238 protein-coding genes and 3 riboswitches (2 of these 241 cut by a window edge) are annotated in these 230686 nt (G+C 42.1%); of the genes, 60 read left to right on the forward strand and 178 right to left on the reverse strand.

What is annotated here, in order from left to right:
• The 9 genes from rpiB to prfA all read right to left on the reverse strand — a co-directional run.
• Nucleotides 1-331, reverse strand: the 5' portion of a protein-coding gene (gene rpiB / locus ACNO7B_RS17020) for a ribose 5-phosphate isomerase B (protein WP_003214714.1). 119 nt of this gene lie to the left of the window's left edge; 331 of the gene's 450 nt are visible here — the first part of the coding sequence; the start codon lies at nt 329-331; the stop codon falls past the left edge of the window.
• Nucleotides 332-472: 141 nt separating this feature from the next.
• Nucleotides 473-931 (reverse strand): low molecular weight protein arginine phosphatase, encoded by a 459-nt coding sequence (locus tag ACNO7B_RS17025; RefSeq protein WP_017360042.1) that lies wholly within the window; start codon nt 929-931, stop codon nt 473-475.
• A 63-nt stretch (nt 932-994) separates the two neighbouring features.
• The gene (locus tag ACNO7B_RS17030) at nt 995-1549 is read right to left on the reverse strand and encodes a manganese efflux pump MntP family protein (RefSeq protein ID WP_052320298.1); all 555 of its coding nucleotides are present in this window, start codon (nt 1547-1549) and stop codon (nt 995-997) included.
• Nucleotides 1550-1609: 60 nt separating this feature from the next.
• Nucleotides 1610-2662, reverse strand: coding sequence for an L-threonylcarbamoyladenylate synthase (locus ACNO7B_RS17035; RefSeq protein WP_081298178.1), 1053 nt, complete (start codon nt 2660-2662; stop codon nt 1610-1612).
• 161 nt (nt 2663-2823) lie between these two features.
• Nucleotides 2824-3267, reverse strand: coding sequence for a GNAT family N-acetyltransferase (locus tag ACNO7B_RS17040; protein ID WP_058213510.1), 444 nt, complete (start codon nt 3265-3267; stop codon nt 2824-2826).
• A gap of 63 nt (nt 3268-3330) precedes the next feature.
• Nucleotides 3331-3981, reverse strand: a complete 651-nt coding sequence (gene spoIIR / locus ACNO7B_RS17045; protein ID WP_046344668.1) for a stage II sporulation protein R — start codon at nt 3979-3981, stop codon at nt 3331-3333.
• 163 nt (nt 3982-4144) lie between these two features.
• Nucleotides 4145-4624 (reverse strand): hypothetical protein, encoded by a 480-nt coding sequence (locus ACNO7B_RS17050; protein ID WP_410551916.1) that lies wholly within the window; start codon nt 4622-4624, stop codon nt 4145-4147.
• Nucleotides 4625-4761: 137 nt separating this feature from the next.
• Nucleotides 4762-5649 (reverse strand): peptide chain release factor N(5)-glutamine methyltransferase, encoded by an 888-nt coding sequence (gene prmC / locus ACNO7B_RS17055; protein ID WP_282833326.1) that lies wholly within the window; start codon nt 5647-5649, stop codon nt 4762-4764.
• Nucleotides 5639-6706, reverse strand: coding sequence for a peptide chain release factor 1 (gene prfA / locus ACNO7B_RS17060; protein WP_008343422.1), 1068 nt, complete (start codon nt 6704-6706; stop codon nt 5639-5641). The genes prmC and prfA overlap by 11 nt, the downstream gene beginning before the upstream one ends.
• A 210-nt stretch (nt 6707-6916) precedes the next feature.
• On the opposite strand from prfA, the gene racA reads away from it, so the two are divergent.
• A complete protein-coding gene (gene racA, locus ACNO7B_RS17065) occupies nt 6917-7468 on the forward strand; it encodes a chromosome-anchoring protein RacA (RefSeq protein ID WP_039962987.1) in 552 nt (183 codons plus the stop codon).
• 35 nt (nt 7469-7503) lie between these two features.
• Here the strand turns inward: racA and ACNO7B_RS17070 are convergent, their stop codons facing one another.
• From ACNO7B_RS17070 to ACNO7B_RS17115, 10 genes are all read right to left on the reverse strand, one after another.
• The gene (locus tag ACNO7B_RS17070; RefSeq protein ID WP_007497662.1) at nt 7504-8460 is read right to left on the reverse strand and encodes an AEC family transporter; all 957 of its coding nucleotides are present in this window, start codon (nt 8458-8460) and stop codon (nt 7504-7506) included.
• 91 nt (nt 8461-8551) lie between these two features.
• Nucleotides 8552-10252, reverse strand: a complete 1701-nt coding sequence (gene malS, locus ACNO7B_RS17075) for an oxaloacetate-decarboxylating malate dehydrogenase (RefSeq protein ID WP_024718762.1) — start codon at nt 10250-10252, stop codon at nt 8552-8554.
• A 279-nt stretch (nt 10253-10531) separates the two neighbouring features.
• On the reverse strand, nt 10532-11134 hold the full coding sequence (locus tag ACNO7B_RS17080; protein WP_007497666.1) for a thymidine kinase: 603 nt from the start codon (nt 11132-11134) through the stop codon (nt 10532-10534).
• An 87-nt stretch (nt 11135-11221) separates the two neighbouring features.
• Nucleotides 11222-11422: a 50S ribosomal protein L31 gene (gene rpmE / locus ACNO7B_RS17085; RefSeq protein WP_003215407.1), complete on the reverse strand. Its 201-nt coding sequence runs from the start codon at nt 11420-11422 to the stop codon at nt 11222-11224.
• 130 nt (nt 11423-11552) lie between these two features.
• Entirely contained in the window at nt 11553-12836 is a 1284-nt protein-coding gene (gene rho, locus ACNO7B_RS17090; RefSeq protein ID WP_007497667.1) for a transcription termination factor Rho, read from the reverse strand.
• 364 nt (nt 12837-13200) lie between these two features.
• Nucleotides 13201-14166: a class II fructose-bisphosphatase gene (gene glpX, locus ACNO7B_RS17095; protein WP_007497670.1), complete on the reverse strand. Its 966-nt coding sequence runs from the start codon at nt 14164-14166 to the stop codon at nt 13201-13203.
• A gap of 32 nt (nt 14167-14198) precedes the next feature.
• Nucleotides 14199-15488: a UDP-N-acetylglucosamine 1-carboxyvinyltransferase gene (locus tag ACNO7B_RS17100; RefSeq protein ID WP_417901738.1), complete on the reverse strand. Its 1290-nt coding sequence runs from the start codon at nt 15486-15488 to the stop codon at nt 14199-14201.
• 246 nt (nt 15489-15734) lie between these two features.
• Complete coding sequence (gene fsa, locus ACNO7B_RS17105; RefSeq protein ID WP_003215343.1) at nt 15735-16373, reverse strand: fructose-6-phosphate aldolase; 639 nt, start codon at nt 16371-16373, stop codon at nt 15735-15737.
• Between the two features lie 111 nt (nt 16374-16484).
• On the reverse strand, nt 16485-17342 hold the full coding sequence (locus tag ACNO7B_RS17110; protein WP_058213507.1) for a class II fructose-bisphosphate aldolase: 858 nt from the start codon (nt 17340-17342) through the stop codon (nt 16485-16487).
• 178 nt (nt 17343-17520) lie between these two features.
• On the reverse strand, nt 17521-17895 hold the full coding sequence (locus ACNO7B_RS17115) for a response regulator (protein WP_003214681.1): 375 nt from the start codon (nt 17893-17895) through the stop codon (nt 17521-17523).
• A 180-nt stretch (nt 17896-18075) separates the two neighbouring features.
• Here ACNO7B_RS17115 and ACNO7B_RS17120 point away from each other — a divergent pair, with 180 nt between their 5' ends.
• Complete coding sequence (locus tag ACNO7B_RS17120; protein ID WP_008343445.1) at nt 18076-18606, forward strand: DUF2529 domain-containing protein; 531 nt, start codon at nt 18076-18078, stop codon at nt 18604-18606.
• A gap of 41 nt (nt 18607-18647) precedes the next feature.
• Here the strand turns inward: ACNO7B_RS17120 and pyrG are convergent, their stop codons facing one another.
• Nucleotides 18648-20255 carry a glutamine hydrolyzing CTP synthase gene (gene pyrG, locus ACNO7B_RS17125; RefSeq protein ID WP_017360053.1) on the reverse strand — a complete coding sequence of 536 codons (1608 nt, stop codon included), beginning with the start codon at nt 20253-20255 and terminating at the stop codon, nt 18648-18650.
• A gap of 238 nt (nt 20256-20493) precedes the next feature.
• Nucleotides 20494-21030, reverse strand: coding sequence for a DNA-directed RNA polymerase subunit delta (gene rpoE / locus ACNO7B_RS17130; protein ID WP_035389808.1), 537 nt, complete (start codon nt 21028-21030; stop codon nt 20494-20496).
• Nucleotides 21031-21407: 377 nt separating this feature from the next.
• Between rpoE and ACNO7B_RS17135 the strand changes: the two genes are divergently transcribed.
• Nucleotides 21408-21881, forward strand: coding sequence for a DUF2798 domain-containing protein (locus ACNO7B_RS17135; protein WP_417901867.1), 474 nt, complete (start codon nt 21408-21410; stop codon nt 21879-21881).
• On the opposite strand, the gene ACNO7B_RS17140 is transcribed toward ACNO7B_RS17135, so the two are convergent.
• The 6 genes from ACNO7B_RS17140 to ACNO7B_RS17165 form a co-directional block, all read right to left on the reverse strand.
• Nucleotides 21882-22079 carry a hypothetical protein gene (locus ACNO7B_RS17140; RefSeq protein ID WP_034647437.1) on the reverse strand — a complete coding sequence of 66 codons (198 nt, stop codon included), beginning with the start codon at nt 22077-22079 and terminating at the stop codon, nt 21882-21884.
• Nucleotides 22080-22211: 132 nt separating this feature from the next.
• Nucleotides 22212-23354 carry an acyl-CoA dehydrogenase gene (locus ACNO7B_RS17145; RefSeq protein WP_417901739.1) on the reverse strand — a complete coding sequence of 381 codons (1143 nt, stop codon included), beginning with the start codon at nt 23352-23354 and terminating at the stop codon, nt 22212-22214.
• Between the two features lie 16 nt (nt 23355-23370).
• Entirely contained in the window at nt 23371-24483 is a 1113-nt protein-coding gene (locus tag ACNO7B_RS17150) for an acyl-CoA dehydrogenase family protein (protein ID WP_417901740.1), read from the reverse strand.
• An 11-nt stretch (nt 24484-24494) separates the two neighbouring features.
• On the reverse strand, nt 24495-25358 hold the full coding sequence (locus ACNO7B_RS17155; protein WP_417901741.1) for a 3-hydroxybutyryl-CoA dehydrogenase: 864 nt from the start codon (nt 25356-25358) through the stop codon (nt 24495-24497).
• Between the two features lie 19 nt (nt 25359-25377).
• Entirely contained in the window at nt 25378-26553 is a 1176-nt protein-coding gene (locus ACNO7B_RS17160) for an acetyl-CoA C-acetyltransferase (protein ID WP_417901742.1), read from the reverse strand.
• A gap of 103 nt (nt 26554-26656) precedes the next feature.
• Nucleotides 26657-28768, reverse strand: coding sequence for a (Fe-S)-binding protein (locus tag ACNO7B_RS17165; RefSeq protein ID WP_417901743.1), 2112 nt, complete (start codon nt 28766-28768; stop codon nt 26657-26659).
• Nucleotides 28769-28911: 143 nt separating this feature from the next.
• Here ACNO7B_RS17165 and cls (ACNO7B_RS17170) point away from each other — a divergent pair, with 143 nt between their 5' ends.
• From cls (ACNO7B_RS17170) to ACNO7B_RS17180, 3 genes are all read left to right on the forward strand, one after another.
• Nucleotides 28912-30108, forward strand: coding sequence for a cardiolipin synthase (gene cls, locus ACNO7B_RS17170; protein ID WP_138826616.1), 1197 nt, complete (start codon nt 28912-28914; stop codon nt 30106-30108).
• A gap of 12 nt (nt 30109-30120) precedes the next feature.
• Entirely contained in the window at nt 30121-31083 is a 963-nt protein-coding gene (gene uvsE / locus ACNO7B_RS17175; RefSeq protein ID WP_138826618.1) for a UV DNA damage repair endonuclease UvsE, read from the forward strand.
• A gap of 73 nt (nt 31084-31156) precedes the next feature.
• Nucleotides 31157-31411, forward strand: coding sequence for a general stress protein (locus ACNO7B_RS17180; protein ID WP_138826620.1), 255 nt, complete (start codon nt 31157-31159; stop codon nt 31409-31411).
• 30 nt (nt 31412-31441) lie between these two features.
• On the opposite strand, the gene ACNO7B_RS17185 is transcribed toward ACNO7B_RS17180, so the two are convergent.
• The 4 genes from ACNO7B_RS17185 to cls (ACNO7B_RS17200) all read right to left on the reverse strand — a co-directional run bounded on the left by ACNO7B_RS17185 (nt 31442) and on the right by cls (ACNO7B_RS17200) (nt 36203).
• Complete coding sequence (locus ACNO7B_RS17185) at nt 31442-32440, reverse strand: S66 peptidase family protein (RefSeq protein ID WP_326110038.1); 999 nt, start codon at nt 32438-32440, stop codon at nt 31442-31444.
• Nucleotides 32441-32511: 71 nt separating this feature from the next.
• Complete coding sequence (locus tag ACNO7B_RS17190) at nt 32512-32754, reverse strand: hypothetical protein (RefSeq protein WP_039962997.1); 243 nt, start codon at nt 32752-32754, stop codon at nt 32512-32514.
• Nucleotides 32755-32879: 125 nt separating this feature from the next.
• A complete protein-coding gene (locus ACNO7B_RS17195; protein WP_041091393.1) occupies nt 32880-34595 on the reverse strand; it encodes an ABC transporter ATP-binding protein in 1716 nt (571 codons plus the stop codon).
• Nucleotides 34596-34700: 105 nt separating this feature from the next.
• A complete protein-coding gene (gene cls / locus ACNO7B_RS17200) occupies nt 34701-36203 on the reverse strand; it encodes a cardiolipin synthase (protein WP_025208143.1) in 1503 nt (500 codons plus the stop codon).
• Between the two features lie 151 nt (nt 36204-36354).
• Here cls (ACNO7B_RS17200) and ACNO7B_RS17205 point away from each other — a divergent pair, with 151 nt between their 5' ends.
• Nucleotides 36355-37323, forward strand: coding sequence for a S66 family peptidase (locus ACNO7B_RS17205; RefSeq protein WP_417901744.1), 969 nt, complete (start codon nt 36355-36357; stop codon nt 37321-37323).
• Between the two features lie 521 nt (nt 37324-37844).
• On the opposite strand, the gene argS is transcribed toward ACNO7B_RS17205, so the two are convergent.
• From argS to speE, 5 genes are all read right to left on the reverse strand, one after another.
• Complete coding sequence (gene argS, locus ACNO7B_RS17210; RefSeq protein WP_417901745.1) at nt 37845-39518, reverse strand: arginine--tRNA ligase; 1674 nt, start codon at nt 39516-39518, stop codon at nt 37845-37847.
• Nucleotides 39515-39937: a DUF1934 domain-containing protein gene (locus ACNO7B_RS17215; protein ID WP_417901746.1), complete on the reverse strand. Its 423-nt coding sequence runs from the start codon at nt 39935-39937 to the stop codon at nt 39515-39517. Before ACNO7B_RS17215 ends, argS begins: the two co-directional genes overlap by 4 nt.
• A 124-nt stretch (nt 39938-40061) precedes the next feature.
• Nucleotides 40062-40409 (reverse strand): hypothetical protein, encoded by a 348-nt coding sequence (locus ACNO7B_RS17220; RefSeq protein WP_417901747.1) that lies wholly within the window; start codon nt 40407-40409, stop codon nt 40062-40064.
• A gap of 78 nt (nt 40410-40487) precedes the next feature.
• On the reverse strand, nt 40488-41360 hold the full coding sequence (gene speB, locus ACNO7B_RS17225) for an agmatinase (protein WP_212359658.1): 873 nt from the start codon (nt 41358-41360) through the stop codon (nt 40488-40490).
• Nucleotides 41361-41429: 69 nt separating this feature from the next.
• Nucleotides 41430-42260 (reverse strand): spermidine synthase, encoded by an 831-nt coding sequence (speE, locus tag ACNO7B_RS17230; RefSeq protein WP_007497710.1) that lies wholly within the window; start codon nt 42258-42260, stop codon nt 41430-41432.
• A gap of 226 nt (nt 42261-42486) precedes the next feature.
• Here speE and ACNO7B_RS17235 point away from each other — a divergent pair, with 226 nt between their 5' ends.
• Complete coding sequence (locus tag ACNO7B_RS17235) at nt 42487-44556, forward strand: transglycosylase domain-containing protein (RefSeq protein ID WP_417901748.1); 2070 nt, start codon at nt 42487-42489, stop codon at nt 44554-44556.
• Between the two features lie 125 nt (nt 44557-44681).
• On the opposite strand, the gene ACNO7B_RS17240 is transcribed toward ACNO7B_RS17235, so the two are convergent.
• Nucleotides 44682-45200 carry a YwhD family protein gene (locus tag ACNO7B_RS17240; RefSeq protein ID WP_417901749.1) on the reverse strand — a complete coding sequence of 173 codons (519 nt, stop codon included), beginning with the start codon at nt 45198-45200 and terminating at the stop codon, nt 44682-44684.
• A gap of 12 nt (nt 45201-45212) precedes the next feature.
• On the reverse strand, nt 45213-45875 hold the full coding sequence (locus tag ACNO7B_RS17245) for a site-2 protease family protein (protein ID WP_417901750.1): 663 nt from the start codon (nt 45873-45875) through the stop codon (nt 45213-45215).
• A gap of 107 nt (nt 45876-45982) precedes the next feature.
• Between ACNO7B_RS17245 and ACNO7B_RS17250 the strand changes: the two genes are divergently transcribed.
• Entirely contained in the window at nt 45983-46168 is a 186-nt protein-coding gene (locus ACNO7B_RS17250; RefSeq protein ID WP_008343530.1) for a 2-hydroxymuconate tautomerase, read from the forward strand.
• A 52-nt stretch (nt 46169-46220) separates the two neighbouring features.
• On the opposite strand, the gene ACNO7B_RS17255 is transcribed toward ACNO7B_RS17250, so the two are convergent.
• The 4 genes from ACNO7B_RS17255 to ACNO7B_RS17270 all read right to left on the reverse strand — a co-directional run bounded on the left by ACNO7B_RS17255 (nt 46221) and on the right by ACNO7B_RS17270 (nt 49480).
• Nucleotides 46221-47033, reverse strand: coding sequence for a zinc-dependent metalloprotease (locus ACNO7B_RS17255; protein ID WP_366966453.1), 813 nt, complete (start codon nt 47031-47033; stop codon nt 46221-46223).
• A gap of 222 nt (nt 47034-47255) precedes the next feature.
• Nucleotides 47256-47756 (reverse strand): YwgA family protein, encoded by a 501-nt coding sequence (locus tag ACNO7B_RS17260; protein WP_007497715.1) that lies wholly within the window; start codon nt 47754-47756, stop codon nt 47256-47258.
• A gap of 30 nt (nt 47757-47786) precedes the next feature.
• Entirely contained in the window at nt 47787-49088 is a 1302-nt protein-coding gene (locus tag ACNO7B_RS17265) for an HD domain-containing protein (RefSeq protein ID WP_007497716.1), read from the reverse strand.
• Nucleotides 49089-49258: 170 nt separating this feature from the next.
• Entirely contained in the window at nt 49259-49480 is a 222-nt protein-coding gene (locus ACNO7B_RS17270; protein WP_003215259.1) for a DUF1450 domain-containing protein, read from the reverse strand.
• A gap of 242 nt (nt 49481-49722) precedes the next feature.
• Here ACNO7B_RS17270 and ACNO7B_RS17275 point away from each other — a divergent pair, with 242 nt between their 5' ends.
• On the forward strand, nt 49723-50523 hold the full coding sequence (locus ACNO7B_RS17275) for an RsfA family transcriptional regulator (protein WP_417901751.1): 801 nt from the start codon (nt 49723-49725) through the stop codon (nt 50521-50523).
• 35 nt (nt 50524-50558) lie between these two features.
• Here the strand turns inward: ACNO7B_RS17275 and ACNO7B_RS17280 are convergent, their stop codons facing one another.
• The 15 genes from ACNO7B_RS17280 to pta form a co-directional block, all read right to left on the reverse strand.
• The gene (locus ACNO7B_RS17280; RefSeq protein WP_008343557.1) at nt 50559-50792 is read right to left on the reverse strand and encodes a DUF5970 family protein; all 234 of its coding nucleotides are present in this window, start codon (nt 50790-50792) and stop codon (nt 50559-50561) included.
• Complete coding sequence (locus ACNO7B_RS17285; protein WP_417901752.1) at nt 50789-53065, reverse strand: glycosyltransferase; 2277 nt, start codon at nt 53063-53065, stop codon at nt 50789-50791. Before ACNO7B_RS17285 ends, ACNO7B_RS17280 begins: the two co-directional genes overlap by 4 nt.
• A 103-nt stretch (nt 53066-53168) precedes the next feature.
• Nucleotides 53169-53654 (reverse strand): tetratricopeptide repeat protein, encoded by a 486-nt coding sequence (locus ACNO7B_RS17290; protein WP_096881989.1) that lies wholly within the window; start codon nt 53652-53654, stop codon nt 53169-53171.
• Nucleotides 53655-53693: 39 nt separating this feature from the next.
• A complete protein-coding gene (locus ACNO7B_RS17295) occupies nt 53694-54539 on the reverse strand; it encodes a lipoate--protein ligase family protein (protein ID WP_417901753.1) in 846 nt (281 codons plus the stop codon).
• A 233-nt stretch (nt 54540-54772) separates the two neighbouring features.
• The gene (locus ACNO7B_RS17300; RefSeq protein ID WP_079919301.1) at nt 54773-55168 is read right to left on the reverse strand and encodes an SMI1/KNR4 family protein; all 396 of its coding nucleotides are present in this window, start codon (nt 55166-55168) and stop codon (nt 54773-54775) included.
• A 165-nt stretch (nt 55169-55333) separates the two neighbouring features.
• Nucleotides 55334-55774 carry an SMI1/KNR4 family protein gene (locus ACNO7B_RS17305; RefSeq protein ID WP_056704175.1) on the reverse strand — a complete coding sequence of 147 codons (441 nt, stop codon included), beginning with the start codon at nt 55772-55774 and terminating at the stop codon, nt 55334-55336.
• The gene (locus tag ACNO7B_RS17310; protein WP_417901754.1) at nt 55774-57561 is read right to left on the reverse strand and encodes a T7SS effector LXG polymorphic toxin; all 1788 of its coding nucleotides are present in this window, start codon (nt 57559-57561) and stop codon (nt 55774-55776) included. The genes ACNO7B_RS17305 and ACNO7B_RS17310 overlap by 1 nt, the downstream gene beginning before the upstream one ends.
• Nucleotides 57562-57572: 11 nt before the next feature.
• Nucleotides 57573-57851, reverse strand: coding sequence for a YwqI/YxiC family protein (locus ACNO7B_RS17315; RefSeq protein WP_008343583.1), 279 nt, complete (start codon nt 57849-57851; stop codon nt 57573-57575).
• Between the two features lie 4 nt (nt 57852-57855).
• Nucleotides 57856-58254: a YwqH-like family protein gene (locus tag ACNO7B_RS17320; RefSeq protein ID WP_008343584.1), complete on the reverse strand. Its 399-nt coding sequence runs from the start codon at nt 58252-58254 to the stop codon at nt 57856-57858.
• A gap of 171 nt (nt 58255-58425) precedes the next feature.
• On the reverse strand, nt 58426-58692 hold the full coding sequence (locus ACNO7B_RS17325; RefSeq protein ID WP_125589393.1) for a hypothetical protein: 267 nt from the start codon (nt 58690-58692) through the stop codon (nt 58426-58428).
• A 13-nt stretch (nt 58693-58705) separates the two neighbouring features.
• Nucleotides 58706-60040, reverse strand: a complete 1335-nt coding sequence (locus ACNO7B_RS17330) for a TRAP transporter large permease subunit (protein ID WP_417901755.1) — start codon at nt 60038-60040, stop codon at nt 58706-58708.
• Nucleotides 60041-60083: 43 nt separating this feature from the next.
• Nucleotides 60084-60962: a prephenate dehydrogenase/arogenate dehydrogenase family protein gene (locus ACNO7B_RS17335; RefSeq protein ID WP_417901756.1), complete on the reverse strand. Its 879-nt coding sequence runs from the start codon at nt 60960-60962 to the stop codon at nt 60084-60086.
• A gap of 11 nt (nt 60963-60973) precedes the next feature.
• Entirely contained in the window at nt 60974-61645 is a 672-nt protein-coding gene (locus tag ACNO7B_RS17340) for an RraA family protein (RefSeq protein ID WP_338335111.1), read from the reverse strand.
• A gap of 142 nt (nt 61646-61787) precedes the next feature.
• Nucleotides 61788-62639, reverse strand: a complete 852-nt coding sequence (locus tag ACNO7B_RS17345) for a MurR/RpiR family transcriptional regulator (RefSeq protein WP_058213482.1) — start codon at nt 62637-62639, stop codon at nt 61788-61790.
• 136 nt (nt 62640-62775) lie between these two features.
• The gene (gene pta, locus ACNO7B_RS17350; protein WP_008343597.1) at nt 62776-63747 is read right to left on the reverse strand and encodes a phosphate acetyltransferase; all 972 of its coding nucleotides are present in this window, start codon (nt 63745-63747) and stop codon (nt 62776-62778) included.
• Nucleotides 63748-63986: 239 nt separating this feature from the next.
• Here pta and hemQ point away from each other — a divergent pair, with 239 nt between their 5' ends.
• Entirely contained in the window at nt 63987-64757 is a 771-nt protein-coding gene (gene hemQ / locus ACNO7B_RS17355; protein WP_417901757.1) for a hydrogen peroxide-dependent heme synthase, read from the forward strand.
• A gap of 165 nt (nt 64758-64922) precedes the next feature.
• Here the strand turns inward: hemQ and ACNO7B_RS17360 are convergent, their stop codons facing one another.
• A complete protein-coding gene (locus ACNO7B_RS17360) occupies nt 64923-65891 on the reverse strand; it encodes an alpha/beta hydrolase family protein (RefSeq protein WP_417901758.1) in 969 nt (322 codons plus the stop codon).
• Between the two features lie 84 nt (nt 65892-65975).
• Nucleotides 65976-66455: an Lrp/AsnC family transcriptional regulator gene (locus tag ACNO7B_RS17365; protein WP_008343601.1), complete on the reverse strand. Its 480-nt coding sequence runs from the start codon at nt 66453-66455 to the stop codon at nt 65976-65978.
• Between the two features lie 145 nt (nt 66456-66600).
• Between ACNO7B_RS17365 and ACNO7B_RS17370 the strand changes: the two genes are divergently transcribed.
• The 6 genes from ACNO7B_RS17370 to ACNO7B_RS17395 all read left to right on the forward strand — a co-directional run bounded on the left by ACNO7B_RS17370 (nt 66601) and on the right by ACNO7B_RS17395 (nt 72703).
• On the forward strand, nt 66601-67833 hold the full coding sequence (locus ACNO7B_RS17370) for an MFS transporter (RefSeq protein WP_417901759.1): 1233 nt from the start codon (nt 66601-66603) through the stop codon (nt 67831-67833).
• A gap of 149 nt (nt 67834-67982) precedes the next feature.
• Nucleotides 67983-68588 carry a bacilysin biosynthesis protein BacA gene (locus ACNO7B_RS17375; RefSeq protein ID WP_417901760.1) on the forward strand — a complete coding sequence of 202 codons (606 nt, stop codon included), beginning with the start codon at nt 67983-67985 and terminating at the stop codon, nt 68586-68588.
• A 1-nt stretch (nt 68589) separates the two neighbouring features.
• Nucleotides 68590-69297, forward strand: coding sequence for a cupin domain-containing protein (locus tag ACNO7B_RS17380; RefSeq protein ID WP_417901761.1), 708 nt, complete (start codon nt 68590-68592; stop codon nt 69295-69297).
• Nucleotides 69294-70055 carry an SDR family NAD(P)-dependent oxidoreductase gene (locus ACNO7B_RS17385; protein WP_008343608.1) on the forward strand — a complete coding sequence of 254 codons (762 nt, stop codon included), beginning with the start codon at nt 69294-69296 and terminating at the stop codon, nt 70053-70055. Before ACNO7B_RS17380 ends, ACNO7B_RS17385 begins: the two co-directional genes overlap by 4 nt.
• A gap of 15 nt (nt 70056-70070) precedes the next feature.
• The gene (locus ACNO7B_RS17390) at nt 70071-71492 is read left to right on the forward strand and encodes an ATP-grasp domain-containing protein (RefSeq protein ID WP_417901762.1); all 1422 of its coding nucleotides are present in this window, start codon (nt 70071-70073) and stop codon (nt 71490-71492) included.
• Between the two features lie 17 nt (nt 71493-71509).
• Nucleotides 71510-72703, forward strand: a complete 1194-nt coding sequence (locus ACNO7B_RS17395) for an aminotransferase class I/II-fold pyridoxal phosphate-dependent enzyme (protein ID WP_198944895.1) — start codon at nt 71510-71512, stop codon at nt 72701-72703.
• A 14-nt stretch (nt 72704-72717) separates the two neighbouring features.
• Here ACNO7B_RS17395 and ACNO7B_RS17400 read toward each other — a convergent pair whose 3' ends face one another.
• The 12 genes from ACNO7B_RS17400 to ACNO7B_RS17455 all read right to left on the reverse strand — a co-directional run bounded on the left by ACNO7B_RS17400 (nt 72718) and on the right by ACNO7B_RS17455 (nt 83755).
• A complete protein-coding gene (locus tag ACNO7B_RS17400; protein ID WP_417901763.1) occupies nt 72718-73509 on the reverse strand; it encodes an SDR family oxidoreductase in 792 nt (263 codons plus the stop codon).
• Nucleotides 73510-73601: 92 nt separating this feature from the next.
• Complete coding sequence (locus ACNO7B_RS17405) at nt 73602-74057, reverse strand: dTDP-4-dehydrorhamnose 3,5-epimerase family protein (RefSeq protein WP_417901764.1); 456 nt, start codon at nt 74055-74057, stop codon at nt 73602-73604.
• A complete protein-coding gene (gene rfbD / locus ACNO7B_RS17410) occupies nt 74050-74904 on the reverse strand; it encodes a dTDP-4-dehydrorhamnose reductase (protein WP_417901765.1) in 855 nt (284 codons plus the stop codon). The genes ACNO7B_RS17405 and rfbD overlap by 8 nt, the downstream gene beginning before the upstream one ends.
• A gap of 3 nt (nt 74905-74907) precedes the next feature.
• Nucleotides 74908-75873: a dTDP-glucose 4,6-dehydratase gene (gene rfbB, locus ACNO7B_RS17415; RefSeq protein ID WP_417901766.1), complete on the reverse strand. Its 966-nt coding sequence runs from the start codon at nt 75871-75873 to the stop codon at nt 74908-74910.
• Entirely contained in the window at nt 75870-76610 is a 741-nt protein-coding gene (locus tag ACNO7B_RS17420) for a sugar phosphate nucleotidyltransferase (RefSeq protein ID WP_417901767.1), read from the reverse strand. The genes rfbB and ACNO7B_RS17420 overlap by 4 nt, the downstream gene beginning before the upstream one ends.
• Before the next feature lie 2 nt (nt 76611-76612).
• On the reverse strand, nt 76613-77641 hold the full coding sequence (locus ACNO7B_RS17425) for a glycosyltransferase (protein ID WP_417901768.1): 1029 nt from the start codon (nt 77639-77641) through the stop codon (nt 76613-76615).
• A complete protein-coding gene (locus tag ACNO7B_RS17430) occupies nt 77638-78378 on the reverse strand; it encodes a cytidylyltransferase domain-containing protein (RefSeq protein WP_017360114.1) in 741 nt (246 codons plus the stop codon). The genes ACNO7B_RS17425 and ACNO7B_RS17430 overlap by 4 nt, the downstream gene beginning before the upstream one ends.
• A complete protein-coding gene (locus ACNO7B_RS17435) occupies nt 78368-79492 on the reverse strand; it encodes an N-acetylneuraminate synthase family protein (RefSeq protein WP_025208172.1) in 1125 nt (374 codons plus the stop codon). The genes ACNO7B_RS17430 and ACNO7B_RS17435 overlap by 11 nt, the downstream gene beginning before the upstream one ends.
• Before the next feature lies 1 nt (nt 79493).
• Entirely contained in the window at nt 79494-80369 is an 876-nt protein-coding gene (locus tag ACNO7B_RS17440; RefSeq protein WP_417901769.1) for a GNAT family N-acetyltransferase, read from the reverse strand.
• Nucleotides 80366-81544 carry a DegT/DnrJ/EryC1/StrS family aminotransferase gene (locus ACNO7B_RS17445; protein WP_017368269.1) on the reverse strand — a complete coding sequence of 393 codons (1179 nt, stop codon included), beginning with the start codon at nt 81542-81544 and terminating at the stop codon, nt 80366-80368. The genes ACNO7B_RS17440 and ACNO7B_RS17445 overlap by 4 nt, the downstream gene beginning before the upstream one ends.
• 21 nt (nt 81545-81565) lie before the next feature.
• Nucleotides 81566-82978 (reverse strand): CDP-glycerol glycerophosphotransferase family protein, encoded by a 1413-nt coding sequence (locus tag ACNO7B_RS17450; protein WP_417901770.1) that lies wholly within the window; start codon nt 82976-82978, stop codon nt 81566-81568.
• A gap of 6 nt (nt 82979-82984) precedes the next feature.
• Nucleotides 82985-83755, reverse strand: coding sequence for a glycosyltransferase family 2 protein (locus ACNO7B_RS17455; protein ID WP_017360119.1), 771 nt, complete (start codon nt 83753-83755; stop codon nt 82985-82987).
• A 175-nt stretch (nt 83756-83930) separates the two neighbouring features.
• Between ACNO7B_RS17455 and ACNO7B_RS17460 the strand changes: the two genes are divergently transcribed.
• From ACNO7B_RS17460 to ACNO7B_RS17470, 3 genes are all read left to right on the forward strand, one after another.
• The gene (locus ACNO7B_RS17460) at nt 83931-84605 is read left to right on the forward strand and encodes a YIP1 family protein (RefSeq protein WP_007497779.1); all 675 of its coding nucleotides are present in this window, start codon (nt 83931-83933) and stop codon (nt 84603-84605) included.
• Between the two features lie 223 nt (nt 84606-84828).
• On the forward strand, nt 84829-85371 hold the full coding sequence (gene gerQ / locus ACNO7B_RS17465; protein ID WP_007497781.1) for a spore coat protein GerQ: 543 nt from the start codon (nt 84829-84831) through the stop codon (nt 85369-85371).
• Between the two features lie 131 nt (nt 85372-85502).
• Nucleotides 85503-86120, forward strand: coding sequence for a cupin domain-containing protein (locus tag ACNO7B_RS17470; protein WP_007497783.1), 618 nt, complete (start codon nt 85503-85505; stop codon nt 86118-86120).
• Between the two features lie 42 nt (nt 86121-86162).
• Here the strand turns inward: ACNO7B_RS17470 and ACNO7B_RS17475 are convergent, their stop codons facing one another.
• The 3 genes from ACNO7B_RS17475 to ACNO7B_RS17485 all read right to left on the reverse strand — a co-directional run bounded on the left by ACNO7B_RS17475 (nt 86163) and on the right by ACNO7B_RS17485 (nt 88278).
• Complete coding sequence (locus ACNO7B_RS17475; RefSeq protein ID WP_003215282.1) at nt 86163-86534, reverse strand: DUF423 domain-containing protein; 372 nt, start codon at nt 86532-86534, stop codon at nt 86163-86165.
• 67 nt (nt 86535-86601) lie between these two features.
• Nucleotides 86602-87912: a purine/pyrimidine permease gene (locus tag ACNO7B_RS17480; protein WP_007497786.1), complete on the reverse strand. Its 1311-nt coding sequence runs from the start codon at nt 87910-87912 to the stop codon at nt 86602-86604.
• A 33-nt stretch (nt 87913-87945) separates the two neighbouring features.
• The gene (locus tag ACNO7B_RS17485; RefSeq protein ID WP_008343634.1) at nt 87946-88278 is read right to left on the reverse strand and encodes a YwdI family protein; all 333 of its coding nucleotides are present in this window, start codon (nt 88276-88278) and stop codon (nt 87946-87948) included.
• A 172-nt stretch (nt 88279-88450) separates the two neighbouring features.
• On the opposite strand from ACNO7B_RS17485, the gene ACNO7B_RS17490 reads away from it, so the two are divergent.
• Complete coding sequence (locus tag ACNO7B_RS17490; protein ID WP_035702455.1) at nt 88451-89809, forward strand: aldehyde dehydrogenase; 1359 nt, start codon at nt 88451-88453, stop codon at nt 89807-89809.
• A 26-nt stretch (nt 89810-89835) separates the two neighbouring features.
• Here ACNO7B_RS17490 and ACNO7B_RS17495 read toward each other — a convergent pair whose 3' ends face one another.
• Both ACNO7B_RS17495 and ACNO7B_RS17500 read right to left on the reverse strand, forming a co-directional pair.
• A complete protein-coding gene (locus ACNO7B_RS17495; protein ID WP_017360124.1) occupies nt 89836-90522 on the reverse strand; it encodes a uracil-DNA glycosylase in 687 nt (228 codons plus the stop codon).
• Nucleotides 90519-91346, reverse strand: coding sequence for a glycosyltransferase family 2 protein (locus tag ACNO7B_RS17500; protein WP_035702458.1), 828 nt, complete (start codon nt 91344-91346; stop codon nt 90519-90521). The genes ACNO7B_RS17495 and ACNO7B_RS17500 overlap by 4 nt, the downstream gene beginning before the upstream one ends.
• A 127-nt stretch (nt 91347-91473) precedes the next feature.
• Here ACNO7B_RS17500 and ACNO7B_RS17505 point away from each other — a divergent pair, with 127 nt between their 5' ends.
• The 3 genes from ACNO7B_RS17505 (at nt 91474) to ACNO7B_RS17515 (ending at nt 94361) form a co-directional block, all read left to right on the forward strand.
• Nucleotides 91474-91779, forward strand: coding sequence for a general stress protein (locus ACNO7B_RS17505; protein ID WP_417901771.1), 306 nt, complete (start codon nt 91474-91476; stop codon nt 91777-91779).
• Nucleotides 91780-91905: 126 nt separating this feature from the next.
• Nucleotides 91906-92715, forward strand: a complete 810-nt coding sequence (locus tag ACNO7B_RS17510; protein ID WP_008343648.1) for a bifunctional hydroxymethylpyrimidine kinase/phosphomethylpyrimidine kinase — start codon at nt 91906-91908, stop codon at nt 92713-92715.
• Between the two features lie 791 nt (nt 92716-93506).
• A complete protein-coding gene (locus ACNO7B_RS17515) occupies nt 93507-94361 on the forward strand; it encodes a helix-turn-helix domain-containing protein (RefSeq protein WP_056704120.1) in 855 nt (284 codons plus the stop codon).
• A gap of 378 nt (nt 94362-94739) precedes the next feature.
• On the opposite strand, the gene ACNO7B_RS17520 is transcribed toward ACNO7B_RS17515, so the two are convergent.
• The 5 genes from ACNO7B_RS17520 to ACNO7B_RS17540 form a co-directional block, all read right to left on the reverse strand.
• Nucleotides 94740-94994, reverse strand: a complete 255-nt coding sequence (locus ACNO7B_RS17520; RefSeq protein ID WP_008359596.1) for a hypothetical protein — start codon at nt 94992-94994, stop codon at nt 94740-94742.
• A gap of 188 nt (nt 94995-95182) precedes the next feature.
• Complete coding sequence (locus tag ACNO7B_RS17525) at nt 95183-96640, reverse strand: glycoside hydrolase family 32 protein (protein ID WP_017360128.1); 1458 nt, start codon at nt 96638-96640, stop codon at nt 95183-95185.
• 19 nt (nt 96641-96659) lie between these two features.
• On the reverse strand, nt 96660-98048 hold the full coding sequence (locus ACNO7B_RS17530; protein WP_008345474.1) for a sucrose-specific PTS transporter subunit IIBC: 1389 nt from the start codon (nt 98046-98048) through the stop codon (nt 96660-96662).
• Between the two features lie 255 nt (nt 98049-98303).
• Complete coding sequence (locus ACNO7B_RS17535) at nt 98304-99137, reverse strand: PRD domain-containing protein (protein WP_026050173.1); 834 nt, start codon at nt 99135-99137, stop codon at nt 98304-98306.
• A 51-nt stretch (nt 99138-99188) separates the two neighbouring features.
• Complete coding sequence (locus ACNO7B_RS17540; RefSeq protein ID WP_048002996.1) at nt 99189-99467, reverse strand: hypothetical protein; 279 nt, start codon at nt 99465-99467, stop codon at nt 99189-99191.
• 501 nt (nt 99468-99968) lie between these two features.
• On the opposite strand from ACNO7B_RS17540, the gene ACNO7B_RS17545 reads away from it, so the two are divergent.
• Both ACNO7B_RS17545 and ACNO7B_RS17550 read left to right on the forward strand, forming a co-directional pair.
• On the forward strand, nt 99969-102392 hold the full coding sequence (locus ACNO7B_RS17545; RefSeq protein ID WP_052320532.1) for a S8 family peptidase: 2424 nt from the start codon (nt 99969-99971) through the stop codon (nt 102390-102392).
• Nucleotides 102393-102473: 81 nt separating this feature from the next.
• The gene (locus ACNO7B_RS17550; RefSeq protein ID WP_017360133.1) at nt 102474-102701 is read left to right on the forward strand and encodes a hypothetical protein; all 228 of its coding nucleotides are present in this window, start codon (nt 102474-102476) and stop codon (nt 102699-102701) included.
• Between the two features lie 11 nt (nt 102702-102712).
• On the opposite strand, the gene ACNO7B_RS17555 is transcribed toward ACNO7B_RS17550, so the two are convergent.
• From ACNO7B_RS17555 to ACNO7B_RS17565, 3 genes are all read right to left on the reverse strand, one after another.
• Nucleotides 102713-103717 carry an LLM class flavin-dependent oxidoreductase gene (locus tag ACNO7B_RS17555; RefSeq protein WP_065461605.1) on the reverse strand — a complete coding sequence of 335 codons (1005 nt, stop codon included), beginning with the start codon at nt 103715-103717 and terminating at the stop codon, nt 102713-102715.
• A 54-nt stretch (nt 103718-103771) separates the two neighbouring features.
• Nucleotides 103772-104521 carry an oxygen-insensitive NADPH nitroreductase gene (gene nfsA, locus ACNO7B_RS17560; RefSeq protein ID WP_065461296.1) on the reverse strand — a complete coding sequence of 250 codons (750 nt, stop codon included), beginning with the start codon at nt 104519-104521 and terminating at the stop codon, nt 103772-103774.
• Nucleotides 104522-104631: 110 nt separating this feature from the next.
• Complete coding sequence (locus ACNO7B_RS17565; RefSeq protein ID WP_008345489.1) at nt 104632-105843, reverse strand: FtsW/RodA/SpoVE family cell cycle protein; 1212 nt, start codon at nt 105841-105843, stop codon at nt 104632-104634.
• Between the two features lie 476 nt (nt 105844-106319).
• Here ACNO7B_RS17565 and ACNO7B_RS17570 point away from each other — a divergent pair, with 476 nt between their 5' ends.
• Nucleotides 106320-106583: a spore morphogenesis/germination protein YwcE gene (locus ACNO7B_RS17570; RefSeq protein ID WP_008345491.1), complete on the forward strand. Its 264-nt coding sequence runs from the start codon at nt 106320-106322 to the stop codon at nt 106581-106583.
• Between the two features lie 78 nt (nt 106584-106661).
• Here the strand turns inward: ACNO7B_RS17570 and qoxD are convergent, their stop codons facing one another.
• From qoxD to ACNO7B_RS17610, 8 genes are all read right to left on the reverse strand, one after another.
• Complete coding sequence (gene qoxD / locus ACNO7B_RS17575) at nt 106662-107042, reverse strand: cytochrome aa3 quinol oxidase subunit IV (protein ID WP_007497818.1); 381 nt, start codon at nt 107040-107042, stop codon at nt 106662-106664.
• A 1-nt stretch (nt 107043) separates the two neighbouring features.
• Nucleotides 107044-107661, reverse strand: a complete 618-nt coding sequence (gene qoxC, locus ACNO7B_RS17580; RefSeq protein WP_007497820.1) for a cytochrome aa3 quinol oxidase subunit III — start codon at nt 107659-107661, stop codon at nt 107044-107046.
• Nucleotides 107661-109619 (reverse strand): cytochrome aa3 quinol oxidase subunit I, encoded by a 1959-nt coding sequence (gene qoxB, locus ACNO7B_RS17585; RefSeq protein ID WP_007497822.1) that lies wholly within the window; start codon nt 109617-109619, stop codon nt 107661-107663. Before qoxB ends, qoxC begins: the two co-directional genes overlap by 1 nt.
• A gap of 27 nt (nt 109620-109646) precedes the next feature.
• The gene (qoxA, locus tag ACNO7B_RS17590; protein ID WP_089374137.1) at nt 109647-110603 is read right to left on the reverse strand and encodes a cytochrome aa3 quinol oxidase subunit II; all 957 of its coding nucleotides are present in this window, start codon (nt 110601-110603) and stop codon (nt 109647-109649) included.
• 514 nt (nt 110604-111117) lie between these two features.
• Nucleotides 111118-112200, reverse strand: coding sequence for a M24 family metallopeptidase (locus ACNO7B_RS17595; protein WP_417901772.1), 1083 nt, complete (start codon nt 112198-112200; stop codon nt 111118-111120).
• A gap of 7 nt (nt 112201-112207) precedes the next feature.
• Nucleotides 112208-113728 carry a UDP-glucose--hexose-1-phosphate uridylyltransferase gene (gene galT / locus ACNO7B_RS17600; RefSeq protein WP_417901773.1) on the reverse strand — a complete coding sequence of 507 codons (1521 nt, stop codon included), beginning with the start codon at nt 113726-113728 and terminating at the stop codon, nt 112208-112210.
• A gap of 31 nt (nt 113729-113759) precedes the next feature.
• Nucleotides 113760-114752: a UDP-glucose 4-epimerase GalE gene (gene galE, locus ACNO7B_RS17605; RefSeq protein WP_017368288.1), complete on the reverse strand. Its 993-nt coding sequence runs from the start codon at nt 114750-114752 to the stop codon at nt 113760-113762.
• Entirely contained in the window at nt 114752-115930 is a 1179-nt protein-coding gene (locus ACNO7B_RS17610) for a galactokinase (protein WP_045034054.1), read from the reverse strand. The genes galE and ACNO7B_RS17610 overlap by 1 nt, the downstream gene beginning before the upstream one ends.
• Before the next feature lie 181 nt (nt 115931-116111).
• On the opposite strand from ACNO7B_RS17610, the gene ACNO7B_RS17615 reads away from it, so the two are divergent.
• Nucleotides 116112-116957: an AraC family transcriptional regulator gene (locus ACNO7B_RS17615; RefSeq protein ID WP_330546791.1), complete on the forward strand. Its 846-nt coding sequence runs from the start codon at nt 116112-116114 to the stop codon at nt 116955-116957.
• Nucleotides 116958-116991: 34 nt separating this feature from the next.
• On the opposite strand, the gene ACNO7B_RS17620 is transcribed toward ACNO7B_RS17615, so the two are convergent.
• Both ACNO7B_RS17620 and ACNO7B_RS17625 read right to left on the reverse strand, forming a co-directional pair.
• Complete coding sequence (locus ACNO7B_RS17620) at nt 116992-117249, reverse strand: hypothetical protein (RefSeq protein ID WP_008345502.1); 258 nt, start codon at nt 117247-117249, stop codon at nt 116992-116994.
• Nucleotides 117250-117275: 26 nt separating this feature from the next.
• A complete protein-coding gene (locus ACNO7B_RS17625; RefSeq protein ID WP_024719496.1) occupies nt 117276-117659 on the reverse strand; it encodes a GtrA family protein in 384 nt (127 codons plus the stop codon).
• 458 nt (nt 117660-118117) lie between these two features.
• On the opposite strand from ACNO7B_RS17625, the gene ACNO7B_RS17630 reads away from it, so the two are divergent.
• The 3 genes from ACNO7B_RS17630 (at nt 118118) to ACNO7B_RS17640 (ending at nt 119907) form a co-directional block, all read left to right on the forward strand.
• Nucleotides 118118-118258: an anti-repressor SinI family protein gene (locus tag ACNO7B_RS17630; RefSeq protein WP_008345506.1), complete on the forward strand. Its 141-nt coding sequence runs from the start codon at nt 118118-118120 to the stop codon at nt 118256-118258.
• A 298-nt stretch (nt 118259-118556) separates the two neighbouring features.
• Nucleotides 118557-119246 carry a class I SAM-dependent methyltransferase gene (locus ACNO7B_RS17635; protein WP_017368290.1) on the forward strand — a complete coding sequence of 230 codons (690 nt, stop codon included), beginning with the start codon at nt 118557-118559 and terminating at the stop codon, nt 119244-119246.
• Nucleotides 119239-119907, forward strand: a complete 669-nt coding sequence (locus ACNO7B_RS17640) for a glycosyltransferase family protein (protein WP_417901774.1) — start codon at nt 119239-119241, stop codon at nt 119905-119907. Before ACNO7B_RS17635 ends, ACNO7B_RS17640 begins: the two co-directional genes overlap by 8 nt.
• A gap of 341 nt (nt 119908-120248) precedes the next feature.
• On the opposite strand, the gene ACNO7B_RS17645 is transcribed toward ACNO7B_RS17640, so the two are convergent.
• From ACNO7B_RS17645 to ACNO7B_RS17655, 3 genes are all read right to left on the reverse strand, one after another.
• Nucleotides 120249-120533 (reverse strand): hypothetical protein, encoded by a 285-nt coding sequence (locus tag ACNO7B_RS17645; RefSeq protein WP_017360144.1) that lies wholly within the window; start codon nt 120531-120533, stop codon nt 120249-120251.
• Complete coding sequence (locus ACNO7B_RS17650) at nt 120523-121650, reverse strand: tetratricopeptide repeat protein (RefSeq protein WP_400912988.1); 1128 nt, start codon at nt 121648-121650, stop codon at nt 120523-120525. The genes ACNO7B_RS17645 and ACNO7B_RS17650 overlap by 11 nt, the downstream gene beginning before the upstream one ends.
• A 225-nt stretch (nt 121651-121875) precedes the next feature.
• A complete protein-coding gene (locus ACNO7B_RS17655) occupies nt 121876-122043 on the reverse strand; it encodes a hypothetical protein (RefSeq protein WP_155403686.1) in 168 nt (55 codons plus the stop codon).
• Between the two features lie 412 nt (nt 122044-122455).
• Between ACNO7B_RS17655 and ACNO7B_RS17660 the strand changes: the two genes are divergently transcribed.
• The 4 genes from ACNO7B_RS17660 (at nt 122456) to ACNO7B_RS17675 (ending at nt 125952) form a co-directional block, all read left to right on the forward strand.
• Nucleotides 122456-123127 (forward strand): hypothetical protein, encoded by a 672-nt coding sequence (locus tag ACNO7B_RS17660; RefSeq protein ID WP_417901775.1) that lies wholly within the window; start codon nt 122456-122458, stop codon nt 123125-123127.
• Between the two features lie 335 nt (nt 123128-123462).
• Complete coding sequence (locus ACNO7B_RS17665) at nt 123463-123777, forward strand: DUF485 domain-containing protein (RefSeq protein ID WP_025208191.1); 315 nt, start codon at nt 123463-123465, stop codon at nt 123775-123777.
• On the forward strand, nt 123774-125312 hold the full coding sequence (locus ACNO7B_RS17670; protein ID WP_282833292.1) for a cation acetate symporter: 1539 nt from the start codon (nt 123774-123776) through the stop codon (nt 125310-125312). The genes ACNO7B_RS17665 and ACNO7B_RS17670 overlap by 4 nt, the downstream gene beginning before the upstream one ends.
• A 301-nt stretch (nt 125313-125613) precedes the next feature.
• The gene (locus ACNO7B_RS17675; protein ID WP_035702487.1) at nt 125614-125952 is read left to right on the forward strand and encodes a DUF4288 domain-containing protein; all 339 of its coding nucleotides are present in this window, start codon (nt 125614-125616) and stop codon (nt 125950-125952) included.
• Between the two features lie 26 nt (nt 125953-125978).
• On the opposite strand, the gene ACNO7B_RS17680 is transcribed toward ACNO7B_RS17675, so the two are convergent.
• The 4 genes from ACNO7B_RS17680 to cidR all read right to left on the reverse strand — a co-directional run bounded on the left by ACNO7B_RS17680 (nt 125979) and on the right by cidR (nt 129073).
• Nucleotides 125979-126353, reverse strand: a complete 375-nt coding sequence (locus tag ACNO7B_RS17680; RefSeq protein ID WP_008345523.1) for a nuclear transport factor 2 family protein — start codon at nt 126351-126353, stop codon at nt 125979-125981.
• A 314-nt stretch (nt 126354-126667) separates the two neighbouring features.
• Nucleotides 126668-127357 carry a thiamine phosphate synthase gene (gene thiE / locus ACNO7B_RS17685; RefSeq protein WP_254506308.1) on the reverse strand — a complete coding sequence of 230 codons (690 nt, stop codon included), beginning with the start codon at nt 127355-127357 and terminating at the stop codon, nt 126668-126670.
• Complete coding sequence (gene thiM, locus ACNO7B_RS17690) at nt 127344-128168, reverse strand: hydroxyethylthiazole kinase (protein ID WP_417901776.1); 825 nt, start codon at nt 128166-128168, stop codon at nt 127344-127346. The genes thiE and thiM overlap by 14 nt, the downstream gene beginning before the upstream one ends.
• A 17-nt stretch (nt 128169-128185) precedes the next feature.
• On the reverse strand, nt 128186-129073 hold the full coding sequence (gene cidR, locus ACNO7B_RS17695) for a cidABC operon transcriptional activator CidR (protein WP_060781545.1): 888 nt from the start codon (nt 129071-129073) through the stop codon (nt 128186-128188).
• Between the two features lie 165 nt (nt 129074-129238).
• Between cidR and ACNO7B_RS17700 the strand changes: the two genes are divergently transcribed.
• Nucleotides 129239-129622, forward strand: coding sequence for a CidA/LrgA family holin-like protein (locus tag ACNO7B_RS17700; RefSeq protein WP_008345527.1), 384 nt, complete (start codon nt 129239-129241; stop codon nt 129620-129622).
• Nucleotides 129616-130296: a CidB/LrgB family autolysis modulator gene (locus ACNO7B_RS17705; RefSeq protein WP_007497850.1), complete on the forward strand. Its 681-nt coding sequence runs from the start codon at nt 129616-129618 to the stop codon at nt 130294-130296. The genes ACNO7B_RS17700 and ACNO7B_RS17705 overlap by 7 nt, the downstream gene beginning before the upstream one ends.
• Nucleotides 130297-130333: 37 nt before the next feature.
• Here ACNO7B_RS17705 and ACNO7B_RS17710 read toward each other — a convergent pair whose 3' ends face one another.
• Nucleotides 130334-131515 (reverse strand): class I SAM-dependent rRNA methyltransferase, encoded by a 1182-nt coding sequence (locus ACNO7B_RS17710; RefSeq protein WP_019743483.1) that lies wholly within the window; start codon nt 131513-131515, stop codon nt 130334-130336.
• 117 nt (nt 131516-131632) lie between these two features.
• Here ACNO7B_RS17710 and ACNO7B_RS17715 point away from each other — a divergent pair, with 117 nt between their 5' ends.
• The gene (locus ACNO7B_RS17715; protein ID WP_008345541.1) at nt 131633-132016 is read left to right on the forward strand and encodes a VOC family protein; all 384 of its coding nucleotides are present in this window, start codon (nt 131633-131635) and stop codon (nt 132014-132016) included.
• An 86-nt stretch (nt 132017-132102) separates the two neighbouring features.
• Here ACNO7B_RS17715 and ACNO7B_RS17720 read toward each other — a convergent pair whose 3' ends face one another.
• From ACNO7B_RS17720 to ACNO7B_RS17730, 3 genes are all read right to left on the reverse strand, one after another.
• Nucleotides 132103-132831 (reverse strand): amino acid ABC transporter ATP-binding protein, encoded by a 729-nt coding sequence (locus ACNO7B_RS17720; protein ID WP_007497858.1) that lies wholly within the window; start codon nt 132829-132831, stop codon nt 132103-132105.
• Nucleotides 132828-133472 (reverse strand): amino acid ABC transporter permease, encoded by a 645-nt coding sequence (locus ACNO7B_RS17725; RefSeq protein WP_007497860.1) that lies wholly within the window; start codon nt 133470-133472, stop codon nt 132828-132830. The genes ACNO7B_RS17720 and ACNO7B_RS17725 overlap by 4 nt, the downstream gene beginning before the upstream one ends.
• A gap of 70 nt (nt 133473-133542) precedes the next feature.
• Complete coding sequence (locus ACNO7B_RS17730) at nt 133543-134307, reverse strand: transporter substrate-binding domain-containing protein (RefSeq protein ID WP_007497862.1); 765 nt, start codon at nt 134305-134307, stop codon at nt 133543-133545.
• A 528-nt stretch (nt 134308-134835) separates the two neighbouring features.
• Here ACNO7B_RS17730 and ACNO7B_RS17735 point away from each other — a divergent pair.
• Both ACNO7B_RS17735 and ACNO7B_RS17740 read left to right on the forward strand, forming a co-directional pair.
• A complete protein-coding gene (locus ACNO7B_RS17735) occupies nt 134836-135921 on the forward strand; it encodes a tetratricopeptide repeat protein (protein ID WP_417901777.1) in 1086 nt (361 codons plus the stop codon).
• A 19-nt stretch (nt 135922-135940) separates the two neighbouring features.
• Nucleotides 135941-136090 carry a hypothetical protein gene (locus tag ACNO7B_RS17740; protein ID WP_017368302.1) on the forward strand — a complete coding sequence of 50 codons (150 nt, stop codon included), beginning with the start codon at nt 135941-135943 and terminating at the stop codon, nt 136088-136090.
• 50 nt (nt 136091-136140) lie between these two features.
• On the opposite strand, the gene ACNO7B_RS17745 is transcribed toward ACNO7B_RS17740, so the two are convergent.
• The 5 genes from ACNO7B_RS17745 to ACNO7B_RS17765 all read right to left on the reverse strand — a co-directional run bounded on the left by ACNO7B_RS17745 (nt 136141) and on the right by ACNO7B_RS17765 (nt 142392).
• The gene (locus ACNO7B_RS17745) at nt 136141-136773 is read right to left on the reverse strand and encodes a GTP pyrophosphokinase (protein ID WP_007497867.1); all 633 of its coding nucleotides are present in this window, start codon (nt 136771-136773) and stop codon (nt 136141-136143) included.
• A 94-nt stretch (nt 136774-136867) separates the two neighbouring features.
• The gene (locus ACNO7B_RS17750; protein ID WP_017368303.1) at nt 136868-137881 is read right to left on the reverse strand and encodes an ABC transporter permease; all 1014 of its coding nucleotides are present in this window, start codon (nt 137879-137881) and stop codon (nt 136868-136870) included.
• Nucleotides 137878-139374, reverse strand: coding sequence for a sugar ABC transporter ATP-binding protein (locus tag ACNO7B_RS17755; protein WP_417901778.1), 1497 nt, complete (start codon nt 139372-139374; stop codon nt 137878-137880). The genes ACNO7B_RS17750 and ACNO7B_RS17755 overlap by 4 nt, the downstream gene beginning before the upstream one ends.
• A 72-nt stretch (nt 139375-139446) precedes the next feature.
• On the reverse strand, nt 139447-140565 hold the full coding sequence (locus ACNO7B_RS17760; protein ID WP_007497873.1) for a sugar ABC transporter substrate-binding protein: 1119 nt from the start codon (nt 140563-140565) through the stop codon (nt 139447-139449).
• A gap of 172 nt (nt 140566-140737) precedes the next feature.
• Nucleotides 140738-140847, reverse strand: a riboswitch (SAM riboswitch).
• Between the two features lie 117 nt (nt 140848-140964).
• Entirely contained in the window at nt 140965-142392 is a 1428-nt protein-coding gene (locus tag ACNO7B_RS17765; protein ID WP_417901779.1) for a right-handed parallel beta-helix repeat-containing protein, read from the reverse strand.
• 359 nt (nt 142393-142751) lie between these two features.
• Here ACNO7B_RS17765 and ACNO7B_RS17770 point away from each other — a divergent pair, with 359 nt between their 5' ends.
• Nucleotides 142752-143843 carry a branched-chain amino acid aminotransferase gene (locus tag ACNO7B_RS17770; RefSeq protein ID WP_417901780.1) on the forward strand — a complete coding sequence of 364 codons (1092 nt, stop codon included), beginning with the start codon at nt 142752-142754 and terminating at the stop codon, nt 143841-143843.
• Nucleotides 143844-144167: 324 nt separating this feature from the next.
• On the opposite strand, the gene ACNO7B_RS17775 is transcribed toward ACNO7B_RS17770, so the two are convergent.
• The 13 genes from ACNO7B_RS17775 to sigY form a co-directional block, all read right to left on the reverse strand.
• Entirely contained in the window at nt 144168-144566 is a 399-nt protein-coding gene (locus ACNO7B_RS17775) for a hypothetical protein (RefSeq protein ID WP_057078885.1), read from the reverse strand.
• A 117-nt stretch (nt 144567-144683) separates the two neighbouring features.
• Nucleotides 144684-146012 carry a 6-phospho-beta-glucosidase gene (locus ACNO7B_RS17780; protein WP_410684224.1) on the reverse strand — a complete coding sequence of 443 codons (1329 nt, stop codon included), beginning with the start codon at nt 146010-146012 and terminating at the stop codon, nt 144684-144686.
• Nucleotides 146009-146335, reverse strand: a complete 327-nt coding sequence (locus ACNO7B_RS17785; protein WP_008345561.1) for a PTS lactose/cellobiose transporter subunit IIA — start codon at nt 146333-146335, stop codon at nt 146009-146011. Before ACNO7B_RS17785 ends, ACNO7B_RS17780 begins: the two co-directional genes overlap by 4 nt.
• A gap of 26 nt (nt 146336-146361) precedes the next feature.
• A complete protein-coding gene (gene celB, locus ACNO7B_RS17790; RefSeq protein WP_007497888.1) occupies nt 146362-147711 on the reverse strand; it encodes a PTS cellobiose transporter subunit IIC in 1350 nt (449 codons plus the stop codon).
• Nucleotides 147712-147725: 14 nt separating this feature from the next.
• Nucleotides 147726-148031 (reverse strand): PTS sugar transporter subunit IIB, encoded by a 306-nt coding sequence (locus ACNO7B_RS17795; RefSeq protein ID WP_007497889.1) that lies wholly within the window; start codon nt 148029-148031, stop codon nt 147726-147728.
• A gap of 121 nt (nt 148032-148152) precedes the next feature.
• Nucleotides 148153-150096, reverse strand: a complete 1944-nt coding sequence (locus tag ACNO7B_RS17800; protein WP_417901781.1) for a BglG family transcription antiterminator — start codon at nt 150094-150096, stop codon at nt 148153-148155.
• A 240-nt stretch (nt 150097-150336) separates the two neighbouring features.
• The gene (locus ACNO7B_RS17805; RefSeq protein WP_417901782.1) at nt 150337-150951 is read right to left on the reverse strand and encodes a class F sortase; all 615 of its coding nucleotides are present in this window, start codon (nt 150949-150951) and stop codon (nt 150337-150339) included.
• A 69-nt stretch (nt 150952-151020) separates the two neighbouring features.
• Nucleotides 151021-152403, reverse strand: coding sequence for a hypothetical protein (locus ACNO7B_RS17810; RefSeq protein ID WP_019743488.1), 1383 nt, complete (start codon nt 152401-152403; stop codon nt 151021-151023).
• A 111-nt stretch (nt 152404-152514) separates the two neighbouring features.
• A complete protein-coding gene (locus ACNO7B_RS17815; RefSeq protein ID WP_008345567.1) occupies nt 152515-152628 on the reverse strand; it encodes a hypothetical protein in 114 nt (37 codons plus the stop codon).
• A gap of 83 nt (nt 152629-152711) precedes the next feature.
• A complete protein-coding gene (gdhA, locus tag ACNO7B_RS17820) occupies nt 152712-154082 on the reverse strand; it encodes an NADP-specific glutamate dehydrogenase (RefSeq protein WP_113746852.1) in 1371 nt (456 codons plus the stop codon).
• Between the two features lie 308 nt (nt 154083-154390).
• Nucleotides 154391-154603, reverse strand: a complete 213-nt coding sequence (locus ACNO7B_RS17825) for a transcriptional regulator (protein ID WP_113746851.1) — start codon at nt 154601-154603, stop codon at nt 154391-154393.
• Nucleotides 154600-154911: a YxlC family protein gene (locus ACNO7B_RS17830; protein ID WP_417901783.1), complete on the reverse strand. Its 312-nt coding sequence runs from the start codon at nt 154909-154911 to the stop codon at nt 154600-154602. Before ACNO7B_RS17830 ends, ACNO7B_RS17825 begins: the two co-directional genes overlap by 4 nt.
• Nucleotides 154911-155441, reverse strand: a complete 531-nt coding sequence (gene sigY / locus ACNO7B_RS17835; protein ID WP_060781553.1) for an RNA polymerase sigma factor SigY — start codon at nt 155439-155441, stop codon at nt 154911-154913. The genes ACNO7B_RS17830 and sigY overlap by 1 nt, the downstream gene beginning before the upstream one ends.
• A gap of 488 nt (nt 155442-155929) precedes the next feature.
• On the opposite strand from sigY, the gene ACNO7B_RS17840 reads away from it, so the two are divergent.
• Nucleotides 155930-156961, forward strand: a complete 1032-nt coding sequence (locus ACNO7B_RS17840; RefSeq protein WP_017368316.1) for a pectate lyase family protein — start codon at nt 155930-155932, stop codon at nt 156959-156961.
• Nucleotides 156962-157019: 58 nt separating this feature from the next.
• Here the strand turns inward: ACNO7B_RS17840 and cydC are convergent, their stop codons facing one another.
• From cydC to ACNO7B_RS17915, 15 genes are all read right to left on the reverse strand, one after another.
• Nucleotides 157020-158756: a thiol reductant ABC exporter subunit CydC gene (gene cydC, locus ACNO7B_RS17845; RefSeq protein ID WP_417901784.1), complete on the reverse strand. Its 1737-nt coding sequence runs from the start codon at nt 158754-158756 to the stop codon at nt 157020-157022.
• On the reverse strand, nt 158746-160482 hold the full coding sequence (gene cydD, locus ACNO7B_RS17850; RefSeq protein ID WP_417901785.1) for a thiol reductant ABC exporter subunit CydD: 1737 nt from the start codon (nt 160480-160482) through the stop codon (nt 158746-158748). Before cydD ends, cydC begins: the two co-directional genes overlap by 11 nt.
• Nucleotides 160482-161498, reverse strand: coding sequence for a cytochrome d ubiquinol oxidase subunit II (gene cydB, locus ACNO7B_RS17855; RefSeq protein WP_025208210.1), 1017 nt, complete (start codon nt 161496-161498; stop codon nt 160482-160484). The genes cydD and cydB overlap by 1 nt, the downstream gene beginning before the upstream one ends.
• On the reverse strand, nt 161485-162900 hold the full coding sequence (locus ACNO7B_RS17860) for a cytochrome ubiquinol oxidase subunit I (RefSeq protein ID WP_017368320.1): 1416 nt from the start codon (nt 162898-162900) through the stop codon (nt 161485-161487). The genes cydB and ACNO7B_RS17860 overlap by 14 nt, the downstream gene beginning before the upstream one ends.
• A gap of 328 nt (nt 162901-163228) precedes the next feature.
• Nucleotides 163229-164350: a heme oxygenase gene (gene isdG / locus ACNO7B_RS17865; protein ID WP_079919928.1), complete on the reverse strand. Its 1122-nt coding sequence runs from the start codon at nt 164348-164350 to the stop codon at nt 163229-163231.
• 1 nt (nt 164351) lies between these two features.
• Entirely contained in the window at nt 164352-165365 is a 1014-nt protein-coding gene (locus ACNO7B_RS17870; protein WP_410684217.1) for a FecCD family ABC transporter permease, read from the reverse strand.
• Nucleotides 165362-166300, reverse strand: coding sequence for an ABC transporter substrate-binding protein (locus tag ACNO7B_RS17875; protein ID WP_410684216.1), 939 nt, complete (start codon nt 166298-166300; stop codon nt 165362-165364). The genes ACNO7B_RS17870 and ACNO7B_RS17875 overlap by 4 nt, the downstream gene beginning before the upstream one ends.
• Before the next feature lie 18 nt (nt 166301-166318).
• Nucleotides 166319-167068, reverse strand: coding sequence for a class B sortase (gene srtB, locus ACNO7B_RS17880; protein WP_017358682.1), 750 nt, complete (start codon nt 167066-167068; stop codon nt 166319-166321).
• A gap of 26 nt (nt 167069-167094) precedes the next feature.
• Nucleotides 167095-167865: an ABC transporter ATP-binding protein gene (locus ACNO7B_RS17885; RefSeq protein WP_417901786.1), complete on the reverse strand. Its 771-nt coding sequence runs from the start codon at nt 167863-167865 to the stop codon at nt 167095-167097.
• The gene (locus ACNO7B_RS17890; RefSeq protein ID WP_017368325.1) at nt 167852-168838 is read right to left on the reverse strand and encodes a FecCD family ABC transporter permease; all 987 of its coding nucleotides are present in this window, start codon (nt 168836-168838) and stop codon (nt 167852-167854) included. The genes ACNO7B_RS17885 and ACNO7B_RS17890 overlap by 14 nt, the downstream gene beginning before the upstream one ends.
• 33 nt (nt 168839-168871) lie before the next feature.
• Nucleotides 168872-169759, reverse strand: coding sequence for a heme ABC transporter substrate-binding protein IsdE (isdE, locus tag ACNO7B_RS17895; RefSeq protein WP_417901787.1), 888 nt, complete (start codon nt 169757-169759; stop codon nt 168872-168874).
• Nucleotides 169760-169836: 77 nt separating this feature from the next.
• A complete protein-coding gene (locus ACNO7B_RS17900) occupies nt 169837-171645 on the reverse strand; it encodes an NEAT domain-containing protein (RefSeq protein WP_417901788.1) in 1809 nt (602 codons plus the stop codon).
• 19 nt (nt 171646-171664) lie between these two features.
• Nucleotides 171665-172312 (reverse strand): heme uptake protein IsdC, encoded by a 648-nt coding sequence (gene isdC / locus ACNO7B_RS17905; RefSeq protein ID WP_181891635.1) that lies wholly within the window; start codon nt 172310-172312, stop codon nt 171665-171667.
• A gap of 20 nt (nt 172313-172332) precedes the next feature.
• A complete protein-coding gene (locus ACNO7B_RS17910; RefSeq protein ID WP_410684210.1) occupies nt 172333-172791 on the reverse strand; it encodes an NEAT domain-containing protein in 459 nt (152 codons plus the stop codon).
• 370 nt (nt 172792-173161) lie between these two features.
• Nucleotides 173162-173494 carry a winged helix-turn-helix transcriptional regulator gene (locus tag ACNO7B_RS17915; protein ID WP_007497926.1) on the reverse strand — a complete coding sequence of 111 codons (333 nt, stop codon included), beginning with the start codon at nt 173492-173494 and terminating at the stop codon, nt 173162-173164.
• A 178-nt stretch (nt 173495-173672) separates the two neighbouring features.
• On the opposite strand from ACNO7B_RS17915, the gene ACNO7B_RS17920 reads away from it, so the two are divergent.
• From ACNO7B_RS17920 to fosM, 4 genes are all read left to right on the forward strand, one after another.
• Nucleotides 173673-174566 carry a VOC family protein gene (locus ACNO7B_RS17920; protein WP_410684207.1) on the forward strand — a complete coding sequence of 298 codons (894 nt, stop codon included), beginning with the start codon at nt 173673-173675 and terminating at the stop codon, nt 174564-174566.
• Nucleotides 174544-175305 carry a GTP cyclohydrolase II gene (locus ACNO7B_RS17925; protein WP_008345606.1) on the forward strand — a complete coding sequence of 254 codons (762 nt, stop codon included), beginning with the start codon at nt 174544-174546 and terminating at the stop codon, nt 175303-175305. Before ACNO7B_RS17920 ends, ACNO7B_RS17925 begins: the two co-directional genes overlap by 23 nt.
• Entirely contained in the window at nt 175292-176383 is a 1092-nt protein-coding gene (gene ribD, locus ACNO7B_RS17930; RefSeq protein WP_099496948.1) for a bifunctional diaminohydroxyphosphoribosylaminopyrimidine deaminase/5-amino-6-(5-phosphoribosylamino)uracil reductase RibD, read from the forward strand. Before ACNO7B_RS17925 ends, ribD begins: the two co-directional genes overlap by 14 nt.
• A gap of 64 nt (nt 176384-176447) precedes the next feature.
• Nucleotides 176448-176870 carry a FosM family fosfomycin resistance protein gene (fosM, locus tag ACNO7B_RS17935; RefSeq protein WP_135226467.1) on the forward strand — a complete coding sequence of 141 codons (423 nt, stop codon included), beginning with the start codon at nt 176448-176450 and terminating at the stop codon, nt 176868-176870.
• A 967-nt stretch (nt 176871-177837) separates the two neighbouring features.
• On the opposite strand, the gene ACNO7B_RS17940 is transcribed toward fosM, so the two are convergent.
• Both ACNO7B_RS17940 and ACNO7B_RS17945 read right to left on the reverse strand, forming a co-directional pair.
• Entirely contained in the window at nt 177838-178692 is an 855-nt protein-coding gene (locus tag ACNO7B_RS17940; protein ID WP_410684206.1) for a polysaccharide deacetylase family protein, read from the reverse strand.
• 84 nt (nt 178693-178776) lie between these two features.
• A complete protein-coding gene (locus ACNO7B_RS17945) occupies nt 178777-178905 on the reverse strand; it encodes a hypothetical protein (protein WP_268908469.1) in 129 nt (42 codons plus the stop codon).
• Nucleotides 178906-179073: 168 nt separating this feature from the next.
• Here ACNO7B_RS17945 and ACNO7B_RS17950 point away from each other — a divergent pair, with 168 nt between their 5' ends.
• Nucleotides 179074-179271, forward strand: a complete 198-nt coding sequence (locus ACNO7B_RS17950) for a hypothetical protein (RefSeq protein ID WP_039963061.1) — start codon at nt 179074-179076, stop codon at nt 179269-179271.
• A gap of 47 nt (nt 179272-179318) precedes the next feature.
• Here ACNO7B_RS17950 and ACNO7B_RS17955 read toward each other — a convergent pair whose 3' ends face one another.
• The 6 genes from ACNO7B_RS17955 to ACNO7B_RS17980 all read right to left on the reverse strand — a co-directional run bounded on the left by ACNO7B_RS17955 (nt 179319) and on the right by ACNO7B_RS17980 (nt 185042).
• A complete protein-coding gene (locus ACNO7B_RS17955) occupies nt 179319-179744 on the reverse strand; it encodes a YwqH-like family protein (RefSeq protein WP_007497950.1) in 426 nt (141 codons plus the stop codon).
• Between the two features lie 284 nt (nt 179745-180028).
• Nucleotides 180029-180295, reverse strand: coding sequence for a YwqI/YxiC family protein (locus ACNO7B_RS17960; RefSeq protein ID WP_008345634.1), 267 nt, complete (start codon nt 180293-180295; stop codon nt 180029-180031).
• A gap of 37 nt (nt 180296-180332) precedes the next feature.
• A complete protein-coding gene (locus tag ACNO7B_RS17965; protein ID WP_017358667.1) occupies nt 180333-180758 on the reverse strand; it encodes a YwqH-like family protein in 426 nt (141 codons plus the stop codon).
• 294 nt (nt 180759-181052) lie between these two features.
• A complete protein-coding gene (gene nhaC, locus ACNO7B_RS17970) occupies nt 181053-182459 on the reverse strand; it encodes a Na+/H+ antiporter NhaC (protein ID WP_410684204.1) in 1407 nt (468 codons plus the stop codon).
• A gap of 143 nt (nt 182460-182602) precedes the next feature.
• Nucleotides 182603-184024: an aspartate ammonia-lyase gene (gene aspA / locus ACNO7B_RS17975; RefSeq protein WP_254506279.1), complete on the reverse strand. Its 1422-nt coding sequence runs from the start codon at nt 184022-184024 to the stop codon at nt 182603-182605.
• 28 nt (nt 184025-184052) lie between these two features.
• On the reverse strand, nt 184053-185042 hold the full coding sequence (locus tag ACNO7B_RS17980) for an asparaginase (RefSeq protein ID WP_017358664.1): 990 nt from the start codon (nt 185040-185042) through the stop codon (nt 184053-184055).
• A gap of 206 nt (nt 185043-185248) precedes the next feature.
• Here ACNO7B_RS17980 and ACNO7B_RS17985 point away from each other — a divergent pair, with 206 nt between their 5' ends.
• Nucleotides 185249-185596, forward strand: coding sequence for a helix-turn-helix domain-containing protein (locus ACNO7B_RS17985; RefSeq protein ID WP_017368336.1), 348 nt, complete (start codon nt 185249-185251; stop codon nt 185594-185596).
• A gap of 51 nt (nt 185597-185647) precedes the next feature.
• Here ACNO7B_RS17985 and ACNO7B_RS17990 read toward each other — a convergent pair whose 3' ends face one another.
• The 5 genes from ACNO7B_RS17990 to ACNO7B_RS18010 form a co-directional block, all read right to left on the reverse strand.
• Nucleotides 185648-186103 (reverse strand): helix-turn-helix domain-containing protein, encoded by a 456-nt coding sequence (locus ACNO7B_RS17990; RefSeq protein WP_017368337.1) that lies wholly within the window; start codon nt 186101-186103, stop codon nt 185648-185650.
• Between the two features lie 96 nt (nt 186104-186199).
• Nucleotides 186200-186727 (reverse strand): YfjD family protein, encoded by a 528-nt coding sequence (locus ACNO7B_RS17995; protein ID WP_417901789.1) that lies wholly within the window; start codon nt 186725-186727, stop codon nt 186200-186202.
• A 21-nt stretch (nt 186728-186748) separates the two neighbouring features.
• Nucleotides 186749-187507: a hypothetical protein gene (locus ACNO7B_RS18000; protein WP_410684200.1), complete on the reverse strand. Its 759-nt coding sequence runs from the start codon at nt 187505-187507 to the stop codon at nt 186749-186751.
• 12 nt (nt 187508-187519) lie between these two features.
• The gene (locus ACNO7B_RS18005; RefSeq protein ID WP_017358662.1) at nt 187520-188716 is read right to left on the reverse strand and encodes a DUF6861 domain-containing protein; all 1197 of its coding nucleotides are present in this window, start codon (nt 188714-188716) and stop codon (nt 187520-187522) included.
• A gap of 4 nt (nt 188717-188720) precedes the next feature.
• Nucleotides 188721-189044, reverse strand: a complete 324-nt coding sequence (locus ACNO7B_RS18010) for a WXG100 family type VII secretion target (RefSeq protein ID WP_017358661.1) — start codon at nt 189042-189044, stop codon at nt 188721-188723.
• A 226-nt stretch (nt 189045-189270) separates the two neighbouring features.
• Here ACNO7B_RS18010 and pepT point away from each other — a divergent pair, with 226 nt between their 5' ends.
• Both pepT and ACNO7B_RS18020 read left to right on the forward strand, forming a co-directional pair.
• A complete protein-coding gene (gene pepT, locus ACNO7B_RS18015) occupies nt 189271-190503 on the forward strand; it encodes a peptidase T (RefSeq protein ID WP_008345662.1) in 1233 nt (410 codons plus the stop codon).
• A 288-nt stretch (nt 190504-190791) separates the two neighbouring features.
• A complete protein-coding gene (locus ACNO7B_RS18020) occupies nt 190792-190971 on the forward strand; it encodes a hypothetical protein (RefSeq protein ID WP_342501366.1) in 180 nt (59 codons plus the stop codon).
• A gap of 79 nt (nt 190972-191050) precedes the next feature.
• Here ACNO7B_RS18020 and ACNO7B_RS18025 read toward each other — a convergent pair whose 3' ends face one another.
• On the reverse strand, nt 191051-191728 hold the full coding sequence (locus ACNO7B_RS18025) for a DUF3298 and DUF4163 domain-containing protein (RefSeq protein WP_410684198.1): 678 nt from the start codon (nt 191726-191728) through the stop codon (nt 191051-191053).
• 161 nt (nt 191729-191889) lie between these two features.
• Between ACNO7B_RS18025 and ACNO7B_RS18030 the strand changes: the two genes are divergently transcribed.
• The 5 genes from ACNO7B_RS18030 to ACNO7B_RS18050 all read left to right on the forward strand — a co-directional run bounded on the left by ACNO7B_RS18030 (nt 191890) and on the right by ACNO7B_RS18050 (nt 198045).
• Nucleotides 191890-192747 carry a MurR/RpiR family transcriptional regulator gene (locus ACNO7B_RS18030; protein ID WP_417901790.1) on the forward strand — a complete coding sequence of 286 codons (858 nt, stop codon included), beginning with the start codon at nt 191890-191892 and terminating at the stop codon, nt 192745-192747.
• 200 nt (nt 192748-192947) lie between these two features.
• A complete protein-coding gene (garR, locus tag ACNO7B_RS18035; RefSeq protein ID WP_410684194.1) occupies nt 192948-193841 on the forward strand; it encodes a 2-hydroxy-3-oxopropionate reductase in 894 nt (297 codons plus the stop codon).
• Between the two features lie 6 nt (nt 193842-193847).
• Nucleotides 193848-195269, forward strand: coding sequence for a four-carbon acid sugar kinase family protein (locus ACNO7B_RS18040; RefSeq protein WP_410684193.1), 1422 nt, complete (start codon nt 193848-193850; stop codon nt 195267-195269).
• A gap of 50 nt (nt 195270-195319) precedes the next feature.
• Nucleotides 195320-196639: a gluconate:H+ symporter gene (locus ACNO7B_RS18045; protein WP_008345676.1), complete on the forward strand. Its 1320-nt coding sequence runs from the start codon at nt 195320-195322 to the stop codon at nt 196637-196639.
• Nucleotides 196640-196720: 81 nt separating this feature from the next.
• Nucleotides 196721-196833: riboswitch (SAM riboswitch) on the forward strand.
• An 87-nt stretch (nt 196834-196920) separates the two neighbouring features.
• The gene (locus tag ACNO7B_RS18050; RefSeq protein WP_366967582.1) at nt 196921-198045 is read left to right on the forward strand and encodes a 5-methyltetrahydropteroyltriglutamate--homocysteine S-methyltransferase; all 1125 of its coding nucleotides are present in this window, start codon (nt 196921-196923) and stop codon (nt 198043-198045) included.
• A 54-nt stretch (nt 198046-198099) separates the two neighbouring features.
• Here ACNO7B_RS18050 and ACNO7B_RS18055 read toward each other — a convergent pair whose 3' ends face one another.
• The 11 genes from ACNO7B_RS18055 to ACNO7B_RS18105 all read right to left on the reverse strand — a co-directional run bounded on the left by ACNO7B_RS18055 (nt 198100) and on the right by ACNO7B_RS18105 (nt 210502).
• On the reverse strand, nt 198100-199518 hold the full coding sequence (locus ACNO7B_RS18055; RefSeq protein ID WP_410684189.1) for a glycoside hydrolase family 1 protein: 1419 nt from the start codon (nt 199516-199518) through the stop codon (nt 198100-198102).
• Nucleotides 199490-201397 (reverse strand): beta-glucoside-specific PTS transporter subunit IIABC, encoded by a 1908-nt coding sequence (locus ACNO7B_RS18060; RefSeq protein WP_272511256.1) that lies wholly within the window; start codon nt 201395-201397, stop codon nt 199490-199492. The genes ACNO7B_RS18055 and ACNO7B_RS18060 overlap by 29 nt, the downstream gene beginning before the upstream one ends.
• A gap of 324 nt (nt 201398-201721) precedes the next feature.
• Entirely contained in the window at nt 201722-202555 is an 834-nt protein-coding gene (licT, locus tag ACNO7B_RS18065; RefSeq protein WP_017358647.1) for a BglG family transcription antiterminator LicT, read from the reverse strand.
• A gap of 224 nt (nt 202556-202779) precedes the next feature.
• Nucleotides 202780-203595 carry a YwqG family protein gene (locus ACNO7B_RS18070; protein WP_017358646.1) on the reverse strand — a complete coding sequence of 272 codons (816 nt, stop codon included), beginning with the start codon at nt 203593-203595 and terminating at the stop codon, nt 202780-202782.
• A 173-nt stretch (nt 203596-203768) separates the two neighbouring features.
• Nucleotides 203769-204608, reverse strand: a complete 840-nt coding sequence (locus ACNO7B_RS18075; RefSeq protein ID WP_008345693.1) for a methyl-accepting chemotaxis protein — start codon at nt 204606-204608, stop codon at nt 203769-203771.
• Between the two features lie 149 nt (nt 204609-204757).
• Nucleotides 204758-205492 (reverse strand): energy-coupling factor transporter transmembrane component T family protein, encoded by a 735-nt coding sequence (locus ACNO7B_RS18080; protein WP_410684187.1) that lies wholly within the window; start codon nt 205490-205492, stop codon nt 204758-204760.
• Nucleotides 205482-207074, reverse strand: a complete 1593-nt coding sequence (locus tag ACNO7B_RS18085; RefSeq protein WP_410684186.1) for an ABC transporter ATP-binding protein — start codon at nt 207072-207074, stop codon at nt 205482-205484. Before ACNO7B_RS18085 ends, ACNO7B_RS18080 begins: the two co-directional genes overlap by 11 nt.
• A complete protein-coding gene (locus tag ACNO7B_RS18090; protein ID WP_019743666.1) occupies nt 207049-207648 on the reverse strand; it encodes an ECF transporter S component in 600 nt (199 codons plus the stop codon). The genes ACNO7B_RS18085 and ACNO7B_RS18090 overlap by 26 nt, the downstream gene beginning before the upstream one ends.
• Nucleotides 207645-208331 carry a thiaminase II gene (gene tenA / locus ACNO7B_RS18095; protein ID WP_410684184.1) on the reverse strand — a complete coding sequence of 229 codons (687 nt, stop codon included), beginning with the start codon at nt 208329-208331 and terminating at the stop codon, nt 207645-207647. Before tenA ends, ACNO7B_RS18090 begins: the two co-directional genes overlap by 4 nt.
• A gap of 86 nt (nt 208332-208417) precedes the next feature.
• Nucleotides 208418-208521, reverse strand: a riboswitch (TPP riboswitch).
• 56 nt (nt 208522-208577) lie between these two features.
• Nucleotides 208578-209705: a hypothetical protein gene (locus ACNO7B_RS18100; protein ID WP_417901791.1), complete on the reverse strand. Its 1128-nt coding sequence runs from the start codon at nt 209703-209705 to the stop codon at nt 208578-208580.
• 140 nt (nt 209706-209845) lie between these two features.
• Nucleotides 209846-210502, reverse strand: a complete 657-nt coding sequence (locus ACNO7B_RS18105; RefSeq protein WP_017358640.1) for a type 1 glutamine amidotransferase domain-containing protein — start codon at nt 210500-210502, stop codon at nt 209846-209848.
• 257 nt (nt 210503-210759) lie between these two features.
• On the opposite strand from ACNO7B_RS18105, the gene ACNO7B_RS18110 reads away from it, so the two are divergent.
• Nucleotides 210760-210924 carry a hypothetical protein gene (locus tag ACNO7B_RS18110; RefSeq protein WP_008345707.1) on the forward strand — a complete coding sequence of 55 codons (165 nt, stop codon included), beginning with the start codon at nt 210760-210762 and terminating at the stop codon, nt 210922-210924.
• 143 nt (nt 210925-211067) lie between these two features.
• Here ACNO7B_RS18110 and ACNO7B_RS18115 read toward each other — a convergent pair whose 3' ends face one another.
• The 11 genes from ACNO7B_RS18115 to ACNO7B_RS18165 form a co-directional block, all read right to left on the reverse strand.
• Nucleotides 211068-211439 (reverse strand): DUF1304 domain-containing protein, encoded by a 372-nt coding sequence (locus ACNO7B_RS18115; RefSeq protein WP_007498006.1) that lies wholly within the window; start codon nt 211437-211439, stop codon nt 211068-211070.
• Nucleotides 211436-211699 carry an ORF6C domain-containing protein gene (locus tag ACNO7B_RS18120; protein ID WP_008345710.1) on the reverse strand — a complete coding sequence of 88 codons (264 nt, stop codon included), beginning with the start codon at nt 211697-211699 and terminating at the stop codon, nt 211436-211438. The genes ACNO7B_RS18115 and ACNO7B_RS18120 overlap by 4 nt, the downstream gene beginning before the upstream one ends.
• A gap of 207 nt (nt 211700-211906) precedes the next feature.
• Complete coding sequence (locus tag ACNO7B_RS18125; protein ID WP_417901792.1) at nt 211907-214288, reverse strand: immune inhibitor A domain-containing protein; 2382 nt, start codon at nt 214286-214288, stop codon at nt 211907-211909.
• Between the two features lie 189 nt (nt 214289-214477).
• Nucleotides 214478-214771, reverse strand: coding sequence for a putative quinol monooxygenase (locus ACNO7B_RS18130; protein WP_017368359.1), 294 nt, complete (start codon nt 214769-214771; stop codon nt 214478-214480).
• Between the two features lie 25 nt (nt 214772-214796).
• The gene (locus ACNO7B_RS18135) at nt 214797-215435 is read right to left on the reverse strand and encodes a nitroreductase family protein (protein WP_025208240.1); all 639 of its coding nucleotides are present in this window, start codon (nt 215433-215435) and stop codon (nt 214797-214799) included.
• Between the two features lie 13 nt (nt 215436-215448).
• Nucleotides 215449-215892 carry a MarR family transcriptional regulator gene (locus ACNO7B_RS18140; RefSeq protein ID WP_342498724.1) on the reverse strand — a complete coding sequence of 148 codons (444 nt, stop codon included), beginning with the start codon at nt 215890-215892 and terminating at the stop codon, nt 215449-215451.
• 547 nt (nt 215893-216439) lie between these two features.
• Entirely contained in the window at nt 216440-217741 is a 1302-nt protein-coding gene (locus ACNO7B_RS18145) for a pyrimidine-nucleoside phosphorylase (protein ID WP_039164991.1), read from the reverse strand.
• A 24-nt stretch (nt 217742-217765) separates the two neighbouring features.
• On the reverse strand, nt 217766-218947 hold the full coding sequence (locus ACNO7B_RS18150; RefSeq protein WP_017358632.1) for a NupC/NupG family nucleoside CNT transporter: 1182 nt from the start codon (nt 218945-218947) through the stop codon (nt 217766-217768).
• Nucleotides 218948-219114: 167 nt separating this feature from the next.
• Entirely contained in the window at nt 219115-219786 is a 672-nt protein-coding gene (deoC, locus tag ACNO7B_RS18155; protein ID WP_322536110.1) for a deoxyribose-phosphate aldolase, read from the reverse strand.
• A gap of 84 nt (nt 219787-219870) precedes the next feature.
• Nucleotides 219871-220815 carry a sugar-binding transcriptional regulator gene (locus ACNO7B_RS18160; protein ID WP_019743593.1) on the reverse strand — a complete coding sequence of 315 codons (945 nt, stop codon included), beginning with the start codon at nt 220813-220815 and terminating at the stop codon, nt 219871-219873.
• A gap of 60 nt (nt 220816-220875) precedes the next feature.
• Nucleotides 220876-221751, reverse strand: a complete 876-nt coding sequence (locus tag ACNO7B_RS18165) for an aldose 1-epimerase family protein (RefSeq protein ID WP_268359741.1) — start codon at nt 221749-221751, stop codon at nt 220876-220878.
• 239 nt (nt 221752-221990) lie between these two features.
• Between ACNO7B_RS18165 and ACNO7B_RS18170 the strand changes: the two genes are divergently transcribed.
• Nucleotides 221991-223814: an acyltransferase family protein gene (locus ACNO7B_RS18170; protein WP_268359743.1), complete on the forward strand. Its 1824-nt coding sequence runs from the start codon at nt 221991-221993 to the stop codon at nt 223812-223814.
• A gap of 95 nt (nt 223815-223909) precedes the next feature.
• Here ACNO7B_RS18170 and ACNO7B_RS18175 read toward each other — a convergent pair whose 3' ends face one another.
• From ACNO7B_RS18175 to ACNO7B_RS18185, 3 genes are all read right to left on the reverse strand, one after another.
• A complete protein-coding gene (locus ACNO7B_RS18175; protein ID WP_417901793.1) occupies nt 223910-225181 on the reverse strand; it encodes an MFS transporter in 1272 nt (423 codons plus the stop codon).
• A 219-nt stretch (nt 225182-225400) separates the two neighbouring features.
• Nucleotides 225401-226498 carry a saccharopine dehydrogenase family protein gene (locus ACNO7B_RS18180; RefSeq protein WP_410684177.1) on the reverse strand — a complete coding sequence of 366 codons (1098 nt, stop codon included), beginning with the start codon at nt 226496-226498 and terminating at the stop codon, nt 225401-225403.
• Nucleotides 226495-227202 carry a class I SAM-dependent methyltransferase gene (locus ACNO7B_RS18185; RefSeq protein WP_410684175.1) on the reverse strand — a complete coding sequence of 236 codons (708 nt, stop codon included), beginning with the start codon at nt 227200-227202 and terminating at the stop codon, nt 226495-226497. The genes ACNO7B_RS18180 and ACNO7B_RS18185 overlap by 4 nt, the downstream gene beginning before the upstream one ends.
• 125 nt (nt 227203-227327) lie before the next feature.
• Between ACNO7B_RS18185 and ACNO7B_RS18190 the strand changes: the two genes are divergently transcribed.
• Nucleotides 227328-228335, forward strand: a complete 1008-nt coding sequence (locus ACNO7B_RS18190; protein WP_156061303.1) for a helix-turn-helix transcriptional regulator — start codon at nt 227328-227330, stop codon at nt 228333-228335.
• Between the two features lie 35 nt (nt 228336-228370).
• Here ACNO7B_RS18190 and yidA read toward each other — a convergent pair whose 3' ends face one another.
• Nucleotides 228371-229183, reverse strand: coding sequence for a sugar-phosphatase (gene yidA / locus ACNO7B_RS18195; protein ID WP_007498032.1), 813 nt, complete (start codon nt 229181-229183; stop codon nt 228371-228373).
• Between the two features lie 311 nt (nt 229184-229494).
• On the opposite strand from yidA, the gene ACNO7B_RS18200 reads away from it, so the two are divergent.
• Nucleotides 229495-229854, forward strand: coding sequence for a MerR family transcriptional regulator (locus ACNO7B_RS18200; RefSeq protein WP_265154541.1), 360 nt, complete (start codon nt 229495-229497; stop codon nt 229852-229854).
• Nucleotides 229855-229998: 144 nt separating this feature from the next.
• Nucleotides 229999-230686, forward strand: partial view of a Gfo/Idh/MocA family protein gene (locus ACNO7B_RS18205; RefSeq protein ID WP_417901794.1) — the 5' portion only. The gene runs 296 nt beyond the window's last position; only the first 688 of its 984 coding nucleotides appear in the window; its start codon is at nt 229999-230001; its stop codon lies off the right edge, out of view.

The raw sequence follows: 230686 nt of genomic DNA on the forward strand, positions 1-230686 counted from the left end.
CTCGTTCTCCCATCGCAAGAACATTTGTATCATTATGTTCTCTCGTCGCCTTTGCACTGAATGTATCATGCGCCAGTGCACAGCGGATGCCTTTCACTTTGTTTGCTGAAATGCTCATACCAATACCTGTCCCGCAAATCAAAATGCCTCGATCGACTTCTCCGTTTGCCACCATGTTGGCTACAGGAAAAGCATAGTCTGGGTAGTCTACAGAACCTGATCCACATTCACAACCCATATCAATGTATTCAATCTTTAATTCATCCATTAGTTGTTTGATTTCTTCACGAATATTCGTTCCGCCGTGATCGGATGCAATGGCTACTTTCATCGGGCAATTCCTCCTAAGGGTGAGTTGATCTGTCATGTCTTACATTCATTCTTTATTTACAGTTATATTTTAACCTCTGCCTAGTCATTTGCAAACAAAAGCAGAAAAACCGTTTGCGCAACGGTTTTACAGGTTGTCCATTTATGAGGATTTGTGATCCTGTTTAAGCTTTTTAGCAAGTTGATACAATAGCGTTTCTAGTTCATCTCGTGTCTCCTGATAAATGGAGAGACTCCCTCCAAATGGATCCGACACGTCACCTTCTGATCCTGTCGCAAATTCTTTTAGAGTGAAGACCTTGTCTTTCACATGAGCGTATTGCTCTACAATCAACTGCTTATGCTGAATCGTCATGGTAAAGACATAATCTGCTTCATGAAGAAGTTCTTCTGTTAGTTTAGACGATGAGTGATTCAGTGGAATGCTTTTCTCAAATAATGCTTCGACTGCTTGAGGAGAAGCCTTCCCTGCATCAGAGGCGAAGATGCCCGCTGATTTTACAGTGACCTGTAAGCCTTTTTCATCTGCAATGGAGGAAAAAAGGGCTTGAGCCATCGGACTTCTGCAAGTATTTCCCGTACAAACAAATAAGATATTCATCTTTCGACCTCCTTTTCTTCTATTATATAGCATTTCATTCTACATGTTATGTAAGGAGACTGGCTAGAGCGGAAATAATAATTTGATTCCAAAGGCTAGTAAAATAAACCCGCCAAGCGCACCGCTATATGAACCTACCCATGACCGAACCTGTTTACCGAGTAATAATCCAAGCCATGTGAGCATCATACTAAAAAAGCCAAACAATAAAATGGTCATCAACACCCGAGAACCGTAAATCCCCAGGCTTAAGCCAACGGAAAAACTATCTAAACTCACACTTGTTGCAAAAAGAACGAGACCGGCCCCAACAGGTGCGATAAATGGCTTATCTTCTTTTCGGATAGAAGCGATGATCATTTGCAGACCCAGCACCAAAAGCAGCGCCCCGCCAATATAGGTTGCTAGGAGCCCAAGCCAGCCAGATAAAAGCTGACCTGTCAGCATGCCAAAAAGAGGCATAAACATATGAAATATCCCAATGACAAGTCCAATATAAAGGATCTGGCGGAATCTCAGCTGAATCATCCCCATGCCGAGTCCCACCGAAAAGGCATCCATTCCAAGTGCAAAAGCCATGATACTGAGTGTCAGCAATTCGCCAGCTAGTTCATTCATGTAAATCCCCCTTGGACACGCATTCTCCTTTAACCTATGTTTGTCCAAGAGAGGTTAGAACTATTTGAACGAAGAGAGGGTACGCCCTCCTGCCGCTTTTTGCAGACGGTTCATGATCGCAGAACCAACTCCCTGCTCTGAGAAGGCTTCTGAAATGATCAAGTCTACATCCGTTTCATCAAATTGTCTCAGCACACGATATAAGTTTGCCGCAACCGTTTCAGGCTTTTCTCTCCATCCACAGCTAAAGATAACATCTGCCGCAAACCATTCCTTCTTTTCTTCTGTCGTCAGCACACCTACTTTTAGCCCTTCAGCTCGGTACTTCTGAATGTGCAGCTGCATGTCTTCATCACTTCCATGAAATATATACATTTGTGCTTCAGGTGCATAATGTGTGTATTTCATTCCCGGCGATACAGGCGCCTCATCCTTTTTCGTCAGCCCTGGATCTATGTTGACTGTTCCTACGACCTCTTCTAACGCTTCTTTTGTAATACCGCCCGGCCTTAAGATCACTGGAATCTCGTCTATACAGGATACAACCGTTGACTCCACACCAATACCTGTTGAACCACCATCGACAATGCCAGCAATTCTCCCATCAAGATCACTCGCGACATGGTCCGCAAGTGTCGGCGACGGTTTTCCCGAACGGTTGGCACTTGGTGCGGCAATTGGCAGACCAGCTGCTCGGATGAGTTCAAGCGCAACAGGATGATCAGGCATTCTTACGCCTACTGTCGTTAAACCTGCCGTCACCTGCTTTGATAATGTGCCCGGCTTACAAGGTAGAACAATGGTGAGAGCGCCTGGCCAAAAGGCATCCATCAGCGCTGTTACTTTTTCATTTTCTATTTGCGCAAATTCATGAAGCTGTTGAACGTCCGCAATGTGAACAATCAACGGATTATCACTTGGGCGTCCTTTCGCTTCATAAATTTTCTTCACAGCCTCTGTCTCTTTTGCATTTGCCCCTAGTCCATAAACCGTTTCTGTCGGAAAAGCGACCACTTCATTCTGCCGCAACAACAGAGCTGCTTGTTCAATTTGTGGATAGTATGTGGATAAATCCTTTTTTAAATCCACAGACCACCTTTTTGTATTTAACATCATACAAACTCCTTTTAAAAAAGATAAAACTGTTGATATATCTCAATTATCCTTTTGAAAGTATAAAAGATGATGCTAAATAAAACAAGCGTTGTCCACAATTTGTGGATAACGCTTGTTTTACAGTGGATAAGTATGTGAATAAGTCCGGTATTTTGTGATTAACTAGCTGTTTTTTGCAGCACAACCGCCTGCTCTTTTCCCAACGACTCTTTAGCATGCGCAGATACCCACACACTTTCTGGGATTTCCTCTATAGGCGTAAAGCCCATCAGCGCTAAAAAATCATGCGAGGAGGAGTGATTGGCTACAACATAAAAGGTGTCCACACCTTGTTTTTCCCCTAGCGTTTGAACACTTTGGAACAGAGAAACGATGTGCCCCTGACCAAGTTTATCTGATATCACAAGTGATCTTAGCAATCCTTCTTGTTCATTTAGTCGTTCAAGGCCTAAACAGCCTGCAAGCTCACCGTCTGCACCTTCCATGACCACAAATGACGTACGCTCTGCAATCGTCACCCCGCCTTTTGCTTGGCCTTTTTCAAGAAAAGCATTAATAGCCGGGGCATCTTCTTCTGTCGCTATTCTTAATTGATAATACATGCTTTCACCTCTTTTTGTTCTCTTACTTCAACTCTATGAGGCAAAAACAGATTTAGACCTTTTTTAAGAGAAAAGACTAGAGACCCATTCGAACAGAAAGAATTTCACTTCACCCGTCTCTTCTTCTTTTACCACTTCATTGACAGATTCATTTGATTGCTCTGCGGCTACCTGCTCTTTATCATCTCCTTCTGGTGAGGCGATCGCTTCTCCGTTTGAAAAATCGATAAAGCAGAGAGGTGGGAATAACACACACCACCAATTGGCTCCGTCTCCTTCCCCTAACGTAATCAAAATGGCTTCATATTTCCCAGCAGGATAAACAAAGTTGCCATATAGCTTTGTTGGAAATGAGGCTTTTTGAAAGCTGACCGATACGGATTGATCAATGTGTTGTTCCTTTAATTTTGCTTTGGCGATACGATTGATGTCTGGAAGCTTTGAACGAATCACACGTCTGGCTTCTTCAATGGATGTGAGGTCTTTCACCCACTCTGTTATATTGGCATTGACCTCATCTCGAATACTTCGTTTCACATCTTGATCTGCCGACCGGTCACTGTTGGCTAAAATGCGTAAACGAATGGCTTCATCTGGAATCACAACAGGCTGATTGGCAGAAGCAGCCGCCGTCTCCTCTTTTCCAAGGTTTGCAAAAGCACCACATAATAATAGAAACATATAAAGACAAATCATCATTTTACTTTTGAACATGATGTGTTCCCCCCACTTTTTCTCTTCGCTACAAACATTGTGTCCAGGAAACGCATCTCGTAAACAGCAAAAATGATTTTTTTAATAGATTATGAGTAAAAAACAACTACATGAGGTGAGCGAATCAATGTTTTTTCTGCATGCAAAAAAGCCATTCAACAACTTATGAACGGCTTTTTAGTGAGGATTGGTAATCGGAAGGGTACAGTCTCCCATCCCAATCTCGACTGATTTTTAATCCCGAATCTGTTTTGATCACTGTCATTGCACCTTTTTTCTCAATTTCCTTTTTGACCTTTCCTTTATGGTCAATAAATTGAATGATCATTTCATAGTCAAATTCAATCCTGTCATCGCTTTCATCTGAAGGTGTAAACGTAATTTTTTTCAGTTTAATTTGACAATCTTGATCTTTTGCTGCTTCTAATACACTTGGAAACATGCTGTCTTGTGTATATTCTTGATATTCATGCTCGGTTAAATAATTCTTCAACTTCTCCTTCATGTCAGATAGGTCATCCGTCCGATTCACTGTGTATTGTGCTTTTTTATAGTTTTCCCCAAATGTTGCTGCTTCTTTTTTAAAGCTCGGTTTACCGCAAGCACTCACAATCAATAGTACACTGACGATGACCAACACCATCGCATACCTTCTGTTCACACCATTCGCTCCTTCAAAACAAATTTATGTAAAAAATCATGATCAGAATGTTCATTCTTCTATATATACGTTTCCCTTTTACCATAAGTTTCATCTTTACATAATAAAATAGTCCGACTTTATTCAGCCGGACTTCCGTTTTGAATGTGTGCGCAAACTGCTCGATCTTTTCCGTTGATGTCCTTGATGATATGAACATCAGCTGAAGGGAACGCCTGCAAAAGAAGCGCTTTTACATCTTGTGCTTGTGTATGTCCTATTTCAAAGACAACCACCGCTTGCTGATGAAGTACCTTGTGGAGATCACAAGCGATACGCTCATAAAACCACAGGCCATCACGCCCATCTGTCAGCGCATTGACAGGTTCATGCTTTGTGACAACCTCTGATAAACCATCCATTTCTTCTGCCGCAATATAAGGCGGATTGGAAATAAACACATCGACTTTGATGCCTTGAGCCATAATCGGTTCAAGTAAATCCCCTTGGACAAAATGAACGTCTGCACCAAGCGCTTCTTGATTTCGCTTTGCTACTTCAAGTGCTTCATGTGAAATATCCGTCGCTGTCACAGTGAGAGATTCTTTTTCAAGAGCTAACGTAATCGCAATTGCACCGCTACCTGTTCCTACATCAACAGCTTTGAGCGGCTGATCATCAGGAAACACACGATTCATCATGTTTAATGCCGCCAGCACCACTTCCTCCGTTTCAGGACGAGGAATCAGAACGTGTTTGTTTACCTCAAAAGGACGCCCATAAAAAAATTCAACACCCGTTAAATGCTGCACAGGCACTCCACGCTTGTGCTGCGTAACGAACTTGCTGAATTGTGAATCTTGCTCCTCTGGCAGTGGATCATGAAAACGGGCAAGAAGTTCACTTCTGCTCCATCCAAGCACATGCATCAACATTAACTCTGCTGCGTTTTGGTCTCTGCCCGCTTCCGTTAACAAAGAAGAAGCCCATTTAAGGGCTTCAAAGATCGTTCGCTCTTTATTTTGCATTTTGAAGTTTTCTTGCTTGGTCTTCCATAATTAATGCATCAATGACCTCGTCAAGTTTTCCTTCTAAAATTTGATCAAGCTTTTGAATCGTCAATCCAATGCGGTGGTCCGTCACACGGTTTTGCGGGAAATTGTACGTACGGATACGCTCTGAACGATCCCCTGTTCCAACAGCAGATTTACGGGTTTGGTCATATTCAGCTTGTGCTTCACGCTGGAATTTATCATAAATTCTCGCACGCAAAACTTTCATCGCTTTTTCTTTGTTTTTGATTTGTGATTTCTCATCCTGACAGGAAACCACTACACCGGTTGGAAGGTGAGTCAAACGAACAGCAGACATTGTGGTATTAACACTTTGTCCCCCTGGCCCGCTTGATGCAAATGTATCCACACGAATATCTTTTTCGTGGATATCAATTTCAACTTCCTCAGCCTCTGGTAATACAGCAACTGTCGCTGTTGATGTATGAATACGGCCGCCTGACTCAGTTTCAGGAACACGCTGCACGCGGTGTGCACCGTTTTCAAACTTTAGTTTAGAATATGCACCTTTACCGCTAATCATAAAGATGATCTCCTTATAACCGCCAGTTCCAGTGACACTCGCTTCCATGACTTCCGTTTTCCAGCCTTGCATTTCAGCATAACGGCTGTACATACGGTACAGGTTTCCTGCAAACAGCGCAGCCTCTTCTCCGCCCGCTGCACCACGAACCTCCACAATAACGTTCTTATCGTCATTCGGATCTTTCGGGATCAGCAAGATTTTTAGCTCGTCTTCTAAACGTTCTGTTTCCTCTGTGAGCTCTGAAATTTCTTCTTTGACCATGTCGCGCATATCGGCATCGAGCTTATCTTCCAGCATGGCTTTCGCATCACTTAGCTGATCATATGCCGCACGATATTGTCTATATACCTCAACAGTTTCTTGAATATCAGATTGTTCCTTCGAATATTCACGAAGCTTCTTAGGGTCATTCACCACTTCAGGGTCACTTAAATATTCATTTAGCTTTTCATAGCGTTCTTCAATTGATTTTAAACGGTCTAACATGGTCTTCACCTCTGTTTTGTGCGTAACAGTCTAATTATAGTATAGCGGGGTATGACAGTCAAAAAAATTTCCAAAACAATTGATTTTCTGCAATTTTTCACTAGAAAACACGATCTTTGGCGATTGGTTACTTGTTTTGTCTAACGTGAAGGAACGGATGCTCACGAAAGAGAATGGTACTTATAATTGAAAAAAGGGAGGGCATTTGGTTTGAATACAAATGAGGTTGCAAAGGAAATTGGTGTATCTTCAAAAACCATTCAGCGCTGGGTCAAACAGCTCAACATCCCTGTCGCCCGGAATGAACTTGGACATTACGAATTTCATGATGACATTGTCCAGCTACTCAAAGAGGTCCAACACCAAATGAACGAAGGTGTGATTCTCCATGACATTAGACTGCCGATTCATGAAGAAACCGCCCAGCAATTATCACCTACTGTAGAAACTTCTGACTCATCAAAACGGATAGAAGCCTTAGAAGAACAAGTGAAACAGCTCCTTCAAGAGCAATCACATGTCAGTCATATTGAAGCCCGTTTTCAAGAATTAGAACGGAAACTCGCTAAGAAAGCAGATGAAGGCGTTTCCTACCAGCTCCTCCAGCACAGAAGAGAAATTGAAGAATTAACTGCAAAATTAGAACGCCTCACAGCCACATTGACAAAACCAAAACCATCAAAAGAAGAAGAAAAGGAAAAGGCACACCCCGAAATGAAAAAAAAGCGTGCGCTCTTCCCTCTGTTTCATTCATTTCGCTAAGAAAGGCTGCCTAACGAGGCAGCCTTTCTACTATATTATACGGTAAGTGCAATAATGATCGGTAACGTAATGAGTGACATGATCGCACTGATCACAAATGCGGATGCTGTTTCTGCCTCCTGTTTCTCAAATCGAGTGGCGATCATGGCCGCAACAGCTGAACCTGGGAAGGCAACAAGCAATACAGCTTTTGTAATTTCATCTGCCGAAAGTCCCATAAGAATGGCGATAAAATACATAAGTAACGGTTGTACAGCTACTTTGAGCAATGCGATACTGAAAGCTGGTAAGCTCAGTTTAATTTTGCGGATACCGACTGTGACACCGACTGCAAAGAGCGCAACCCCTGATGTCACACTTCCAATTTCCTCTAGCATTTCATGTCCGATTTCAGGAAGTTTAAATCCTAAAAGAACAAGAATGATACTTGCTAACGGTGCAAGCGCAAGCGGCTCTGATAAACCGTGCAAAATCGCTTTCGTCGTCATTTTTAGGAAACTTTCGCCGTCTTTGGCTTTTCCTTTTGTTTTTTCACCGACAGTTGACACAATAATAGCAATTGGATCAAGCAATGCATTTACAACTATTCCGGTAATAGCAATCGGAATTGCAACTTCTTGAGCCCCAAATAAACTGCCCAAGACCGGAATCCCCATAAATGCAAAGGTCGGTTGTGCTGAGTTTAATGAGAAAACAGATGAATCTGTTAAATCATATTTAAAAGCAAATTTCGTAACTAAAAGGATAATGATATAAAAGCCTACGATTCCGAGAATCAATGCAACGAAAAATGGAATTTGACTATAGAATTTATCTTTTGGTGTTGACAGAATGCTGGCGATAAAGTGCGCTGGCAAAGCATACTTTGTAACAAGTGTACTTACACCTTTTGCAGATTTAGCGTCATAGCTGCCGAAGTTCCCTGCGAACCAACCCAGCGCGATAACGAAAAAAATCGGTGCTAGGAGGATCAAAATATTTAAAAAGTCCATCTTACTATTCCTCCTTGAATCCTTTACATGTTTCTTATTTTATAGCGGCATTGCTTACATTACCCGAAACAATGCCGCGTTACACATTTTATTATGCTCTTACAATTTTTTTATATTCAGGAATCCACATAGCATCCTTCACAGCTTGTTCGATGTTGTCAGGTGTTCTTCTTGCGACACCATCTTTAATTGCTGCTTTTGCTACTTCAACAGCTACCTTAATTGATACTTCTTGCAATTTATCAATGCTTGGAAGCAGTCCAGCGCCTGGTTTTTCATGATCAACCATTTCAGCGATCGCATTTGCAGAAGCAACGAACATGCCTTTTGTAATAATTTTTGATTCCGTTACGATTGAACCAAGACCAAGTCCAGGGAAAACGAACGCATTGTTTGATTGTCCGATTTCATGTTCAATTCCGTTATACTCGACATTTTCGAATGGGCTTCCAGTTGCAACAAGCGCACGACCGTCTGTCCATTTGAATAGATCTTCCGGTACTGCTTCAGCAAGTGGTGTTGGGTTAGACATCGGCATGATCACTGGACGCTCTGTATGAGCTGCGATTTCTTTAATAATTTCTTCAGTGAATGCGCCGCCTTGACCTGATGTACCAATAAGAATGGTTGGCTTCACCTTGCGAACAGCTTCAGCAAATGAGATTTGTCCTTTTTCATCACGAGCCCAGCCTTCTACTTCATCAGAAGAACGAAGGTATGGTTTTTGGAAATCAAGCACTTCATCTTCAAACTGATCTGTTAGTAACCCTCTGTAGTCTAACGTCCAGAATGCATTGTTTGCTTCTTCTTCACTTAGACCTTCAAGAACCATTGTGTCACGCATTTGATCGGCGATTCCGATTCCAGCTGATCCAGCTCCGAAAATCATCACACGGTGATCTTTCAATTGAGTACCAGTTTTCTTGACAGCTGCAAGAACACCCGCTAAAGTAATGGCACCAGTACCTTGGATATCATCATTAAATGTTAAGATGTTGTCGTTGTATTTTTTCATGATGTTACGCGCATTTTTGTTTCCAAGGTCTTCCCAGTGAAGCAATGCTTTCGGGAAGAATTTAAGTGCTGCTTTGACATACGCATCAATGAACTCTTCGTATTTTTCACCTTGTACACGTTTGTGGTGGTTCCCGATGTACAATGGATCATTTAATAATTTTTCATTGTTAGTTCCAACATCTAATACAACTGGAATGACGCGGCTTGGATCAATACCTGCTGCAGCCGTGTAAACAGCTAATTTACCAATTGCGATGTTGATACCACCAACACCCCAGTCACCAATTCCAAGAATACTCTCAGAGTCAGTTGCTACGATGAGGTCGATGTCGCCTGCTGTTGCATGTAAGTTTTCAAATGCTTTCTCAATACCGTCAATGTTGTCGATTGAAAGGTAGACACCATGAGGTCTTCTGTATTCATGGCTGTATTCTTGAATCGCTTCACCAACAGTTGGTGTGTAAACAACAGGAAGCATTTCACGAAGCTTGTCCGTTAGAAGCTTATAGAACAATACTTCGTTACGGTTTTGCAAATCACTTAAGTATACGTTTTGACGAAGACGATCTGGCTGAGCTAGAAATTGCTTGTATGCTCTCTCTGCTTGCTGTTCTAAAGTCAGAACAGTTGGAGGAAGTAATCCTTCTAGTCCAAGCTCTTGTCTTTCTTCTTCAGAGAAAGCAACGCCTTTGTTCAACGTTGGAATCGATAATACATCTTTACCTGTCAAAGTGGTTTCGAGGTACCCTTCTTTTGTTTTCTTCACGTTGTTCATCAAAAACTACCCTCTTTCTAAAATATAAATAAAGTGAACTATTAATACAAAGAACGATCAAGGAGAAAAATCCTTAATCAAAAAAATTATGACAAGAAATCGAACTTTTCGTTTAAATGCTTTACACTACAGTTAGTCATTTTATGCCTGCTTATACCAAAACGCAAGCGTTGAAAATTAGATAATTTTTTCGTAGCGTTATTTAATTTATTTAAGTACAAATGATGGGTGTTCAGCCAAAATCTCGAAAAACGAAACACAGCGGCATTTGCTATTTTTTTAATTGTCAAGTGTTGTACCAACATCTAGTTTTGGTACTTCATGGTGATGTCTGCATCGTGCTTCGTATGATTCCTGCGCACCTACTAAAATAATGGGATCATCATAGGATGCGGGTTTACCGTCGATCAAGCGTTGTGTTCTACTCGCTGGGGAGCCGCATACCGAACAAACTGCTTGAAGTTTTGTTACAAGCTCTGCACATGCCATTAAATGCGGAACAACACCAAATGGCTCTCCTCTGAAGTCTTGATCAAGGCCTGCAACAATGACTCGGTAGCCTTTATCAGCCAACTGAGTGACAATATCAATGATTGTCTCATCAAAAAATTGCACCTCATCAATGCCAATGACATCGGTTCGTTCTGATATGTGCGTTATTATGTCTTTTGGTGAGGTTACTGCAATCCCATCGACCGATGAACCGTTATGTGACACAACTGAGCTTGTGCTATACCGGTTATCAATCGCTGGTTTGAATATTTTTACTTCTTGTTTGGCAAAGGTGGCTCTTTTGGCTCTCCGAATCAATTCTTCCGACTTTCCAGAAAACATACTTCCGCAGATAACTTCAAGCCAACCGCTTTGTTTCATCACATACATAAGGTCTTCTCCCCCGTTTTAAAGTTCCATCAATCCACGTAAAAAAACAGGCAAGAACGGATTCCTGCCTGTTTATTGTATCTATTATTACTTAAGACCGTATTTTTTGTTAAAGCGGTCAACACGTCCATCAGCAGAAGCGAATTTTTGACGGCCTGTATAGAAAGGATGGCACTCAGAGCAAATCTCGATGCGTACCTCTTCTTTTACTGATCCAGTTTCAAACTCATTTCCACAAGCGCATTTGACTGTAGCTTTTTTGTAGTTAGGATGAATTCCTGTTTTCATCTACTGTCATCTCCTTCCGCCCTGAATCCAATTCGGAAACAGAGTTAATATCTCAGAATAAATTCTGAAACGCACATGATAAAATTATAACAGTGTGAGTCTATGATTGCAAATGTATTTTTTCAGGAAGCTATCTTCTTGATGCAGACATATTTGCTTGTTTCCACTCTTGCGTTAAAATATCGAAAAATTCTTGGTTTGTCTTTGTTTTTCTCATTTTGCGCATGAATTTCTCAGCGAAATCAGGTGTATCTGACATTGATTTTCTCATCGCCCATAGACGATCAAGATGCTCTTTAGGCACAAGCAGTTCTTCTTTTCTTGTACCGGAACGACGAATGTCGATGGCTGGGAAAATTCTTCTTTCTGCAAGAGAACGGTCTAAATGGAGCTCCATGTTTCCTGTTCCTTTAAACTCTTCATAAATCACATCATCCATACGTGATCCTGTATCAACAAGTGCAGTAGCTAAAATGGTCAAGCTTCCACCTTCTTCGATGTTACGCGCAGCACCAAAGAAGCGTTTTGGACGGTGGAAAGCAGCTGGATCAATACCGCCGGAAAGCGTTCGGCCGCTTGGCGGGATGACCAGGTTGTATGCACGAGCAAGCCTTGTGATGCTGTCCATTAAGATGATGACATCTTTTTTATGTTCAACTAGACGCATCGCACGCTCTAATACAAGCTCTGCTACTTTAATGTGGTTTTCCGGTACTTCGTCAAAGGTTGAGCTAACGACATCCCCTGCAACAGAACGTTCGATATCTGTTACTTCCTCTGGACGTTCGTCAATAAGAAGAACAATCAGTTCTGCCTCTGGATGATTTTCAGAGATACTGTTGGCAATTTCTTTGAGCAAAATGGTTTTCCCAGCCTTAGGCGGTGCAACAATTAAACCACGCTGTCCAAACCCAACTGGTGCCATCATATCCATAATTCTAGTAGACAGGTGATTAGGCTGTGTTTCAAGAATCATTTGACGATCAGGGAATAGCGGCGTGAGTGCAGGAAAGTGAACACGTTCCTTAGCTGATTCTGGGTCGTCCCCATTTACCGCTTCGACATGAAGGAGGCCATAGTAGCGTTCATTCTCTTTTGGAGGTCGTACCTTTCCAGACACCTTATCACCATTTCTTAAATCAAAGCGTCTGATTTGTGAAGCTGAAATATAAATGTCTTCAGAACTTGGGGAGTAGTTAATTGGTCTTAAGAAACCAAATCCCTCTGACTGAATAATTTCTAGAACCCCTTCCATAAATAAGAGATCCTCTTGCTCAGCATTCGCCTTTAAGATGGCAAAAATTAATTCTTTTTTTGTTAGTTTGCTGTAATAAGAGATTTTGTACTTTTTTGCTAACTCATACAGCTCTTTTAATTTCATATTTTCCAAAGATGAAATCGAAACATCTTTCAATATGGACACCACACTTTTCTAGTCAATGTATTTCATTACAAATGCATGACCATTGTATTTGATTAGCTTTTAATTCCGTTTTTGTTGGAATGACCTCGCTCTCATGGTAACGCTCCCACTCGTTTTATCATAAAGATAGGAACAATGTGAAATTGAGCTTTGTCAACATAGAGAAGGATAATGAGTATATCGTCATGATGCGGCAGTATTTAAACTTGTTGAAGCTTAAAAGAAGTAAATTCGCAGAAAATTTCGCAGCACTCTTTAGTTTTACCTCATTTGCAGGGAATATTCAACTTTAAAAAGAAAATGATATATATTTGACACCTATATGAAAAGCGGGTAAAGAATACCCGCTTTCAGATTACGGACGAATGACAAGATTCGGTTTTTTCTTTAAACTGTGTCTGCCATCGACGAATCGAACAGTACCTGATTTCGCACGCATGACAACACTATGTGTTGTTCCAACAGAGCCTTTAAATTGAACACCTTTTAATAACTCGCCATCTGTTACACCTGTCGCTGCAAAAATGGCGTCATCGCCTTTCACGAGGTCTTCCATTCTGAGGACTTTTCCAACATCCAGTCCCATTTTCTCACAGCGTCTCAGCTCTTCTTCACTTTGTGGAAGAAGCTTACCGTGGATTTCTCCACCAAGTGCTTTAAGCGCAACAGCAGAAAGGACACCTTCAGGCGCTCCACCTGAACCAAATAGAATATCAACACCTGTGTGATCAAATGCTGTATTAATGGCTCCTGCAACGTCACCATCATCGATCAACTTGATTCTTGCACCAGCTTCTCTCAGCTCAGCAATGATCTTTTCATGTCTCTCTCTGTTTAAAATTGTCGCAACAACATCTTCAATATCTTTGTTTTTCGCTTTTGCAACAGCACGAAGATTGTCAATGACAGGCGCTTCAATGTCGATGCAGCCTACCGCTTCTGGACCTACTGCGATCTTATCCATGTACATATCAGGTGCATTCAGCAAGTTGCCATGATCTGCAACAGCGATAACAGCTAAAGCATTCCAGCCGCCGCTTGCCACAATATTTGTTCCTTCCAATGGATCAACAGCGACATCCACGCGAGGTCCATATCCGTTTCCAAGCTTTTCCCCAATATAAAGCATTGGCGCTTCGTCCATTTCTCCCTCGCCGATGACGACAGTTCCCTTCATCGGAATCGTATCAAATACATCACGCATGGCACTTGTTGCAGCATCATCCGCTTCGTCTTTTAAACCTCTACCCATCCAACGAGCAGATTTTAATGCAGCTGCTTCTGTCACCCGTACTAGTTCCATCGATAAACTTCTTTCCATTTTTGTCCAAATCTCCTCTCACAGTCAAAGCCTTATGAATTTTGAAGTTCTTCTATTTCTTGGTCATTTAGCTTTTCACGCCAGATGGTTGCACCCAAGCCTTCAAGCTTCTCCTCAAGCATACTATATCCTCTGTCTATATGTTCAAGCCCTGTGATTTCGGTCACACCGTCTGCCATTAACCCTGCAACAACGAGACAAGCACCTGCTCGCAGATCACTTGCTTTGACCTTTGCACCTTGAAGCTGCGTTTGACCTGTAATAATGGCAGATCTTCCTTCCACCTTCATGTTAGCACCCATTCGACGCAATTCGTCAATGTGTTTAAAGCGGGCAGAATAAATGGTATCTGTCACGACACTCGTGCCTTTCGCTTTTGTTAACAAAGCCGTCATCGGCTGTTGAAGATCGGTCGGAAAGCCCGGATACACAAGGGTTTTGATATCGACAGGCTTGAGTCCTTCATTTCTGCCAACGATCAGCATTTGATCGTTGCTTGTTTCAATTGTGAATCCCATCTCTCTAAGTTTCGCCGTAATTGATTCTAAATGAGTTGGGATCACATTATCAAGCACAACTTCATCCCCCATCGCTGCACCTGCAATTAAAAATGTACCTGCTTCTATGCGGTCAGGGATGATGGAATGCCTGCAGCCATGAAGAGATTCCACACCTTCGATCCGAATCACATCCGTCCCCGCACCTTTGATTTTAGCTCCCATGCTTGCAAGCAGTGTTGCTACATCAATAATTTCGGGTTCTTTTGCGGCATTTTCAATCACTGTTTTCCCTTCAGCTAGCACGGCTGCCAGCATGATATTGATGGTCGCACCTACACTGACAACATCAAGATAAATACGGGCTCCGACTAATTTTTCAGCGCGCAAATAAATCGCACCCTGTTCGTTTGTCACCTCGGCTCCAAGTGCTTCAAAGCCTTTGATATGCTGATCGATCGGTCTAGGTCCTAAGTGACATCCCCCTGGTAATCCAATGACAGCCTGCTTGAATCTACCGAGCATGGCGCCCATTAAATAATAGGATGCTCGTAGCTTCTTCACTTTCCCATTAGGAAGCGGCATACTGATCATGGAGGCAGGATTGACAACCATCTCACCTTTTTCAAACGTGACCTTTCCGCCAATCTCTTCTAACAGATCTCGTAATGTTTCAATATCTGAAATATGCGGAAGGCCTTCAATGGTTACTGGAGAATCAGCGAGAATCGTGGCAGGAATCAGTGCCACAGCACTATTTTTCGCACCACTAATATGTACGGTCCCGCGCAAGGGGTCACCGCCGGCAATGTTTAACTTTTCCATATTTGTCTCCCTTCTTAAAGAAGATCACTGTTGGAGTTATACTGTTTGTGGATGTCGCGCTTTAAAAGGTCTTGTCCAAAATTTAGCCAATATCAAGAGAAAGAATACAGGTTAAACGAAATTTGTCGGAAGAAAAATAATCGAAGCTTTGCGAGGCTGTGATGTTCTCTTCTTTGCACAAAACATTTCTTAGCGTATTTAAGGAAAACTGCGGCAAACGGATGCGTATCCGTCTGCCACAATCACTTACTTATTCCAGTCTGCTAAAAATTGCTCAATGCCTGCATCCGTTAATGGGTGTTTTGTCAGCTGCTTGATGACTTTCAGCGGCATTGTGCCGATATGAGCACCTCTAAGCGCAGCTTCTGTCACATGTTGCGGGTGACGAATGGATGCAGCAATGATTTGTGTATCTAATCCATGAACATCAAAAATGGTTTTCACTTCACTAATGAGATCAAGACCATTTTGGCCAATGTCATCTAAGCGGCCGAGGAATGGAGAGACATACGTCGCACCAGCTCTAGCTGCAAGAAGTGCCTGGTTTGCACTAAAAATCAACGTGACGTTTGTTTTAATTCCAAGGTCTGTTAACGCTTTGACCGCTTTAAGACCGTCTGTTGTCATTGGGATTTTCACTGTGATATTTGGTGCAATAGCAGCCAGCTCTTTTCCTTCTTCGATCATTTCTTCTGCTTTGAGGGAAATGACTTCCGCACTAACTGAACCTGATACCACGTCAGTGATTTCACGAAGGCGGTCGTGGAACGATACGTCCTTTTCTTTCGCTACTAAACTAGGGTTTGTTGTCACGCCTGCTAAAATGCCAAGCTCGTGTGCCTCTTTGATGTCTGCGATATTCGCTGTGTCTACGAAAAATAACATAACTGTGCCACTCTCCTATCAATAAATTGTCTGAAATGTAAATTTGATTGCGCTTTCTCATGATATGGAGAAAACCGCCTGTGACTCAGGCGGCTTTCGGTTCTCATCAAATTATGCTTGGTTAGAAGAACCAAATTCACGCATTTTGCCGATAACAGTCGCTTTAATTGCGTCACGAGCTGGTCCAAGATATTTACGTGGATCATACTCTTCTGTTTTTACAGCCAGTGTTTCGCGAACTGCTTTCGCAGAAGCAATTTGGTTTTCAGTGTTTACATTGATTTTTGCTGTACCAAGTGAAATCGCACGCTTGATGTCAGCAGTTGGGATACCTGTTCCGCCGTGAAGAACAAGTGGAAGTCCAGTTGTTTTACCGATTTCTTCCATTTCAGCGAAACCAAGGTTTGGTTCACCTTTGTATGGACCATGAACTGAACCTAGTGCAGGCGCAAGGCAGTCAATACCAGTACGTTCTACAAGCTCTTGGCACTCTTTTGGATCAGCATAAATAACGCCCTCAGCGATGACGTCGTCTTCTTGTCCACCAACAGTTCCAAGCTCAGCTTCTACAGATACACCGTGGAAATGTGCAAGCTCAACTACTTTTGCAGTTGTCGCTACATTCTCATCAAATGGATGGTGAGAAGCATCAATCATCACAGAAGTAAATCCTGCATGAATCGCTTTTGCACAAGATTCAAAGCTTGAACCGTGATCTAAATGAATCGCAACAGGAACTGTTACATTATATTCTTCGATTAACGCTTTTACCATTGCGACAACTGTTTTGAAGCCGCCCATGTAGCGTCCTGCTCCTTCAGATACTCCTAAGATAACTGGAGATTTCTCTTCTTCAGCAGCTTGTAAAATCGCTTGCGTGAATTCTAAGTTATTTAAGTTAAACTGTCCAACAGCGTAACCTTTTTCCTTTGCGTCTTTCAACATTTCTGTCATTGAAACTAAAGGCATGATGAAAAATCCTCCCTATGTAGCTAATTTGCTTACTAAAAAAAGCTCTCCACCCTAGCATGACCAGAATTTCTCGCCATATGTAAACTTTCAAAGTCAGATCGCTTTCTTCTTCTTATCTAGAATACCAATTATTCGACAAATCGGCAACAGAATGACTTGATTCAATCATTTCCATCTAGCCATTTGTTTCGAGCGGCAAGTATTCTTTGACTGCATCACGGATTTCATCAATATCAAATGGTTTAGCAAAATGCGTTAATGCACCGAGCTCTTTAGACTCTTGAATCATATCTAGTTCGCCATAAGCTGTCATAATGATCACACGGATGTCTTCATCAATTAATTTCATGCGTTTTAAAATCTCAATGCCATCCATTCCGGGTATCTTCATATCAAGCAGGACGAGGTTTGGTCTATGGTTTTTCACAATATCTAATGCCTGTAGTCCATTAGCGGCTTGAAAGGTTTGATAGCCTTCTTTATGAAACACTTCATTCAGCAATATTCTAATACCGTACTGATCATCGACAATTAAAATTTTCTCATTCATCTGTTACACCCCATTGCTTTCATTTTTCGCCATAAAAAGAGCTGTTGTTAAATAATTCTGTTTGATTTTCACATTTCCTTTAATTATAATAGTTTACTTTACGACATTTTCTGAGCATTTTTCCTAATATTCTCTTTATATTCTATTATAAAATGATCTGACAGAAGGAGGAAATGAGTCTTGTTAAAAATTTTCACTACCCAATTATCAGGTATTTTTTCACGTATTGGAGATAAGCAGGCCGAAGCGATCGAAGACGGTGCACGCCTTCTTGCTCAGGCCGTTGTCAGTGGACATGCCGTGTATTTTCATGGCAAGAATGAACTGGCGGCTGTAGCCTTAGAGGCATCCGAGAGCAAGGAGCCGTTTCCGGGTGCGAAGGTTCTGCCGCTGGATCAAAAGGAGCGCAGCTTACTTCATCCAAGTGACAGGGTGCTTTTATTTTATTCAGATCCAGAAGATCAAGAGATTCAATCCCTTGTCAAAGAGCTGCACGAACAAGGCACACCTATTGTCGGTGTCGGCCCTGCACAAAAGGAGACATCATTTATTGAAGAGCATTGTGATGTCCACATTGATTTTCAGCTCAAAAAACCACTTGTGCCTGCTGAAGATGGAACAAGGTTCGGCTATCCTGCACTGATGACCTGCTTATATGTCTACCATGCTCTATCGTTTACTGTGAAAGAAATCGTTGAGGAATATGAATAAAAAAACTGCCGAGAAGATGATATTCTCGGCAGTTTTTTGTTTTATTTTGATTCAGATGCCTGTAGTGAAGCACCAACGAAATCTCTAAATAACGGCTGTGGTCTTGTCGGTCTTGAAATGAATTCTGGGTGGAACTGAGAAGCAAGGAACCATGGGTGATCCTTCAGTTCAATGATTTCAACAAGGCGTCCGTCTGGGCTTGTACCAGAGAAGACAAAACCTGCTGCTTCCATTTGCTGTCTGAATTCGTTATTAAACTCATAGCGATGACGGTGGCGTTCGTACACGACTTCGTCATTGTATGCAGCAAATGCTTTTGAGTCTTCGTTTAATTTACAAGGGTATAGGCCGAGGCGAAGTGTTCCACCTAAGTCATCAACATCCTTCTGTTCTGGAAGAAGGTCGATGATTGGGAATGCTGTTTCTGGATCAATTTCAGCGGAATGTGCTCCCTCTAAACCTAGTACGTTTCTCGCATATTCGATAGATGCGACTTGCATACCTAAGCAGATTCCGAAGAATGGCACTTTGTTTTCGCGCGCATATTGTGTTGCAATGATTTTCCCTTCTACTCCGCGGTCTCCGAAGCCTCCAGGAACAATAATGCCGTCTACATCTTGAGCGAAATCAGCCATATTTTCTGCTGTGACTTCTTCTGCGTTGATCCATTTGATTTGAACATCCGCATCAAATGCATAGCCCGCATGACGAAGTGATTCAACGACAGAAATGTATGCATCTTGCAGCTCAACATATTTCCCTACTAGACCAATCGTAACTTGTTTTGAAAGGTTTTGTACTTTATCAACAAGCGCCGTCCACTCCGTCATGTCCGCATCTTGACAGTCAAGCTTCATGTGCTCACATACAAGCTTGTCTAATCCTTGTTTTTGTAAATCAAGCGGAATCGAATAAAGGGTATCTGCATCCTGACATTCGATGACTGCTTTCGTATCAATATCACAGAATAGCGCAATTTTGTCCTTCATGTCTTGTGCCAATGGCATTTCAGTTCTGACCACAATGACGTTTGGCTGAATACCTAGACTACGAAGTTCTTTTACACTATGCTGTGTTGGTTTTGTTTTCAGTTCGCCTGCTGCACGGATGTAAGGAACAAGGGTACAATGAATGTACATCACGTTTTCACGGCCGATGTCACTCTTCATTTGACGAATCGCTTCAAGGAATGGAAGGGATTCGATGTCTCCTACTGTTCCACCGATTTCTGTAATGACCACATCTGCACCCGTTTCTTTCCCGGCACGGTACACACGGTCTTTGATTTCATTTGTAATGTGGGGAATAACCTGTACTGTTCCACCTAAGTAGTCACCGCGGCGCTCTTTTTTCAGGACTGTAGAATAGATTTTACCAGTTGTGACGTTGCTGTATTTATTCAAGTTAATATCAATGAAGCGCTCGTAGTGACCTAAGTCAAGGTCTGTTTCAGCACCGTCGTCTGTAACAAATACCTCACCGTGCTGGTATGGACTCATTGTCCCTGGGTCTACGTTGATATATGGATCAAATTTTTGAATGGTGACATCCATCCCTCTATTTTTCAGAAGGCGGCCTAACGATGCAGCCGTGATCCCTTTTCCAAGTGAGGAAACAACTCCTCCTGTTACAAAAATATACTTTGTCATTTCGTATGCTCCTCTCTTTTTTACCCTTGCATGACTAGACATGCACAGCTTCATCCTTTTAGAGTGTATCCCTAAATCTCTTGAAAAATAAGAAAGCTCCCTTTCAAATAAATGAAAGGGAGCGTAAATGAACGTATCTTTACGTACTCTTTTTTAGAGAGCCCAAAATACATACTACATAGTTCGCTCTGGAAAGTCAAGACGGTTTTGTCCTGTTTTCAGGACCGGTTTGTGAGGGTTATTTGTCTTCCTCATCATCGTCTAAATCGTCTTCATCAATTTCCGTTAAGCCGTCATCATCTTCATCATCATCTTCGTCGAAGTCTTCTATCTCTTCATCGATTTCTTCATCATCTAGGTCAAGGTCCTCGTCGTCTTCAACAAGATCAAGATCTTCTTCAAGCTCGTCGATTTCTTCTTCTTCTTCAATATCATCGAAGTCTTCTTCAACGACAGCAGCTTTTGTTTTTTTCTTTTTCGCTTTTGTTTTCACAGCTGGCTGAACTTCTTCTTCAATTTGATCAACTGGATACCAGCTGCGAAGTCCCCATCTCTGATCACCTAACGAAATAAAGCGGCCATCTATATTTAAGTCTGTATAAAATTGAGCAAGTCGATCATCAAGATCAGATTTTTGTATCCCTTGCAAACGGACCATTTCATCTATTAACTCGGAAAACGTAATCGGCGTTTTGCTGTCTCTGAAAATTTCATAAGCAAGTTCAACTAAAGACATTTGTTTGAGCTGTTCCTGTGAGTATTCTTTCAAACTCAAGGTCAGACACTCCCTTTCTATTACATGTATGTATCCATTTATCAGTGAAATAATAAGTATTTATACCTTATTCTTACGACAAACCATACCTCTCATTATAAACAAATTAGGGGAGTTTATGCCACCTTTATTGATGTTAATTTTTGATTTTTTCACAAGAGGAGCCTCTAGCGGTCAATCATTTGTGACGAATTGGCACAATTCATGTGTGAAGCACACGTTTTGCATGCTTTTTTGTCTTCTCTTTTGATGAATACAAAGTCATTTACTCTTCTTAAAAAAGGGGAATTATTCCTTCACAAAATGTTCACTTACGACGAATTGAAACAGAAATCTATAATAAATAGACTAATTTTGAGAGGTTGATCGAATTGCCAATGACAAAAAAAGAAGAAATACAATTTGGTGTCTTGATGTGTTTTTGTATGTTTTCAGTGATGTTCTTTTATAATTTATTTCTAAATGGACAGCTTGGACATATGACATGGTTAGAAGGTGTACTCACCTATGTGATCGGTTTTGCCATCACGTTGTTGATTGAGATGTGTATTGTTGGGCCTTCAGCAAAAAAAGCAGCCAACCGTTTTGCCCCAAAAGGCAAGAAAATCTATTTTATTCTCACTCTTTCTATCTTTATCGTGTTTGGGATGGTGTGTGTCATGTCTTTATGCGGATTTGTCGTTCAAAGCATCAGCACAGGATTTCAAACACAATCGATTCTATCTGATTACTTAACGATTTTCGGTCATAATGTCATGTTGGCGTTCCCTTTGCAGCTTTTGATTATGGGACCACTTGTCCGTTTTGTTTTTTTCAAATGGGTGAAATTAAAACAGTCCGCAGCGGTTTAGTTACAGCTGGATATTCTGAATGAGTGAAAAAACCAAAGGTACGGTGAATAAAGTGCCCGCAGACACGAGTACAATGAGTTTTCTGCGGCTGTTTTCTTTTTCTTCCTTCCTTTTTGGAGACTTTGAAAGCTCTGTGGAGACCATAATCCATATGATCATCGTGACGATTCCTAAAATGCCAATAAATGTTGTGTTCATCATGATAACCTCCATTTTGGTTCTTTTTCCAATTTTACCATAACGATCAAGTAATATGAGATCACATTGGAGAGGATTTCACATTTGAGACAAAAACAGACCACCTCACATCAGGTGGTCTTTGCTTCGTTTCTACATATCTAGCAGTTTCCGTGAGATGACCAGCCGCTGGATTTCTTGTGTACCTTCATAGATTTGAGTGATTTTCGCATCACGCATGTAGCGTTCGACTGGGTAATCCTTTGTATAGCCGTATCCGCCGAAGATTTGTACAGCTTCTGTCGTCACCTTCATGGCTGTATCACCGGCAAAAAGCTTGGACATAGCTGATTCTTTCCCATACGGAAGCCCTTTCGTTTCAAGCCATGCTGCCTGATAGGTGAGCAGTCTTGAGGCCTCAATTGCCGTTGCCATATCCGCTAACTTAAAAGCAATGCCTTGCTGCTGAATAATTGTTTTACCAAATTGTTTGCGCTCCTTTGCGTAATTGACTGCTGCATCCAGAGCACCTTGAGCAATACCAACAGCTTGTGCCGCAATACCGTTTCTGCCGCCGTCAAGTGTCATCATCGCTATCTTAAAACCTTCGCCTTCTTGACCAAGCCGGTTCCTTTCGGGTATACGACAGTCTTCAAAGATGATTTCTGTCGTTGGCGATGAGCGGATGCCTAGTTTGCTTTCTTTTTTGCCGATTGAGAAGCCTTGCGTCTCTTTTTCTACGATAAAAGCTGTTGTATTACGGGATGAAGGATCCTTATCAGTAACAGCAAACACAATATAATAATCCGCAATGCCTCCATTGGTAATAAAAATCTTCGCCCCGTTCAAGACGTATTCATTCCCTGCTTTTACTGCTGTTGTTTTCATTCCGCCAGCATCTGAACCCGAGCCGCTCTCGGTCAGTGCGTATGCGCCGATCTTCTGTCCCTCTGCAAGCGGCTTTAAATACGTCTCCTTTTGCTCATCTGTTCCGAATGTATAGATTGGCCATGAGGCGAGTGATGTGTGAGCAGATAGGGTGACGCCTGTTGAGGCGCACACTCGCGAGAGCTCTTCAACCGCTATGACATAGGCCAAATAATCACTACCAATCCCCCCATTTTCTTCTGGCCAAGGGATTCCCGTTAAACCAAGCTCCGCCATTTGACGAAAAATAGCGGGATCATACGATTCTGTTTCATCTCGCTCTGCTGCTGTTGGCTCCACTTCATTTTTCGCAAAATCTCTCACCATTTTTTGTATCATTTCGTGTTCGTCACTTAATTGGAACTGCATCATGAGCCACCTCACTTCATATTAGCTGTTTACAAATAACCAGCCTTTGTATTTCACTTGTTCCTTCATAAATCTCACAAATTTTCGCATCACGAAAGTACCGCTCTGCTCGGTATTGCTTCGTGTAACCGGCTAGACCAAGCAAATGGATGACTTCTGTACTAATATCAACCGCTGTTTTAGATGCAAACAACTTCGCCATCGACGCTTCCTTCGTGACAGGGCGATTGGCCTCTTTATAAGAAGCCGCTTGATAGACAAGAAGTTTTGCCGCTTCCAGCTTGGTGCCCAGATCGCCCAACCGAATGGTCGTTTCAAGGCCAGCTGGATGCTGCTTTAAATACGTGACCGCCTCAGCTAATGCGGCTTCTGCAATGCCAAGGCTTTGAGCCGCAATGCCGATTCTCCCCGCATTTAAGCTAGACATGGCAATCCGAAAGCCATCTCCTTCTGCACCGAGCAGCTGTTTTTTTGGAATTCGAACACCGTCAAAATGAAGTGTGACTGTTTTTGATCCATGCAGACCCATCTTCTTCTCATCTTTTCCGATCGTAAATCCTGGTGTCCCCTTCTCCACAATGAACGCTGATATATTTTTCTTAGCAGAAGTAGGGTCTGTCACGGCAAATACAAGATAGACTTCCGCTTCACCGCCGCTTGTGATAAAAATTTTCGTTCCATTTAACACATAGTGATCGTCTGTGCGCTCTGCTTTCAACTGAATACTAGAGGCATCTGATCCTGCCTTCGGTTCAGTTAGACAAAAGGCGCCCAGCTTCTGCCCAGACGCAAGCTTGGGAACGTAGGATTCTTTTTGTTCAGTTGTTCCAAACGCCAAAATCGGCATCGTCACAACAGATGTATGAACGGATACAATGACACCGATGGTTGCACTTACTTTGGATAATTCATGAATCGCCATGATATAGGTTGTGAAATCTGCCCCTAATCCGTGATACTTATCTGGGATCGGAATGCCTAAAAAGCCTTGCCGACCCATTTCAGCTAAAAGCGTTTTCGGGAACACGCCCTGTTCCATCGCTTCTATTTCAGGGAATACATGCTGGCGTGCAAATTCTGCTACTCGTTTTCTCCAAAGACGTTGTTTTTCTGTCAGCAACACATCCATCTTGACTCCCCCTATGAGTGGTCGTGGTAAGTGTAAAAACCTCTCTTTGTCTTTTTGCCCAGCCAGCCTGCGTTCACGTATTTTTTCAAAAGAGGACAAGGTCGATATTTGCTATCTCCAAGACCCTCGTGAAGGGTATTCATAATAAATAAACAAGTATCGAGCCCGATGAGGTCGGCAAGACGAAGCGGGCCCATTGGATGGTTCATTCCAAGCGTCATGATGCCGTCAATACTTTCTACATCTGCCACGCCTTCATAAAGGGTATAAATGGCTTCATTGATCATCGGCATCAAAATGCGATTTGACACAAACCCAGGGAAGTCTTCCACTTCTATTGGGGTTTTGTCTAATGTCTTGGCGGTGTCAAAAACAAATTGGTACGTGGCATCATCCGTTTGTAGCGCACGGATTACTTCCACAAGTTTCATCACGGGAACTGGATTCATAAAATGCATGCCAATCACTTTCTCAGGCCGTTTCGTCACGGCTGCTAATTCTGTGATCGACAAGGAAGACGTATTTGACGCAAATATCGTGTCATCAGGTGCAAAATGATCGAGGGTTTCAAAGATTTGTTTTTTGATCTTCATTTGTTCAGATGCGGCTTCAATCACTAAATGCGTCTGCTGTACATCCTTTAAATCAGTTGAAACAGCCAATCGCTGTGTAATATCACGGACTGCCTGATGTGCCAGCTTTCCTTTTTCTGCTCGTTTCGTCAGTTGTTTGGTCATAGAGGAAATGGCTCGATGAATCTGCTCCTCTTCCGTATCATGGAGCAGGACGGTATAACCTGACTGTGCAAATACTTGGGCAATACCCGAGCCCATTTGACCAGCCCCAACGACCATGACGGCCTCTTCTATACTCATGACAATGAACGCCTCCTTTTTAATCCACCTTGATCATGATCGCATCACCTTGACCCCCGCCGCTGCAAATCGCCGCAATGCCGATCCCCCCGCCTCTTTGTCTGAGTGCATGGATCAAGGTCAATATAATACGTGTTCCGCTTGCTCCAATCGGGTGACCAATCGCGACTGCCCCTCCGTTCACATTCATTTTCCGCCGATCCAGCCCAAGCATTTTTTCGCATGCCAATGCAACCGCTGAAAAAGCCTCATTGATTTCAAACAAATCAATATCCTCTACTCGCTTCCCTGTTTTCTTTAACACTTTTTCGATGGCATAAGCTGGTGTTTTCGGAAAGTCCTTTGCCTCTACTGCTACTTGCGCATGCCCAAGCACAACTGCCAGAGATTTTTCACCTAGCTGCATGGCGTATGTGTCTTTCATTAATAGAAGCGCACTTGCACCATCATTGATACCCGGTGCATTGCCAGCGGTAATCGTACCTGCCTGATCGAAAACGGGCATCAGTTTTGACAAACGTTCATATGACGTATCACGCCGCGGGGCTTCATCTTCTGAAATCAGCTGATCTCCTTTTTTATTCTTGACGGTAACGGGGATGATCTCTTTTTTAAAAAAGCCGCTTTTTTGCGCCTCAATGGCTCGTTCATGACTTCTTAACGCCCAAAGGTCTTGTTCTTCTCGTGTAATGCCAAGCTCTTTCGCCGCCATGCTTCCATACTCACCCATATGAACACCTGTAAACGAACAGGTTAATCCATCTAAAATCATGGCATCTTGTACAGCACCATCTCCCATTTTGTAACCCCATCGTGCTTTTTTCAGAAGATAAGGAGCATGAGACATGGATTCCATACCGCCTGCCACGATCACATTGGCATCTCCCGCTCGAATGATTTGATCGGCTGTCGTGACACTGCGCATTCCTGAAGCACAGACTTTGTTGATGGTTTGCGTCGGAACCGACCAAGGGAGATCTGCATGTCTAGCTGCCTGTCTTGAAGGAATTTGACCTTGTCCTCCTTGAAGGACACTACCCATGATGACTTCATCCACTTCATGAACATTTGAGGCTCTTTCCAGCGCAGCTTTTATCGTCATCCCGCCTAATTCTGCAGCAGTCAAACGACTTAAAGTTCCACCTATTTTCCCAAATGGTGTTCTCGCTCCAGATACAATGACCGTCGTGCTCATTTCTTTCCCCTCCTATTTGTTACCGCTTACATAAATGCTAGACAGCTCATAAAATATCGGTGTCCACTGGCCGATGAACAGTCGATCCATCGGCCTGACACCTTTATGAAGCCTGCGTTCTCGTTTCGCCAAACACTGATTTTTCAAGAAGTTCTGCAACATCAAATGTGCCGACCTGCTCTTCTACTTCCTTCGCTTTCGTCCCATCCCCAAGCATGGTTAAACAATATGGGCATCCTGAGCTGATGATGGATGGCTGTACCTGTAAGGCCTGCTCCGTCCTCGCTGTGTTAATTCGAGTACCTGTCTCTTCTTCCATCCACATTAAGCCGCCGCCGGCACCGCAGCACATCCCCGATTCACGATTCCGTTCCATTTCTTTCAGTGTCACACCCGGAATGGAATTTAATATATCTCTTGGCGGATCATAGACCTCGTTATATCTGCCTAGGTAGCAAGAATCGTGGAAAGTAATGACCTCGTTCACTTCATGAATAGGCGTTAATTTTCCCTCTTTTACTAGCTCTGCCAGTAATTCTGTATGATGATACACCTCTGCCTCGAGCCCGAAGTCTGGGTATTCATTTTTAAATAAATTGTAAGCATGCGGATCGATCGTGACGATTTTGGTTACGTCATTTTTTTGGAATTCTTCGATGTTTTTTGCAGCAAGCTCTTGGAACAAAAATTCATTCCCAAGTCTTCTCGGTGTATCGCCTGAGTTTTTCTCTTTATTGCCTAGGATAGCAAAAGAAACCCCTGCTTCATTGAGCAGTTTTGCAAAGGCAAGAGCAATCTTTTGGCTTCTATTGTCATATGCCCCCATCGATCCAACCCAGAATAAATAGTCAAAGGTCTGATCTGCTTTTTTCAGCTCTTTCACTGTCGGTACGTGCACATCTTCTCTTAGTTCACGCCAGTTTTCTCTTTCTTTTCGGTTCAATCCCCATGGGTTCCCTTGGCGCTCGATGCTTGTCATCGCACGCTGTGCATCTGCGTCCATTTTTCCTTCAGTCAGCACTAAGTATCTGCGCATATCAATGATTTTGTCGACGTGTTCGTTCATGACAGGACACTGATCTTCACAGTTTCGGCATGTCGTGCATGCCCAGATTTCTTCTTCTGTAATGACCTCACCAATGAGAGAAGGATGATACATTGCGCTCGCCGCAGATTCTTCCGCTCCAGCTCCCCTTGCCTGCATCGCCAGCTGATTTCCTGTCGTCTGTTTGAAAGCAAGCTGCGGAACCCACGGTGTCTTTGAAGTAATGGCAGCCCCTTTATTTGTTAAATGATCTCTTAATCGTAAAATCAAATCCATTGGAGACAGCATTTTCCCTGTCCCTGTCGCCGGGCACATATTCGTACAGCGCCCGCACTCCACACAAGCGTAAAGATCGATCAGCTGAGATTGACGGAAATCTTCAATTTTCCCAACGCCGAACGTTTCTTGTGTCTCATCTTCAAAATCAATTTTTTGCAGTTTGCCTGGCGGGTCCAATCTGCTGACAAATACGTTGACCGGGCCAGCGATGAGATGGGCGTGCTTAGACTGCGGGACGTACACTAAGAACGTCAGTAAAATAAGAAGATGCACCCACCATGCGACATAGAACACAATTGTTGCCGCAAGTGGTGACAGCCAGCCTAGCAAGAAAGCAATGCCGGAAGCAATGGGCTCAGTTGCTGATAGTGAGTGCCCATGCCAAATGATGTTCATTCCGTTTCCCAGTAATACGGTCAGCATCAATCCGCCAATAAACAAAAGGACAAGCCCTGACTTAAAGCCCCTTTTTAAACGGACTAACTTCTCGACATATCTTCTATGGAACGCCCAAACCACCGCCACTAAAATGAGAAGTGTGACTACCTCTTGGAAGAACGTAAAGACACCGTAAAGCGGACCTAATGGTAGCCCGCTGTCTGGAACAAGTCCCTTCATAATAAAATCAAGGGCTCCGAACTGCACTAAAATAAATCCATAGAAAAACAGCACATGAATGATGCCGCTCTTCTTGTCCTTGAGCAGTTTCTTTTGCCCAAACACATTCACCCAAACACGTTCTAAGCGTTTTTTCATGTCTTTCTGAAATTCTTCTTTTTTGCCAAGACGAATATACGCCGCTCGTGTTCGAATGAGATAAATAAACAAATACACAGCGTAAGCGGTCACTGCCGCAAATGCAATTAAGTTAACAATTAAAAGGCTATTCATCTTGCTCCCCCTTTCATTCCCCAAAACCCACTTTGTTCCGTTTCCATGTTGTACCTCTATCATAAATAATGAATGAGTATTCAGTCAATATTTTTTGCCCATTTGGGTACACTATCGTCATATGTAAAAAAGGAGGAACCTTCATGATCGCATGGATCATTCTACTCGTCGTCTTCGTCATTGTTCTACTTGTCAGGCTAGATCTTTATATAGGGAGAAAATATTTTTCTACCCATGCTTTTGAACGGTCTTTTGACCAAACAAGCGGCGATGCAGCCTTTTATCATGATGGCGAACCACTGTTTGATCAGCTGCTTACGGATATACAGCAAGCCTCTTCTTCTATTCATATGATGTTCTTTATTGTAAAGAACGACAAGATTGGGCAAAGGATTCTGCAAGCACTTAAAGCGAAAGCAGAGCAAGGTGTTTCGGTTTTTTTGCTCACTGATCGGTTAGGCTCCTATCCATTTGATCAAACATCCATTCAGATGCTAGAAAAAAGCGGCATTCAATTTTACTTTTTAAACAAACCACGTTTTCCTTTTTTCATTTATCGTTTGAACATGAGAAATCACCGGAAGATCACGGTGATCGATGGGAAGATCGGCTACATTGGCGGGTTTAATATCGGCGATGAATATGTAGGGAAAAACGGCAGGTTTGGCATTTGGAAAGACTATCACCTGCGCATGACAGGACAGGTTGTCGCAGACCTCCAGCATGTGTTTCTGAATGATTTGTACCACTCATCTGGTATTCAACAGCTGCAATACGAGGTTTTTCCTACACTGGAACCGGGAACATTACAGTGCACTACACGTGCGACGGCAGGTTTTTCTTTAGAGGCCTTATTTCTTCACGATATTCAACAGGCGAAAAAGCAAATCACCATCTGCACGCCCTATTTTATTCCATCTGCTCCTCTTCTAAGCGCCCTTCTTGACGCACGGAAGCGAGGCGTGACTGTCGACATCATCATCCCAATGAAGGCAGATCACCCGCTTGTGAAAGAAGCTGGATTTCATTATTTGAAAGATCTGATTGCTGCTGGATGTCTTGTGTATCGTTTTTATAAAGGGTTTTATCATGCGAAAGCCATTCTCATCGATCATAGCCGTTGTATGATCAGTACGGCGAACTTTGATAAACGAAGTTTGTTTTTCAACGAAGAAGTGGATGTGGCCATTGATGATCCCGCCTTCACCGCACATGTAGAGGACAAGATTCGTGAACACATGGAAGTATCAGAACTGATGACTGAAGAAAAATACAAACAGCGCCCACTTCTCACGCGTCCAATGGAGTGGATAGGCGCCCTGTTCTCGTATTTTTTATAAAGGAGTTGACCTATGCGTTATCGATTTGGTTATGTATCCAACGCTGTCACTTTATGGGAAGCTTCACCTGCCAAGTCGCTGACCTTTGCAAGATACAGTAAGCTCTCAAAGGAAGAGAGGACAGAGGCTCTATTGCGAACGACGAAAGCCAACCTCGTCAATACATTAAGAACGCTTTATTTTGCGATTGCCCATGATATTCCGCTTTACCGTTTTTCAAGCTCGATTGTCCCGCTCGCCACCCATCCTGAGGTGCGGTGGGACTTTGTGACACCCTTTCGCAAAGAATTTCTAGAGATTGGTCAACTCGTAAAGCGGCACGAATTACGAGTGAGCTTTCACCCCAATCAATTTACTCTATTCACAAGTCCAAAGCCATCCATTACAGAAAACGCCGTCATTGATATGACCTATCATTATGAAATGCTTGAGGCCATGGAGCTTGAAAAGGAAGGCTATATGAATATTCATGTCGGAGGTGCATATGGCGACAAGGCATCTGCTTTACAGCGTTTTGATGAAAATATAAAGCAGCTGCCTGCACATATCAAAGCGAGAATGACGCTTGAAAATGATGACAAAACCTATACGTCATTAGAAACGCTTGATGTTTGTGAAAAGCATGGCATCCCGTTTGTATTTGATTACCACCATCACATGGCAAACAAAGATGATGATGCGGCGCTTGATGACATTTTGCCAAGAGTGTTTGACACGTGGGCAAACACTGGCATACCGCCTAAAATCCACTTATCCTCACCAAAATCAGAAAAAGCGATACGGAGCCATGCGGATGGAGTGGAGATGTCGTTTGTATTGCCACTTTTTCAAGCTTTAAAGCCGTATGGTCGTGATGTGGATTTTATGATTGAGGCAAAGAAAAAGGATCAGGCTTTGCTCCGTCTTGTTGAGGAGCTGTCAGCGATCAGAGGCAATCGGCGGACGGGCGGAGGCACCATTGAGTGGAAATCGTAGAGAAAGGTTTACCTCTATCACAACGGGGGTAACAAAGCTATTGTGAGAAAGTATTTAACAGGAGGATATGAAGATGTCACAAATCTATTCAATCCGAATTGCTGCGAAAGCATTGAATTTACATAAGCTTATTTCTCTATACGAAAAGTGCCAGCACGCTCAGCATCGTTTATATGTATATTCTAAAAAAACAATGTGCAACATTAAGAACATCGTAGAGCTAGAAACCTTTAGGCTCACTCATTTAGACTCAGACTATTTAATCGTGGTAGAAGGAAAAGAGGCACAAGACCTTCTACAGCCATTTGAAAAAGAACATGCTTCGTAAAGAAGAGCAGCATTAGAGCTGCTCTTTTTTCTATATCCAAGCTTCTGTCAGCCAAACCTCACCTGACGTTGCATTCATTTTCACTTGTGTACCGATTGGCATCGTGAGCATCGGATGCGTATGGGCACTGTCAAATTCCGCAATGAGCGGCCTCTTTGTATCTCCCAGTACTTCAAGTAAAAGATCGTGCGGCCTTTTGCCCGTTCCTTCATCATCAAACAGCTCATGTTTCCCTAAGAGGATACCAGATACCCGTTCAAACACACCATTTATCTTTAACAGAGAGAAGTTCTTTTCGACGGTGGAGGCGGTTTTCATACAATCTTCAATGAGAAGGATATCGCCTTTTTGGATTTGAGGCATGAATTCACTTCCCCATATGCCATACATGGCATTTAGGTTCCCGCCGATCAGTCTGCCTTCTGCCTGCCCTTCAATGACGCACATCCAATCGTTTGGACGTTTTTCTTTGTCTCGTATTTTCTCTTCCCAGTTGATCCGTTCGTCCGTCCAGAAGGGCGGTTTTTTCACCTGATACGGGATGGGCTGCGGATGAATGAGAATGTCCTCGAAAGATTGATATGTATGATTGACAAATGGTTCAAACTCTCCAAAAGACGGCACAAGTGCAGGCCCGTAAAAAACAGGCAGACCCGTTTTTTCATAAGCCGCTAAAAGAATTGCCGTCGCATCTGAATAACCAATCATGATTTTCGGATGCTTTATCAGCAGCTCAAAGTCGAGATAAGGAAGCAAACTATTCGAGTTCGTCCCCCCAATCATTGACATGATACAGGACAAATCTTCTCTGGCCATCAGCTCATTCAGCTCAGCTGCTCGTTCTTGAATCGTTCCCGAACGATAGTGATCCTCTTTCCCTGTTAATGATCCTGGTACCACAATGAATCCTTTTTGTTCAAGCCATTCCTTCGCCCGCTCATACCTAAGAGGCGAGGTGGCAGATGCTGGACTTGAGGGAGAATAAATACCTATTTTATCGCCCTTCTGTAAATGCCGAAGCCCCTTCATTCCATCAGATCCTTCCTACACGAGTTTTTACTATCCTAGCAAAAAAAGCCCTTTTTCAAAAGGGCACAGATTTAATATAAGAGCTTAAACAGCCCAAACAATATGACAGCAAAACTGATGGCCAGCATCGCAAATATCTTTTTTCTGCTCAGAGAACTGTCTATGACGTTTACTCCCGTGTTGATGCCAAACAAAATCATTCCCACATAAAAAAAGACTGGATTGAGTCCAGCGGGAATGATTAAGATAAATAAGCCAACGAGCGTCACGTAGTGAATGCTTTTGATCATGACTGTTTTTGCCGTTTCACTCAAGCCATCCTCTCCTTTTGAATCCAATTGCCTTATAGTATATCAACATTCCATTTAAATGGAAAAGAAGATTTTATCCTATCAAAAAGAGCCCAGCTTCATAACTGGACTCATTCAATCACTTCTCTTCAATGACCAAACTGCGCTTCATGCAGTCTGCTATAGACGCCGCCCATTTGGATTAAGTCTTGATGGCGGCCTTGTTCTTCAATGCCTTCCTCTGTCACGACGATGATTCGGTCTGCATGTTTAATTGTCGCAAGGCGGTGAGCAATGACGAGTGTCGTCCGGCCGACTGCCAGTTCGCTTAGTGCGTCTTGGATTGCTTTTTCTGTTTCTGTATCAAGTGCTGACGTCGCTTCATCCAAAATAAGAATAGACGGGTTTTTCAAAAACATCCGTGCAATTGACAGACGTTGTTTTTGACCGCCGGATAGCTTAACGCCGCGTTCACCAATGACCGTATTCAACCCTTCTGGGAAACGCTGAACGAGCTCCTCTAAATGGGCACGTCGCACCGCCTCCCAAATGTCTGCATCACTCGCTTCTAGGTTGCCGTACGCAATGTTTTCACGAATGGTGCCTGAGAATAAAAAGACATCCTGCTGCACAATGCCAATCTGCTGTCTTAACGAGGACAAGGTCATCGATTTTGTGCTCACACCATCAATGGTGATGTCTCCTTCGTCCACATCATAAAAACGAGGCAGCAGACTGCAAATGGTCGATTTCCCCGCTCCTGATGGACCGACAAACGCAACAGTTTCCCCTTGTTTGATCTTCAAGTTGATATCCTTCAATACATGACTGTGCTCATCGTAGCCAAATGTCACGTTTCGATACTCAATTTCACCTTTCAAGCCGTAAATATCACGTGCTCCTTCTGTATCCTTCACATCTGGCTCTGTTTCAAGCAAATCGACATAGCTTTTAAAACCGGCAATGCCTTTTGGATACATTTCAATCACCGTGTTGATCTTATCAATTGGTCTGAACAACACATTTGTGATCAAGACAAAGGCGATAAATCCACCTGCCGTTAATTGACCTTGAAGGACAAACCATGTACCTGCCAGAAGGACAAACAGCGTCACAAGCCTTGTGAGAATATAGCTGATCGATCCGTTGACCGACATAATTTTATAGGAAAGAAGTTTCGCTTTTCGAAAGCGGTTGTTGTTTTCAGCAAAGCGCTTTTTCTCAAAATGTTCATTTGCAAAGGCTTGAACAAGACGAATACCGCCAATATTGTTCTCAACCCTTGCATGAAAATCTCCAATGTCATTGTTGAGTTGTGTAATTGCCTGTGTCATTTTTTTATTAAAATGAAGGGCTAACCAGATGATGACTGGCATAATCAAGAAGGTTAAAATGGCAAGCTGCCAGTTAATCATGAGCATGACGGCAAAGGCGCCAAGAATGGTCATAATCGCAATAAACAAATCCTCAGGTCCGTGATGCGCCACCTCTCCAATGTACATAAGGTCATTTGTCATCCGTGACATGAGTTTACCTGTTTTGTTATTATCGAAAAATTTGAAGGACAGACGCTGAAAATGATCAAATAGCTTTTTTCGCATATCGGTCTCAATATTAATGCCAAGCATGTGCCCCCAATATGACACGATAAATTGCATCACTGAGCTGAGTGCGTAAATGACAAACAGCGCAAGTGCGGTCCAGGCAATGACCGTCCAGTTACCTGTCGGCAGTAATGTATCAATGAAGTAGTTCACGATCAGCGGGAAACCGAGTTCCATGAGTCCGACGGCAACAGCGCAAAAGAAATCTAAAAAGAACAGACCACGATAGGGCCTGTAATAGGCAAAAAAGCGTTTTAGCATATGTAAAAGAACCTCACTTCCTCTATAATTGATAATCATTTTCAATTATAGAGGAATCATTATCGAATTACTAGATCAGGAAATGATTTCTTCCCCTGGATTCCCTCACAATACACCTGAAAACAATCGCGCAAACGATTCCTTTAAACGTTCCTTTAAGCCCCTTTTATAAAAATGAACCGGCCCCATTTGCTCACATTCTTTCATATCTTCCTCATAATGAGCCATCAATTGCTCGATCGGTTTCTTTGCCGCTGTAAAGACATTGACCTCAAAATTGAGTTGGAAGCTTCTCATATCAACATTGGCCGTTCCGACAGAGGCAAGTTCTCCGTCTGCAATCATGACCTTTTGATGCATGAAACCTTTTTGATAGTGATACACCTTGATGCCCTCTTTCAAAAGCTCAGAAAAATAAGATCGTGTGGCGTATTGCGTGAGAAATCCATCATTAATCTCAGGCACCATCACACGCACATCCACCCCTCTTGTCGCCGCAATTTTTAACGCTGTGCGAATAGATTCATTTGGGACAAAATAAGGCGTCGCAATCCAGACAAATTGCTGTGCATTCGAAATGAGCGCATCGTATAAATCACTCATACTTTCCTTCATATCAGGTCCAGTCGGCACGACCTGAATGACATCTTCTCCTGTCACAGGATGCGGGGTGTGATATTTCGGATCATCAATTAACACTTCATCTGATACATACTCCCAGTCCAGCATAAAAATGGAGTGAAGTGTCTGAACGGCTTCACCCTTTAACATCGTATGCGTGTCACGCCAAAAGCCGATGTTTTCATCGCGTCCTACATATTCCTTCCCGACATTGAGCCCACCAACAAATCCTGTTTCTCCATCAATAATCACAATTTTTCGGTGATTTCGGAAATTGAATTTTTGATTAAAGAATCCGTATTTTAATGGCAGAAAAGGAGCGACTTTTATCCCCGCCTGCTTCAATCGTTTAATATCTTTTCGTGAGAAGCGAATGCTGCCAGCCGCATCATAGATGAATCTGACCTCTACTCCTTCTTTCACTTTTTCAATCAGGATCTCCATCATCCGGTGACCGAGAAAATCAGATTTGAACATGTAATATTCTATATGGATGAACGTTTTTGCCTTTTTTAATTCTTCAAAAATACGTGGAAAGGTTTCCTCTCCATTCTTTAAAATCTCCATATCACTATTTGTATTTACATGCATACCTGTTGCTTTTTCTGTGTAATGAAAAAAAGCACGCTGATTATCGGTTAAACGCGTCTCATCCGGCTTACTCTCAAGCTCTGATATTCTGCGTAATTTTTCTCGGTTATACATTCTCTTTGATTTAAACAAATGTCCCTTGACATATAGCTGTCCTGAGAACAAATAAAACATATAGCCGATGATCGGGAAAAAGATCAGTACATACATCCATAACAGCGTGTGCTGTGATGTCCGGTTCTCTAGCATAAGCGAGATAATACTAAATAAAATGATGGCGATGTAACTAGCTGCATAAAGCTGAAAACCCCACGCTGGAACCGGCCACCAAAACACCACATATGCCCCGAATATCATGAAATATAAAAATAGAAATTCCAGTCTCCTCTTTTTCACATTCTCCGCCCTCATTCTGTCTTTTTCTTTTCCATACCCTTTGCACAGCTCGTCTGAAACGCACGGTTTGCTGCTTTCTTTTAGCTTTTACAGACTGGAGCGTTTTGATCCGATATAATGGAAACTATGTGAAGGAAGGGACGAATGACTTATGCGTACACCATCTGCTTTAAAAAAGGGAAGCCACATTCGGGTAATTGCTCCAAGCCGAAGTGCCAGCATTTTATCAGAAGAAGGAATGGCTCAGGCGAAAAAACGTTTAGAGGCAATAGGGTTCACTGTTTCTTTTGGACAACACGTGTTTGAATGTGATCTGCATTCCTCTTCTTCTATTGAACACCGTCTATCTGATCTACATGAGGCATTCTCAAATGATGAAGTCGACGGCATTTTGACAGCAATCGGCGGCTTTAACTGCAATGAGCTTTTGCCTTATATAGATTATGATTTGATCCGTCAGCACCCAAAAGTTCTTTGCGGCTACAGTGATATTACCGCACTTGCAAACGCCATTACCGCCAAATGTGACATGGTGACGTACTCAGGTCCTCATTTCTCCAGTTTCCATATGGAACAAGGACAAGAGGAACAGACAGCCATGTTTCAAGCGTGCCTGATGAGCAGCGAGCCATTTGATTTCACCCCTTCTACAAAGTGGAGTGATGATGCGTGGTATCTTGATCAAGCAAATAGGCAGTTTCATCCGACAACATGGGGGATTTATCAAGAAGGAACAGCTGAAGGCACCTTGTATGGCGGAAATCTTTGTACACTGAACTTACTGCAAGGGACACCCTTTATGCCTCGCATCAAGGATGCCATCTTATTTGTAGAAGATGATGACTTGGTCTTTCCTGAAATGTTCGCCAGAGACCTTGCCTCGCTCTTGCAGCATGCCGAATCCATTAAAGGGTTAATCATCGGACGTTTTCAAAAGAAATCCAAGATGACAGAGGAACATTTGAGGTTCATTCTAGATAAGCACCCAATGCTTCAACACATTCCAGTGATTTATGATGTCGATATCGGACATACACAGCCGGTATTCACCTTACCGATTGGCGGGAGTGCAGAGCTATCCTGCTACGACGGACAAATCCAATGGCGTGTTCATGCATAAATAAAACCTAAAAAGCACCCTCATATGAGGGTGCTTTTTCTATGCATTTATGTCTTTTTAAAATTTTTTTAGAAAAAGTGATCCAACCCTTCATCCTCTTCGTTAAGTAGATGTAAAAAGAAAAGAGAGGAGGCAAAAACATGTTCTCTGATGTACTTAGCCAATTATTTGATTCTATCTCTAACATTATCAATACACTTGGATAATCCCATTAACTTACACATACTACATGCTTGCCGAAGGGAGGATACAAACTATGTTCTCTGATGTACTTAGCCAATTATTCGATTCTATTTCTAACATCATTAACACACTTGGGTAATTCCTATGACACGCACATACTACATGCTTTCTGAAAGGAGGATACGCTCATGTTCTCTGATGTACTTAGTCAATTATTCGATTCTATTTCTAACATTATTAATACGCTTGGTTAATTTTCAAAACCCGCTATCTCTCGAGAATAGCGGGTTTTTTATATAAAGAAGCCCCGCTCATAAAATAGAGCGGGGCTTTGTGCATTACATTTTTTCCGGTGCAGATACGCCAATGAGTTTTAATGCGTTGGCTAGTGTAATTTGTGTCGCCTTCATTAGTGATAGACGTGCTGTTGTTTTTGTTTCATTTTCAACATCAATGACCTTCTCGGCGTTGTAGAAGCTGTGAAGGGCTGATGCTAGATCATAGATATAGTTTGTGACGCGGTGCGGAATACGTTTTTCTGCTGCTTCTGCTACAACCTCTGGGAAGCTGCCGATGATTTTCAGAAGATCGTATTCTTTATCGGATTGAATGTGAGAGAAATCTGCTTTTTCAAGGTTTGGCTCGTAGCCTTTTTCTTCCCCTTGACGGAGCATGCTGCAAATTCTCGCATGTGCATATTGCGCATAGTACACAGGGTTTTCGTTAGACGTAGAAATCGCTAAGTCTAGGTCAAAGTCCATATGTGTCGCCGCACTTCTCATCGCAAAGAAATAACGAGTAGCATCTAAGCCCACTTCTTCAATCAAGTCACGCATTGTGACGGCTTTACCTGTACGTTTACTCATCTTCATCTTTTCACCGTTTTTGTAAAGGTGAACAAGCTGAATGATTTCGACTTCCAGTTTGTCCGCTGGATATCCAAGTGCTTGGATCGCCGCTTTCATTCGAGGAATGTAGCCGTGATGGTCCGCTCCCCAAATGTTAATGAGCTGGTCAAAACCTCTGTCCAATTTGTCCTTGTGATATGCGATATCTGGAAGCAAGTACGTGAAGCTGCCGTCTTTTTTAATCAGGACACGGTCCTTGTCATCACCAAAATCAGTTGAACGTAACCATGTTGCGCCGTCCTCTTCAAAGACATAGCCTTTAGCGCGAAGTGTTTCTAGCGCTGGTTCGATTTTTCCGTTTTCATATAAAGACGTTTCAGAATACCACACATCAAATGGGACACGGAAATTCTCTAGGTCGACACGTAGTTTTTCTAGTTCATATTTTAAACCGTACTCACGGAAGAATTTCATACGCTCTTCTTCTGATTCATGCACGAAACGGTCACCAAATTCATCCGCAAGTTTCTGCCCGATGCCTTTGATGTCTTCTCCTCTGTACCCGTCCTCTGGCATTTCTTTTTCAAGACCGAGCGCCTCAAAGTAACGTACTTCTACAGATAGAGCAAGGTTATTGATCTGATTGCCTGCATCGTTGATATAGTATTCACGGCTCACGTCGAAGCCTGCTTTATCAAGGATGTTGCAAAGAGAATCTCCTACAGCGGCGCCGCGGGCATGTCCAAGGTGAAGGTCACCTGTTGGGTTGGCTGAGACGAATTCGACTTGCACTTTTTGACCGCCGCCTGTATTCGTTTCGCCATAAGCCTCTTTTGCCTCAAGAACTGCCGGAATCAGTTTCGTTAAATACTGATTGTTCATATAAAAGTTGATGAATCCTGGACCTGCAATATCCAGTTTTTCAATTGACGCTTTGCCTTTATCAAATGCATTCACAATATCCTCGGCGATTTGACGAGGTGCTTTTTTCGCAATGCGAGCAAGCTGCATCGCCATATTGGTGGAATAATCACCGTGAGTTTTGTCTTTTGGCACTTCCAAAAGAACATCCGGCACCTGGCTTTCATCAGCAAGTCCTGCTTTGACGACTGCCGCAATGACTTCTTCTTTTAACGCATCTTTGACCTGTTCTGCGATATTCATGAACGTAAATCCTCCTTATATGAAATCGATAATGTATGTAAATGCTTTTGATCTTCACCTGTCAGCATATCGTACGTAATGTGTAGAAGCCCATTGTCTACATCAAGATCAATGCCATGTGTGTGCACATCAAGCTGAAGTGTGCCAAATGGCATCGTGTAATGTGTCACGGTCGTTTCTCCAGTGAGAAAGCGCTGCTTCATTTGAATCACACCTGATCTCATGACAAAAATTTCTTTTTCACTTATTTTGACAACAGTTTTTACTTGACCCATTTCATGTTCTTCATGGTAAGTGAGATACGTTTTGTCATTCTTCTCTTGATACGTTCCAGTTGTTCGGAATTCGATCGTTTCAGCCGGTTCCGTCTCTGGTTTCATCACTGACTTTACATGAATTGAAATTTGGTTTTGTGTCATTTTGCACTTCCTTTGCTAAGACCCGTTTAACTAAAATAGTATACCATAATCCCGATTGCCTATCATCCCATCATTTCTCATCTTCGTGTGGATGAAACCCCATTTTTGATCTTCACATGTCTCTTTAGAAAAAAAGAAAAATGAAGCTCACCCCTATCACGAGTCCAGTCTTGAGCCCTGCGCTTTTTCGATTGATGAGATAAAACAGTGCTTGGATACCTGAACTTGCCAAAAATGCCTGAAACAAATCAAATGGGGGAAGATGCCCTTGCTTATAAACAAACTGCATCAACAGCGCGATGCCAGTGAGATAGAAAAAGCCTCGATCCTGAAACAGATGAACCATCTCATCCTTTGCCTCTTTTTTCGAGATAAAAGTAGGCGGACCCGCTGCAAGCTCTCTTTTCAGCGTAAGAAAGCCTGCCGCTAACACACATAAAGCGAGTAATACCATCAATACAGAAGAAAACACGACCTGCCTCCTTTATCATGTCACCCATGTAAAAAAAGAGCTTGTCCATATGAGATGACAAGCTCCTCTATCAAGATGTTATTTCACAAAACCAAGCAGCATTTCTCGTAAAAGTTTGCTTGCTGTATTCGCCGTTTGATCGGAATGATCATATACAGGCGCTACCTCTACAAGGTCTGCACCGACGACATGCACATCAGAACCAGCAATGGCATGAATAGATGCCAGCAGTTCTTTTGACGTAATACCGCCAGCATCTACCGTTCCTGTACCAGGTGCATGAGCTGGGTCAAGTACATCAATGTCAATTGTCACATAAACTGGGCGGCCTTTCAGCTTTGGTAATACTTGTTTCAATGGATCCAGCACTTCAAATTTAGAAATGTGCATGCCTGCTTCTTTTGCCCATTCAAATTCTTCTTTCATCCCTGAACGGATGCCGAAAGAGTATACATTTTCAGGTCCAATAAGTCCTGCAACTTTGCGAATCGGTGTCGAATGTGAAAGCGGCTCACCCTCATATTCCTCACGAAGATCGGTATGTGCGTCCATATGGATGATGGCCAAATCAGGGTATTTCTTATACATCGCACGGAAAACCGGCCAAGACACAAGATGCTCGCCACCCATTCCTAATGGAAACTTCCCTTTTTCTAAAATGCTGTCGACATACTCTTCAATTAAATCTAAGCTTTTCTGTGCATTGCCAAATGGAAGCGGGATGTCGCCAGCATCAAAGAATGGCACCTCGTGCAGTTCACGATCTAAATAAGGACTGTATTCCTCTAATCCAATGGATACTTCACGAATACGGTTCGGGCCAAAACGTGAGCCTGGACGGTAGCTGACGGTCCAATCCATCGGCATCCCGTATAAAATGACTTTCGCATCTTCCCATGTTGGATGACTTCCAATAAACACTTTTCCTGAATAAGCCTCGTCGAATCTCATACAAGATTCCTCCTTTTACGCTTCAAAAAATGCGCAAACTTTCATTTGCGCATTTCCACTTCGCTTGATTTATTTGATTAAATCGCTCACAAATTTCGGCAGAACGAATGCCGCTTTGTGCAATTCTTTTGTGTAATATTTCGTATCAATATCAAAGAAGCGGCTGTCTTCTACAGCAAGTGGATCATACTTCTTAGAACCAATGGTAAATGTCCAAAGACCGCTTGGATATGTTGGGATATTCGCTGTATATAACATGGTAATCGGGAAAATTTCTTTTACATCACGCTGTACATTTGTAATTAACTCAGGTGTGAACCAAGGGTTGTCCGTCTGTGCAACGAAAATACCGTCTTCTTTTAGTGCTTTTGAGATTCCTGCATAGAAACCTTTAGAGAACAAGTTCACAGCTGGTCCAACTGGCTCAGTTGAGTCAACCATGATCACGTCATATTCGTTGTCGGCTTCCGCAATGTGCATAAAGCCGTCTCCCACTTTCACCTCTACACGAGGATCGTCTAGTTTCCCAGCAATTGAAGGAAGGAACTTCTTCGAGTATTCAATGACCTTGCCATCAATATCAACAAGTGTCGCTTTTTTCACACTTGGATGCTTCAGGATTTCACGAATAACACCACCGTCTCCTCCGCCTACGACAAGAACATTTTCCGGGTTTGGATGAGTGAAAAGAGGAACATGTGCCACCATTTCGTGGTATACAAACTCATCTTTCTCTGATGTCATCACCATACCGTCTAAAAACAGCATATTGCCAAACTCTTCTGTTTCCACCATTTCTAAATGCTGAAAATCTGTTTGTTCTGTGTGAAGGGTTTTGTTCACCTTCAATGTAATGCCAAAATTCTTCGTTTGCTTCTCTGTATACCAAAGTTCGCTCATCGTTCATCTTCCTCTCATCCAATAATAAACAAACATCTATTGTTAGCGCCTTTTATCGGCTATGACTATATCGATTGTCCAAGAAAAAAGTATAGTGGATTCGTATCAAATTGTAAAGAACCGCATAAGATAACTTCATTTTTTAAAGCACACCCTTGCAGTCGCCTGTTTAAAACGGTTTTCTTTGTCCCATACTGATAAAAAACCGTCAAAATGGGGGCTTTGCATGGACACAATCATGAGTAATAAAAAAATCCGCATGACCGTGAAAACGATTCGGGCCTGTTTTTTTATCGGCTTGCTCGCTTTTCTATTTGCAGGCACAGTCTTTTTGACGATTCTTTTACTAGCTAAGTGGCAAGGCGCTCCCTCTGTTCAAGTTCCCCAATCCACGACCATTTATGCAGCCGATGGGTCTAAACTTGGCGAATCGAGCTTTGGAGAAAAGAGATACTGGGTTCCTTTAAAGGACATGTCCCCTCATATACAGCAGGCAGTGGTCGCGGTTGAGGATAAAACCTTTTATCAGCATCACGGCTTTGACGTGAAACGAATGGCAGGTGCTGCGGTGGCAGATATTCGTGCAATGGCAAAGGTACAAGGCGCCAGCACGATCACCCAGCAATACGCACGAAATTTATATTTAGATCATGATAAAACATGGAAGCGGAAGTGGAATGAAGCCTTTTACACGATCCGCTTAGAACAAAACTATACAAAAGATGAGATATTGGAAGGATACTTGAACACCATATATTATGGCCACGGCGCATACGGTGTGGAAGCGGCATCCCGCCTTTACTTTGGAAAAAAAGCGAAGAACTTGACTTTAGCTGAGTCTGCCTTGCTTGCCGGTATTCCAAAGGGGCCTTCTCTCTACTCCCCTTATGTGAATGAGGAGAAAGCCAGTGCAAGAAAGAATATGATTCTGAGGCAAATGCAAGAGGATGGCATGATTACGAAAAAAGCAGCTACTGATGCCAGCAAGGAAAAGCTGTCCTATCGCCCGCTCAAACAAAAGCAGCTGCAAGCAAAGCAGGCCCCGTATTTTTATGATGATGTCATTCGCGAACTGAAACAAACGCTGGGTTTAACCGAGGAACAAATTGAAACGTATGGTCTTCATATCGAAACGACCTTACAACCTGAATTACAAAAAATCGCTGAAAAGACTTTAACCAACATCATGGATTCTGAATCAGGTATCCAAATTGGCTTTACCGCCATCCATCCCCAAACAGGGCATGTACTCGCCCTCATAGGCGGGAGAGATTACGAGAAAAGTCCATTCAATCGGGTCACACAAGCAAAAAGACAGCCGGGTTCAACAATGAAACCACTTCTCTATTACATGGCTTTGCAAAATGGGTTTACACCAGCAACGGTGATGCGCAGTGAGGAAACCGTTTTTGAACTCGATGAGCAAGGAAGCGGCGCCGCTTATTCACCAAGCAACTATCACGGCTATTACGCCAATGACGGTATTACGATGCTTCAGGCTTTGGCTCTATCTGATAACATTTATGCGGTCAAAACCCATCTATTTTTAGGAATGGAACAGCTTGTACGTGCAGGCAAAACGTTCGGGATTCACGAAAAACTAGATCAAGTGCCTTCACTTGCGCTAGGTACTTCACCTGTCAAACCAATCGAAATGACCAATGCTTATGCGATGCTGGTCAATGGAGGAAAACGTGTCAAGCCAACCTTTATTACGAAAGTAACGGACGCAAAGGGCAATGTTCTATTTGAGGAGAAACAAAAACGAGAGCAAGTACTAGATGAAAAAGCAGCATTTGTCACCACTGACATGATGTCAGGGATGTTCAATGATCAATTAAATGGCTATACAAGTGTCACAGGACGTACCATTTCAAAAGATCTTACCAGAAATTATGGAGGAAAATCGGGGACGACAGGCGCTGACAGCTGGATGATCGGCTTCTCTCCCCAGCTCGTCACAGGTGTGTGGACCGGCTATGATAAAGGACGCACCATTGACTCGGTCAAAGAAACCGCCTATGCGAAAAAGATATGGGCTTCCTTTATGGAATCAGCCCTCTCAAACCAGCCAGCCTCCTCCTTCATGCCGCCAGACGGTGTAAAAGGCGTATATATCAATCCAAAAACGGGTGATCTCGCTGGCCCAGGATGCGAATCAAAGGTATTTACCTATTTTATAGAAGGAACGGAGCCGACCGGTGTCTGCTATGGTGCCGAGAACAAAGCATCTGAGCAAGACACGGCTCAGGATCAACAGCCTAAGAAATGGTGGGAAAAGTGGCTGAAACGTTAAAAATGGACATGAAAAACCCCGAGATCTGCATCTCGGGATTCTCCATGTCCTAGCTTTAACACCAGTTTACTGAAAAAACGACTGGAATTGGTATCCATTCATCATTCTTCACAAAAATTTCACAATTACTCAGGAACAGACAACCCTTCTTTTAATTCATCTGTAGATGCTTCCCATAACGCTTCATTGTGACTCTTCAAGAAATCAGCGAGCACCTTTTTCGAACCATCATCCATATGACTGACAACGATTTTACGCTTCATGGATTTATCCATTAAATTCACATGCTCAGGAAGCGACTTATATCCTCTGCGGATCGAGCGGTCAACCGTCATTTCACAAGCTGTGACTCCTGCATAATATGGCCCCTCTTCTCTGCGGTCAATCGTCACCCATACGAGCCAATACGGTTTTCCGTTAGGTACCTCTTCTTTGGTTTTTAAAAATTTAATTCCTTTTTCGACGGCACTTCTTGCATGCATCGCACCAATATCAATGACGGCTTCCTTTTCCTCCACATCAATGATCACTGGCGAGATATTATCAAGGCTGAGGGCACCTGCCCCAAAACCTCCATGCCCATCCGTTGAATCTGTTTTTTTAATGATATTAAAACCAATTGGTTTCTTCTTTTTACCTTCCATTCATTAGACCTCCTAAAGCAGCGGCTTCAAAATAAGATTAAACCAGTCAATAATTTGATTACGCATTCCGATCAAAGGGCCAAAAACAAACTGACCTAGCGGCGTGATGACGAAGATGAGGAAAATGATGATTCCATACTGTTCAAATTGCGTCATCTTTGCACGGATGCCGGGACTGACAACATCCTCAATAATACGATATCCATCCAGCGGCGGGATCGGTAATAAGTTAAATAGGAACAAAATCACGTTCAAGTTAATAAAGATTTGGAAGAAATAATCGACCCCCGGCTCAAAGCGAATGAGCGACTCCCCACCAAATTTCTGAAGAAGCGCATACACACAAAAGCCCAAAAATGACAAAACCAAATTGCTTAATGGTCCAGCGATCGACACACATATCCCTGCGAGACGCGGGTTTTTGAAATGGTACCGATTCACAGGTACAGGCCTCGCCCAGCCAAACCCAGCCACAAAGATCAAGATCGTCCCGAAAATATCAAGGTGCTTCAATGGATTGAGCGTCAGTCTCCCTTGATTTTTAGCTGTCGGATCTCCAAAACGATACGCAACATATGCATGCGCCAGCTCGTGCATCGTAAAAGCCACAACAAGCGTAATGGCGACATATGGAATCAGTTCTAATGGATAAACAAGAAATTGGTCCAAAGGCATGAATCCCTCTTTCTTTCTATACAATGATTTACTCCATTCAGTATACTATAAGAAGTCCCTTAAACTAAAGGGAAGCGTAGCACTACAGGAAAAAGGAGGTTGCCATCATGCCGATTATCACCGTTCAAATGCTTGAAGGAAGAACAGATGAGCAGAAAAGAGCTCTTGTGGAGAAAGTCACAGATGCCGTTGTTGAAACAACAGGCGCAGGTGCAGAAAAAGTCTCTGTCATTATTGAAGAAATGAAAAAAGAACATTATGCTGTAGCAGGAAAGCGAATGAGCGACCTGTAAGCATATAAAAAGGACAAACACTTTTTCGGTGTTTGTCCTTTTGTCTCTTACCTTATCTGTACCAAGCTTTATTACGGTTCACTTGATTTTTATGAGCCGCATCGAAGTAATCGACAGTGTAAGAATAATCATAATTCATTAAGCAGACAATTCCGCTGCCTTGAGGGTCATGCGGCAAACCAAAGTTATGGCCGTATTCATGTGTAGCCGCTTTTGCTGTGTTCGCTGTTCCTTGATCAAGGTTAACGGCGAATGCACTACCGCTCGGTGCACTATTGTAAACATAAGCGATTCCGCCAGCATCAAAGTTTGGATTTGCTGTAAATCCTGTGACAAAATCGTATCCTCTGCCATCAAAGCTGCGCTGAAGGTTGGATAAAATTTGTGATGAATTTGATCCTGAGGACGTCCAAGATCCTACGGCTTGTACGACAAAGTCCACATCATGATCACGGTTAAATGTCACATCCGCTTGCTCAATGATGCTGACAATGCGCGTCTGCCAATCACTATATTTCGCACGATACTGCGCATCAGCTACTGCATAGACGGTCACTTTCTGACTGCCTGTACTAGCTTTTGTTGAAATCGAATCTCCTGTATTTGCTTTAAAGGTTCTAGACCCTACCTGTTTACCAGACTCATCTAAAATCTTGGTTGTCACATCTCTTTCAATAGGAGGTGCCTTCGTCAAATCTTTAAAATCGTTTGCCTTTGGCAACCCTTCACTAATATGTGTTTCAAACGGCGCATGACCATGATCATGCCCATGACCTGCACTTGCAACTGGTGCAGAAGCTGAACTTACCCCCGGTAACAAACTACCTACCAATAAAAATGACAAAAAGACTGAACGCTTTTTCATTCCTATCCCTCCTTTGTTTTTCACAAGGTTATATATTCACTGAAAATTCACCATTTTCCTTCTATTCAGTCAAAAACAGGGAATTTGATATACAGGAAGAAAGTCGAATCATGTCATTTTCACTAATTTTCCGGATATTTCGACACACATTTCATTCAAAAATAGCGCTTTCGGTCCAGGTCTTACAAAACAAAAAAAGCCCAAAAATTGGGCTTTTGCAAGTTAGTTCAATTCCTTCAACTGATCAATATACGCAAGGGCTGCCTCAAATTCTTCGTCCGTATAGCGCTGCTTGCTTTTAATGGTGAAGACCTTTTCCTTTACCTCATCTTTTGGCAGATCATCAAAGTATAAAATCGTTGAGACAAGCTCTAGAAAACGAGACGATTGCTCGTTCATCTGCTGCGTCAGCACTTTAAGGTCAGGCATGTCCACTTCACACTGATCAAGAAACTCTTTTCCATTGTCCGTCAGCGAATAGCGATATTGATAGTATCCGCCCTTTTTTTCCTTCATTTCGTCCAAGAATCCAAGGTTGCACAACTCTTCAATTCTGAGCGTCAATTCCTCTGAATAGGGGCCATAAAAATGAAAATCGTATTTCTCATAAAAAGGCAAATCCAGCTTTTTTGCTATGTAAATCATCTTTTGCAGCTTCTTCCGTCCAACGATTTCCCCTGATTCAGAGAATACCTTCATCAACTTTGCATGCTCTTTCAACAAATTCCCGACATCTCCTTTTTCAGTACTTCCTTATCCCAATCCAAGCAGCTTCATGATCGCCTTCTTTTCTTCAGCTTTTTCCGACATATCTACAATTAAGTCCATTGGGAAATAAAGTTTATGATCGGTTCTTCGTTTACCGGAAATGGCGTCAACAATATCTGACTGTCTCGACAGTTCTTTAATATGACCACTTTGCGTCAAAAGGTGGATCGGCAGCCGCTCTTCTTCTTCGCCCGGTCTATAAAAGTCATAAGGCAAATCAGAGGAAGAATCGACCACTAAATAATAGTCAGGATCAATTCCTGCTTCTTTGAACAAAGCCGTCAGCTTGAAATATTTCGTCATTTCTTCGTTAGGATTAAACTCTGTATATTGGAATAAACGGCGGTTCATAAAACGGCGGCACAAATCAGCCAGCACGTGATCTTCTTCATCTTCCCACGCCTGAAAATAAAATAAGACAATGGATTCATCCAGCTTAATATAGTCCTCTGTGGTGACATTTCCTTCAAAAATTGAATAAAAATGCACAGGAGCATGTGTGAAAATATATCCCGTTTCATGCAGCTCTTTTGCCCGATGGAGGATTTTTGTTAAAATGACTTCCGCACTGCGTGTCACTGGGTGGAAATAGACTTGCCAGTACATTTGATAGCGGCTCATAATATAATCCTCTACGGCATGCATCCCGCTCTGTTTCATCACAATCTGATCTTCTCTTGGACGCATTACGCGTAAAATACGTTCCATATCAAAGTGACCATAGCTGACGCCTGTATAGTAAGCATCACGCTGCAAGTAATCCATTCGGTCGGCATCAATTTGACTTGAAATCAAACTGACCACCTGTTTGTTTTGATACGTTTTGGCAATGACTTCTGCTACATGCTTTGGAAAATCGTCACTGACCCGGCGCAGCACTTCATTTACTTCCGTCTGCCCTAAAATGATATCTCTTGTAAACGATTCATGATCTAAATGAAAGACCTTTTCAAAGGAATGAGAAAACGGACCATGTCCAAGGTCATGAAGCAGGGCGGCACTCAGTACAAGCTCACGCTCCCCTTCATCCCATTCGGGTCTTCCTTTAAACACATCATCCACAATTCGTCTGACAATCTCGTATACACCGAGTGAATGATTAAATCGGCTGTGTTCTGCCCCATGAAACGTTAAATAAGTGGTGCCTAGCTGTTTAATTCGTCTAAGGCGCTGGAACTCTCTCGTTCCGATTAAATCCCATATCAATGCATCCCGTACGTGAACATAGCGGTGCACAGGATCTTTAAATACCTTTTCTTCGGATAATTTCCCTTTTGGATACGCCATCGTTTCGTCCCTCTTTTTTTAAGACGTGTTTCTATTATATCGGGTAACTTTTCCCGAAAACATCCTTGAATTTGCTGGCGAATGTGTTCTCATAGATTGAACGGACGTAAAAAGCCCGACCTGACAGGGACGGACCTCTTTTTAGGTCGACTGAACACATTCAGTGACATTTATTTGACTTTTTTTTGAACCTTTTCGAGTAACTCATCTTCTGTTGGTGCGGATAATGGGCGATTGTTCACAAACGCAAAAGCCTTTTTTCGTCCTGGACCGCAATACGATTGACAGCCAATCTCAATTTTTGCATCAGGGTCAACCGATTTAAGTCGAGGCAATAACGTTTTTAGGTTCGTCGCATCACAATCGTCACATACGCGAAACTCATTAGCCATGTTCTTACGCTTCCTTTCAATGATGAAACTTCATTCTATATGAAACAGTTGGACAACTAAGAGTGAATAATATACCACCCAACATTGTACATCGAAGCGACTGGAGTTGCAAGAAGCTTTGTCAGCACAGAGACGTATTCACATAAAAGCTAGTATTTTCCACTATCCTTTTAGCAAACTTGTATAAACCTTCTTGAACTTGGCTAATCTAATACCATCAAATCTTATGGGGGTTTAAACACATGTCAAAACAAAGACAAGATGCTTGGTCAGAGGAAAATGATCTCCTTCTGGCAGAAACCGTCTTACGTCACGTTAGAGAGGGCAGTACACAGCTGAACGCATTTGAAGAAGTGGGAGACAAGCTAAACCGTACCTCAGCGGCATGCGGATTTAGATGGAATGCTGTCGTGAGGCATCAATATGAAAAAGCATTGGCACTTGCCAAAAAACAGCGTAAACAACGCATGCGTGCACTCGGAAATGGGCAGCCTGCGAAAAAACGTTTGCTCTATCAGCCGCAAGTTGAAGAAACGATCACACAGGAAGAGTTCTCTCAAGAACTGGAACCTGCGCAAGAAGAAACGTTTGCACCTGCAGCCGAAACAGCCGAACAGCTTCAATTTGTGGATCAAAGCTACAATGAAGAGTTAGCTAGTTTATCACATTTATTGTCACAGGCTTCTCAAGTGACAGAGAAAAAGCCAGAAACTAATCCATTTGGGCAGCGTCAAGAGCTAACCATTGAGGATATCATTGATTTCTTACGCCGCTATGAAGGCGATGGTCAACAATCTTCTGCCTTACGCATGGAAAACAGCCGGTTAAAACAAGAAAACAATGAACTTTCACATAAAGTCACGCAACTAGAAGCTGAAGTGAAAAAGCTTGAAAAGGATCAGCTCACGATTCAAGAAGATTATGAAACACTCGTCAAAATCATGAACCGTGCAAGAAAACTAGTTTTGTTTGAAGAGGACGACAGTGCCGCACCAACCTTTAAAATGGATCGTAACGGCAACCTTGAAAAAATGGCTGAATAACCAAAAAGTGCTCCCCACCTGCGGGAAGCACTTTTTTAAATATCCAAAAATAGCATCACGCTAAAAAGGACATTGATCAAGAAGACGAACATAAAAATATACCTAACTTGCCTCACCTGAAAATCACCAAAGATAAAAATATAAAGCCCTGCGATACCAAGCGTCAGTACAGGCTGAAGAAACGGCACGAAAAGCGAAATGCCGTAACCGGCTCCTATGATGACAGGAAGCCATAGTAAATAGAGGTAACCGCCATTTTTAGATTTCAAGAAACCACTCCCTCTCTTTCTTCTATCTGCTTGATTTCAGGCTGAACAAACTTGAGTCCGGCCATTGTACGTCTGCGTTTTTGTGATGTCCAAATCGCAATCGCCGGCTGATCCGTTAGAAATTCTGTGTCAATGGTGATCCGCACTTTTCCATTTAATTCAATTGAATCTTCAAACTCAATTTTGCACCCAGATAAACTGATATCATGTATGATCACCGGCATCTTCTCTTCTAGTCGGTCCTCATAGGCGATCGTGCCTGTCACACCTTGCAATGGCCTTCTCATCCATTTGCGACGCAGAGCCTTTGGTACCTTCTCCGTTTCTCTTAAAAAGCGGAGAAACGTGCGAACAGCATGAGATTTTTTCTCACGATCCGTCACCGCTACATGCTCTCGTGTGAATAAGAAACGGATCAGTGATAAATACTCTGATTTTTGTGTGTCAGTAAAAGCAACACCAACCATCAGCTTGTCTCCCTCTGGATAACTCCAAATCACGTCACACGCCACACTGTCATTCTCTGAAAAAAATAATTGCGTTTGTCCTTGATATAGAGAAGACGCTTGGTCCAATGGAATGGATAGACGCGCACCTGAATCACTCATATCTAGTAGAAAACAAGCCATCGACTGATCTTGATGATCAGAACGAAGATGCCCCTCTTTTTCAATGACAAATCGCTCTGATTTCCGGTAACGCGGTCGATCAAACGCCACAAGCAGTGCCATGAATAAGCCTGCACCGTTATAAAGCACCCAAAAAATATTAATCAACATAAGATCAGCGTTCATCGTCCCATTTACCTTCACATCGTAACCTATTTTCACAAGGGCAAGCAATGAGAGCAGCAAGAAGATCAGATGGGGAATCATCGTTTTCAAATGAAAATGTCTTTTGTCCGTTTGAATTCCCTTCGGTGTCACCAGAAATTCAACCCGTTTCTTCAAGAACAGTTCACTGAGTGCCACACCAGCTAAGTGGAATGCCATTGAACTTTCATAAATATGACTCCAAAACATACTTCTTTTTTGATTCGACACAAGTTTAAAAGCTAAATACGAGCTAAAGAACGCCGGCAGCCAAAACATGAAAACGGACTGGAAATCTGCCCAGAAACTTTGAATACCAAACAATAAAAACAAAATCGGTGTGAGAATATAAATCATTTTAAATAAACCGTTAAACCAATACACAATGCCATCTAAATAAAGAACGCGCTGCATCAGCGTTAAGCCGCGCACCTTCAAAGGATTAAACTTACGGGCACACTGAATGTTCCCTCTCGACCAGCGATCTCTCTGCTTTAACAGATCAAGCCAGCTTTCAGGTGCCAGACCGACGGCTAATACTTCTCCGACAGACACAGATTTGAATTTCCCTTGGAGAAGCATTCCTGTTGCCATGTCTTCTGTAATCACTCCAGTCGCAAACCCGCCAATTTCATCTAAGGCCGTTCTTCTAAATACAGTATTACTCCCAACATACATGACGGCATTAAACCGATCTTTACCAGCTTGAAGGGTTTGCATGAAGAAGTCCTGTTCATTTGGAATTCGATCTTTCGAGAACATATTATATTGGAAAGGATCTTCGTTATAAAACGCCTGTGGAACTTGAACAAACGCAGTTGCCCCATCATGAAAATAGGGCACTGTTTTTTCTAAAAAGGAAGGAAGAGGGACCATATCTGCATCAAGTGTCAGAATCAGCTCTCCATCCGTTTGAGACATCGCATGATTTAAATTACCTGCCTTAGCAAATCTGTTATCTGTTCTTGTCAGATAATGAACACCAAACTCAGAAGCAAGCTGCTCTACTGCTTCCCTATTGCCATCATCACATAAATAAATTTGAACGCTTTCCTTCGGATAAGAGAGATTCAAACAACCTGCAACAGTGCGTTTCAGCACCTCAATTGGTTCATTATATGTAGCTATGAAAATATCAACTGTTGGCAGCCTTTCAAGATCACTAATCATGACTTGTTTCCGATTTGAAGGCTTCCAAACCAGTGTATAAAACACAAGCAGCTGGATAAACCCAATGCATTCACAGGCAACAAGCAAAATGCCCATGACAACATTAAAAGTACCTTCATGCGGCAATGTAAAGAAGAGACGCCAGCAAATATAGGCAGCATTTGTTAACACACATAGCACAATGATGATTTTTTTCACAGTAGAGGCCATTGGCTGGATACGATATATCATATACAACAGAGACAACATACAAAGCATAAACAGCGGGTAATACGTGGTGATGAATGACAATACATTTTCCTTCTTTCTTATGTCATAAAGGACTATCACATATAAAATGTCATAACAAAGGAGGGGATTCTTCCATTACATTGCCCCTCCATGTCTATATAAATCATTTCCACAATCGATCTAACTGATTTGAATAAAAATCAATAGCCTTTCGATAACTCAAAATAGCAGGATCGTTTGTCGTTTCAGTTAAACAGTTCAGTAATATTTCCATGGCTTTGCTATGTTCATTTAAATTATACAAAGTCATGGCATAAAACGTTTGAATGGCTTTATTATGCGGATAAGCTTCCATCGCATGGAGGAATATCTGTTTTGACTTTTCATATTCCCCTAAGGTTCTGTATGTACTTCCTAATCCTAAAAAAGCATCTTCTCTTTCTTCTGAAGACAAACCTAGTTCAAGGGCCCTCTCATAAAAAAAGACAGCTTGTTTTTCCTCCCCTAACACATCATAACTCCAAGCACATTGATAGTGAATGGAGGCATGATCTGGATACTCTTCTACAAGACGGATGAGCATGTCATTGGATTCTTGAAGATGTCCACTTTCTCGCAGTTCAATGGCTTTCAGAAGTTTCGTTTCCATTACATCACCCCTATTTTTAAGATGGCTGGAAAGATATGTTTACGAGAACACTTTCTCATTCCGCTCAATCATCCGCGTCATGTTTTTCTCAAACTCCAGCTGTTCCTCGGTGGTCAGCCCTGAAGCGGTCAGTTGCTCGCTCAGCTTTTGAAGTTCTTCTAGTAAAAGACGCATGAGAAGCGCACAATCAATGGGTTCTCCAGTTAATTCTGATAGGGATGCCATCGTATCAGGCTTTATATCAGGGAATACCGCTTTCACCTCATGCCTTCTATCCTTTAAGGCCGCCTCATAAAAACGGCGAATCAAATCAGCTCGTTCCCGGCCGCTTCCATCTGCACACAAATAAATTTGCACAGCGACCCCTCCTCGTAATCTACGCTGAGAAATGCCGGCAAATTTCTTTCCATTGATGCTCAAATCGTAGCTACCTGGACAGTAAGAGCCGACAATTTCATAGGCTTCAATGTCCACCTCATACATCGACAGCATCCGGCGAATCAATTCCACCATCGCATCATATCCACGGTCAATATCAATGCCCTTCTTTTGTTCCGCAAAGATTAAAGACACATTTAGTACGCCTTCATCCAGCACCACAGCAAGACCGCCTGAATTGCGCACAATGACGCGATATCCCTCTTCCTCAAGAAGCTTTACACCCTCTTGGAGAAATGGAAGTCTTGTATCCTGAATCCCAAGAACGATCGTATTGTGGTGCACCCAAGAACGCGCTGTCGCTGGTGAGAGTCCTTTCCCGACCGACGCACAAAGCGTATCATCCATCGCAAAAGATTGCTTTGGGTCTACATAGAGACCAAGGCTCGATTGATCTATGATTCGCCATGTCGGCTGCGTCAATAACTCAATAGGTTCATTTTTCATGTCCTGCATATCCTCTCGTTCATAAACTGTGTTTATTATAACATGGAGGGAGAATGAGAGAGAAAAAAGCTCTATGACAAGGAACGTCACAGAGCTTTTCAACTGGATTTGGTTTTCTTGTTCTTCCTTTTCGAAATGAAATAAACAGCTGCAATCAAAACGACAGGAGCCCCAACCAAGAGGCATGCAGCGATCAATGTGTTCCACGGCAAATCGATCATCTCCTTAATAGACTAAACTTCTATGAAACAGCCGTGACTTACCCAGCTTAACAAGTCTTCAGCCACCAATTCCGCATGCTGAGGGTCCATCACACCAGCATCGACGATCCACACTTTTTTCTCTTCTTCTGCCTGCCGCATAAGAAATACTCGCCCGCCGCCATCGTCACCAATGGCTACATAGCCGCTGGCATAATGATGGACTTCCCATGTTTTATTGCGTTCTACTATGTCCTCAGTTCCATATAGTAGAACATCGCCTTCGACGGAACATCCATTTGTCTGTTTTAGCAAGGTCTTATAAGCATGGGGCAGCAGCATGTTTAGCTGGGATTCTGCCTCTTTGATGTTTATATCAGTTTCTGGTTTGTTGATGATTAAACCTGGAATTTGGGTTACATCGATCATGTGAATCCTCCTCGATGAGTGCTATGTTTATAAATTTTTGATTTATCTTTAAATTTTACTTAACAGGTCACTCAACCCATACTTATATTCCAAATTATGTATTTCGACTTTTGCAATTCTCATCTATTAGTTAATCAATGCAAAGTAACTTTTGAAAGGCTTTTATTAGTCTGCTAGTAAATCTAGATAATATTTATCATCCTCTTGTATTTTGGTTAAAAATTCTTCCAAAGAATTAGCGATTTTTATATCATAATAATATATTGCGCTTTTATCCTTCTCATTCAATTCAATTGACATTAATGCTGTCTCATTTGCTTCAAAAAAGATTAATTTGTTATTCTCAAATTCATCATAGATTTCAATGTCAGGATAAAATTCAAAATCATTAGCCCTTAATCGAAAGTCTCTTACAGAATAAGGGTCCATGATGCGATTAGTGTTAAACTCAGACCCATTAATAAAACCGTAACCTACCTCTATATAAAAACGAATTAACTCCTTAGGAAACTTTAAATCAAGTTCCTTTTCAACATCTAAGATTTCTTTTTCAGTTACTAAAAAAAAACTATTTTCTTCGTTTTTCTTAATAATTTCATATCCCATTATTTTTTAACTCCTTTAAATAATGTATTTGCGGGTGAACCTGCTCCATGTATACCTGCTTGATGCTCATTTGGAAATTTTGCAGGATGCATATTCCACCACTCATGCTCTCCTCCAAAAGTATTTTCAATTATATGGTGAGCATCATACTTATCTCCTTTTTTTCTAATTACTTTACCAGTTTTCCCTGAAATAATATTTTCATTATACACTGGCCACTTTTGTCCAGTATTTCTTTCCCACTCTTTGATTACTTTATTTTTCACACTATCAAATTTCGCCCGATGCTTAGCCGTTTCTATAGGTGACATTTTGCTATACTCTTTATTTCTTAATGCTGCTTTCAAATTATCTATTTGGTTTTTAGGTAACTCTCTTCCTGTTCGTCCTTCTATATCTCTAACATATTTTTTTATTGTATCAGAATCTATCTTACTCCCTGTACTAGTAGTAATCCTCTTTACCGCACTCTTCCCTTGATCTATCTTAAAAACATATTTCCCTATCTTCCCTATTTTCGCGATTGGAATAATTGAAGCTGCGGACAGAGCTTGTTCTGTGCTGCTAATATTTTTGCTGGTTTCTGGGTCTTTGCCGGTGACGGCTCGATAGCCGTCATAGATTCCGCTGTATTCTAGGATGATGTTTTCGGTTGTTGAGACAACTTCACCGTCTAATATGCGTTTCGCATTGCCTCGGCTCCGGCTTTCTGGGATTTTGTCTACTTCTTCTATTCTAACTTCACCGTTTGCGATATACGTTCGGATGATTTGTTTATTGGCGTAAACGGTGTATCGACCGCCAATAAAATCAATATCGGATGAGTCGGTGACGACTTCATCTGCTATATCGAATTCTTTTAATTTTTTAATGCCTTTGACGTTGTATAGTTTACCATTTATGACCCTGATGTCTCTATGAATCTTGTTTTTCCCGTTCACAGCTTCCCTTTGCAATGTCGTAAGTGATGGATCGTTTGCTGTGACTTGTTGATTAATATTTTTATGAGATTCGTCCCGAACCACCGTCTCCACATCCGCCTGTTGTTTCTCTCTCAGCTTCTTCAGCATGATCATCATCGGATTGTCTTTCGGGTTGTCTATTTTTTCATTCAATCCGCTGATCGTGCTACTTACTTTTTCTTCTTTTGTGTCTTTGAAAATAGACCCTTTTTGATAGCTAGTGATCTCGATTTTTGGGCCGGTGAACATGGTGCTTAGCGTGTTGATGTATTGCTTCATTGTTTGCAATGCACTTGTTGTTTCATTCATAGCACTTGTTTGTTCTCTGTCAAAGGCATGGAGCAGTCCAATGGCTCTGGATGTCTCAAGCCACGCTTTTTGATAGCTCTGTTGAAAAGCAGACTCGTCTACATGAGGCAAGTGAACGATATGACTGACCCTGCCGATCGCCTGGCTCACATCTGAAACAATGTCAGAAATCGCTCGCTCTGCTTTTTTTAAACCTGAATCAAGTTCGTGTTCAATAAAAGCTTGTGATATAAAGCCGTGCTGATTTGATTCAAGTGTATGAAGCGCCTGCTTTGTTTGTTTGAGCGCAGAGCTGTACTCCTCAATGACAACCTGAAAAAATTGCAGGAAGGGAATATGGCATTCTGTATAAAAGGAGCGGATGGCTTGTCCTGCCTCTCCCTTTAGTGCGCCATCAAGTGAGATGATCTGTTGGATTTGTTTTTCTATGGAGCTAATCTGTTGTGATTGCTGCTTTAATGTATTCAGCGTTTGGTCAATTCCGTTTATTAGCGCAAAAGCATCAAGGGTTTTCATTGCGTTCTCCTTTATTTTCTTTTACTGCTGGAAGCAAGCGCCTTGTCCGTTTCGATCATGGTGTTCACCGCTTGTTCTGTTTGTACAAGTTGTTTCTGAAGAATGTCTATATAGGATGTACTTAATTCGTTCAGCTGCTGATTGATTTTTTCTAATGTGTCTGCCGTCAGGAGCTGATTTCTTCCTTTGATGGTTGTTGGAAGTGTTGCATTCATTTGAGCGCCTGATTGTTTTGCATGCTGCAATACTCGTTTGACCTGACTGGCATCTATTTTAATTTCTCTGCTCATGTGACTACCCTCTTTTTTCTTCCAGTTGTTTCTGCTTTTCTTTCTCTATTTTTCTTTCAACCGAATGAATTTCATGTTCTAATGAATGGATCTCTGATTTTAAGTCGCTGATTTTCTCATCAATTCGGTTCACTAGATTGGTCAGCTGTACACTTTTTATCTCTTGACTGGCGGATGCCATCTCGTCTCGAATGTCATCAAACGTATCTGCGAGATGGCCAAACCATGTATGTGATGTCAGATCTGGATGAGTCATTTTCTTGTTAGCATCTGCCAGAGCAGACTTTGCTTCTTTGATTTCTTTTCGACACATGTTCAGTTCTATGATTTGTTCTTTTTTTATGGATATGTCTGCCTTTAACGAATACAAGGCTGTTGTATAACCGATGATAGCTCCAGACATCGTCAAACACCTCTATTCCTCAAATAGTCCTCCGTTATGTTACCATTTACTAGCACAAGAGGCATATGATTGAAAACGAATTCACTAAAAAATGAATCGTATGTATTGGGTTTTTATACCTAATTCACATAAAAAAAGCTGAATCCTTCGATAGGATCCAGCTTTTGATGCTTATTTTAAAGTCTCACCGACTGATGCTGAGCCATGATCGTTACATGCAGCGTCTTTCTTCTCAGGGATATAATGGAGTGAAAACCCGACAAGGCTAAAAAAGGCACTTAACACCAGTGTTGGGTTTTTAAATAGGTTCGTACTAGCAATGATCATATCTCCCTTTTGCAAGAGAATTCCTAGTATTTGACCGAATACCAACAACGTTCCTGACGTTAGGAATAGGACAAGCAGCACTTTAAATAAGAATTCCATCAATACTCTCATCTGTTTCTCCTTTCTATACGGGAAGTATCTCCATTCCAATGAGCCAGCCAATGCCAACGATCGGAAGCATATAATAGAGGATCAGTGGGATAAAGGCTTTTTCTGGTCTGGCCCCTGCTAGACCAGAAGCGATAAATATGGACCCTGATGCAGGCGGCGAAGCGCCTTCAGTTGATGAAAAAGCAAGAATGGCAACTACAGCCACAACTGGGTCCACTCCAACTGAGATTAAAGCTGAAAATGAGACAAGCCCAACTGCTGTTAATGTCGCTGTTGAAGATAGAGGGCCTGCCACCAGTGTGACAAGAACACCCACAATGAGCACCATGAGCCATTTCGGAATGGCAAGTACTGATGTGATTTGCGTCAAATCATCTGCGAGCCCTAATTCAGCAAGCACTTGACTAGCAGCCACTGCAAACAGCATCAAAGCGCCAATCGTTGTGAATTTAGGAATGGCTGATTTGAAAAATTGAGACCAATCTAAAGCAGACGCCTTGCTTCTTCCAATTGTTAGACTAATTAATATCATAAGAATCGGAATCCACGTAATTAAAGAAATTTGATCCATTGCCTCTGGTCCGATGTTTGGATTACTTTTTAAGTAGTTTGCAAACGGACCAATAGTGATCATGATAGGAATCAAGGCACCGAAAAAAATAAAGATCGACTTCCACCCTTGTTTTACCGCTTCCCAGAAAGGAAGAATATCATCTGGCGGCATGGCCTGAATTTTATTCTTTTTCACCAGAAGATACACCAAAATAAATCGGTATACGACTTGATACAGTCCTCCTATTAGAAGAGCAATATATAAATCTCCCTCAGATACAAGGGCGGCAACTGGGGCAAACCCAAGCATGATAAACATGGAAGAGTTCGGAGGCAGTGCCGCTCCAAGTCCGCCATTCCCTGCTAGAATCGTGGCCGTATGGGTCCGGCTCCACCCGGATTTAATCATCCAAGAGGCGGTGATAGAGCCAGTCGCAGCTGTGTTTGCAGAATTTGAACCTGAAAGAGCGCCTAACACTGCTGAACCTAACGTACTCATATAAGCTGCTCCACCAGGAAGTTTCCCTACAACAGAATTCAAGATTCGTAAGAGTGCATGAATTAATTCCAACTTTTCGATTAAATAGGCCATGAATACAAATGCGACAGCTGCATAAAGCACCTCATATGTGGATGCAAAGATTAAACCATCCCAGAAAAGTCTTAACGCATCCCATCCGCCAAATAATGTGGTCGCAAGAAAGCCTAATAGCATGGCTTCTCCCATATTCCGCTTCACGACGACATTCCATATAATGATGACAGCTATGAACACAATCAACGCAATAAAACCCATATCGTTTCTTCGCCTCCCCTTCATTAAATAAAACGCTTACAAATTATTCCCCTTGCTGCATCACGTCAATGACTTCTTCCCAGCTAGCAGGTTTTACCCCGTCAAATCGTTCAGCAAAGTGAAAGTCTGCTAATCTCTCAAGCTTCTGTTGTGCTGCCCGAGACATACTGGCATCAATCTCTGCTTCATCTAGCATTTCAATAGAGCCAAGCAGCTCAACCGCCCGTCTTTTTGCATGCAATGCACTCCCTGTCACAAGACGGTTCATGGTCTCTTCAAAACTTTTGCTATCGATTGTATCGCTTAGTGAAGAAATCACTTGATGTTCCACATTATATTTTTTAGAAATTTCCAAAAATTCAATCAAGAGACCGACAATCCCCTTCATATAAATGCTTCTGATTAGCTTTAGTGCCGAAGCATCTCCTGGCTGGTCACTAATTTTTGTGATATTCATGCCATAAGCATTCATTACTTTCATGAATTGGTCAATTCCACTGCCGCTTGCCGTGATCGGAACCTTGTGTTTGTTGATTGGAAGAGGCCCTAGCATGGCGGCATCTACAAATAGCGCTTCTTGCTTTTCGATTTCGTTTGCTACTTGTTTTTTGATGTCTGGTGTTGATGCCGATACATCTACATATAATTGATTCTTTTTCAAACTTCCCGATACGGATTGTGCCACTTCTAAGGTTTTATTCGCTGGTACAGCTGCAATCACAAGATCAGATTTCTCAATGACTTCGCTAATACTGCTCATTAATTGAACGCCTGTTTGCGATGCTTTTTCTTTCAACGAGCCAGCTAATTTCTCACTTTGTAATAGGACATCATACGCATAAAATTGGTCTAATCCTTCTATTTTCAAACCCGTTGACAGCTCATATGCTGCTTCACCATATCCGATAAAGCCTATTTTCATCACCGATTCCCCTATCCTTGAAATTTTCTCATTCTGCCTTCCAGCCATGCCGGTGCTAAGAGACTGATGTCTTGCTTTCCTTCGTCCACATACTGTTGAATCGTTTTTAATCTCTGATGTTCATACGCTTGTTTCTCTTCCGCTAGTGTCAGCAGGTGTTCCGCCCTTTCCTTTGGAACGATGACGACTCCATCATCGTCAGCAATGACTAGATCACCTGGGGCTACTTTGACACCGCCGCACGAGATGGTTTGATTCAATTCCCCAGGACCATCTTTAAAAGGTCCGTTTGGCATAAACCCCTTACTGTAGATTGGAAAAGCCAGCTCCTCTAAAGAAAGTTTGTCGCGAACAAGCCCGTCAATCACGATTCCTTCTATTCCTACAGCCTTTGCTGAATGTGCCATCAATTCCCCTAAATAGGCATGACCCTTATGGTCTTTTCCATCCACAATCAGTACATCTCCTTCTTTAGCAGAGTAGATCGCTTGATGAAGAAATAAATTATCCCCTGGCCGTAAGCTAACAGTAAAAGCTGTGCCGACTACATTCATGCCTTTCGCAACTGGTTTGATTTGATGATCCATCGCGCCGGTGCATCCCATTACGTCTGACAGCAAGGTCGAGTTAAGCTTTTTTGCCCTAGCGATAAGATCATTTGACACGAAATGAACAGTACTCATTGTTTCCATCATCCCCTTTTAGTTATATTCATTACACTTATTTTTATTAAAGTAATATTTATTACTTTTGTGATATGATCATACCACCTCATTTTCAATTAGTAAAGCGCTTTCAAAAAATAAAAAAATGAGTTCCACACGACTAATGTGTTGTGTGGTAACTCATTTTCGTTAACATATGATTGATTTGATCTAAACGTGGTTTTGTTCTTTCAGGATCATTCATCGCTAAGGCACTTAAAATGTAATCGACGATAAAGATAGCAGATACGACAGAGTTATGAGAGCCTACACTTGCAGAGGAACATGGTAATACATATTGTGCATATTTGGTTAATGGAGAGCTGTAGCTGTCTGTGATTAAAAGCACTTCCACCCCATAAGACTTCGCTGCTTCCATCAAATCTTTCATACGCTTTGCATAGCGCGGATAGCTGACAGCTATAATGAAATCACCCGAGTCGAAATGAACCAAATCATCCACCCAGTCGCTTTTGTCTGCATCAATGTATTGGCAATTCCCCAATAACCGATTGATTCCGAGTGACAGATACTCACCAACAGGTCTTCCACTTCGAACACTTGTACACAAAACGTGGCGTGCGCTGGCTATTTTCCCAACAATCTGCTGAAAGGTTTCTTCCGTGATATTGTCCAGTGCGTACTGGATATTTTGAAATTGAAGTTCTACATGGTCATGCAGGAGCTTATTCTTATTTGAATGCTTGAGATTCGCTTCAAGTCTCGTTTGAGGGTCGGCTTTATGCTTCATAGCTGACTGAAGCTCTTTTTGGAACTCAGAAAAACCGGAATACCCCATCGCAGCAGAGAATCGCATGATCGTTGCTGTACTCGTCCCGACTTTTGACGCCAATTTATCGACAGTTAAAAAAGCGACTTCCATTGGATTTTGTACGATATAATCTGCAATTCTTCTCTGCGCATCGGTTAAAAATGCGACCTTATGCTGAAGTTTATATATTAAATCCTCCATTATAGCACCTGCCTATCCTATCGGCTTTATCTACGATTCGTGTTTTCTTTTCACCCTTTATTGTACACATTTGGACAAAATAAAAAAACAGCCAGCACGAATCTATCGTACTGACTGCTCTAGTCGAGATGCTATTTTATAGTGCTTGAGCTGCTGTAATCAGCGCAAGATTGTAAACGTCTTCGGCATTACAGCCTCTTGAAAGATCGTTTACTGGCTGATTTAGACCTTGTAGGATTGGACCTACAGCTTCAAAGTTACCTAAGCGCTGGGCAATTTTGTAGCCAATGTTTCCAGCTTCAAGGCTAGGGAAAACAAATACGCTAGCATCGCCTTTGATGACGGAATCTGGTGCTTTTTTCGCTGCCACTGAAGGAACGAAAGCTGCATCGAATTGGAACTCTCCATCAAGAACAAGCTCAGGTGCTTTTTCTTTTGCAATGCGAACCGCTTCAGATACTTTGTCTGTTTCGTCTGATTTTGCTGAACCTTTTGTAGAGAAGCTAAGCATTGCTACACGTGGTTCGATGTCAAACATTTTTGCTGTGTTTGCACTTTCGATCGCAATTTCAGCAAGATCTTGGCTGTCTGGTGCAATGTTGATCGCACAATCAGCAAACACATATTGCTCTTCGCCGCGAGCCATAATGAAGACGCCAGAAGTTTTCTTTACGCCTTCTTTTGTTTTAATGATTTGAAGTGCTGGGCGCACTGTGTCAGCAGTTGAGTGTGCTGCTCCGCTTACAAGGCCGTCTGCAAGACCTTTATACACAAGCATTGTACCGAAGTAGTTTTCATCCAGTAATGCTTTTCTCGCTTGCTCTTCTGTCGCTTTGCCTTTACGTCTTTCGACGAAAGCTTGTACAAGATCTTCAAAACCTTCATATGTATGAGGATCATACACGTCAACACCATCAAGTGTAAGACCTAATTCTTTTGCTTTTGCTTCTACTTCTTCTTTCTTACCTACAACAATTGGCTGCAATACTTTGCCATCTGCTAGTTTTTGAACGGCTGTTAGAATGCGTTCGTCCATTCCCTCAGGAAAAACGATCTTAACTCCTTTACCTGCAACCTTTTCCTGAACTGTTGAAAAAATATCTGCCACTTCAATACCCTCCTTGATTTTACAAAAAAAGCGTTCTCTTTTAAGCATACTCTTCTTCTACATAAATTCAAACTACCAACTTACATTATAGCGCTTACAATTTAAATTCTTATTTTTCAAACTAATTAAATCAATTTCTAGAAAAGCGTTTTCGTCGTTCAAGTTTTGATCACATCTTCATTTGGACAAACTATGTTATAGTTGGAACAGATGGAAAACTGTAAATAGGAGTGAAAGAAATGAGCGAACAACATACAACAAATGAAGCAGCTCAAACACTAGATGGCTGGTATGCGCTGCATGATTTTAGAACGATCGACTGGACGGCTTGGAAGCTGCTGACAAGCGATGAGCGTCAAGCCATCATTCATGAGTTCACAGGTCTATTAGAAAAATGGAAAACAGCCGAGCACAATCAGGCTGGAAGCCAAGCAATCTATAGTATTGTCGGCCAAAAAGCAGATATTATGCTCATGATTTTACGTCCGACCATGGAAGAACTAGGTGAAATTGAACTTGAATTCAACAAGACACGACTAGCCGAATTTACGATTCCAGCTTATTCTTACGTGTCAGTTGTTGAACTCAGCAACTACTTAGCAGGAGGCGGAGATGGCGGAGACCCTTACGAGAACCCGCATGTACGTGCGCGCCTCTATCCAGAGCTTCCTACTTCTCAATATGTCTGTTTCTATCCAATGGATAAAAGACGTTCTGGCAATGACAACTGGTACATGCTTTCAATGGATGAGCGTAAATCCCTTATGAGAAGCCATGGCTTAATTGGCAGAAGCTATGCTGGGAAAGTAAAACAGATCATTACAGGTTCTGTTGGCTTTGATGATTATGAGTGGGGCGTCACTCTTTTCGCTGACGATGTGCTTCAATTTAAAAAATTGGTTTACGAAATGCGATTTGATGAAGTGAGTGCACGTTACGGCGAATTTGGTTCCTTCTTTGTTGGAAACCGATTAGCAAACGAGCAACTAGCGTCTTATTTCCATGTATGATAAACTCTTAAGGCTTCGGATCTTTCCGAAGCTTTTTTATGTATTTGTTTAGAAAGGTGATCTCATCATGAAAAACTTCCCCATCTTGTTTTTTCATTTTCAGGATAAGTAAGAAACAAAACTAAACTCATGGCCCACAACAATGCTGTTAAGATGGACATCATTTTATTTCTTTAGCCTACTTTCAATAAATTGAAGTGTGTCGGCTGCTATTCTATTTCTAGATAGTACAATTCCAGCATGCCCACAACTGTATACGTGCCTTTTAGGTTGATTCCAGCTATTCCACAGCGTATCAGCATCGTTTATGTCGATATACATGTCATATTTTCCTGATATTAAGAGTACATTTTCTTTGTCTACGAGAAGTGTTGCTTTACTAGGGTTCATAATATCCCAAGCTTTGTCGAGTTCTTCATACGTTGTTCCATGTTCCTCCAGATCTCTTCGTATATACTTCCCAGGAAGAGTGTTCCAGATGGAATGCGCAATATTATTCGCATAAAAAGCTGATACAACAATATTCACATCTTTCTCGACGGTTGCTAATAAGTTTGTTAGCCACCCTCCTAAACTAATGCCAACTACGATTATTTTTCCACCTTCGTTTTCCTTGATCCATTTAATCAGCCCTCTAAGTTCAACAATAGCTTGCTGGGAGGATTGCACTGTTCGACTGATATTGGCGCTAATCATGTGTTCACCAGAATATGTTGAATTTTGTGGTTCTCTATCGAAATGATAAGGCAGGGTGTAGTAATACATGTTCCAATCATAATTTTTAACGATCTTATCGTGATAAATCTTCTTGATTCTGTCGTATGAATCCATCCGCCATCCATGTATGAAGATTACATTGGGCTTGTGCTTTGACTCTTGTCGTAAAAACACTTCCCCAGAAACCTTGTCATTCTTATCTTCACCAGATTTGATGCTTGAATGAAAAGAAAAGATTCCACTTTTTAAGTTTGCTGTATGGTTATTGATGTGAAATTCTAAATCGATTGGCTGAGCACTAAAAAAAAGATCCCTATCACATACGTCAATAGGCAAATGATTATAGTGACTTTCTTTGCTTCTTGTTCTGTGCATATCCATTAATGATGCGTAATCTATTACTTTTAAAAGCTTCAAAAGATTTAACTCCTTTAATCACAAATGATTACTATACGAATATCTTAGTATAGAGGAAAAAGGACCTGAGGGCAGGTCCTTTTTCTATTTCACCACGGTCATTTCTGGCTCTTCTATTTGTTTCACACGTTCCTGAATGGGATGGGTAAAGGAATGCTCTGATAAGACAATATGGGAGACCGTTTTTGTAAAGCCAGACACATCTTGAATAAAGGCTTCAATTTCTTCAAGAGAAGAAACAGACAGCTTAATGAAAAAACAGGACTGTCCTGCCACTCGATAAGCAAAGAACGCACGTGGATGCTGGTTCATAAATGTCACAAAACGCTGATACTCCCCATTTAATACGGTGACTTCCAGTAAACAGTCTATCATCAGACCCAGCTTTTTATAATTGACTTGAACAGAATACCCTTCGATAATCCCTGCATCCTCTAGTTTTCGCACTCTTTCTGCTACCGCAGGCGCCGATAAATTCACTCGTTTGGACAATTCCCTCATTGATAAGCGGGCATCTTCTCTCAATTCGTTTAAAATATGCACATCCACATCGGTGATTTTCATTCGTTACGCTCCTATCCCAAAATCGTTCCATTTGAAAAGTATTTTATGATGATACTTATGATACGAAATGTAAAATAAAACTAAATAATGGTAGAATTTATTTTAACGGAATTGAATGAAAAAGCAAGTATGGAGGGATCACTTGATGAAAGAATCTTTAGACAGCCAGGCTTCTAAAACATTTCCCATCACACTTGCCATTGCACTCACACTTGGCGTTTTTGCGGCGGGATCGGAGGAACTGGTGATTTCACCACTGCTGCCTGATTTATCAAACTCCTTTCAGCACTCTCTTGATGTTCTGGCTCTTTCCATCAGCATTTATGGGTTAGCTGTGCTGGTTGGAGCTCCGCTACTCGTTCCTTTAGGGGACCGATATTCAAGAGAGCTGTGTTTGATAATTGGGCTGTCCTTCTTTTTCATCGGAACAGTGATGTGTGCTGCTGCCCCAAATTTGGCCGTGTTTTTTGCAGGCCGTGCTATTTCAGGGCTGGCAACTGGTGTATTTGTGCCAACAGCCTATGCTCTTGTGGGCGACCGGGTTCCATACGAATATCGCGGCAAAGTGATGGGACTCATTGTATCGAGCTGGTCTCTTTCTCTTGTCCTTGGTGTGCCCATTGGCGCCTTTATCGGCCAGAGTTTAAACTGGCGCTGGACGTTTTGGATCTTCGCTATGATGAGTCTCATTGTCCTGCTGCTTGTCATCCTTGAATCAAGAAAACAAGTCAGAGCAGCCGATCCGAAGGCACCTCAAGCTAGAGAGAAAACAGGCTCTTTATGGGAGGCTTTGAAAATTGATCGTGTGCCTGCCTATTTGACTGTGACGTTTTGCAATATGCTTGGATTTTACGGCATGTACTCGTTTTTAGGTGCTTATCTGCAAAGTCTGTTTGATGGCGGACAATCAACAGCTGGACTTCTTATTATGGCTTATGGCGTCGGCTTTTCTATGAGTATGTTTACTGGAAAATTAGCAGACTGGTTCGGTAAAACCCGTTCCCTTGTCTTCGTGCTGGGGGGAATTGCGCTTGTTCTAGCCTTGCTTCCTTATGCGCCATTCTCGTGGATGTTGCTGATTTTCGCCCTATTTATTTGGGGTGCTATGCAAAGCTTATCTGTCACGCTTCTAAGCACCGTTCTAAGCGACTGCTCTCAAACCCATCGCGGGAAAGTGATGGCTTTTTACAGCCTGGCCTCCAACCTTGCTGTTATGCTCGGTTCCGCACTGATGGGACCCGTTTATGTCCATTTCGGATATCATACGGTAGGTCTTGTCTGTGCATTGATCACACTTGTTGGTTTTATCATCAGCTTCGGCAGCTATAAAAGAGAACGCGCCTTACAGAAAAAACAGCCAACTACACTTGAAACGTAAGCACATTTCACTGCACATCTCGATATGTGCAGTTTTTTAGATCAATTTTTAATATCATCGTATATTACATTTTTTATAAAATTTGTTGACAATTACCAATTTTAAATTTTATAATCTAGTAAAAATTTGAAAAAGATTGGATGGTAAACATGATCCTAAAGAATGATGATGTGTTTCATTTCAAAGAAGAGCCTATCCCTTCACCCAAGATGTTTACAGTCAACACACTAGGCCCTAAGGGGACAAGCAGTGAATACGCAGCAAAACATTTCATCTCTCAATCCACCACTACACTTGGCACTCATACGAAACTATCCCTTTATGACACATTCGAAACTTGCATTGAACATACTCTCTCTCAACCACTTCAATTTACTCTCGTTCCACACGCATATGAAGGCATCAAACACTTCTACATGAGACCAGATCTACAGCTTTTACAAATTTTCAGATGTGACACGCCCATGTATGGGTTGGCTGTCAGACCTGATTTCCCATTCAATGAACAAATGCTCCACCATTTAAAAATTGTCTCACATCCTGCACCTGTCAATTTAATTCAATATTTCATTCACCAAAATGCTGAATTTGAACTTGTTAATTCTACAAGTACTGCCGCGCAGAAAGTAAGGGACGGCGAATTTGATTTTGCTTTAACGAATGAGGTGGCAAGAGCCACATATGGCCTCATCTTCATTCGAACGTTTAAAAGCATACCCATGAGCTGGTCCATATTCGGAAAAGGAGAGATGTAAGATGCAAACTGAACAAAAGACGCAAGAACGATATTTTCCTCAAGCGAAAAAATTAGAATGGGATAATGGCGTTATCCAATATTCCACTGTAAGAGGCGATACGGAAGTGTTAATTTCATACGTCCCTCCCCGCACGATCATTAAACCTCACGAACATCCCGAAGCACAAATCGGTATTGTATTAAAAGGGGAGCTTCAAATGACTGTCGGCCAATCGACTCAACTGCTCACCCCTTTAGAATCAGCCTATATCGCACCACCGTTTGTCCCTCACGGCGCTTCAAATCTGACAGATGAAGAAGTGATCGCCATTGATATTAAGAGATTAAAGGATGACGAAGAATATACAGCGCCCCCCAATTATTTCTTAGACATTTTCAAAACACGGGATTTACTCCCTGGCATGGAAGTGACTTTTTTTGTGGAGGATTGGATGGAGCTGATGATTGCCAATATCCCTGGAAACGGCGGAGAAATGCCTTTTCATAAACATAGAAATGAACAAATCGGCATTTGCATCAGCGGAGGGTATGATATGACGATCGAAGGCTTTACAGAAAAGATGGAATTTGGCACCACCTATTTCTGTGACCCAAGGGAAGATCATGGGGCCATCAATCCAAAGCCAGAAGCATCAAAGTCTATTAATCTCTTCTTCCCTCCTCGCTATAATCGCTTAAAACCAAAAGCATCTAAGGTGAAGAAATGAAGCTGGACGGAAAAGTTGTCCTCATTACAGGAGGTGCGTCGGGGATTGGGCTTGCTGCCGTCAAGCTTTTCCTCGAGCATGGAGCAAAAGTAGCTGTCGCTGACATCAATGAAAGCAGCGGCAACCAACTTATTGAATCATTGCCGCATGAGCACCTTGCATTTTTTAAAACAGATATTACGAAGGAGTCTGACTGTCACCAAACCGTTCAGAGCGTGCTGAGCCGATTCGGTGCCATTGATGTCCTCATTAACAATGCAGGCATCGAAATTGTCTCACCCATTCATGAGATGGCACTGGAGGATTGGCATCGTATTCTTCAGGTCAACTTGACCGGCGTCTTTCTCATGAGTAAACATACATTACCGCATATGCTTGAAAAGAAGAGTGGAAGTATTATCAATACTGGATCTGTCGGAGGTCTTGTAGGCTGGCCTGACATTCCTGCATACAATGCAACAAAAGGCGGTGTCATTCAGCTCACCAAATCAATGGCCATTGACTATGCCGCTCATCAAATCAGGGTAAATTGTATTGCCCCTGGCATCATTGATACGCCACTAAATGAAAAGTCCTTTTTAGACAATCACACAGAAAGTCTCGAGATCGTCAAAAAGGAAAAAGCAAAGGTGAATCCTATGTTACGGCTTGGAAAACCTGAAGAAATTGCTGGCGTGATGCTGTTTCTCGCCTCTGACCTATCCAGCTATATGACTGGAAGTGTCGTCACTGCAGATGGCGGTTACACCGCTAGATAAAAAGGAGTGCTTTCATTGAGTAAAAAAACTGTACTTGTCATTGCTGATCTAGGTGGGTGCCCGCCCCATATGTTTTATGAAAGCGTGGCGGCATCATACCATATCGTTTCTTATATCCCAAGACCCTTCGCGATTACAAAGGGACATGCCGAGCTAATCGAAAAATACTCCATTGCCGTCATCAAAGACCGTGATTATTTTGAGACACACCCTTCTTTTGAACACCCTGATTCTATTTACTGGGCACATGATGATTATCCAAAATCAGAAGAAGAAGTTGTGGAAGACTTCATTCGAGTGGCTTCCTTTTTCAAAGCAGATGCAATCACGACCAATAATGAATTATTCATTGCACCGATGGCAAAGGCCGCTGAACGTCTCGGTCTGCGAGGTGCCGGTGTCAAGGCAGCCGAAATGGCGCGTGATAAAAGCCAAATGAGGGCTGCATTCAACGCCTCTGGTGTCAAAGCGGTGAAAACTCAGCCTGTCACGACTTTATCTGATTTCCAAAAAGCCATTGAGTCTATCGGAACACCGCTCATTTTAAAGCCTACATATTTAGCCAGTTCTATTGGCGTCACCTTGTTTCATGACAAGGCTGGAAATGATGATCTGTTTTTACAAGTACAATCGTATTTGGAAACCATACCAGTCCCAGACGCTGTCACGTATGAAGCACCGTTTGTCGCTGAAACGTATTTAGAGGGTGCTTACGAAGATTGGTATGAAGATGAAGGATATGCTGATTATGTCAGTGTAGAAGGGCTGGTCGTAGATGGGGAATATCTCCCTTTTGTCATACATGATAAAACCCCTCAAATCGGCTTTACAGAAACGGCTCATATCACTCCGACGATCTTAGACAATGAAGCCAAGCAGATCATCATTGAAGCAGCAAGAAAGGCAAATGAAGGACTAGGTCTCGAACATTGTGCAACCCATACAGAAATCAAACTCATGAAAAATCGAGAAACTGGACTGATCGAATCAGCGGCTCGATTCGCTGGCTGGAATATGATCCCGAATATTAAAAAGGTCTTTGGCGTCGATATGGCCAAGCTATTGATTGATGTATTAGTTGATGGAAAGAAGGCTGTACTGCCAAAACAGCTGCTTTCTGGACATACATTTTATGTAGCGGACTGCCACCTGTACCCTCAGCATTTTAAAGAGAGTGGGCTTATCCCACCTGAAGCCACACATATCACCATTGATCATGTGTCTATTCCAGAGGAGGCATTCGTTGGAGATACTGCGATTGTCAGTCAATCATTCCCTACCAAAGGGACTATGGTGGATCTTGCTTTATTTGAAGCTTTTAATGGAATCGTATCTCTTGAATTAAAAGGATCATCCTCACAAGACGTTGCCGCGTCCATCCGCAACATTCAGAAACAGGCAACGATTCAGTTAATGGATGAATTAGTGAAGGGATAGAAAGAGAGGCTGCTGTGGTGAAAATGTTAGCATCTAAAATGATTGAACGGCTGCCTGAACAGAAATTCGGCACCGTCTTTGAAAAAATAGCTCAAAAGACAAAAAACGGAGCAAACATCATGAATCTAGGTCAGGGAAACCCTGATCTACCAACTCCTGCCCATATCGTGAGTGCCCTACAGGAGTCAGCGGGTGTTTTGCCATTTCAACAATATGCCCCTTTTAGAGGCTTTGACTTTTTCAAACAAGCCATTGCAGATTTTTATAGATCGGAATTCGGTGCTGAGATTGATCCGCAGAAGGAAATTGCTCTTTTCACTGGCGGAAAAACGGGGCTGTATGTCATGAGTCAGTGTCTGCTTGATCCAGGAGATATCGCACTCGTTCCCGATCCAGGATACCCTGAATATCATTCAGGCATTTTGATGGCAGACGCCAAGCCATACAGTATCAAACTTGAAGAGAAAAATGGCTATTTACCAGATCTCTCCTCAATTGATCCTGACATAGTCAAAAAAGCAAAAGTACTGTTCTTGAATTATCCGAATAACCCCACGGGTGCTGTCGCAAATGAGGCATTTTTCGAAGAGGTTGCTGCCTTTGCGGCCGCTCACGAGCTGTATGTTATTCATGATTTCGCCTATGGTTCATTTCATTATGAACAAACACCCGTGAGCTTCATGAATACTCCTCTCGGGAAAAGTGTAGGAGTGGAATTATATTCTCTATCAAAGACATTTAATATGGCAGGATGGAGAGTCGCTTTTGCTGTTGGAAATGAGGAGATCATCCAAGCCATCAACACCTTCCAAGACCACGTGTTTGTCAGTATGTATGGCGGATTTCAACACGCTGCAACTGCTGCCTTGCAAAGTGATGACTGTCATATTCAATCATTAAAGGCGATATACCTTGAACGAATCAATTTCTTCATCCGTCAAGCGGCGAGAAAGCTTGGTTGGACAATCGAACGTCCACCCGGTGCCTTTTATTTATGGGCTCCGATTCCTGATGACTTTGAACATTCTCATGCCTTTGCTGACTATTTACTCGAACATGCCGATGTTGTCGTCACGCCTGGAGGAGTATTTGGAGCCAATGGAAGCCGTCATGTACGCATTTCCATGGTTGCCCCGATTGAGGAGCTTGCTCTCTTTATCGATCGCCTGTCCATCCTCCCCATTCGATTTCATCAAAAAACCCGCCTATAGCGGGTTTTTTCAGTTTATATACTTTTCATCGTTCCACCGTCTACGGAGATTTGTTGACCTGTGATATAAGAAGCTTCCTCTGATGCCATAAAAGCTGCCAATGACGCCATCTCACTCGCTGAGCCCACTCTTTGCATTGGGATACCTGATACGACAGCTTGTACAGCCTGCTCTCGTGACACTCCCTGCTTCGTCATCATATTGCCGATAAATTGTTCATACCGATCGGTTGCAATAAAACCTGGATTTAAACAATTCACCGTAATACTAGACGACGCAAGCTGTGTGGCTGCATTTTTACTGGCATTAATAATCGCTGCATTCATCATACTATTCGTAAACATTTGTTCACCAGGTTCCTTCCACAGGTTCCCGACAATTTGAATGATCCGTCCATATTCATGTCTTTTCATCAATGCGGCTGCACGCTTCATTGTATCGACGTAAGCGATGGCTTTTTGGGAGAAAGCAGCCAGCATCTGGTCAGGTTCACATGAATCAAATGTATCTGGCTTTCCTCCTGGAATGTTATTGATTAGCACATCGAGTCTGCCAAACTCCTTTTCTATTTTCTCAAAGGCTTCCGATCTCACTGCTTCAAGCGACATATCTCCACAGAATAGAGACAGCGGTTCCTTTGTTTCTGTCATATCTTGAATGTGCTGTTTCGTCTGTTCAAGTGAGGCCATATTTCTAGAGTTGATGATCACCTTCATATCGCTCTGAGCGGCAAGTTTTATTGCGATTGCCTTTCCAATGCCTGTACTTGCCCCTGTTACAAATGCAATTCTTTTAGACAAACTCATCCACATCCCTTTTCATCAATATACATAAAATGACACATATAGAATGTATTTCAACAAAAAAAGACCTTTCTCCTGCGAAAGGCCTCTCTTCTCTATTTAAATGTCGTTTCCCAATTAAATCCGATTGCCTCATCATTCCACGCAATTCTCTTCTCATCTGGGTTTTTTGGGTCATACGATTCTGTTGTAAAATACACAATCTGCAGCGGCGTCTCCCCTAATACGCGGTAGCCATGGGCAACTCCCTTTGGGATGAGGAGCAGCATCGGATTGTCTTCTCCCATATAATACACATCGGTTTGACCCTTTGTCGGAGAATCCTCTCTCAAGTCGTATAAAACGACCTGTGCATGACCTGCTGGGAAAAACCAAACATCGTCTTGTTTTTCATGATAATGAAAGGCTTTGATGACTCCTGGGAAACTTTTCGACCACGACGCCTGCCCAAAGCGCTTCAGCATCGGTTCGTCATCTCGAATAAGCTCTGCGAAAAAGCCGCGATCATCACAATGTTTCATGAGTTTTTTCATTTGTACACCATCAATCATGCTGCTCGAATCTCCCTTCTTTCTGCAAGTATTCGTGAAGTGCATCTTTCCAATGTCTTGGCTTCCAGCCTGTCGCTTCAATCGCTTGCAGGTCTAACACAGAGTAGGCGGGCCGAGGTGTTTGGAAGCCATACTCTTCAGTGGAAATGGGCTCAATTATCGTAGACAGACCGCTTGCTGCTACAATTTCTGTCGCAAAGTCAAACCATGAACAGCTTGCTCGGTTACTGACATGATAAATACCTGCTTTCTGGTCAAACAAGTGAATCAAAGCTTCTGCGGCATCCTTTGTATAAGTAGGAGACCCAAACTGATCATTGACGATGCGCAAATGATCCTTCGTTTCAGCCAGCCGAAGAATGGTATTCACAAAGTTATGTCCCTCATGTCCATAAAGCCACGATGTCCGAATGATCTTCACTTCATCTGACACAAGATGAATCAATTCTTCTCCAAGTTTTTTACTCTTTCCATAAATGGTTTGTGGATCTGCTTGTGCATCAACTTGGTAAGGGGTATCCGCTTGCCCATCAAATACATAATCTGTGCTGACATGTAACACATCTGCCCCTACGTTCTTAGCCTCCAGGGCTGTATAGTAGGCGCCAATCCCATTCACAAGATAGGCTTTTTCCGTTTCTGTTTCGCATTGATCCACAGACGTATAAGCAGCCGCACTGACAACAATATCCGGACGGAAATGTCTCATTGCATGTCTGACTGCCTGTTGATCTGCGATATTCAGCATACTCCTTGTTAAAGCAATGACGGTGATGTCTTTTTCTTTCAGCTGTTTCGTCAATTCTTTCCCTAATTGGCCGCCTGCACCGGTGATTAAAACTTTCATCGGTCACCCTTCTTCACTTTGATCATATTTGGCATGATACCAATCGATCGTTTTTTCGATACCTTTTTCGAATGAAGTTGCCTGCACCCAGCCAAGCTCTTCTTTTAGCTTACTGGCATCAATGGCATACCGCCTGTCATGCCCTTTCCGGTCTTGAATAAACGCGATTTGGTCATGAGAGATGCCTAGATGTGTGAGAATGGTTTTGGTTAAATCAAGATTTGTTTTCTCGTTGCCGCCGCCAATATTGTACACCTGACCGGCTGTTCCGTTTTCTACTACTTGTTTTACGGCTCTCGCATGATCCTCTACATACAGCCAATCCCGGATTTGCTGGCCGTCTCCGTAAATCGGAATCTTTTCACCATTGACCGCTTTTCTAATAATGGTTGGGATTAATTTTTCCTCATGCTGATAAGGTCCGTAGTTGTTGCTGCATCTTGTGATCATGGCGGGTAGTTGGTGGGTGTGGATATAAGATTTCACAAGCAGGTCTGAACTTGCCTTGCTTGCTGAATAAGGATTATTCGGTGAGAGTGGTGTTTGTTCTGTGAAAGCAGGATCATTCGGCTCCAAATCTCCATATACTTCATCTGTGGAAATATGAATAAGTTTTTTCGCCTTTCCCTTTAAGACAGCTTCAAGCATACGATAGGTACCAAGGACATTTGTTTGGATAAAGGGTTCTGCTGACTGAATACTGCGATCGACATGTGATTCTGCTGCGAAATGAATGATGGCATCATAGGCTTCATCAAATACTTGATCTAGTTCGTCTTGCAGCGTGATATCTCCTTGGACAAAACGGAAATGAGGCAGCTTTGATAAATATTCCATCTCCTCTGGATGACTGGCATATGTTAATTTATCAAATACGGTAAGCCGGACATCGGATTCTTGAAGCAGCAGCTTCACAAAATTCAGTCCAATAAACCCTGCTCCACCTGTAATTAAATAAGACTTCGTCATTCGTATCCCTCTTTTTCCTTCATCATTTCAAACATTTTTGTAGATGCTTCGTGGAGAGATTCATGTGTTCCTGCATCAATCCACCACCCTTTTAACATATCATAGGTCAGCTGGCTATTTGAGATGTAGAGATTATTCACATCAGTAATCTCTAGTTCACCTCGATCTGACGGCGAGATTTCCTCGATATATTGAAAGACGTCTTGATCATAAAAATAGATGCCCGTGACGCAGTAAGATGACCTCGGATGCTCTGGCTTTTCTTCTATTGATAAAATTCGATGATGAGCAGGATCAATTTCTGCAATGCCAAACCGTTTTGGATCTGCCACCTCTTTCAATAAAACCTTGGCTCCGCTTTCTTGTTGCCTAAAGGCGTCGACAAAAGGGCGTAATGAATCTTCAAATACATTATCACCAAGCATCAGCACAAATTTTTCCCCATGAGCAAAGGGCTTTGCATAGGATAAACCATCGGAAATACCAGACGCTTCTGGCTGTACTTGATACACAATGTTCATCCCAAGTTCACGATCATCTTCCAGTAACTTTTGAAACAACGGAATTTGTTCTTCCTGTGAAATCAGCATCACATCTACAATTCCTGCTTCTTTCAGTTTGAATAATGACCAATAAATCATCGGGTATGGACCAACCGGCAGCAAGTGTTTGTTGAAAATCTTCGTTAATGGTGCCAGCCGTGATCCCTTTCCTCCTGCTAAAATAACTCCCTTCACATCTACACATCCTTATGTTCTTTTTGGTGTGAATTCATGAGGTGTATAAGAATGTTTTTCACTCGTTCGATTCCTTTTCCATCAATGAGTGAACGTCCATTAAGATGAATGCTTCTGCGGAGAAAATAGCTGTCAGACAGTTTTTGAACAGCTTGCAACAGGTCTTTTTCTTCCACAAGGTCACCTAATCCAAGGTGAAAACAAGCTCCTTTTTGCGCAAACATGCTCGCTGTCACTGCTTGGTGGTCTACTTGCGATAGGACAATGCTGGGCACCCCGATACAAATTACCTCATATAACGTCATACCGCCTGCTACGATAGCCACATCAGCTTCTGATAAAAGAACCGGTAGTTGATCTGTATGTTGAATGAATTGGATATGTTCCGCCTCTACTTGCTCTTTGATGTGAGAGGCTTTTCCTGCGACCGCTAAAATGTCTAGGTGATTTGTTTGAAGAAGCGCCGATACAGCCTTTGATAACAGGCCGCACGGATCACTGCCACCAAGGCTGATGACCACCTTTTTACATTCTTTCCGAACCTCATATGTGTCTTTGAATCGATTAATCTCGTGATCTAACAATAAATAGGGCGTTCCATGATAAAAAGCCGTGCCATTAAGCTGCTCGTGCTTCCCGTCCAGACCGCCATAAATGCCGTTTATGACCGTGTCTGCAAGCTGACAGGCTTCCTCTCTTTTTTCCTCAAATAAGACCAGCCTCGCACTGCCACAGGAGTCTTTGATCGTTTGAAGAAACTGAAGATCACAATCAAGCACATCTATGACTAAAAGGTCAGGCTTTAGCTTTTTGATGTCTTGTTGGACCTGGAGAAGCGCATTCGACTCATGCACCATGTGAACGTACCACTCTGGGTGCGAAAGCATTTCTACACAAATCTGATCATTTGTATAGAAATATAGGTCGTTCCCTTCTTGAAGCAGTTCTTTTGCCAAACGTTTCATTCTGACGACATGACCCATTCCTCTTAAAAAACCACCATAAACAACAATCATGATTTTTTTGTTCATTCAGCATCCTTCTGTCTCACAGATTGATTCAAACGAACAATGTCTGGATGTTGTTCACAGATGGAAATGAGCTCAGCTGTCGGCACAGCAATAGAACCACCAGCTTTCTCTAGTAAACGGGTAGCAAACACATAATCTTCTTCTGTATCAATCGTGAATCGATAAGCAGGATATGCAAGTTCTTTGGGCGGTGTGAATAATTGAAGGGAAAATTGCTCGGGATGCTTTCTGATATACAGCGTGACATGCTCACGTTCTGAATAAGTGAGGGGAAATTTGTCGATTTCACATAAAATAGATGCTTCAATCATTTCCCCGGAAATACCGAGTGGTGTTCCGTTCGTATATGTGTAATCAGCCTTTTCCTGTCTATGTTTTTCAAGCATTTTCGACAAAAGCGAAGGATCTATAAATGGATTGTCTCCCGTTAAACGTACGACCGTTTTAGGTTCAAATTGGCGGACAATCTGCGCAAACCGCTCAAGCACATCTGCCTCACTGCCTCGAAACACCTTATAGCCCTTTGACATACAATATTGAGCCAAATAGTCATCCTCTGGCTCGACCGTTGTGGCAATCATAAGGTTTTGCATGTTGTGATGGTAATCATCTGATTGCTTCACCCGCTCCACAATCAAATCAATCAGCGCCATGCCGCCGATCGGTTTCATCACTTTTTTGGGCAGTCTTGTTGACCCCATCCTAGCCTGAATGACAAAAAGCACATCATGCATCATCATGAGACTCCTGCGTGAGTACGTCTTTCCACGAAACGCCTGTATGAGCTGGGATGTCTCTCACAGCCTTTGTGCCAAGTAAAATTGGCATATATCGCGGATGCAATCCCTGATTTTTTTGTCCGGGGCGCAGCACGGCTACATTTTCTGACGTGAGGGTCTCACCCTTTGCAATGCCTTTTGTCGTAAAAATTCCTCGATACGCAAATTCTCGAATCTGTCCTTCAATGGCTGTTGTCGTTTTATAAGAACTGCCAAGAAGCTCCTCTGGTAATGAATGAACGTCTATTTCTGCTTGATTCCGCTGCTTTTCTGCCGCTCGAATGTGCTGAACCATTTCCTTTAATTCTTCAGGATCAAGAGCAAAGGAATGATCCGCTCCGGGTAATGTTTTATCTATTGTAAAATGTTTTTCAATCATTGCTGCCCCGAGCTTCACAGCGGCTACTGGCGCTTCCGTCGGGTGTTCACTATGATCTGAGAAGCCAATGACTGCTTCAGGGAAAGCGGATCTTAAGGTTTGAATCACCCGCAGGTTCGTATATGCTCTAGGCGCTGGATACTTTGCCACACAATGCATGATGGCGACTTGCTTATTTTGCTGGCTCGTAATCGTTTCGTATGCTTCATGAACATCTGCAATGGTGGCTCCAGCTGTTGAAAAAATGATCGGCTTTTGAAAAGAAGCCGTATGACGCAAAAGAGGCAAATGGTTGATTTCATAGGATGCCAGTTTAAAAGCAGGCGGATTCGTTTGATTCAATAAATCAGCCGATTCTTCGTCACACACGGTGCTTAAAAACATCAGTCCTTTTTCCTTACAACGTGTCAATAAGACAGGCAGCCATTCTGGCGGCAGCTCCATTTGTTCCACTAAAGAAAAAATAGACACTTCTTCTCCTTTGGCCGTTTCGTATAACCCCGGTTCCTTTTGATACATCCGATCCGCTTGAAACATTTGAAACTTCACCGCATCAGCCCCTGCTTCTTTTGCCACATCAATTAAAGCAAGTGCCTGATCCAGCTTGCCATCATGGTTAATGCCTGCCTCTGCAATGATAAAGACAGGCCCATCATCTCCCACTTTGCGATCTCCGATATAGAAATGCGCCATCTTACCTCTCTCCTTTTTTCGGCCACACATGGTAATACAAAAAGGCATTTGTTGTCCTAAACCCCATCTTTTCGTACAGCTGGATGGCTGTCGTATTATGAAGCTGTGTCCCCGCAGAAATGAAGTGATGCCCTCTGTCATGAGACACTTTCATCATCTCAATAAACAGCTTTTTTCCGATCCCTTTTCCTTGAACATCCGGTCTAATCGCAAAAAGCTCAAGCCCCATCTCATGCCCCTTTGTCATACCTTGAATCAAGCCAACCACTTCAACATTTACCTTAGCAACGAGGTTGATATCTGCGCGTCCGAGTAGGTTGTTTCTCATCCACTCCTGATAAAAATGCTGAACAACACGCTGGTCTAAATATGGGTCAAGGGCATAACGGCTTTTCACAAAAGCCTGATCACCTAGTAAGACCGCCTCATCGTAATCCTTCTTATCTGGCACACCCATCACCACATCTTGATCTGATGATGGCATCTCCATGAGAGCAGGCGGTGCCTCAAGCCTAGTGAGACCACCGACATAATACACATGGGATAGTTTTTGAACAATGCGGTTTTTTTCAAGATCAGCTGCCTCAAGACGTAAAAAGAAAAAATCACATTTTTCTGTTCTCATCCAATTGATGAATCTCTCCATCAATTCTTTAAAGAGCTGCGCTGATTCAGCTTCCACAAACTTCACATGAAAAATATGCTTGTCAAAAATGCCGCTCTCCCATTTGGACCATTCGTATAGCAGCACTGCTTTGAGCTTAGCGCCGCTGACAAGAGCAAACTGCTTGAATCCTGCCATGCGTTCCGCTTCATGACCATATGTTTTCAGCCAAGTTGCCAGCACCTGATCGTCTATTGCATGAACGACTTTCATGAAGAGGCCTTCTTGTCTTTTAAAATTGACACGACTGCGGTGATGACATCCTGCACATCTTCATCTGTCATACTTGGATAGAGCGGGAGCGAAAGCGTTCGTTTGTAATAAGTGAGTGCCTCAGGGAAATCCTCTGGTGAATGGTTGAAGGTCTCTTGATAATATGGATGCAAGTGAACGGGAATAAAATGAACACTCGTGCCGATTTTATATTCCTTTTGCAGCTGATCAATCATGTCATCGCGTGTGATCAGTGCTTCTTTTGGATCAACTTGTAGCACATATAAATGCCACGCATGTCTTCCCTCATCATGTACAGGCGGCAAGATGAGACCAGCTTCATATTGAAATGCCTGATTGTATGTCTTCGCAATCTGTTCTCTGCGTGTCTGCATCTCCTTCAACCGGCTTAGCTGAACGAGCCCTAACGATGCTTGCACGTCAAACATGTTCATTTTATAGCCCGGTTCCTCGACCTCGTAATACCATGTTCCCTTTTCTCCATAACGATTCCACGCTCCCTTACTCATGCCATGGAGCGCCAGCCTTCTGATTCTAGCTGCAAGGGCATCATCATTTGTCGTCAGCATGCCGCCTTCACCAGTCGCTATGTTTTTCGTTGCATAAAAGCTAAAAGCGGTCGCATCACCAATTGATCCAATCGGTTGATCGTGATAGGTCGTATAAAGGGCATGAGCGGCATCCTCCAGCACGAACAAATCATACTTCTTGGCAATCGCTAAAATTTGGTCCATATCACACGATTGACCAGCAAAATGTACAGGGACAACCGCTTTCGTATGTGGTGTAATGGCCGCTTCTAATTTTTTCGCATCTAGATTGAGTGTCGCCGGATCAATATCCACGAAAATAGGGGCTGCCCCCGTATGGATGATCGTATTGGCTGTTGCGCAGAACGTCAGAGGCGTTGTGATGACCTCATCACCAGCTCCAATGCCTCTCGCCTTTAACGCTAAAAATAGAGCAGCTGTACATGAATTCACTGCTATTGCGTGCTTCGCTCCAGTCAGCTGCCTAAACTCTTCTTCAAACTGTCTCACTTTTGGTCCGGTGGACAACCAGCCGGACTTTAATGTTCCAATGACTTCATCAATTTCTTCCTGTTCAATAAAAGGCAGTGCATAAGGAAGAAATTGTGCTCTCTTTTGTCCCATATCGCTTGCACACCCCTATCTTCATCTCTGAAAATCCACGCCTGTTTTTGTTTTGAGCAGAGAAAGCAGAACATCGGTCGATTGTGCATGCGGATAATGTTCTTGAATGAAACGAGCCCCTTGCTGTTTCGCCAGCTTCATTTCTTGTTCATCCGATAAAATACGGATCGCTTTCTCGGCCAGCTCAATAGGGTTTTCCATGTGGCAGCTGCCAAGCGACTCGTAATAAGGGTATCTTCTGCCTTCTGTCATTTTTCCAATCAGTACACTCTTTTTAAAGAGCATTGCTTCCAGACCAACTGTTGATGTGAGCGTAATGACCATATCCATATACGGCAGGAGGTCATACAAGTCGATCTCTTTTTTAATTAATCTCACATGGTTCCCCGCGCGCTCAATCGCTGTATAGTCATTTAAACGATTTCGAGCGATTTCCCACGGGTGCGGCTTCATAATCAGCTGAATGTCTTTCCGTTTTGCAATCGTTTTAAGAATATCACCGTAAAAGGCTTCTGAAAACGGCTGTGTCGCCACGAGCACAGTCTTTTTGGCAGGGTTGAAGTTCAATTTACGAAAGACCACTTCCTGTTGAAGCGGTGTTCGCTCCTGCACCAAATCAAATCTCGGGTGACCTGTGATCTCCACCTGCTCAGGCTGACAGCCTTTATCTACATACCAGTCCTTTTCATATTTTCCAAACACTCCGTGGCAGGTGGTGAAAATCGGCAAAAAGGCTTCGTCTCCCATGAGCGCACCGTGCTGAAGACAAATACTTGTGAGATGGCGCTTCACGGTTTGCAAGGCGAGCACACGGCTATAAGCATCCTCCGTCGTACCAACCACTACAGCTGTGATAGGCTGCATCTCAAATAGCGTTTCTATTTGGTCAATCACATCAATAAATTGCACAATGTCCTTCCGAAGCTTTTCTCTAAAAAAGACATTGCCAAAGACAGGATGCTGGGCGTAAGGTTTCAATAGAGCATTTGCTTTTTCAATATATTCAACATGGGCTTCTTTATTAACCTCTCCGGCTAATTCCGGCTTGCTGATCACCGGTAATCCGAAATAATCAGCCTTCTTCCAGCGCGCGAGCACCACTGTTTGGTTCGGATGAAACCGCGTGTAATTTTGTTCAGTAAAACGTAAGTGTTCAAAGTGAAGCAGCACCTTTCCATGACTCGGACGATAAGGGGTACGCTTGATTTGCTGTTTATGCTGATCAAAAAAGGGCTGAATGTCTTGCGGCTTTGGACAAGTCGTTGTCAGCTCTTCACCAAACGCCTCATCTTCCATACGTTCCCTCACTTCAGGACTGATGTATTGATAAAAATTACTGATTAATCCAAGGGGTATGTGGCGATAGGATAAGTCTTTCATCAGATTCACATACTCAAAGTACACTTGCCAATAATGATGAATATAATGCGACACTTAAGGTCACCTCCCATGTCTTTGTTTTAATATATGGCGGAGCTCCCTGCAGGTAGACTGCGGAGGAAGTGCTTGAATAAAATCGCTTTTCTCTTCTTCTGCCAACTGATAATGAATAGACTGTTCTGTGATGTAGTTTGTATCCAATACCTCATCAAAAGGGTAGAACGGATAAAAGTGATTTAATCTAAAAAAGAACCGGGCATCCCCTATTCGATAAAAATGCGGACTCTCGTCCCAGTAGGATCCAAACTCAGCACGAATCTTTGTTAAAATGGATGCACGATGTACAACCGAGCAGTGATCAATGGCACAAGGTGCATTCCACTGCACCGTTTGCGCAGGTCGAATCGTTTCCTTTACTGGCTCTTTTTCGCTATTTAAATAGATAACTTTTGAACTAGAATAGACAATTTCTTCATTCGGACGAGCATCTAAATATTTCGTGAGCTTCTCTAAACGGTCTGGTGCATAGACATTGTCATCTGTGGCATAGGAAATATACTCGCCCTTTGCCTGTTCTAATGCTTGATTAATGAGGACGGCATAGCGTGTTTTCGCCGTTCTTTCCTCCAGCGTTTTCACCCCGCTTTGGATAAAATGGACGCGTGGATCTTTACGGAAAGGCTCAATAGCAGCAAGGGTTTGTTCGTTTGATCCATCATCCATGATAAAAAGTTCAAGGTCTGACAAGGTCTGCTGCAGCACCGCTTCAATTGATCTGCCAACGTAGGCCGCTTTGTTGTAGCTCGTCATAATGACCGTTACTTTCGTCAATGTTTTCACCTCGGTCTCTTTTAAACTATGGTTATCATATGTGTCTCCTCTTAAAGAGACTGTAGAGTGACCTATTTTTTATAAAATTGGATTTTTTTCATGATCTATCTTTGAAAAACGTAAAAATTTTGGTAATATAAGTAATCATTTATGTGTATTAAAGGAGTAAAGAACATTGGAGTATATGAAGAGTGATCTCTCCCAAGAAGAGGAAGCAAAAGGTTTTTTTCGATTCTTTAAAATTTTTGTCGCGACAAAAACGATTATTCGCTCATATGAACATACCTCTATTCCCATGTGGCTGATGATACTCCTTGCAAGTATCGCTGGTACAAGCTGGATGTACGAAGGGTATTTTAGTGAGTATATGGGCAATCATATTCCATATCCTTTTATTCTGTTACACGGAGCAGGTTTTGGTATTTTAGTAGGCAATTTTCTTCTATTTTTCGGTTCATTCATTTTACAGTGGTTAGGACGACTGTTTTTTGGCAGTAAAGCGCCGTATCGAGATGTGCTTAAAGCTTGCACACTGACGGTCATTTTCCCTTCCACCTTATTTGCTCTTACTTGGATTTTTACTGTGGGGTTACTTGGTCCGTATACATTTGTGAAAATCTCACCCTATTTAGACCAGCACTATGAAGTATGGTATTATCTCAGCGTTTTACCACTGGTTGATGCGTATACCAAGGCATGGATATTTGGGATGGCTGTTTTAGGCCTTGTTGCTGTGATGAAGCTGAGAATATGGCAGGCCTTTATCATTGCCATCGCACCGATCGCCTTATTTTTTCTCATTATGACCCTTCTCTATGACGTCCAGCGAGCTATGAATTGGTTGATGTAAAGAGGCATTCCTTAGATTGTTGGAAACCTTTGCAGTCTAGGCAGTACGAATACGGGGTTTGTCTGAATACTGAGGAACTGCACAAAGCAGTTCCTTTTTTTCGTTCAATGTACATATTCTCTCTTCCTGTCTCATAGTGTGAAAGAGAAAAAGAATGCTATGGAAACAACAGGCGCTTTTCTGCCTTCTGTTTAGAACACCATGAGGAAAGAGGAGGAACGTTATGAAATTGAAAAATCAATTTGGGCAAGGTTCGGGTTTCGAAGGTCAAGATTTTCGCCAGCAACAATATGGAGCAAATCCGTATCCTGCGCAGCAGATGGGTTATTCAGTCCCTCCCCAAACGCAGGGTCAAATGCAAGGTCAAATGCAGCAGGGGTATTCGCCAATGCCGTCTACTGGTACTTCACAAGGAGGCCAAGGTGGGCAAAGTGGCGGGCAGCCCTATCAAATTCCTTCTGGACCGATTTATCAGCAGAACGTCACCGGTCAGCTGCCGCTTGAGCAGTCCTATATTGAAAATATTTTACGATTAAACCGCGGCAAAGTAGCCACGATCTATATGACGTTTGAGGCAAGTAAAGAATGGAACTCTAAGATTTTTAGAGGGGTCATTGAGGCCGCAGGACGTGATCACATTATCATCAGTGATAACAAAACAGGGACACGATACTTATTGTTAACGATCTATCTTGATTACATTACGTTTGATGGGGAAATTCAATATGACTATCCATACTCGATGTCTACGTATTCTCCGAGATAACCTCAAGTTCATATCAACAGCAAGGTGCAGACGCCCTTGCTTTTTTCTTTTGTCTAGGTTTTTGACACACCTTCGGGGGAAGGCTCATAAGATGCCTAGTAGTTTTTATTAAACGCCTAGAGGTGACATCAATGACTGTTGAGCTGGATTATACATCGCCGAATGTCAAATATTCATTTGATTTGAATCAAAGCCCCCTTGTGAAATATGACCAACACAACCTGATTAATGTTTTAGGAAAAAAACAATTAAATTCGCTCGATCAAGTATCTCTGCTGGATATATATTTGAGTAAAAGCAAAGTAGTAGAGCCTCATTATCATCAAAATGCTGCCGAGCTTGTTTATTGTATCGCCGGCTCTGCTGCTGTATCCATGCTGAACCCTTTTACAAAAAAGCTGTCCACCTACACCATTACCCCCGGGCAGGTAGCCAATGTGCCACAAGGCTGGTGGCATTACGAAGTCGCCTTACAGGACAAAACCCATTTGTTAGCCATTTTTAACGCATCGACACCAGAAGTCATCTTAGGTTCAGACCTTCTAACCCTCACGCCTTCTCACATCATGGCACATACTTATTGCATGAACGAAACGCAGTGGAAACAGGCGACGCAGCCTGTGAAGCCTGGTGTGTTTATCGGACCTTTCTGCCACCGGGAGGAAGAGGCACAAACTCACCCTGTCCCCCCTTCCCACTATGTACCTTATTATCAAGCACCTCCGAACTATTCTCCTTATTGGAGTTAAGAAAAAAACCGATGCCCCTATGAGAGCATCGGTTTTCCTAGCTTATAAATTTTTTGCTGCTGCAATCACTAGCATGATCCAAGAAGCGATAAATGCCACTCCGCCAATTGGTGTAATGGCACCTAATATCTTCACCTGAGTCAAGGCAAGCACATAAAGGCTTCCTGAGAAGAAAAGAATGCCTGCCAGCATCACCCAGCCAGCGGTCGGCACTAGGGAAACACCTGACAGCTTATCTGCCAGAAAGGCGACAATAAACAGGCCAATGGCATGGAACATCTGATATTGAACCCCTTTATTCCATATCTCAATATACTTTTCAGGAATTTTCCCTTCCAGTCCATGTGCACCGAAGGCTCCAAGACCAACCGCAAGCATGGCGTTAATGGCACCTAATATGAAAAATAGTTTCATTCGTCATTCTCCTTATCTCGTCAATTATGTTTATCATAGCGCGGGTATTATCCAACATTCAACTTTCCTATGATGCTGACACGAGATTGTCGGATTTCTTCTTCTTTCGCAGCAGCACTTGATCGACCACAATTGCAATCAGCGTGCCAAGCACAAGACCATTGCTCAATAAAGAAATCAGCACAGGATGCATGCCTTTCAATGCCCCCTGCGGCACAAACATTGCGCCCACGCCTGCTAAAACAGCGATGCCAAGCACAAATCGAATGCGCGGGATGTCTTCTTTTTCATACTGATCGAATTCAGACATAGCAATCCCAATCATAGAAGAGAACACCACAAAGTTCACAGCCAGCCCCACAGGTGAAGGCAATGCAGAGAAAAAGCTCATCAATAATGGAAATAAACTAATGAGGACAATGAGCAGACTGCCAAGGAAAAATGGCTTTCTCGATGGAATTTTGGTTGTTTGTATAAAACCCGCTGCCCCTGAAATAGGAACAGGCGCAATCGCACCAATCAGTCCGCTCAGCAAATGACCAAATGCGGCGACAAAACCAGCCGGTCTGGCTCGTTTCCGCTCACGCAGTTCACCAAATGCCTTGACGGAACTTTCCACAATTCGAATACTTGCCAACATATTCACAATGAGTAAGATCGTAATAAAAAAGGACGTGACAAGCAGTCCACTGTCAAAGACCGGCATGCCAAACGGAAACAGTTTTGGAAACTCAATGATCTGCTCAGGAATGCGAACAGGCTTCGCTAGTCCGAGTAAAGCAAATAACAGCCAGCCGCCTGCAAGTGCAAATAACACAGAAAACTGTCTTAAATAATGCCATTTTGAGCGGCTGATCATGAAGGTGATGACAATAATCAAGATCGATAGACAAAAGACAAGCCCATCTACCTGATTTCCCCGATAGCCGATCCCCATCAGCCCTTTCATGATTGGCTGACTTAACTGCACAACAAGCAGCAGCAAATAAATACCTGTGACAACCGGCGTAAATAAAGACGCAAGCCAATTAATGATTTTAAAAAGACTAAAAATAAAAAAGAACGCAGCACTAAAAATTAACGCCCCTTGTAACGCTTGCAAGGTTTCAGGATATGTAGCAAAAATCGTCCCTGTCATGCCTGCATAAAGGGTATATACCCCCCACCACAGCCCTGCTGGACTTTCATTGATCGGCAGCATATGACCGCATAAACACTGCACCATCGCCACAAGTCCAAGTGAAAAGAATGTACTCTGAATCAGTTCCGCCGACTGCACTTGATTTAATTCAAATGCTTGTGCAATCGCAATCGGCACAGCAATAGAAGCTGCGATAAAAAATGCCATCCACTGAATGGCGCCCAAAAATAGTTTCAACCCGATCACCTTCCCTTTGTCGTGACAAGACCATTAAAAATCAAAAATAGAGTCACCGTTGCCATCTTTCTCTTGTTGACCCTCTTCTTTATGCTGAAATTTCTTTGCACCGCTAGTGCCCATCAATTTCTCTAGCATGGCTTGATCCGTAGACACAGCCGGTGCAGATGGTGTCTGTATAGATGGAGGTGGTGAAATAACCGAAGACTGCGGCATTTGCACCTGTGATGATGTGTCGAGAATGACATCACATAGTGAAGAAATGACCGCCGCTTGACGTTTCACCTCTTCATCATTTCCACTTTGTTTTGCTTTTTGAATGGCTTCCTCCATTTTTTGAAGCAGACTTGATATATGAATATTCAAGGGTAGACCCTCCAATCTAAAAAATTCGTTTTCCAACATTATTTTACCAAATGAACAAACCGAATGGGCTCATTTTTTCAAAGCTGTGTGCTTCTGTTCCTCTTATTTGACCCTTACCCAAGATTCACACATAATAAAAAAGAAACAATATCGTCTTTGAAAGGACTGAAAGATGAGCAAACTCACTGAACTCATTCACAAACAAAAAAACGTGCAAACACCAGCGGTTCAAGATCGAATCCGTCTTCTTAACGATTTAAAAAAAGCCATTAAACATCATGAAAAGGACATCTTACAAGCCTTAGTCCATGATTTACATAAATCCGAACAGGAAGCCTATACAACAGAAATTGGCATGGTATATGAAGAGATCAATCATATCGTCAAACATCTTCACAAATGGGCCAAACCATCTCGCGCGAAAACACCTCTGACCCATATCGGATCAAAAAGTATGATCATTAAGGAACCGTACGGAAGTGTTCTAATTATTGCCCCTTGGAACTATCCTTTCCAATTGGCCCTTTCGCCATTAGTTGGAGCCATTTCTGCGGGAAATGCCGTTACTTTAAAACCGTCAGAATTAACGCCGCACGTCTCAAACGTGATTGGCACGATTGTGGAAAGCGTGTTTCAAGAAGATCTTGCAGCGGTCGTTGAAGGCGGTGTGGATGTCAGCACAGAGCTTCTGAAACTGCCTTTTGATTATATTTTCTTTACTGGGAGTGTAGCCGTCGGCAAAGTCGTCATGGAAGCGGCCGCAAAACATCTCACACCTGTCACACTTGAGCTCGGCGGAAAAAGTCCATGCATTGTCATGCCTGATGCAGACATCAAACTCGCTGCAAAACGAATCACCTTTGGTAAATTCACGAATGCTGGTCAAACATGCATTGCACCAGACTATTTACTTGTTCATGAATCGATCAAAGAGGACCTATTACGTGAAATGACGACCTGTATCCGTGACTTTTACGGGGACCAGCCTGAAACAAATCCGCATTTCGGAAAAAATGTCAGCCAGCGTCATTTTGATCGACTTTCAAAATTTCTCTCAAATGGCACGATTGTGACAGGTGGACAGCGCAATGAACAAGAGCTCAAAATCGCACCGACCATTTTAGATCATATTACATGGGAAGATCCTGTGATGCAGGAGGAAATTTTCGGACCTATTTTGCCTGTCATCACATTTGACTCTCTTCAAGAGGCAGCTGACATGATTAAGGCAAGACCAAAGCCGCTCGCTCTTTACTTATTTACAACGAATAAAAAAACAGAAGCCTATATTCTAGACAACCTCTCATTTGGCGGGGGTTGCATCAATGATACGCTGATGCATGTCGCCACTCCATATTTACCATTTGGAGGCGTTGGTGAAAGCGGCATCGGACGATATCATGGAAAAGAAAGCTTTTTCACCTTTACACATGAAAAAAGCGTCCTACGCCAGACCAATCGCTTTGATTTTTCTTTCCGCTATCCAAATGCGAAAAACGGACTCGACATTGTCCGCAAATTTTTAAAATAAACAGGACGAAGGGATTTTCCCTCGTCCTATTTTGATTCAATATCCTTAATACACCAGTTGATTTCATCGATCCCCATTTGCTTTAAATAGGCGTTTACTTTTGAGAACGGACGGCTGCCAAAAAAGCCGTTTCTTGCAGAAAAAGGACTTGGATGGGGTGATTCAATGATGTAATGCTTGCTTTGATCAATTCGTTCTTTTTTATTTTGCGCATGTCTGCCCCAAAGCACAAAAACGACTGGCTGATCTCGGTCATTCAGGACGTCGATGACGCGGTCTGTCACACGTTCCCAGCCTTTGCCTTTATGCGAGTTCGCTTCTCCTTTTCTTACAGTGAGCACAGTGTTTAACAGCAAGACACCCTGCTCTGCCCAGCTGACAAGCGAGCCATGGTTAGGGACCGGACAGCCGAGGTCATCCTTTAGCTCCTGAAAAATATTTCTCAAAGATGGCGGATGCTTGACACCAGGCTGAACAGAAAAGCTTAATCCGTGTGCCTGTCCTGGGCCATGATAAGGGTCTTGTCCCAAAATCACGACCTTCACATCTTCATACGACGTCAAATGGAGGGCACGATAAATGTCATCTGGCTTTGGAAACACGATCTGCGTACGATATTCTTCCTTTACCCACTCACGTAATTCCTGATAATATGGCTGTTCAAATTCACTTTTCATCACAGCCCACCAGCTATCATTTAAAAATGGCTTCATTGCGGTTGTCCTCCTTCTGTCTGCTGTGCCAATCTTGAGATCATCGGTTTTCCATCCCATACAATCTCACTCTCTGATTCTCGATTTTTCATCGCTGGTTCTTCTAATAGGACAGCAAAATTCGCTGTCGGCAAATCACCGAGCCCATGCTTTTCACTCAGATCATCTAAATAGTTCTTCCTTGTTTCACCAAGATCACTCGACTGATTGCCCCCACCATCAAAGAACGCATAGATCACACTGGCAGCAGGCACTCGTTTGGCTCGTGCATGCTGCGTAACACGCAGGAAAAAGTCCCAGTCCCAGTAGTGATGCATCGCTGGATCAAAATAGCCGATCTCATCGTGAATGCGTCGTTTGTACATACTGCCAGAAGGAACATATGTAGAAAAAACACGCATGTCCTCAATGTCCGCTGTATAAGCAAACAAACGTCTTGATACTGGAAAACGAGTCGCACCTCGTTCTTCAAACGAAACAATTTCCGCATCCGAAAAGACAAAATCAGCGTCTTCCAGCGCCTTGCTCATACGTTCAATATGACAAGGTGTAAAATAATCATCGTCATCACTCAGCATAATGACGTCACCTGTCAGCTCACGCACGCCAACATTTCTTGCGTTCACATGCTGGACATTCTCATCTAAATGAATCAAGCGGATTGGCAGCTCTGGATAGAGTTCCTGAATCACGTCCACTCGCTCTCCTGCATCATTTACGACCACAATTTCAAAAGGCTGTACGCTTTGTCTCGAGATGGATTCAAGCAGCTCACACAATGCGCTCAGCCGGTTATGTGTCACAATTAGTAAAGAAATCTTCATATCGGCCTAACTCCTTTAATAGATTCGTCTTTTTCATTAAAACATAAATCGGCTTTCTTCTCATGATATAAAAGGCGGTTTGATTGATCGAGAAAATGGGAATTTTTGATGAAAAGGAGTGATGATGATGGAATTTTTCACAGTTGAGAATAGTAAAGAAGCCAAACAGACGATCGAACAGATACAATCAGCAAAGGACGATGTGTTTGTGTTTGCGTATGACCCCGAACGCTCTGATACCGTTACTAAGTACACGGAAGCAAAGAGCATGACAGCTGTCGATCAAGGGATTTTAGATCAGATCGCCAATGTCATTCGCACCAGAGATGATGAACTGATGGCCAAAATCATGTCGACCGGTGCCGATCAAGAATTAGCCTTAACGCTTTTAGAGGAGCTGAAAAAAGGGAAATTGGTGATTTGTAAAAGATAAAGAATGAGGCGTTCCATGAAGAGTGGAACGCTTTTTTATGCCGTTTCATTGTGATAAATGGAAAAGCTGATTATAATAAGGGATAGAACAGTAACTGTTACACATCACATTGGAGGTTCAGCAACTATGTCTATGAATAAAGCACTCACCATCGCAGGTTCGGATTCAAGCGGCGGTGCAGGTATCCAAGCAGATTTAAAAACGTTTCAAGAAAAAAACGTCTACGGGATGACAGCTTTAACCGTTGTCGTTGCAATGGATCCTCATAACAACTGGGATCATCAAGTGTTTCCAATCGATACATCAACCATCCGCGCACAGCTCTCAACGATCGTGGAAGGCATCGGTGTAGATGCATTAAAAACAGGTATGCTGCCAACAGTTGACGTCATTGAACTCGCAGCTGAAACGATCAAAACATATGAGCTGAAAAATGTCGTCATTGATCCTGTTATGGTATGTAAAGGTGCGAACGAAGTCCTTTACCCAGAGCACGCTGAAGCATTGCGCGAAAAGCTCACACCACTGGCAACAGTTATCACACCTAACCTTTTCGAAGCAGGTCAATTAAGCGGCATTGGCGAGATCAAAACGATGGAACAAATGGAAGAAGCCGCAAAACGCATCCATGAACTTGGTGCAAAATATGTGGTCATCACTGGCGGCGGTAAGCTAAGCCCTGATAAAGCGATTGATTTGCTTTATGATGGACAAACCTTCGAACGCCTTGAAACAGATAAGATCGACACAGAATACACACACGGTGCAGGCTGCACATTCTCAGCCGCAGTCACAGCTGAACTAGCCAACGGCTCAGACGTGAAAGAAGCCATTTATGCAGCAAAAGAATTCATCACAGCTGCCATTAAAGGCTCTTTCCAACTAAACGAATACATCGGACCAACGAAACATTCCGCACATCGTTTGGACAAATAAGGGGAAAATTATCGCAATAAACCATATGTATAAATAAATTTCAAAGTAATTTATAAAACTTACAGAGCGTATTGATGTGTAAACTAGTCATTCCTTTAATATTGCACAATTCATCAACAGTTGAACCCCCTTTTTATATTTGTTGCATTCTATATGTAATAAGTCAATTTTTGGGGTTCAACTTATATCAGTATTACAAGCCTTCCGCTCAGTCATTATAAGAGTTCTTCCACTTAGATATTTTCTGAAATCTCCTATTTTTATAAACTCCGAATGTTCCATTCATTTGATTTAATCAATCTTAATTCGTTTTGATACTATCTTTTCCAAAGATACCTTTCCACATCTTCCGTGGAACATAGAGTTCACATAAAGCGACAATTTTTGGTACTCTTTAAGTCGAACTTCTCCTGATTTCATCTCGTAGCAGTTATTAATATTAGGCGAGAAATCATCATCACGACAAATATTCTTATTTCAACCCGCAAAATAAACACAATTTCAATACTCAAATAAATATTAAACCAAGGTCAAGAAAAATAAGAAAAATAGTCGCCATTATGAATACATATGATGTTTTTCTATCTTCATTCCAAAAATAAAAAATTAAAATAAAAGATACTATTGTAGTGATTAAAGCCCAAATTATCATTTAGTCAACTCTCCTCTATATTTGTAATGCTGTTTATAAATAGTTCTCTACGCTTTTTTCAATTTCCAGGATTTATTATATTATGGTATGAACCATTCATAACATTTTAGTCAAATAAGACTGAAAGGGGACATTAAAATTGCTTAACAATATAGGACAGACTATGCGATCAATTAGAAAGAACAAAGGATATACTCAGCATTATGTTTCTAGTGGTTTGCTATCACAAAGTGCTTATTCAAAGTTTGAACTACATCGAATCGACATACTTGCGTCATCTTTTATGGCTTTACTGGAAAAAGTAGACGTTTCTTTAGATGAGTTTCACTATATTATGAACGATTTTCAATATACTCGAAGGCAAAAGTTTATTAACGATTTTTTTCGTACGACTTTCAATCATCCGAACAAATTAAGACAATTGATAACAGAATCTGAAAGGTTGCTATCAGATTCGGAGGACCAATTGGTCAGTGATATTCAATGTATTTGTACAGCTTTAATAGTGCTTCATGAAACGGGTAGTATTGAACAAGCTTGCAATCACGTAGATACTGTTTGGGAACGTCTTTCTAAGCATGAAAATTGGTACCTGATTGATATTAGACTGATAAACTCTATACTTTTTATATTTCCTATAGAAACCGCTATACATATAGCAAAGAATGCATTGAAAAGACTTAATATATATAAGAATTTTCAAGATACTTATAAAATTGAAATTAATATTCGAGTTAATTTTTCGCTTCTTTTAATAAAATACAATAAATTTAAGTCGGCATTAGTTGTATTAGAAGAAGCAATCCCTCTCTGTAAAAGACATGGTGCATACAGGGAGATGGCAATCTGCTATGGTCGTAAAGGGATATGTCTAAAAAACTTAAACATGGATTCACCTGAAGAGTATACTGAAAAAGCTGTAACAGTCCTTAGTATACTAGAGGAAAAAAAACTAGAAGAAATGTTATATACGGAGATCAAAAACTATTATTAAAGCCATAAAAATAAATTCCACAATTCCATAAGATACAAAATACAATAATTGATCTCACTTTACTGGATTGAAAGTGGGTTCAAGAAATACATAAAAGAATTTCAAAAAATAATCCTAAGACAGACCTTAGGATTATTTTTACTATCTACTCATATATTAAATAAAATATGGATATCAGTTCTCTGTTTTGAGAAGAATGGTTATCCTTCCGCATTGTAATGTTTCTTGCACTTTTATAACTCATATACATTAAATATTCTATCTACAAATTTCTATTATCTTCATACATTAAGATTTAGAATAAAACTGACATAGATAATCTTTAAATAAAAAAAGCATACCCGCTCCCAGGTACACTCTTTCACCATAATTTTTCACCTACTTTTGCTGATCAGATTCTTTCGCCATTTTTCGAATAAAGGCTTCAATGGATTCAACAAATAAGGCATATTCTTTCATTTGTTTATACGTATCTGACAGCTTCTCTTTTAATTCTTCCTGCTCTAGAGAAGGTTCACCGAGAATAGATTGGACTTGAATTAGCAATTCTTTATATTCTTCACGTTTATCTTCAACATGATCTGCCATTGTCTCCAAGCGTTTTCTAGTCGTCGGCTGCTGTTTTGAATTCAAGTAAACAACCCCTTTTTGTCCTACCGCATTTGGATAAACGTCAGCCTCAGCTGTATATATTTTAAAATGATACCATAATTGAACCTGTTATCATATATGTAAAACGTCATCAAACCGCTTCAGGCCAACCTTGTATATACATGATATAGGCTTTAAGATACAGGCTGATCTCACTAGAAAAAAGCAGATCATTGATCTGCTTCTTTTTGCAAATGCCACGTCTTCAATTTAAGCTTCGTTTCATTTCTACCACTGATGGAGATTGATTTATTTCCCGGGGAAGGAAAGTAACGTGCAGTAAATACTTCCCGGCCTCCGTTGACAAAAATCTCAATCGATGATGCATCAATAAAGATATGCAGATCCTGTAATTCATCAATTTCTACTTCACGAACTTCCTTTGTTCGATCTTCAAATCGATCTCGCTCTAATGTTAGTTTGCCTTCATCTTTATCATAAATGATACGAGCAGCAGCACGGATACAGCATTCAAATCCTTTTTGTGTTTCAATTTGATCAATGAATACCTCTGCGCTCGTCAAATCTTCAACAGGAATGGAGTGAACAGATCGTTTAACGTGAAAAACATGCTCCTGCTCATTTGTCCGCATAGATCGAAGTTCACTTACCGGCTTTTGAATAAGACGTCCTTCATCATCTAAACGAAGCTCTCTCGGAATCGTCAAACAATGGATCCATTGATAAGAGACAGTTGGATGATGCTCTTCCCCTTGATCTGGTACACCCATCCATCCCATTAAAATGCGTCTGCCCGATTCATCTTGGAAAGTCTGCTGTGCATAAAAGTCAAAGCCACGATCCAGCTCCTCAAACGCTCCATGCGTATATTGGTAGGTACGATCATCGAATGTACCAACAAAATAACCAGATTGATGTGTATTGTTGTATTTAAATCCATCAGGCTTCAGCCCCTGTGGTGACACGATCAATACATCCTGACCGTCTAATTCAAACAGATCTGGACATTCCCACATGTATCCGAAATGGTCTAATCCATTCTTTCCACTGCCTGCAATAATGCCTTGAAACGTCCAATTGTCTAATGTATCAGATGTGAATAAAACAAGATGTCCTTTGAGATCTTCACTTTGTGCTCCAAGGACCATGTACCACTTTCCATTCCGCTTCCACACCTTCGGGTCACGAAAATGTGCAGTGAATCCCGCTGGCAAAGTCGCCACGACACCTTTTTTCTCAAAATGAACCCCATCCTCTGACACAGCTAAACATTGATATGTCTCACGATTCCCTTGCTCGTCACGGACATTTCCGGTATACATCACGTACATACGACCATCGTCAATGACTGCACTGCCAGAATAACAGCCATTTTGATCAAACCAATCACTTGGCGTGAGGGCAGCCTCTTCATGCTGCCAATTCACTAGATCGGTTGATGTGTAGTGACCCCAGAATTTTGCCCCATGTCCTGTTTTAAATGGCTGCCATTGATAAAACACATGGTAGACTCCCTTCCACTGAATCAATCCATTCGGGTCATTTAAAAGACCGACTGGCGGCATTAAATGGAAGTTCTGACGGTACACATCTTTTTTCACCAAATGCTCATAGTTTCGAATACGATCTGTTACCTTTTGACGAAGTGCTGCGTCCGTTGTTGTCATCACTGTGACCACTCCTTGATTATTTTTCGACTTCTTTGACTTTAAAGATGATGGTAAGAATAAATGAAACAGCAACAGCTATTAACATACCAATAACATAATTTACCACATTTTGTAAACCAAATGGAGCTGCAATGGCAATCATCGGAATCCCTGTTAAACCATAAGCGTTGGCGGCTACCTTCGTGAAGACGACAAACGCCCCGCCTAATGCACCTCCGATCATTGCAGCAATAAATGGCTTACGATAACGAAGATTCACACCGAATATGACCGGCTCTGTAATACCTAAGAAAGCAGAAAATGCTGCTGGTAAAGCAATTTCTTTCGTTTTTGCACGCTTTGCTAAGAAAAAGACCGCTAGCCCAGCTCCGCCTTGAGCGACGTTGGACATGGCCCAGATCGGCAGCAAATAATTCCGTCCAATATCATTCAGAAGTCCTGCCTCAATCGCATGGAAGCTATGATGAACACCTGTCAGTACAATTAAAGAATAAGCACCTCCGAAAATCAGTCCAGCTAAGAATCCTGCATGGTCATAAACATAAGTGAGTGCATTCGAGATCCCTGTACCGAGCATTCTCCCTAGCGGTCCTACAGCAATAAACGTCACAAATCCAGTCACAATCACCGTCACAAACGGCGTCACAAGTAAATCAATACTGTTCGGCACAACTTTTCTTAAGTTCTTTTCAATCACGCACATGATATACACAGTTAATAACACGGGAATGACCGTTCCTTGGTAACCAAGAAGCGCAATATCAAAGTTGAATAGATGCATATATTCTGGTTTTGCGTCTGTCAGTCCCCATGGATTCAGCAAGCTCGGGTGAATCATAATGCCCCCAATGACAGCTCCTAAATATGGATTTCCACCAAACTCTTTGGCTGCACTAACCCCAATTAAAATCGGTAAAATGATAAAGGCAGCACTTGAGAACATATCTAGCATTTGGAAGATGGCAGAGCTTGGATCAGCCCATTTGAAGGCTTTCATCATACCTAATAGGCCCATTAATAAACCGCTTGCTACAATCGCTGGAATGATTGGTACAAAAATATTCGATAGCGTCTTGGCAAAACGTGCAAGTGGATTCATTTTTTGCTTCACGGCTTCATCATGGCTGGCTGGTTTTTGATTCTCGTCGTCTGCCTCAAGACCCGCCTCACGCGCAAAAGGCTCATATACTTTGTTGACAGAACCTGTTCCAAATATGATCTGGAATTGACCCGAGCTTGAGAAGGCACCCTTCACACCCTCAAGTTCTTCAATGGCATCTTTGTCAATCAACGCCTCATCTTTCATCACCAATCGGAGTCGTGTGGCACAATGTGTTGCGCTAATGACATTTTCTTTGCCGCCTAATAATGTTGTTAATTCTTTGGCTGTTTTTTGATAATCCATGTTGTCTCCCCCTTTTTTTAAAACAAAAAAGACCTAAAATTCACTAACGATGAAAGGACATACACGTCCCCTCGTTACGCAAATTTTAGGTCTTGCCTGCCTGACAGTCACAATCCCACGATATTGGTTTTTGATTACGCTTTCATCATAGTATAAGAGCGTGACCTGCGTCAACCTATTTTTTCGAATCAAATGACCCATATACACTAATTAGAGTAGTGTGCATAAAAAAAAGCCTGCGGACAGGCACAACCTTTACACCAATTCGGCATCCTGCAGACGCTGGACATGCAGCGTGATGTAGCCGATCTCCGATTCAGGGAGATGAAGTCCATATTCTTTTTTCAGCAAATCAGCCAGTCCAAGTGCACACCGGTAAGCCGAATCATACTTTGTTTGGATAAAAGTCAGCATGTCATCGTCCATGATTTGAAATGCTTCATTCGATTCCAACCTGCCTAATGCATACCTCAAATGTGTCACAAGGCGCTGATATGAAATACTATCCTCATCAATCGAGCGCTCAAAAACGCTTTCGATATGCTCGATCATTTCTTTGATCATCGTTGTGTATTTGACCGTCTTCTTCATGGACTCCGTATTCATTTTGGCCGTATGAATATGAAGTGCCACATACCCTGCCTCATCGTCCGGCAGGTCAACCCCAAGCCGCTCCTTTACATAACGAATGGCATACTTTCCAATATCATATTCCTGCTTATATAAGACTTTGATCTCACCAAGCAATTTATTATATAAGACAATGCCTTTTTGAACGCGTTCAATGGCAAAGGATAAATGATCTGTCAGTGAAATGTGGATATGATCACTGAGCGGCATCATGAGTTCACCCTCTGCATAACTAATAATATGCTCTGCCACCTCAATATGCGCTTCTGGCAATGTCGCAAGAATTTGTTTGAATTTCTCATTTTCTTCACGCACAACAAAAATCTTCTCTATTTTTTGAACGGGAACGACGTCATTTTTCCCCTTCTGAAAAGCAATTCCGGGCCCCATCACAATTTTCTCCTGATCACCCTCCTTTACAACCACTGCATTGTTATTCAATATTTTATATATCTTCAAGGGGCATCCTCTCCCACAGATAACGTGTCTTATGTGGGATTTTACCCTGTTTCAACTTTTCTGTAAAGATAAGAACGGACCGGCACGAGCCTCTCTCGTTGTCTTTTCATCAAGCATCATCAGACTTTCTTGAAACGGCTTTTCTATCCTGCGCTTCTTCTTCTTTTCAACTGCCAGTTTCTCTAGCTTTCTCTCATTCACCGCAAGAAAGAATCCTCCATCCACTGCTGTCACTTTCACCCCTTGCTTCTTCAGCAGCTCACCAGGATTCACAAGCACATTCATCACAAAACCAAACCATACACTCAACCAGTTCTTCCATTTCTTCACTGAACATCCCTCCGCTTTCCTTAGAATCTAGCAGTTCTAGCAAATTAACTGTTCCTATCATATCCCGAGAAAAAAGAGAGGTTTGTCACAATCTGGGTGAAAAAACGAACTAGTTTTCAGAAGTTTTGTTGAAAAGTGCAGAAGATGATCATGTTCCACAATGTTTCTATGAAAATTTTATACACACACTATCCCAAAGATAAGCACATCTTATCAACAGGGTTTATCCACATATCAACACCCTCTTACTAGATTTTGTGTATGAGATTTTTTTATTTTCCATATATATATCTGAATAATCGAGTTATCAACAGATTATTGTGCATAAGTGTGACTTTATAAACAAAATAGTTCTTTATGACTATGTAAAATAAGACCATTTCAGTAAAGGAATTGGTTTCATCGTATGGAATACTTAATAACGGGCAGTGAATCTTTCCTATTTATCCACAAAAAGAAAGGCTATCTCCCTAAATACACAGCTAGAAAGGGGAAAATTAATTGAAAAAAGTAATCTCTCGTTCTTCTGTTCTATTGTTCTCCACTATTTTTACCTTATCCACATTCTTTTCAGGTCAGGCTGCTGCCGCTCCATCGAACAAACAGGTGGAACTGGAAAAAGCAGAAATCTTCGGCGAAATCAATGTTAAGTCTAGAAAACACACCACTGTCATTGTTGAATTAAAGGAAAAATCCTTAGTTGAAGCCAAGCAAGAAGGCGAAGCACAAACAAAGGCCTCCCTCAAAAAATCTCGAACGAAAGTAAAGAATGCAGCACTCAAAAAGTTAGATAAAGCGAGTGTTCGTCAAGAATATGAAAAAGTCTTCTCTGGTTTCTCTATGAAACTTCCTGCAAACGAAATCCCGAAACTGCTCGCAGTTGACGGAGTAAAAGCCGTTTATCCGGATGTTACATATCAAACAGATGAAGTGAAAAAGGAAAGCGTCCAGCTTCCTAATGAGGATGTCTCTCCACTCATGGATAAAAGTGCTCCATTTATCGGTGCCCCAAAAGCATGGGATGCCGGCTACTCTGGAAAAGGGGTAAAAGTCGCTGTCATTGATACTGGAGTAGACTATACCCACCCTGATTTAAAAGGAAACTTCGGATTATACAAAGGCTATGACTTTGTTGATAATGACTATTCTCCACAAGAAACACCAAAAGGAGATCCTAGAGGCGAATCGACAGATCATGGTACACACGTCGCAGGAACAATTGCGGCAAATGGACAAATTAAAGGTGTCGCTAAAGACGCTACCCTTCTCGCCTACCGTGTCCTTGGACCAGGCGGATCAGGAACAACTGAAAATGTCCTTGCAGGCATCGACCGGGCTGTCACTGACGGAGCCGATGTCATGAACCTTTCTCTTGGGAACAGTGTGAATAACCCTGATTATGCAACAAGCATCGCACTGGATTGGGCCATGTCTGAAGGGGTTGTTGCTGTGACATCAAACGGAAACAGTGGGCCAAACAGCTGGACCGTTGGATCTCCTGGGACATCAAGAGATGCTATTTCTGTCGGAGCCACTCAGCTTCCGTACAGTTTATACAACGTGAAATTCCCGAACTATTCAACAGCAAAAGTGATGGGCTACTATCAAGAAAATGATTTAAAAGCACTTGACCAAAAACAAGTCACACTCGTCCAAGCAGGCATCGGTGACGAAAAAGATTTTGAAAACATCGATGTCAAAGGAAAGGTGGCAGTGATTGAACGTGGAGCCATTGCCTTTGTTGATAAAGTGGACAATGCGAAAGCTGCTGGTGCGATCGGCGTTGTCATGTACAACAATACCGATGGAGAAATCCCTGTGGATGTACCAGGTCTAGCCCTTCCGACGATTAAGCTGTCAAAAGCGGAAGGAACAGCACTTGTTAAAGCCATTGAGGCTGGTAACAATACAACAACTTTCTCGATTCAATTTGTGAAAGAGTTAAGTGAACAAGTCGCTGACTTCTCATCTCGCGGACCTGTTGTCGATACGTGGATGATCAAACCAGATCTTTCAGCACCTGGCGTGAGTATTGTCAGCACCATTCCGACACACGATCCTTCTCAGCCATACGGCTATGGATCGAAGCAAGGAACAAGCATGGCATCTCCTCATGTAGCCGGAGTAGCAGCGATTATTAAACAAGCAAAACCATCGTATTCTACAGAGCAAATTAAAGCGCTGATGATGAATACAGCAGAAACATTGTATGACCCAAATGGCAGCCAGTTCCCTCACAATACGCAGGGCACAGGCAGCGTTCGAATCATCGAATCACTTCAAGCGTCTTCTATTGTGTCTGATGCAAGCTATTCGTACGGCACTTTCTTAAAAGAAAAGGGCGTTCAAATCAAAACGAAGAAGTTCAAGGTAGAAAACCTGTCAAAAGCACCGAAAACCTATACCATTGATTACAAGTTCGATGGCAATGGCATTAGCACAAACGGCACGAAAAAAATCACAGTAAAAGGGAATTCCACAGGGTCCTTTACTTCCGCAGTACAAGTGAATTATGGAAAAACGAAAAAAGGAACGTACCAAGGCAGTATCACCATTCGCGAAAATGGCAGAAAGGTCACTGAAATCCCTACTTTATTGATTGTAAAAGAGCCTGATTACCCGCGCGTCACTTCGGTTTCCGTAGAGCCTGATAACCGTGCTGGAAGCTATGTCATTAGTAGCTATCTCCCAGGCGGTGCTGAAAATCTTGCATTCCTCGTCTACTCGACAGATGGAGAGTATTTAGGTGAAGCAGGAGTTTATCAACATGTTGATAAAGGAGAGCATCGTGTGAAATGGAATGGCACGATCAATAAAGGACAGAAGTTAGAAGCAGGTGAGTATACAATGCTTGCGTATGCAAGCCTGAAAGGCAAATCAGATACGGTTCAAACGAAAGAACCATTCGATATTTATCCTGAATAAACAAGAATCACATAATAAGCCTTGTATGAGCCCATCAGCTCAACAAGGCTTTTCTATCATATATGGAGGAAAGAGAAATTCATGTTGATATGGCTATGGATCGTTTCTTTTATGACGGCTTTTTTTCTCACGATCACCTTGGTTTATTTTTTTACCTTTTTACATGCAAAACAGCCTCGTCCTTTTCATCAAGCATGTGAACTGACTGTCTATACCACCTGCATTTATCCGCTTAGCTTGGCGGTGACAGCTGCCTTTATTCTCACCATGATGCTCCTCTATCCCTTTTATTGGCTGCGCAGACGGTAAATTTACATAAGTTATGCGTCAAAAGCTTCTTTTAATAAACGATACGATGTGAGACGGTCTTGTATGTGATGTGTGATGGTCACAGCGATCACTTCATCTGTACGATACGCCTTTGCGAGTGCTGTCAGCTGCTGCTTCACAGAGGATGGCGTGCCAACAACCATCCTCTGTCGATTGGCTGCTACTCGTTTTTGTTCATATGGACTGTAGGAATAGGCCTTTGCCTGTTCAAATGAAGGAAAGCCGCCAAGGTTCTGTCCTTGTTCGTTAGCTAATAATGATAAATCTAAGCTGACAGCCAATTTTTCTGCCTGTTCCTCTGTTTCTGCACATAAAACGAAGACCGCAAGACTGACACGCGGCTCATCACCAAATTCTGAAGGTTCAAATCGGCTGATATACTGCGACACAGAGTCTTCTCCGCCTTCTCCATTAATGAAAAGAGCAAACGTATAGCCTGCACCTGCTTTTGCGGCAAGCCGTGCACTTCCTCCAGAGGAACCTAACATCCATACCTCTGGGGCAGTATCTACCTTCGGAGAAGCAGTCAGGTGAGGCAGCGGATAAAATTCATCGGCTAAATCATGTAAATACACCTTCAATTCTTCTACCTGCTCAGGATATTGATCACCGAGTCGCTTCCGTTCTCCATGATGAAGGGCAATGGAGGAGATCGGCATACCTCCAGGAGCACGTCCAATGCCAAGATCAATTCTGCCCGGAGCCAAGGCTTCGAGCACTCTGAAGTTCTCTGCCACTTTATAGGCACTGTAGTGGGGCAGCATGACGCCGCCTGAGCCAATACGGATATGTGACGTCACAGCAGATAAATGACCGAGAAGCACCTCTGGACTCGATCCTGCGAGCCGGTTTGAAAAGTGATGCTCTGATACCCAAAAACGATGATAGCCCCATTTCTCTGCCTGCTTCGCCAGCTCGACGGTTTGCTTCAGTGCCTCAGCAGGCGTCGCATCTCCAATCAAAGGAGATTGATCCAGTATACTTAATTTCATGATGTCGCACCTCTTACACAAATCCCCCTCTCTCACTCGAAAGGGGGATTTCCTGATTTATTTTCGATTAAAGCCCTTCTCTTTCACAAAATCTCCGAGGAAAGCACGTTTTGGCTGGCTAAAGCCTCGAAGCATTTGCTCAGACCATGTATCTTTTCTCTCACCGTTTGTTCGTTCTTCATAATATGATGAAATACGATCATCGTATTCTTTTAAATAACGATCCACATGAGCTTCGTCTTGCTGATATGTGTTTTCATGGTAGATCAGCTCAACGGGCAGCCGTTCCTTTTGAGATGATGGATTGGCAGGATGTCCTATGGCCAATCCGAATAGCGGCAGCACATAGGAAGGTGTTTCAAGTAGTTCGGATACTTCCCTCAGCTGATTACGCAGTCCGCCGATATAGCAGATGCCAAGTCCCATAGATTCTGCGGCGACACTGACATTTTGCGCAGCGAGCGCCGCATCAATCACACTGATAAGAAAGGCTTCAGTATTCTCAAACGCTTCTTGATGGTTTTTCCCTGCTTTTTTTGCGATATAGTCGTGGCGTTTCAAGTCTGCACAGAAAACAAAAAAATGCCCATTCTTCTCAACGTATGGCTGATTTCCAGCCAGTTCAGCAAGCTTCGCCTTCTTCTCCTGATCTGTTACACCAATGATACTATACGCCTGTACATAGCTTGATGTCGAAGCAGCCTGCGCACTTTTGATAAGTGTCAGCACTTCTTCCTCTGTCAGACGCTCATCTGTAAACGAACGGATGGACCGATGATTTAAGATGGTTTCTATCGTTTTATTCAATTCGAAGACCTCCTTCACTCCTACTATCATAAGTCAAATGAATATTGCTTTTCAAAAGTTAGAACTCACACCAAAAAGGCAGCCTACGCTTAGACTGCCCTTTACCCGTTTTATTTAAATAAATAACTTTGATACTTCGTTAACTGAACACTTGCATTATAGGCGATACCAAATCCAATCAGAACTGATAAAACAGAGCTTCCCCCGAAGCTGATGAATAAGAGTGGTATCCCCGTTACAGGCATGACGCCTATGTTCATGCCAATGTTCTGGAATGTATGGATGACAATCAATGCTGTATATCCTACACAGAAAAATGACGCAAACCGGCTATAAGGATGGATACGATCAATCAACACAACAAGCCTGTAAATCAGGAAGAAGAACATGATCACCACAAATGCGCAGCCGACAAAACCAAAGGCTTCCCCTATGATAGAGAAAATCATATCTGTCTGTGCTTCTGGAACATACACTTTTAAGTTTTTAACACCGTTCCCGAAAATTTGTCCTGCCCCAATTGCCATAATGGCTTGCTCGACTTGATATTTATCCGATCCAGATGCATCCTGTGTCTGGGCTTGGTTGGCTGTCGAAGAACTATCAGGCAGCCAAGCGGTAATCCGGTTGATCTGATACTGCTGAATCCCGATCTTTTGTGCGAAATCAGGGAATAGAATAATCACGGCTAACACAGCGGCAACTAAGAGCACAACCACTGAACCGATGAGAGAGATCAATTTCCAGTTGACCCCTGATAAAAAGACCATGACAACGACAATAAACATACATACCGCAGCCGTACCTGCATCTTGCAAAAAGATGAGTCCGACTGGTACAGCAGCCACGCCGGCAATTTTTAATAGTAGGAAAATATCATCTTCTAATGTTCGTTTTCCTCTTGGGGTTGCCTTCCCAATGACAGAGGCGAGCATCATAATCAAACCAATTTTCATGAACTCTGAAGGCTGAAATGTTCCAATTCCCGGTAACACAAACCAACTTTTTGCACCATTTTTAATTGGAGCAAAATCATGACCTGCAATTTGTGCAGGAGCAATTTTTAAAAGAATTAAGAGCATAATGCCGCCTATAAAAATATATAGGCTTAACTTTTCTAATTGTTCCAGATCGAAGTAATTAATAGCCACAATACAGATGACCCCGACCATGTAGTAAATGATCTGTCTGGTCCATGCATTAGATCCATATTGCCCAAACTGTCCCGCAGCATAAATAGCGATGACACTGATGGCAAAGAAGGCTAAAAATATAAAAATCAAATCTCCTTGATAGTAAGGAGATGTATTCTGCTTGTTCATGAACTAACCACCCTTATTACAAAACATAAAAGCCCTTATTTATATTAGATTGAAATTTTCACAAAAGCAACTCACCTTAAATATGACGGAAGTGACACCTGAAAGGTTCCATTCTAATTTCAAAAAATGAAATACTTTTCATCCTAACAATAGGAAAAAATTCCTTTCCACTCTATTATGACAACCGATCATAAGTCCTTTAAAAAGATTATTTTACAGATTTTAAGGGGAAAATTCAATGACTTATGTGGCGATATGAAAGGTGAACATCTTGCCAGCATAAGCTTAACTGAGGTATAAGAAAAAAAACAATTTCTGCGGAATAAGGCCCATTTTCCAATTATTGAGTTTACTTCAAAGTCAATTGTGGTATAATATTTGTAACAAAATGTTCACAATATCTCCTAAAAACAGACACAATTGCATCCTGACCTCTCATTTGAATTGAACATCAACTTACAAAGGAGTTGGATACGATGGATATGTTCTTTGCGTACCTATGTATTGCAACAGCTACACCCCTGTTTTTATGGTTGGAAAACAGAAAGATTGCATTAGCATCTATTCCACCCATCATGATTATGTGGATTTTCTTCGGTCTTTACATGACAAGCAGTTTATCTCCAGCAGGACATACCTTCATGATCGCATTCTTTGCCATTAACGTGATTCTGGCTCACATTGCAGCTTTCCTCATCTATGGACTTCCATTCATTCGCAAAAGATTCAGCAGCAGATAGATATCGCATCATCAATTGGAAGCGTTATCACAATCAGCATAAAAAACCACTCACCTATGAAAGATGAGTGGTTTTTTATTATTTCTCTGAATGCTCAGACTGCTTTGGCGCAGATGGTGAATAACCGTCTTTGCTGTTCTCTCCGTGGCTGTAGTGAGCCGCGAAGATCCAAACAGACCCGATGACGAAAATGATCGCACAGAATAGACCAAACAAAGTATTTCCGACTTGAACAGTCCCGTTCTCACTCTCTGTCATGTGCATGAACATGAACAGCTGCAAGAATGCTTGAATGAAGGCAAAACCAAAGATAATCCATAGTTTCGCAGAACTGCCAATTTCAGCTCCGATGGCAATCCAGAATGCTAAGATGGTTAGCACAATGGAGAGAATGAAGCCGACTACGTGTTTCCAAGGGAAGTGTTCGTGCTCTGCTGAGGAATGTGTTTTTCCAGCCATATCACAAAAGCCCCCCTAATCCGATCAAGTACACAGCTGTGAAGATGAAAATCCATACAACATCAAGGAAATGCCAGTATAGACTTGAGATAAAGATCTTCGCTGCTGTTTGTGGTGTTAATCCACGTTTTTTAATTTGGAACAAGACGCCCGTAATCCAGAAGATACCGATGGATACGTGTAATCCGTGAGTTCCTAAAAGAACAAAGAATGCAGACCAGTATGCACTTGTATGGATGCTCGCACCCTCATGTACATAATGGAAGAATTCGAAAATCTCAAAACCAACGAAGCCTGCACCTAGAAGCAGTGTCAGAATCGTCCAAATGACAACCCCTTTTGTACTTCCACGGCGCATTTCATGAACGGCAATTCCGCATGTAAATGAACTCACCAATAGCAGGAATGTCATGATCAGTACAAGCTTCATATCAAATAGCTCAGCTGGCAAAACGCCGCCAGCTGTTCTGCCATGAAGAACAAAGTAGGTCGCAAAAAGTGTTGAGAATAACACGATTTCCGCGCCAAGGAATATCCAGAAACCAAGGATGTTTAAACGTCCTGTTTCAGACTGATATTCAAGCGGTGCATTTGCATAGCTGCTATCATTATGTCCCATTACTTCTGCGCCTCCTTATTCTTTTTCTCTGTTTCAATCACTTCTTCAACAGGAATATAGTAGCCATCGTCATATTCAAATGAACGTAAAATCATTGTTGCGAATACACCGATTAAGCCAATAACGCCAATCCAGTACCATTCAAATACAAGACCGAATGCACCAAGTCCGAAGAATGCAGACATGATTAGCGGTCTGCCTGAATTGTGCGGCATGTGAATTTTCTTGAATTCTTTTTCAGGATGAACGTCTACATTGTTTTGCTTCCAATGATGGAATGCATCTGGTGTCGTCACTTCTGGAAGTGCTGCAAAGTTATAATGCGGCGGAATTGCAGAAGATGTCGCCCAGTCAAGCGTACGTCCTTCTCCCCAGCTGTCTCCAGACACTTCACGTTTCGCATGTCTCCAGCTGTAGTAAATGTTATAGCAAAGGATGATGAATCCGATACCCATCATGAATGCACCAATTGTTGAAATAAAGTTAAGTGCAGTCCAGCCATCTTCTGGTCCATACGTATAAATACGTCTTGGCATTCCTTGCAGTCCTAAGAAGTACTGCGGGAAGAAACAGATGTTAAATCCGATCATGAATACCCAGAAGAACCATTTGCCGATTCGCTCGTTTAACTTGTAACCAAACATTTTCGGATACCAGAAAACAAGACCTGCAAAACAAGCAAATACAGTACCTGCGATTAATACATAGTGGAAGTGGGATACTAAGAAGTACGTGTTATGGTACTGGTAATCCGCAGCTGCCATCGCAAGCATAACCCCAGTCACACCACCGATTACGAAGTTCGGGATGAAACCAAGTGCCCAAAGCATTGGGGATGTAAAACTGATACGGCCTCGATACATTGTAAAGAGCCAGTTAAAGATTTTCACACCTGTTGGTACAGAAATGGCCATTGTTGTGATCGAGAAGAATGAGTTAACCGCTGCACTGTTCCCCATTGTAAAGAAGTGGTGAACCCACACAAGGAAACTAAGAACAGAGATTGCCACAATCGATACAACCATCGCTTTGTAACCAAACAACTGCTTTCTTGAGAACGTCGCAAAGATTTCTGAGAAAATACCGAAAGCCGGCAGGATAACGATATATACCTCAGGATGTCCCCAAATCCAGAAAAGGTTCGCCCAAAGCATTGGCATACCGCCCGCTTCGAGTGTAAAGAATGCTGAACCGAATAAACGATCGAATGTCATAAGTGCTAAAGCAACTGTTAAAACAGGGAATGCGAAAACGATAATGACAGACGTGATCAATGTTGTCCATGTAAACATCGGCATACGCATAAGCGTCATACCTTTTGTACGCATTTTTAAGATGGTCACCATGAAGTTAATACCTGTCATTAGTGTACCAATACCTGCAATTTGGAGCCCGAGCAAGTAGTAGTTCTGTCCAGGTCCTGGTGAGAAATCATTTCCGGCGAGCGGCATGTAACTCGTCCAGCCTGCACTTGGTGATCCTCCAATAACGAAGGAAATGTTGAACAGCATTGCTCCGACCATAAATGTCCAGAAGCTCAAGTTGTTCAAATAAGGGAATGCAACGTCACGTGCACCAATTTGAAGAGGAACCACGACGTTGATTAAACCAATTAAGAATGGCATCGCCATGAATAAAATCATGATCGTACCATGCGTTGTGAAAATTTCATTATAGTGGTTTGAATCTAAAAACGTATTATTAGGAAGCGCCAGCTGCGCGCGCATCATCAGTCCGTCTACCCCACCGCGGAAGAACATAATCACAGCAGCAAGGATATACATGATTCCAAGCTTTTTATGATCAACTGATGTCAGCCATTCTTTCCAGAGCCATTTCCACTTTTTGAAGTAGGTTAAAACAAACACAATGGCAATGGAAGTAAGAGCGATAGAAATTTGCGCACCAAGAATTAATGGGTCTCCAGTTACAAAAAACTCATCCCATTTTAAATGCATAACGGCCTCCTCCTTTCCTTAGTCAGTTTATTCGTTTTCTAGTTTTCTTTTATAGTTCTTCACATTCTCGAAAGGATCTGTCTTGGAATGCGGAGAAACTGATTGGTAACCTAAACGTTTGCGTGCTTGGAGTGCATATTCAGAATCCTCTCCGTGCTTCGCAAAAGATAAATGTGTTGATGAGAATGTCTGCACATCTGCAGCATCAGGAAGCATCAAGTAGTCATACGTTTTCTTCGTTAACTTTGGTGCTTCTTTTTTCGTTTTATTTACCCATTTATCATAGTCAGACTGCGTCATCGCATTGACTTTGAATTTTTGCTGAGCAAAGCCTTCGCCTGTGAAGTTGGCGTTTCTTCCTTCATATGTGCCTACTTCATCAGCTTGAAGATATTGTTCCATTTCCATTCCAGCCATCGCATACTTCTCCCCGCCTAGCTGAGGAATCCATAGAGATGCCATTGTATCAGCGGAAGTGATTTTGAATAAAACCGGCTGATCTTTTGGAATGTTTAAGTAGTTCACTGTTTCAATATTTTCCTCTGGATAGCTGAAGATCCATTTCCAATCAACTGCTGTAGCATAAACGACAAGTGGATCTTTATGACTTGTTGCTTGAGGCGCCTCTTCCAAAGAGTAAATGGTTTTTACAGTTGGAACTGAAAGGGCAGCAACGATTAATATTGGGATCACTGTCCAGACAACTTCTAGAAGCGTATTCCCGTGTAGTTCTGGGTTATAAGAGGCGTTTCCAACGTCCTTACGCTCACGGTATTTAACCAAAATGATGGTAAACAGTACAAATACCGCACCAACGATAAAGAGCATGAATCCAATAGATAAAAGGATTAAGTCTTTTTGTTGTGCTGCGACTGGTCCTTTAGGATCTAAAACAGCGATATTGCTGCAACCTCCTAATACAAAAACACTCACGAGCATCGCTAATAAAAGCATAGGTTTAATGGCTCTGAACAAGAAGATCACCATCCTTCCTTAAATAATGTATAAATTGCTGAATAATTGTGAAAAGCCATCTGCCTTCGAAAACTTTTCTTCCCTTTGTAATGCTATCAAAATCTGTTGGAGTTAGCTCCCCTTTTTTCAAAAGTTCATTTATTTTTCAACAGATTTCTATTGAAATGTCATAAATTCGCCATAAATTTATATTATTGCACACACAATAAATTTCTAGGAATTTGAAAAGTTGAGAGTTGAAGGCAAAGGACAAACAATCAAGAACTTTGTCAAATTTAGGTTTACCACAATAAAAAAGTTTGGTCAAATTTCAATTTAACTTAATGAAATTTTATCTAGGTAAACAATTCTAAAATAGGTATCCCCATATTTAACAAAAACCTTACTCATTTTAACGCAAGTCGACAAGAAAAGAAAGTATCGATCCTCCGCCTATGCGCTGTAATGATTGGTAATGGTGATAAATGAGTGGAAACTCGCTAAAGACTTCCAGCAAAAAACCGGCTTATCGCCGGTTTCTCATTTATTCATCTCTCACCAAAATGTCTGGTCGTCTATAGATGCTTCCTTCATGTTCTATGTCTATATACGTCCACTTGCCTGTATAGGTTAAAAAGCGATTTCCTTCTTTCTCGACGACCATCGTATCTTCTGATTTCAATCCTGCTAAGGAAGGATTCCAAGTGAATACTTGATGAAGCTGGATCTCTTCCACCGATGAAGGAACTGCAATGATCTCTCTAGACACAAATCCAGTCTTGCCTCCTTGGTGAAGCTTTTTCCAGCTATCAGGAAATCCTTCTTTTTCATATTGAGCAATGCCTGCCTTCAATACATCTCCAATGGTTTTCCCTGGACGAGTAGCCGCATTCATGACCTTGTCAATTCGCGCAAGCCTTTCCTTGTTTTCTTCAAGCTCCTTTGGTAGCTGTCCAAAGTAAACGGATCTTGTGACATTTGCCACGAGTCCATGCCGTTCAGCACAAAGGACAACCAGTGCATGCTTTTGAAGTGCTTTTTCTGTTGGGATCGGGTGGCGATATTGATGAATCCGGTCATCTGTCGCCACAAGCAGCACTTCTATCGTCATCCCCTGCCTGATCGCTCTTTGAGCAACAAGCGAAGCAATTTCATGCTCCGTCTGTCCTGGAACGATTTCTTGGCAGACACTTTCTACAATAACCGCTGTTTCATGACAAAGGGTTTCGTATTGGCTGAGCTGTGGCGCTGAAAGGATCGATCGAACACGAGACAAATCAGGTTCGATCCATTCCACTCCTTCCATGTGAATGTCCGCACCGATTCGTTTGTCTTTTATGAGTGTTTGAATGTAAGGAGTCTCATCCTCAAACCAATCCATTGTGACGACTTGAAAGGGATGGTCAAAATACGCCATTTCTTCTTCAATGATTCGTTTTTCTTCCATTTGATTCACAACTAGGACAATATCGTCTTTCAACACAAGTAGCTGACAAACGCCCTCTGGCGTGTTTAACACAATGTGGTTTCTTCTTCCTCCTGTAAGCCAAGAAAAGTTATTACGCTTTTGAATGAGAACTCCGTCGAGTTGTTTTTCTTCCATTAAAGTTCTTACCTGTTCAATCATCAACTCATCACCTGCCTGTATGGAGTGTTTGAATGAAACGTTTAAATGCTGTTTTCCCTTGCTCTGTTCTTTTAAACACACCCGCCTGCGCGAGTATACGAGAAAAAATGAGGCCGATTTCTTTTTGTAAGATGGTTTCTACGTTGTCCTTCGTAAAGGTATTCTCTTCGATCAGGCGCTCTGCCCATGACTCGTGCTTCATGATAGACGGGCAGGCTTTGATTTCTTCAAGAGGTTTTTTGGATAGCAGCGACGCTTTTAGCTGGCTTAATTCCTCTGCTAATCTTCCAGGAAGGACGGCGAGACCCATGACCTCAATTAAACCGATATTCTCTTTTTTAATATGATGAACTTCTTTGTGCGGGTGGAAGATTCCGCCTGGGTGCTGCTTGTCTGTACGATTATTTCGTAGCACGAGATCTAATTCGTACTCATCCCCATGACGGCGTGCGATTGGTGTAATGGTATTGTGCGGGGTCTCTCCTGTATGAGAGAACAGCCCCGCTTCTGGATCTGAATACATTTTCCACTCATGTAATATAAAATCCGCTGCCTCCGCAAGTGTCTGCTGGTCGCTGCTTTGAAGCCTGATCACTGACATCGGCCATTTCACAATACCCGCCTTCACCCTCGGAAACTTTTCGAGAGAAAACACTTCCTCCATCTCTGCTTTCGCCATCGGAAATTCATGAGCACCACCTTGAAAGTGGTCATGACTTAATATGCTACCTCCAACAATGGGAAGATCAGCATTTGATCCTATGAAATAGTGCGGATATATAGATATGAAGGAAAGCAGACGCTCGAAGGTCTTTTTAGATATCTGCATTGGTTCGTGCTCGCTCTTGAACACAATACAATGTTCGTTGTAATACACATACGGCGAGAATTGCATAAACCACGACTCATTTGTAAGTGTTACCGGAATAATCCGGTGATTCTGTCTTGCTGGGTGATTGATGCGTCCCCCAAACCCAACGTTTTCTTTACAAAGGAGACAAAGAGGATATTGCTTTTGACTCAGCTTTTTGGCTTCAGCGATCGCTTTTGGGTCCTTTTCCGGTTTCGATAGATTAATCGTAATCTCAAGCTCACCATCTTCTGTCGTTGTAAACCACCGCACATTTTTGGCGATTCTGCCTGTATGAATATAGTGGGCATGCTGCTGCATTTCATAAAACCAGCTTGTCGCTGCCTTTGGTCCGCAATGCTTGCGTTTCTCTTCAAACTTTGCATAGATGACACTCGGAGGCGCCACCAAGCAACCCATGATTTTGGCATCTAATAAATCACGATACGTATCTGTCCCGTCAGGAATAAGGCCTGTTTCAACTGCCCAATCGAGCATCGGCATTAAGATGTCTTCAAGGTCACTGTCTCCTGAGACTGTTCTTGCCTCAGCATCATCGAGACCAAGCACCTCTAGCAGCCGGTTCCTTGTATAATCCATATCTAGTGGTGATATTAGCTCTTTATTGATCCCGTATTGAATCAGCTGTTCTAGCTTTTCAAAAATATCAATCGCCATTCCCTTTGTCTCCTCCCTTGCCTGCTACACGTTACTCACTTTGATAGCCATCTGGATGTTTCTGAAACCAATCCCATGCACTTTGAATGATGGTGTGGAGATCTGCATATTGCGGCTTCCATCCTAGTTCTTTCAGCGCTTTTTCTGATGAAGCAATTAGCTTAGCTGGATCACCCGCACGTCTTTCTGCCACCTGTGCTGGAATGGCATGCCCCGTCACTTCTCTTGCAGCTTCTACGACCTGCTTCACAGAGAAACCTGTGCCGTTCCCTAAGTTGTACGTCGCGCTTCCTTTTCCTTCACGCAGACGCTCAACCGCTAGAATGTGCGCCTCTACTAAATCCATGACATGAATGTAGTCTCTAATGCATGTGCCATCCTCTGTTTCATAATCCTCACCGTAAATCATGATTTGATCACGCTTTCCTAAAGCCACTTGTAGAATAATCGGGATTAAATGCGTTTCTGGCTGATGATCTTCACCGACAATTCCTTCTGTATGAGCACCGGCTACATTAAAATAGCGAAGCACAACGTATTCAATACCATATGCCTGCTCAGACCACTTCAGCATTTTCTCAATCGCCAGTTTTGTTTCCCCATAAGGATTTGTTGGGTTCGTCTCATCCGTTTCAACGATCGGTACACGCTTTGGTTCACCATATGTCGCAGCAGTTGAAGAGAATACAATGCGTTTCACATCAAATTCATTCATCACCTGAAGTAAAGCCGTTGCCCCTCCGACGTTGTTGTCATAGTACTTCAGCGGGTCTGTTACACTTTCTCCAACAAGTGAATCTGCCGCAAAGTGCATGACCGCTTCAATGTCATGCGTTTGAAACACCCGTCTTAAAAAAGCGTGATCCCTTAAATCTCCCTCTTCTAATACGGCACCCTTTACGACTGCCTCTTTATGACCTGTCTGCAAATTATCCACAATCACCACTTGTTCTCCTTTAGCCAAAAGAGCCGCTACCGCATGACTGCCAATAAAACCTGCTCCCCCACATACTAAAATTGCCATCAAAATTCCTCCTTCGTTAATTCTCTAGCGCCGCCTCCAATTCCAGCTGTATAAAAAGAGGCTTGAATGCCTATTTTTTCTTGATAAATCGCACCTGTTTCTTCTATAAATGAGTCCAGTAGCTCTTCTTTCACAATGCTGACGGTACAGCCCCCAAAGCCAGCACCTGTCATACGGGAACCAATCGCCCCTGGATGCTGCCATGCGGCTTCGGCCAGTGCATCTAGCTCAAGCCCAGTGACTTCATAATCATTCTTTAAAGAAAGGTGAGACGCCTTCATGAGAGCACCTAGTTCTTCCATTTTATCATCTTTTAGAAAATTTACTGCTTTCATGGTCCTCTCGTTTTCCGTGATGGCATGTCTTGCACGTCTTCTACACGTTTCATCTTGTATCAAATGGTCATGCTTAGCGAATTCATCCTCCGTGAGCTCACATAAATGACCGATATCTAATTCTTTTCTAAGATCGCTTAAAGCAGATTGACATTCTGAACGGCGTTCATTGTATTTGGAATCTGCAAGTGTTCGTTTTTTATTTGTATTGGCAATGACAAGTGCCAGACCCTCTTGCCGAAATGGGCTGTATTCAAAGGAAAGCGTGTCACAATTGAGCAAAATAGCGTGACCGTCTTTTCCAAGACTAATTGAAAATTGATCCATAATGCCGCAGTTCACACCAATAAACTCATTTTCAGCACGCTGCGCAAGAAGGGCTAGGTCGATTTGCGTTACGCCGAATGACGACCATTCATTGATCAAGACAGCCGTGACGAGCTCAATAGAGGCAGAAGATGACAGACCTGCGCCATTTGGAATATTGCCAGCATACACAATATCAAAGCCTTCTTTCACATCCATGCCTGCTTCGATAAACTGTTGGAATACTCCCTTCGGATAGTTCGCCCAGCCGTCCGATTCTGCGAAAGCGATTTCAAAAAGGTCGAACTCTTTCACACCTTCTTCTTCAAAATTCAAGGAATACATTCTAACTCGTCCATCTGACCGCCTTGCTCCCGCAGCATATGTACCAAGGGTGAGTGCACATGGAAAGACATGGCCTCCATTATAATCTGTGTGTTCACCAATCAGATTGACTCTGCCTGGGGCGAAAAAATAACGGAGTTCTTCTTGATCTCCAAATTGCTGGTAAAATGCTGCTCGTAATGTGTCGATCATATCCATTCCCCTTTTCTCTTCTGATAATCTTATTTTAGTTGCCCTGTCAGCTGAAGTTCAATGGTAAAAAAATCGTTAAAAAATACCCTTTTTTTGCTGTGAATGGTACGATGTGATATGAGGTGTAACATGATTCAAAATAGAAAAAGGTTGTTTTTTGCTGTGAAGGAGGGTTTCCAATTTGAAGAAGGAAGCATTTGCATTTCGTTTTCACCATTCTGATGTGACATTGCCAGCCCAAATCTGGTCTGTTGGCTGGGAAGTTCAATCATCTTCGTTATACAGCTGGAATGGCGTAGAGCGGAAGGATCAGGGCAAGTGCATCTTTCAGCTCACACTGTCTGGACACGGCATGATTGAAATCGGACAGAAACGATTCAAAGTATTGCCTGGACAGGCCTTTCTGGTGAAAAGCCCTAGTGCTTATCAATACTATTTTCCAGAAGACAGTGAACATTGGGAATTTCTCTATTTAACACTTTATGGGGAAGCCTGTGACCTTTGCTTTGATCAATTTATCGATCAAGGAAAGCAGGTCATGCGTTTTCATCCGAATTCCAAACCGATCCGCCTGCTAAAGAGGATTTATGATGAAGCCAGTGAAAGACGGATTACCAATCCATTTGAGGGGTCTAGCCTTGCTTATCAATTTGTCATGGAACTGTATTCATATTTGCCAAAGCTTGAGGGACAAATGGAGAAATGGCCTGAGCCCATCGTCCAAGCGGCCTTATTTGCAAGCCACCATTTTCACGAGGAGATTGGGCCTGACGATATGGCAGCTGCGGCACGTTTATCCAAAAGTCATTTTACGAGGGAATTCAAAAAGGCAACTGGCTTCACACCGATTCATTATTTAACCAATATTCGTTTAGAAAAGGCGGAAACGTTACTGAAAACAACGAAATACTCGATTGAAGAAATCGCCATACAGTGCGGCTACCGAAACGCGAATTACTTGAATAAAGTCTTTCGAAAGAAAATCGGCATGTCTCCAAAGCAACTCCGGGAAACAAGCGATGCATAATAAAAAGCAGCCGCTTTTCAATTGGCTGCTTCTTTTACGCTTTCGTTAGGTCAACACGAATTCTCCCTTGTCTTAAAACAATGGTCATTTGCGTATCAGGGGTCATTAAATTTTCTAAAATGTCCGTTGCTGTTTGAAGCGCAATGTCCATCCGGTTGATCTTTTCCTTTTCTTGTTCAGAAAATGCTTCTGGATGTGCGGTCATTTCTTTGACTAGCCTCAACACTTGTTCATGCTGCTTTTCTGTTTGTTGATATATGGCATCATATAATTCGTCTGGCCTGCTGCTCATTTCACATCACCTATCTTTTTCATGTGTTAAATCGCATCTTCTTTTGTTTTCTTGAAGACGAACCATTTACTGGCGACATAATTGACCACGACAATCACAAAGTTAACAAGAATTTTTGCGACGGTTTCGTTGAGCGCCATTTGGCTCACAAATAAAATCATCAGCCCCAGATCTACACCTAGAGACATGAGACGGACACTAAAAAATGAAGAAAGCTCACGCATCAGGCTTTTTGTGTCACGAGCCTTTTGCTTGAAGACATACTTCTTATTGGTGATATAAGCAAAGAGCACAGCAAATACCCATGAAACAACCGTTGCTGTTTTGTAATCCATAGAAAACATCTCAACGAATAAATAGAAGCTGACTATGTTGACAATGGTTGTACACACACCCATGATCAGATACATGACAACTTCTTGATACTTTTGAAAAAGGCTATACATGTCTTTCTTCATTCCTTCTTGGTGAATTCTGTTTCTTTTAGAATACCATCTTAAGAAGAACTTCCCAAACGAACAATATGTGCGTCCTGCAAAGATGAAATTTGTTCTCGTTGATGGCATATGTGAACCTCATTGGTTTATATGAGTCAAATGATTCAGGTCTTTATCATTATTTTAATTTATAATCTTTTAACTGACTTTACAATTGTTTATTATGAGAAGTAAGAATTCAATATTTATGGGTTTTTTAGTCATTTTTTTAGGGACGTGGTAGGTGATAGATTTTACAAAATAGGTTAAATGTCATCATTTTTCGACAAAAATCTATTTTTGTACTCCATTCACATACACGTACAGTTACTAGACGGTTTGTTCAAGTCATTGGTTGCAGATGAATATGTCTTATTGAACTGGAGGATATTATGGATACGCAAGTGAAAAGAAGAGTTGACGAAGAGTGGGTTTATTTGATTCAAGAAGCGAAAAAAATTGGACTAGGCATCGAGGAAATACAAGCTTTTTTAACATCCAACGGTGATCAGAAGATGATAAACAAACCGTAATCAACGCCGTTATCCTTTGTCTTTCAGATTGCTTTGGCTAAAGTTCTAACCTGTCAATTGACCTTTTAAACATCCTTTCATGACGATACGCTACAATAATTGAACACCTCATCATACCAATCCCTTCCACTCAATGGGGTTCTGTCTTTCTATTTTTAGGAGGACAGTCCGTTCCCTGTTCTTTATATGACCCCTTTTTAGCTGTCATTCATGAAAATTGCCCATTTTCGTTATAAAACCAAGCTCCCCACCCATATATTAAGCATAAGACACAAGAAAGAAGAAAGGTGGGTGGCGCGTGAGTTCAGATTCCCTATCTTATTATCATCAAAAGAAGGATCAATATTATCACGGTGTAAACCCTGTGATTGTCCATCGTATTCGCAAGGAATGGACGTCTATCTTGGATATCGGATGCGGCACAGGCCAGCTTGGCAAAGTCCTAAAACAACAAGACCGTACCATATACGGAATTGAATCTTTTGAAGATGCGGCAAAGCAGGCTGAGAAAGCGCTGGATCATGTTTTATGCGGCAATATTGAACAGATGGCGCTCCCTTATCAGCATGAACAATTTGACTGTATCATTTTCGGAGACGTCCTTGAACATTTATTAGACCCTTGGGCCGTTTTAAAAAAGGTCAAACCTTTTCTGAAAAAGGAAGGGGTCATCTTGTCTTCCATTCCGAATATTGGTCATATTTCAACGGTTTTAGAATTACTGGCTGGGAGATTTTCTTATACAGATGCAGGGTTAATGGATCAAACACATTTACGCTTCTTTACCCTTCACGAAATTCATGCCCTCTTTCAGTCAGCCGGGTTTCATGTTCGTGAGCTTGAAACCATTCGTGTACAACACCCTTCCTATACGGGCGTCATGAATGATCTACATGAATTACTCGTAAAACATGGCATCCGTTTTGATTTTAACGAGGCAGCGACAGCCTATCAATACGTGGTTGAGGCGGTTCAACTCAATGAGTAGCCCCACCATCTTATTTGTTTTATGTGTAAATGATGAGTCGATGTTTCAAGCTTGCTTCCAGCAGCTCGCTTCACTTCCTGCTCCGCACGGGTATCATGTAGAGGTTTTGCCCATTAGACATGCATCAAGTATGGCCTCTGCATACAATGAAGCTCTCACTCATCCTGCACAGTTTAAAATTTATCTTCATCAAGATACACTCATCGTCAAACAGCATATGCTTGTCGAGCTGATCCCACTTTTCTTGCAAAATCCGTCACTTGGCATGCTTGGGGTAATAGGTGCAGAAAGTGTGCCAGACAATGGAATCTGGTGGGAGAGCCATGATTGCAGAGGGAAAGTCATTGAATATCGGCACGACACCTATCAGCTACTGACGTTTGAATCTGGTCATCCACAGACAGAAACCCAAGGCTATATCAAAGCTTCTGCTATTGACGGTCTTTTTATGGCAACACAATATGATATCAAGTGGCGTGAGGATCTTTTAGACGGCTTTCATTTTTATGATGTGTCACAATCTTTTGAGTTTGCACAGCAGGGATATGAGGTTGGGATTGCAAGGCAAGTGGAGCCCTGGTGTATTCACAAATGCGGAGATCATTTTGATGCAGAAGCATATGAAAAAGCAAGACAAACATTTCTTGCGCATTATCGGTAGAAAGCACCCTTTTCGGGTGCCCAGAATGTAGAGAAACTCCTATTTTTCTACATTCTTTTTTATTTTCCACGTCATGATGTTAGGTGAGAATGAATGAAAAGGCCTTCCACACATGTCTTGAAATGGCCTTTTGGTGCTTTTGAGATCTTGTGCAGCTTTCAAGAAAAGGACACGGAGCACATGCTTTCGGATCTGATTTGTAGAACCGATAACCACTCCGATCCGTTATTGTATATGCTTTTCTCTATTATAAAATGGAGAGATGTAAGTTTTAATGGGGACAATTAGGCTGTCGAGATTTCCTCGACAGCCTGACAGACCCTAAAGATCTGTTTGATTCATCAAGTAGATAATCTAGAATCACGGGTTCCAAAACGAACATCAGGATTTTCACTAGAACGGGTTCCGTTCCTCACAGCAAAATCGTTATCTTGTTGAGATAAAGTTATAAGAGGAAAATCCTCAGTAGTAACGCTACTGCCTGTAGCATTTCTTACAGTCAGATCAGTGGATTCTGGAGAAGTAGCATTTCTTGAATTCACATCAAAATCGACAGATGATAATGAGATCACACCTAGCAATGCCGAAGCACTCAAAAAACCAGTAAGAACCGTTTTAAAATTCATATGAACAGTCGCCCCTTTGGATTTGTTTTCGGGCGTACATCACTTTTTCATACATTTTTACAGATTCATCCATACGCCCATTCTCATTATAGTACCGAGCCGCTTCGAGCGCTAGGTCTTCCATGTATGGATAACCCCTCTCATTCTCTAATTTTTCCAATGAGCTCAAGACTTCACTTAGGTTTGCTGTTTTTAAAAATAAAATGTCCAATACCATCAGTAACGATAAAAATAGATCATTTTTTCTATTCTTCGCTTCTTCCAAGCCTCTTTTGAAAAATCTTTCACCCTCAATAAATTCCTTTTGACTCAAATGAAATAACGATAATTCATAATAAACCAAAAGCAACTCTGTAGCATTAATAGGCTCTCCTTCTAGAATCACCTGATTAAAATAAGCTAGTGCCCTATTAAAATCACCTAATCCTTTAAAACAACACCCAATATTAAATAATGACTTCACAATCATTGGCTTATTAGACATTGCCTTAGATTTTTCTAAAGCTGACAATAAATGAGGCAGCGCCTTTTCTCTGCATTCAAAATCAATGAAATTACCTGCCATAACAGTTAGACAATTAATTTCTCGAATCATATAAAGAGAATTGCTCTTATGTGCCTTATAAGTATCATAAGAAAGACCAACGTAATACATAGACACGTGTGTCTGTTTCATGTGATAAAACACTTCTGATAATTTATAATAAAATTCCGCTCTCTCTAACTCATCCCCTACTTGCTCTAGGCGCTTTTCCGCGCGCTTATAGAACACAATAGCTCTAATAAACTCTCCTTTTTTGAATTCATACATCCCTTGAAAAAAATTAAAATAGTATTCAAGAATGGCTGACATCTTCTTTCCTTGTCCTTCTATAGCTTTCAAGTAATCCGATTTTTCAAGTGGTTCTTTAGAAGGCTGCACATAGTCTGTCATCAATTGATGACGGAACTCCATCAACTGAAAATAAAGAACCGCCTGTTCATCTTCTTCCATGACATCGATTTCTTTTCTAACCTCTTCTCTTAGCTTCTGAGCCTCTTTAACATTGAATCTTTTTATTTGCTTATACCATTCATTTATCTTGATCGCTACAACTGGAGACGGTATAGAAGCCATTTACAATCCCCCTAGAAAACCAATTTTTAATAAATGTTAGCATAATAACTCCTAATAAAACCCTATTTATCCATTGATTTGTAAAATTTTCGGCATAGCGCAAGCACTTTTTAAGCAAGTAGGGCACAAGACATATCGATTTTTATACGTAATCGCAGTGGTGTTTTTGAAATAGGCGCCATGTATTTTAAGTAACAAAAAACAGGCTCTTCAGCCTGTTCTTTATTATCCAGTAATGACCATATTGATGAATGGGACACTCAATAAAAAGAAAACAACAGCAAAAATAACTTTATACCCCATCTCTTTTTCTTTATTATTCTTACGTTTTTTCATATAAACAGCAAAATAACAAGCACCATTTAACATCATCAATACTGATATTACCGTCATCATACATTCGCCTCCCTTATAAAAGAACCTAAATTGCGGTCACCGCAACCCAAAAAGAAATTTTCCAATGAATTTCCAAATTCAAACCGATCAATGATAGGATGAAAACATGTCAAAAAAGGAGGGAGTACTATGAATTATTATGCTGTTGTATTTTTTTACGCCGCCACTTAATAAAAGCCACTGAAAACACAAGAAGTAAAATCGCAATAAGCTTGAAAATAAAGCGAGTGAAGAAAGTAGCATCTTCGAACTCCGTTGCAAAGATACAAGCCCCTATGATTATCCCGATCATGCCTACTACCCAATTCCAAAACACATCAATCACTCCTCAATTAACTTTTTTTAAAAGAAAAGCATTTTTTATCCATATGTTTATTATTGCACAAAAAACAAGGGGGAAATATCCAAAATGAACAAGTTCATAATCGGGCTTTTAGGCATGACGCTATTTTTAACAGTTCCATTACAAACCGTAGCCGCAGTAACCCAAGAACCTCAAGGAATTAAAGAATCTTATCAAACTGAAATTGAAGGCAAACTACATACTTTCAATTCTGTAGTTAAAGGCAGCACTCAAACAATAACGATTGATAATGGTGAACAAATAGATACCGTCTCTTTTGATCGGGCAACAGAAGAACTTCGTATCAACAATGAACTAGTAGACATTAAAGAATTTAAAGAAGCTGGACCAGAATTATTAAGTGAAGACGGCGAATTTAACACAAAATCAAACAAAGATTATCAATGGAGACTTGTAAAAACCTATAAAAACAAATTCAACGTTACTCTTGCTATTGTCGTTCTTGTGACAACAACAATTTTGGCATTACCGACAGGGACCGGTGCTGTAGCTGGCGCAGTCTTGACACTAAAAGTAATAGCCATACTCGCTACAACAGTAACTACAGCTTCAGGATCAACCGGTCAAAAAGTCTTTCATTACACATTCAAAACATACTACAGCCCGAAAAATGGATACTGGAACAACAAATTTGTCTTATCTGTCTACAAAGATTCCAAGCGTAAAAAGCATGTTAAAACAGTTTCACATACGACACGTCTTGGGAAAAAATATTAAAAGAGAAGCAGGCTCCATCAGCCTGCTTCTCTACATGTTTATGTAATGTAATTCTTGATATTAATATGCCAACGCATTATGACCTCAAATGTTTCATTTGCTAAATCGAATCTACAGACCATGTGACAATGGATATCATAGAGTTTTTTTCTTTGATCTTATATTTGATTTCCAGCTTCTTGTGTTTATTTTCATTTTCCCAATATTTATATCCACAATTGATCAGGCTAAACACCCTTTTCGGGTGCCTTTTTTATGATATACTGTCATAAACAACCAGATCGTCTCATATGCATTGGAGTACCTTGTCCCTAATTCGTACAAAGGAGGAAACAATGGCAGACAAAAACGTTCATTATAAGAAGGTTGCCGCTTCAAAGGATTTTCGAAAACTTCTTGAGGAAAAACGCAGATTTATCGTACCGATGACGATTTTCTTTTTTCTCTTTTACTTTTCACTTCCGGTTGCTACATCCTACTTCACCTTTTTGAACACGCCAGCAATTGGAGCGATCACGTGGGCTTGGTTATTTGCCCTCACGCAATTTGTGATGACATGGGTTTTATGTGGGCTCTATGCAAAAAAAGCAGCTCAGTTCGACAAATATGTAAGCGCTTTAAAAACTGAATCTAGAGGTGATGACGAATGAGTATGACCGCTTTTATTTTATTCATAGCGATCGTTGGTCTCACATTGGTCATCACGTATTTTGCTGCGAAAAAAACAAGCAATGCGAGTGATTTTTACACCGCAGGCGGCGGTCTGACTGGGTTTCAGAACGGCCTTGCCATTGCCGGGGACTATATGTCTGCTGCTTCATTTTTAGGGATCGCCGGCATGATCGCCTTAAATGGATTTGACGGCTTTTTCTATAGTATTGGCTTTCTTGTAGCGTATCTTGTCGTCCTTTATGTCGTGGCTGAACCACTGCGAAATCTAGGAAAATATACGATGGCTGATATGATTGCTGCACGATTTAAGCGTCCTGCCATTCGAGGGGTAGCCGCATTTAACACAATCACAGTCTCAACTTTTTATATGATTGCACAGCTTGTTGGGGCAGGTGCATTAATCAAACTGCTTCTTGGCATTGATTACTGGATTGCGGTGCTGATCGTAGGTGTCTTGATGACTATTTATGTCGTGTTTGGCGGCATGATCGCAACCAGCTGGGTACAGATCACGAAAGCTGTGCTTCTCATGCTGGGCACGCTGATTATTTCGCTGCTTGTGTTTGCCAAGTTTGATTTTAGCCTGCTGAAGATGTTTGAGCAGATGAAAACAGCGACCCCGCTTGGTGAAGCTTTTCTTCACCCGGGAAATAAATATGATGTGCCTTTAGAGACCCTGTCTCTGAACCTTGCCCTTGTGCTAGGAACAGCAGGTTTGCCGCACATTTTGATCCGTTTTTATACAGTAAAGGATGCCATTTCTGCGCGTAAATCTGTTCTATCCGCTACGTGGATTATCGGGATTTTTTATTTAATGACGGTTTTCCTCGGCTTCGGTGCCGCTGCTTTTGTCGGAACAGATGCAATTACGGCAGCCGATGCAGCAGGAAACATGGCAGCACCACTGCTTGCACAGGCCCTAGGGGGAGATTTTTTATTTGCCTTTGTTTCCGCTATTGCCTTTGCGACCATTTTGGCAGTGGTGACCGGTCTTGTTTTATCCGCCGCGTCTGCCTTTGCCCATGATTTTTATAGCCAGATTATCCGCAAAGGAAAAGCGAGTGAACGGGAACAGGTGAAGGCGGCACGCTTTGCTTCCATCGGCGTGGCCATCCTTTCCATCATTCTTGCATTATTTGCGCAATCTTTAAACGTTGCTTTTCTTGTGTCACTTGCCTTCGCAGTGGCAGCAAGTGCGAATTTACCGTTGATTATCTTCACTGTCTTTTGGAAACGATTTAACTCAACAGGTGCTATCGCAGGAAGCTTAACAGGTCTTCTGAGCGCACTCCTGATCGTGTCACTCAGCCCAAGCGTCTGGGACCCATCAGGGGCAGCAATTTTCACAGGAGAGCCGCTTATCCCACTATCGAACCCTGGGATTATCTCGATCCCGCTCGGATTCCTTGCGGCTTACTTAGGCACCATTTTCTCCTCTGAAAAAGCAGATGAAGACACCTTTACAGAAATTCAAGTAAAAGCACACACAGGCATGCATATGGATACAGATTGATGAGAAAAAGCCGGCTGCTCTGCCGGCTTTTTCAGTGTTCTTGCTATTTCAAAACTGTACTCAATATGGGATAAATTGGCCTTTTAATCTCTCTTTATATCTTTCTAACTTGTCACATTTCCTCAACGTGATCAACGAACAGCATGTGATGATGATCAACAGAATTTCATGAACTTCTCCTCTGTTATCAATGATTCTTTTCAACCCTATTACCCCCATAGACTTCAATTCTCTTGTTATTCTTATGTTATCATTTTAAACACATACTGGAAATTCACCCCACAAGGAAGAAGTGAAACATATGCATAAATTGTACTCAGCAAAATTATTATTTGAATCTAGCTCCTCACCAAAGGTGAGACCGGATAAAATCTTTGAGGAACGAATCATTTTAGTGAGAGCAAAAAACAATCGAAAAGTGAAACAAATCGTCAAAGACCATTTTCCAGATGAGACATTTGAAAATGGAGATCATGGACAAACAACCACAAAACTAGCAGCCGTACTAGATATCTTTGAGCTAGTTGAAAACTTAGACGAAGGTCCCCTGCATTTAAGCGAAGTGTACAGCCGATATCTTCTTTTTGATCAAGAAACATCTGCTAAAGAAGCGATTGACGCTTATTCGTTAGACAAATAAAAGAAGCCGGCTGCTCTGCCGGCTTTTTAATATCGCTGGAATAACTCTGGGTTTTTCGGGACGTTTTCTAAATAAACGATCTTTCCTTGATCATCCAGCTCCGCAATATCAATGCCTTCTGCTGTATATACACGACCGTCTGTTAACTTTCCGCAAACAGCCCAGTTTGTTTCATACTTCCCATCTTCACGTTTCACCCAGCCATCCCACATATGCTTAATGTCTTCATGTACGTGGAAAAATGTGTTCAAAAACTGTGTGAACGCTTGGATGCCAGGCTTTTCAGCACCATTTAAGACAATCATGACATCATCTGAAAACAATGCCAGCAATTCGTTCATTTGCTCTTGCCCTTTTCCCGCTTCATCATATCGGCGAAAATACGTATCGAGCACTTCCATCATTCATTCTCCTTTATTTACCTGTCATTTCGAAAACAATAGAACAATTAGATTGTACACAATTGTATCTCTACTGTCTATTTTTCAAGCAGATAAGAAAAAACATGGATGAGTTAATCCATGTCTCAGATTGTTGACAAAGGGCTAAAATGAACTTTATTTTAGCCCTTTGTCTTCTTTTCAGCGTGATAGAAAACCTTTGAAGTCTAGGAAGGACAGCTACTTTCACGGAGCGAATTTGACATTCGTGAGTACCAGCGCGCAGGACTGACACCGAATGCGAGGGTTTGTCTACACGCTGAGACATGGATGAGTCAATCCATGTCTTTTACAGATGAAAGAGCTGCTTTCTCTGACTCGACAAGAGATGTTAGTTCTTCCGCAGCTTTTTTCGGATCAGCGCTTTGGCTAATGGCGCTGATGATGCTAATGCCATCGGCTCCCGCTTGGATGACTGGTGCCGCATTTTCATACGTGATCCCGCCGATGCCCACAATAGGAATGTGAAGACCGTGTTGACGTACTTCGTTGATTAAAGAAACACCCTGGACACTGCGTGTATCCTTTTTTGTTTCTGTAGGATAGACTGGACCCATCCCAACGTAATCTGCCCCGTCCTTCATCGCTTGTCTCACTTCATCTAGATTGTGCGTGGACACGCCTAATATTTTATTCCCGATCCTTTGCCGTACGTCTAGTGCAAGTGTATCTTCCTGCCCAACATGGACACCATCTGCATCAAGATCGATTGCAAGCTGTACATCATCATTTACGATAAAGGGGATATTCGCTTCTTGGCAAAGCGCTTGAATCTGCTGAGCGATTTTTTTCTTTTCTTCACCTTGCAGAGCACCTTCACCCTTTTCACGAAACTGAAACATCGTGATCCCGCCTTGAATGGACTCTTTTACCACCTCAAGCGGATGCCGGCTTGTATTCGCTGTTCCCATAATAAAATAAACCGATAATTGCTGTTTGATTAGCTGCTGATCAACCTTCGTCATGCAAAACTCCCCCTATTTTTCCTAACGTGATCACATCTTGACCATTTGTATTGGATAGCGCGTTTAACAATTCGATTTGAAAGGTGCCTGGCCCTTTCTCTTCTGTCTGCTGAGCTGCCTTTTCTGCAGCGACACCATAAAACAGCAGCGCTGATGCCGACGCATGAATTGGCCGTTCCCCTGTTGCACAAAATGCCCCTATGACAGAGGTGAGTAAACAGCCAGTCCCTGTCACCTTGGTTAACCATTCGTGTCCATTATGAATAGATAGAACCTCTTCTCCATCTGACACGACATCCACTTTTCCCGTAATCGCCACAACGGTTTGAAGGGCTTTTGCCGCCTGCTTTGCTAAAGACGATACATCTCCATTTGCCCCTTGTGCATCAACTCCTTTTGACTGCCAGCCATTCACTCCAATTAAATGAGCTATTTCAGCAGTATTCCCTCTAACAACAGTGATGTCCACTTGCTGTAACAGCTGTTTCGCCGCACTCGTCCGAAACGTTGTCGCACCAACACCAACAGGATCTAATAGAACCGTTACACCTTTTTCATTGGCCGCTTGTCCAGCAATGACCATCGCCTCCACTGTATTCTTTGTTAGTGTGCCGATATTCAGCACAAGTGCATCCGCTAATTGCGCCATTTCTGCCACTTCTTCTTTGGCGTTTGCCATGACTGGAGAAGCACCTAAAGCAAGCAGTCCATTCGCTGTAAAGTTCGTCACAACTTGGTTGGTGATATTATGGACAAGCGGATTTTCCGCTCGAACCTTTTCCAAAAGATGAGACACGCAGCTTAATTTCATCTGTATCGTCCTCCCTTTTACTCTGCATCCCAGACGTAGGATTTTGTATGCTTTAACCATTCTCTTGCAGCAAAAGACAAGTAGCGGTCCTTTCGCCAAATGACACCCAAATGCCACGGAATAGACGGATTTAAGGAAATGATCCTCACTTTATCAGGATCTAGATCACGGCAAATCCGTTCAGGCAGAAGCCCGATTCCAAGGTTCTCAGCAACCATTTCACTGATGAAATCCCATTGTGACGTTTCATAAATAACGTTCGGCCTGAATCCCGCATTCATACATTCATTTAAGATTCGGCTATGCAGAACGAAATCTTCTCGAAAGAAAATAAAAGACTCTTCCTTTAAATCAGCCAAATGAACCTCATCACGTTCTGCCATCGGATGTGATGGATGGGTGACAAGCTTCATATTCTCTTTAATGATGGTGTATGTATGAAAAATTTTATCATTTGCAGGCAGAACAATGACACCAATATCTAATGATCCATCCTCTACCCCTTCCTCTACTTTAATGGAGCCGTGCTCCACCAATTGAAAGGTGACATCTGGATACTGCTGGCGGAATTCCCCCATCACATTTGGGAAAAAGCTTGATCCAATCATGGGCGGCAGTCCTATTCGGATATGTCCTTTTTTCACATTCATTAAATCATTTAATTCACTCGTTAAATTCTGAAAGGATTGTGTGATTTCACTCGCCTGTGTATACATGGTTTGTCCAGCATCTGTCATTTCAACCTGTCTGCCATTACGGTAAAACAACTGCACACCTAGCTCATCCTCTAGGTTTTTGACCATCTTGGAAATGGTCGGCTGCGACACATAGAGCGATTGCGATGCTTTCGTAAAACTCTTTAACCGTGCCACTTCTAAGAAATATGTTAAATGTCTGATGTCCACATGGTTCACCCTTTCTATAGACAAAAGGAATACTAACTATTCGATATATGTATTTTACCTATAACAGAACGTGCTGTACACTTTAAAGTAAGCTCACCGATTAGAACGTTGTGTTGTTTTTGTGAAACAGTGAACAATTTATATAGAAAAAGGAGTGAACAGAAAGTGCAATTGCTCAAAACGTCGCTGATTGCTACCCTTCAGATTATGGCTTTATTTGCTTTTGCGAAATTGATGAATGTGCTAGCGGCCTTTTTGCATTTAAGAATTCCGGGCACGATCTTAGGCATTCTTGTCATTTTCTTATTACTTCATTTTAACATCATTAAATTAAAATGGATTGAACTTGGCGCCGTATGGCTGCTCGGAGAACTGCTGCTCTTCTTTATCCCTTCAGCAGTAGGTGTGATTGATTACGGAACATTACTTTCTCAATCTGGCACAAGTATTGTCCTTGTGGTTTTACTTAGTACCTTTGTGGTCATGCTCTCGACTGGCATGATGACACAGATGATTGCGAAAAGAAAGGAGCGAAAAAAGCTATGTTAGTTGGCGGACTATTCTTGATCCTAACCATTCTGATCTATCTCGGATCAAAAGCGGTTTATAAACGTCATCCGAAAGTCTATGTCTCCCCTTTACTTGTGACACCGGTTGTTCTTGTGGTCTTGCTGTTAATCGTGAACATTCCTTACGATGCTTACAATCAAGGCGGAAAATGGCTGACAAATATGCTTCAGCCTGCGACTGTGGCATTTGCCATTCCTTTATATAAGTATTTTCATATTCTGAAGAAGCATGCAGTAGAAATTATTTTGAATGTGGCTTGCGGTTCTATCGTTGCGATTTTATCAACAGCGTTTATCGCTAAATTGTTTCATTTGGATACGAGTCTGATCGAGAGCCTCGTCCCAAGATCCGTCACAACACCCGTTGCGATGAGTGTGTCTGAAATGATTGGCGGGATGCCGTCCGTTACGGCTGTCTTCGTCATTTTAACAGCATTATTTGGCTCAATCATTGGACCATTGGTTATCCGTTATTTCCGTATTGATAATGACATTGCAATGGGCGTTCTGCTTGGTACAGGAGCACATGGTGCAGGCACATCGAAGGCCTTTGAACTGAGCTCGGTCTCAGGCACGATCTCAAGTGTGTCCATGATCATTTCGGCCATTATTACATTATGTGCAGCGCCTATCCTGATGTCGTTTGCCCTATAGAAAAAACCATTTCCCCTTATCGGAAAATGGCTTTTTCTTATGCTTGGATGAAGACAACCTTTAAATAGTTCCCCTCAGGATAATTTTTCGTTGTACGGAAGTCCTCAGGAAGTGTATATTCCTCAAGAATACGATACGTTTTCCCAGATTCTTTAAAGGCCTGTGCAATAAATCCTTTAAACTTTTTCATCCCAAATGCACTGCTATTGGTTGACGCCACAATGACGCCGTTCTCAGCTGTGATCTGGATGGCTTCTTTTAATAGTTTCTTATAATCCTTCGCTGCACTGAATGTGTGTTTCTTCGTTCGTGCAAAGGATGGTGGGTCCAAGATCACAACATCATAGCTCCAGCCTTTTTTCGCCGCAAACGGGAAATATTTAAAGACATCCATGACTTTGATATCCTGCCCGTCTACATCAATGCCATTCACTTCAAACTGCTCAGATGTTTTTTTCAAACTGCGGTTTGCAACATCTACACTTGTCGTACGGCTTGCCCCGCCAAGCGCTGCTGCTACAGAGAAAGCGCCGGTATAAGAGAACGTATTAAGGACGGTCTTTCCTTTTGCATAGCGATCTCGAATTGCTTTTCGCACATGACGCTGATCAAGGAAAATACCTGTCATCGCACCATCATTTAGATAAACCGCCACGTTCATCCCATTTTCTTTGACGATAAGAGGAAATTCACCTTTCTCCCCTTTTACAAAATCGTCATCCTCGATATATTGTCCAGACGTATCAAATCGTTTCTTTTCATAAATGCCTTTATAGTCAGGGTACACCTGCTCAATCGCAGCCAATACATCTTCTTTTAATGTATAAACACCTTCGCTATACCATTGGATGAGATAGAATCCATCATAATAATCAATCGTGATTCCACCAATTCCATCCCCTTCCCCATTGAACACACGGAAAGCCGTCGTCTGTGCATCACGGAATAGATGCGTTCTGCTTTTGGATGCCTGTTCAAGTTTAGAAACAAAAAAGGCCTGATCTATTTTTTCGTTAGCGTCAAAGGAAAGTACCCAACCGATGCCTTTATTTTGCACACCATAATATCCTTTCCCTAAAAAAGAGCCTCTTTCATCTACCCATTCAATGAGCTCGCCTTCCTGTACACCGTTCACACGCGACACAGCATCTTTTGAAATAAGCGGATATCCCTTTTTCACTTGTTCTGCAAATGTTTGTTTTAATGAGATTTTTTTCATTTGTGTCATCCTTATCCTAAATTGACTCTCTCTATCCTACCATATGAATGTATACGTTACTTCTATTATGATAAGATGAGGAGAAAAATATCAACTCGACATAGAGGAGGCTCTTTTTTGACAACATTACGCTTAGATCATACAGGGATTATGGTGACAAATATTGATCAGTCCATTGATTTTTATGAAAAAGTGGTGGGCATGAAATTAAAGGATCGCATCACTCATACAAACGGAGTCATTGAACTTGCCTTTCTTGGCTTTAAAGACGAAGCGGAAACGGAAATTGAACTCATTCAAGGGTATAGCAGTGACCTTCCATCTGAAGGAAAGGTCCACCATCTCGCCTTCACAACAGATAATATCCACGCGGAATTCAACCGTATTCAAAAGCTGCAAATTGAGCTAATAGATGAAGAAATCACAACATTACCCAATGGCTATTGCTACTTCTTTTTCCGAGGGCCAGACCAAGAGTGGATTGAGTTCTTCCAACGATAATATTTCCTAGGAAATGCATGCGAATCGGTATATTCATTCTCGTCACAAAGAAAAAGAGTAAGAGCACACCTGCCCTTACTCTTTTTTTATAGCACCTTACTAAGAAACAATTTGGTACGCTCGTGCTGTGGGTTTCCAAAGAGTGCTTCTGGTTTGTCTTCTTCGACGATATATCCGCCATCCATAAAGATCACGCGGTCTCCCACTTCTCTTGCAAAGCCCATTTCATGTGTGACGACAATCATCGTCATTCCTTCGACTGCTAATTGTTTCATAACAGCTAATACATCCCCAACAACCTCAGGGTCAAGAGCAGATGTCGGCTCATCGAATAAGAGCACTTTCGGGTCCATCGCCAAGGCTCTTGCAATGGCAACACGCTGTTTTTGTCCACCAGATAATTGGTTAGGGTAACTTTTGGCCTTGTCTTTCAAGCCGACCTTTTCAAGCAAGTCTAATGCTTTATCGACTGCCGCCTTTTTCTCCATTCCTTTTACTTTCACCGGTGCGATCGTGATATTTTCTAACACGGTTTTATGAGGAAATAAATTAAAATGCTGAAACACCATGCCAACTTCTTGTCGTACTTTATTGATATTCACCTTTGGGTCTGTAATCGTATGTCCGTGGACAACAACTTCCCCAGCGGTAATATCCTCTAATTTATTGAGACATCTTAGAAATGTGCTTTTCCCTGATCCTGAAGGACCAATGACACATACAACCTCTTTTTCCTCGATGACTGCATTAATATCCTTTAAGACTTCGTTATCACCAAAGGATTTTTTCAAATTTTTCACCGTAATCATACTCATTTCACATCAAATCTCCTTTCTGCGTAGCTAGCCAGTAGAGAAAGTAAATAAATGATCACGAAATAAATGACACCGACAATGAGCCAGACATTCAAAGGATCAAAGGTAGCCGATGCTTGAACTTGTCCCCGCTGCATGATATCAGCAATACCGATAATCGATAAGAGAGAGGTGTCCTTCAAACTGATGATGGCTTGGTTCGTAATGGCTGGAAGCATACGGCGGAATGCCTGTGGAAGGACGATAAAACGCATGTTTTGTCCACCTGTAAATCCTAAAGAGCGTGCGGCTTCTGTTTGTCCTTTATCAATGGACTGAATCCCTGCACGAATAATTTCTGAGAAATAAGCTCCTGCGTTAATCGCTACTGTAATAATCCCTGCAGGCACTCGGTCAAGTGAAATGAATTCAAGTGTATTTAGCCCAAAATAAATGAAGAATAGCTGTACGATAAATGGCGTACCTCGAATGGCATTGACAAAAACGAGTGAAATAAAGTTCAAGATTTTAAATGGTGACAGGCGGAATAGCGCCACAATCAACCCGATGATAAAACCTAAAATGATAGCAACAACAAAGATATATAAAGTGGTTTGCAAACCATCCATTAAATACGGAAATGCATTAACAATCGTATCCATGTTTCTCCCTCCCTAATTCACATACGGTTGACACATAAAGAAAGCGCGCTCTGAGCGCGCCTCGCTTGTGTTATGACTTCAAATATTTCTCAATAATTTTGTCATATTCACCGTTTTTCTTTAGGTTTTCCAGCCCTTTATTGATTTTCTTCAATAAGTCCTGGTTTTTCCCCTTCATCACTGAGATCCCGTATTGGTCTCCATTCAAGCGATCTCCAACTGTTTTCAATTTCAAGTCTTGCTGTGCGATCGCATACGTAATGACAGGATAATCCTCAATTAAAGCATCTGCATTTCCGTTAGATACTTCTTGGAACATAGATGGACTGTCATTGAATTGAACTACTTCATACCCATATTTGTCTGCGTTATCTGTTGCAAATTTTGCACCTGTTGTCCCATTTTTAACAGCTAGCTTTTTCCCCTTTAAATCATCAATCGATTTGATGCTGCTGTCCTTTTTCACAACAACTGTCAGACCAGCGTCGAAGTATGGATCTGAGAAATCCACTTTCTTTTTACGCTCATCTGTAATACTCATACCACCCATTCCAACATCAAGCTGACCTGCTTGCATCGCTGGAATAATCCCTGAGAAATCCATTGCTTCAAGCTTCACTTTGAAGTCTTGGTCTTTCGCAATGGCGTTAATTAAATCAACGTCTATTCCCACCGTTTTACCGCCCTTTTCAAATTCAAATGGCGGATATGTTACATCTATCCCGATTTTATATGTGCCTTTGCCTTCTCCCGAACCGCTGTCTGATTTTGAACCACAGGCTGCCATGACGAGCACAACAATTAGTCCCATGATCAGTAACATCGATTTCTTCATAAAACACGACCCCCAATTGTCAGTTTTGTCTAAATATTCGCAATAACAATCTTACTATACCACGCTAAAGCTATACTGTGTGATATTTTTTATCAATACCAAAGATCCATACAATTCTAGATCGATAGTCTCTTTAAATTTTACTTTTTTGCGAATAACTCATTTTATTCTGAAAGAAGCATGTTTCACAATATTCATGTGATATAATCTCACAAAAAACCGAGAACACCCCTTTATCAATACCACTTCTTTCTCACCTATGAAAAAACCCTCTTTCACTGTCTCTCTTTCCCTATTGATATCCTGATATATTTTTTTCAATATCCTCTTTTTACCTAAAAAATGTAAGCGTATACAATTTGATGATTACTCCCTATTTTTTTCACTACTGGTTGAATTTACATCAAAAAACATGTTTTACAAATTGAGATAGACCGCTTAAAATATAAGAAGATACTTAATATGGAAAGATGATTCAGACAAATAAGAATCAGCAGAAATGAATAGGTGAAGAAAGGAGGATACCAATTGGCAGAAACAGGTGTTTTGTCATCCGTTGATGTAGCTAATATGCTAAATGACTGGTATGTCTTGATGAAAAAAAGAGACATACAAGAAGCCATACAGCTAAAAGAAGAGATTCTTCAAGCATTTGATCGAATGGAAGAGAATCAAGACGTCTTACTCTACTATCAACTTTTAGAATACCGTTTCAAAGATTTAGTCGAAGATACAGCTTCGTTAGATCACAGTCTTTTTGTGGATGAAAATGCGATTCGTACAGATGATATGCTCAGCTACTATTTCTATTTCTTTAAAGGCATGTATGAAATGCGCAGAGGGAATCAAGATTCAGCATTTCACCATTTGAAATTGGCAGAGGATAAATTAGATCTCGTACATGATGACATTGAAAAAGCAGAATTCCATTATAAAACAGGCTGTCTATACTATAATATAAGATCCACACTTCTCTCCATCCACCACTTAAAAAAGGCTTCGTCTATTTACGACGCAGATCCATGTTATGTGAAAAAATCAATCAGCTGTCAAATGATGCTTGCTCTGAATTATGCGGATCAATCGAAATATGAAGAGGCAGAAACTTTGTTTGGACAGGTGATTCACTCACTAGAACAGATGGAGGATCCAGATTTACTTGGTCACGCATATTGCAATGCAGCCTTTATTAAAAGTCTAAGAAGTGAATACAGTGAAGCTGTGCCGCTCCTAGAAAAGGCTTTATTGATTGAGGCATTCGAAACTTCTTCTCCAGGCGGTTATTTACTGGCCTTGTATGCCTACACGAAAGCGTTATTTAAGCTGAAAATGCCTGGTTTGTTCCACTATTATGTACAGCTTTCACTTCAAAAAGCAGAAAATTTAAAACAACGAAACATTTCACTTAAATTATCCATTTTAGAAACATTGATGCTCCAGCCAAACAACATGATTGAGCAGATCATTTCTTATTGTGATCAATTAGAATCTATGAATTTCCTTGTTGATCTTGAGGCTATCTGTCAGGATGTAGCCGCCTACTTAACTGAAAATGGTCTTCCGAAAGAAGCAATTTATTTTCAGAACAAGGCATTGTCATTCAAAACTTGTTAAGAAGATGGAGTGATGTATGATGAAAAAATGGCTGATCTCAAGTGCGATTTTTGCGCTCTTGTTCACAGGTGTTTGGATTGGCACTTCTACACAAAAAGGCAGCCCGTCTGCACAATCGCAAGATGACGGTACGATCATTCAAAAGAGAGATCGAGGCACCAACCCTTAATAAGACTGAAAAGAGTAGCTGTCATTCAAAACAGCTACTCTTTTTATTGGTTAATCAATTTCTCGTTTAATATTTTGCATTTTTTCATCTAAGTAGTGAGCGATATCTGCCGCTTCCTTTAGTTCATCGGTGAGCTGGTGAGGAACATCGTTTTGCAGCTTATAATAGATTTTATGTTCGAGGCTCGCCCAGAAATCCATCGCAATGGTCCGCACCTGAATTTCAACCTTCACATGCTCCACACGATTCGTTAAGTAAACAGGAATCTCAACAATTAAATGCAGACTTCGATAGCCATTTGGTTTCGGATGCTGAATGTAATCCTTCACTTCAAGGATCTTTAAATCCTCTCTTTGCCTCAGAACATCAATAATGTTATAGATATCTTGAATAAACGAGCAGATGATGCGGACACCAGCGATATCATGTATGTACTCCTTGGCACATTGTGTGGTGATGTCACATCCTTTTCTCGCTAGTTTATTCACGATGCTTTCAAAGGATTTGATCCGTGATTTTGTATGCTCTATTGGGTTGTGTCCATGGATTAAATTATATTCCTGACTAATAATCGAAAACTTTGTATCCATTTCATCTAATGCAAATTTATATACTAATAATTCATTTTTCCAGTCTTCCATGACACTTTTCAAATCTTCTACATGAGTTGCTGACATATTCATTTCTTTTTGTCATCTCCTTTTGGCAAACAGCTGTTACACTGCTTTCCGTTTACTAGACGGAGAGAGGACGCAAATGGTTTTAAAAAAATACATCTTAGCCCCGTTGTTTGTAATAAGTCAGCGCGAGTGCCAGTGCAAGTACAGATCCTTTCACGATATCCATTGCATAATACGGGACAGACATCATCACAAGTCCATTTTGCAAAATACCGATGAGCACCGCACCAATAAACGTACCGAATGCGTTTGGTTTACCTGCTCCCATGACTGAAAACCCGATAAAAGCAGCAGCTACCCCATCCATTAAATATGGCGTTCCTGCGTTAATTTCTGCTGTCATCACCCTTGATGCCAGCACGATACCACCGATCGCCGCAAATAAGGCAGACAACAGATATGCTGCGATTTTGTATTTGTTCACATGAATACCAGACAATCGAGCGGCTTCTTTATTTCCACCAATGATATACATCAATCGCCCATGCTTTGTGTAAGTCATAAAAACATGTGCAAAAAGCACAATGGCCGCCATAATCAAAATGATATAGGGGACCTGCCCAATCTTGCTGAAAAAGGCAGGGATGGTGCCAGTTGAAAAAGTGCCATCAGGCAGCACCATATTTTCAGAAATGGTCGCACCTTTCGTATAGGTTTGTGCCAGCCCTTGAATGATAAACATCATGGCTAGTGTCATGAGCATATCTGGAATCTTCATTTTGACAATCATCCAAGCATTCAGCAAACCGACAATAAGAGACGCCGCCAGCGCAGAAAGGATCGCAATGAGTGGGTTTTGCGAGAACCATACAAACATGGAGATCACAATTGCATTTGATAACGTTGCAACTGAGCCTACAGATAAATCAAAGCCATTCACTGCTAATGAGATCGTCAGCCCTACTGCAATGATGGTTACAATCGAGATCGATCGTAAAATGTTGATGATATTTCCTGACTGTAAAAATGCCGGATTGGCTGCCGCAAAGACAACAATCAATACGACAATCGTTAAGATGGTGCCATATTGATAAAAGAAATCAAACAGATGAAAGGATGGCCGCTGTTTCTTGATTTGTTGAACTGGGGCTGAAACTTGTCGTTCACTCATGATTGTCCTCCTGTTGAATGATATAAAAGCTCTTCTTCAGTCATTGGTGCCGTCATTTCCCGGGCAATGCTGCCATCATATAAGACGTATACTCGGTCGGCGATTCCTGCAATTTCTGAAAGCTCACTTGAAGCATAAATAACCGCTTTTCCTCTTTCAGCTAGTTCTGCAATGAGAGAGAAAATGTCCTTTTTTGCTCCAACGTCTACGCCTTTGGTTGGTTCATCAAAGAGATAGACATCTGCCTCAGCCAACAGCCATTTACCAATCGCAATCTTTTGCTGATTTCCACCAGATAGATGCTTCACCTTCGCTTCAAGAGAAGGTGTCTTGACGCCAAGCCGCTTGACGATTCCATCTGCTGCCTTCCGTTCCTTAGAACGATGTAAGAAGCTGAACGGCCGTGTAAACGAACGTAGACTTGCAGCTGTTACGTTCCATCCAACAGTTTCTTCTGTTAGAATCCCTTCTTTTCTCCGTTCTTCAGGCACAAGGGCAATACCCGCTCTCACAGCGTGATGAGGCGACTTGATATAAATGGTTTGACCATTCAGCTGCACAGTGCCTGACTTTTTTTCTGAGGCGCCGAATAGGGCTTTGCACAATTCTGTTTTACCAGCACCGACTAGTCCTGCAATCCCGAGAATTTCTCCTTTTTTCACATGAAGATGAATGTTGTTTAATTTATGCTGGTCATGCAACTCTTTCACGTCAAGCACAATCGGTGCATCCTCTAGCGGTGTACGGGATGGGAATTGATCCTCTAATGGCGCGCCAAGCATTTCTTCAATGACCTGCTTTGGATCGGTTTCTTTAATGAGGTGCGCCGCCACATCGGTTCCATTCTTCATCACAGTCAGTTCATCACAGATGTTGAAAATTTCTGGCATGCGATGCGAAATAAAAATGATGCCTGTGCCGTTCTTTTTCAATTGATGAATCATTGAGAATAGCTTGCTTGTTTCTGCATGACTAAGTGGAGCGGTTGGTTCATCTAAAATTAAAATGCTGCATTTGATCGACACAGCCTTGGCAATGAGCACCATTTGTTTTTCTGCCAGTGTCAAATCACTCACAAGACGCTTCGTTGAGATGTCAATGTCCATCTCTTGTAACAGTTGTGCTGCCTTGCGGTGAATCTCTTTCCAACGGACGAATGGTTTTTTCTCAATTTCATGAATCATCATATTTTCGCCAACACTTAAATATGGCACTAGAGCTGTATCCACTTCTTGATGGACGGTCTGCACACCGTATGAGGCCGCATCCTTCGGTGTATGAATGGTCGCCGCCTCGCCATTGATGTGGATGGTTCCTTCAAAATGTGAATGAGCACCAGAGAGAACTTTCATTAACGTTGACTTCCCAGCGCCGTTCGCCCCAATCAGGGCATGGACTGTGCCTTTTTTTAATGTGAAATTTGCTTGATCTAACGCTTTGACTCCTGGGAATTCAATCGAGATGTTTTTCATATGAACAAGCGGCGTTGTCATAGGTGTCCTCCTTCTCTCCTGATCGTCAATTGAAAAACGAAACACCCTCTATGAAAAGAGAGTGCACGTTGTTTATTTTGCATAATGCTTCTTCAAGGTTTTCATCCAGTCTTCTTCAAAAGCAGTCGATGATCCGAATCCTTTTACTTCATCTGCAAGATTGACCATATTGATGGCCTTTCCTGCATCCTGAAGTTGCTTTTGTGAAATGAGAGAGGCCTCAAGGTCATAGGAAGATGGCGTTTTCTCGCCAGCTAGTTTCTTCGCAAGAATCCTTACGTCGATTGCGCCAATGAGCTTCGGATCGACAGCGGCAGTGTACTTCCAAGGACTGTCTTTCGCAGTCATTTCTTGGAGATCGGCATTAGATACATCAATACCGTAAATCTTCACTTCGGTTCTCCCTGCTTCTTTTAAAGCTCTTGCGGCACCAATCGCAAATGCATCCCACGTGGCAAAAATCGCATCCAGTTTACCCTTTGGATATTTATTCAGCATCGCCGCAACCGCATTTTGTGTTTGAACTGATGTATCAGAGGCCGCAACGCCAAATCGGTCAAGTTCCTTGATTCCTGTATGCTGTTTGAGCGTTTCTTGGTACACCTTGTTTCGTCTCACCATTGGAGGGAATCCGTCTACCCAAAGATACGCAATATTTGCTTTTCCTTTAAAATCAGCCACGAGTGCATCTAATGATTTTTTCGCTAATTGCTCGTCATCTTGAGACGTCACTGTGACCCCTTTGATATCCTTCAGCTTCGGATTTGAATCAAACGCCACAACCGGAATGCCTTTCGCTGTGATCTTCTTCACATCAGCGACTGTCGCCTCATCATCCCCATGAGAGATGATAAAGCCATCATAGTTTTCTTCTAGTGCTTGAGAAATGGCATCATGAAACTTCGCCGTATCACCATTTGCCGTGTAGACATCTACTGTAAAGCCTAGCGCTTCCCCTTCTGCCTTCGTTCCTGCTAAAAACTGAGCGGTATGATCGTCCCCGCCAATTTTACGGATGACTTTAATTTTTGCTCCCTGTCCTTTTGCAAATCGCTTCGGGACATTGTCAAAAGAGACCTTTTCGTTTGCATTGGCTTTTGAGCCTGCGCTTGATCCCGTACCGCAGCCAGATAATAGCACGGTCAGGACCGTCAATAATACAAGAGATGATGTCCAATATTTACGTTTCATTGCTGTTCCTCCTCAAGTTGTTTTATTTTTCACATCGGAAAACTAGGTAAAAAAGTGGAAATATGCCTGTGAACCCAGTCTTTTGATTCTAAAAAAAGAGATCAAAAAAGCCTCTCTTGATAAAGAGAGGCTTGATCACCGTTGCATGAAACATGTATCGGGAAGTCTTCCTCTCTTATCTGTCAAAGCTGTAACAGCTTTGCAGGAATTAGCACCAATTTCTTAAATAGAAACGGTTGCTGGGCGTCATAGGGCCAGTCCCTCTGCCTCTCTTGATAAGAGATCCGTTATGAAATTTGTTTTAGTTGGAATGTCTTCTTTACTTTAATGTGATGTCTCATCAATGTCAATGACTTTTTTGAAAATTTCTAAAATGATCATTTGCACCGAATGCCTTGTTTAACTGCCGATGATTTTCTTAGCAGGTGATGATGCCTTAAGACGGAAATCATATTTTTTCTCATTCACAAATTGGGGATTGAGGTGAGCTGATCCTTTATCTTGACCGCTTTTCGAGCGATACGTTTTGTAGCCTTCCAGCCATTTCCCGCGCCATACCCACTGTGAGGCTTTTGCACCTTTGCGGTCATCGTAGACATTCTTTTGGAATGTATTTTTCTTGTTCAATTCGTAGAGATTCACGACTAAGTAATGCGAGGCACTAGCTGTCATGATATTATTCGTGATTCGATTGTTCACCGATTGATATTGCATGAGCAATTGACCGCCTTCTAAGCCGGCTGTGTCATTTTTGTACAAAATATTATGGGAGATGGTCGTGTTTGTGGTTCCGCCCCGCTTCTTGTCATAGCCGCCAATGGAGATGCCTGTATAACGATTTAAATATACTTGATTGTGCTCAATGCGAATGCGTTCGGCCATCTTCCCTTTATGTTCACTTGTGACCTCAATCCCAAGGTCATTATGATGGCTGATGTTATGATCGATCACGATGTCTTTCCCGCCATCCACATAGATTCCTCCTGCGGAGATGTCCTTGCCGTACGCTGGATTCCCAACACTCGTAATCTCATAAACTTTGTTTCTAGATACGACACCATTTCTCACTTGATCATACTTTTTAGAAGGTGCGACATTCTCAAAACCAATTAAATCAATCCCGATATTGTCCGTATGCCGGACTGTATTATGTGTCACGCGGAATTTTTTAACGTTTCCGTTTAGCACAAGGGCTTCACTAAAACCCAGCTTTAACTTTTCCACAGTGTTTCCTTTGATTTCGATGTCTTCAATGGCTGCTGGTGCTTTCGTTCCATAGACCGCAATGCCATGAGCATTCCCATTTTGATGTGTCGTCTGAATGTCGTACACACGGTTGTTAAGCAGTTTGACGCCTTTGCCGCTGCCTGTGATGAACATACCGATGGGTGTCACATCTTCTTTATTCGTTTTAATATGTCCGACTGTCAGCCCTTTCAGGGTGATATAGCTTTTTTGATCAATCTTCACAAGACCACCGTCTGCTTGATTTCCTTTAAGAGATGCTCCGCTAATGACAGGCTTCTCTTTTCCATACGCTTGAAAAACAACTGGTGCTTTCTTTGTTCCAGAGTGGCGGACAATCAATTTCTCTTTGTATGTACCGCCTCTCATATAAACTGTTGTCCCAGCTTTCGCGATACTTGTCGCTTTTTTCAACGTACGGAAAGGCTTTTGCTTCGTCCCTGGATATTTGTCGTTCCCATTTGCTGCGACATAATAGGCAGTACCTTGCTTCGCACCAGCCTCCTCCGTCATCGCTTGACAGCCAAAACTAATAGCGGTCATCAATAAAATCAAAAAGGCACCTGATATCATTCGTTTCATCTCGTTGTTTGCTCCCTTCCACTCTCTTCTACCTTTATCGGTTAAAAAAAAGAGGATTAAAATATGGCAATGCCCCTTGCAATGTACTAGTCAAAAGGTGTATGGTTGAAAGAATATCTTACAGGAAAACAAATCGCTTTTAAATTGTCAGATTAATCAGTTAATAATTAAATTGGATTTTATTTCTAAGCGGAAACTTCAGTAAAACCACGACAGAGAGGAGGAAAGCGCTTTAACAGATTTTTCTTGTCTGAATTCCAGAAAACCTATTGCTAATATTTTGTGAAGGTATAGAATAGAATCATAATTATTTAATATTATTAGAATTTTCAAATAATCAAACAGCAAGGAGATTTACGATGCCAAAACAACCCATCCGCGTTGAACTTAGTTCAACAAAAAAACCAAAACCTCAATCTGATCAACTTGAATTCGGAAAAATCTTCACAGACCACATGTTTGTGATGGATTATTCAATTGATAAAGGCTGGTATGATCCGAGAATTATCCCTTATCAGGCGATTCCAATGGACCCAGCTTCTATGGTTTATCATTATGGCCAATCTGTTTTTGAAGGCTTGAAGGCGTATGTGTCTGAGGATCAAAAGATTCTCTTATTCCGTCCCGAAAAAAATATGGAACGCTTAAACAGATCAAATGACCGCCTATGTATCCCACAAATTGATACAGAAACGGTTTTAGAAGGCTTAAATGAACTCATTCGCATTGATAAGGATTGGGTACCTGATGCAGAGGGCACTTCTTTGTATATTCGACCATTCATTATTTCTACTGAGCCCTATTTAGGTGTTGCACCGTCAAGCACCTACAAGCTGATCATCATTTTATCTCCAGTAGGTTCTTATTATAAAGAAGGCATCCATCCGGTCAAAATTGCGGTGGAAAACGAATTTGTCCGCGCTGTTAAAGGCGGAACAGGAAATGCCAAAACAGCTGGAAACTATGCATCAAGTCTGAAAGCACAGCAAGTTGCTGAAACGAAAGGATTTTCACAAGTCCTGTGGCTTGATGGCATCGAGAAAAAGTACATTGAAGAAGTCGGTAGTATGAATATCTTCTTTAAAATCAATGGAGAAATCGTGACGCCTGAACTGAATGGCAGCATTTTAGAAGGGATCACACGGAATTCTGTGCTTGAGCTGTTAAAGCATTGGGAAATCCCTGTGACAGAACGTAAAATTTCAATTGATGAGTTAATTGAAGCACATCAGTCAGGTGAACTTGAAGAAATCTTCGGAACAGGAACGGCAGCCGTCATTTCTCCTGTCGGTGAATTAATTTATCACGATCAGCCATACGTCATTCAAAATGGTCAAACAGGCGAAGTATCGAAGAAATTGTACGAAGCGATTACCGGAATCCAAAAAGGAACTCGGCCAGACATCTTCGGCTGGACAGTAGAAGTCGATTCGGTTGTCAAGCAGGCATAAGCAAGCGAAAGAACCTTTCATCTGATGAAGGGTTCTTTTTTTGTTTCTTGATCTCCTCCACTACCTCATAATGGAAAATATGGATCTATTCCACGTTTAAGGAGTGATGGTATGTTTTTTACTTATTTACTTGCGTTCTTTGGGATTTGCATCGGATCGATCATCATCGCTACAGGTTTCGACGATTCACCGTTCTTCACCCGTTTTCTATTTAAGTTTCTCGGGATTTCTATCTTTGTTCTTTCCATTACTTTTGTAAAGGTGAGGCGAAAGAGGTTACGCAACAAAAAGGCGAAAAAGACTTAGATGTCAGTCAGCCTCTCATCAAATCGTGCACCAAAACAAGACCGATATCCCCACAATGGCCCCTGCATATATCCACTGTTTCCCTTTGATACTCCGCTTTCTCTCGATCATTAAAAAGATCTCTGGTAAAAAGACGATGATGATTTCTAGGATAAAAACAAGATGATAAACTGGCGGCATCGGCTGGAAATCAAAGTCTCTTTCATCTCCACCGATGGTTGCGAAATACATTAACAGATTGGTTACTGGAATAGTAAAACAAACGAGCAGGCGGAGAACATACATCCACACATCCTGTCTATGCCGAATCAGGCCAATAAATGAAGCGATGATTCCATACAAAAACAAAACCACTGTGCCGTAACTAAGTAGAGGTTGAACGATAAAGCCGTAAAGCATTAACCCAATTGCCACCATATTCTAACCGTCCTTTCTTTGAAGCAGTACATGTTGTTTTTTCTATCATACACTGCTTTCTCCGGTTTCCATATGAAAAAATCATAAAAAACGACCCCATAAAGGGGCCATTTTATTTTAAGCATTTACTGATTTGAAGAACTGCGGTAAATATTCACGGTGCGCTTCAAGCATTTCATCTAAGATTTGCTTTGCAATTTCATCAGATGGAACGAGTGGATTGATGGTCATGGCGACAAGAGCCGTCTCGTAATCTCCTGTCACAGCTGCTTCAGCCGCCACACGCTCGAAAGACTTGATTTGTTGAACGAGTCCTCTCACAGCCACAGGTAGATCACCTGTCGCGATTGGTTTTGGTCCGTCCTTTGTAATGATACAGTTCACTTCAACCGCTGATTCGGCCGGAATGCTGGCAATCGCTCCTCTGTTCACTGTATTTACGGGTTGAATGTCATGTTTATCATTATAGATGGAGCTGATCAAATTACATGCTGCATCGCTGTAATAAGCCCCGCCTCTTTTTTCGAGCTGCGGCGGTTTAATCGATAAATCTGGGTCTTTATATAACTCAAATAGTTCTTGCTCGACTTGCTGCACAACCTCTGCTCTTGTTCCTTTTTCTTGAGCCGCTTTTTGTTCTTCCTCCAACATATCTTTCGTTTTATAATAATAACGATGATACGGACATGGAATGACCCCTAAGCCTTTCACGAAAGAAGGCTCCCAGTTTTTCGCTTCAATATTCCTCATGGACCACTGGCTATTTGGATTTCCTAATTCATCGAGCACTTGATCCATAATGCTGACCCCGTCTAAATACACATCTAAGCCATAGACCATGTGATTGAGGCCTGCAAATTGTACTTCAATGCGTTCGACATCGACATCCAGCGCTTTCGCAATGCCCATTTTGATTCCAATCGGCACATTGCATAGACCGACCACTTTTTTCAGATTCGTGTAGCGTAACACCGCCTCTGTGACCATGCCTGCTGGATTTGTAAAGTTCACCAGCCAGGCATCTGGGCAAAGCTCTTCCATATCCTTCACGATGTCTAGAATGACTGGAATGGTGCGTAGACCTTTAAATAACCCGCCTGGACCATTCGTTTCCTGTCCAATGACGCCATATTTAAGCGGAATTCTCTCATCCTTGGCTCTGGCTTCGAGCAGTCCTACACGAAATTGTGTCGTGACAAAGTCCGCATCTTTCAGAGCTGCCCGGCGGTCAAGAGTGAGGTGCACTTCAATCGGCAAACCTGCTTTTTCGACCATACGTTTTGCAAGGGCACCTACGATGTTCAACTTTTCCTGACCTGCTTCAATATCCACAAGCCATAATTCCTTTACAGGCAATTCTTGATATCGTTTAATAAACCCTTCGACGAGCTCAGGCGTATAGCTTGATCCACCGCCTATTGTGACAATTTTGATTCCGTCTTTCATGAATTGACACCTCCGAATTGCTTCATTTTTTCATGGAGCTCAATGATTTCAGCTGCAAGCTCCTTGACAGTCATTGCGTTCATCAAATGATCCTGTGCATGAATCATCAAGAGACTGACGTCGGTTTTCTCTCCTCTGATTTCTCCTTGGATCAGCTCTGTCTGTGCGTGATGCGCCTCATTTAACGCGTCTTGTGCTTCCTGCAATTTTTGCTTCGCCTCATCAAAATTGCCTTGCTTTGCACATGTAATGGCCTCCATGGCCGAGCTTCTGCCATTACCACCGTGCAAGATGAGTTGAAACACAATTTGTTCCATTTCCATCGGCCGCATCCCCCTTGTTCCCTCTATTACATGCTGACGACATTTTCATCTGTTGATGCTTTTGCTTCAAGCTCATTTTCTTCTTTCAATTTCTGCTTATCCCACATTCTAAAGAATGGATAGTATAGCGCAAATGACAAGGCAAGGTTAATCAGCTGCATGACCGCGCCAGAGATTTTTCCACCTGTTGCGAGATAGCCTGAAATGATTGGCGGCATTGTCCACGGGACAGCGATCCCTGCCGGTTTTGCTACAAGTCCTGTGCTCATTCCGATATATGTGGTAATGATCATCATAATTGGCGTAAGGATAAACGGAATGAGAAGCATCGGGTTCATCACAATCGGCATTCCAAAAATGATCGGTTCGTTGATGTTAAAGATGGCTGGCCCAATCGCAAGACGGCCAAGCTGTTTCATTTGTTTACTTCTCGCACGCAAGATCATGGTCAGTACCAAAGCAAGCGTCGCGCCGCTTCCGCCGACATTGATAAAGATTTCAAAGAACTGCGCTGTGAAAATATTCGGCAGCACTTCTCCTGCTTGGAAGGCAAGACGGTTTTCATCCATCGCACCGAGCCAAATCGGACCCATGACTCCTCCGACAATGGTGGCTCCGTGAATACCACATGCCCAGAGGAGCATTTGCACACCAATGGCAACGATACTTCCGCCTAAGCTTCCACCAAGAATGGATAGTGGTGTGCCGATTAAGACCGTGATGATATTATGAATACTCTCAAAAGGTGTCATCTCAATCAGAAGCCTAGCGACCCAGATCAGCGTGATGACCACAAAACCTGGAATAAGTGCGATAAACGATTTACTAACTGCTGGCGGTACACCATCAGGCATTTTGATGACGATATTCCGCTGTACAATAAAGCGGTAAATTTCGGTGGAAAGCATGGCAATAATCATGGCAACGAATAGCCCTTTACTGCCCATCAGTGTGACAGGAATACCGCCATTCACTAGGATAGCTTCTGTTGATCCTTCAGGTGTGAACGGTACTTGATAAGGTGTGGCTAGGAGGAAAGCTGCGACAGCAATTGCACCAGATGACAGTGCATCGACTGCATACTTTTCAGCTAACCTGTACGCGATCCCAAAGGTCGCAACAAGTGCCATAATGTCAAAGGTGGCATTCACAGGATAGGATAGTTTCGTGGCCCATTCGGCTCCGAAGACACTTGCCATAAAATCGCTGTATCCTGGAATCGGAAGGTTGGCTAAAATGAGAAACAGTGAACCGACGATAATGAGAGGCATGGTTAAAACAATTCCGTCACGCAATGCTTGTAAATGTCTTTGAGCGGCAATCTTCCCTGCAAACGGCATAACCTTCTCTTCTAGAAATCGGTTGAATCCATTCATCCCTTCCGCCCCCTTTATCCGTTCACTAACTGTTCAGCAGATTTTAAAACCTCAGCACCATTACATACGCCATAATGCACGGTATTAATCACGTCTACTGGAATTCCTTTGTCTTCTCCGAGTTTTTTCATTTGCGGTAATAAATAACGAACTTGAGGTCCTAATAAAAGCACATCGGCTTGATCAATATGATTTTTTGCAGCATCTCCAGATACTGCCCAAATACGATAGTCTTTTCCTTGTTCTTGTGCACTTTTCTCCATTTTTGTGACAAGTAAGCTTGTTGACATACCTGCTGCACAAACTAATAAAATGTTCATTGTAAACGCCCCCTTTTTGAAGTATGAAGCTTTTCTTTACACATTCATCATATTATGAAAACGCTTTCATAAACACCCATACTTTTTCCTTTAGGAAGCGGAAAAAGTTAATATCACACCATTAGTTCTTGTACGAAGGCGCTTTTTTATCCATGACATCCAGCATGTCTTCAAAGGTGTCACAGGTGATGAGGTGCTGAATAAATTTCACATGATGGACAAGCTCTCCAAGCAGACGGTACATGCCTTTTAAGTCTTTGGCATTCTCTTTTTCGACACAAAGCAAGCACACAAATTGAACTTTTTTCTCTCCCCAAATAATCGGTTTTTCTAATGTACAGATCGCCCAAAACGTCTCTTCTGTCAGCGGGGTCATCGGATGCGGAATCGCTGTATAATGCCCAAATGAAGTCGGTGCAGACTCTTCTCTTTCCATCACAGATTGTGTAAGTTCTGCTGGCGCTAAGCCCATGTCAATGACCTTTTGCGTGAGAAAGTGTATGACCTCTTCCTTTGTTTGAAAGGCGCGTTTTGTAAAGACCAATTCCTTTTTCATATATTGCGTGGCTAATGTCACTCTTGTTTCACTTGTCAAAGCATCTTCTATTTTTAAAAAATCACTGCCTCCTAAAATCGTGTTCACTTGAATGACCGGAATCGGTAAATCCATATGAATGGGAATGGTTGTAATAATTAAATCCAATGCATGTAAAGAGACATGCGGAAGCGAATAAAGCTCTGCTGTGCCTAAAATGGTCAGCTTCGACCCAAATTGTGACCGCAAACGATCTTGAAGTAGCCTTGCACTCCCTGCACCAGACGCACAGACAATCAGGCATCGCTTCGGTGGTATCTCCATTTTCCTGCGCTCTAAGGCCGCACCAAAATGAAGTGCCATATAGCCGATCTCATTTTCATGAATGGACAAACCTGTCTCTTCTTCAATGACCCTGCTCGCCACAATCCCTGCTTCAAAGGCAATTGGATAGCCCGCTTTGATCTCATCAAGCATTGGATTTCTTAAATTCATTCCATACTTACACCGATTGATCGCTGGCTTTAAGTGCAAACTGAGGCCAATCAGCAATTCCGCATCTCCCGCTAAATCCAGCTGCAATTTTTGATCAATGGCTTTCAGCATCAGCTGAACAAGACGGCTCGTGTCATCATCCACAATTTGTTTTTGACCGCCCGTTGAAAAAGACTGTACCATTTTGGCTGTTCCTAGCAAATGAATGGCGATATAAACAATTTCCTCTTGTGGAAATGAGACATCCAGCAGCCCTTCAAGACGCTCAACCATTTTTTGGGCTACCTTGTATTCTTTTGCCCTTGGGATTTCGTTGATTTCTTCAGGCAGCACAGATACATAGTTTCCGTGTCTAATCCGTTTACAGGCAATAGCAATATGAACAATTAAATTATTCATGCAAATGTCTGATAGATTCATTTTTTCCTCGTTGATATAATCAATCATGGTTCTCTGAATCAACTCCAGCTCCTGTTTTGGCAAAATCGTAACCGCCGTGTCCAGCATGGTTTGATAGGAACGCCGTTCATTGAATAAATATTCTGACATGCAATAACGGATTTTCATCTCAGATCCTTTGATCCGGCAACCTTTATTCGGCTTTGCTTCCAGCTTCAGATCAAAGGGTTCGAGCTTACGTTTGACCCATTTCATGTCATTACTCATCGTCGATTTACTAATAAACAGCTGCTCCTGTAAGTCTTCCAGCTTCACATATGATTCCGCTAGAAGCAGCTTTTTCAAAATAAATCGAACTCGCTCTTCTGGAAGAACAGCAAGCGGTTCTTCCTGTTCGACTTCTTCCTTCATAAAACGGCGAAAGGCATTCTCATCGTTGATCAACAGCTCATAGCCAGCGCCTCTAACAGCTGATACAGCTGCTTGATAAGGGGCTAGACGCTCATTCAGTTCCTTGATGTCTGTTCGAATGGTGCGGCTTGTCACTTGTAAACTGACAGAAAGCGCAGCGCTCGTGAGAGGAGTCTCAGCTGCCATCAGCTGACTTAAAATGTGCGCCAGTCTTTTACTTAGCATTAGTCGGCCTCCTTCTTTTAGAATGGAGAATCTGCCTTGTTTGGACAGGTTGTATACGCTCGCAGTTCTCTTCATCACTCATATTCTACTGAGAATAAAATAAAAATCGCCCACTCATTTATATGACAAATATCCCTATTTATACAAAAAACCATATCTAATGACCTATGAATCTTCTTCTAAGATGCTGTTGTGGGATTCATGAAAAAAAGGCGTTACACCTTCGTGTATCCGCCTTTTCTATGAGGAAATCAGTTGTGTAAAGACAACCAATCTTTTTTCATGTGTGCCGGCTGCATGATCAAAACTTCCCGTACATGTGATGAAATTGAGATTCCGAGTAAAGGCGTATCCAAAAAAAGCATTTGGTTTCTCTTCACGCGGATAGCTTTTCACCTTGAGAACCTCAAAGGTTCGCTTTTCCCCTGACGAGGATGTGACAATGACTTTGTCTCCCTTTTTTAGCTCCTTTAGTCGATAAAAAACAGCTGGTCCCCATTTATTATCAACATGACCATTTATGACAGCATTCCCTTTATCACCAGGCTTCGGACCATCTTCAAACCAAGCTGTGTGATCTGTATTTTGTGGAACACCCATACTGCCATCCTTTGATAAAGTCGTTTTCTCCACTTTTGCTTGGACATCAATCGCTGGAATGGAGATGTCAGCGGGAACAATACCCGATGGCTCATCTTTTAATGTGTCGTGTGAATGAGATTGATTCTTGGCTTGTTTTGCTGTCATTGGCTCAGGAGATGATGCAGTTTCAGAGGATGACTTTTCATCTATTGATTGGGATGCGCAGCCCGTGATGATGAAAAGCGTCAGAATACCAAACAGCCATCTTTTCACGCAAGTCGACCTCCTTTTGAAGAAAGGAACGGCACGATTGTGCACGTTCCCTCTTGTCTTGATGCCTGCTTAATTTGATGGTTTACGGCGAATGAGGAAGAACGCCCCCACTGCACCTCCGGCTAAGATGAGACTTGCCATCATCCCAGCAAATGCTTCATATGACATACCTAATGGACCGGCTGTGCCTCCCATACCTGTTTTCGGCATCTCATTTGGCATGTTGGATTTGAACATGTCAGGATGCTGATCGACAATAGCTGATGCGACATCTTGACCAACCATGAACATATGGCCGTATGCTTCTCTGACAGTCGGGTACAGCTGATCATATTCACCATGATGATAAGACGTGTACGTTTTGATGAGCTCATCAATATGGGTTTTCAACCCAGCTTCTAAGTCAGCCGCCTTCAATCGTCCATCTGTCGCTTGATCTAAAAATTTTGCTTGTTTCATACGGTAAGCATCTAAATCTTTGACAGCCTTCTCTTTTGCTTGCTCGTCTCCTGATGCATCCGCTTTAACATAATCAACTAAATATCCGATATGACTTGACCAGATCGTTTTAAATTGTTTTCCTGCATCTTTTCCGTAAACAGAAGCAATCGCATCTGATAAATCATTTGTATTTTCATTTAAGGCTGCGGCTGCTTGGTCAAAGTCCTTGCTGCCATCATTCCCTTTTTGCATAGCCACTACCGCGAGTGCCAAATGCTCTGAGAACAAGTAGTTTAAATCCTCACGAAGATCTGCCGCTGGAGTATCGACTGATTTTTGATCAAATTTCCCAGGAAATTGATCTGTAATCGCCCATGATACACCTTTACCTACTTCAAACATATGATGAATGGATTTTCTAACCGTTTCATAGGTTGTATCAAAATCCTTTTCTGTGTAACTATCAAAAGCTTTTAGCAGTTCATTGACGTGCATCTTTAACCCTTCTTCAAGTTCACTTGCTTTCAATCTTCCACCTGTTGCTTTATCAAGCATATCAGCTTGTTTCATGCGGTATTGATCAAGCTCTTTGACCGCTTTCTTTTTACCTGCTTCATCTTTTTTCGCTGTCGCTTGTACATAATCAACAAAGTAGCCGATATGGCTTGACCAAATCTCTTTGAATTGTTTCCCTGCTTTTTTTCCATACACAGAGGCGATCGCATCTGATAGATCATTCGTGTTTTCATTTAACGCTGCGGCTGCTTGATCAAAATCTTTACTGCCATCAATTCCCTTTTGCATCGTGATCACTGCTAAATAAGCATGCTCTGAGAAGAGCTGATCAAGCGCTGCGCGAAGATCCGTTGCTTTATTTGACACCTCTTGTGATGATGACGACTTTTTTGCATCCCCATGCATATGTCCTTCGTGTGCACTTGCCATTTGAGCAGTTGGTAATAATAATGCTGCACTAAGTGGGATCGTTAAAAATGCTTTTTTCATTTTCATCTGTTTTGCCTCCTCTTTCCGTTTGTTATGTACTTAACGGAGAGAGAAGTGAAATGGATCATTCACACAGCATATTTTTTTGTTTCATTCATTTCATAAAAAAAAGCCGGATTACCCGGCTGATACGTTACGACTTTTGGATGCTTTTCGTTCTTTGTATATTTTCCTCACCACTGGATAAATCACTGGTGCCCATTTGACAATTTGTTTCAGCCACTTTTTCATTTTCTCCCGCGCCTCCTTATTGTCATTCTTACAAGACGATTCCCGATCTTGTGATGAAATAAACAGGTGCGGGAGAGCAGGAGTTAAATAACGCCTTGTGCGATCATGGCATCTGCCACTTTGCGAAATCCTGCAATATTTGCGCCTACCATTAAGTTTCCAGCGTATCCGTATTCTTCAGCTGTCTCAGTACACTGACGATAAATCGACTGCATCATTTGTTTCAACTGACCATCTACTTCTTCAAAAGTCCAAGACATTCTCGCACTGTTTTGCGCCATTTCTAACGCCGAAACACCCACTCCGCCAGCATTTGCTGCTTTTGCTGGTGCAAACAAAATATCATGTTGTTCAAATACTTTGACGGCCTCAAGTGTGGACGGCATATTGGCCCCTTCTCCTACAGCGATGACACCGTTTGCCACTAGCTGCTGTGCTTGCGACTCTGAAATTTCATTTTGGGTCGCACATGGCAGCGCAATGTCACAAGGAAGAGACCAAATTTGTTCGCAATCTTCAATCAATTCAGCATGCGGGTGAATGTCTATGTAGGCAGCAATTCGCTGGTTGTCGACTTCCTTCAGCTGCTTCACTGTCTCAAGTGAAATGCCTTGAGGGTCGTAAATGGCTCCGCTTGAATCACTACAAGCCACAACCTTTCCGCCTAATTCCAATACTTTTTCCATCGCATAAATCGATACATTCCCTGAGCCAGACACAACAACAGATCGCCCTTCAAATTGCATTCCGTGGGCTTTTAACATTTCTTCCATAAAGTACACCAGTCCATAGCCTGTCGCTTCTTTTCTCGCTAAGCTGCCTCCAAAACCAGGACTTTTTCCTGTCAGGACACCTGCTTCATACGCACCACGCATTTTTTTGTACTGTCCGAACATATAGCCAATTTCGCGTGCACCTACCCCAATATCTCCTGCCGGTACATCTTGATCAGGTCCAATATAACGACTGAGTTCACTCATAAAACTTTGAACAAAACGCATGATTTCTCCATCAGATTTCCCTTTAGGGTCAAAATCTGATCCACCTTTCCCTCCGCCGATCGGCAAACCTGTCAGTGCGTTTTTAAAGATTTGTTCAAATCCTAAAAACTTGATGATGCTTGCATTGACCGATGGGTGAAACCGAATGCCCCCCTTATAAGGACCGATGGCACTATTAAATTGAACCCTGAATCCTCTGTTCACCTGTACTTTGCCTTCATCGTCTACCCACGGTACACGAAACATCACAAGCCGCTCAGGCTCAATTAAGCGTTCTAAGATCCCCTGTTTTTCATACTCTGGGTGTTTTGCAAAAACCGGGACGAGGGATTCCAGAATTTCTTTCACAGCTTGCTGGAATTCCGCCTCGCCTGGATTCCGTTTTTCAACATCCTCTAGCACACGGTGGATGTAGCTTTGTGCTGTTTGTGCTGCTCGATCTAAGGTCAACATGTCTCATCTGCCTCCTTGTCAATATCTCACTCTTTGGTTGTTAGATTTTCTAACGCATATTGAGATTAATTTAACACCATTTGTAAAAACTGATCAATATTGATAACAGATGAAAACGATGCCGAAATGAGATAGATCAAGCAGAATCACCTTCCGTCATGAAAATGACCCGCTCAAAGAATGACTATCGTGCTAGAAATGACGAACTGGACGTTCAACATCCCGCTTTCTTTGACACATTCATGAAACTTTCACTTTTTCTAGATGATGATCATTCAAAAAAAAGGTCAAAAGTTTTACAACGTCTTTCAATCTTTTCTGAGCTTTTCTCCTCTTTTCCGATCAGGTAAGACAACACACAGCCAATATAAAATAGAAGAAGATGGGAAGTTGATTAACCCAATGATGCCCCAGAACCATTTATACCGCCCTCTTTTCTTAGCATCCATAAATAAGAGAAATCCTTGTGCAAACAGTAACGGCAATACGCACAATAAGATGATCATATCTGTATGACTCATAAGGAAGACCCTCCTTTAATCTGTTGATATTCCTTGATGCCGACAACCACACAGAGTGGCACGCTCACCACTTGGAGAAGAATGAAGATGATGGGCAAATGAGTAATGGCAGCTGCAAAAAGTGTCATGATGGTCAGACTGACGATGATGTACGCCAGCACTTCTTGTTTAAAACGTTTTTTCTCTTTTTCCTTTGCCTGCTTTAGCATCAACATCAAAGCTTGTTCACTCGGCTTTTCTACTTCGATTTGTTCATCGAGCTCCTGCAACTCCTCTTTTAAACGATCGGCGTAACGATCTTCTTTCATCAGTCCCACTCCTTTCGAATTTTCTTGATCCCATGATGAACCCTCGATTTCACCGTACCTTCTCTCACCCCGAGCATCGAAGCGATTTCAGGGTAAGTAAAGCCATAATAGTAATGGAGAAGGATCGGTGCTCTCTCCTGAGCCTTTAACTCATTTAGAGCATCCCACATGTCATGCCAAGTATGGCCTTTTTGCTGAACATCCCATTTGAACCGGCGGATGGCTTCTTGATTCGCCTTCCCTTCTCTCGTTTGTTCACGTTTTCCTTTCTTTTGATGATCTAAAAATTGTCTAGATGCAATGGACATGAGCCATGTTGAAAATAATGAATCTCCTCTAAAAGAAGAAAGTTTCATGTACGCTTTGAGCATCGTTTCTTGCATGATCTCCTCTGTCAGCTCTTGTTGAAGGGTCAATTTCATCAAATAACGGTAAAGAAACGAATAATGATGCCGATAAAGGGCGGTAAATGCGGCATCATCCCCCTGTTTTGCCCGCTTGATCCATAAAGTCTCCTCGGTCTGCTCCAAACACGTCCCTCCTTCCTTTCTATCTCTTATTGATTAGACGACACCGGTGATCGCATCGTTTAAAATAGACCTTCTTTTTTTAATTGGAGCCTTTTCTACCTGCTGTTTAGCGCATGGATCTATTTGATATCCAATTTTTTCTTATGTAATGATTATGACATGTCTTTGTCTCTAACAAAATGACGCTTTCGTAATCATCTTGATTTTCCTTGAAAAGAAGAACGTCCTTTTCATAATCACTAGGTTACCCCAATACCTATCGTCAATGATCCTTGTCTCATGTAGATAAATTGAAATAATCATTGCCTTAGTTTCCTTGAAAATCGTGGAATACTTCGTTCCAATTCTTAGCCGATGATACCTTTTTGCGTGCTATGCTCTTCCTACATTCCGAAAGAGGCGATGCTGGCGAAGGAAGGGGGAGCGGTTGAATCGCAGCTTATTTTGGAAACGTTTACATTAAAACAAAATAGAGAATGGAGATGTTCATGTTGAAGAAAAAAGTTCCAATGTTAGCTGGTGTGTTAGCGGTTGGTCTCGTGACTTCATTATTTGCGCCAAATGGGGAGGCAAAAGCAGCAACGAAATATCCAGAAAGCCCTTCGATTATGGCCAATTTTAATCAGCAAGGATTCTCCACATTAAATGGCGGTACAACAGGCGGTGAAGGCGGTAAAACAGTGACGGTGAAAACCGGAAATGAACTATTAGCTGCCCTCAAAAGCAAAGGAACAAATGAAAAATTGAAAATCGTGGTAGACGGAACCATTACTCCTTCTAATACTTCAGCCAATAAAATTGATGTGAAAGATACAAACAATGTCTCCATCGTCGGTAAAGGGACAAACGGCGAATTTAACGGGATTGGTATTAAAGTATGGCGCGCCAATAACGTCATCATCCGCAACCTCAAAATCCATCACAGCAAAATCGGTGATAAAGATGCCATCGGAATCGAAGGTGCCTCTAAAAACGTATGGGTCGACCATAATGAACTCTACAACACTTTAAACTCTGATAAAGATGACTATGATGGGTTATTCGATGTGAAAAATGACTCTGATTACATTACGTTCTCATGGAACTATGTCCATGACAGCTGGAAAACGATGCTGATGGGCAGCTCCGATAACGATAACTACAACAGAAAAATCACGTTCCACAACAACCGTTTTGAAAACTTGAACTCTCGTGTACCGTCTATGCGCTTCGGGGAAGGCCATGTGTATAACAACTATTACAAAAACATCCTAACAACAGCGATTAATTCACGTATGGGCGCGAAAATGAGAATTGAACACAACGTATTTGAAAACACGAAAAATGCCATCGGCAGCTGGGACAGCAGTAAAGTTGGTACTTGGCATGTCATCAACAACTCTTATATTAACAGCACAGGTAGCCTGCCAACGTCTTCAACAGGTACGTACAACCCTCCTTATAACTACTCTTTGCTTAACGTGAACAATGTGAAATCAGAAGTTGTATCAAATGCGGGTGTAGGAAAAGTAAACCCTTAAGCCCCAAAAAACGTTCGGACAGAAATCTACTGTCCGAACGTTCTTTGTCATTCATTTTTTACACGACCGAAAATGGACGGTCCATTTCATACAGCTTTTGATAACGCACATTTTCTTTCAGCAAATCTTGATGATGCCCCTCCATCTCAATGCGACCAGCTTCAATAAACATCATACGGTCACATGCCTCACAGCCAGTGAGATGATGGGTGATCCAAATGACTGTTTTTCCTTTTAACACACGGAAGATTGTTTCAAGCAATTCACGCTCTGTACGTGGATCAAGCCCGACGGTTGGTTCATCTAATACAACAATCGGTGTGTTTTGCAGCAAAATCCGAGCTAGAGCCATACGCTGCCTTTCTCCACCAGAGAAACGAACCCCTGTCTCTTGTACACCTGTGTGATAACCTTCTGGCAAAGACTCAATGTAATCGTGCAGCTGCACTTGCCGCGCGGCTTCTTTTACTTGCTCTTCTGTCGCTTCTGGAGAGCCTAAGCGAATGTTGTTTAAAACAGACGTATCGAATAAATAAGGCTGTTGATTGAGCACAGACACATAAGAGGATATCTCCTCTTGAATGCTTTGTACCGGTTTCCCCTGAATGCTGACACCCCCTTGATTTGGCACGACTGCCCCTTCTAACAATTTTAAAATGGTCGATTTGCCTGCACCGCTTTTTCCTAAAAGAGCGAGCGATTCACCTTGCTTCAGGGAAAACGAAAAATGCTTTAGTACATGTTGATTGACTTCATATCCGAAGGTGACTTGATCAAAACAGACCGCTTCAACGCCATCAGAGACGGGTGTCTCCTCTGCTGCCTTCCTCTCCACTAATCCTTCATACGACTGCTCTTCATAATGATTTAATCTGCTGACGGCATGCTGATAAACAGGAATATCGCCTGCTGCATCTGACAGCGGAAGAAAGGCTTCTGTTAATGGAAACAGCACAAGCACAAAGGCTGCGATGAGCGTGTGCGGCATAGAACCAGCCTGAACGACTGAGCCGCTCCAATACACGACAAGGACGACTGCTCCTCCAATGACTAGCTGTGCTAAAAATTGGCGTAGACGGATAAACCGGTGCTTTGCCGCTTCGAGTGCTAATAGCTTTGCTTCTTTTCGTTCATAGCCTTCAACGAAATCGTTCTGTCTGCCGCTAAACAACCAGTCACTCACGCCCATGACGGCATCTGTTAAATGGCTGTACAGTTCATTTCTGCCTTTCTTCATTTGAATTTGTCGTGCCCGGTTCACAAGTACTGTGATGTATGGGAATACAAATACGAGCAGCGCCATATAAAGCAGCATCAATCCGGCAAAAGGCCATGAAAAAAGCCCAAGTGCTCCAATCGAAGCGGCATATAAAAGCAGCGCACCGATGGATGGAAAAATTGTTTTTAAATACGCATCCTGTAATCTCTCCACATCTTCTGATAACAGCCCAAGCATTTCACCTGTTCCAAGCTTAGTCTGTTTGGCACTTCGTTCAGCCATGTCATAAAGACGTACCCGCATTTTTTCAATCATCGTCAAAATGAGCTGATGGCTCGCCAGTCTCTCTGCATAACGAGCAGCTGAGCGTGAAATACCAAAGGTACGTACTGCCACGATTGGGACATAGACCATCAAGATATTCTCAGGTCTTGTGGCAGCTTTTGAAATGAGGAACCCTGACGTATACATGAGCATAGAAGCAGAAAACACCGCAATCGCCCCTAAAAAAAGCACCAAGGCAAACAGCTTTTGATTCTCCTTGATATAAGGTATAAACCAGCCTTTACTGACCATGTGTGACCGCCCCCATTTGTTCCTGTACCAATTGATAGTACACACCTTTTCTTTTCATTAATGATTCATGAGTCCCCATCTCTGCAATCGTCCCATGATCCATCACAATGATTTCATCCATATCCGTCATCCAATGAAGTCTGTGTGTGGCTAAAAACACAAGTTTATCTTCAAACAATGGAAGCATTGTTTTCTTCAATTCATACTCTGTCTCAATATCCAGATGAGCCGTTGGTTCATCTAACAGCATAATGGATCGCTGGCCGAGCACTGTGCGAGCGAGTGCAATCCGCTGCGCTTGTCCACCGCTCAGTCCTCTGCCCTGTTCGCCAATGACCTCATCCAGTCCATTGGGGAGATCAGCTACGAGCTGAGACAAACCTGCCTCTTGCACCGCTCTTTCGACGTCTTCATCTGTTGCATTCGGTTCATAAAAACGAATGTTTTCTCTCAGTGTCATGTGAAATAAATAAGGATGCTGCGGCATATAAACGACTTCTTTTTGCCATGCCGCCAGCTGTAAATGAGCAAGCGGCTTGCCGTTTAGGATGATTTCACCTGCAGACGGTTCAACAAAACCGCCGAGAACATCCGTTAACGTCGATTTCCCCGAACCACTGGCACCGATGATCCCAATCTTTTTCTTTCCTTTCACAGTGAGATCGACATCCTGAATCGAATAAGGAGCATGTTCATCATGCAAGACACTGACATCTTGCAGTGTGAGCTCAGATTGCTCATTCCACTCGTTCAGCTGCACAGATTGTGTCTCCTGCTCTCGGAAGCCCTTTTCCTCTAAAATCACTTGAATCGCCTCATTCGCTTCTTTACCGTTTAACGTCGCATGATAATCATTTCCCACTTCACGGACTGGCAAAAAATATTCTGGCGCGAGCATCAGTGCGGTCAAAGCCGGCAATAACAAAAGATCTCCTTCAATTAAGCGCAAGCCGAGAAATACAGCGACAGTCGCAATGGACAGCATAGAAAAGAAATCGAGAGCAAAAGATGAAAGAAAGGCGACTTTCAGTGTGCTCATCGTCGCCTTTCGATAACGCTTCGAGACCTCTGCAATATTGCGAGAATGCTTTTTGCTAATCCCTAAGTAGCGAAGCGTTTCCAGGCCACGGAGAGAATCAGTAAAATGATTGGATAATTTCTCATACGATCTCCATTGTTTGGCCGCTTTACGCTGAGCGACAAGTCCTAGCAAAATCATAAAAACAATTAAAATTGGCAGTGTGACAATCAGAATGACAGCAGATGTTTCATCTAATGTCCAAACATAGACAAGCACCATCACCGGAATAACTGCCATGTTCACCATTTTCGGCAAAAACAGCTGTAAATACTGACGATATTGGGCAATGCCCTCCATCGCCAATGTCACAAGCTTTCCTGTTCCTTTTTTCTTCGTGAAAGCTGGACCTAAACGGAACAGCTGGTCCAACAGCTGCTTTCTGACGTCTGCTCCAATTCGGGAAGAATAGGTGAACATGACCTTCTCCCGCATCAAGGTGAGACCGTGCCGCACCAGAAAGGCAGCAAGAAACAGCAAGACATAAGGCGTTGCCTGCATGAGGCTCTTCCCGTCAAACAGCGTTGTTATGGCATGTGCCAGCCACTGTGCTTGAAAAATAATACTTGCTCCTTGGATGATTGACACAATACCTAAGAGGGCAAGAAGCCCCCTCATTCCTTTTAGTTGAAGCAAACGTTTATCCATTAGTAGGTCATTGGCTCCTTACCGCTTACACGTTTACGGAAGACATAGTAGCTCCAGATTTGATACCCAAGCACAAAAGGTAGCAAAGAAATGGCAACAATCGTCATGACCGTCAGTGAATAAGATCCTGATGCAGCGTTTTGAATGGTGAGGTCGAATGCATGGTTGATCGAACTAATCATGACACGCGGGAATAATGCTGTGAAAAGCATGGTCACTGTCACCATAATACCTGCACCTGTGAATAAAAATGTCCAGCCATCACGCTCTTTTCTCATAAAGAATAGAGCCGCTACATAACAAACCACAATGAGTACAGTTAAAGGGATTGTGATGATCGGACGCACGGTATAAATGTCTGTTTCAAGAATAGACACACCAACAAATAGAACAAGAACTGGTAGTGCAATCAATAAAACACGCTGACCGAGCTTTCTTGCACGATTTCTTAAATCACCCTCAGTGCGAAGTGTGACGAAAATCAATCCATGCAGGAGGCAAAGAACCGTCACGGCTACCCCGCCGATCACTGAATAAAGATTCACAAAGTCTGTAAATCCAGCGTACATATTCATGCTTTGATCAATGGGCATTCCTCGTAAAATACTTGTGAATAGCACGCCGAGTAAAAATGGCGGAAGCAGGCTGCCAAAGAAGATCACCCAGTCCCACGTTTTGATCCATGAAGCCTTCTCGACCTTCCCTCTAAATTCAAAGGCGACCCCCCGCCCAATGAGCGCTAATAAAAGAACTGCAAACGGAATATAGTATCCGCTGAACATCGTAGCGTACCAGTGAGGAAAAGCGGCGAAAATAGCTCCACCAGCTGTAATCAGCCAGACCTCATTCGCATCCCAGAAAGGGCCAATCGTATTGATTAAAATGCGGCGCTCGTGTGCATCTTTTCCAAGCAGCTGCATGGACATCCCGACACCAAAATCAAATCCTTCTAAGAAGAAAAATCCAACAAACAATACTGCGACAAGAATAAACCAAATCTCGTTAAGATATGCCATGATATGCGCCTCCATCAAATGGATCTGTAGACAGGTCCGTTTCATCCTTTTGATCTGTATTCTCTTCAGAATGTGCACCTTTTTTAATTTCTCGAATGAATAAGTAGGCAAGCACGATGGCAAGAATCAGATAAATGGTCGTAAAGCTAATGACTGAGAATAGCAACATGCCGTACGATACGTTTGGTGAAATGGATTGTGCGGTTGTCATCATACCAAAGACTGTCCACGGCTGACGCCCAATTTCCGTCATGATCCAACCAGCTGAGTTTGCAATAAACGGGAACGCAATCATCCATACCATGAAGCGTAAATACCATTTGTTTGATTCTAGTTTTTTTCTAAAGCTCAAATACAAACCAATCATACTAGCAAAAATCATCAACATGCCGGCACCTACCATGATTCTAAAGCTCCAGAAGGTTGTTTTGACTGGAGGAATGTAATCTCCAGGACCAAACTTGGCTTCATATTCTTTTTGAAGGGTCAGCATGCCTGGCACATCCCCACTAAACTTAGAATAGGCCAAGTAACTTAAAGCAAACGGAATATTGATCTCCGCAGAGTTTTCTTTTTTATCTGTGTCAATGTTGGCAAATAGTGTCCAAGCCGCTGGATCTCCACTATCCTTCCAAAGGGCTTCACTTGCTGCCATCTTCATCGGCTGTGATTCCATTAAGTGCTTCGCTTGATCATGTCCAGAGAACGCTACACCTAAGCCAGAAATGAAAGCAAGCACCATGGCAATCTGGAAAGATTTTTTGAAAAAGGCGACTTCTTGTTTTTTGATCATTTTATAGGCACTGACACCCGCGATAAAGAAAGCACCGGTTGCCAATGCACCAAACAGAACGTGCGGGAACTCTACCCAAAGTTGCGGATTTGTCACGAGCGCCCCAAAGTCGTTCATTTCTGCACGGCCATTTTTAATCACAAATCCAACTGGCTCCTGCATAAATGAGTTGGCGAGTAAAATCCAAAACGCCGAAAAGATCGTACCAAGAGAAACAAGCCAAATACATAACAAATGAATTTTTTTCGGCAGACGATCCCAGCCGAATATCCAAAGTCCAATAAATGTAGATTCAAGGAAAAAGGCCAATAGCGCTTCAATGGCAAGCGGTGCACCAAAGACATCACCGACAAACCTTGAATAATCAGACCAGTTCATCCCAAACTGGAATTCTTGCAGAATCCCTGTCACCACACCTACTGCAAAGTTAATTAAGAAAAGGTGACCCCAAAATTTCGCCATCTTTTTATAAATCTCTTTTTTCTTGACGACATAAAGGGTTTGCATCAATGCAACGATAAATACCAAACCTATAGACATAGGAACAAAAATAAAATGAAATAATGTCGTTGAGGCAAATTGAAATCTTGCTAAAAACAGCTCACTCACAGCCTTACATCCTCCCTTACTTTCGCATGCCGAATGATTCGAGATATTTATGCTCACCATTTCACAAAAAGTTCACTATTTGTTCAATGATTCACAAATGAAAGTCCATTTGATATAGTTCACTCAGTGAAATTTTACTCTTGATTTTCATTCGGTTAGTTATTTATACCTGTACTTTACACCCATACGCTTCAAAAATAAAGTAAATTTTACCTAAAATTTGGATGGGATTGTGTCTGTTGTTTGAATACTTTGTCAAAAATATGTGACGGAAAGAGACAATCACAAAAAAATAGCGCTGCTTCTTCGCTGCAGCGCTTTTGAATATTTAGGCTTTTTTCTGTAAAGCGGGTCTTGTCACTTGCACTTCATAGTACGTAATTTTGTTTTTTAACAGGCCTTCAGGTTTCGCCTTTCCATGAGCATGCGCATCACCAAATGCCTGAGATTTTGTCCAATTCACAAAGTCTTCTTTTCGATTCCAGCGGGTGTGAATGGTCACTTCATCGTAATCAGTTGTCTGTTGAGTGACCCATACTTCCATTCCTAAAAAGCCTTCCATAAATTCTACTTGTCCCTGCTTGTTAAACCGTTTAACAAGGTGGTCTGCACTGCCTTTTTCTACTCTTACTTGGTTGTTTACAATAATCATGTTTGGTTCATCTCCCTTTTGTTGTTGAATGGAGGCAATGGGGATAATGAGTGGATGCGGTCCGTCTAAGTGAACCTCTGCCTGAATCCCAAAAACCTCCTTGAAAAAGTCTTCTGTTAACACTTCTTTTGGTGAGCCAATTTGATGCACTTGACCACGCTTCATAGCAATGAGACGGTCACAATATTTTGCGGCCTGCTGCAAGTCATGGAGAACCATTAAAATGGTGATGCCATGTGTTTGATTCAGCTGTTTGAGCAGCTCCAGTAATTCAAGCTGATGCGCAATGTCTAAATAAGTGGTTGGCTCATCCAGAATGATAGTCTCTGTCTTCTGAGCCAGTGCCATTGCAATATATGCCTTTTGTCTTTCTCCGCCTGATAATGTATGGAGCATTCTGTTTTCATTGGTGCGGCTATTCGTCACCTCAAGCGCCCACTCAATCGCTTCATGATCTGACGTGCCGCTTTTTTTCCAGATGGAACGGTGCGGACTGCGTCCAAGTGCGACCAGCTCACGTACTGTCATCGATGGAATGGCGGTTCTTGTTTGCATGAGAACCGCCACCTCCTTGGCGATCTCCTGTGCCGTCATCTCTTTTTGCGGGATGTCGTGAATGTAAATCATGCCGCTTTCGATTGAGGTCAGTCGTGCGGCCGCTTTGATAAAAGTCGACTTACCTGACCCATTCGGGCCAATGATTCCGGTCACACTCCCTTTAGGAACAGCTGCTGAAATGGAAGACAGCCGAAAGCCGCCTTGACTGAGACTCACGTCATCCATTGCAATGACATCCATCTTAACCCCTCCCTTTCTTTTTTAATAAATAGAGGAAGAAAGGTGCACCAATGCAAGCAAGTAAAATCCCTACAGGCAATTCAACCGGTGTAAACCAGACCCGTGCTGCTGTATCGGCAAAGACCACAAGCACGCCCCCTCCAAGCATTGAAATCGGCAGCAAATACCGGTAATCATCTCCGATTAAAAGACGGATAAAATGAGGCACAACAAGCCCGACAAATCCGATTAAACCGCTGACACTGACAGCCGCTCCAGCTAAAAGAGCGGCCAGCGCAATGAGAAAAAATCGAGTCCGCTCTACTCGAAGGCCCAATAGCTGAGCCGATTCATCGCCAAGTAAAAGGAGATTGGACGGCTTGATGGCGAAAAAGCAAAGACATAATCCAGCCAGCGCATATGGCGACACAAAGCTAAGATGATGCCAGCTCCGCCCGTTTAATCCCCCTGATAGAAAAGGCAAAACAGCCTGCACACGCTCACTGTAAAGCACCATAAACCCATTCATCACCGCACCAAGCAAGGCATTGACGGCAACACCTGCCAAGATCAATTTAAGCGGTGAAACCCCTTGATCAAATGACAGCATATACACGACAAGAGCTGCTAATAAGGCGCCCAGAAAAGCGGCTGCCGGAAGCAAATACGTGAATTGCGGAAGAACAATCATGCTGAGGACAGCAGCTAACCCGCCGCCCGCAGTCACACCAATGATCCCAGGGTCAGCAAGTGGATTTCGGACAACTCCTTGTAAAATCGCCCCTGATGCTGCGAGACAGGCCCCAACGAGAAAACCAATGAGCACGCGCGGCAGCCGTAAATCCATGACAATTTTTTCATGAACAGGCAGACCTGATCCCGTGAAGACAGCCATTACATCCGGCAGCGATAATTGGACGGAACCTACCGCAAGTCCTAGACAGACGCCCACACATAAAGAGAGGAACAATCCTGGTAACAGCCATTTTCGTCTTGACTGCCTTTTTTGAAAATCTAGTTCTGCATTCATCTTCATGATGACAATCGCTTCAATTTCTTCTCTAATTGATCGATCGCTCTGATGACTTCTGCGCCTGGATTTGTCCCAAATAGGTCACTTGGCAGAATCTCAACGTGTCCATTTTTGACAGCTGATACATCGTGCCACGCCGCATTTTGCTTCATTTCACTCATAAAGCCTGCTTTGACATCTTCAGGATTGCTGTGGGTCATCAGCAAGATGAGATCTGGATCGGCCTCGATGACCTTTTCTGCATTGATTTGTGCATATTGCGGAAACTTTTCGAGTGCTGGTTCATTTTCAGCAATATTCGCCCCACCAGCGATCCGCAGCAGATCACCACTTAAAGATTGTGGAAGTGCCGCCATATATGTGCCGGGCGCACCATATACAACGAGTGTCTTTACTTTTTTCTCAGGCTGCTTCACTTGCTTAATCCGCTGATCGATTTGAGCATTGAGCGCTTTGGCCTTTTGCTGCTTTCCAAGTAAATCACCAAATAAAGTAACTTGACGCTGGATATCCTTCACTGAGTTGGCACTTGTCAAAAGAAGCTGTGAACCAATTCCTTCTATAGTAGAGATATCCTTGCTGTTTAATGATTCATTCCCAAGCACCACATCGGGCTTTAAACTCGTGATCAGCTCGACATCAAATTGATGGGTTGTGCCAATTGATTGTACGGACTTTGCCTTTTGTAGATTGTCTGGCAATTCGGCAGTTGGCCGACCGACAACCTGGCCACCTAAGGCATAAATGATGCTCATGTCGCCAGTTGACAACGAGACGATCCGTTCAGGTGATTCATGAAACGATAATGTTCTGCCGGCAAAATCCTGAATGTTGAGCGCACCTTGCCCGCTCCCATTCTCGACAGGCACCGCCTGGCTGCATCCGCCGAGGAGAAGCACGACGACGAGTCCTGCCCAAATCACATGTAAACATTTCAACCGTCTGTCTCTCCTTTTCTAGTAAACTTTCTTTAGCTTCGCCTGTACCACGAGACGCTTGTTTTTAGGTGCCAGCACATGATCACAGGTCGATAATGTGAGAATCAAGTCATCTGTGGATACGTCTGTTTTCGTTTGATAGATGGACTTCTTACGCACAGCTTGCAAGTAGTGCGCATATTCACCAAGATCCTGAAAATCAGTCTGAATATAATCAAAGTCGACTGTCGTTTCATACACAGCAAAAATCTCTGCTTCATAGCTTTGGTACAGCGTATCGTACTGAAATGTGCGATGATCTTGGAAGAAATCTTTTTTTAAATAGTTTGTGAGACCAGCAAACATAGACCCATCCCTCATCCGATGACCGTACACCACTGTATTGGGACTTTCATGCAAGACGTCATTACGATAATCCATAAAGATACTGCCTGCCCGTGTGTCATCCTTTACATAATTACGAGTTAAATAGAATGCATTATCGTTTGACTGAACAATTGGATACTGAATCATCGTGTCCTTCATATCAATCCAACCGACAATGTCTTCATTCACCTTTCGCAAATCATCAAATGACTGACGAATTTCTCCAGGTTTTCGCTGTTTCATTCCATCCTCGTGTGTGTACAGTGTCTGAGCCTTTGCAAGCACCTGACGATTTTGATAATAGCCAAAGAGCTCCAAGCCAATGGCAGTACCGCTATATAGAAAAACACCTAAACAGACGATCGTCAGCATTCGTTGCCCGATCCGTTTCCCTCGTTTCACACTGTCTCACCTGCTTTTTGCACAACTTATATACCTACAGGCACGATATACATCCCTGTTTCTGCATCTTGCTTAATCGTGACGGACACATGATAAATGTGCCGCACCATCTCTTCTGTTAACACCTCATTTGGCCGTCCTTCGCGGATGATTTGCCCATCTTTCATGGCGATGATGACATCACTATAGCGAATCGCCTGATTCATATCATGCAGGACCATCACGATGGTTAATCCATGCTCGACATTGAGCTCTCGAATGAGCTCAAGAATGTCAAATTGATAATACATATCCAAATAAGTCGTCGGTTCATCTAAGAAAAGCATCGGTGTTTTTTGCGCTAAAGCCATCGCAATCCATACACGCTGCCGTTCTCCGCCTGACAATGAGGCGAGTGGCACCTTTCGCTTATCCGTCAGCTTGGTACAGGACAGCGCCCACTCGATTGCTTTCTCATCTTCTTCCTTGTCACTGCTGCGCATCGTTTGGTACGGCGTTCTCCCAAATGCCACGACTCGTTCGATCGTTAAATCGAGCGGCGCTTCATTTTGCTGATGTACGACTGCCAGCTTTCTCGCGAGTTCCCTTGGCTTGAACGCATTCAGCTCTTGTCCATCTAAATGAATCTGTCCTTTATGTGGACAATGGTTATGTGCCATCAAAGAAAGCAGCGTGGATTTGCCCGAGCCATTTGGACCGATTATGGTCGTAATTTTTCCTTTTTCGATCTTCGTGGTGACCGATTGAACAATGTCCCTCTGTCGATCATAGGAAAACGACACCTCACGAATGTCCATGCAGACGATCCCCCCTTCTTAATAAAAAGATCAGAAACGGCCCGCCAATGACAGCCATGATTGTAGAAGCAGGGATTTCATTTGGTGCCACTAGCGTTCTGCCGAGCGTATCAGCCGTCAAAATGAGCAAGGCCCCGCTTAACGCAGAAAATGGAATCAGTACCCGATGGTCCGAACCGACGAGCCTTCTAGAGATATGGGGAATGAGCAAACCGACAAAGGCAATCACGCCCGCTACCGCAGCAGTCACCGCTGCTAATAACACCGCCGTGATTGAAATCAAAAGGCGCATTCTGGTCACACGCAATCCTAAGTTTTTCGCCGTCTTATCCTGAAGGGCAAGCAAGTTACACCATCTGCTAAAGAAAAGCGCAACCACAAGCCCAATGAGGCCATAGACACCGATTAAACGGACATCTCCCCACGTTTTCATCGTCAGATTCGACTGCCCCGACTGATTAATGGTGATATTGAAATAGCTGCAAATGGTCACAAACGCTTCTGCCATCCCTGTAAACATGGCATTGATGGCGATCCCCACCAGAATCATTCGAATCGGGCTTAAGCCGCCTTTCCAAGACAACACGTATACGAGGAAGCAGGCAATTGCCCCGCCTAAAACTGAAAATAAAGGAGAGTAGAAATAAAATTGAGGAAGCGCTGTAATTGCCATTAAAGAAAAGAAGCTAGCTCCCGATGAAATACCAATAACACCGGCATCTGCTAATGGATTTCTCATCACAGACTGCAAGAGGACACCGGAGACAGATAAAGCCGCCCCTGTAAACATCGCAATGAGCATGCGGGGGATTCTTAAATCTTTAATGATTTCTACCTGTGCATGTTGACCGGTCATAAGCCCTTCCAATAATTCAATCGGTGTAACATGAATGCTCCCCGTAATGGCGGAATAAATAAATACGCCGGCTAGTAAGAGACTGACTATCAGAAATAAAATCCCTGTTTTTTTCATCTTGAACGTCCTTTTATCATTAAGATTCGCCGCTTATGACGGATACAACATACGAGTCAATTCATCTAATGCCTCTGCTGCCTTTAAGTTGCCTGTTGTCCCGAATAAGCTTTCTTCGAGGTCGTACACCCGGTCTTGTTTGACCGCATGGAAATGTTTCCAAATATCATTTGTTTTAAATTCTTGATCAAACATTTTGACGACTTCATCCGGCATCCCATGTGCAGCTCGGAGAATGATATCTGGATTGGCTTTTTGTAAATACTCCGTATTGGATGCCAAATACTCCATTTTCTCACCTTTTACGATGTTCTTTCCTCCTGCAATACGCACAAGATCACCGATATAGGAATTCTCTGTTGCCACTAAATAACTGCCTGGTACACCAAGCAAAATGAGAACGGATGGCTTCGTCTTTCCCTTCGTTCTCTCTTGTATGTCTTTCTTTTTTTGTTCAAAATCATCCACAATGCGTTTCGCTTGTGTCTTTCTATCATATTTTTCTCCAAGCTTTGTGATGGCGTTCTCCATCTTGTCCAGGCTCTCAAGGTTGAGGTATGTCGCAGGGACAGAAGCTTGTTGAAAAGGCGTTTCTAAATCATATTGAAGGGTCGTGACAGACAGGACATCTGTCGGTTGAAGTGATTGGATGATTTCCATATCCGGGCTCATTGGGTTACCGACTTCTGGGAGTCCTTTGTATCGAGCCGGCAAGGATTTTTGACTTGTTGGCACCCCGACAAGATCCACCTCTAGCGCATCCATGATCTCAGCAACAGCTACAGTCGTTGCCACAATGCGGGCACTTGATGCTGCGCTTTTTTTGCCTTTCGCTGAGCTTTCAGCTGATTGTGAGCAGCCTGCTAAGAAGACGCACACACATAGAGCCGTGATCAGGGTACATAACATTCGATGCTTCAAAAAACAGAAGCCTCCTTTCGAAAAAAAGGAAGTGGATGCGCCGAGATGAATGGCGCACCTCACTTAACATAGATTCTTTATCTTGTACGAGTTTGATACTTTCTGACGAGCACGAATAGTGATCCGCCGAATAAAAGAATGTACACCCAAAGAAGTGAAGTATCTCCTGTTTTTGGGTTCAGCTGACCTGTCTCAGACTTGGTTTGGTCATCTGATGGCGTAAAGGTCATCTGCTCTGCACCCGTTTCCTCAGGGGCGAGATTCGCAAGCTGGTTTGGTTGAGAATCGTGATCATTCGGATTTTTCACAAAGCCGATGCTCTCATCGTCTCCGATCACCGTCGCAATTCCGCTTCCTTCACCACTTGCGATGCCTTTCGTATCATAGACAAGTTTGACATCGTACTGCTCATGATAATTGGCAGCTGGAATGTCAATTTTCACGCGTGCTGCCTGATCACTACTCAAACTTTTTGCTTCATATTGAATCACTCGTGTATCTGCTTTTTGATCAGCCTTTGCAACTAGCGTCTCTTCAAATTTACCGCCGGTTCCTACTTGGAACGACGTGATGGCTGAGCTGTTCTTGACAGTGTATGAAACGAAATGGCGGCCATTTTTCACCACCAATGTCGCAGGGCTCACGACGTAATCGTTCATGCGAGAAAGCTCATCTTTGTCTGCTTTCTTCATTGAAAAAGGAAGCTTGTACACCCCGTCTTTTAGCTGAACTGTCTCTTGATTCGTTCCGCCGTTCGTTGTGTCTGGTGCTGGTTTATTTGGTTTTGGTGTTTCTGGTGTAGCCGGGGTTTCTTCCTCTATTTGACCGTCCTTCAGTGGAACGATACTTTTTGAATCAAATTGAAAACGAATATCGTACGTTTGATCATAGTGAGCGGCTGCTACCACAATGTGTACTTTTCCGTTAACTGCTTTTTTCAGATCAGACACTTCAAATGAAACCACTCTTGTGTTCTTTGCTTGATCTGTGCTCACGTTTTTCACTTCTTGATAAGAACCGTTTTTCTCTATTTTCAAAGAATCAACTGACGTATGATCCTTCACCGTAAAGGAAACGGTTTGCGTTCCATTTTTAACGGTTAACGATGCTGGATGTGAGAAGTATTGGCTCATCCGAGATACCTCATCCTCATCGCCCTTCAGCACACTGTAGTTGATACGATACACACCATCTTTTAATTGGTTCTGCGTCGAATCAACTGGTGTTGTGCCGTTTTGATCATCTGGCTTTGTTTCGCTGTCGCCTGGCGTCGTGCCGCTTTGATCATCCGGCTTTGTTTCGCTGTCGCCTGGCGTCGTACCATTTTGATCATCTGGTGTCGTTTCGCTGTCGCCTGGCGTCGTACCGTTTTGATCATCAGGTGTTGTTTCACTATCGTCTGGCTTCGCAGGCGTGACAAGTGTGAGACTGCTCTCGTCGAAAGCGAGCTGTACGTCATACGCCTCATCATAAATAAAGCCGCCTAAGTCCCAGTAAATTTTGACCCAGCCATTTAATTTGGCTGATACATCGGCTACTTCAAATTTGATCACACGCGTATTCGCTGTCTCATCTTCACTGACGGTTTCAGTGGTGACGAGAGAGCCATTTTGTTCGACCTTGAAATCTGTGATTTCTTTGCTTTGCTTCAGCGTAAGATAGGCAGTCGTCTTGCCATTTTCGATGACGAGCTTAGCTGGCTTTTCTGTATACGTATCCATCATGGATGCTTCAGTGCTGCCATTTTTTAAAATGGTGAATCCGGCCGTATATTCACCATCAACCAATGATGCCGCCTGAGCCGTTCCTTGAGGCAGCTGAAACGCAGTCAACAAACTGAATAAAACGAGCAGAATAGCTGTCTGTAGATGAAAAAGACGTTTCAAAAGATGACACTTCCTTCCGTTAATGCTTGATGATCCACTTTCTCGCTAAAAACCCGCCTGAACATAAGACAAGCACAAGGAGCCATCCCATTTGGCTTGTATCACCAGTTTGAGGATTTTCTTCTTGTTTTGTTTTGGTGGATGAATCAGTTGTTTTTTTTGATGTTTCTTGATGTTTTGCTGCACCTGCTGTTTCTTTTGAACTGTCAGAAGAAAGTGACTTGATGCTGCTCTCATCGAATTTCAGCTGGATGGTATAGTCGTGATCATAATCAGCCGATTTGACTGTGACATGGATTTTTGACTTGATTGGTTTAGACAAACTCTGTGCTTGGAATTGAACAAGCCTTGTATTGGCTTTCTTATTCGTTGATAGAACCGTCGTATCGACATAGCCACCATTTCCCGGCACTTTAAATTCCGTTACCCAGCTGCTGTTTTTAATGGTCATTTGCACAGTCAGCTTGCCATTTTTCACGATCACTTTTGCCGGCTTTAGCCAGTAATCATTTGCCATCGAAACGGCAGTCCCTTCGGCCTTCATCACAGTGTAATTGACGGAGTATGTACCATCATTTAATGAGGCAGCCTGTGCATTTGAAAAAGGCAGTATAAGTGCCAGCAACAATGCAGCCATGAAGGCTGGCATCCTGATCCATTTTTTCATCAGATGAATTTCCTCCCTTTTTATTGAACAGTTGCTGCATCAAACTTGACGCGAATATCGTAATTGCCTGTATATCCAATGACCGGCACAGTCACACTCACTTTAGCTGGTACAACATCTGTCAGGCTGTTGACATTGAACTCTACCGTTCTCTTATTGGCAGCTGTGTTTGTACTGATCACCTTCGCATCTTTGTAGACACCTTGATCCAATGTTTTAAAGCTTGTAATCCAAGAGCTGTTCGTTAACGTGACTTGCGCTTTGATTTTTCCGTCCTTCACAACAAGCTTAGCTGGTTTTTCAAAATACGTATTTGCTGTTGACGTTGAATCACTGTCTGCTTTCCATACCACATATTGTGCTGAATATTGACCATCTGCTAAGCCTGTTGCTGAGGCAGAGCTAACCGGGGCTAGAGCAAACAATAGAACAAAGCTAAAGAATAATAAGACGTGTGATGCTGAACGAAGTGATTTCATATATATCCTCCTAATTGATATTGATAATTATTCTCAATAGATAATAAAAAAAATAACCTTTATCAGCGTATGAATCACACTCATAAATGATTATGATAATCATTATCAATTGAGTTTAAAAAATAAATCTTTGCTTTCGACAAGTCAAAGATGTCTGCTGCTACATGATGTAGTGATACACGGTTTAGGTAATATGTCCCATTCATGATACCATGGCATAACCTCCCCATTCCATTACAGGGAAAAGAACCCTCTTCTCCTTGATATTATATGATGAATGAATTTATTGTCAACATCATTTTTCATACTATTGACTTAGATTTCTGGAAAATCACAAAAAAAATCGATCAGGGACACTGATCGAAATCGATTAAGAAGGGACATGTTCACCCTTTTCACTATTTTTGCGCTCTAAAGACCAAGCATACATTTCCCGTATGACTGGTTCAATTTTCTTTCCTTGTTCTGTTAGTTCATATTCAATCCGCACTGGAATGTCGGGATATACTTTTTTCTCAACAAGGCCTTCAGCTTCTAAATCTTTCAGCCTTTCTGATAATAACCGTCCGCTGATGTTCATTTCATTTTCTAGCTGACAAAAACGCTTTGGCCCTGTCAAAAGCTGATTGATGATGAGAATCACCCACTTCTTCCCTAAAATCTCCATGGCATCTGTAATTGGGCAGCCATCTACTTGAGCCATACTTTACTCCCTCCTGCTTTTCTCTACTTTTTTTCATTATAACATAATTAATTACTTGAAATAAGTCACTAACTATTATATAGTTTAGTTACTAAAAGTAACAAGGTAATTATTTTATCAATTTTCAATAAACCATTGAACATACAGATGCATATAACATGAAGGAGATGACCGAGCTTTGAATACAATAGAGCAGGTAAGATTAGGTGTAACAGAATTACATGTGTCCAGCTTTGAGCGTTCTTTGCCTTTTTATACAGACATTTTAGGTTTTACTTTATTAGAACAGACGGATTCTACTGTCACGCTTGGCAGCAACGCAAAGGAACCAATCCTTGTGCTGAAAGAAGATGTGCAGCTGAAAGAGAAGCCGGATCATGAGCCAGGACTTTATCATTTTGCGGTTTTATTACCTACCAGAAAAAACCTGGGCACATGGCTGGCGCATGTGATCAAAAAAGGCTATCCTTTAATTGGAGCAAGCGATCACTTTTTCAGTGAAGCCATTTATTTAAGTGATCCAGATGGCATCGGCGTTGAGATTTATGCTGATCGTCCTCAGGACATATGGTTAGGTGAGCATGGAGAGCTGAAAGGTGGCGGAAATGCTCCGCTTGATGGAGATGGTCTCCTGCAAGAAGCCGCTGATTCCACCTGGGAAGGACTCCCGGCTGGTACAGTCATGGGACACTTGCATTTCCATCTCAACCCAGAAGAAGCCGATTCCTTTTATGTGAACACGCTCGGTTTTCATATCCGAATGGCTCCCCCAGCCAGCTTATTCGTTGCTGGTGGCGTCTATCATCACCACCTTGCCTTTAATGCATGGGGACGCGGGAGAAAAGGAGCCATTGATCCACGTTTTTCAGGAATTAGAAGCTATACACTGGTTTTCCCAAAAGAAGACGATAGAACATCCGTCGTCGAACGTCTGACAAAAGCAGGCGCTCACATGAACACGACAGGAAAAAGTAACGAATTTGTTGATCCATTTGGCGTTCTCGTTCGTTTACAGATTGAAGAAACAGACAAAAAAGAAGGTGCAGAATATGGACAAACACACAGAGGTTAAAACAGCCATTTTAAAAGATAAAATCAAACGAGTACAGCAAGAAGACGGATTTATATATATCACTGGACCTATTAAACTGCCAGTGAATTTAGACGGTAGAACGGTCATGTTTAACTGGTATTCATGGTTAAAAGACGATGGGAAAGAACCATTATCAGATGAAGCTTTAATCGAAAGCCTTTCCTCCCGTGAGCTTGCAGATCACCAGCAATCAAGTGTCCTTGTTTACGGAGATTTCGAACATGCTGATGAAGCGCTGATCCGCATGCATTCCATCTGCCACACCGGCGATATTTTCGGAAGCAAACGCTGCGATTGCGGGTTCCAATTGAAACAGTCTATGCGGATGATTGAGGACAATGGAGCTGGCGCACTGTTTTATTTAGCCAACCATGAAGGACGCGGGATCGGTCTTTTCAGTAAAGCCATGGCCTACATCTTGCAAGAAAACGGCTACGATACAGTAGAAGCGAACGAAGCACTAGGCTTTGAAGATGATACACGTCAATATGAAGAAGCGATTGCTGTTCTTCAAACATTGCGTACAAAGCCAGTCAGACTTATCACCAATAATCCGAAAAAGACGGATGCTATCAGTCATGCAGGCCTTTCTCTTTCTGGACGGATTCCACTTTGGGGTGATGTCTCTGAGTTCAATGAGAAATACTTGCAGACAAAAATTAACCGCTCAGGTCATATGAAGGCGGATCAAGAGGTGCGTACGATTGCCACATCATGAGCGATATATGAAACTAGCCCTTGAAAATGCCGAAGCAATGAAAGGTCAGACATCTCCCAATCCACTCGTCGGGGCTGTGATTGTGCGAGAAAATGAAATTGTTGGGGTCGGGGCGCATATGAAGGCCGGCGAACCACATGCAGAAATCCATGCGCTCAAAATGGCTGGAGACAAGGCAAAAGGTGCCACGATCTATGTGACACTAGAGCCTTGTTCCCACCATGGCCGCACAGGCCCATGCGCTGAAGCACTTGTGAAAGCTGGCGTAGAAAAAGTTGTCGTTGCTGCACTGGATCCGAACCCGCTTGTTGCCGGGCGCGGGATTGCCATTTTACAAGATGCAGGTATTCAAGTCATCACAGGCGTCATGGAGCAGGAATCCATTCTCATGAATGAAGTGTTCAACCACTTTATTACGAAAAAAACGCCTTTCGTGACACTCAAAGCAGGCATTACGTTAGACGGAAAAATTGCATCTGCTACGTCTGACAGCAAGTGGATTACATCAGAAACGTCCCGTTATGATGCGCACCACATTCGCAGTATCAACGATGCGATCTTGGTCGGTGCGCAAACCGTCATTCACGACGATCCTTCATTAACAGCACGGATTCCAAACGGTCATCATCCAATTCGAATTGTCTTAGACTCTAAGCTGTCTATCCCGCTGACAGCAAAGGTGGTCACAGATCAGATGGCACCAACATGGATCTTTACAACAAAACAAGCCGATGAAGAAAAACGAGCTGCTTTAGAAGCAGCTGGCGTCAGCGTCATCATGACGGATAGCGATATCCGAGTGCCCTTACAAGAAGTACTTCAAGTGCTTGGAGAAAGAAATATCTCCTCCCTAATGATTGAGGGCGGCGGGCAAGTCAATGCCTCATTTTTAGAACAGCAGCTTGTCGATAAACTCGTCATCTACATGGCGCCCAAGCTCATTGGCGGACGACTCTCTCCTTCTTTTTTCGGAGGCGAAGGCATACGCCTCATGAGTGATGCAATTGAACTGGATCAACTCTCTCTTGAACCACTCGGAAAAGATATAAAGATAACGGGTTATCCTGTTTATCAATAAACAACAAAGCTTGTAGATTGAGTCTGCAAGCTTTTTTCTCATCATTGAATTTGAGGTGATTAAATTGAACATCAAAGGAATAAACCATTTATTATTTTCTGTTTCTGATTTAGAGACATCTATTGATTTTTACACAAAGGTCTTTAATGCCAAATTGTTAACAAAGGGCAGAACGACAGCTTACTTTGATTTGAACGGCCTGTGGCTTGCCCTCAATGTAGAAAAAGACATTCCTCGTCAAGACATCCATCACTCTTACACACACATCGCTTTTTCTATTGATGAGGAGGATGTAGATCCAACGTATAACAAACTAAAAGATTTGAACGTCAACATCTTACCAAGCCGGCCAAGAGACGAAAGAGATCAGAAGTCGATTTATTTCACAGACCCTGATGGACATAAATTTGAATTTCATACAGGAACCTTGAAAGATCGATTGGATTATTACAAACTAGAGAAAACACATATGGAGTTTTATGAATGAAACGCAAAGAAAAACAGAGAGGAAACAACAAGGTGCTATTCGTCATTAAATAGGAAAGATGGTAAAATATACATAGAAACGTGTTGCAAACGATAGTCCTCCCCCCTTCCATACTAAAGGTGTTTTTATGCCTAGAAAGGAGGGGTCAGTTTGAGAACAAAACTTGTGCGTTCACGCGTTGAGAGACGCAAAAACAAAAAGAAAAAAGCTTGTACCTGTAAGTACAAGCTTTGGTTCCTTATCTTAAATTCAATCCGAACTCTAGTCCAGTTCATCATATGGATTTTAGATAAGAGAACGTTCTGAATGAACCCTTAAGATGATAATGAAAAATAAAGCGGCACCTTCATTACCCCTAGTCAAGGTAATGCTGGTTCTATCTCGTTTCTGTTTTTTGGAGGGCTGCTTTATTTTTTCATATATTTTCAGTGTATTCCTCACATTTTAAATTTATACATAGAAAAAGCACACGGTAGTCAGCCGAGTGCCCAAATTAAATTTCTTTTCAGTTGTATGGTGAACGTTCAAGAAATTCACCTTGAAGCTCTCGTGCTTCAGTTTGAAAACTAGTTCAACTTAGTCCGAGTTGAACAAAAAACTTGTGCAACAATATGTTACCATAAGTAACAATTTGTTACCATAGTTAAGCTTATTTTTTAATCTTACTTATTCATTTCAAATGCAGAATTTTCATTATTTCAAATAAATTATACACCTTTTTGTTATGCAATGAATCAAATATACTGAACAACACTCAAAATAACTTTCAAGTATAATAACCTGTACTTTTCTTCTAAGCCCTCCTACTTTCTATTGGCAATTGTAAGACCTTATTAAGTTAAATAAAAAAGAATCAGTATATAAAAAACTGATTCTTTCTGCATACATTTATCTCAAACAAATCGTATTTAATCCACGAAACGTGTCGTAAAATGTTTCATGTGAAACATCTGTGATCTAATATTGATCAATTTCCCTCTATCAGCCTGCCAAAGCTTTCGGGTGAAAGTCCCGGTGAAATGCGCAGGCGGTGTAAGGACATCATGCCTTGTTCCTTTTTCGCATGTCCTGGTTCAGTGGTCACAGCCATTTCATATCCTGCTTCCTTCGTCAGCTTCAGTGTGTCTTCGTTATAGCGACCGACCGGATAGCTGACCATGACAGTTTGTTGAGAAAACCGCTGGTCAAAGAATACCTTCGATCCTTTTAATTCTTCTTCCTGCTGCTTCTGTGATAAACGATTGAGCTCTAAATGATGAATGGTGTGACTCTCTATTGAAATACCATGCGCCACCATATCATCCATTTGGGCATCGGTTAAATGATGCGGGCGGCCGATGGACTGCTCGATCATAAAAATCGTGGCTTTCATTCCATATTCCTTTAAAATCGGAAATGCCTTTGTGTAGTTATCCATATATCCATCGTCAAATGTGATAAGAACATACTTTTCACTTGGTGTCGAATTGGTCGAGAGAACTTGATATGCCTCTTTCGGCGACAGCGTGACATAGCCGTTGTCTTTCAGCCACTTCATATGAGCCGCAAATTCGCTTTTTGGCACACGTAAAGAATTACCACTAGAAATGCTGTGATACATCAAGATTGGAAGTGCAACGGGTTCCTTTTGCTGAATCCAGTTTTGTTTGTCTATCTCTGCCGCTTCAATTTGGTGCGTTTCGGTTGTTTCTTTCGTTTGTACTTGACCCTTTACCTCTTTGATGGCTTGCTGGTTTCCTTCTGTTTGCTGTTTCGTACCCATACAGCCCGAAATGAGCAGCATGACTAGACCAACTGCAAGCCACATACATGTTTTTTTCATTCACCAATCCTGCTTTCTCTTTATCTATCGAATGATTATAACAGAAATTGGTTAATAGCTGAAATCATCTATTTTAAGAAGGTGTTACTCTTCGACAGTCAATATATACCCTGCTCCACGTTTCATATGGAGTGTTGCCCCATGTGCTTCTAATATTAGTTTAAGCGCTTTCATATGTATTCTGTTCGTGATGTGACTGGGCAATTTCTTCACCTGTCAGCTCCTCCTGACGTAGAGATAACATAGACTCCCCTCCCTTGGTCAATTACTTTTGCCTATCATCATAAACGAAAATAGAACTCTTTGCCCAGTTTTTCTTTCCGACCGGGAACTTTGTTATGGCTCAAACGTATGAATATGAAACAAGAGGAGGGATACATCATGTTTGTTATCATCATCATACTAGCTTCTTTAGGCGCCATTGCCGCCCACATGTTTACACCAAAAGATAAGCGATCATCTTCTAAGCATTCTGCACATCACAGTTCAACAACCAGTAACTATACTGATTCGTATACACATCACGCTTCTGATGCCTCCTGCGGTGGTGATTCAGGTGGTAGCGGCGGATGTGACTAAACCAAAAAAAACAGCCGCTTGTTCAGCCGGCTGTTTCGTTTATTTTATTAAAGAGCTTTCCAGCCCCGTTCAATTAAATGTTTGACATCCTTTGCAAAATCCTCGCCCTTTTCCATCACATCTTGGGCTCTTCCTGCAAAATTACTAGCGACAGCGAGTTCCATTTTTTTTAACTCAAAGTGCATAATTTTTTGGTCTATCTCCGTAATATAGGTTTCATACTCATTGTTCACAATGTCGTGCAGCACGTGATAGGCTTCTTTCCGATGACGGTGAAAGTCCGTTCCTCTCTCACCTTTCCATGACGAATCTAGAGCAGGCTTCTTGATTTCCTTTATGTCAGACTGCGCAAGATCTTGTTCTGTTCGAATATTACTTTTGGCTGTCTTTAACCGAGAGATCATTTCGTCAAATTCTGCACGTTTGTTTTCAATCCCCATATGCAGATGGTGCAGCATCTCGGATAAACTCATGTCATCCACCTCTATTAGACCTCATAAGAAAGCACGGCGTCAGCGTTTTTGAAACCGAGCAGATCATCTGCTTTTTCCAGTCCTGACATTTCTATCGTTCGCTTTCATTAAGTATAGTATAAGGTGAAAAGCCTTAGGCTTAAATAGGGAAAAGGTGTCCTTTTAACATGGTGTTTGGAAGAAAAACGGAATAATATAAGGTCATAAATCCCGAATTATATATGAGTCTTTACGACTATATTTTACATCGCACTCAGCTACGCTATCAATAAAACGATTGGGGCTTATGATTTTGCCGCAATCGCTTCATCCTGTTCTTTTAGCGTCTTCACATTTGAGCGTGTATCCTGAACGTTTTTGATCAAGGCTTCTTTAAAGCTTGAGACCATTTCGCCCACCTCTGCTTCACGTGCCGTCCATTTGGTTACAAATTCAAGGCTGTTTTCACCAGCTTTATCTGCTGCTTTTTTCATTGTTAAAGCTTCAACTGCTTGGGAGACTTCATCTAGTTTATCCATCACTGTTTGGTAGTTTAACTTAATTTGTCCCATTATGATATCCTCCAGATTTGTTCAGCAAGAAGCTCGCTTACAAGCTGCTCCATGCTTTTGAGATCAAGCGTTTTGCGTCTTCTACTGCGTCTTCTCCTTTTTCAGCCAAACGTGCGGCATCTCCAGCTAAAGAGCTGGCAAAGGATAAGGCAGCCTGCTCTGCTTCTAGTGTACTGATTTTGAATTCGATTCGGCTCACGTAGCGTGGGTATTTATCGCTTACGATCGTTTGCAGCGCATCATGCGCTTCATTTCGCTCTGATTTAAAATCTTGGCTCCGCTCACCTTTCCAAGAGGCCCCAAGCTTTGGCTGCTTGATTTGTTTTAGGTCTGTTTCTGCGGCATCTTGTTCACGTTCAATCTTACTTTTTGCCTTTTTGAGTCGAGCAATTTTCTCTTCGATCTCTGCCTTTTTATTTGAAATGCCACCGTTAAGGGCAGACAGCATATCCGATAAGCTCATATGGGTTCCTCCTCCTGTCAAAAATAAAAACGCTGCTTAGAGTCCTCTAAACGAGCGTAATGATGAATCGCACTTTTTCCAATATTGTTATTATAAGGTTCAAAGACTCATGTTTGAATAGGGATTTGTGCCCTTTTTATGGTATAAATATGCTTTCAATCTGCTTCACACCACACCTTAAGCCCTCTTTTATAGGGGGTCAAAATACACAACCACCCTTCTGGAAACACACATAGTCTTACGGTCCTAGGACAAACAAAAGCCGCCCGGGGGAGGGGCGGCTTTTGCAGTGGCTTATGATGCCGATTCTTCTGAGTCTTGTTGATTTTTCACGTACCAAATGAATTTCCCTGTATATCCGTAGATGATGGCAAGACCAATGGCAACAAAGCTCAGCCACATAAATGGTAAATAAGAGAATGTCGAGACGCCTAGAATCCCTGCCATGTAAATTCCGTTATCTGACCATGGAACCATACCAGACGTCATAGTTCCACCGACTTCAGCGTTTCTAGATAGAACGCGTCTGTCTATTTTCAATTTATCATAGCTTTTTTCCATAATTTTCGGTGTGAGAATTAATGAGACGTACATCGCACAGCCGAAGATATTCGCGAAGAATGCAACAACAAGTGTAGATAGGGTTACATTTCCTGCATTATATAATTTCTTCTCGAAAGTAGAGACAATTACTTTTAAGATGCCAAGATATTCAAGTACGCCACCAAAACCAAGTCCGAGAATAATGACCACTAGAGATCCAAGCATATTCACAATACCGCCACGATTTAACAGCGTATTTAAGAAATCTACATCTGAATTAATAGAGAAGCCATTGTATGCTGAACCAATCGCATCTGCTGGATTCATTCCTTGGAAAGCCATTGCCCAAATGGCTCCTAAAAGTGCACCAATCGCAATAACTGGCATTGAAGGTTTCTTAAATACGAGCAGTAATACAACCACCACTGCTGGGATGACCATCCAAATGTTAATTGTGAATGTATCATGGAGAGCATTTTTCAAAAACTCTACTTTACCTTGATCAATGTTGCGTCCGCCATACATAAAGCCTGTAACCGTAAACATAATCGCTGTAATCACAAAGGCTGGTATGGATAAAACCATCATTGCTCGAACATGAGCCAGCACGTCCACTTTTGAAAGAGAGGAAGCGAGCACTGTACTATCTGATAATGGGGATAATTTATCTCCAAAATAAGCACCGGATAAGACGGCCCCTGCTACAATCGGAAGTGGAATCCCAAGACCTTCACCAATTGCGATCATCGCAATCCCTGCCGTTCCAACTGTACCCCAAGAAGTTCCTGTTGCAATGGACATGATTGCACAGATGACCAGTGTAGCTAATAAGAAAATGTTAGGGTGAATGAATTCTAGACCATAGTAGATGAGCGTAGGAACAACCCCACCTGCAATCCATGTTCCAACAAGTGCACCTACTGCAATTAAGATCAAAATGGCTTCTAACCCATTCGATATCCCTTTTGTGATCGCATTTTGGAGATCCTTATAGGAATGCCCTAATCGAATACCTAATGCAATAACCATAAACCATGAGATGAACAATGCTAGCTGAATATCTAATTTGAAGTAAAGAGTGAATGATAAAACAATTGCTAAAAATAAGCCAAGTACAGACACGACTTCTAAAATAGACGGTAGACGTGGTGTTTTCATTTTGTTTCCTCCCTTTGTGCGTGCGTTAAGCGTTTTCAAAATATTGTGAAAAAAGTGTGCCAATTCGAAAGAAAGTGAATTGCCTGTTTTTCTCTATTTCACAGGCAATTCCACATATTAATAAAATAAAATTTTTGATATTATTATCGCTCTAGGAGCTCTGCACCCGCAATACCAGGCTTTGTCATCTCGTAAGGATTCAAAATAATATCAAGTTCTTCTTCTGTTAACACATCATTTTGCAGGCAAAGATCTCTGATCGATTGTCCTGTTAAAATGGCTTCCCTTGCGATTCTAGCCGCGGCTTCATAGCCTAAGTGAGGGTTTACCGCAGTAATGACACCTGCACTTTTTTCGACATATTCTTTCAAACGTTTTTCATTTGCTTCGATGTCCGCTAAACAGTGATCTGTGAATGAGCGGAATCCGTTATTCATTATACTAATAGATTGAAGCAAGTTAAAGACCAGAACAGGCTCCATCACATTTAACTCAAGTTGGCCTGCTTCAGAAGCAAGACAGATCGTGTGGTCGTTCCCAATGACCTGGAATGCGATTTGGTTAATGAGCTCTGCCATGACTGGATTGACTTTCCCAGGCATAATGGATGATCCCGGCTGGCGGGCTGGCAATGCAATCTCAGCAAGACCTGCACGTGGGCCAGATGCCATTAAGCGAAGGTCATTCGCAATTTTAGACATGTTCATCATGCATACTTTTAAGGCAGCAGATACTTCTGTGTATGCATCTGTATTTTGCGTCGCATCTACGAGGTGCTCTGCGCCTACTAATGGCAGTCCAGAAATATCAGCAAGCTTTTTCACTACGATTTCGATGTAGCGAGGATCTGCATTGAGGCCTGTCCCAACAGCTGTCGCACCCATATTCACTTCATATAAATGCTGTTTTGATTGGTTGATTCGTTTAATATCACGGCTGAGCACACGGCTATATGCTTCAAACTCTTGTCCTAAACGGATCGGAACAGCGTCTTGTAAATGAGTACGCCCCATTTTGATCACATGATCGAATTCTTTTGCTTTCTTTTGAAATACGTCATGCATGGCCTGCATCGTCTCAAGTAAAATGTCTAACTGCTTGAGCACTGCAATATGGATCGCCGTTGGGAACGAATCATTTGTCGATTGTGACATGTTCACATGTGTGTTTGGACTTAAATGAATGTATTCTCCCTTTTGATGTCCCATGATCTCGAGGGCTCTGTTTCCAATGACCTCATTGGCATTCATATTCATAGACGTTCCTGCGCCGCCTTGAATCGGGTCTACGATGAAATATTCATGGAGTTTGCCTTCAATCACTTCATCTGAAGCTTGAACGATCGCATTTCCAATTCCTTCATATAAACGTCCGACTTCCATGTTGGCTTGAGCTGCTGCTTTTTTGACAATGGCAAATGCTCGAATGAGTTCTTCATGCATGCGATATCCTGTAATCGGGAAATTCTCTTTTGCACGAAGCGTTTGAACACCATAATACACGTCGGCGGGAATTTCTTTTTCACCTAGAAAATCCTTCTCGTAACGATAAGTTGCTTGAACCATCTCGTATGACCTGCTTTCTATAGAATAGTTAAATCACTAAATCTTCTGCGATTGGCGTTTCCATAATCTTTTTCACTTCTCGTGGATCTGTTGTTTTACCTAATGCCCACATGAGCTTAGGCACGATGGCTTCTGTGTTCATGTTTCTTGAACGAGCAACCAGTTCTTGATTGATTTTACGTCCTACTTCATACACACTCATGTCTTCTCCTTCTTCGAGACACTGAGTGGTGATCACAACAGAAATGCCTTCTTCCAGCAATTCGTTGATTTTTTCTAAAAGGTTTCTTCCTTCGAAAGGAATTCCGCCGCTGCCGTAGCTTTCAATGACGACTCCTTTGTACAAACCTTTGATTGAATCTAAAAACTCAGGCTTCAGTCCTGGATGCAATTTTAATAAACAAACGTCTGTGTTCAAGGATGCATCTAATTTAAGCGGTTTCATTGATGATCTTTTTACTTTGCTATTGTATTCAATTTGATGATTTTCAATCGATGCAATATATGGGTAGTTAATACTTTCAAATGCATCGTAGCTTTTCGTTCTTAGTTTGATTGCGCGAGTTCCTTGAATGACTCTGCCATCAAACACGACGTATACGCCGCCAACACCGTCACATGCAAAACGAATCGCATCTGTAATGTTTTTCTTTGCATCTGTTTTCTTAAACGTAATCGGGATTTGTGATCCTGTAATGACAATTGGCTTATCAGGATTTTGCAGCATATACGATAGTGCTGCTGATGTATAGGCCATTGTGTCCGTACCATGCGTGACGACAAATCCGTCATATTGATCATAATTTTCATAAATGGCTGTTGCGATATCAACCCAGTATTCAGGCTGCATATTGGTACTATCTATACTCATTAGGGACTTTGTGTCCATTGTGTAGTCTGCATTAATTTCGTTTAAATAGCTTAAAAGGTCCTCAGCTTTAACACCTGGAGCTAAACCATTTTCACTTTCTACAGATGCAATCGTCCCACCAGTGGTTAAAAGCAATAATTTCTTCAACAGGTCCACCTCTTTCAGTAAAATTACTTCGTTTGTCACACATATTATAAGCCAGCTTGTGCTATTCTATAATATACGCTTTACGCGTACCTTCATTGCCATTATAGTCACATAACGCGAATTAATCAAGAAATTATTACGCATAACGCGTACACTCTTTGTCAAAATATGATATACTGTTGTTGTATATAAAGGAGCGTTCATGTATGATACTCGATCGTTTAACCACCCTTAGAAAAAAGAAAAAATGGTCTCTCCAGCATACGGCAGATCGCCTAGGTATCGCCAAAAGCACCTATGCCGGTTACGAATCTGGGTACCGACGACCTTCGCTTGAAGCAGTGAAACTGCTGGCTGATTTGTATGATACGTCCATTGATTTTTTACTTGGTAGAACGGACGAGCCAGAGATACAACGCAAAATCTCTGATATCAAAATTGAGCTGACGGAAGCAAAAGAAGGAACTATCCATGTAGACGGCGTTCCACTAACAGATGAAGAAATCAAACAGCTTGTTGCCTTTATTCGGGCGAAAAACACTCTGAAAGTATAAACAACACAAAAAAGAGAGGTCCCTGTCATAGAGGTACCTCTCTTTTTCTGCTTACGACAGCTCACTTAATTCCTCTAACCGCCGCTTCGCTTCTTCTTTATTAAAGGAACTATAATAGCGATAATTCTCATCATCTAAGATGCGGTAATGCTGGCTTAGTACATTCTGCTGAAGACGAAACGTACCTTTTTTCACAGACGTCCGCCACCAAACCTTTCCGCCAATCGTACGTTCAACAGATAAATGCAATTCATCGTGTGCGACGACTTCCAAAATCTCAAGCGGATCATCCCCAAGTGTCCCTTTTAAAATGTCACTATCCCTGAATAATGCACATACGGCCGCAGATTGCGTCCAGTTGAGGCGAAGACGATTCTTTTCTACCTGCTGCAAATGCCGTTTGGATAGCCCAAGCACCTCAGCCATGCGGTCCTGTGTATAGTCTTTTTCTTTTCGAATTCGTGCCATTTGTTCTGTGACGAGGTCAATTACCATTTCTTTGTCCATCTCTCATCACCTCTTGATTGTTCAGTCTTTACTGACATCATACACGATTTCTTAAAAAAAGTGGCGTCTCACCTCATGGAATGATGGCGAAAACATCTATTGATTCTGCTTTTCACCATGACCATGCTGCTGTTTCCATTTCTCTTGGGCGGTCTCATGTAAATATGGATAAATGTCTTGTTTCACCGTTTGCTCAAATACTTCTTCATCTAAAACACTGTACGCCGGAATCTTGATCAATTTCCCATCCATTTTCCGAATGAGCACATCCATGAACAGAAATCCCCTGATACTGTAACGATGCCTGCGCATATCAATAGATTGAATGTCTTGAAAAGGGATTTTTTGTTGACGGTATAAAACAGCGCCATTCTCTCCTCGCTGAATGCGAAAAATCACATTTCCCCTCTTCGTAAAAGCCGGAAGAATCATCAAAAAAGAGATCCACCCATAGACAATGCCTAATAATCCGCCTAAAAATAAAAACAACGTATAATTCGATTCAAATGTAAGAGCTTCCGCAAATAACCAAATACCGATGATGCCAAATCCGCCCGTTGCTAAGAATGCCCATACTCTTAGAAAGGGTCTGCTCCTCACTTCTATTACTTCACTTGGATTCAAGCGTCATTCTCCTTTTCTCCATTAGAATATAGAACGTAATCCGTCTCTATGAGCCGTTTCTATCCGAAATTCATTTTCCTTCATGCCCGACACTAGCCAAGAATGCTTCTGCCCCGGAATAACAAATATCATAGACTCTACATCCGGCGTATTATTTTTATCATAAGTGACCTTCATCAAAGAATCCATTTTTCCTTTTCTGACCCTTACATCAGAAACAAATGCCCGCACAAGCTCTTGGTTCTCTGCTTTATTTAGAAAAGAAGGGCAATCATCATTCCCTTGACTGGCTTGTTCTAACAGCAGTTCAAATTCTTCCGCCTGCAAATTGATGACTGGTGTAAGGTGTTCACTCATGTGTATGTTCAAAAAGGTTGTCACTTTCTCCACAGTCTGCTGATCGTCTTTTAGTTTGTGAATCTGATGCACTTGTTGATCAAAAAGCGTATGGTGTGAATACACACCTGCCTGAGTCGTATGAAAGGACGTACTGACCTCTTCATCTAATGCACCAAACCTTGAAGCTTTCACGGTATGTGATGCATCGTTCATGGCTTGAATGAAATGCCGGTATTTTTCTTTATAACGGTATTGTCTATTTCGGAATTCCAGCACGTCTTTTGCCAGCAAAGAGCGACATGCAATTTCAAATAAAAATCCAAGACGTTCATCCTCTACATCTGGATAATAGGCTTCCTTTAAAGACATCCCTTGCTCAAAATAGCCTTCACTGTAAAAACTAAAGATGAGTTCCTCGATACTTAGACTTAGCTGATCCAACTTGATCTCTCCTTATCCAAAAGAAAATGCGCCCTTCAAGAAATCACCTGCACCTTTCAACAGCGAATCTGCGGTTTCTTTTGTTTTTTCTATTCCTTTATGTATCACCTGATTTGCTTGATCAATGGTGTCATTGACTGCTTTAACACCTTGACCTGCCAATTCAAATGCTTTTTTTCCTTTATCGACAACCGCATGAATTGGGTCTTTTAATTTCACTGCGACCTGTTCTGCAAAACCAGAAGTAAGCTTGGCGACTTTTTCACCAATAAAGCCACCTACTGCTGATCCTATCGCACCGCCAACGACTGTTCCAATCGGTCCTGCAAAGCTTCCAAGAGCGCCGCCCACAACGGCACCTGCAACAGATCCGCCTGCAATAAAGACCGTATTATTCACTGCATTTCCAACAGCCTTTGCATTTTCACGCTTGAGAACTTCTGGCTGATCCCCAAATTCCGCATAGTTCTCCGCAATTTTCAGACCGCAGCCTACCGTTTCTGTTGCACCCGTGACGACCGTTGCAATGATGGCATTTCCTTTCGCAAACCTTGCACCATTTTTCAGAACAGACTTGATGCCAGCTGTGTCCTTCCAATTGATACTCCCTTTTGTGAAATCACGTACACTGTTCGTGAACGCAACTGTATCACTAGGATAAAATTTTGTAAATTTCTTATGGACAAGGTCAGCCATCGACCAATTCGATCGTTTTAATAATTCTTTTTTGCTCAGCCAAATCCTTGCCAACCGGTCAAATCTCGTACCTTCTACCCGTCCGGTCACATCAAGAAGGAGCTTTGAATGCTGCGCAGCATATCGGCCATTTTCTTTAATAAAAGTCGTCATGCCAAGCCCATAGTATTTTGCCTGCATCATCACAATACCAGCTAGGCTCGTGAGTGTACCATATTGATCATACAAACTGTACATTTTCCTTAAAATATCATCAGCTTCGACCATTTTATCCGTTGCATGACGAATGGCAATGTCGTCACTGCTCAATTTGCTCATTAAGGCTTGTCCAGAACCCCACGCATCTCCTACTCCAGAAAAACAGCTTCGATAACGGGGATCACAGCCTAGGATGAGGCCATCCAGTTCACTATGTAAATCGTGGTGCTTTGTTTCGATGGCCGAAAGCTCTCCTACAAAATCATTCGCCAGCCCTGTCAGCTGATCTGGATCTACTACAATGTCACGCGCCATCACATCATCTCCCTTCTCGGTTTCTTTCTCTCCGTTCTTCTCGCCTTTTTCGCTCAAGCTCTTCCATTCTGGCGATTTCAGCTTTACGTTCCTCGATTTTGACAGCAGCATCCCGCAGTTCCTGACTTGTTTCAAGCAAGTCCTTTTCAAATTGATCATAGCGTGCCACTGTTTCCTCAAAGCTTTGATCAAATTTATCTCTTGCTTCCCCTTGCCAGCCTGATCCAACTGCCTTCAGCCGATTCTCAAGCAGCTGCTTCGACTGCCGAATGCCATCAGCAGCTTCTTGGAACTTTTGAGCGAGTGCAAGTGTTTGACTAGAATCCAACTTTCGCACCCCTTTCTCCCAAATTAACGTACAAATGGATGATTTTATATGTCCTCATTATAAATAAAAAGACACCCAAAAAAATCACCCTAAAGAACCATTCAGCACATCGCAAAATAAAAGTAGGTCTTTTTCCTCTCTAATTGTCAGAGAAAGCCTTTCTTGTTATGAAGCGCATTCAAGACATGATAAAATGAACATATTCTACAAAAGGAGTGACGTATTGATGAAAGAGGAAATGATCCAGCGATTCACAAGTTATGTAAAAGTGGATACACAGTCTGATGCAGACATAGAGAGCTGCCCATCCACTGAAGGACAGCTGAACTTAGCAAGGCAGCTAGTTGAAGAGATGAAATCCATCGGCATTCAAGAAGTGACAATGGATGAAAACGGTTATGTCATGGGCACGATCCCATCTAACACAGACAAAGAAGTGCCAACCATTGGCTTCCTGGCTCATATCGACACAGCCACTGACTTCACTGGCAAGAACGTGAAACCGCAAATTCATGAGAACTATCAAGGCGGGGACATCACGTTAAACGAAGATCTACATATCGTATTATCTCCAGCACAGTTTCCAAATTTACAAAAATACCAAGGACATACGCTCATCACGACTGATGGCACGACCCTGCTTGGTGCAGATAACAAAGCTGGTATCGCAGAAATTATGACCGCCATGCATTACCTAATTGAGCATCCAGAAATCAAGCACGGAAAAATTCGTGTCGCCTTCACACCAGATGAAGAGATCGGCAGAGGACCTCACAAATTCGATGTTGATGCCTTTGGCGCTTCTTATGCTTATACGATAGACGGCGGTCCGCTAGGAGAGCTTCAATATGAAAGCTTCAACGCCGCAGGTGCAAAAGTATCAATTAAAGGAAACAACGTCCATCCAGGGACAGCAAAAGACAAAATGGTCAGTGCTGCAAAGATCGGCATGCTCTTTCACAACAAACTTCCTTCAGATGAATCTCCAGAATACACAGAAGGATACGAAGGCTTTTTCCACCTCACAAGATTTGTAGGAGAAGTAGAAGAAGCAGAGCTGCAATATATTATTCGTGATTTTGATAAAGAGAAATTCAACAAGCGCAAAGCACTGTTTGAAAAAATCGCAAACGACTTAAAAGCGGTATATGGCGAAAACAGCATCACCCTTAGCATTCAGGATCAATACTACAATATGAGAGAAAAAATTGAGCCAGTCAAACATATCGTAGACATCGCTCATGAAGCCATGGAAAACCGCTCAGTGACACCTGTCATTGAACCAATCCGCGGCGGTACAGATGGCTCACAGCTTTCATATAAAGGACTTCCAACGCCAAACATCTTTACTGGCGGGGAAAACTTCCACGGTAAATATGAATTCATCTCTGTAGAGAACATGCTGAAAGCGTCAGAAGTGATCGTGGAAATTGCACGTTTATTTGAAGAAAAAGCATAAACATGTTTACAACCGTTCCTGTTCGGGAACGGTTTTTTAATAAAAGTTTACAATTTTCTGAAACTTTTATGACACTTAATCGTACTAATAGAGACAACCCCAGAAAAATTCTTCTTGACGAGTGAAATAACTGGAAATATAATAGTTAAAAACAACCAGTATTTTAGACCTAAAAAAGTATCTAGAATAAACCTTTAGAACTAAACGCTATTTGCTAACTATTTTCAGTTATAAACATCACTCACCCTGTCTACACTTAAAGAATAGGATGAATTGGAGGAATGTCATATGATGATTTTATTGATTATCGCTTCACTTTGCTGCTACTTACTATTCTCTTTCAAAAAAGATAACCGTACCCAAAAACGAAAAAGCGCAGAGCTTTCGGAGTTTGAAATCTTTCGTATGCGCCGCCACTACAACGGCAAACGCCGTCACCCACTAAACGATGCACCCAAACAAATATAAATGTAAAAAGAAGAGCCTCATCACCAGGGGCTCTTTTTATGTATAAAAAAACGACCAAATTCGTGGCCGTTTCTCTTGTTTATTTATACACCTTCGCAGGTACTTGAATCATAGGAATTCCTACATAGTACGGTGAAATTTCATATGGCTGGAAGACAACAGCGATTCCCTTTTTCGTGAAGTAGTACTGCGTGTCGTAGCCGATTTGAATATCGCTTTTTTTCAGATTCGCATGGAATTTACTTTTATGCTTCTTTGTGTAGTTATAGATATAATCTCTTACTTTTGTACGCTTTTTCTTTGTTTTTACCACATCTGTAAAGTACAGTTGCTTTGTTTTTTTCTTTGTTAACACATAGTTCATGCTCGTAACCATCGTATCCCCGTGCATGCTACCGTCATTCATGTAATCATAGTTTAGGATACTTAGTTTCTTCCCATTGTTAAATTTCGTTTTAAACGATCTCTCGTATGTGATCTTCCCAATGCCTTCTTTTTTCGCTTCGTCCTTTAAGAACAAGTACGTAGAATAAGAGAATGCAATATCATCTTTTAAATCACGATTGATGGTTTTCATATGCGCTTTACTAAGGTTTTTCACCTGTGCATATTTAAACGTTTTTTTCTTTTTATAATAGTGTGTACTTACTTTTGCTTTTTTCACTTGTTTGGCATCCGCAGATCCAACTGGCGCAAACAACGAAACAATCAGCGAAAAAATGAGCAGGCTGATCGTTAGGCCTTTTTTCATTGTCATAGTAAAAACCCCCATTTTTGTCTATTACCAATTGAGTATACCATGACAAAAGAACCAAAAGAAGTGTTTTCTTCCATATTATTCTTTATTTTTCATGTGAGGTTTGTTTACCGTTTTCATAAGTTCCTGTATGCTTAAGATAGAATGTTAGATGAAGTGTGGTGTTTATCATAGAAGAGAATATTTTTAGTCATATCCGGACAACATTTCATAGTTTGTCCCCTACCCAGAAAAAGATTGCCAATTACATTTTACAAAACCCTCAGAAAGTTGTGCTTCATTCGATTAGTGCACTCGCTGCTGAATGCAACACAAGTGAAACGACGATCTTTCGTTTTCTGCGAAAAATTGGCTATGAGTCCTATCAAGTGTTTCGTGTCCATGTCGCGCAGGATATTGCGACCAATACGCCTCAATCTATATACGGTGAGATCGAAGCATCTGATAGTGTCGCAAATATTAAACATAAGGTCATAGAGTTAACAACCAACTCTATTCAGGATATGAAGCATATTTTAGAAGACCAAGCTGTGACACAATTTATTGAGCAAATGAAACAGGCTCATAAAACCGTCTTCTTTGGAGCAGGTGCCTCCAGTTTTATTGCCGGAGATGCCTATCATAAGTTTCTCCAGCTTGGCTTTGAAGTGAGTCTATGCAGTGATCCTCATATGATGAATATGATTGCAACACATGCAACGGAACATGATTTTATCGTCGCAATCTCACATTCAGGGGAAAGTAGAGAAATTCTTGATGCCGTGCAATTTGCAAAGGAAAAAGGTGCAACGGTCGCCTCGATCACGAGCTACCCGAAATCAGAGCTCGCCAAGAAATCCGACTTTCATCTGCTTAGTTCATCGAGGGAAACAACCTATCGTTCTGACTCAATGATTTCTCGTATTAATCAGCTTGTGATTATTGATGTTTTGTACGTCGCAGCTGTTTTAGAATTAGGATCAAAAGCAATCGACAACGTCAAACGTTCTCGATTAGCTGTAGCTAAAAATAAAACATAATCGACCATAGACCGGAGCTGTTTCCGGTCTTTTTTTTGTGACTTTTCTCATATTTTCCGTTGACACATTCCTATTTCGTCATGTACATTAAATGAACAATAGTTTATTTCCTACTATAAATTTAAATTGATAGTATATATACTAACAAAAAGAAAAGAAAGCGCTTTTTGTAAGGGGTTTCTAAATAGGAGGCGGACAAAATGGCAAAGCAAATTGGATTCATTGGATTAGGCATTATGGGGAAACCTATGGCACTCAATCTATTAAAAGCCGGTCATACTATGACTGTTTTCGATATTCATACAGAAGCTGTTCTAGCATTAAAAGAAGTGGGCGCAAATGCCGCTGCATCAGCTGCTGAGGCAGCATCTGAAAGCGATATCATCATCACGATGCTTCCAAAAGGTGAGCATGTAGAAGCAGTCGTAGCAGGTGAACAAGGCATATTGGCTACAGCAAAACCTGGCACGATCATTATAGATATGAGCTCTATTTCACCTGTTACTTCTAGAGCATTAGCGGCATTGGCAAAACAGCATGAGGTCGAATTTATCGATGCTCCTGTCAGTGGCGGAGAGCCAAAGGCGATAGACGGGACACTTGCGATTATGGCGGGCGGAGAAGAAGAGATCTTTGAACAAGTAAAGGATGTCCTCTATGCCATGGGCACAGATGTCGTATTAGTTGGTTCAAATGGAAGCGGGACAACCGCTAAGCTTGCGAATCAAATCATCGTCAACTTAAATATCGCTGCCATGTCCGAGGCACTCGTTCTTGCCGCTAAGTCTGGCATTGCGATTGATAAAATGTATGAAGCCATCCGAGGTGGACTGGCAGGAAGTGCTGTCCTCGATGCGAAGGTTCCTCTCATTTTAGAACGAAACTTTGAGCCTGGCGGACGTATTGACATCAACTTAAAGGATTTAACCAATGTCATGGAAACTGCCCACGATATCGGCGTTCCTCTCCCGCTTTCTAGTCAGCTGCTAGAAATCTTCCACGCCCTCAAAGCGGACGGAAAGTCTGGACTTGATCACGGCGGGATCGTTCAATACTACGAAAAAATGGCTCATGTTGAAGTGAAGAAAGGATGAGGTTCTATGAAACAAAGCATTGAGTTACTAAATGCCATTCCGAAAGCGGATTCAGATCGCATTCAATCAGCATACGAACAAGCACTAAACCATTTTCACCATAAAGTGATTGTATTAGACGATGACCCAACAGGCATTCAAACGGTACACGGCGTCTCTGTTTTCACCGATTGGTCAGAGAAAAGCATTGAATCTGGTTTTCTTGAAGACAGCCGTATGTTCTTTATCTTAACCAACTCTCGCAGTATGACAGAGAAAGAAACGGCGGTTCTTCATGAAACGATCGCATCAACGATTGTGAAAACAGCTGAACGGCTTGATCAAGATTTCATCATTGTCAGCCGGGGGGATTCCACCCTACGTGGACACTTCCCGCTAGAGACTGACATTCTCAGAACGACCATTGAACAGCAAAGCTCCCGCCAATTTGACGGCGAAATCCTTCTTCCCTTTTTTAAAGAAGGCGGCCGCTTTACGATTGGCAATATTCACTACGTACAGGAAGGTCACGAATTAATTCCTGCTGGTGACACAGAATTTGCATTGGATCGTACATTCGGATTTCAATCTTCTCACCTCGGAGAATGGATTGAAGAGAAATCAAACGGATCGTTCACTAAGGAAAACACTACTTATATTTCTTTAGAAGATATCCGGGCTTTACGTATTGAACAAATCAAGGATCAGCTGATGACCGTGAAGGATTTTCAAAAGGTGGTTGTGAATGCAGTAGACTATGACGATGTCAAAGTCTTTGTCGTTGCCCTCATAGATGCCATCAAAGCAGGTCAGCACTTTCTATTTAGAAGTGCGGCAGCTCTCACAAAAGTGCTTGGCGGTGTTGAGGATCAAGCACAATTAACTAGACAAGACTTAATACAGGAAGAAAGCACGCACGGTGGCCTCATCATGGTCGGTTCCCATGTCAAAAAAACAACCGAACAATTGCGAGCGCTGCAGCAAAATGAAGACATCGCATTTATTGAATTTGATACACACCTCGTGTTAGAACCTGAAGCATTTCAAGAGGAAATGGACCGCGTGATTCAACAAACTGAAAGGCTTTTAACAACCGGGCAATCGGTTGCTGTTTATACAAGGAGAGAACGGCTTGATCTTGGGGACGATCGTCAAGAGGAAGAATTGAAGCTGTCTGTTCAGATTAGTGATGCTGTGACAAGCATTGTTCAGCGCCTCTCCATTCGCCCTAAGTACCTCATTGCCAAAGGTGGAATCACCTCAAGTGATATTGGAACAAGAGGACTCAGCGTCAAACGCGCGACTGTCGCAGGTCAAATCAGACCAGGTATTCCCGTTTGGCAAACAGGAGAAGAAAGTAAATTCCCATTCATGTCTTATGTGATTTTCCCGGGAAATGTTGGCTCAAAGGATACGTTAAAAGAAGCAGTAGACATACTTGAAGGATAAAGCAGAGGGGGCGTTCACGCTCCCTTATGCAGCACAAAGGAGGAAAGATCATGTCGTTAGTTTTTATCGGACTTGGCGTTTTGTTGTTACTTTTACTCATGGTTGTCTTTAAGTTAAACGCTTTCATTTCGTTGATTATTGTCTCTTTAATCGTTGCCGTTTTAGAAGGCATGTCACCACTTGAAGCGATTGCTTCAGTCGAAAAAGGGCTTGGAAGTACACTCGGCCATCTGGCGTTGGTTCTTGGCTTTGGAGCGATGCTTGGTAAATTGATGGCTGATTCTGGCGGTGCTCAGCGTATTGCCATGACACTCATCGACCGCTTTGGTATCGGGAAAATCCAATGGGCGACGATGCTGACTGGATTTGTTATCGGAATTGCTCTATTTTATGAAACCGGATTCATTATTCTTATTCCATTAGTCTTTACCATTGCTCAAGCCGCAAGACTTCCTGTGTTGTATGTGGGAATGCCGCTCGTCGCTGCACTCATTACAACACATGGCTTCCTCCCTCCTCACCCAGGGCCAACAGCCATTGCCAATGTATTTCAAGCCAACATGGGACAAACCTTATTGGTTGGAATTATTTTAGCCATTCCTGCTGTTTTAGTAGGCGGACTACTGTTTACGAAACTATTTAAGAAAGATCAACTGCATGCACACATTCCAAAGGACTTGTTTAATCCAAAGGAATTTACAGAAGAGGAAATGCCAAGCTTCGGCATTAGTATTTTCACCGCTATTTTACCTGTATTGCTCATGACATTCAGAGCATGTTTAGAAATTTTCTTCCCGTCCTCCCCGCTGCTACCGGCGGCTGAGTTTTTAGGTGAGCCGGCGATTGCCCTATTAATCTCTGTGTTGCTTGCCATCTACACATTTGGTCTTGGCAGAGGAAAGAGCATGCAGGACGTCATGAAGTCGATTACGGATTCAATTGGCTCCATTGCGATGATTCTATTGATCATTGCTGGCGGCGGCGCCTTTAAACAGGTGCTCATTGACAGCGGTGTTGATCAATACATTGCAGGGATTATGCAAGGAAGCACACTGTCTCCTCTGCTCCTCACTTGGCTGATTGCAGCTGTCCTTCGTGTCTCTTTAGGGTCAGCAACTGTCGCGGGTCTCACAGCAGCTGGCATTTCTGCACCGCTGATAGGTTTGACGGGAGTCAGCCCAGAATTAATGGTGATTGCAACAGGCGCCGGCAGTATAACATTCTCTCATGTGAATGATGCAGGTTTCTGGATTTACAAAGAATACTTTAATTTGTCGATGGCTCAAACTTTTAAAACGTGGACATTAATGGTGACTGTTCTATCACTTGTTGGATTAGCCGGTGTTCTCGTCGCTGATTTGTTTATGTAGGAAAATAAATAGGAAAAACCATTGACTTTTTCTCGAAAAGATTGAATAATTGTGTTTATTAAGAAAATTGAATCAAAGGTAACCTTATTAAGAGTGGTGGAGGGACTGGCCCTGTGAAACCCGGCAACCGCTGTTCCTAGGAACAGAATGGTGCTAATTCCTTAAGCAAGCTGAAGCTTGTTTGAAGATAAGGCAGAGATCTCACAGTATATGATGCTCTTCCTTATCTAAGGAAGAGCTTTTTTATTTGATTTATAACCTGAAGAAAGAAGGGATTCAGCATGACACAAGTACAAACCATTGGTAAGAAAACAACAAAGCCGCCATTTCGCGCAGATCAAGTAGGGAGTTTACTTCGTTCTGAACGCATCAAAGAAGCCCGCAAGCAAAAAGCAGACGGTACACTGACAGCAGAACAGCTCAGACAAATTGAAAACGAAGAAATCACTCGTATTGTAGAGAAGCAAAAGGAAATTGGATTAGAGGTTGTCACAGATGGAGAATTCAGACGTGCATGGTGGCATTTTGACTTTCTAGAAGGGCTTGATGGGGTCGAAGGATTTGAAGCAGACCAAGGCATTCAATTCCACAATACGACAACAAAAGCGAGAGGCATCAAAGTAACAGGTAAGATTGATTTTACTGATCATCCAATGCTGGAGGATTATCGCTTCCTTCACAGCATCGCGGATGATCATACGGCTAAAATGACAATTCCAAGTCCGAATATGCTCTTTTTCCGTGGAAAGCTTGAAGAAGGTGTGTACGACAGCTTAGATGATTTTCACCATGACGTGGCACAAGCTTATAAAAAAGCCATCCGTGCTTTTTATGATGCAGGCTGCCGTTACTTACAGCTAGATGATACAGCTTGGGCTGTGTTCTTTTCTGAAAAAGGACATGAACAAATCAAAGCTTTTGGCCGCGAGGAAGATGAACTGCGTGAATCGTTTGCGAAAACAATCAATGAAGCGGTTGCCGATCGACCAGATGATTTAGTGATCACCATGCACATTTGCCGTGGTAACTTTAAATCAACTTGGGCAGCCGAAGGTGGTTACGAGGCAGCGGCAGAAACGATTTTTGCCGGTCTGGATTTGGATGGTCTCTTTTTAGAATTCGACGATGACCGTTCTGGCGGATTTGAACCCCTGCGTTATGTGAAGAATCCAAACCTTCAAATCGTACTAGGTCTTGTCACTTCAAAGTATGGGGAACTCGAACCCGTTGATCAGATCAAAAGAAGAATCGAGGAAGCGGCTCAATATGTGGACATCAACCAAATTTGTTTGAGCCCACAATGTGGATTCGCCTCAACAGAGGAAGGCAATTTGTTAACAGAAGAACAGCAATGGGAAAAGCTGCGTCATGTGATTGAGATTGCGGATCAAGTGTGGACATCATAGTCCACTCACAATAAAAAGAGACAAACCGTTTGATCAGCGGTTTGTCTCTCTTTTTTATGCGTCTAAATGCTTTCCATTTGTCGCAATCACTTGTTTATACCAATCAAAGCTTTTCTTTTTCTTTCTATCTAATGTACCTTTTCCATCGTTATCACGGTCGACATAAATGAAGCCGTAGCGTTTTTTCATTTCAGCTGTTGATGCGCTGACAAGGTCAATTGGGCCCCAGCTTGTATAGCCGATCAGATCAACGCCGTCTGCGATCGCTTCTCTTGCCTCAAGCAAATGACTTCTGAGGTAGTCAATTCGGTAATCGTCTTGAATGGAGCCGTCTTCTTCTACTTGATCCACAGCACCCAATCCATTTTCTACGATAAACAATGGTTTTTGGTAGCGGTCATATAGTTGGTTTAGTGTTGTACGAAGTCCTTTTGGATCAATTTGCCAGCCCCAATCACTTGCTTCTAGATAAGGGTTTTTCACACCTTCAAATAGGTTACCACCAGTCACTTGTCCAAGAACCTCTGGATCTGTACTTGTCACAAAACTCATATAATAGCTGAAGCCGATATAGTCGACTGTATGGTTTTTTAGAATGTCTTCGTCACCGTCTTGGAATTCAATGTTGATGTTATTTTCCAGGAAATAACGTTTCATGTATCCAGGGTAATAGCCTCTTGACTGTACATCTGAGAAGAACAATGTTTTACGATCTTGTTCAATCGCAGCAAACATATCTTCAGGTCTTGAGCTGTACGGATATGTGGTCATCGCTGCAATCATACAACCGATTTTCGCATCTGGAATGATTTCGTGTCCTGCTTTAACAGCTAGAGCACTTGCAACAAATTGGTGATGCGCTGCTTGATATTGAATGCTTTTCTCGTCTTCGCCTTCTTCAAATACAAGGCCGCCCCCTGTGAAAGGAGCATGTAAGACGACGTTAATTTCATTGAAGGTCATCCAATATTTCACTTTATCTTTAAAGCGAGTGAACAATGTTTTAGCGTATGTTTCATAAAGACCCACAAGCTTACGGTTTCTCCATCCACCATAGTTTTTCACAAGTGCAAGTGGCATTTCATAGTGAGAGATCGTGACAACTGGCTCAATTCCATGCTTATGCAGTTCATCAAATACTTTTTCATAGAAAGCGAGGCCAGCTTCATTCGGTTCCGCATCGTCGCCATTTGGGAAAATACGTGGCCAAGAAATGGATAGTCTGAAGCACTTGAATCCCATTTCTGCAAACAGGGCAATATCTTCTTTATAGCGATGATAGAAGTCGATCGCATCATGATATAAGTTAAGGTCCTTCATTGATTCGTCAAATGGGTGCATAATACCGTGTGGTGATATATCGGCTGTCGACAAGCCTTTTCCATCTTTGTTATAAGCGCCTTCAATTTGGTTGGCGGCTACCGCGCCGCCCCATAAGAAACCTTTAGGAAATGTTTTTTCTAAATTCGTCATGTTGAATGCCCTCCTCATTTTCTTCTACACTGACTGTAAGCAATGTCTCTTTTACTGTAATCGCCCCATCTGTTTTCGCATCAACTTGTGCAAAATCATTTGTGTTGGTGACGATAATTGGCGTTGTTACATCATAGCCATCTTGCTGAATGCCCTTGATATCAAATTCAACTAGCAGATCTCCTGCTTGAACGAGATCACCTGACTGCACATGACTTGTGAAATGTTTACCGCCAAGTTTTACTGTATCAATCCCCACATGGATGAGAAGCTCTGTGCCTTGATCACTCTTTAAACCAATGGCATGTTTTGTTTGGAAAATGGTTTCAACCTTGCCATTGAAAGGTGCTACTACACGTCCAACTGTTGGGACAATGGCTGTTCCTTTACCCATGATTTCATTAGAGAATGTTGCATCATTTACTTGATTGAGCGGCTTTAGTTGACCTTCAAGCGGGCTTTGTACCACTTCATTTTGAAGCGCTACTGTGTCTTTCTTTTCTTCTGGTTTGTCTGCTTTTGTATCATCTTTCACTGGTACATCTTTGAACCCTAGAACAAGTGTCATGATGGTTGCTACAACAAAGCCGATCACTAATCCAATGATGGAGTAAACAAATGTCGGTCCAATGAACGTTGGGAGACCTGGAAGACCTGCTGATCCTGATATCACATATGACTTTACTTTGAAGATAGACATGAACACGCCGCCTGCTGCTGCACCAATGAGGGCTGCAAGGAACGGTTTTTTCAATCGCATGTTCACACCATACATAGCAGGTTCAGTAATACCCATTAACGCAGTGATACTTGTAGACATCGCCAATGATTTGAATGTTTTGTTTTTTGATCTTAAGAAGACACCGAATGCTGCGCCTGCTTGTGCCATATTCGCTACAAACATCATTGGAAGAATGAAGTCAAAACCGTTTAATGTAATGTTGTTGATCATGATTGGAAGTAGTGCATAGTGCATGCCCGTAATGATCAATGGTGACATAAAGCCACCGATTAAGAGTCCGGCCAAAATACCTGCATGTTTGAACAATAAATCAATTCCACCTGAAAGACCATTTCCGATAATCCCACCAAGCGGTCCAACCGCGATGAGCATAACTGGTACCACGACAAGAAGTGTAACTGTTGGAACAAGAATGATTTTTAGTGATTTCGGACTGTATTTTTCTGCGAATCTTTCCACATATGAGCCGAGCCAGATAGTGAGTAGAATTGGAATCACCGATGAAGAGTACACAACGGCAACCACTGGCAAGCCTAGAAATTCTGTATTTCCTGCACCTAGTAAAGCAGTGAGCTGCGGGTGCAGTGCGGCTGCTGCAATGGCAGCAGCGATATACTGATTTGTGCCAATTTTTTTGGCTACGCTTACAGCGAGCAGAATCGGTAAGAAGTAAAAGGCTCCGTCTCCGATAGCTGTTAAAATCGCATATGTGCTGCTTTTATCTGAGATCCATTGGAACGTCAGCATTAATGCCAAGATTCCTTTGATCATACCAGCTCCAGCGATGGCTGGAAGAATCGGTGTGAAGACACCAGAGATAAAATCGAAAAGCTTTGAAATCACATTTTGTTTTGATGCTTCTTCTGAATCGCCTGACTTTACATCTGTTGATAACCCAGAATCAGCAATCATTGCTTGATAGACGTTTGATACGTCGTTGCCAATAATGACATGGTATTGACCGCCGCTTTGATTCACGCCCATGACGCCGTCTGTTGATTGCAGCTTCTCTTTATCCGCTTTGCTTTCATCGTATAGGTTAAAGCGGAGTCTTGTCATACAGTGCGTGACATGCTTAACATTCTTTTCACCGCCGACAAGCTCTAGAACTTCTTTTGCTGTTTGTTTGTGGTTCATTGTGTTACCCTCCAATCGTTGATTTCATCTTGATATAGAAAAAACCTAAACATCCATTAATGCCTGAAAAATAGCGATTCAGACATTAATCGATATTTAGGTTTTGCCTGCTTAACCAGTAACAATCCTTCATAGCGATTGATCGTTATTCAATTTTATAAGCCTTTAGATACAAAAAACCTAAATCATGCCTTATCAAAGATAGGGACAATGATTTAGGTTTTGCCTGCTTGACCAGTAACAATCCTAAAAGATTGTGGGTTATTGAGTTTATAGTTATAAATTAGCATGTTAATTTTGATATGTCAACGCTTTCTTTTTGATTTATTTTCTTTTTATGACTCGATCGATGTGCAAAGTTAAGTATAACATCTCATCTTCTATGAGACTTCGGTTGTATTCTTTTTGAACATAGTCATTAATTTTCTCCGCACATTGAAAAGCGGCTGTATTTTTTTCCTTTACCACTTCATACAGAAACTCATTTTGATTTTCCATTTGTGTTTCGTTAAACAGACGCTGTCCAAAAAACTTCAAATGCGTGACAAAACGGAAATAATTTAATGATTCTTCGTCCAAATCAATTTGGAAATGATACTTTACGATGTTCAAAATATCTTGAATCAGTTTTGTAATTTGAATGACATTCGGCATTTCCTCATTCAGTTCTGCATTGACAATATGCATCGCAATAAAGCCTGCTTCATCCTCGGGAAGATGGATGTTGAGCTTGTCCTGTATGATCCGAATCGCTTCTACACCACACATGAATTCCTCTTTGTACAGCCGTTTGATTTCCCAAAGCAAGGCATTTTTTATGTCCATTCCTTTTTGATGACGTTCAATAGCAAAGGTAATATGATCCGTTAATGTGACATAGATGCTGTCATTTAAATTTTTGTTAAGGGTCGTTCTCGCGTAATCGATAATTGCCTCACACACTTGCATATACTCGATCGGAATATCATAAAGCAGGGTTTTGAATTTTTCTGATATATCTTTATTTTGAATGGAAAATACTTTTTCGATACGTTCTTCGTCAATTGGGTCTCCGCTTTTCTTTTGAAACGCAATCCCTCTGCCCATAATGACCAGCTCATGCTGCTCGTCATCATACGCACTGACCACATTATTGTTGATTACTTTCGAAATGATCAATTGATCCCCCCCAGTACATTCCGCTTTTTCGAGCATTTCATTGTTGATTGATATGTCATTTTATTATTATTTTCAAAAAAGAGGACTTTAAGATGATTTTACATTTTTTTTTGATACGGTCAACTAGAAAGAATGACATATTACCTCTCAGAAATGACGATTTAGGGGCAAAAAGGCTAAAAATAGACAAAAAACACTCTTCAAAAAGAGTGTTTTTTACAAAATTAGGAGCAATCCCAGTTATAGACGACATTTTCGAAATGTTTTCGTTTGAGGTCTTCTGGTTTGATAAAAAAGTTAGCAATGCCGCAATCTCCCCACAACATGTCCACTTCATCATCTGAGTCAATTTGCAATAATAGCACAGTATGTTCTTGGTCTACATAGGTACGCGGGTCTTCTTGTGTAAAACCTGGGTATCCGCCAACTTTATGGCCAAAACCACTTGCTGTCTCATAAAATTCATCTAGCAATTGATCTGCTTCATCACCATCAATACCAACAGCATCTTCGAATAGATCCCAGCTTTGCTTTCCTGTGACTTTTTCAAAGCGGAAATCTCCTACACTGATCGTTTCGCTTGATAATTCACCTGTAATTGCACCTTCCTTCGTAACTGGAAAATAAAAATCGTCAGGAATTTTCACGAATGAAAAATCAGTCAATAAGTCTTCTTCAGCTAAGAAAGGTTCCTCAATAAATTTGATCCGAAAATCTTTTTGCTCTGTTTTTTGGTCAATATTCATCCCATAAAGATCATCGTGTACAGAAATAAACACTTGCAAAAGTCCTGTTTCTGGGTAATCTTTCAGCTTTGGCAGCTGGCCGAAATTGATTTGTGCCAGCAACTTCATAGGATGGCCTTCTCCATCAACGGGATATTCGTCGTTTTTTGGGAAATAAGGATCACCTGCTATTTTGCTGTCATATGGTCCTGTTTTTCCTTGTTTTATCTGTAATTGAATCAGTGGTTTTTCAGTTTGATCTAGCAATGGACGGTAAGGCGCAAGTACTTCTTGCAGCTTTGCTGATTGTGTCAAGATGGTCTTCCTCCTTATGAATAGGTCTAATGATCAAAACAGGTCTCTCTTTTTCTATCATACAGAAGTGTAACTTCCCTGTCAGTGAAAAACCCGTCAATATCATGACAAAAAACTCACTTCAACACGTTAAAAAACCTCCGATACGGCTGGAGGTTTTGTGATTCGTTTATTTATTTCACTTGATAATTCACTAAGTCTGTTGCCAATGTTTTCATCGTTTCGTTCGTTTCGTGCAGCCCCTCAATAATTTTTGTGAAAGTGCCAACGAGTTCTGCTTGATGTTCAGAAGAAGCCACGATTTGTGCTATTTCTTCTTCCATTCCTTTGATAGAGCCTTGCACATCTTTTAGCGCTGTTTCAATATCAGTCGTTGCTTGCTTCGCGTGAGTAGACAGCTTTCTCACTTCCGTAGCAACCACCCCAAAGCCTGCTCCTGCTTCACCAACTCTTGCAGCCTCAATGGATGCATTGAGTCCAAGTAAGTTCGTTTGATCAGAGATACCTTTGATGAGATTAGACACTTGGTTGATTTTAGAGGAATTTTCGACAGTGGTTTTTGTATTTTGTAGAATTTGTTCACTTGTCGCTTGTAGTTCCTCTGAATGTGCAGCCACTTGCTGTACCATCGCGACTAGTTTTTCGGAAGCATCGTTACTTTCCGTCATAATGTGTTCTAATCGTTGTTGATTCGTTTGGTCATATGCTACACAGAAGGCAGCGATCACTTGACCATTGTCATCTTTAATCGGGACGGCGACGATGTCCATAGGAATTCCGTACACCTCTTTAGGAATCTGGATAAACGATGGCTCTCTCCCATTTTTCAACATCGAAAAGTTTTGGAACCCGGGAGCTACAACGTCGCCTGCTTTAAACCCTAAGTCAATGTTCCCGTGCTGCTGATAATAAAGAACCTTCTCTTTCCCTAATACAGAAAAGGTTAGCTGCTCTCTCATAGCTAGTCCAACGATTGGTAAAGCGTCTATTATGTTATCAATTCTCTGTGACATTCGCTCACGTTCATCCTCTCTTTTTCTCAGTACACTCTCTTTATCGGTTCTTTATATGATCTATTACAGCCTGCAATGTGTACTAATATCAACCAAATGACCTAAGACATATAAAACAGCCACATTCTATCAAGAGAATGTGGCTGTTTTTAAAAGAAGAACATACATATCAACACACTAATGACGATGAAAAAAAGATACATGCAGTCGATCCATGAAGTGCTGATGACATGATAATACGTTCTCTCCCTCGTCCCTGTGAAGCCTCTTGCTTCCATCGCAATGGCTAGTCGTTCAGATTTCCGTACGCCTTGCGTGAAAAGAGGGAGTGAATAACGTATAAAGGCTTTCCAACTGTTTTTTTGCTTGTAACCTCTAATTTTATGTGCAGCCTTCATTTGCTTCAATTCACTTTGAAACAACGGGATAAACCGGAAGCCTGCCAGCATCCCATATGCCCATTTGGGTGACATTCGGCATTGATGGATTAAGCTCATCATAAAGGCTGTCAAATCAGTTGTTGATGTAAAAAGGAGACCAAATGTCACAAAGCCAAGCATTCTAAAAGAAATGGTCAGCCCATTTCTTAAACTCTCCTCTGTGATATGAAACCATGCCCACTTCCAAACTGTATGATCTCCCTTTCCAAAGGCCGCGATCATCCAAAACACGAGAATGAAAAAGAGCAGATAAGGTACAAGTCTGGTGATGAGGTATTTCAAATTCCAGCCGCCTAGGACAAGTCCAATTCCAAGTGCAAACAGCCAGATGATGAACGTCGTTTTAGGATCAGAAATCGCCATCAGACAGCACATCGCAAGGAGATGGGCGAGTAATTTCATGACTGGATTTACAGTGGATAGAAAGGAGTGATTACTTTGCAATCGTCATCACTTCCTTTCTTTCAGCCATATAGCGATAATGTAACGGCACTCTCAGCTCACACGAAGTGACAAGTTCCTGATGAGAAAATAAATCAAAAGGCGAACCATCATATACATGCTCCCCTTGATGAAAAACAAGCACCTGATCAGCGCACTCATCAACGAGTTCCATATCATGTGTGACCATGATAATGGTGGTGCCTTGTCGTTGCCGTTCTTTTAAACGCCGGATTAACTTCCTCGCCGTTTTCTCATCCTGCCCGAAGGTCGGCTCATCTAAAATGAGTACATCCTGATCAAAAAGAAGCATCGTGGCAACACTTAATCTTCTTTTTTGTCCTAAGCTTAAGGTGAAAGGATGCGCGTCTCTATGCTTCTCTAGGCCGAACTCTGCCAATAGCTGATTCGTTTTTTCTTGCACCACAGACTCTGGCCAATTTCGCTGTCTCCCACCAAATGCGATTTCATCAAACACTGTGTCCTGTATAAATTGAAGTTCTGGATTTTGAAATACAAAGCCTGCTTTTTCATATAATGTTCGGTCAGACCACTTTTTCAGGTGTTTTCCTTTTAAGTAAATGTGACCTTTCTTTATTGGTTCTAAACGGATGACATGTTTAAGAAACGTACTTTTTCCGCTGCCATTTTCACCAATGATCGCAACCCAATCTCCTGCTTTTATATCAAGGTGCAGGTCATCTATAATGCTTTTTTTCCCGTAGCTTAATTGTAGATGATCTGTGCGAATAATGACCTCTCGATTTGTTGATGTCTCATGACATTCTTTTCTCGCCTCAAAGGTTTGCAAGAGTGTTTGACTCAGTGGATGAAATGAATCTTGTACGATAGTGGACCATTTCTCGGGAAATATTTTCGGACGCCAAATGCCGGCTTCTTTCATTTCTCCCTCAAATGTGTTCATCACGTCTTTTGGCGTTCCATCTGCTATAATACAGCCTTGATGATCTAATAAGATCACCCGATCCATCCACTCGATGACACCGTCTAACACATGCTCCACAAAAATCATCGTCTGATTCTGTTCAGCTGAAAGCTGCTGAAGTAATTGAAATATCTCCATTCTTCCTGCTGGATCAAGCTGTGCTGTCGGTTCATCAAAGAACAGGACATCTGGCTCTAATGCTAGTAAACAAGCAAGCGCCAACCGCTGCTTCATTCCGCCAGATAAGGTATGAATATCTGTATTTGGGTCAACATCCAGCTGTACCTTTTTCATGAGATGTTGAATCATGTCATCCATTTGTTCTCGAGGGACAGATCGATTCTCTAAGCTAAACGCAATTTCTTCATTGACTCGGTGCATACAAAACTGCGAATCTGGGTCTTGAAACATGACACCAGTATGCCTTTGCCGCATCACTTCTCCCTGTACTTCAGCTTCCATATGCTCTGGAATAATGCCAGCAAGCACAGAAATCAGCGTAGATTTCCCGCTTCCACTTGGTCCTAATATCAGCACCTTTTCCCCCTTTTGAATAGAAAGAGATACTTGATGAAGAACGGGATTCGGCTGTTCATAAAAACGGACAGTGAGATTACTGCACGCGAGAAATGAATCCATGCTGGTCACCCTTACTTCGTTTTTCTTTCATGATGGCATATTGATTCAGCACACCCGTTTTAGATAAAGCATCCACCACAACCTTTGCCAAGCAACCGCCGAGTAACATACCGCTGATGACTTGAGTGACAAGGGTCATGAGTAACACTTGAGGTGTGTAATAGCCGAATCCATTGGCAATGAGGCTATATGCCATTGCCCCTACTGCTGCAAAGGCACCAGACAACATGAGTGTCCACATGCGATATCGCTTATAGCCAAATAGAGCAAAGGCGATTTCTGCTCCAAGTCCTTGGCATACACCAATCAAAAGCGCAGAAAGACCGAAGTGGCTGCCTGTCAGTAATTCCACGGCAGCGGCAGCTGTTTCTGCGATGAGGGCGGCTCCTGGCTTTTGGATAATGTAAGCAACGATTGGACTGGCAATGACCCAAATTCCGAACATGATGTTTCCTCCTGCTGGACCGACAAGGGCTGTAATCGGTAAATAAAGAGTCGACCACCCTAAATAGATGACTCCGCATGCCACTGATAAAATGACAGCAAGAACGACTTCTTTCATCTTCCATGTCATAAAGAATGCACCTCCATTTGGACAGGCCACTCTTCGACAGTAAAGGCCATGTCCCAGAATTTATACTCAAGCTGACAGCTTAAGATGAAGTGCTGTTTCATTTTCTCCTTTTCCTTCTCACTTGCTCCTTCCGCCCACTGATCAAGCCGTTTGCACAGCTCCACTGTAACAGAGTCCGTTAACCCGCCATAAAACGTGATCCACTCATAGAATGGATGGGCAGGGTCGGGCTCAACATCTTTAAGTATTCGTTTGCCTATTTCCCAATAGGTCCAAGGGCAAGGAAGCAAAACCGCAATGATTTCTCCTAGCGTCCCTTCCTCGGCGACTTGCAGCATGTGATGAATATAGTGATGAGCACTTGGCGCCAAAGAAGCACCTTGCAGTTCATCATAAGCGACACCTGCCACTCGGCAAAGGTTTTGATGAGGATGTGTCTCACTATCAAGGACAAAAGCCATTTGTTGATGGAAAAAGGTAATGTCCTCTCTGTCTGTACATCTGCTGATGGCTGCCGCATAAATTTTAATAAAGGCATTTAAATATTCTGCATCCTGTTTGACATAATGAATGATCTGTTCCTTTTCGAGTTCTCCTGCTGCGAGTCCTCTCACAAACGGATGCTGATAAATCGCTTCAAATAATGGTTCTGCTTCTTGCCTTAATTGGGTTGAAAATGTCATAAAAAAGCCTCCTCTTTTTCAGGTGAATAAATGAAAAAGCCACCCCAAATGGAGCGGCCTTCTTATCGATTCAATCATGAATAAGACAAGGTCCAGCTCCACTTCCCTCCGCTAGTACAAACTAGATCAGGTTCAAAGGGTCCAAGATTTCCTCTTGTCTCAGTCATACATGACTCCCCTAGTGGACTTTTGTCATTTAATTATCTTTACTCTACACATGTGGCGATTTGATGTCAACCGCCGATCTTAATTCAATGTATTGATCGTTGGCAGCTTCTCGATCCCTGCTGCATAGTAGAAATTAAGGACACTGAAGAAATCAATTGGCTTTCCTGTCTTTAAATCAACAGCCAAAATATGATCGCCGTAATTTGTCAGGTCATCAATGTCTAAACGCCTTGGCGTTGTCTTTCCGAGAGTATCAACAAAGCTGCTATGGTAGTACTGCCCACTAGCAAACGATGATTCATGATACATAAATAATGTCTCCACATCTAAGTAGACAAGAATGGCCTCAGAGGAACTCGCATATGGAGCAGAGTACGATACTGGTGCCGAAATACTTTTCACTTTTACACTGTCAACAGAATGCGTTCTCTGTTGATATTTTCCATCATATGAGAAATAAAATACACGCTCCCATTTATAATCAGCGGTCTTAGATTGTTTGTTATACACTTTTGTACCATTTGCGAAAACATCCCCATTGGCATACGCAGCAACAAAGTATTGCAATGTTGATGACAGGGATTCAGCACCTGTGAAATTTGGTGGGTTTTTTGCATTCACCTGTAATGTATATGAGTCTCCAAAGTCTCCACCGCTAGTAATACCAAACGCATAATCACCCGCTGGTAAATTGCTTAACGCAAGCAGACTGCCTGCTGGTTGAATCAGATCCGTTGGATAAGCTTGTCCTTCTTCATAATCAATAACAAATAACTGAACGAAATAATCAGCATTTGGAGAGGTAATCCGGCTGATGAGCGCCTGAGGGGACGATGTACTTAAGAACCATAAATCAACTGGATCTTCCTCTTTTAAAACTGCCGATTGATTAATGCCTAGTCCATCAATAGAGCGAACGGCAGACGTGCGCATCTTTCCATCTGCAGCCGCTTTTCGTTTAATACTTATTCCCTTTTTCTTATCTACTTTAAATGATTTTTTTACTTCCTTCTGTTGAACCGCAGTCCCTTTATCCTGCTTTTCAAACGACTCTTGCACTTGCTGAATGGCTTTTTCAGTCAGTGGCGATACTTTTTCACTTGATTTTGGTGCATCTTCTGCTTTGATTGCTGTTGAAAATAAACCTGTTGTGACCAATAAAATAGACAGTAAGGCGGCGGTGATTTTGACATAAAATGCTCTCACAGGAACATCCCCTTTTCCCTAATTTGGGTTTTTTACCCTGTGATTATTTTACCATTTTTCTAATACTTGTTTTGGACTTTTTAGGAAATTTTTATAACAAAAAACCAGCCGTATGCGTCACGACTGGTTTTTTTGATGATTTATGCAATGGTTTTGACAAATAAGCGTGCTGTTTCTGCACTTGATCCTGGATTTTGTCCAGTAATAATTTGTCCGTCTACAACAGCGAATGGCGCAAATGCATCGCCTTTTTCAAATGCTGCCCCTTGCTCGCGCAGTTTTGTTTCCAATAAAAATGGAACTTTAGATGTCAGCTGAACAGCATCCTCTTCCTCATTTGTGAATCCTGTTATTTTCTTGCCGTCGATAAATGATTTTCCATCACGATCCTTCACATCAACAAAGGCAGAAACGCCATGGCAAACTGCCCCAACGGCTCCATTTTTGTCTGAAATCGCTAAGATCGCATCGGCAACCAATTGATTGGACGCAAAGTCGATCATTGGGCCATGTCCTCCAGCAAAGAAAATGCCATCATACTCAGCTGGGTTTACATCTGTCAGTGCCTTTGTGTCTTGAAGTAATTCATACACATCTTGATATTGTGCTGGTACTCCTTCAGGAATTGAATTTTTATCGATCGGTACTGTTCCACCTTTTATTGAAACAATTTGCACGTTGAGTCCATTTTCTTTAAAAATATGAAATGGCTCGGCCAATTCTTCTAGCCATAAGCCTGTAGGGTGTCCGTTCATTTCTGAGCTGCTTGTTGATACTAATAAAACGTTCTTGCTCAACTTTATCATCCTTTCTATTTATCATGTGGCTATTTTATATTTTGCACAATTAAATATCAAGAAATCAGACTTGGATACAACTCTTTATGTTATACCCGATTTTTTAAAAAATATAGCCTCACTTCAAATCTAATCATTCTGTCACATTCTATTGACAGGGAATTTCATGTAAAATTGTGATGAAATGATATAATATGAGAAACAATTGACAGACCTCTTGCGCTAGAGGGAATTTAAAAGGAGGAGTGGAAAAAGAGATGAAAACCTATTCGATTGTGATGATTATCATCACGCTCTGTATCATATTGGCTGTCTTTTTAATGAATCTTACGGGCGTCATGTATGGGAAAATCATATTGGCTGTCGCTGTTGCCCTTTGTCTTACGTCCATTATTCGTTTGATGGGAATGCGTAAAAGATAAAAGCCGCCCTCTGGGGCGGCTTTACCGTGTAGACAAACCCTGACATTCGGTGTCAGTCCTGCGCTTCGGTGCTCACCAATGTCAAATTCGCTCCGATGCTCGTCCTTCCTAAACTGCAAAGGTTTTCTATCACGCTGATAGGATTATATAGCCAGGATAAGTGCAATTAATGCAAGAAAAGCTGGTAACCCTTGTTTGATGATAATTGATTTATTAGACGTCACCCCACCAAATACTGCTGCGATGAACACACAAAGAACGAAAAATAGCTGAATCATATATCCTACGGTATTCGAACCAAGAATGAGCCCCCAAATGAGTCCAGCAGCTAGAAAGCCATTGTATAGCCCTTGATTAGCAAACATCACTTTCACATTTGGATCCTTTTGTAAGTGTTCAGGCAGATTGAAAGATCTTTTCGCCATTTTTGATTCCATAAAAAACATTTCTAGTAACATGATGACAATGTGCTCTAAAGCGACAATTCCTACTAAAATCATTGCTAAAATATTCAATTTAGTGAATTCCTTTCTGATAGACGGTCTCGTATTTGTATTTTGTCCGTGTATAAATCAAAGTCTTGGATTAGCTCTAACGCCTCATGAAAACGACTTTGTGGAATGTCTTTCATTTTTCTTACACCAAATTCCTTTTTAATAAAAGCCATGATGGTATTAATATGAAGCTTACCGTGGCCATCATATTCTAAATGGCTGCAAAAAGTCTGCATCGTCCCTCGAATCACCTTTAATTGCTTGGCAGTGACACAACTCATTGGTAACGCTCATCCTTTCTTGGTTTTTTAACAACTAAAAAGAACATTGAATGAAAGAAAAACCTTCCAATCTCTATTATATAATGGTTTCATTCGGATATCAAAATAAAAAAGAACAAACATTCGATCAAAGACGAGTCATATGCTAAAAATCCATGTCTTAACGTATCAAAAAGCCGGATTCATGGATAGAATCCGGCTTTTTGTTTAGTTGCTTTTAGAAATTAATACCTTTCCAACAGAACGGTCCTTACTTTGTCCGACGACTTTAAAGGATAGGCCGTATGTTGGCACATCACGTCCTGCATCCGGGTTATTTGGATTCACATAGTTCTTTTTATCACTAAATGTACGCGTTGGGCGGATATAGCGATCCTCTAAGGTTAAGCCTGTTGTCGATGTATAATCAATATTCAGCTTCGTGCTTGGATTCAAAGAGAATGCTGCATCATGTACTTGGAAACCTGTCGCTGCAATAGAGCCGTCACTCCATTTCAACACTTGTTGATCTGCATCTACGACTCCAAGGAAGCCGTTCCCTGGATGTTTTCCAACCCAGTTATCACTGTACGATTGATCGACGTACCACACGACCAAACCGTTATTATAGCTCATCAGACTTGCTCCTCGTTTGATATGCTTTAAGCCTTTATCGACATCAGCATAAGAGCGCCATTCTAGTAAATAATACTGAGCGGCATATTGTTTTCCATTAGATTGAGAGAATCCATTAAAAGTGAACGTGGACGTTCCCTCGGCATCATCTGACCACACTTTTGAACCATCTGCTGTAATCTTTAGATCATCTACAAATAAACCTGGCAGTGAATATCCTGCATCGGTTGTATAGCGGAATTGCAGATCGATCTTCTTCCCTGCATAAGCAGAAAGGTCAAAGGATGCATCTACCCATCCATCTGATTTTCCATCGATGCCATTGCCTTCATTCGCTCCTGCCTCATTTCGATCATTCGTAATATTACCAGCAATGGTTGTCCATTTGTCTGTCCCAGTTTCACGAACTTCTACATACGCATAGTCATAATCTTCTTCGATATCGTACCATGCTTTAAACGTAAGCTCGGCTTTGCTTCCCTTCGACAAATCAATCCCTGATGTCGTCATGGTAGCATTCAAATTGTCACCTGTTCCGCTGAAGTATGAATATTGCCCTTGTGCAGGCTGAGTGACCACAATCTCTTTATCTGGCAAATCGACTCGAACCGCATCATGGTTGGTTCCTTTTGTTGCTGCTTCATCGATTAAAACTGTTTTGCTTTTTGTTAATGTCTTACCATCAATGGTTTTTCCAGAAAGCCAGTTGCCGCCATGCAAGTTTTGAAGCATTTCTTTTGCATATGGACTAAAACCTGTTGGTTCCGTACCAGGTACTTTACCTGCCCAGCTTCCGCTTGACATGATAGACCAATAAGAAACGGGCTCTCCTCTGCCTGTGTATTGTGTATCATATTCATCAGGCAGACCAAGATCATGTCCAAATTCATGTGTGAACACGCCTGCTGCGCCATCTTCAGGCTCAATTGTATAATCTAGAGCGCCTAACTTTCCACCTTGACCCACTTCTGATTCAGTGTTTGGAATCTCAAATACATCACCAAGTGACCAGCGATGCGACCAAATCGCGTCAGAGCCAAGCTGTCCGCCGCCAGCTTCTTCACCTACGCCAGCGTGTACAACCATGAGGTGGTCAATGATACCGTCCGGCTCATTATAAACACCGTCCCCATCCATATCATAGCGGTCCCATTGATCATATTCACCAAGGTCAATGTTTGGATCCTTTGCCGCTGCTTCGAGGGCTTCTTTCACCAATTCGCGCGGTCTGCCGTCACTGCCTGATTCGTCTGGTACGTTCCCGCCATAATATGCTGCTTCATGCTTGGCTGTATACCATCCAGCTACTGTTCCACTAATCGTGTAGCTTCCACCGGACTGCTTTTCATAATACTGCTTCATAGATACTTTTCTTTTACCATCTGGACCAATGTAGCCATTTTTTCCGAAAAGCATATCTTGATAATGCTGCTGATCGTACTTGTCATAGTACATATCAGTCTCTTCTTTTTTAATACTATTATGCTTATAATCTTTAAAATCTACTAATAAGACCAAAACTTTATCATTACGGACGTCGCCTTTATATTTTTCCTTTTTCACCGGCTTTACTTGATTGCCTTCTTTTCCTTTATGCTTCTTTAACTTTTTCTTTTTGGCTAGTTTATTATGTACATTTTGTTTGTATTCTTTTAGGAATTCAGGTTCTTCTGTTAAGGTACTTGCGCTTTGTTTCATCGCTGCTTCTTCTTTTTTCTTTAGGTAGTTCTTTAATGCTTTTTGGGTTTCTGCCTCATTGGCATTCTTTTTGATCTTTCCTTGTTTTTTCAAGGCTTTGATGAGGCGGTCTTCATTGACAACACTTGCGTCGAATGGAATACCTGAATAATGACCACCATCTGAGGATGTTGACTTTTCTGAGGTGTGGGCAGATAGAGGGGTGCTGAAAGCTGTCAATGTGCCTAAACTGAGGACAGCTGTTAGTGCGATGCTCGTCCATTTCCCTTTTTTCATATTGGTTCCTCCCTAATTTGGTAATAAATAATATCTAATTCTAGCATATTCCAATATACTTAAGTCGAAAAACATTTTATTTTCAGAAACTTTGTGGAAAATGCACAATACGAGATTGAAATAGGTGGAACGAATTGTCGAAAATAAAAGAACCCTAGGCTATAAATGCCTAGGGTGTTTGTTGTTTTTCTATGAAAGCTGCTCTCCTTGATATGCAACAACATCAAGTGGAGCGGCTAAAAATTCTTTTGCCTTTGCGACGAAAGCTTGGAAATGTGCACTTGCATTATGGCTTTGAACCGCTGCTTCATCTTTCCACACTTCGACCATTAAAAAGGTGTTTTCTTTCTCTGTATCCTTGAAAAGCTTGTAGGACACATTGCCTTCTTCTTCCTGTGAAGCTTTCATTAAACCGTTGATTTCTTCTAGAAATACGTTTTCTTTCTCTGGATGAATGGTCATCCCTGCATGAATAATAATCATATGATCGTCTCCCTTTTTTTAAAAATTATTTCCACTCTGTGATGCGGTCAATCGGTAAACGGTAAGAAGCATAACCTTCGTCAGCCGCTTTCCCAATGGATAGAAGCATAACTGGTACATAGCGCTCTTTATCCCAGCCGAATGTTTCAGCGATGACTTCTTTGTCATATCCGCCAATTGGGTTTGTATCATAACCATGCGCACGAGCAGCAAGCATCAGCTGCATTGACACAAGTCCACCGTCAATTAAGATCGTTTCACGATTCACTTGCTCTGGAAGAGCTTCAAAATGTGCAGTTAATGCAGCAATTTGTCTTTCTTTTACTTCCTGCGGCATGTAGCCGTGTTCTACTGCTTTTGAATAAATTTCTTCTAAGTATTCATTGTTTTTCATATCTGCAAACACAGCGATGACAGCTGATGATGTAGCTACTTGTGTTTGGTTGAATTTTGCGAGTGGTGCAAGCTTTTCCTTTCCTTCTGGGCTGTCAATGACCATGAAGCGCCAAGGCTGTGCATTCACTGATGATGGTGCTGTTGTTGCCTCTTCTAAAATCTCTGTCATTTCTTCTTTGCTAATTTTCACTGCTGGATCATAGTTACGAATGGAGCGGCGCCCTTTCATAATATCCATAAAATCGTTTGTTTTTAATGTTGTAGCCATGTGTAACACTCCTTTAGGTTGTTTGAATCTTTTTGATGTTTTGTTGTATACGGATGAGCACATCAGTGAGAAGCTTTCGTTCTTCATCACTTACGTTTTCAAGCATTTCTGAGATAAATCGTTCTTTTTCTTTTTTAGAAGCTTCGATTCTTGTTCTGCCTTCATCTGTCAGACGAACAAGCGTGACGCGATTATCTTCCGGCTTTCTTCTGCGCGTGACCATTCCTTTTGTTTCTAACTGTTTTAAGTGACGCGTCACAGCCGCACTATCAATATTTACTTTTTTCTGCAAATCGGATTGGCTGATTTCGTCGGCTTGGAATAACAGTGATAGCAACTCCAGTCTTGATTGGCTGATGCCCGTGCATGCTTCGAACTTCACACCCATCATACGGTTCACACACTGCAAACGATATAATACCTCTGCTTCTTCAGAGCAAAATGCAGTCAATGCCATCCCCTCTTTTCTATTCAGATCAATTAGTTGATATATCAATCATTGACTCGTCAACTAATATACACCCATTGTTTCATGATTGCAAGAGGTTTGTTTCATAAAGTGAAATTTTTTATTTCAATTAAAAAAGACGAGCTTTTGCTCGTCTCAGACCGTAGACAAAGGGCTAAAATGTAGTTTATTTTAGCCCTTTGTCTTCTTTTCAGCGTGAAAGAAAACCTTTGCAGTCTAGAAAGGACAGCTACTTTTGCGGAACGAATTTGACATTCGTGAGCACCAGCGCGCAGGACTGACACCGAATGCGAGGGTTTGTCTTCACGCTGGGACGAGCTTTTGCTCGTCTTAAGAACTTGGTGTTGTTGTTGGTCCCACATAGTAACTGATAAATCCAATGATCATCAAGACAACAAAAATAAAGAGAATGAGTTTGAGCATTCTCATGGTTTATCCCCTCCTACTCATCTAACTTATCATATCTAGAAGAAGCGCTACCTAAAATTTACATAAAAAAAGACAAAAGCGATTCATCACTTTTGTCTTTTTCTCTTTATTCTGTAATCACCGTATGAATCAAAGTCGGAGCATCAGCATGGTCAGCGATGCGGATGTTGTCATAAATTTTCTCCATGACATTCGCAACATCTTCACGATTTGCATGCAGCGTCACGAGAGATTCACCTTTTTCTACACGATCGCCTACTTTTTTGTTGAGCATGATGCCAACAGATAGATCGATATCGTCTTCTTTTGTTGCACGTCCTGCTCCAAGAATCATCGCTGCAACACCGATTTCGTCTGCGACGATTTCAGCGATCACACCTGATTCTTTTGCCGGCACTTCGATTTGATAAGGTGCTTGCGGCAGTTTTTCTGGTTGATCTACAATCGAGCCGTCTCCACCTTGGTTTTCTAAAAATTCCTTGAATTTCTCAAGTGCTTTGCCGTTTTTCATGACTTCAATTAGCTTTTCTCTTGCTTCATCAAGTGTCTCTGCTTTTTTCGCAAGAACGACCATTTGACTTCCTAATGTGAGCACAAGCTCGTTTAAGTCTTCAGGGCCTTCGCCTTTAAGCGTGTCAATCGCCTCTTTCACTTCAAGGGAATTTCCAATCGCTAATCCTAGCGGCTGAGACATGTCTGAGATGACAGCCATCGTTTGTCTGCCAACATTATTTCCGATACGAACCATTGCTTTTGCAAGCTTCTCAGAGTCTTCAGGTGTTTTCATGAAAGCACCTGCACCTGTTTTCACATCTAATACGATTGCATCTGCGCCAGCAGCGATTTTCTTACTCATAATTGAGCTTGCAATGAGCGGGATTGAGTTAACAGTCCCTGTTACATCACGAAGGGCATACAGTTTTTTATCAGCAGGTGTCAGGTTGCCTGATTGTCCAATGACCGCTACTTTATGACGGTTCACCAGCTCGATGAACTCGTCTTTTGTAATTTCAACGTGGAAGCCTTTGACTGCCTCTAGCTTGTCGACTGTTCCACCCGTATGTCCAAGACCACGCCCAGACATTTTTGCAACAGGTACATCAAGTGCTGCAACAAGAGGAGCGAGTACAAGCGTTGTTGTATCGCCTACACCGCCTGTTGAATGCTTGTCTACTTTAATGCCGTCGATAGCAGACAGGTCAATTGTGTCCCCTGAGTTTGCCATAGCGAGTGTTAAATCTGCACGTTCTTGATCCGTCATATCTTGGAAGAAAATCGCCATCGCCAAGGCACTTGCTTGGTAGTCAGGAATTGTTCCGTCCGTATAACCTTTGACAAAGAAAGAAATTTCCTCTGAAGATAATTCTTTTCCGTCACGTTTTTTCGCAATGATATCTACCATTCTCATTGTTTTCACCATTCCTTTTTTAGTTTAGTAAATCAAACCGACAACGCCTGCTGTTAAGAAGCTGACGAGTGTTGCACCGAATAACAGCTTTAATCCAAAGCGTGCGACAACGTTTCCTTGTTTTTCATTTAAGCCTTTCACTGCTCCAGCAATGATACCGATAGACGAGAAGTTCGCAAATGACACAAGGAATACAGAAATGATCGCTTCTGTACGAGCAGTGAAATGAAGACCGTCGCCAGATAGAGCAAGCATCGCTACAAATTCGTTTGATACCATTTTGGTCGCCATAATACTTCCTGCTTGTACCGCTTCACTCCAAGGTACACCAACAAGGAAAGCAAATGGTGCAAACACATATCCAAGTACATCTTGGAAAGAAACACCGATGGCAGCTGTGAAAATACCATTAATCATCGCAATTAATGCAACGAATCCAATCAACATCGCAGCCACAACAATGGCTACTTTGAAACCATCCATAATGTATTCGCCGAGCATTTCGAAGAAAGATTGTCTTTCTTCTTCTACGACTTCAAGCATATCTTCGTCTTTAGACACTTCATATGGATTGATGATAGACGCAATAATAAATCCACCAAATAGGTTCAGCACAAGTGCTGTAACAACGTACTCCGGTTTAATCATTTGCATATACGCACCGACAATGGACATTGATACAGTCGACATCGCAGATGCACACAATGTATAAAGACGCTGTTGAGGTAATAATCCAAGCTGTTTCTTAATGGAAATGAACACTTCGGATTGACCTAAAATCGCTGACGCTACGGCGTTGTAAGATTCTAGTTTCCCCATTCCATTGACTTTACTAAGCAAATACCCAATTCCGCGTACGATCAGCGGAAGGATACGCCAATGCTGCAGGATACCAATCAAGGCAGAAATGAAGACGATCGGCAGCAAGACATTGATAAAGAAAGTTGACGCATTATCATTCATTAAACCGCCAAATACGAAGTTGATCCCTTCACCAGCATAGCCTAGAAGCATTTGGAATCCTTTTGCAAAGCCCCCGACTAGGAAGTTCCCAACACCTGTATTGAGCAGAATATAACCTAAAATAAATTGCAGTACAATCATGACAATGACTGGACGGAATTTCACTCGCTTTTTCCCGTTACTTGCCAGCCATGCAATGGCGAGAATCACCAGCAAACCGATAATACCAATGACGTATTTCATGTTTTTCCTCCTTGAATGAATTCGTTTACATTAATGTGCTTGTATGGAACAAACCCTATTTCGCAAACAAATTGCGGAAGAAAATCCCAGAAATGAGATCCTTCCGCATATGACTTTTTCATCATCTAATGAGTCATGATTGTTATCCTACCATAGGATCGTATGAATTAATAGTCTTTAGAAGGAGCTGATTGATCCCCTTTAATAATGGAAACGCCTGCACTGGCACCAATACGGGTTGCGCCTGCAGCTGTCATCGCTTCTACGTCTTCTTTTGTTCTTACGCCGCCTGATGCTTTGACACCGATGTCAGGTCCAACTGTTTTACGCATTAATGCGATGTCCTCAGCTGTTGCACCGCCTGTACTAAATCCAGTCGATGTTTTGACGAAATCAGCGCCAGCTTTTACAGAAAGTTCACAAGCTTGTACTTTCTCTTCATCTGTGAGTAAACAAGTTTCAATGATGACTTTCACTAAGGCTTTGCCTTTTGCTGCGTCTACAACGGCACGAATATCTTGTTCAACCGCATCATATTCGCCATCTTTCAATGCCGCAATATTGATGACCATGTCCACTTCAGTTGCACCGTTTTCAATGGCATCCTTTGTTTCAAATGCTTTCACTGCTGTGGTGTTTGCACCTAACGGGAAACCGATGACTGTACATACATCAACGCCCGCTCCTTCTAGTTCTTTCGCCGCAAGAGATACCCAAGTTGGGTTCACACAAACGGAAGCAAATTGATATGTCTTTGCTTCTTCTAGTAACTGCATGATCGCAGCTTTAGATGTATCTGGTTTTAGTGCTGTATGATCAATGAGCTTTGCTATTGTCATGATTCACACTTCCTTTTAAATATGATACTTTCATCTTAAATGACTATTGAACAATTGTAAATATAGTTATGAAATTTTGTTCATCTATTTTGTGACATTTAAAAGAGCTCTTGCTGTGTGCTGATCGATCATCAATACGTTCGCATATTTTCCTCTCAGCGCCCCATGGATAGAGGCAACCTTTCGATGTCCACCAGCAACAAGAATGGAGCGCTCTTTTGTTCTCAAATCATCCAGCTCCACACCGATTGTGCGATTGTTAATCGCTTCACTGCAAATACGTCCTTCTTGATCATAAAAACGTGAACAGATATCTCCGACACTGGATGTCTTGAGCAGCGCCTTTTCTTCTTCACGGAAATAACCAAGCCTAAACAAAAGCGCCTCATCTCTTACCGTCCCAACAGTAAACACAGCGATATTTGCCTGTTTGCCCATTTCAATAATGCGCTGAATATGTCTGTCCTGTTCGACCATCTCTTTAACGGCGGCACTATCGAACACAACAGGCAGTGGCAAATAGCGTGGTGCCGTTTGAAAAGCTGATGCAAACAGCTGAATTGTTTCCGCAGAATATGTATTCACATGTGAATGGCTGATTCCGCCTTTCAGCTGAACCACCTCTACCCCTTTTACCTGTTTAGGTTGCATCTTTTGAGCAATTTGATACATCGTGGTGCCCCAGCTCACTCCAACGATATCACCGTCTTTCACCGTATTCTGAAGATAATCTGCACCAAACCGGCTCAAGTAATCAGTAATCGTTGGATAATCGTCCTTTGGTGAAAATACCACATGAGCCTCGAGCAGATCATATTTTTCTTTCAGCAATGAGGACAGCTCATTTAAATCCTCAAATGGATCCATCACTGTAATTTGGACGTACCCTTTTTCCTTCGCATACTGAAGCAGACGAGACACCGTTGGCCTCGACAGGTCAAGCTGCTTGGCGATTTCCTGCTGACTGTAATCAGATAAGTAATAGAGCCTTGCTGCTTCAATACTTAATTGCTGTTTCTCCCGATCCATTCGTACGCCTCCTTTTTTCCTCTATCATAACAAATTGTTCACTTCACCATGCACAAATGTTCATTTAAAGAAAATGGTGTAGGCTGCGTGAAAGGTCTCTTGCTTCTCTAAAGTTTGAATGCCGAATTTCTCCTTATACTGCCCATTCGTCCCTTCCATATCAGCGATCCCATACCAAGGCTCAATACAAACAAAAGGAGCCATTGTTCCCTTTTCTTGATCATATGGAGACCAAATACCAACGAACGGAAAACCACTGAGATCGACCTCAATGCCGTGACCTGCTTGAGAAGTCAATGATACTTGATGAATATGACTAAAGATCATTGCATCGTTCTGAAAAAGTTCTGGGCGAAGTTGAATCGGCTCAAACTCAACACCTTTCTCCTTCTCTCTCACAAGTGAATCATGAAGTTCATATTGGACTGGATCATGTTCGGTGGAAGGTGCCAATGTAAGTGAATAATCAGCTGTCTGCTCGCCTTCAACAAGCGGGACATGAAATGCCGGATGCCCGCCAATCGAGAAATACATCGTGCCATCTCCTTCATGAACAATTTCCCAGGAAATCGTTAGTCCATTTTCCGACAGTGCATAACTGATGCGCGCTGTAAATTCATACGGATATTGTGACGTGTGACGGCCATTTGATTGATATTGAAAAACCACCTGATCTTTTGCTTCTTGAAATAGTTCAAAATCAACATCACGCAAAAATCCATGCTGCGAGAGTTGATACGTTTGATCGTCTATCTTGTATTGATCATCCTTCAACCGTCCGACAATCGGAAATAAGACGGGCGACACCCTGCCCCAATAAGCAGGGTCACCAGACCACATATATTGACGTCCACTTTCTTTATGAAGCACCTCTCTCACCTCGGCACCTCTCTCATTGATTTGAACCAATAACAGATCATTTTCAATCGTTCTCATTCAACACATCCCCTTTCCTTCTTCTTTTATTATGACAGGGATTTTCGGTTTGAGTATAAAAATAAGAATTCCTCAAGCCTTAGAATATTTCTTCATATAAAAAAATTTTAAAAAAGACAGAAATTCGCCAACAAAATGTAATGCTGATTCGTCTAATCTTATATAAAATAAAAGAATCGTTGTTCTTTTGGAGTGACAACAAAAAAGACGCGTTTGACATTGATGGGGGATTCTTTTTCATGAACAGCAAGGAAAACCGTTTACGTTACATATTAGGATTAGATGGGCTGAGAGCTGTTGCCGTATTGGCGGTCATTGCTTATCACTTACATATTGAACCCGCAAGCGGCGGGTTTCTTGGTGTTGATTTGTTTTTTGTGATTTCTGGTTACTTGATTACAACCATCTTGCTGCATAAGCAGGATCTGGGCTATCAAGAGCTTCTGCCTTTTTGGATGGGCCGCATCAGAAGGCTGCTTCCAGCTGCCTACGTCATGATTTTTTTAATCGTCAGCTGGTGCGCCATTGCTGGTTCAAATGCATTAATGTCCATTCGTGGCGATGCCTTATCGTCCTTTTTTTATGTGAGTAACTGGTGGTACATTTTTCATCAGCTCTCTTACTTCGACAGCTTCAATGCTGTATCTCCACTAAAAAATTTATGGTCTTTGGCAATTGAAGAGCAATTTTATCTCATTTGGCCGGTACTGTTGATTGCTGGACTGAAATGGGTGAAAAACAGATCCCATCTTCCTATGATCACCTTTGGTCTGGCACTTGTATCTGCTTTATGGATGGCCATTCTCTATTCACCGGATACTGACCCGAGCAGGATCTATTATGGAACAGACACACGTGCGTTTGCACTCCTCATCGGGTGCAGTCTTGCATTTGTCTGGCCCATGCACAGACTTTCCAGCAGAAAATTACTTCCTGTCGGCAGACGTATGTTACAAATAGCCGGATTCGGTTCGATGGTCATTTTCCTCTTATGTGTTTATGCAGTCGACGAATTTGACGGCTTTCTCTACCAAGGCGGTATGCTTTTATTCTGTCTGAATGCAGCGATCTTAATTGCGTGTGTCTGCCATCCTGCCAGTCTTATTGGGAAATGGCTGTCTTTTCAACCACTCGTTTGGCTCGGAAAGCGGTCTTATGGCATCTACTTATGGCATTATCCAATTATCGTGCTGACCACACCGGTCATTGAGATTGGACAGCCTTCTATAGGACGTGTCACATTGCAGCTCATCGCAATTCTACTCATATCAGAGGCTTCCTATCGTTTGATCGAACAGCCGATTCGTAAACTTGGGTTTAGACACTATTTTGCCTCTTGGTCGATTTGGAAAACAGGAATCAAGCAATGGTCTATGTCCAATAAAGTGTTTCTTGGGATTGCCGCAGTCCTTTTGATTTTATTTACCATTGGCATGTCTAGCTCGTCTCATACATCCCCACATGCCAAGGAAGTAACACAAATTAAGACAGCGGCCAAAAAGGCAGGCGGTCAGACAGAATCAAAAGTGAAGAAAAAGAAAGACAAACATGAGAAAAAAGCAGCCGATCCTAAACAATTTCACCAAGTTCTTGCCATTGGTGATTCCGTCATGTTAGACATTGCTGCAAATTTAGAAAAGGCCTATGAACCCATCACCATTGACGCAAGGGTCGGAAGGCAAATGAACGAAGCCATCCGCATCGCCCCTCAATATGCTTCTTTTAACAAGGCTGATGCCGCTGTTATTATTGAGCTTGGCACAAATGGTTATTTTACAGAGGGGACTTTGACTTCATTCATTCAACATTTCTCGAAGGCACATATTTTTCTTGTGAACACTCGCGTTCCAAGATCTTGGGAAAATGATGTGAATGCAGTCATTGAGCGTGTGGCCAATCAACATCACAATGTGAGCTTAGTCGATTGGCATTCAGCCGCTACCGGACAGCCATCCTATTTTCAGCCAGATGGTGTTCATCTTTCCACAAAAGGCTCTGACACATTGACTGAGCTCATTAAAGCCAGTATCAAGAAAAAAGGAGATGTGTCCTCGGCATCATAAGAAGACTAGCATCCTGTGAAGAGAGATTCAAAAAAGACATGCTTTCTCATGATTGGAGGCATGTCTTTTTTGTGATGGATGAGCACGGAGCTGCATTATGTTTTACTTTTAAAAGACCAAACGATGACAGGGATGAGAATTAACGATAAAATTCCTCCGCTTAAAGATAATGTAGCATAACTCGTATTCGCCACGACCATTCCTGAAAGGGCACCGCCAGAAGCACCTGCTAACGCAACAAAAACATCGAGTGTTCCTTGGGTTTTTGCCCGGGTTGATGGTTCTGTAGCATCCACTATTTGAGCAGTACCACTAATTAAACCAAAGTTCCATCCCAATCCAAGTAAAGACAAAGCAATGATTAATAGAATCATTGAATCACTTGGTGCGAATGCTGCTAATAAACCAGCAAGTAACAATGTGATGCCCGACGCTATGCTCATAGCTGTTCGTCCTAGTTTATCTACAAGTACACCCGTGATAGGTGAAGGAAGATACATGGCCCCTATATGAAAACCAATCACAATGCCCACTTCGGCTAATCCATGACCATGATGCTGCATATGCACCGGTGTCATGGTCATGAGTGCCACCATGACAATTTGAGTTAAGATCATCACTGTGGCACCTACTGTAAGCCCTTTTTTATCTGTTTTTTTATCAGCAGCATCTCGTTTATTTCCATTCCCATGTTCTGCTTTGTAAGTTGCTATTCTTCGGGCAATGTCTAATGGATCAGGACGCAGCAGAATAAAAAGAACAAGACCAGCTACAATAAATGCTGCTGCTGATAAAATAAAAGGACCGGCAAGTGCTGGAACACCAATGGACACTGCAAATTTACCCATCACTTCAACTAAATTCGGACCTGCTACTGCTCCAAATGTTGTCATGACCATTGTTGTACTAATGGCAGTTGCACGCTGTTTAGAATTCGCTAAGTCCGTCCCAGCATAACGCGCTTGTAAGTTCGTGGATGTTCCTGCTCCGTAAATGAAGAGCGATGCAAATAATAAAGTGACACTATTCATCATAGCTGCCAGCACAACGCCAATTGCTCCGAGCCCTCCAGCAACAAAACCTGTCGATAAACCGATGCGTCGTCCATAACGTTGCGAAAGCTTTCCTACAATGAAAGCTGACCCAGCTGACCCCAAAGTAAATAAGGCGATTGGGACTCCTGCATAGGCTTCAGTTCCAAGCATTTGTTGCGCTAAAATGGCACCTACCGTAATTCCTGCAGCTATTCCAGCCCCTCCAAATATTTGCGATAGACTGACAACGAACAATACTCGTCTATATAAATTTTTCAATTTTTGGGGTGAATCTATATAATTCTTCACTACATCTTGTTCTGTATCTAACACTTGTAAACACCCACTTGAGATTTATTTGCCCAATATAACCATTATATCAGTTCCGACTACAACCCTTGATTAAATCTCTTCCATTTCTCGGCCATTTACATGGAGAGCAAGCGGTTGTTTTCGGATCATAGACACCTTGTTTTGAAATGGATCATGAATAAAGCGCCCACATGACTGACCTGTTCTTTTGAGCTGATGCGTATCTTTTGTCGTTTTCTTTTATGCCGTTAAAAGGCTGGCTCTCAATGCTAATGCGTGCTTTTCCTTCGTTTTTTGATCCACCAACGCAAAATCACCATTTTCATACGCTAATGAAAATAATTCTTCGATATGAAAAACACCTGCCTGAAACTGATTGCTCAATACATGCAGTGCCACAGCACTGGCGACTTGAGCCGTTGCTTGAGACTCATCGCGACCTTTTATTCCAAGCGCTGCTTGATGAATTTCGTTACCCTTCATTCCTACCGCTTCCACTTTCACTGCATATTGATCTGTACCCATTTGAGCAGATTGAATCAGTGAAATGGCACGTTCCTTGATTTTCGGCATCGTGAGAAGGGACGTCATTCCGAGTTTCCTTGTGAGAGCAAATGCACGTGTCGCCGCGCGAGAATCAAAACAGAGCCTTGTTGTCACAGAAGGCACATGGAGCGTCGAAGGCAATGTTTGCTGGTCAGAGAAAGGAAACTGATAGGCTTGCCGCTTTCCAAGCGTTTTGCCAAAATCAATGCGTTTCCCTCCAGTAAAACTTTTGACTTTCTTTCGCTGATGATTCTTCGTCAGCTCATAATCCGTATGCACATGATCAAGCGTCCATTCAATAGCTGCTTTTCCATGCTGGTCACCTAGCCCAAGCATGATACTAATATCAATTTGCTCCACAGAGGTCAGAATAGATGCCGCCTTCGCTGCAAGCAAATTGGTGAGACCAGGTGCAAGACCTACGCTCAGCACAGCCGTTGCGTTCAATTGCTGTTGATGGACCTTTGCTAGCTTCTCAATATAGGCTCCTTTTGCCGAAATATCGAGATAATCAATACCTGATCGTAAGCATGTTTCAGCAAATGACGTGTCATCTTGATCAAGACACATGATCACGAGTTTCGTTTCATCCATCCAGTCCGTATCCATTGGTTGTCTTACGTCTATCTGAAATGGACGTACACGCCCATTCGTTTGGCGTGCAAATTGTTCAGCCTTCTCATAACTTCGGCCAGCCGCAAAGACTTGCCCTGGATACACGTCACTTAATTGAAGACATATTTGCTGCCCCACATGTCCATAACCGCCTATCACCATCACTTTGGACCTCATTTTCCAACCGCCTTTCTATCGCCTCTTTTACAAACAATCCCTTTGATCATGCCCGCTTGAAAATAAGGTCTGATGTCTTGAAATCCTGCTTCGGTTAATTGTGCTGTCATCTTTTCTTTAGACACGGGATATGTTGTGACACCCAGCCTTTCTCGGAAGGACGTAAACACTTCCTTTCCCAAGCCTTGACGATTCATGAATAGAGAAAGCATATGAAGCTCCTGCTGAAATGCAGGCGTTTCCGGGTCTCCTTGAATAAACGCCAACACGAGAGGCGCCCCTGGTTGAAGCCGGCGGGCGATCTCCTGTAAAAAGGTCAGCTGATCTTTTACAAAATGAATGACAAGCAAACTTACTGCTGCATCGTACAACTTTTCAACCGGCACTTTGTCTAAGGCCATCTCATACCATGTGACGCGATCTTGCATATGAAGCTGTGCCACTCTGCGCTTGGCCATATCAAGCATGGTTGGAGATGGATCAACCCCTGTGATATGCCAGTCTTTATTTCTTTGAAGCATGTTGATGATCTCTTCGCCCCCACCTGCTCCGACTGTTAACATGCGAGAAGCCGATCCCATTAATTCGATTTCTACTCTATCCACTGTCAGCTCATGCAAAAGATGATAGCCCGGTACTTTATGTGCAATTGTCGCTGCATAGGATTCAGCAACAGGATCATGCCAATGTTGATTTACACTCATATGTCTTCTCCTCCAGTTTCCGCTTTGCTTCGTTCCCTTTACACTAACGGTATGTTATCTTCATTGTAAGAAGATAGATGAGAAAAAACGATCCCTAAAAGTGGGGATATTGAGGAGGAGATCAAATGAACAATCCAGCCGCTCATTTTCAGCAGCTGAGAAAAAACATTCGAGATGAACTTGCTGCTATCTGTGATTTTGATGCTGCCTGTATCACAACCATTGATCCAGCTACTCTCCTCTCGACGGGTTCTTTTACAGATGAACCGATTGAAGCCATACATAACGAGCTGTTTCAAAATGAATATTTAAAAAAAGATGTGCACCAGCATGAGGATCTAGCGAAAGGTCCTGTCCACGCTGCCAGTCTCGTCCAAAGCGGAGAATACACCAATAGTGGTCGATACCAGCACATTTTATTACCTAACGGATGGGCAGATGAATTGCGGGCAGCCCTTGTGATTCAAGGTGAATGCTGGGGAATCGCCAGCCTTTATCGGAAAAAGGAGAAGGAACCTTTTCATGAACAAGATATACAAGCGGTTAGTCGCCAAACACCAGCACTCGCAGCCAAATTGAGAGATGAACTTTTTAAAAGAAGAGAAACGGAAGAAGATGAAACAGCGGAACACCAAGGCTTCCTCATTCTTTCACACGATTACCATCTTCTTTATGGAAATGCAACCGGACTTCATTGGCTTCACACCTTCCAAACCTTTGAGCAAATTCATGACGGTGCCATCATGCCCCGTCCGTTTAGAGCTTTAGGTGCTAAGCTTTTATATGGCGGCGGTGACCAAACAGCGGTCAGCATCACCAGAATGCCGACAGGGCGTTTTCTCTCTCTTCAAGCATTTCGTTTAGCACAGGCAGCCGGGCAGGAAGAGGCTGTCATGATTCATATTAAGCGAGCTCAAACAAGTGACATTCTTCCTTATATAGCGAAAACATATCGGCTGACAGAAAGAGAAATGAACGTCCTTGACTGCTTAATAAAAGGACAATCCACAAAAGAAATTGCCAGTACGTTATTTATCTCGCCTCATACGGTGCATGATCATGTAAAGGCGATGCTCGAAAAAACAAATTTGAACAGCAGACGTATGCTTGTTTACTTTTTCTCACACATATAAAAAAGCGGCTACCTCATTGGTAGACCGCTCTTTCTTTATTTTCCGATGACTCGCTCATGCAAGATATGTGCGACTCCTGCTTCGTTATTGGATTTTGTCACAACATCTGCAACTGCTTTGACATCTTCAATGGCATTTCCCATCGCAACGCCACAGCCCGCAAATTCTAGCATCGACACGTCGTTCCCATTGTCACCAATCGCCATCACTTCTTCACGAGAAATCCCCAGTTCATGCGCTAGAAGCTTCACAGCATTCCCTTTGCTCACATCAGGATGAAGAATTTCTAGGAAGAAATCTGTGCTTTTTACCATCATGTACTGATCCTTCACTTCAGATGGAATGGCTTGTATCGTCTTTTCCAAACGTTCCGGCTGATCAATATACATCATCTTCGGAAGTCTCATGGATGGGTCTGCCTCTTCGACAGGTAAATACTTAAGCGGCAATTTTGTTAAGTACGATTCAAGCACCGTGTATTCACTAATATCTCGATTTGGTGTGTATAGATGAGCTGAATCGAAATAATGCATAGGTGTATCCAGCTGACGGCTCAGTTCATATAAAGAAGTCAAATCATCATAGGATAAAGTTAATTCTGATACGACTTCATTTGTATGGCTGTTTTGTACAAGCGCTCCATTATAGGCGATGACATAATCCCCCTCTTGATCAAGCTGCAGCTCTTTTAAATAGCGATGCACCCCGCCAATCGGCCGGCCTGTACATAAAACAATTTTAACGCCTTCTGCCTTCGCCTGTTGAATGGCTTCAAACACCTCATCCGGCACCATATGTTGATCATTTAATAACGTACCATCCATATCAATTGCGACTAATTTATACATTCACTGCTCCCCTTTTCTCAGCAAAACGTGCTGTCACTATTTTGAGTGATCATCTACATGATCACATGCTGTTCATCATACTATGTACCTATTTTAGCCTATCGTTTTTTTCTCACACTGTCTACTTGTTCATATCTGTAACAAAAAATCACTTCATCCTCATCTATTATAACCTATTCTATGAAATCCGCTGTGAATAGGACAGACCTGTCATTTTAACAGTATGAAAAGGAACAAATGTTCATCGGAGAATATTTTGAAACTAGCAAATCTAATTGTATGATGGATAGCAAAGAAAGGAGGTGCAGGGAATGATTACATTTACGAGAGGAAAATTGTCAAAAATGTCTGGTGTACATATTGAAACCATTCGTTTTTATGAAAATGAGGGTGTGCTCCCCGAGCCTAAGAGAGCACATAACGGCTATCGTTTATATGATAAAAAATATGTATTCATGCTATCCTTTATCACTGAAGCAAGAAAGCTAGATTTCTCACTCAAAGAAATTCGAGAAATTATCACGTCACTATTCGAGAAACAGTCGAAAACAGAAGCGGAACAGCTGCTCGAACAAAAAGTAGAAGATATTCAAAAATCCATTCAAGAGTTAAAAAAGAGGAAGGCGGCCATTCAACTGTTAACGAAACAAACATTAGCTAACATTAGTTAATTGTAGAGACTGCCAAAGATGTGCCGGTATTTTTTACTGGCACCCCTCTGCGCCTAGCTGTTAAGTACACGTTGTATGAAAACATCAGGTATACTAGAGACAGCTTGACGTGACATCAATCGTATGAAAGGGGTTATGAATAGAATGAGAATAGCAACCATTGGAACAGGTGTGATTGTGGAAGGTTTCCTCCAGGCAATTGAACAGCTTGAAGGTGCTTCTTGCCACGCTGTCTATTCAAGAAAGGAAGCTACGGCAAAGAAACTCGCAGATCAATTTAGGGTGCAAACGACTTATACGGATTTAACCACTATGTTAGAAGATCCCCACATAGAAGCGGTATATATCGCATCACCCAATCGTTTACATAGCGAGCATGCCACGGCTGCATTGAAACACGGAAAACATGTGATTTGCGAAAAGCCTTTTACCTCTAATGTGAAAGAGCTAGAAGCCTTAATCGCTCTCGCAAAGGAAAAGCAGCTCTTCCTATTTGAAGCCATTACGACCGTTCATATGCCCAACTATCATTTAATCAAAAAACACCTTCATCAATTAGGCAGAATCAAACTCGTTCAATGTAACTATAGTCAATATTCAAGTAAATATAATCAGCTGCTCGCCGGGGAAACGCCGAATGTCTTTAACCCAGAGTTTTCAGGCGGTGCTCTCATGGATATTAACATTTACAATGTTCATTTCATTATGAATCTATTTGGTTCACCGAAAGACGTTCGTTACCAGGCCAACCGCCATCCAAACGGCATCGACACATCTGGTGTTTTAACTTTTACTTACAATGATTTCATTGCCACAAGTGTTGGCAGCAAAG

The sequence above is a fragment of the Bacillus sp. AK25 genome, from assembly GCF_048270685.1.
Lineage (GTDB): Bacteria > Bacillota > Bacilli > Bacillales > Bacillaceae > Bacillus > Bacillus altitudinis.

Coding starts and splice junctions, on each gene's coding strand:
- ACNO7B_RS17025 (WP_017360042.1), bottom strand. CDS start 931: ATGAATATCTTATTTGTTTGTACGGGAAATACTTGCAGAAGTCCGATG.
- ACNO7B_RS17030 (WP_052320298.1), bottom strand. CDS start 1,549: ATGAATGAACTAGCTGGCGAATTGCTGACACTCAGTATCATGGCTTTT.
- ACNO7B_RS17035 (WP_081298178.1), bottom strand. CDS start 2,662: ATGTTAAATACAAAAAGGTGGTCTGTGGATTTAAAAAAGGATTTATCC.
- ACNO7B_RS17040 (WP_058213510.1), bottom strand. CDS start 3,267: ATGTATTATCAATTAAGAATAGCGACAGAAGAAGATGCCCCGGCTATT.
- spoIIR (WP_046344668.1), bottom strand. CDS start 3,981: ATGTTCAAAAGTAAAATGATGATTTGTCTTTATATGTTTCTATTATTA.
- ACNO7B_RS17050 (WP_410551916.1), bottom strand. CDS start 4,624: ATGGTGTTGGTCATCGTCAGTGTACTATTGATTGTGAGTGCTTGCGGT.
- prmC (WP_282833326.1), bottom strand. CDS start 5,649: ATGCAAAATAAAGAGCGAACGATCTTTGAAGCCCTTAAATGGGCTTCT.
- prfA (WP_008343422.1), bottom strand. CDS start 6,706: ATGTTAGACCGTTTAAAATCAATTGAAGAACGCTATGAAAAGCTAAAT.
- ACNO7B_RS17070 (WP_007497662.1), bottom strand. CDS start 8,460: ATGGACTTTTTAAATATTTTGATCCTCCTAGCACCGATTTTTTTCGTT.
- malS (WP_024718762.1), bottom strand. CDS start 10,252: ATGAACAACGTGAAGAAAACAAAAGAAGGGTACCTCGAAACCACTTTG.
- ACNO7B_RS17080 (WP_007497666.1), bottom strand. CDS start 11,134: ATGTATGTGATGAAACAAAGCGGTTGGCTTGAAGTTATCTGCGGAAGT.
- rpmE (WP_003215407.1), bottom strand. CDS start 11,422: ATGAAAACAGGAATTCATCCTAACTACAAAAAAGCTACAGTCAAATGC.
- glpX (WP_007497670.1), bottom strand. CDS start 14,166: ATGGAAAGAAGTTTATCGATGGAACTAGTACGGGTGACAGAAGCAGCT.
- ACNO7B_RS17100 (WP_417901738.1), bottom strand. CDS start 15,488: ATGGAAAAGTTAAACATTGCCGGCGGTGACCCCTTGCGCGGGACCGTA.
- fsa (WP_003215343.1), bottom strand. CDS start 16,373: ATGTTATTTTTCGTAGACACAGCGAATATCGCAGACATCAAAGAGGCA.
- ACNO7B_RS17110 (WP_058213507.1), bottom strand. CDS start 17,342: ATGCCTTTAGTTTCAATGACAGAAATGTTGAAAGACGCAAAGGAAAAA.
- ACNO7B_RS17115 (WP_003214681.1), bottom strand. CDS start 17,895: ATGAATGAGAAAATTTTAATTGTCGATGATCAGTACGGTATTAGAATA.
- pyrG (WP_017360053.1), bottom strand. CDS start 20,255: ATGACAAAGTATATTTTTGTAACAGGAGGAGTTGTTTCCTCACTTGGA.
- ACNO7B_RS17135 (WP_417901867.1), top strand. CDS start 21,408: ATGACAAAAAAAGAAGAAATACAATTTGGTGTCTTGATGTGTTTTTGT.
- ACNO7B_RS17140 (WP_034647437.1), bottom strand. CDS start 22,079: ATGAACACAACATTTATTGGCATTTTAGGAATCGTCACGATGATCATA.
- ACNO7B_RS17145 (WP_417901739.1), bottom strand. CDS start 23,354: ATGCAGTTCCAATTAAGTGACGAACACGAAATGATACAAAAAATGGTG.
- ACNO7B_RS17150 (WP_417901740.1), bottom strand. CDS start 24,483: ATGGATGTGTTGCTGACAGAAAAACAACGTCTTTGGAGAAAACGAGTA.
- ACNO7B_RS17155 (WP_417901741.1), bottom strand. CDS start 25,358: ATGAGTATAGAAGAGGCCGTCATGGTCGTTGGGGCTGGTCAAATGGGC.
- ACNO7B_RS17160 (WP_417901742.1), bottom strand. CDS start 26,553: ATGAGCACGACGGTCATTGTATCTGGAGCGAGAACACCATTTGGGAAA.
- ACNO7B_RS17165 (WP_417901743.1), bottom strand. CDS start 28,768: ATGAATAGCCTTTTAATTGTTAACTTAATTGCATTTGCGGCAGTGACC.
- cls (WP_138826616.1), top strand. CDS start 28,912: ATGATCGCATGGATCATTCTACTCGTCGTCTTCGTCATTGTTCTACTT.
- uvsE (WP_138826618.1), top strand. CDS start 30,121: ATGCGTTATCGATTTGGTTATGTATCCAACGCTGTCACTTTATGGGAA.
- ACNO7B_RS17180 (WP_138826620.1), top strand. CDS start 31,157: ATGTCACAAATCTATTCAATCCGAATTGCTGCGAAAGCATTGAATTTA.
- ACNO7B_RS17185 (WP_326110038.1), bottom strand. CDS start 32,440: ATGAAGGGGCTTCGGCATTTACAGAAGGGCGATAAAATAGGTATTTAT.
- ACNO7B_RS17195 (WP_041091393.1), bottom strand. CDS start 34,595: ATGCTAAAACGCTTTTTTGCCTATTACAGGCCCTATCGTGGTCTGTTC.
- ACNO7B_RS17205 (WP_417901744.1), top strand. CDS start 36,355: ATGCGTACACCATCTGCTTTAAAAAAGGGAAGCCACATTCGGGTAATT.
- argS (WP_417901745.1), bottom strand. CDS start 39,518: ATGAATATCGCAGAACAGGTCAAAGATGCGTTAAAAGAAGAAGTCATT.
- ACNO7B_RS17215 (WP_417901746.1), bottom strand. CDS start 39,937: ATGACACAAAACCAAATTTCAATTCATGTAAAGTCAGTGATGAAACCA.
- speB (WP_212359658.1), bottom strand. CDS start 41,360: ATGAGATTCGACGAGGCTTATTCAGGAAAAGTGTTTATTGGAAGTCAT.
- speE (WP_007497710.1), bottom strand. CDS start 42,260: ATGAGCGAACTTTGGTATACAGAGAAGCAAACGAAGAATTTTGGCATT.
- ACNO7B_RS17235 (WP_417901748.1), top strand. CDS start 42,487: ATGGACACAATCATGAGTAATAAAAAAATCCGCATGACCGTGAAAACG.
- ACNO7B_RS17240 (WP_417901749.1), bottom strand. CDS start 45,200: ATGGAAGGTAAAAAGAAGAAACCAATTGGTTTTAATATCATTAAAAAA.
- ACNO7B_RS17245 (WP_417901750.1), bottom strand. CDS start 45,875: ATGCCTTTGGACCAATTTCTTGTTTATCCATTAGAACTGATTCCATAT.
- ACNO7B_RS17250 (WP_008343530.1), top strand. CDS start 45,983: ATGCCGATTATCACCGTTCAAATGCTTGAAGGAAGAACAGATGAGCAG.
- ACNO7B_RS17255 (WP_366966453.1), bottom strand. CDS start 47,033: ATGAAAAAGCGTTCAGTCTTTTTGTCATTTTTATTGGTAGGTAGTTTG.
- ACNO7B_RS17265 (WP_007497716.1), bottom strand. CDS start 49,088: ATGGCGTATCCAAAAGGGAAATTATCCGAAGAAAAGGTATTTAAAGAT.
- ACNO7B_RS17270 (WP_003215259.1), bottom strand. CDS start 49,480: ATGGCTAATGAGTTTCGCGTATGTGACGATTGTGATGCGACGAACCTA.
- ACNO7B_RS17275 (WP_417901751.1), top strand. CDS start 49,723: ATGTCAAAACAAAGACAAGATGCTTGGTCAGAGGAAAATGATCTCCTT.
- ACNO7B_RS17290 (WP_096881989.1), bottom strand. CDS start 53,654: ATGGAAACGAAACTTCTGAAAGCCATTGAACTGCGAGAAAGTGGACAT.
- ACNO7B_RS17295 (WP_417901753.1), bottom strand. CDS start 54,539: ATGAAAAATGAACCTATTGAGTTATTGACGCAGCCGACATGGCGAATC.
- ACNO7B_RS17300 (WP_079919301.1), bottom strand. CDS start 55,168: ATGATCGATGTAACCCAAATTCCAGGTTTAATCATCAACAAACCAGAA.
- ACNO7B_RS17305 (WP_056704175.1), bottom strand. CDS start 55,774: ATGGGATATGAAATTATTAAGAAAAACGAAGAAAATAGTTTTTTTTTA.
- ACNO7B_RS17310 (WP_417901754.1), bottom strand. CDS start 57,561: ATGAAAACCCTTGATGCTTTTGCGCTAATAAACGGAATTGACCAAACG.
- ACNO7B_RS17315 (WP_008343583.1), bottom strand. CDS start 57,851: ATGAGCAGAGAAATTAAAATAGATGCCAGTCAGGTCAAACGAGTATTG.
- ACNO7B_RS17320 (WP_008343584.1), bottom strand. CDS start 58,254: ATGTCTGGAGCTATCATCGGTTATACAACAGCCTTGTATTCGTTAAAG.
- ACNO7B_RS17325 (WP_125589393.1), bottom strand. CDS start 58,692: ATGAGAGTATTGATGGAATTCTTATTTAAAGTGCTGCTTGTCCTATTC.
- ACNO7B_RS17330 (WP_417901755.1), bottom strand. CDS start 60,040: ATGGGTTTTATTGCGTTGATTGTGTTCATAGCTGTCATCATTATATGG.
- ACNO7B_RS17335 (WP_417901756.1), bottom strand. CDS start 60,962: ATGAAAATAGGCTTTATCGGATATGGTGAAGCAGCATATGAGCTGTCA.
- ACNO7B_RS17340 (WP_338335111.1), bottom strand. CDS start 61,645: ATGAGTACTGTTCATTTCGTGTCAAATGATCTTATCGCTAGGGCAAAA.
- ACNO7B_RS17345 (WP_058213482.1), bottom strand. CDS start 62,639: ATGGAGGATTTAATATATAAACTTCAGCATAAGGTCGCATTTTTAACC.
- hemQ (WP_417901757.1), top strand. CDS start 63,987: ATGAGCGAACAACATACAACAAATGAAGCAGCTCAAACACTAGATGGC.
- ACNO7B_RS17365 (WP_008343601.1), bottom strand. CDS start 66,455: ATGAAAATCACCGATGTGGATGTGCATATTTTAAACGAATTGAGAGAA.
- ACNO7B_RS17370 (WP_417901759.1), top strand. CDS start 66,601: ATGAAAGAATCTTTAGACAGCCAGGCTTCTAAAACATTTCCCATCACA.
- ACNO7B_RS17375 (WP_417901760.1), top strand. CDS start 67,983: ATGATCCTAAAGAATGATGATGTGTTTCATTTCAAAGAAGAGCCTATC.
- ACNO7B_RS17380 (WP_417901761.1), top strand. CDS start 68,590: ATGCAAACTGAACAAAAGACGCAAGAACGATATTTTCCTCAAGCGAAA.
- ACNO7B_RS17385 (WP_008343608.1), top strand. CDS start 69,294: ATGAAGCTGGACGGAAAAGTTGTCCTCATTACAGGAGGTGCGTCGGGG.
- ACNO7B_RS17400 (WP_417901763.1), bottom strand. CDS start 73,509: ATGAGTTTGTCTAAAAGAATTGCATTTGTAACAGGGGCAAGTACAGGC.
- ACNO7B_RS17405 (WP_417901764.1), bottom strand. CDS start 74,057: ATGATTGATGGTGTACAAATGAAAAAACTCATGAAACATTGTGATGAT.
- rfbD (WP_417901765.1), bottom strand. CDS start 74,904: ATGAAAGTTTTAATCACCGGTGCAGGCGGCCAATTAGGGAAAGAATTG.
- rfbB (WP_417901766.1), bottom strand. CDS start 75,873: ATGACGAAGTCTTATTTAATTACAGGTGGAGCAGGGTTTATTGGACTG.
- ACNO7B_RS17425 (WP_417901768.1), bottom strand. CDS start 77,641: ATGAACAAAAAAATCATGATTGTTGTTTATGGTGGTTTTTTAAGAGGA.
- ACNO7B_RS17430 (WP_017360114.1), bottom strand. CDS start 78,378: ATGATGCATGATGTGCTTTTTGTCATTCAGGCTAGGATGGGGTCAACA.
- ACNO7B_RS17435 (WP_025208172.1), bottom strand. CDS start 79,492: ATGGCGCATTTCTATATCGGAGATCGCAAAGTGGGAGATGATGGGCCT.
- ACNO7B_RS17440 (WP_417901769.1), bottom strand. CDS start 80,369: ATGAAAGTCGTTCATGCAATAGACGATCAGGTGCTGGCAACTTGGCTG.
- ACNO7B_RS17445 (WP_017368269.1), bottom strand. CDS start 81,544: ATGGGACAAAAGAGAGCACAATTTCTTCCTTATGCACTGCCTTTTATT.
- gerQ (WP_007497781.1), top strand. CDS start 84,829: ATGAAATTGAAAAATCAATTTGGGCAAGGTTCGGGTTTCGAAGGTCAA.
- ACNO7B_RS17470 (WP_007497783.1), top strand. CDS start 85,503: ATGACTGTTGAGCTGGATTATACATCGCCGAATGTCAAATATTCATTT.
- ACNO7B_RS17475 (WP_003215282.1), bottom strand. CDS start 86,534: ATGAAACTATTTTTCATATTAGGTGCCATTAACGCCATGCTTGCGGTT.
- ACNO7B_RS17490 (WP_035702455.1), top strand. CDS start 88,451: ATGAGCAAACTCACTGAACTCATTCACAAACAAAAAAACGTGCAAACA.
- ACNO7B_RS17495 (WP_017360124.1), bottom strand. CDS start 90,522: ATGAAGCCATTTTTAAATGATAGCTGGTGGGCTGTGATGAAAAGTGAA.
- ACNO7B_RS17500 (WP_035702458.1), bottom strand. CDS start 91,346: ATGAAGATTTCTTTACTAATTGTGACACATAACCGGCTGAGCGCATTG.
- ACNO7B_RS17505 (WP_417901771.1), top strand. CDS start 91,474: ATGGAATTTTTCACAGTTGAGAATAGTAAAGAAGCCAAACAGACGATC.
- ACNO7B_RS17510 (WP_008343648.1), top strand. CDS start 91,906: ATGTCTATGAATAAAGCACTCACCATCGCAGGTTCGGATTCAAGCGGC.
- ACNO7B_RS17525 (WP_017360128.1), bottom strand. CDS start 96,640: ATGACAACAACGGACGCAGCACTTCGTCAAAAGGTAACAGATCGTATT.
- ACNO7B_RS17530 (WP_008345474.1), bottom strand. CDS start 98,048: ATGGATTATCAAAAAACAGCCAAAGAATTAACAACATTATTAGGCGGC.
- ACNO7B_RS17550 (WP_017360133.1), top strand. CDS start 102,474: ATGTTGATATGGCTATGGATCGTTTCTTTTATGACGGCTTTTTTTCTC.
- ACNO7B_RS17565 (WP_008345489.1), bottom strand. CDS start 105,843: ATGAACAAGCAGAATACATCTCCTTACTATCAAGGAGATTTGATTTTT.
- ACNO7B_RS17570 (WP_008345491.1), top strand. CDS start 106,320: ATGGATATGTTCTTTGCGTACCTATGTATTGCAACAGCTACACCCCTG.
- qoxD (WP_007497818.1), bottom strand. CDS start 107,042: ATGGCTGGAAAAACACATTCCTCAGCAGAGCACGAACACTTCCCTTGG.
- qoxC (WP_007497820.1), bottom strand. CDS start 107,661: ATGGGACATAATGATAGCAGCTATGCAAATGCACCGCTTGAATATCAG.
- qoxB (WP_007497822.1), bottom strand. CDS start 109,619: ATGCATTTAAAATGGGATGAGTTTTTTGTAACTGGAGACCCATTAATT.
- ACNO7B_RS17595 (WP_417901772.1), bottom strand. CDS start 112,200: ATGATTGAACAGGTAAGAACTTTAATGGAAGAAAAACAACTCGACGGA.
- galT (WP_417901773.1), bottom strand. CDS start 113,728: ATGGCGATTGATATTTTTGAAAAGCTAGAACAGCTGATTCAATACGGG.
- galE (WP_017368288.1), bottom strand. CDS start 114,752: ATGGCAATTTTAGTATGTGGGGGAGCAGGTTTTATTGGCAGTCATGCG.
- ACNO7B_RS17610 (WP_045034054.1), bottom strand. CDS start 115,930: ATGATCGACACATTACGAGCAGCATTTTACCAGCAATTTGGAGATCAA.
- ACNO7B_RS17620 (WP_008345502.1), bottom strand. CDS start 117,249: ATGAGCAGCAGGCCAGACGAATTATATGATGCCATATATCAACAAACA.
- ACNO7B_RS17625 (WP_024719496.1), bottom strand. CDS start 117,659: ATGTATCTGATCATGGGTGTGTGTACAACCATTGTCAACATAGTCAGC.
- ACNO7B_RS17630 (WP_008345506.1), top strand. CDS start 118,118: ATGGATACGCAAGTGAAAAGAAGAGTTGACGAAGAGTGGGTTTATTTG.
- ACNO7B_RS17640 (WP_417901774.1), top strand. CDS start 119,239: ATGAGTAGCCCCACCATCTTATTTGTTTTATGTGTAAATGATGAGTCG.
- ACNO7B_RS17645 (WP_017360144.1), bottom strand. CDS start 120,533: ATGAATTTTAAAACGGTTCTTACTGGTTTTTTGAGTGCTTCGGCATTG.
- ACNO7B_RS17650 (WP_400912988.1), bottom strand. CDS start 121,650: ATGGCTTCTATACCGTCTCCAGTTGTAGCGATCAAGATAAATGAATGG.
- ACNO7B_RS17655 (WP_155403686.1), bottom strand. CDS start 122,043: ATGACGGTAATATCAGTATTGATGATGTTAAATGGTGCTTGTTATTTT.
- ACNO7B_RS17660 (WP_417901775.1), top strand. CDS start 122,456: ATGAACAAGTTCATAATCGGGCTTTTAGGCATGACGCTATTTTTAACA.
- ACNO7B_RS17665 (WP_025208191.1), top strand. CDS start 123,463: ATGGCAGACAAAAACGTTCATTATAAGAAGGTTGCCGCTTCAAAGGAT.
- ACNO7B_RS17670 (WP_282833292.1), top strand. CDS start 123,774: ATGAGTATGACCGCTTTTATTTTATTCATAGCGATCGTTGGTCTCACA.
- ACNO7B_RS17675 (WP_035702487.1), top strand. CDS start 125,614: ATGCATAAATTGTACTCAGCAAAATTATTATTTGAATCTAGCTCCTCA.
- ACNO7B_RS17680 (WP_008345523.1), bottom strand. CDS start 126,353: ATGGAAGTGCTCGATACGTATTTTCGCCGATATGATGAAGCGGGAAAA.
- thiE (WP_254506308.1), bottom strand. CDS start 127,357: ATGACGAAGGTTGATCAGCAGCTAATCAAACAGCAATTATCGGTTTAT.
- thiM (WP_417901776.1), bottom strand. CDS start 128,168: ATGAAATTAAGCTGCGTGTCTCATCTTTTGGAAAAGGTTCGAGCGGAA.
- ACNO7B_RS17705 (WP_007497850.1), top strand. CDS start 129,616: ATGTTAGTTGGCGGACTATTCTTGATCCTAACCATTCTGATCTATCTC.
- ACNO7B_RS17710 (WP_019743483.1), bottom strand. CDS start 131,515: ATGAAAAAAATCTCATTAAAACAAACATTTGCAGAACAAGTGAAAAAG.
- ACNO7B_RS17720 (WP_007497858.1), bottom strand. CDS start 132,831: ATGAGTATGATTACGGTGAAAAATTTGAAAAAATCCTTTGGTGATAAC.
- ACNO7B_RS17725 (WP_007497860.1), bottom strand. CDS start 133,472: ATGGATACGATTGTTAATGCATTTCCGTATTTAATGGATGGTTTGCAA.
- ACNO7B_RS17730 (WP_007497862.1), bottom strand. CDS start 134,307: ATGAAGAAATCGATGTTACTGATCATGGGACTAATTGTTGTGCTCGTC.
- ACNO7B_RS17740 (WP_017368302.1), top strand. CDS start 135,941: ATGAAAAAATGGCTGATCTCAAGTGCGATTTTTGCGCTCTTGTTCACA.
- ACNO7B_RS17745 (WP_007497867.1), bottom strand. CDS start 136,773: ATGAATATGTCAGCAACTCATGTAGAAGATTTGAAAAGTGTCATGGAA.
- ACNO7B_RS17750 (WP_017368303.1), bottom strand. CDS start 137,881: ATGAGTGAACGACAAGTTTCAGCCCCAGTTCAACAAATCAAGAAACAG.
- ACNO7B_RS17755 (WP_417901778.1), bottom strand. CDS start 139,374: ATGACAACGCCGCTTGTTCATATGAAAAACATCTCGATTGAATTCCCA.
- ACNO7B_RS17760 (WP_007497873.1), bottom strand. CDS start 140,565: ATGAAACGTAAATATTGGACATCATCTCTTGTATTATTGACGGTCCTG.
- ACNO7B_RS17765 (WP_417901779.1), bottom strand. CDS start 142,392: ATGAAACGAATGATATCAGGTGCCTTTTTGATTTTATTGATGACCGCT.
- ACNO7B_RS17770 (WP_417901780.1), top strand. CDS start 142,752: ATGCCAAAACAACCCATCCGCGTTGAACTTAGTTCAACAAAAAAACCA.
- ACNO7B_RS17775 (WP_057078885.1), bottom strand. CDS start 144,566: ATGGTGGCAATTGGGTTAATGCTTTACGGCTTTATCGTTCAACCTCTA.
- ACNO7B_RS17780 (WP_410684224.1), bottom strand. CDS start 146,012: ATGAAAGACGGAATCAAAATTGTCACAATAGGCGGTGGATCAAGCTAT.
- ACNO7B_RS17785 (WP_008345561.1), bottom strand. CDS start 146,335: ATGGAAATGGAACAAATTGTGTTTCAACTCATCTTGCACGGTGGTAAT.
- celB (WP_007497888.1), bottom strand. CDS start 147,711: ATGAATGGATTCAACCGATTTCTAGAAGAGAAGGTTATGCCGTTTGCA.
- ACNO7B_RS17795 (WP_007497889.1), bottom strand. CDS start 148,031: ATGAACATTTTATTAGTTTGTGCAGCAGGTATGTCAACAAGCTTACTT.
- ACNO7B_RS17800 (WP_417901781.1), bottom strand. CDS start 150,096: ATGCTAAGTAAAAGACTGGCGCACATTTTAAGTCAGCTGATGGCAGCT.
- ACNO7B_RS17810 (WP_019743488.1), bottom strand. CDS start 152,403: ATGAAAATGAAAAAAGCATTTTTAACGATCCCACTTAGTGCAGCATTA.
- ACNO7B_RS17815 (WP_008345567.1), bottom strand. CDS start 152,628: ATGAAAAAGTGGCTGAAACAAATTGTCAAATGGGCACCAGTGATTTAT.
- gdhA (WP_113746852.1), bottom strand. CDS start 154,082: ATGTTGACCTTAGATCGAGCAGCACAAACAGCACAAAGCTACATCCAC.
- ACNO7B_RS17825 (WP_113746851.1), bottom strand. CDS start 154,603: ATGAGTCATACAGATATGATCATCTTATTGTGCGTATTGCCGTTACTG.
- ACNO7B_RS17830 (WP_417901783.1), bottom strand. CDS start 154,911: ATGAAAGAAGATCGTTACGCCGATCGTTTAAAAGAGGAGTTGCAGGAG.
- ACNO7B_RS17840 (WP_017368316.1), top strand. CDS start 155,930: ATGTTGAAGAAAAAAGTTCCAATGTTAGCTGGTGTGTTAGCGGTTGGT.
- cydC (WP_417901784.1), bottom strand. CDS start 158,756: ATGGTCAGTAAAGGCTGGTTTATACCTTATATCAAGGAGAATCAAAAG.
- cydD (WP_417901785.1), bottom strand. CDS start 160,482: ATGGATAAACGTTTGCTTCAACTAAAAGGAATGAGGGGGCTTCTTGCC.
- cydB (WP_025208210.1), bottom strand. CDS start 161,498: ATGGCATATCTTAACGAGATTTGGTTTATTCTTGTCGCAGTATTGTTT.
- isdG (WP_079919928.1), bottom strand. CDS start 164,350: ATGGATGTCATTGCAATGGATGACGTGAGTCTCAGTCAAGGCGGCTTT.
- ACNO7B_RS17870 (WP_410684217.1), bottom strand. CDS start 165,365: ATGAAGATGAATGCAGAACTAGATTTTCAAAAAAGGCAGTCAAGACGA.
- ACNO7B_RS17885 (WP_417901786.1), bottom strand. CDS start 167,865: ATGGACATTCGTGAGGTGTCGTTTTCCTATGATCGACAGAGGGACATT.
- ACNO7B_RS17890 (WP_017368325.1), bottom strand. CDS start 168,838: ATGAAAAAAACAGGGATTTTATTTCTGATAGTCAGTCTCTTACTAGCC.
- isdC (WP_181891635.1), bottom strand. CDS start 172,312: ATGAAAAAATGGATCAGGATGCCAGCCTTCATGGCTGCATTGTTGCTG.
- ACNO7B_RS17910 (WP_410684210.1), bottom strand. CDS start 172,791: ATGAAATCACTTCGTTCAGCATCACACGTCTTATTATTCTTTAGCTTT.
- ACNO7B_RS17915 (WP_007497926.1), bottom strand. CDS start 173,494: ATGGCTCAAGTAGATGGCTGCCCAATTACAGATGCCATGGAGATTTTA.
- ACNO7B_RS17925 (WP_008345606.1), top strand. CDS start 174,544: ATGGACAAACACACAGAGGTTAAAACAGCCATTTTAAAAGATAAAATC.
- ACNO7B_RS17940 (WP_410684206.1), bottom strand. CDS start 178,692: ATGAAAAAAACATGTATGTGGCTTGCAGTTGGTCTAGTCATGCTGCTC.
- ACNO7B_RS17950 (WP_039963061.1), top strand. CDS start 179,074: ATGTTTGTTATCATCATCATACTAGCTTCTTTAGGCGCCATTGCCGCC.
- ACNO7B_RS17955 (WP_007497950.1), bottom strand. CDS start 179,744: ATGAGTTTATCCGAGATGCTGCACCATCTGCATATGGGGATTGAAAAC.
- ACNO7B_RS17960 (WP_008345634.1), bottom strand. CDS start 180,295: ATGGGACAAATTAAGTTAAACTACCAAACAGTGATGGATAAACTAGAT.
- ACNO7B_RS17965 (WP_017358667.1), bottom strand. CDS start 180,758: ATGAGCTTATCGGATATGCTGTCTGCCCTTAACGGTGGCATTTCAAAT.
- nhaC (WP_410684204.1), bottom strand. CDS start 182,459: ATGAAAACACCACGTCTACCGTCTATTTTAGAAGTCGTGTCTGTACTT.
- aspA (WP_254506279.1), bottom strand. CDS start 184,024: ATGGTTCAAGCAACTTATCGTTACGAGAAGGATTTTCTAGGTGAAAAA.
- ACNO7B_RS17985 (WP_017368336.1), top strand. CDS start 185,249: ATGATACTCGATCGTTTAACCACCCTTAGAAAAAAGAAAAAATGGTCT.
- ACNO7B_RS17990 (WP_017368337.1), bottom strand. CDS start 186,103: ATGGACAAAGAAATGGTAATTGACCTCGTCACAGAACAAATGGCACGA.
- ACNO7B_RS18005 (WP_017358662.1), bottom strand. CDS start 188,716: ATGGCGCGTGACATTGTAGTAGATCCAGATCAGCTGACAGGGCTGGCG.
- pepT (WP_008345662.1), top strand. CDS start 189,271: ATGAAAGAGGAAATGATCCAGCGATTCACAAGTTATGTAAAAGTGGAT.
- ACNO7B_RS18020 (WP_342501366.1), top strand. CDS start 190,792: ATGATGATTTTATTGATTATCGCTTCACTTTGCTGCTACTTACTATTC.
- ACNO7B_RS18025 (WP_410684198.1), bottom strand. CDS start 191,728: ATGACAATGAAAAAAGGCCTAACGATCAGCCTGCTCATTTTTTCGCTG.
- garR (WP_410684194.1), top strand. CDS start 192,948: ATGGCAAAGCAAATTGGATTCATTGGATTAGGCATTATGGGGAAACCT.
- ACNO7B_RS18040 (WP_410684193.1), top strand. CDS start 193,848: ATGAAACAAAGCATTGAGTTACTAAATGCCATTCCGAAAGCGGATTCA.
- ACNO7B_RS18045 (WP_008345676.1), top strand. CDS start 195,320: ATGTCGTTAGTTTTTATCGGACTTGGCGTTTTGTTGTTACTTTTACTC.
- ACNO7B_RS18050 (WP_366967582.1), top strand. CDS start 196,921: ATGACACAAGTACAAACCATTGGTAAGAAAACAACAAAGCCGCCATTT.
- ACNO7B_RS18055 (WP_410684189.1), bottom strand. CDS start 199,518: ATGACGAATTTAGAAAAAACATTTCCTAAAGGTTTCTTATGGGGCGGC.
- ACNO7B_RS18060 (WP_272511256.1), bottom strand. CDS start 201,397: ATGAACCACAAACAAACAGCAAAAGAAGTTCTAGAGCTTGTCGGCGGT.
- ACNO7B_RS18075 (WP_008345693.1), bottom strand. CDS start 204,608: ATGTCACAGAGAATTGATAACATAATAGACGCTTTACCAATCGTTGGA.
- ACNO7B_RS18085 (WP_410684186.1), bottom strand. CDS start 207,074: ATGGATTCATTTCTCGCGTGCAGTAATCTCACTGTCCGTTTTTATGAA.
- ACNO7B_RS18090 (WP_019743666.1), bottom strand. CDS start 207,648: ATGACATGGAAGATGAAAGAAGTCGTTCTTGCTGTCATTTTATCAGTG.
- tenA (WP_410684184.1), bottom strand. CDS start 208,331: ATGACATTTTCAACCCAATTAAGGCAAGAAGCAGAACCATTATTTGAA.
- ACNO7B_RS18110 (WP_008345707.1), top strand. CDS start 210,760: ATGAAAACCTATTCGATTGTGATGATTATCATCACGCTCTGTATCATA.
- ACNO7B_RS18120 (WP_008345710.1), bottom strand. CDS start 211,699: ATGAGTTGTGTCACTGCCAAGCAATTAAAGGTGATTCGAGGGACGATG.
- ACNO7B_RS18125 (WP_417901792.1), bottom strand. CDS start 214,288: ATGAAAAAAGGGAAATGGACGAGCATCGCACTAACAGCTGTCCTCAGT.
- ACNO7B_RS18130 (WP_017368359.1), bottom strand. CDS start 214,771: ATGATTATTATTCATGCAGGGATGACCATTCATCCAGAGAAAGAAAAC.
- ACNO7B_RS18135 (WP_025208240.1), bottom strand. CDS start 215,435: ATGGCTACAACATTAAAAACAAACGATTTTATGGATATTATGAAAGGG.
- ACNO7B_RS18140 (WP_342498724.1), bottom strand. CDS start 215,892: ATGGCATTGACTGCATTTTGCTCTGAAGAAGCAGAGGTATTATATCGT.
- ACNO7B_RS18145 (WP_039164991.1), bottom strand. CDS start 217,741: ATGAGAATGGTAGATATCATTGCGAAAAAACGTGACGGAAAAGAATTA.
- ACNO7B_RS18150 (WP_017358632.1), bottom strand. CDS start 218,947: ATGAAATACGTCATTGGTATTATCGGTTTGCTGGTGATTCTCGCCATT.
- deoC (WP_322536110.1), bottom strand. CDS start 219,786: ATGACAATAGCAAAGCTCATTGATCATACAGCACTAAAACCAGATACA.
- ACNO7B_RS18160 (WP_019743593.1), bottom strand. CDS start 220,815: ATGGATCGGGAGAAACAGCAATTAAGTATTGAAGCAGCAAGGCTCTAT.
- ACNO7B_RS18165 (WP_268359741.1), bottom strand. CDS start 221,751: ATGAGAACGATTGAAAATGATCTGTTATTGGTTCAAATCAATGAGAGA.
- ACNO7B_RS18170 (WP_268359743.1), top strand. CDS start 221,991: ATGAACAGCAAGGAAAACCGTTTACGTTACATATTAGGATTAGATGGG.
- ACNO7B_RS18180 (WP_410684177.1), bottom strand. CDS start 226,498: ATGAGGTCCAAAGTGATGGTGATAGGCGGTTATGGACATGTGGGGCAG.
- ACNO7B_RS18185 (WP_410684175.1), bottom strand. CDS start 227,202: ATGAGTGTAAATCAACATTGGCATGATCCTGTTGCTGAATCCTATGCA.
- ACNO7B_RS18190 (WP_156061303.1), top strand. CDS start 227,328: ATGAACAATCCAGCCGCTCATTTTCAGCAGCTGAGAAAAAACATTCGA.
- yidA (WP_007498032.1), bottom strand. CDS start 229,183: ATGTATAAATTAGTCGCAATTGATATGGATGGTACGTTATTAAATGAT.
- ACNO7B_RS18200 (WP_265154541.1), top strand. CDS start 229,495: ATGATTACATTTACGAGAGGAAAATTGTCAAAAATGTCTGGTGTACAT.